The 190,299-nt window shown below is 61.4% G+C and carries 185 protein-coding genes, 2 tRNA genes, 1 other RNA gene, 1 pseudogene and 1 riboswitch; of the genes and pseudogenes, 90 read left to right on the top strand and 99 right to left on the bottom strand.

Going from position 1 to position 190,299, the window contains the following annotated elements; genetic code table 11:
• Positions 1–242: 242 nt before the first annotated feature.
• The 3 genes from ACQZ5H_RS25645 to ACQZ5H_RS25635 all read right to left on the bottom strand — a co-directional run bounded on the left by ACQZ5H_RS25645 (position 243) and on the right by ACQZ5H_RS25635 (position 3,761).
• Positions 243–398, bottom strand: coding sequence for a hypothetical protein (locus ACQZ5H_RS25645; RefSeq protein ID WP_449099322.1), 156 nt, complete (start codon positions 396–398; stop codon positions 243–245).
• Positions 399–494: 96 nt separating this feature from the next.
• Positions 495–2,306 (bottom strand): class I SAM-dependent methyltransferase, encoded by a 1,812-nt coding sequence (locus ACQZ5H_RS25640; RefSeq protein WP_449099321.1) that lies wholly within the window; start codon positions 2,304–2,306, stop codon positions 495–497.
• Between the two features lie 168 nt (positions 2,307–2,474).
• Positions 2,475–3,761 carry an ABC transporter substrate-binding protein gene (locus tag ACQZ5H_RS25635; RefSeq protein ID WP_449099320.1) on the bottom strand — a complete coding sequence of 429 codons (1,287 nt, stop codon included), beginning with the start codon at positions 3,759–3,761 and terminating at the stop codon, positions 2,475–2,477.
• A gap of 137 nt (positions 3,762–3,898) precedes the next feature.
• Between ACQZ5H_RS25635 and ACQZ5H_RS25630 the strand changes: the two genes are divergently transcribed.
• The 3 genes from ACQZ5H_RS25630 to ACQZ5H_RS25620 are packed head-to-tail and all read left to right on the top strand — an operon-like array spanning position 3,899 to position 7,797.
• Positions 3,899–4,924 (top strand): LacI family DNA-binding transcriptional regulator, encoded by a 1,026-nt coding sequence (locus ACQZ5H_RS25630; protein WP_449099319.1) that lies wholly within the window; start codon positions 3,899–3,901, stop codon positions 4,922–4,924.
• A gap of 9 nt (positions 4,925–4,933) precedes the next feature.
• Entirely contained in the window at positions 4,934–6,787 is a 1,854-nt protein-coding gene (locus ACQZ5H_RS25625; protein WP_449099318.1) for a DUF2264 domain-containing protein, read from the top strand.
• On the top strand, positions 6,784–7,797 hold the full coding sequence (locus ACQZ5H_RS25620) for a hydroxyacid dehydrogenase (protein WP_449099317.1): 1,014 nt from the start codon (positions 6,784–6,786) through the stop codon (positions 7,795–7,797). Before ACQZ5H_RS25625 ends, ACQZ5H_RS25620 begins: the two co-directional genes overlap by 4 nt.
• Before the next feature lie 32 nt (positions 7,798–7,829).
• Here ACQZ5H_RS25620 and ACQZ5H_RS25615 read toward each other — a convergent pair whose 3' ends face one another.
• The 5 genes from ACQZ5H_RS25615 to ACQZ5H_RS25595 form a co-directional block, all read right to left on the bottom strand.
• Complete coding sequence (locus tag ACQZ5H_RS25615) at positions 7,830–9,104, bottom strand: Gfo/Idh/MocA family protein (RefSeq protein WP_449099316.1); 1,275 nt, start codon at positions 9,102–9,104, stop codon at positions 7,830–7,832.
• Positions 9,105–9,146: 42 nt separating this feature from the next.
• On the bottom strand, positions 9,147–9,977 hold the full coding sequence (locus ACQZ5H_RS25610) for a sugar phosphate isomerase/epimerase family protein (RefSeq protein WP_449099315.1): 831 nt from the start codon (positions 9,975–9,977) through the stop codon (positions 9,147–9,149).
• Positions 9,978–10,001: 24 nt separating this feature from the next.
• Positions 10,002–11,168 (bottom strand): dihydrodipicolinate synthase family protein, encoded by a 1,167-nt coding sequence (locus ACQZ5H_RS25605; protein WP_449099314.1) that lies wholly within the window; start codon positions 11,166–11,168, stop codon positions 10,002–10,004.
• 2 nt (positions 11,169–11,170) lie between these two features.
• A complete protein-coding gene (locus ACQZ5H_RS25600; RefSeq protein WP_112714298.1) occupies positions 11,171–12,319 on the bottom strand; it encodes a Gfo/Idh/MocA family protein in 1,149 nt (382 codons plus the stop codon).
• Positions 12,320–12,450: 131 nt separating this feature from the next.
• Positions 12,451–13,128: a TetR/AcrR family transcriptional regulator gene (locus ACQZ5H_RS25595; RefSeq protein ID WP_449099313.1), complete on the bottom strand. Its 678-nt coding sequence runs from the start codon at positions 13,126–13,128 to the stop codon at positions 12,451–12,453.
• A 207-nt stretch (positions 13,129–13,335) separates the two neighbouring features.
• Between ACQZ5H_RS25595 and ACQZ5H_RS25590 the strand changes: the two genes are divergently transcribed.
• The 7 genes and pseudogenes from ACQZ5H_RS25590 to ACQZ5H_RS25560 all read left to right on the top strand — a co-directional run bounded on the left by ACQZ5H_RS25590 (position 13,336) and on the right by ACQZ5H_RS25560 (position 22,063).
• Complete coding sequence (locus tag ACQZ5H_RS25590) at positions 13,336–14,622, top strand: ABC transporter substrate-binding protein (protein ID WP_413710625.1); 1,287 nt, start codon at positions 13,336–13,338, stop codon at positions 14,620–14,622.
• Positions 14,623–14,627: 5 nt separating this feature from the next.
• The gene (locus ACQZ5H_RS25585; protein ID WP_203429867.1) at positions 14,628–15,590 is read left to right on the top strand and encodes a carbohydrate ABC transporter permease; all 963 of its coding nucleotides are present in this window, start codon (positions 14,628–14,630) and stop codon (positions 15,588–15,590) included.
• Entirely contained in the window at positions 15,583–16,470 is an 888-nt protein-coding gene (locus ACQZ5H_RS25580) for a carbohydrate ABC transporter permease (RefSeq protein ID WP_112714290.1), read from the top strand. Before ACQZ5H_RS25585 ends, ACQZ5H_RS25580 begins: the two co-directional genes overlap by 8 nt.
• A 20-nt stretch (positions 16,471–16,490) precedes the next feature.
• Complete coding sequence (locus tag ACQZ5H_RS25575; protein ID WP_449099312.1) at positions 16,491–17,564, top strand: Gfo/Idh/MocA family protein; 1,074 nt, start codon at positions 16,491–16,493, stop codon at positions 17,562–17,564.
• A 23-nt stretch (positions 17,565–17,587) separates the two neighbouring features.
• A pseudogene (locus tag ACQZ5H_RS25570) lies at positions 17,588–18,663 on the top strand (ABC transporter ATP-binding protein).
• Between the two features lie 66 nt (positions 18,664–18,729).
• On the top strand, positions 18,730–19,611 hold the full coding sequence (locus ACQZ5H_RS25565; RefSeq protein ID WP_449099311.1) for a phosphotransferase: 882 nt from the start codon (positions 18,730–18,732) through the stop codon (positions 19,609–19,611).
• Position 19,612: 1 nt separating this feature from the next.
• The gene (locus ACQZ5H_RS25560; RefSeq protein ID WP_449099310.1) at positions 19,613–22,063 is read left to right on the top strand and encodes a GcvT family protein; all 2,451 of its coding nucleotides are present in this window, start codon (positions 19,613–19,615) and stop codon (positions 22,061–22,063) included.
• Between the two features lie 223 nt (positions 22,064–22,286).
• Here ACQZ5H_RS25560 and ACQZ5H_RS25555 read toward each other — a convergent pair whose 3' ends face one another.
• Entirely contained in the window at positions 22,287–23,741 is a 1,455-nt protein-coding gene (locus ACQZ5H_RS25555) for a mannitol dehydrogenase family protein (RefSeq protein ID WP_449099309.1), read from the bottom strand.
• Entirely contained in the window at positions 23,738–25,153 is a 1,416-nt protein-coding gene (gene uxaC / locus ACQZ5H_RS25550) for a glucuronate isomerase (protein ID WP_449099308.1), read from the bottom strand. Before uxaC ends, ACQZ5H_RS25555 begins: the two co-directional genes overlap by 4 nt.
• A gap of 159 nt (positions 25,154–25,312) precedes the next feature.
• On the opposite strand from uxaC, the gene ACQZ5H_RS25545 reads away from it, so the two are divergent.
• Complete coding sequence (locus tag ACQZ5H_RS25545; protein WP_449099307.1) at positions 25,313–25,522, top strand: SlyX family protein; 210 nt, start codon at positions 25,313–25,315, stop codon at positions 25,520–25,522.
• A gap of 40 nt (positions 25,523–25,562) precedes the next feature.
• Here the strand turns inward: ACQZ5H_RS25545 and ACQZ5H_RS25540 are convergent, their stop codons facing one another.
• Together ACQZ5H_RS25540 and ACQZ5H_RS25535 are read right to left on the bottom strand one after the other, a co-directional pair.
• Positions 25,563–27,044 (bottom strand): NAD-dependent succinate-semialdehyde dehydrogenase, encoded by a 1,482-nt coding sequence (locus tag ACQZ5H_RS25540; protein WP_449099306.1) that lies wholly within the window; start codon positions 27,042–27,044, stop codon positions 25,563–25,565.
• Between the two features lie 22 nt (positions 27,045–27,066).
• Positions 27,067–28,347, bottom strand: a complete 1,281-nt coding sequence (locus ACQZ5H_RS25535) for a 4-aminobutyrate--2-oxoglutarate transaminase (protein ID WP_112714274.1) — start codon at positions 28,345–28,347, stop codon at positions 27,067–27,069.
• Between the two features lie 204 nt (positions 28,348–28,551).
• On the opposite strand from ACQZ5H_RS25535, the gene ACQZ5H_RS25530 reads away from it, so the two are divergent.
• The 3 genes from ACQZ5H_RS25530 to ACQZ5H_RS25520 all read left to right on the top strand — a co-directional run bounded on the left by ACQZ5H_RS25530 (position 28,552) and on the right by ACQZ5H_RS25520 (position 31,799).
• The gene (locus ACQZ5H_RS25530) at positions 28,552–29,361 is read left to right on the top strand and encodes a MerR family transcriptional regulator (RefSeq protein ID WP_449099305.1); all 810 of its coding nucleotides are present in this window, start codon (positions 28,552–28,554) and stop codon (positions 29,359–29,361) included.
• Between the two features lie 81 nt (positions 29,362–29,442).
• Positions 29,443–30,069, top strand: coding sequence for a ribonuclease D (locus tag ACQZ5H_RS25525; RefSeq protein WP_112714270.1), 627 nt, complete (start codon positions 29,443–29,445; stop codon positions 30,067–30,069).
• A 230-nt stretch (positions 30,070–30,299) separates the two neighbouring features.
• Positions 30,300–31,799, top strand: coding sequence for a hypothetical protein (locus ACQZ5H_RS25520; RefSeq protein ID WP_449099304.1), 1,500 nt, complete (start codon positions 30,300–30,302; stop codon positions 31,797–31,799).
• Positions 31,800–31,877: 78 nt separating this feature from the next.
• Here ACQZ5H_RS25520 and rpsA read toward each other — a convergent pair whose 3' ends face one another.
• The 3 genes from rpsA to ACQZ5H_RS25505 form a co-directional block, all read right to left on the bottom strand.
• Complete coding sequence (gene rpsA, locus ACQZ5H_RS25515; RefSeq protein WP_112714266.1) at positions 31,878–33,578, bottom strand: 30S ribosomal protein S1; 1,701 nt, start codon at positions 33,576–33,578, stop codon at positions 31,878–31,880.
• 176 nt (positions 33,579–33,754) lie between these two features.
• The gene (gene cmk / locus ACQZ5H_RS25510) at positions 33,755–34,399 is read right to left on the bottom strand and encodes a (d)CMP kinase (RefSeq protein WP_112714264.1); all 645 of its coding nucleotides are present in this window, start codon (positions 34,397–34,399) and stop codon (positions 33,755–33,757) included.
• Positions 34,396–35,040 (bottom strand): FMN-binding negative transcriptional regulator, encoded by a 645-nt coding sequence (locus ACQZ5H_RS25505; RefSeq protein WP_449099303.1) that lies wholly within the window; start codon positions 35,038–35,040, stop codon positions 34,396–34,398. The genes cmk and ACQZ5H_RS25505 overlap by 4 nt, the downstream gene beginning before the upstream one ends.
• 219 nt (positions 35,041–35,259) lie before the next feature.
• Between ACQZ5H_RS25505 and ACQZ5H_RS25500 the strand changes: the two genes are divergently transcribed.
• Together ACQZ5H_RS25500 and ACQZ5H_RS25495 are read left to right on the top strand one after the other, a co-directional pair.
• Positions 35,260–35,649, top strand: coding sequence for a TIGR02300 family protein (locus ACQZ5H_RS25500; RefSeq protein WP_112714260.1), 390 nt, complete (start codon positions 35,260–35,262; stop codon positions 35,647–35,649).
• Positions 35,650–35,800: 151 nt separating this feature from the next.
• A tRNA-Ala gene (locus ACQZ5H_RS25495) sits at positions 35,801–35,876 on the top strand.
• 123 nt (positions 35,877–35,999) lie between these two features.
• Here ACQZ5H_RS25495 and ACQZ5H_RS25490 read toward each other — a convergent pair.
• Together ACQZ5H_RS25490 and ACQZ5H_RS25485 are read right to left on the bottom strand one after the other, a co-directional pair.
• Positions 36,000–36,587, bottom strand: a complete 588-nt coding sequence (locus ACQZ5H_RS25490; protein WP_199629881.1) for a transglutaminase-like cysteine peptidase — start codon at positions 36,585–36,587, stop codon at positions 36,000–36,002.
• A gap of 373 nt (positions 36,588–36,960) precedes the next feature.
• On the bottom strand, positions 36,961–37,908 hold the full coding sequence (locus tag ACQZ5H_RS25485; RefSeq protein WP_449099302.1) for a hypothetical protein: 948 nt from the start codon (positions 37,906–37,908) through the stop codon (positions 36,961–36,963).
• A 68-nt stretch (positions 37,909–37,976) separates the two neighbouring features.
• Here ACQZ5H_RS25485 and recF point away from each other — a divergent pair, with 68 nt between their 5' ends.
• From recF to ACQZ5H_RS25470, 3 genes are read left to right on the top strand one after another with little or no spacing between them, the layout of a single operon-like run.
• Positions 37,977–39,101 (top strand): DNA replication/repair protein RecF, encoded by a 1,125-nt coding sequence (gene recF / locus ACQZ5H_RS25480; RefSeq protein WP_449099301.1) that lies wholly within the window; start codon positions 37,977–37,979, stop codon positions 39,099–39,101.
• Positions 39,098–39,907 carry a molybdopterin-synthase adenylyltransferase MoeB gene (locus tag ACQZ5H_RS25475; RefSeq protein WP_449099300.1) on the top strand — a complete coding sequence of 270 codons (810 nt, stop codon included), beginning with the start codon at positions 39,098–39,100 and terminating at the stop codon, positions 39,905–39,907. Before recF ends, ACQZ5H_RS25475 begins: the two co-directional genes overlap by 4 nt.
• Complete coding sequence (locus tag ACQZ5H_RS25470) at positions 39,907–40,377, top strand: GNAT family N-acetyltransferase (protein ID WP_449099326.1); 471 nt, start codon at positions 39,907–39,909, stop codon at positions 40,375–40,377. Before ACQZ5H_RS25475 ends, ACQZ5H_RS25470 begins: the two co-directional genes overlap by 1 nt.
• On the opposite strand, the gene ACQZ5H_RS25465 is transcribed toward ACQZ5H_RS25470, so the two are convergent.
• Entirely contained in the window at positions 40,374–41,375 is a 1,002-nt protein-coding gene (locus ACQZ5H_RS25465) for a 2-hydroxyacid dehydrogenase (protein ID WP_449099299.1), read from the bottom strand. The genes ACQZ5H_RS25470 and ACQZ5H_RS25465 overlap by 4 nt on opposite strands.
• 184 nt (positions 41,376–41,559) lie before the next feature.
• Between ACQZ5H_RS25465 and ACQZ5H_RS25460 the strand changes: the two genes are divergently transcribed.
• Positions 41,560–42,099 carry an SH3 domain-containing protein gene (locus ACQZ5H_RS25460; protein ID WP_112714248.1) on the top strand — a complete coding sequence of 180 codons (540 nt, stop codon included), beginning with the start codon at positions 41,560–41,562 and terminating at the stop codon, positions 42,097–42,099.
• On the opposite strand, the gene ACQZ5H_RS25455 is transcribed toward ACQZ5H_RS25460, so the two are convergent.
• The gene (locus ACQZ5H_RS25455; protein ID WP_449099298.1) at positions 42,092–43,084 is read right to left on the bottom strand and encodes an adenosine kinase; all 993 of its coding nucleotides are present in this window, start codon (positions 43,082–43,084) and stop codon (positions 42,092–42,094) included. The two genes, ACQZ5H_RS25460 and ACQZ5H_RS25455, sit on opposite strands and share 8 nt — an antisense overlap.
• A 412-nt stretch (positions 43,085–43,496) precedes the next feature.
• Here ACQZ5H_RS25455 and ACQZ5H_RS25450 point away from each other — a divergent pair, with 412 nt between their 5' ends.
• On the top strand, positions 43,497–44,444 hold the full coding sequence (locus ACQZ5H_RS25450; RefSeq protein WP_112714244.1) for an AEC family transporter: 948 nt from the start codon (positions 43,497–43,499) through the stop codon (positions 44,442–44,444).
• Positions 44,445–44,516: 72 nt separating this feature from the next.
• On the opposite strand, the gene ACQZ5H_RS25445 is transcribed toward ACQZ5H_RS25450, so the two are convergent.
• Positions 44,517–45,095: a c-type cytochrome gene (locus ACQZ5H_RS25445; protein ID WP_112714242.1), complete on the bottom strand. Its 579-nt coding sequence runs from the start codon at positions 45,093–45,095 to the stop codon at positions 44,517–44,519.
• A gap of 155 nt (positions 45,096–45,250) precedes the next feature.
• Here ACQZ5H_RS25445 and ACQZ5H_RS25440 point away from each other — a divergent pair, with 155 nt between their 5' ends.
• Both ACQZ5H_RS25440 and ACQZ5H_RS25435 read left to right on the top strand, forming a co-directional pair.
• The gene (locus ACQZ5H_RS25440; protein WP_449099297.1) at positions 45,251–46,006 is read left to right on the top strand and encodes a 3-deoxy-manno-octulosonate cytidylyltransferase; all 756 of its coding nucleotides are present in this window, start codon (positions 45,251–45,253) and stop codon (positions 46,004–46,006) included.
• A gap of 10 nt (positions 46,007–46,016) precedes the next feature.
• Positions 46,017–46,877, top strand: a complete 861-nt coding sequence (locus ACQZ5H_RS25435; protein ID WP_112714238.1) for a prephenate dehydratase — start codon at positions 46,017–46,019, stop codon at positions 46,875–46,877.
• Between the two features lie 33 nt (positions 46,878–46,910).
• Here the strand turns inward: ACQZ5H_RS25435 and ACQZ5H_RS25430 are convergent, their stop codons facing one another.
• From ACQZ5H_RS25430 to ACQZ5H_RS25410, 5 genes are all read right to left on the bottom strand, one after another.
• Entirely contained in the window at positions 46,911–47,279 is a 369-nt protein-coding gene (locus ACQZ5H_RS25430) for a VOC family protein (RefSeq protein WP_449099296.1), read from the bottom strand.
• 99 nt (positions 47,280–47,378) lie between these two features.
• Positions 47,379–47,606, bottom strand: a complete 228-nt coding sequence (locus ACQZ5H_RS25425) for a hypothetical protein (protein WP_413710682.1) — start codon at positions 47,604–47,606, stop codon at positions 47,379–47,381.
• Positions 47,607–47,670: 64 nt separating this feature from the next.
• Positions 47,671–48,366, bottom strand: coding sequence for a helix-turn-helix transcriptional regulator (locus ACQZ5H_RS25420; RefSeq protein WP_199629874.1), 696 nt, complete (start codon positions 48,364–48,366; stop codon positions 47,671–47,673).
• Between the two features lie 3 nt (positions 48,367–48,369).
• Positions 48,370–49,329 (bottom strand): NAD(+) diphosphatase, encoded by a 960-nt coding sequence (gene nudC / locus ACQZ5H_RS25415; protein ID WP_449099295.1) that lies wholly within the window; start codon positions 49,327–49,329, stop codon positions 48,370–48,372.
• Positions 49,326–49,736 (bottom strand): HIT domain-containing protein, encoded by a 411-nt coding sequence (locus ACQZ5H_RS25410; RefSeq protein ID WP_199629872.1) that lies wholly within the window; start codon positions 49,734–49,736, stop codon positions 49,326–49,328. The genes nudC and ACQZ5H_RS25410 overlap by 4 nt, the downstream gene beginning before the upstream one ends.
• Before the next feature lie 89 nt (positions 49,737–49,825).
• Here ACQZ5H_RS25410 and ffs point away from each other — a divergent pair.
• The 4 genes from ffs to ACQZ5H_RS25390 all read left to right on the top strand — a co-directional run bounded on the left by ffs (position 49,826) and on the right by ACQZ5H_RS25390 (position 52,832).
• Positions 49,826–49,922, top strand: an RNA gene (gene ffs, locus ACQZ5H_RS25405) — signal recognition particle sRNA small type.
• 46 nt (positions 49,923–49,968) lie between these two features.
• Complete coding sequence (locus ACQZ5H_RS25400; RefSeq protein WP_130279396.1) at positions 49,969–51,837, top strand: DNA polymerase III subunit gamma/tau; 1,869 nt, start codon at positions 49,969–49,971, stop codon at positions 51,835–51,837.
• A 22-nt stretch (positions 51,838–51,859) separates the two neighbouring features.
• A complete protein-coding gene (locus tag ACQZ5H_RS25395) occupies positions 51,860–52,183 on the top strand; it encodes a YbaB/EbfC family nucleoid-associated protein (protein ID WP_449099294.1) in 324 nt (107 codons plus the stop codon).
• A 37-nt stretch (positions 52,184–52,220) separates the two neighbouring features.
• Positions 52,221–52,832, top strand: a complete 612-nt coding sequence (locus ACQZ5H_RS25390) for a LysE family translocator (RefSeq protein WP_449099325.1) — start codon at positions 52,221–52,223, stop codon at positions 52,830–52,832.
• On the opposite strand, the gene ACQZ5H_RS25385 is transcribed toward ACQZ5H_RS25390, so the two are convergent.
• On the bottom strand, positions 52,822–53,451 hold the full coding sequence (locus ACQZ5H_RS25385; RefSeq protein WP_203429842.1) for an MOSC domain-containing protein: 630 nt from the start codon (positions 53,449–53,451) through the stop codon (positions 52,822–52,824). The two genes, ACQZ5H_RS25390 and ACQZ5H_RS25385, sit on opposite strands and share 11 nt — an antisense overlap.
• 57 nt (positions 53,452–53,508) lie before the next feature.
• Between ACQZ5H_RS25385 and recR the strand changes: the two genes are divergently transcribed.
• Together recR and ACQZ5H_RS25375 are read left to right on the top strand one after the other, a co-directional pair.
• Positions 53,509–54,114, top strand: coding sequence for a recombination mediator RecR (gene recR, locus ACQZ5H_RS25380; protein WP_449099293.1), 606 nt, complete (start codon positions 53,509–53,511; stop codon positions 54,112–54,114).
• A 6-nt stretch (positions 54,115–54,120) separates the two neighbouring features.
• Positions 54,121–55,380, top strand: coding sequence for a lytic murein transglycosylase (locus ACQZ5H_RS25375; RefSeq protein WP_449099292.1), 1,260 nt, complete (start codon positions 54,121–54,123; stop codon positions 55,378–55,380).
• Between the two features lie 3 nt (positions 55,381–55,383).
• Here ACQZ5H_RS25375 and ACQZ5H_RS25370 read toward each other — a convergent pair whose 3' ends face one another.
• Together ACQZ5H_RS25370 and ACQZ5H_RS25365 are read right to left on the bottom strand one after the other, a co-directional pair.
• A complete protein-coding gene (locus tag ACQZ5H_RS25370) occupies positions 55,384–55,833 on the bottom strand; it encodes a GNAT family N-acetyltransferase (protein ID WP_130279392.1) in 450 nt (149 codons plus the stop codon).
• Between the two features lie 11 nt (positions 55,834–55,844).
• On the bottom strand, positions 55,845–57,476 hold the full coding sequence (locus tag ACQZ5H_RS25365) for an MFS transporter (protein ID WP_413710690.1): 1,632 nt from the start codon (positions 57,474–57,476) through the stop codon (positions 55,845–55,847).
• A 251-nt stretch (positions 57,477–57,727) separates the two neighbouring features.
• Between ACQZ5H_RS25365 and rimP the strand changes: the two genes are divergently transcribed.
• The 9 genes from rimP (at position 57,728) to ACQZ5H_RS25320 (ending at position 68,906) form a co-directional block, all read left to right on the top strand.
• Complete coding sequence (rimP, locus tag ACQZ5H_RS25360) at positions 57,728–58,333, top strand: ribosome maturation factor RimP (RefSeq protein ID WP_112714212.1); 606 nt, start codon at positions 57,728–57,730, stop codon at positions 58,331–58,333.
• Between the two features lie 60 nt (positions 58,334–58,393).
• Positions 58,394–59,998: a transcription termination factor NusA gene (gene nusA / locus ACQZ5H_RS25355; RefSeq protein ID WP_112714210.1), complete on the top strand. Its 1,605-nt coding sequence runs from the start codon at positions 58,394–58,396 to the stop codon at positions 59,996–59,998.
• Positions 59,998–60,684 (top strand): RNA-binding protein, encoded by a 687-nt coding sequence (locus tag ACQZ5H_RS25350; protein ID WP_210341259.1) that lies wholly within the window; start codon positions 59,998–60,000, stop codon positions 60,682–60,684. The genes nusA and ACQZ5H_RS25350 overlap by 1 nt, the downstream gene beginning before the upstream one ends.
• 98 nt (positions 60,685–60,782) lie before the next feature.
• Positions 60,783–63,479, top strand: coding sequence for a translation initiation factor IF-2 (gene infB / locus ACQZ5H_RS25345; protein ID WP_449099291.1), 2,697 nt, complete (start codon positions 60,783–60,785; stop codon positions 63,477–63,479).
• Positions 63,480–63,553: 74 nt separating this feature from the next.
• Entirely contained in the window at positions 63,554–63,958 is a 405-nt protein-coding gene (rbfA, locus tag ACQZ5H_RS25340; protein WP_112714204.1) for a 30S ribosome-binding factor RbfA, read from the top strand.
• Positions 63,959–63,972: 14 nt separating this feature from the next.
• Complete coding sequence (truB, locus tag ACQZ5H_RS25335; protein ID WP_413710693.1) at positions 63,973–64,905, top strand: tRNA pseudouridine(55) synthase TruB; 933 nt, start codon at positions 63,973–63,975, stop codon at positions 64,903–64,905.
• A gap of 169 nt (positions 64,906–65,074) precedes the next feature.
• Positions 65,075–65,344: a 30S ribosomal protein S15 gene (rpsO, locus tag ACQZ5H_RS25330; protein ID WP_026283114.1), complete on the top strand. Its 270-nt coding sequence runs from the start codon at positions 65,075–65,077 to the stop codon at positions 65,342–65,344.
• Between the two features lie 331 nt (positions 65,345–65,675).
• Positions 65,676–67,814: a polyribonucleotide nucleotidyltransferase gene (gene pnp, locus ACQZ5H_RS25325; protein ID WP_130279387.1), complete on the top strand. Its 2,139-nt coding sequence runs from the start codon at positions 65,676–65,678 to the stop codon at positions 67,812–67,814.
• 75 nt (positions 67,815–67,889) lie between these two features.
• Positions 67,890–68,906, top strand: coding sequence for a methyltransferase (locus ACQZ5H_RS25320; RefSeq protein WP_449099290.1), 1,017 nt, complete (start codon positions 67,890–67,892; stop codon positions 68,904–68,906).
• 3 nt (positions 68,907–68,909) lie between these two features.
• Here the strand turns inward: ACQZ5H_RS25320 and ACQZ5H_RS25315 are convergent, their stop codons facing one another.
• The 5 genes from ACQZ5H_RS25315 to fabA form a co-directional block, all read right to left on the bottom strand.
• Positions 68,910–69,305, bottom strand: coding sequence for a type II toxin-antitoxin system HicB family antitoxin (locus ACQZ5H_RS25315; RefSeq protein ID WP_449099289.1), 396 nt, complete (start codon positions 69,303–69,305; stop codon positions 68,910–68,912).
• A 10-nt stretch (positions 69,306–69,315) separates the two neighbouring features.
• Entirely contained in the window at positions 69,316–69,498 is a 183-nt protein-coding gene (locus ACQZ5H_RS25310; protein WP_449099288.1) for a type II toxin-antitoxin system HicA family toxin, read from the bottom strand.
• Positions 69,499–69,601: 103 nt separating this feature from the next.
• On the bottom strand, positions 69,602–70,408 hold the full coding sequence (gene fabI / locus ACQZ5H_RS25305) for an enoyl-ACP reductase FabI (protein ID WP_203429834.1): 807 nt from the start codon (positions 70,406–70,408) through the stop codon (positions 69,602–69,604).
• Between the two features lie 4 nt (positions 70,409–70,412).
• Positions 70,413–71,636, bottom strand: a complete 1,224-nt coding sequence (gene fabB, locus ACQZ5H_RS25300; protein WP_112714194.1) for a beta-ketoacyl-ACP synthase I — start codon at positions 71,634–71,636, stop codon at positions 70,413–70,415.
• Positions 71,637–71,689: 53 nt separating this feature from the next.
• Positions 71,690–72,196 carry a 3-hydroxyacyl-[acyl-carrier-protein] dehydratase FabA gene (fabA, locus tag ACQZ5H_RS25295; RefSeq protein WP_203429833.1) on the bottom strand — a complete coding sequence of 169 codons (507 nt, stop codon included), beginning with the start codon at positions 72,194–72,196 and terminating at the stop codon, positions 71,690–71,692.
• A gap of 300 nt (positions 72,197–72,496) precedes the next feature.
• Here fabA and irrA point away from each other — a divergent pair, with 300 nt between their 5' ends.
• Positions 72,497–72,916 (top strand): iron response transcriptional regulator IrrA, encoded by a 420-nt coding sequence (gene irrA, locus ACQZ5H_RS25290; RefSeq protein ID WP_449099287.1) that lies wholly within the window; start codon positions 72,497–72,499, stop codon positions 72,914–72,916.
• A gap of 3 nt (positions 72,917–72,919) precedes the next feature.
• On the opposite strand, the gene ACQZ5H_RS25285 is transcribed toward irrA, so the two are convergent.
• On the bottom strand, positions 72,920–73,555 hold the full coding sequence (locus tag ACQZ5H_RS25285) for a trimeric intracellular cation channel family protein (protein ID WP_449099286.1): 636 nt from the start codon (positions 73,553–73,555) through the stop codon (positions 72,920–72,922).
• A 122-nt stretch (positions 73,556–73,677) separates the two neighbouring features.
• On the opposite strand from ACQZ5H_RS25285, the gene ACQZ5H_RS25280 reads away from it, so the two are divergent.
• Positions 73,678–74,148: a hypothetical protein gene (locus ACQZ5H_RS25280; protein ID WP_112714188.1), complete on the top strand. Its 471-nt coding sequence runs from the start codon at positions 73,678–73,680 to the stop codon at positions 74,146–74,148.
• A gap of 3 nt (positions 74,149–74,151) precedes the next feature.
• Here ACQZ5H_RS25280 and ACQZ5H_RS25275 read toward each other — a convergent pair whose 3' ends face one another.
• Entirely contained in the window at positions 74,152–74,940 is a 789-nt protein-coding gene (locus ACQZ5H_RS25275; RefSeq protein WP_449099285.1) for a YdcF family protein, read from the bottom strand.
• A 166-nt stretch (positions 74,941–75,106) separates the two neighbouring features.
• A complete protein-coding gene (locus tag ACQZ5H_RS25270) occupies positions 75,107–75,307 on the bottom strand; it encodes a hypothetical protein (RefSeq protein WP_130279381.1) in 201 nt (66 codons plus the stop codon).
• A 180-nt stretch (positions 75,308–75,487) separates the two neighbouring features.
• Between ACQZ5H_RS25270 and ACQZ5H_RS25265 the strand changes: the two genes are divergently transcribed.
• Entirely contained in the window at positions 75,488–76,291 is an 804-nt protein-coding gene (locus ACQZ5H_RS25265; protein ID WP_112714182.1) for a helix-turn-helix domain-containing protein, read from the top strand.
• On the opposite strand, the gene ACQZ5H_RS25260 is transcribed toward ACQZ5H_RS25265, so the two are convergent.
• Entirely contained in the window at positions 76,288–76,506 is a 219-nt protein-coding gene (locus tag ACQZ5H_RS25260) for a hypothetical protein (protein ID WP_112714180.1), read from the bottom strand. The genes ACQZ5H_RS25265 and ACQZ5H_RS25260 overlap by 4 nt on opposite strands.
• 399 nt (positions 76,507–76,905) lie before the next feature.
• On the opposite strand from ACQZ5H_RS25260, the gene ACQZ5H_RS25255 reads away from it, so the two are divergent.
• Positions 76,906–77,949 (top strand): SagB/ThcOx family dehydrogenase, encoded by a 1,044-nt coding sequence (locus ACQZ5H_RS25255; protein WP_449099284.1) that lies wholly within the window; start codon positions 76,906–76,908, stop codon positions 77,947–77,949.
• A gap of 104 nt (positions 77,950–78,053) precedes the next feature.
• Positions 78,054–78,407 (top strand): helix-turn-helix domain-containing protein, encoded by a 354-nt coding sequence (locus ACQZ5H_RS25250; RefSeq protein ID WP_112714176.1) that lies wholly within the window; start codon positions 78,054–78,056, stop codon positions 78,405–78,407.
• Between the two features lie 81 nt (positions 78,408–78,488).
• Here ACQZ5H_RS25250 and ACQZ5H_RS25245 read toward each other — a convergent pair whose 3' ends face one another.
• The gene (locus ACQZ5H_RS25245; protein ID WP_112714174.1) at positions 78,489–78,695 is read right to left on the bottom strand and encodes a hypothetical protein; all 207 of its coding nucleotides are present in this window, start codon (positions 78,693–78,695) and stop codon (positions 78,489–78,491) included.
• A 198-nt stretch (positions 78,696–78,893) separates the two neighbouring features.
• A complete protein-coding gene (locus ACQZ5H_RS25240; RefSeq protein WP_449099283.1) occupies positions 78,894–79,877 on the bottom strand; it encodes an oxidoreductase in 984 nt (327 codons plus the stop codon).
• 77 nt (positions 79,878–79,954) lie between these two features.
• On the opposite strand from ACQZ5H_RS25240, the gene ACQZ5H_RS25235 reads away from it, so the two are divergent.
• Positions 79,955–80,893: an AraC family transcriptional regulator gene (locus tag ACQZ5H_RS25235; protein ID WP_449099282.1), complete on the top strand. Its 939-nt coding sequence runs from the start codon at positions 79,955–79,957 to the stop codon at positions 80,891–80,893.
• 58 nt (positions 80,894–80,951) lie between these two features.
• Here ACQZ5H_RS25235 and dnaJ read toward each other — a convergent pair whose 3' ends face one another.
• From dnaJ to ACQZ5H_RS25205, 6 genes are all read right to left on the bottom strand, one after another.
• Positions 80,952–82,085, bottom strand: coding sequence for a molecular chaperone DnaJ (gene dnaJ / locus ACQZ5H_RS25230; protein WP_112714168.1), 1,134 nt, complete (start codon positions 82,083–82,085; stop codon positions 80,952–80,954).
• 78 nt (positions 82,086–82,163) lie between these two features.
• Positions 82,164–84,074, bottom strand: a complete 1,911-nt coding sequence (gene dnaK, locus ACQZ5H_RS25225; protein WP_449099281.1) for a molecular chaperone DnaK — start codon at positions 84,072–84,074, stop codon at positions 82,164–82,166.
• A gap of 269 nt (positions 84,075–84,343) precedes the next feature.
• Entirely contained in the window at positions 84,344–86,671 is a 2,328-nt protein-coding gene (locus ACQZ5H_RS25220; RefSeq protein ID WP_449099280.1) for a PBP1A family penicillin-binding protein, read from the bottom strand.
• Positions 86,672–86,809: 138 nt separating this feature from the next.
• The gene (locus tag ACQZ5H_RS25215) at positions 86,810–87,073 is read right to left on the bottom strand and encodes a hypothetical protein (RefSeq protein ID WP_413710703.1); all 264 of its coding nucleotides are present in this window, start codon (positions 87,071–87,073) and stop codon (positions 86,810–86,812) included.
• Between the two features lie 212 nt (positions 87,074–87,285).
• Entirely contained in the window at positions 87,286–88,119 is an 834-nt protein-coding gene (locus ACQZ5H_RS25210; protein ID WP_449099279.1) for an SH3 domain-containing protein, read from the bottom strand.
• 467 nt (positions 88,120–88,586) lie between these two features.
• The gene (locus ACQZ5H_RS25205) at positions 88,587–89,972 is read right to left on the bottom strand and encodes a dipeptidase (protein WP_449099278.1); all 1,386 of its coding nucleotides are present in this window, start codon (positions 89,970–89,972) and stop codon (positions 88,587–88,589) included.
• Between the two features lie 216 nt (positions 89,973–90,188).
• Here ACQZ5H_RS25205 and ACQZ5H_RS25200 point away from each other — a divergent pair, with 216 nt between their 5' ends.
• Positions 90,189–92,567 (top strand): bifunctional diguanylate cyclase/phosphodiesterase, encoded by a 2,379-nt coding sequence (locus ACQZ5H_RS25200; RefSeq protein ID WP_449099277.1) that lies wholly within the window; start codon positions 90,189–90,191, stop codon positions 92,565–92,567.
• 2 nt (positions 92,568–92,569) lie between these two features.
• Here the strand turns inward: ACQZ5H_RS25200 and ACQZ5H_RS25195 are convergent, their stop codons facing one another.
• Positions 92,570–92,986, bottom strand: coding sequence for a MarR family winged helix-turn-helix transcriptional regulator (locus ACQZ5H_RS25195; protein ID WP_112714154.1), 417 nt, complete (start codon positions 92,984–92,986; stop codon positions 92,570–92,572).
• 413 nt (positions 92,987–93,399) lie between these two features.
• Here ACQZ5H_RS25195 and polA point away from each other — a divergent pair, with 413 nt between their 5' ends.
• Both polA and ACQZ5H_RS25185 read left to right on the top strand, forming a co-directional pair.
• Positions 93,400–96,396, top strand: a complete 2,997-nt coding sequence (gene polA, locus ACQZ5H_RS25190) for a DNA polymerase I (protein ID WP_449099276.1) — start codon at positions 93,400–93,402, stop codon at positions 96,394–96,396.
• 165 nt (positions 96,397–96,561) lie between these two features.
• Entirely contained in the window at positions 96,562–98,994 is a 2,433-nt protein-coding gene (locus ACQZ5H_RS25185) for a DNA translocase FtsK (protein ID WP_449099275.1), read from the top strand.
• 33 nt (positions 98,995–99,027) lie between these two features.
• Here the strand turns inward: ACQZ5H_RS25185 and ACQZ5H_RS25180 are convergent, their stop codons facing one another.
• The 15 genes from ACQZ5H_RS25180 to phnG form a co-directional block, all read right to left on the bottom strand.
• A complete protein-coding gene (locus tag ACQZ5H_RS25180) occupies positions 99,028–99,525 on the bottom strand; it encodes a GrpB family protein (protein WP_449099274.1) in 498 nt (165 codons plus the stop codon).
• Between the two features lie 12 nt (positions 99,526–99,537).
• Complete coding sequence (phnN, locus tag ACQZ5H_RS25175) at positions 99,538–100,137, bottom strand: phosphonate metabolism protein/1,5-bisphosphokinase (PRPP-forming) PhnN (RefSeq protein WP_130279371.1); 600 nt, start codon at positions 100,135–100,137, stop codon at positions 99,538–99,540.
• Positions 100,134–101,273 carry an alpha-D-ribose 1-methylphosphonate 5-triphosphate diphosphatase gene (locus ACQZ5H_RS25170; RefSeq protein WP_449099273.1) on the bottom strand — a complete coding sequence of 380 codons (1,140 nt, stop codon included), beginning with the start codon at positions 101,271–101,273 and terminating at the stop codon, positions 100,134–100,136. Before ACQZ5H_RS25170 ends, phnN begins: the two co-directional genes overlap by 4 nt.
• Before the next feature lie 11 nt (positions 101,274–101,284).
• On the bottom strand, positions 101,285–101,980 hold the full coding sequence (locus ACQZ5H_RS25165; protein WP_449099272.1) for a DUF1045 domain-containing protein: 696 nt from the start codon (positions 101,978–101,980) through the stop codon (positions 101,285–101,287).
• Between the two features lie 131 nt (positions 101,981–102,111).
• The gene (gene phnE / locus ACQZ5H_RS25160; protein WP_449099271.1) at positions 102,112–103,452 is read right to left on the bottom strand and encodes a phosphonate ABC transporter, permease protein PhnE; all 1,341 of its coding nucleotides are present in this window, start codon (positions 103,450–103,452) and stop codon (positions 102,112–102,114) included.
• Between the two features lie 8 nt (positions 103,453–103,460).
• A complete protein-coding gene (gene phnE / locus ACQZ5H_RS25155) occupies positions 103,461–104,432 on the bottom strand; it encodes a phosphonate ABC transporter, permease protein PhnE (RefSeq protein WP_199629844.1) in 972 nt (323 codons plus the stop codon).
• A 68-nt stretch (positions 104,433–104,500) separates the two neighbouring features.
• Entirely contained in the window at positions 104,501–105,406 is a 906-nt protein-coding gene (gene phnD, locus ACQZ5H_RS25150; RefSeq protein WP_112714136.1) for a phosphonate ABC transporter substrate-binding protein, read from the bottom strand.
• 91 nt (positions 105,407–105,497) lie between these two features.
• Entirely contained in the window at positions 105,498–106,343 is an 846-nt protein-coding gene (phnC, locus tag ACQZ5H_RS25145; RefSeq protein WP_449099270.1) for a phosphonate ABC transporter ATP-binding protein, read from the bottom strand.
• A 115-nt stretch (positions 106,344–106,458) separates the two neighbouring features.
• Positions 106,459–107,076: a DapH/DapD/GlmU-related protein gene (locus ACQZ5H_RS25140; protein ID WP_449099269.1), complete on the bottom strand. Its 618-nt coding sequence runs from the start codon at positions 107,074–107,076 to the stop codon at positions 106,459–106,461.
• Positions 107,073–107,783 carry a phosphonate C-P lyase system protein PhnL gene (gene phnL, locus ACQZ5H_RS25135; RefSeq protein ID WP_449099268.1) on the bottom strand — a complete coding sequence of 237 codons (711 nt, stop codon included), beginning with the start codon at positions 107,781–107,783 and terminating at the stop codon, positions 107,073–107,075. Before phnL ends, ACQZ5H_RS25140 begins: the two co-directional genes overlap by 4 nt.
• A gap of 2 nt (positions 107,784–107,785) precedes the next feature.
• Positions 107,786–108,562 carry a phosphonate C-P lyase system protein PhnK gene (gene phnK / locus ACQZ5H_RS25130; protein WP_449099267.1) on the bottom strand — a complete coding sequence of 259 codons (777 nt, stop codon included), beginning with the start codon at positions 108,560–108,562 and terminating at the stop codon, positions 107,786–107,788.
• Entirely contained in the window at positions 108,559–109,437 is an 879-nt protein-coding gene (locus ACQZ5H_RS25125) for an alpha-D-ribose 1-methylphosphonate 5-phosphate C-P-lyase PhnJ (protein WP_199629839.1), read from the bottom strand. Before ACQZ5H_RS25125 ends, phnK begins: the two co-directional genes overlap by 4 nt.
• Positions 109,434–110,540, bottom strand: a complete 1,107-nt coding sequence (locus ACQZ5H_RS25120) for a carbon-phosphorus lyase complex subunit PhnI (protein ID WP_449099266.1) — start codon at positions 110,538–110,540, stop codon at positions 109,434–109,436. Before ACQZ5H_RS25120 ends, ACQZ5H_RS25125 begins: the two co-directional genes overlap by 4 nt.
• Before the next feature lie 3 nt (positions 110,541–110,543).
• Complete coding sequence (gene phnH / locus ACQZ5H_RS25115; RefSeq protein WP_449099265.1) at positions 110,544–111,152, bottom strand: phosphonate C-P lyase system protein PhnH; 609 nt, start codon at positions 111,150–111,152, stop codon at positions 110,544–110,546.
• A complete protein-coding gene (gene phnG / locus ACQZ5H_RS25110; protein WP_449099264.1) occupies positions 111,152–111,616 on the bottom strand; it encodes a phosphonate C-P lyase system protein PhnG in 465 nt (154 codons plus the stop codon). The genes phnH and phnG overlap by 1 nt, the downstream gene beginning before the upstream one ends.
• 100 nt (positions 111,617–111,716) lie before the next feature.
• Here phnG and phnF point away from each other — a divergent pair, with 100 nt between their 5' ends.
• Positions 111,717–112,454: a phosphonate metabolism transcriptional regulator PhnF gene (gene phnF, locus ACQZ5H_RS25105; protein WP_449099263.1), complete on the top strand. Its 738-nt coding sequence runs from the start codon at positions 111,717–111,719 to the stop codon at positions 112,452–112,454.
• Positions 112,455–112,500: 46 nt separating this feature from the next.
• On the opposite strand, the gene ACQZ5H_RS25100 is transcribed toward phnF, so the two are convergent.
• From ACQZ5H_RS25100 to ACQZ5H_RS25070, 7 genes are all read right to left on the bottom strand, one after another.
• Positions 112,501–113,136 (bottom strand): 2,3-bisphosphoglycerate-dependent phosphoglycerate mutase, encoded by a 636-nt coding sequence (locus tag ACQZ5H_RS25100; RefSeq protein WP_199629834.1) that lies wholly within the window; start codon positions 113,134–113,136, stop codon positions 112,501–112,503.
• Between the two features lie 21 nt (positions 113,137–113,157).
• Positions 113,158–113,982, bottom strand: coding sequence for a 4-hydroxy-tetrahydrodipicolinate reductase (dapB, locus tag ACQZ5H_RS25095; RefSeq protein ID WP_203429814.1), 825 nt, complete (start codon positions 113,980–113,982; stop codon positions 113,158–113,160).
• A gap of 18 nt (positions 113,983–114,000) precedes the next feature.
• Positions 114,001–115,782, bottom strand: a complete 1,782-nt coding sequence (locus tag ACQZ5H_RS25090) for an ABC transporter ATP-binding protein (protein ID WP_449099262.1) — start codon at positions 115,780–115,782, stop codon at positions 114,001–114,003.
• Positions 115,783–115,875: 93 nt separating this feature from the next.
• Positions 115,876–116,895 (bottom strand): glucokinase, encoded by a 1,020-nt coding sequence (locus tag ACQZ5H_RS25085; protein ID WP_449099261.1) that lies wholly within the window; start codon positions 116,893–116,895, stop codon positions 115,876–115,878.
• Between the two features lie 19 nt (positions 116,896–116,914).
• Positions 116,915–117,295: a methylglyoxal synthase gene (locus ACQZ5H_RS25080; RefSeq protein WP_112385066.1), complete on the bottom strand. Its 381-nt coding sequence runs from the start codon at positions 117,293–117,295 to the stop codon at positions 116,915–116,917.
• An 84-nt stretch (positions 117,296–117,379) separates the two neighbouring features.
• Positions 117,380–118,447, bottom strand: coding sequence for a penicillin-insensitive murein endopeptidase (gene mepA, locus ACQZ5H_RS25075; protein WP_449099260.1), 1,068 nt, complete (start codon positions 118,445–118,447; stop codon positions 117,380–117,382).
• A 106-nt stretch (positions 118,448–118,553) separates the two neighbouring features.
• Positions 118,554–119,126 carry a hydrolase gene (locus ACQZ5H_RS25070; protein ID WP_449099259.1) on the bottom strand — a complete coding sequence of 191 codons (573 nt, stop codon included), beginning with the start codon at positions 119,124–119,126 and terminating at the stop codon, positions 118,554–118,556.
• A gap of 118 nt (positions 119,127–119,244) precedes the next feature.
• Between ACQZ5H_RS25070 and ACQZ5H_RS25065 the strand changes: the two genes are divergently transcribed.
• From ACQZ5H_RS25065 to pncB, 7 genes are all read left to right on the top strand, one after another.
• Positions 119,245–121,080 carry an extracellular solute-binding protein gene (locus ACQZ5H_RS25065; RefSeq protein ID WP_449099258.1) on the top strand — a complete coding sequence of 612 codons (1,836 nt, stop codon included), beginning with the start codon at positions 119,245–119,247 and terminating at the stop codon, positions 121,078–121,080.
• A gap of 151 nt (positions 121,081–121,231) precedes the next feature.
• On the top strand, positions 121,232–122,320 hold the full coding sequence (locus ACQZ5H_RS25060; RefSeq protein WP_130279349.1) for a microcin C ABC transporter permease YejB: 1,089 nt from the start codon (positions 121,232–121,234) through the stop codon (positions 122,318–122,320).
• A complete protein-coding gene (locus ACQZ5H_RS25055; RefSeq protein ID WP_449099257.1) occupies positions 122,320–123,468 on the top strand; it encodes an ABC transporter permease in 1,149 nt (382 codons plus the stop codon). The genes ACQZ5H_RS25060 and ACQZ5H_RS25055 overlap by 1 nt, the downstream gene beginning before the upstream one ends.
• Positions 123,465–125,102 carry an ABC transporter ATP-binding protein gene (locus ACQZ5H_RS25050; protein WP_449099256.1) on the top strand — a complete coding sequence of 546 codons (1,638 nt, stop codon included), beginning with the start codon at positions 123,465–123,467 and terminating at the stop codon, positions 125,100–125,102. Before ACQZ5H_RS25055 ends, ACQZ5H_RS25050 begins: the two co-directional genes overlap by 4 nt.
• Before the next feature lie 8 nt (positions 125,103–125,110).
• Positions 125,111–126,070: a 2-hydroxyacid dehydrogenase gene (locus tag ACQZ5H_RS25045; RefSeq protein WP_449099255.1), complete on the top strand. Its 960-nt coding sequence runs from the start codon at positions 125,111–125,113 to the stop codon at positions 126,068–126,070.
• A 95-nt stretch (positions 126,071–126,165) separates the two neighbouring features.
• Entirely contained in the window at positions 126,166–126,531 is a 366-nt protein-coding gene (locus tag ACQZ5H_RS25040) for a hypothetical protein (protein ID WP_449099254.1), read from the top strand.
• A gap of 157 nt (positions 126,532–126,688) precedes the next feature.
• The gene (gene pncB, locus ACQZ5H_RS25035) at positions 126,689–127,993 is read left to right on the top strand and encodes a nicotinate phosphoribosyltransferase (protein ID WP_112714090.1); all 1,305 of its coding nucleotides are present in this window, start codon (positions 126,689–126,691) and stop codon (positions 127,991–127,993) included.
• Between the two features lie 5 nt (positions 127,994–127,998).
• Here the strand turns inward: pncB and ACQZ5H_RS25030 are convergent, their stop codons facing one another.
• Complete coding sequence (locus ACQZ5H_RS25030; RefSeq protein ID WP_112714088.1) at positions 127,999–128,193, bottom strand: DUF2735 domain-containing protein; 195 nt, start codon at positions 128,191–128,193, stop codon at positions 127,999–128,001.
• A gap of 390 nt (positions 128,194–128,583) precedes the next feature.
• Between ACQZ5H_RS25030 and ACQZ5H_RS25025 the strand changes: the two genes are divergently transcribed.
• Together ACQZ5H_RS25025 and ACQZ5H_RS25020 are read left to right on the top strand one after the other, a co-directional pair.
• A complete protein-coding gene (locus ACQZ5H_RS25025; protein ID WP_112714086.1) occupies positions 128,584–129,624 on the top strand; it encodes a glutamine synthetase beta-grasp domain-containing protein in 1,041 nt (346 codons plus the stop codon).
• Between the two features lie 105 nt (positions 129,625–129,729).
• The gene (locus ACQZ5H_RS25020; RefSeq protein WP_199629824.1) at positions 129,730–130,971 is read left to right on the top strand and encodes a DUF763 domain-containing protein; all 1,242 of its coding nucleotides are present in this window, start codon (positions 129,730–129,732) and stop codon (positions 130,969–130,971) included.
• Here ACQZ5H_RS25020 and ACQZ5H_RS25015 read toward each other — a convergent pair whose 3' ends face one another.
• Both ACQZ5H_RS25015 and ACQZ5H_RS25010 read right to left on the bottom strand, forming a co-directional pair.
• Positions 130,972–131,697 (bottom strand): hypothetical protein, encoded by a 726-nt coding sequence (locus ACQZ5H_RS25015; RefSeq protein WP_449099253.1) that lies wholly within the window; start codon positions 131,695–131,697, stop codon positions 130,972–130,974.
• A gap of 159 nt (positions 131,698–131,856) precedes the next feature.
• Positions 131,857–131,946, bottom strand: a tRNA-Ser gene (locus ACQZ5H_RS25010).
• Positions 131,947–132,172: 226 nt separating this feature from the next.
• Here ACQZ5H_RS25010 and ACQZ5H_RS25005 point away from each other — a divergent pair.
• The 9 genes from ACQZ5H_RS25005 (at position 132,173) to deoA (ending at position 140,672) form a co-directional block, all read left to right on the top strand.
• Complete coding sequence (locus ACQZ5H_RS25005; RefSeq protein ID WP_112714080.1) at positions 132,173–132,490, top strand: hypothetical protein; 318 nt, start codon at positions 132,173–132,175, stop codon at positions 132,488–132,490.
• Between the two features lie 236 nt (positions 132,491–132,726).
• Positions 132,727–133,719, top strand: a complete 993-nt coding sequence (locus ACQZ5H_RS25000; protein ID WP_130279344.1) for a BMP family lipoprotein — start codon at positions 132,727–132,729, stop codon at positions 133,717–133,719.
• 71 nt (positions 133,720–133,790) lie between these two features.
• A complete protein-coding gene (locus tag ACQZ5H_RS24995) occupies positions 133,791–135,302 on the top strand; it encodes an ABC transporter ATP-binding protein (RefSeq protein WP_112714076.1) in 1,512 nt (503 codons plus the stop codon).
• 7 nt (positions 135,303–135,309) lie between these two features.
• On the top strand, positions 135,310–136,413 hold the full coding sequence (locus ACQZ5H_RS24990) for an ABC transporter permease (protein WP_449099252.1): 1,104 nt from the start codon (positions 135,310–135,312) through the stop codon (positions 136,411–136,413).
• A 9-nt stretch (positions 136,414–136,422) separates the two neighbouring features.
• Complete coding sequence (locus ACQZ5H_RS24985; RefSeq protein ID WP_449099251.1) at positions 136,423–137,394, top strand: ABC transporter permease; 972 nt, start codon at positions 136,423–136,425, stop codon at positions 137,392–137,394.
• 3 nt (positions 137,395–137,397) lie between these two features.
• Positions 137,398–137,787: a cytidine deaminase gene (locus ACQZ5H_RS24980; RefSeq protein ID WP_449099250.1), complete on the top strand. Its 390-nt coding sequence runs from the start codon at positions 137,398–137,400 to the stop codon at positions 137,785–137,787.
• Positions 137,784–138,593, top strand: a complete 810-nt coding sequence (locus ACQZ5H_RS24975) for a purine-nucleoside phosphorylase (protein WP_199625922.1) — start codon at positions 137,784–137,786, stop codon at positions 138,591–138,593. The genes ACQZ5H_RS24980 and ACQZ5H_RS24975 overlap by 4 nt, the downstream gene beginning before the upstream one ends.
• Positions 138,586–139,362 carry a deoxyribose-phosphate aldolase gene (deoC, locus tag ACQZ5H_RS24970; RefSeq protein ID WP_449099249.1) on the top strand — a complete coding sequence of 259 codons (777 nt, stop codon included), beginning with the start codon at positions 138,586–138,588 and terminating at the stop codon, positions 139,360–139,362. The genes ACQZ5H_RS24975 and deoC overlap by 8 nt, the downstream gene beginning before the upstream one ends.
• A 2-nt stretch (positions 139,363–139,364) precedes the next feature.
• Positions 139,365–140,672: a thymidine phosphorylase gene (gene deoA / locus ACQZ5H_RS24965; protein ID WP_449099248.1), complete on the top strand. Its 1,308-nt coding sequence runs from the start codon at positions 139,365–139,367 to the stop codon at positions 140,670–140,672.
• 2 nt (positions 140,673–140,674) lie between these two features.
• On the opposite strand, the gene ACQZ5H_RS24960 is transcribed toward deoA, so the two are convergent.
• The 7 genes from ACQZ5H_RS24960 to ACQZ5H_RS24930 all read right to left on the bottom strand — a co-directional run bounded on the left by ACQZ5H_RS24960 (position 140,675) and on the right by ACQZ5H_RS24930 (position 146,106).
• Positions 140,675–141,247, bottom strand: coding sequence for a TIGR02281 family clan AA aspartic protease (locus ACQZ5H_RS24960; RefSeq protein WP_449099247.1), 573 nt, complete (start codon positions 141,245–141,247; stop codon positions 140,675–140,677).
• A gap of 126 nt (positions 141,248–141,373) precedes the next feature.
• A complete protein-coding gene (gene upp / locus ACQZ5H_RS24955) occupies positions 141,374–142,003 on the bottom strand; it encodes a uracil phosphoribosyltransferase (protein WP_112714402.1) in 630 nt (209 codons plus the stop codon).
• 109 nt (positions 142,004–142,112) lie between these two features.
• Complete coding sequence (locus ACQZ5H_RS24950) at positions 142,113–143,081, bottom strand: adenosine deaminase (protein ID WP_449099246.1); 969 nt, start codon at positions 143,079–143,081, stop codon at positions 142,113–142,115.
• On the bottom strand, positions 143,078–144,298 hold the full coding sequence (locus ACQZ5H_RS24945) for a phosphopentomutase (RefSeq protein WP_449099324.1): 1,221 nt from the start codon (positions 144,296–144,298) through the stop codon (positions 143,078–143,080). The genes ACQZ5H_RS24950 and ACQZ5H_RS24945 overlap by 4 nt, the downstream gene beginning before the upstream one ends.
• Before the next feature lie 88 nt (positions 144,299–144,386).
• Entirely contained in the window at positions 144,387–144,968 is a 582-nt protein-coding gene (locus ACQZ5H_RS24940) for a TadE/TadG family type IV pilus assembly protein (RefSeq protein ID WP_112714060.1), read from the bottom strand.
• The gene (locus ACQZ5H_RS24935; protein WP_112714058.1) at positions 144,968–145,609 is read right to left on the bottom strand and encodes a TadE/TadG family type IV pilus assembly protein; all 642 of its coding nucleotides are present in this window, start codon (positions 145,607–145,609) and stop codon (positions 144,968–144,970) included. Before ACQZ5H_RS24935 ends, ACQZ5H_RS24940 begins: the two co-directional genes overlap by 1 nt.
• Positions 145,610–145,689: 80 nt before the next feature.
• Positions 145,690–146,106 (bottom strand): pilus assembly protein N-terminal domain-containing protein, encoded by a 417-nt coding sequence (locus tag ACQZ5H_RS24930; RefSeq protein ID WP_130279337.1) that lies wholly within the window; start codon positions 146,104–146,106, stop codon positions 145,690–145,692.
• A 399-nt stretch (positions 146,107–146,505) separates the two neighbouring features.
• Here ACQZ5H_RS24930 and ACQZ5H_RS24925 point away from each other — a divergent pair, with 399 nt between their 5' ends.
• From ACQZ5H_RS24925 to ACQZ5H_RS24880, 10 genes are all read left to right on the top strand, one after another.
• The gene (locus ACQZ5H_RS24925) at positions 146,506–146,694 is read left to right on the top strand and encodes a Flp family type IVb pilin (protein WP_112514234.1); all 189 of its coding nucleotides are present in this window, start codon (positions 146,506–146,508) and stop codon (positions 146,692–146,694) included.
• 89 nt (positions 146,695–146,783) lie between these two features.
• Complete coding sequence (locus tag ACQZ5H_RS24920; RefSeq protein ID WP_112714054.1) at positions 146,784–147,296, top strand: A24 family peptidase; 513 nt, start codon at positions 146,784–146,786, stop codon at positions 147,294–147,296.
• A gap of 109 nt (positions 147,297–147,405) precedes the next feature.
• Complete coding sequence (cpaB, locus tag ACQZ5H_RS24915) at positions 147,406–148,218, top strand: Flp pilus assembly protein CpaB (protein ID WP_449099245.1); 813 nt, start codon at positions 147,406–147,408, stop codon at positions 148,216–148,218.
• 10 nt (positions 148,219–148,228) lie between these two features.
• Positions 148,229–149,734, top strand: coding sequence for a type II and III secretion system protein family protein (locus ACQZ5H_RS24910; protein WP_112714050.1), 1,506 nt, complete (start codon positions 148,229–148,231; stop codon positions 149,732–149,734).
• A 26-nt stretch (positions 149,735–149,760) separates the two neighbouring features.
• On the top strand, positions 149,761–150,477 hold the full coding sequence (locus ACQZ5H_RS24905; protein WP_112714398.1) for a CpaD family pilus assembly protein: 717 nt from the start codon (positions 149,761–149,763) through the stop codon (positions 150,475–150,477).
• 15 nt (positions 150,478–150,492) lie between these two features.
• On the top strand, positions 150,493–151,773 hold the full coding sequence (locus ACQZ5H_RS24900) for an AAA family ATPase (protein WP_449099244.1): 1,281 nt from the start codon (positions 150,493–150,495) through the stop codon (positions 151,771–151,773).
• A gap of 24 nt (positions 151,774–151,797) precedes the next feature.
• Positions 151,798–153,276: a CpaF family protein gene (locus tag ACQZ5H_RS24895; RefSeq protein ID WP_449099243.1), complete on the top strand. Its 1,479-nt coding sequence runs from the start codon at positions 151,798–151,800 to the stop codon at positions 153,274–153,276.
• Positions 153,276–154,283 carry a type II secretion system F family protein gene (locus tag ACQZ5H_RS24890; protein ID WP_449099323.1) on the top strand — a complete coding sequence of 336 codons (1,008 nt, stop codon included), beginning with the start codon at positions 153,276–153,278 and terminating at the stop codon, positions 154,281–154,283. The genes ACQZ5H_RS24895 and ACQZ5H_RS24890 overlap by 1 nt, the downstream gene beginning before the upstream one ends.
• 18 nt (positions 154,284–154,301) lie before the next feature.
• Positions 154,302–155,288: a type II secretion system F family protein gene (locus tag ACQZ5H_RS24885; RefSeq protein WP_112714042.1), complete on the top strand. Its 987-nt coding sequence runs from the start codon at positions 154,302–154,304 to the stop codon at positions 155,286–155,288.
• Positions 155,289–155,323: 35 nt separating this feature from the next.
• A riboswitch (ZMP/ZTP riboswitch) is annotated at positions 155,324–155,402 on the top strand.
• Between the two features lie 17 nt (positions 155,403–155,419).
• Positions 155,420–156,052: a LysE family translocator gene (locus ACQZ5H_RS24880; protein WP_449099242.1), complete on the top strand. Its 633-nt coding sequence runs from the start codon at positions 155,420–155,422 to the stop codon at positions 156,050–156,052.
• A gap of 4 nt (positions 156,053–156,056) precedes the next feature.
• On the opposite strand, the gene ACQZ5H_RS24875 is transcribed toward ACQZ5H_RS24880, so the two are convergent.
• Entirely contained in the window at positions 156,057–156,881 is an 825-nt protein-coding gene (locus tag ACQZ5H_RS24875) for a tetratricopeptide repeat protein (RefSeq protein WP_449099241.1), read from the bottom strand.
• Between the two features lie 139 nt (positions 156,882–157,020).
• Here ACQZ5H_RS24875 and ACQZ5H_RS24870 point away from each other — a divergent pair, with 139 nt between their 5' ends.
• The 3 genes from ACQZ5H_RS24870 to ACQZ5H_RS24860 all read left to right on the top strand — a co-directional run bounded on the left by ACQZ5H_RS24870 (position 157,021) and on the right by ACQZ5H_RS24860 (position 159,747).
• Positions 157,021–158,409 carry a leucyl aminopeptidase family protein gene (locus tag ACQZ5H_RS24870; protein ID WP_449099240.1) on the top strand — a complete coding sequence of 463 codons (1,389 nt, stop codon included), beginning with the start codon at positions 157,021–157,023 and terminating at the stop codon, positions 158,407–158,409.
• Between the two features lie 114 nt (positions 158,410–158,523).
• A complete protein-coding gene (locus ACQZ5H_RS24865) occupies positions 158,524–158,874 on the top strand; it encodes a MarR family transcriptional regulator (protein ID WP_449099239.1) in 351 nt (116 codons plus the stop codon).
• Between the two features lie 18 nt (positions 158,875–158,892).
• Entirely contained in the window at positions 158,893–159,747 is an 855-nt protein-coding gene (locus ACQZ5H_RS24860; protein WP_449099238.1) for a C40 family peptidase, read from the top strand.
• Positions 159,748–159,750: 3 nt separating this feature from the next.
• Here the strand turns inward: ACQZ5H_RS24860 and ACQZ5H_RS24855 are convergent, their stop codons facing one another.
• The 10 genes from ACQZ5H_RS24855 to ACQZ5H_RS24810 all read right to left on the bottom strand — a co-directional run bounded on the left by ACQZ5H_RS24855 (position 159,751) and on the right by ACQZ5H_RS24810 (position 172,558).
• Complete coding sequence (locus ACQZ5H_RS24855; protein ID WP_449099237.1) at positions 159,751–160,602, bottom strand: ABC transporter permease; 852 nt, start codon at positions 160,600–160,602, stop codon at positions 159,751–159,753.
• Positions 160,602–161,552, bottom strand: coding sequence for an ABC transporter permease (locus ACQZ5H_RS24850; protein WP_449099236.1), 951 nt, complete (start codon positions 161,550–161,552; stop codon positions 160,602–160,604). The genes ACQZ5H_RS24855 and ACQZ5H_RS24850 overlap by 1 nt, the downstream gene beginning before the upstream one ends.
• Before the next feature lie 190 nt (positions 161,553–161,742).
• Complete coding sequence (locus ACQZ5H_RS24845; RefSeq protein WP_449099235.1) at positions 161,743–163,257, bottom strand: ABC transporter substrate-binding protein; 1,515 nt, start codon at positions 163,255–163,257, stop codon at positions 161,743–161,745.
• A 103-nt stretch (positions 163,258–163,360) separates the two neighbouring features.
• Complete coding sequence (locus ACQZ5H_RS24840; RefSeq protein ID WP_449099234.1) at positions 163,361–164,263, bottom strand: LysR substrate-binding domain-containing protein; 903 nt, start codon at positions 164,261–164,263, stop codon at positions 163,361–163,363.
• Positions 164,264–164,319: 56 nt separating this feature from the next.
• Positions 164,320–165,288, bottom strand: coding sequence for a P1 family peptidase (locus tag ACQZ5H_RS24835; protein WP_449099233.1), 969 nt, complete (start codon positions 165,286–165,288; stop codon positions 164,320–164,322).
• 124 nt (positions 165,289–165,412) lie between these two features.
• The gene (locus tag ACQZ5H_RS24830; RefSeq protein WP_130279326.1) at positions 165,413–165,607 is read right to left on the bottom strand and encodes a hypothetical protein; all 195 of its coding nucleotides are present in this window, start codon (positions 165,605–165,607) and stop codon (positions 165,413–165,415) included.
• 520 nt (positions 165,608–166,127) lie between these two features.
• On the bottom strand, positions 166,128–169,055 hold the full coding sequence (locus tag ACQZ5H_RS24825) for an aminotransferase (protein ID WP_449099232.1): 2,928 nt from the start codon (positions 169,053–169,055) through the stop codon (positions 166,128–166,130).
• A gap of 95 nt (positions 169,056–169,150) precedes the next feature.
• Positions 169,151–170,035, bottom strand: a complete 885-nt coding sequence (gene purU / locus ACQZ5H_RS24820; RefSeq protein WP_112714017.1) for a formyltetrahydrofolate deformylase — start codon at positions 170,033–170,035, stop codon at positions 169,151–169,153.
• 211 nt (positions 170,036–170,246) lie between these two features.
• On the bottom strand, positions 170,247–171,494 hold the full coding sequence (locus ACQZ5H_RS24815) for a hypothetical protein (RefSeq protein WP_449099231.1): 1,248 nt from the start codon (positions 171,492–171,494) through the stop codon (positions 170,247–170,249).
• A 5-nt stretch (positions 171,495–171,499) separates the two neighbouring features.
• Positions 171,500–172,558 carry a glycoside hydrolase family 5 protein gene (locus ACQZ5H_RS24810; protein WP_449099230.1) on the bottom strand — a complete coding sequence of 353 codons (1,059 nt, stop codon included), beginning with the start codon at positions 172,556–172,558 and terminating at the stop codon, positions 171,500–171,502.
• A gap of 126 nt (positions 172,559–172,684) precedes the next feature.
• On the opposite strand from ACQZ5H_RS24810, the gene ACQZ5H_RS24805 reads away from it, so the two are divergent.
• Positions 172,685–174,289, top strand: a complete 1,605-nt coding sequence (locus ACQZ5H_RS24805) for a GumC family protein (protein WP_449099229.1) — start codon at positions 172,685–172,687, stop codon at positions 174,287–174,289.
• 65 nt (positions 174,290–174,354) lie between these two features.
• On the top strand, positions 174,355–174,687 hold the full coding sequence (locus tag ACQZ5H_RS24800; protein ID WP_199625949.1) for a hypothetical protein: 333 nt from the start codon (positions 174,355–174,357) through the stop codon (positions 174,685–174,687).
• Here ACQZ5H_RS24800 and ACQZ5H_RS24795 read toward each other — a convergent pair whose 3' ends face one another.
• The 5 genes from ACQZ5H_RS24795 to ACQZ5H_RS24775 form a co-directional block, all read right to left on the bottom strand.
• Positions 174,688–175,170 (bottom strand): DoxX family protein, encoded by a 483-nt coding sequence (locus ACQZ5H_RS24795; protein WP_449099228.1) that lies wholly within the window; start codon positions 175,168–175,170, stop codon positions 174,688–174,690. It abuts the gene before it with no gap.
• On the bottom strand, positions 175,163–175,936 hold the full coding sequence (locus ACQZ5H_RS24790; protein WP_449099227.1) for an HvfC/BufC family peptide modification chaperone: 774 nt from the start codon (positions 175,934–175,936) through the stop codon (positions 175,163–175,165). The genes ACQZ5H_RS24795 and ACQZ5H_RS24790 overlap by 8 nt, the downstream gene beginning before the upstream one ends.
• 8 nt (positions 175,937–175,944) lie before the next feature.
• Positions 175,945–176,799, bottom strand: a complete 855-nt coding sequence (gene bufB, locus ACQZ5H_RS24785; protein WP_449099226.1) for an MNIO family bufferin maturase — start codon at positions 176,797–176,799, stop codon at positions 175,945–175,947.
• Positions 176,800–176,862: 63 nt separating this feature from the next.
• Complete coding sequence (locus ACQZ5H_RS24780; protein WP_130279316.1) at positions 176,863–177,150, bottom strand: BufA1 family periplasmic bufferin-type metallophore; 288 nt, start codon at positions 177,148–177,150, stop codon at positions 176,863–176,865.
• Positions 177,151–177,194: 44 nt separating this feature from the next.
• Positions 177,195–177,464, bottom strand: coding sequence for a BufA1 family periplasmic bufferin-type metallophore (locus ACQZ5H_RS24775; RefSeq protein ID WP_449099225.1), 270 nt, complete (start codon positions 177,462–177,464; stop codon positions 177,195–177,197).
• A 226-nt stretch (positions 177,465–177,690) separates the two neighbouring features.
• Here ACQZ5H_RS24775 and ACQZ5H_RS24770 point away from each other — a divergent pair, with 226 nt between their 5' ends.
• On the top strand, positions 177,691–178,257 hold the full coding sequence (locus ACQZ5H_RS24770; RefSeq protein WP_449099224.1) for a sigma-70 family RNA polymerase sigma factor: 567 nt from the start codon (positions 177,691–177,693) through the stop codon (positions 178,255–178,257).
• Positions 178,244–178,879, top strand: a complete 636-nt coding sequence (locus ACQZ5H_RS24765; RefSeq protein WP_449099223.1) for an NrsF family protein — start codon at positions 178,244–178,246, stop codon at positions 178,877–178,879. The genes ACQZ5H_RS24770 and ACQZ5H_RS24765 overlap by 14 nt, the downstream gene beginning before the upstream one ends.
• A gap of 49 nt (positions 178,880–178,928) precedes the next feature.
• Here ACQZ5H_RS24765 and ACQZ5H_RS24760 read toward each other — a convergent pair whose 3' ends face one another.
• Positions 178,929–179,138, bottom strand: a complete 210-nt coding sequence (locus ACQZ5H_RS24760; RefSeq protein ID WP_449099222.1) for a hypothetical protein — start codon at positions 179,136–179,138, stop codon at positions 178,929–178,931.
• A 120-nt stretch (positions 179,139–179,258) separates the two neighbouring features.
• Here ACQZ5H_RS24760 and ACQZ5H_RS24755 point away from each other — a divergent pair, with 120 nt between their 5' ends.
• The 3 genes from ACQZ5H_RS24755 to ACQZ5H_RS24745 all read left to right on the top strand — a co-directional run bounded on the left by ACQZ5H_RS24755 (position 179,259) and on the right by ACQZ5H_RS24745 (position 181,406).
• A complete protein-coding gene (locus ACQZ5H_RS24755) occupies positions 179,259–179,651 on the top strand; it encodes a hypothetical protein (protein WP_449099221.1) in 393 nt (130 codons plus the stop codon).
• Positions 179,648–180,805, top strand: coding sequence for a hypothetical protein (locus ACQZ5H_RS24750; RefSeq protein ID WP_449099220.1), 1,158 nt, complete (start codon positions 179,648–179,650; stop codon positions 180,803–180,805). Before ACQZ5H_RS24755 ends, ACQZ5H_RS24750 begins: the two co-directional genes overlap by 4 nt.
• Positions 180,806–180,893: 88 nt before the next feature.
• Positions 180,894–181,406 (top strand): hypothetical protein, encoded by a 513-nt coding sequence (locus ACQZ5H_RS24745; RefSeq protein WP_449099219.1) that lies wholly within the window; start codon positions 180,894–180,896, stop codon positions 181,404–181,406.
• 119 nt (positions 181,407–181,525) lie between these two features.
• Here ACQZ5H_RS24745 and ACQZ5H_RS24740 read toward each other — a convergent pair whose 3' ends face one another.
• The 3 genes from ACQZ5H_RS24740 to ACQZ5H_RS24730 form a co-directional block, all read right to left on the bottom strand.
• Positions 181,526–182,275 (bottom strand): abortive infection family protein, encoded by a 750-nt coding sequence (locus ACQZ5H_RS24740; RefSeq protein WP_449099218.1) that lies wholly within the window; start codon positions 182,273–182,275, stop codon positions 181,526–181,528.
• Positions 182,276–182,344: 69 nt separating this feature from the next.
• On the bottom strand, positions 182,345–183,163 hold the full coding sequence (locus ACQZ5H_RS24735; RefSeq protein WP_449099217.1) for a hypothetical protein: 819 nt from the start codon (positions 183,161–183,163) through the stop codon (positions 182,345–182,347).
• A gap of 288 nt (positions 183,164–183,451) precedes the next feature.
• Positions 183,452–183,925: a hypothetical protein gene (locus ACQZ5H_RS24730; protein ID WP_449099216.1), complete on the bottom strand. Its 474-nt coding sequence runs from the start codon at positions 183,923–183,925 to the stop codon at positions 183,452–183,454.
• A 183-nt stretch (positions 183,926–184,108) separates the two neighbouring features.
• Here ACQZ5H_RS24730 and ACQZ5H_RS24725 point away from each other — a divergent pair, with 183 nt between their 5' ends.
• Positions 184,109–184,696 carry a recombinase family protein gene (locus ACQZ5H_RS24725; protein WP_449099215.1) on the top strand — a complete coding sequence of 196 codons (588 nt, stop codon included), beginning with the start codon at positions 184,109–184,111 and terminating at the stop codon, positions 184,694–184,696.
• Here ACQZ5H_RS24725 and ACQZ5H_RS24720 read toward each other — a convergent pair.
• Complete coding sequence (locus ACQZ5H_RS24720) at positions 184,689–185,411, bottom strand: hypothetical protein (RefSeq protein WP_449099214.1); 723 nt, start codon at positions 185,409–185,411, stop codon at positions 184,689–184,691. The genes ACQZ5H_RS24725 and ACQZ5H_RS24720 overlap by 8 nt on opposite strands.
• A 1,115-nt stretch (positions 185,412–186,526) precedes the next feature.
• Between ACQZ5H_RS24720 and ACQZ5H_RS24715 the strand changes: the two genes are divergently transcribed.
• From ACQZ5H_RS24715 to ACQZ5H_RS24705, 3 genes are all read left to right on the top strand, one after another.
• Positions 186,527–187,003, top strand: a complete 477-nt coding sequence (locus tag ACQZ5H_RS24715) for a hypothetical protein (protein ID WP_449099213.1) — start codon at positions 186,527–186,529, stop codon at positions 187,001–187,003.
• An 809-nt stretch (positions 187,004–187,812) separates the two neighbouring features.
• Complete coding sequence (locus ACQZ5H_RS24710; protein ID WP_449099212.1) at positions 187,813–189,090, top strand: hypothetical protein; 1,278 nt, start codon at positions 187,813–187,815, stop codon at positions 189,088–189,090.
• 405 nt (positions 189,091–189,495) lie between these two features.
• Positions 189,496–190,242, top strand: a complete 747-nt coding sequence (locus ACQZ5H_RS24705) for a hypothetical protein (protein WP_449099211.1) — start codon at positions 189,496–189,498, stop codon at positions 190,240–190,242.
• Positions 190,243–190,299 lie beyond the last annotated feature (57 nt).

The raw sequence follows: 190,299 nt of genomic DNA, 5'->3' as shown, positions 1-190,299 counted from the left end.
GCTCATAACCTGAAGGCCGCAGGTTCAAATCCTGCCCCCGCAACCAAATCTCCCCGGAATCCTATCGACCTATCGATGGCGCAAAAGCTTCGCTTTCCCGGGTGATCGTAGATCATCGTCCTACGGACCATAACCTCAACGCAGAAGGTTCAAAGCCTCACCCCGAAACCAAACTTCCCGACACACATCACAGCCCGCCATCCGGCGGGTTTTTGCGTTTCTGGGCTAGATAAACCGCACCCTCACTCCTCCCGAAACGCACCGCTCAACTGATCCGTTAATGGCTTCGTCAAAAACGACATCGCTGTCCGCGCCTGTGTCGAGATGAAGACTTTGACCGGCATGCCGGGCAGGACTAGCAAGGTGTATTGCTGCTCCTTGGAGGTCGTGCGCGCCATAGCCACAGCCCGGCCCAGCTCTTCCAATGCCAGAACAGAAAAGGGCGCGACATCTGCCGCGCCCTTCTGGACTTCATCAAATCAATCGAAGCCGGATCAACCTGCCCGCAGGCTGTAGCCGTTCACGGCATCGAGCATATCGCGGACCTTGCGGCGCTCGCCCTCGAGTTCCTGCGTCAGCGCCTGGTTCTGTGCGTTCAGCCGTTGGATCTGGACCTGCAGTTCGCGGATATCGGCGAAGTTGAGGCGGCGGCCGATGGTCAGCAGGAGGTCGGCTGAATTGGTCTGGAGCGCGCGGCCTGTCACCGAGCTGTGGAAGCGGACTTCCTGAGCGTGATAATCGATCACCGTCTGCGCGGCGACGGGATAGCCGAGATATTCCATGATCTGGAAGATCAGATCGCCGACCTTGTTCGGAGTGCCGGCGGCCGGCGTTGCAGCGGCACGCGTGTCGGAAATCAGATCCCACAAGCCGCGGAACATCAGGTAGCCGAACTCGATCGGCTGGTCGTAGACCCATTCGAGATCGATGAAGCTCAGCTTTTCGCCGACGATGAGATTGCGCGGGATCGCATCGAGCAGCGAGCCGGGGACGCGGTCCTGCAGCTGCATCGGCGCGGGGATGCCCATGCCGGCAAGATGCTGGTCGAGCGCCTGCTTCCAGACACTGGTCCAGTTCGCAAGATGCTCGACGGACCAGCCGTCCTGCAGCAGGCAACGCTTGCCGATATCGCGCCACACCAGACCGGTTTCAAAGACCTCGTCTTCAAGATTGATCTTCAGCGGCGATAGATTCATGCCGTTGTTGTCAGCCTGAATGGCTTCGCGCTCGACCACGAGCCGCTCGCCCTTGCGCACGAAGCGCACCAGCTTCTGATACTGCGCGTCACGGCCGCCGGTGAAGTGCGTGGCCATGACATCGTCGGCTGCCAGCGGCTGATCGGAGGATACAAGCAGGAAGGAGTTGGCGAGATCGCCCTGCAGGCCGTTTCGCGCGATCACATCCCAGGCGAGGTCCTGTTCGAAAGCAAGGATGCCGGGGCGCTGCGGGTCGGTCGCCGTCGCGCCGCGGATCAGCGGCGAGAAATCGGTCGGCAGGTCGGCGGTCAGGGCTTCCTCGTTCAGCACGAACCGGGGCAGCTTGTAATCCGGGAAGGGGAACCAGTATTTCTGATGCGGCAGGCCGGCGGCCGTAACACGATGCGACAGCTCGCGCTTGCCGAAGGTAACGGGACCGTTCTGCGTATACTGATCTTCGACGCCGACCATCGGCCGCGCCAGGTGATCCTCGGGGAAGCCGGCGAGGTATTTGAGGCCGATCTGGTTTTCGATGGCGATGATCAGCACGCCGCCCGGTGCAAGCAGCGAACGCGCCTTGGCAAGCATCCGCTCGATCGCATCCTGGCCATCTTCGGCACCGAAGAAGACGCGCGCATATTCCAGCACGCCGATCAGCGTCACCGTCGCGAACTTCTGATCGATTTCGAAATTCTGCAGCGGCTCGGCGAGAACCGTGACGTTCGGAAGGTCGCGGCAACGTTCGGCGATGGTCGCGGCACGGCGTGGGCTACCTTCGAGGGCAAGTACCTCGTGGCCTTCTTCGCCGAGGAAGCGCGTCATGGCACCCGCGCCAGCGCCAATTTCCAGGACGGGGCCGCGGATCAGGTGCTTGATCGGCCGGAACAGATTGGTGCGTGTCGGATTGAGATGGTAGTTCGAAGGCCAGTCGGTGATCGCCCGCTCAAGTTCCTTGGAGAAAAGCGAGGTATCGGCAGACAAGCGCATGACATCGAGGATCCGCATTTCCGATGCGTCGCCGTCGTTGTAGCGGAACGCGTCGCGCGTCGTCTCGTGGCTCCAGACCTTGCCGTTCTTGCGGTAACCCGATGCCTGTAAGAGGTCTTGCATGAATTCTCCAATACAGCCGCGGCTGATTCTGACGAAGGTTTGAGAGACCAATCGCAGAAGAGGCTGGACCGAAGCTGACGGACGAACCGGTGTGCGGCTTGCCCAAGACGTCGCTGAAAACGAAAGAAGCCCGCTTTCGCGGGCTTCCCTGTTTCTTTCGATTGCCACTCAGCTCCGGATCGTCGCCTTGCCCTCATCGACAAGCCGCTGCGCCGCTTCCGCGGGCGTCGTCCGCTCGAACGCCAGCTCGTCGGCGATCGGACGAAACAGGCGCTGGTCGAATTCGGTCGAGCCGAGCGGCGCCGGCGCCGGGTAATCGCCGACCTGGTCCTTGAGCAGGTTGACATATTGAACCGTCGCCTGTTCCGTCGGGTTCAGGCCCGGCAGGATTGCCTCGCGCACGGCAGGCGACATCGGCACGCCGCGCTCGACGCCGAGGATTTTGCCGGCGTCGGGGCTGTTGACGAAGAAGTCGATGAATTTCGCGGCTGCCTCGCCGTTCTTCGTCGTCGCGCCGACGCTCCAGATCAGTGCCGGGCGATAGTAGTGCCCGGAGGGGCCGCCCTTCTTTTCGCGCGGAAGCGTGGTGATCGCCAGCTTGTTCTTGGAGATCAGCTGGTAGCCGACGAGCTGGTTGGAATAGGCCATGCCCATCGCCGATTTGCCAAGCGCCAGCGCGTTGGTATCGATCGTGTTCTGGTCGAGCGTCTGGACGTCGGCGCCGACTGTGCCGCCCTTCTTGCGAAGATCTTCCCAGAAGCTGTACCACTCCTTGGCATCGTCGACACCGAAACCGAGCTTGCCGTCAGCATAGAGGCTCTTGCCGCGCTGGCGCAGCCAGGCGTCGAAGACATAGGTATAGCGGGCGCCATAAGGGCCGCCCCAGTAATTGTCCTTGCCCGATGCCTTGGTGAGCTCGACGGCCAGCTTCGCATATTCGTCCCAGGTCAGATCCGTCGTCGGCAGCGGCAGGCCGGCTTTCTCGAAGGCAGCCTGGTCGAAGAACAGTGCGAAGGAATTGAGGCCGAGGCCGACGCCGTAGAGCTTGCCGTCGACGGTGGTCAGCTTCAGCATGTCCTTGCCGAAGGCATCGACCTTCAGCGTCGAGGGCACGAATTCGTCGAGCGCCAGGCAGGCGCCGCGCTTGGAATAGTCGGAAATCGTGCCGGGCTCGAGCTGGAAGACGTCGGCAATGGCGCGGCCGGCCATCTGTGTCGCAAGCTTGGTCCAATAGCCGTCGCCGCTCATGGATTCGCCGACGATCGTCACGCCGGGGGTCTTGTCCTGGTAGAGCTTGGCGACATCGAGCGTGCGCTTGGCACGGTCGTTCGAGCCCCACCACATGGCGCGCAGCTGCGCATCCGCCGCAAAAGCCGGTACGCCGCCGGCACCGAAAGCCAGGCCTGCCGTCACGCCGGCCGTGCCCATCAGAAATGAACGCCTGTTGATCTGCATGATGTTCCTCCTTTGGCTGCCCTCGCCGTCCTCCAACTTTGTCCGGGCATCTGGCGGCACAGCCTACGCAAAAAATGTTCGTTTGCAAGAAATTATATAAAACTTGCAAATTTGCATAATTTGCATAATGTCGCCCTATGAGCGAAACGAAATCCAAACGGCCGCGCCAGGCCGATATTGCGGCGCTGGCGGGCGTCTCCATCTCCACGGTGTCGCGTGTGCTTGCCAATGAGCCGGGCATTAGCGGCAGCGTGCGCGAACATATTCTGCGGGTGGCGGCCGAGCGCGGCTATCAGCCGAAGTCACTGATGGAAGCGCCGGCGGGCGGTCTGGCGTTGATCGCCAGCGACAGCGTTACCGGCGGTCTCAGCGTCTTCTATGAATCGATCGTAGAAGGCCTGCGCGCCGGGGCGATGGAAGCGGGCATGCCATTCGAAGTCCGGCTGCTGCGTGAAGACCGCGCGTCCCCCGATGCGATCAGGGGCCATATGGAAGCTACGAAGTCCGAGGGCTTGTTCCTCGTCGGTATCGACCCTTCGGACGTGCTGCGCCAATGGATCGAGGAGGAGAATGTGCCTGTCGTGCTGGTCAACGGCACGGATCCGCAGCTGAAGCTCGATGGAGTATCGCCCTCGAATTTCTTCGGTGCCTTCCAGGCGGCTGAGCGGCTGCTCGACGCAGGGCACCGGAAGATCCTGCATCTGACCGGCTCGCATCGCCACACGATCCGCGAGCGCGTTCGCGGCTTCGATACGGCAATTGCGACCCGCGGCGCGGAAAGCCTGTTGGTGCCAATGGATTTCTCCGGCAGCGCGACCCGGGAAGCCCATGAGCGCACCGCAGTACTGCTTGCCAAGGACAAGAGCTACACCGCCGCCTTCTGCATGAATGATTTCATCGCCGTCGGCGTTCTCGAGGCCGTCACCGAGGCCGGTCTTCGCGTGCCGGAAGATTTCGCCATCGTCGGCTTCGATGATCTTCCCTGCGCGATGATGACCAATCCGCCCCTGTCGACGATGCGTGTCGACCGGGCTGCGCTGGGGCGCGAAGCGATCGCGCTGATGATTGCCCGCTTCCGCGACAGGACTGCGCCTGCGCGCCACCTATGCCAAGCGGTCGTCCCGGTCTCCGGGGGGACTGTGCCAGATGCAAAAAATCGATGAGTGATGCAGATGACATATGATCCGGCCAGCGCCAATCCGCTTGCGGGCAATCCTCTGAAGACGCGCGACGATATGAGCCGCGCGCTTCATGCTCTCTTTGATCCGCTGCTGCCCTATTTTTCGGAAGGCAATGCGCGTGTCCGGCTTGATGGCGCCGGTGCGCATTTCGACCGGGCAGCAGCCGATCTCGAAGGTTTTGCCCGGCCGCTCTGGGGCCTCTCGCCGCTCGGCGCCGGCAAGGGAGAATTCGAGCACTGGCACCGCTTTGCGGAAGGCATCGCCAACGGTACCGATCCGGATCACCCGGAATATTGGGGCACCGTCAATGGCCGTGACCAGCGCATGGTCGAGCTCGCTGCGCTTGGCTTTGCAATTGCACTCACACCCGAAAAGATCTGGGAGCCGCTGAACGCGAAGCAGCGCGCCAATGTGATTGCCTATCTCAAGCATGCCCGGCAGTTCGACTATGCCGACAATAATTGGAAGTTCTTCCGCATCTTCGTCGATATCGCGCTTGATCGCGTCGGCGCGGATTTCGATCGCAGCTTGACCAGGCAATATCTCGAAGAGCTCGAAGGCTTCTATGTCGGCGACGGCTGGTATCGCGATGGCAATGTGCGTCGCGTCGATCACTACATTCCCTTCGCCATGCACTTCTACGGCTTGATCTACTCGAAGCTGGTGGATGACGACTATGCCAGGCGCTATCGCGAGCGGGCGCTGCTGTTCGCCAGGGATTTTCGCCATTGGTTTGCCGATGATGGCGCGACGATCCCGTTTGGCCGCAGCCTTACCTACCGTTTTGCCTGCGCCGGCTTCTGGTCGGCCCTTGCCTTTGCTGATCTCGAAGCGCTGCCCTGGGGCGAGGTGAAGCATCTCTGCCTGCAGCATCTGCGCTGGTGGCGCGACAAGCCGATGACCAATCGCGACGGCATTCTGTCGATCGGCTTTGCTTATCCGAACCTCTTGATGTCGGAGAGCTATAATTCCGCCGGTTCGCCTTATTGGGCCTTCAAGGCGTTCCTGCCGCTGGCGATCCCTGAAAACCACCCGTTCTGGACTGCCGAGGAGAAAGTGCCCGCGGCTGCTGCCGTGACGCCGCAGCGTCATCCCGGCATGGTCATCATGCATACCGGCGAAGATGCGGTGGCCCTGTCGTCAGGGCAGGAAAATCTCCAGATGCGGTTTGGTACCGAAAAATACGCAAAATTCGCATATTCGGCCCGCTACGGCTTCAGCGTCGAGGCAGACGAGCGCAGCTTTGCCGGCGCCGCTTTCGATTCCGCGCTGGCCTTCAGCGATGACGGCCTGCACTACCGTGTCAGGGAAACCAACAGGGAAGCGAAGATCGCCGGCGACGTGCTCTATGCGAAGTGGTCGCCCTTCAGCGATGTCAGCGTGGAAACCTGGCTGGTGCCTGCCGCACCTTGGCACCTGCGCGTTCACCGCATCAGATCGGATCGCGCCCTCCAGATCGCCGAGGGTGGGTTTGCCATCACCAAGCGGGATTTCGATCTCGACAGGCTGGAGGCCGGGGCTGGCGCGGCGCATGCGATCGGTGAAGCGGATTTCTCCGGTATCGCCGATCTCGGCTCCAGCATCGAGCGACAGGGCCTCGTGCAGAAGGCGCTGCCGAATACCAATATGATCGTTGCCAAGACCCTCGTGCCCCAGCTCCGCGGTGCGATCAAGGCCGGTGAAACCGTGCTTGTGACGGCCGTGATTGCCACCGGAGACCAGCAGGCGGCAAAGACGGCCTGGCTGAAGCCTCCCGCAAAACCCGATCTTGCGGCGCTTGAGGCGCTGGTTTCCAAGGAAGGCGTCACCGTCAGCGCCATCGAAGCGCCGGGGCAGATGCCATGACAGGTCCCGGCATTGCGCTTGCCATGCAGCCCGGCCAGCGGACCGAACACGTGTTGCCGGATCAGCTTCTCGACCGGCTGGCGGGTCTCGGCACGCTTATCGACCGGCAACCGCTCGAGAATTTCGATGACGAGCGCGCCAGGCGGGTGCTGACAGACACCGAGATATTGATCACCGGCTGGGGCGCCCCCTTTGCCGGAGAAAACGTCCTTTCGCTCGCCAAGGGCCTGAAGCTCGTGGCGCATGCGGCGGGCACGGTAAAGGGCATCGTTGGCGAGGAGATCTTCAATGCCGGCGTCAAGGTCACGCATGCGGCGGAAGCCAATGCCGTGCCGGTGGCTGAGTTTACGCTTGCGGCCATTCTCTTCGCCGGCAAGCAGGTCTTCCGCTTCCGGGATTTCTATACCGCCGACCGCGACCGTGACCGCACCTATCCGATGCAGCGGCTGGCGATCGGCAACTACGGCCGCACCGTCGGCATCATCGGCGCTTCGCGGATCGGCCGCCGGGTGATCGAACTGTTGAAGCCGTTCGAGTTCAAGATCGTCCTCTTCGACCCGACGCTGAGCGCCGCCGAATGCGCGGTCCTTGGTACAGAGAAATGCGATTTGGATACGCTGATGCGCATCTCCGATATTGTTTCGCTGCACGCACCATCGCTGCCCTCGACGCGTCACATGATCGATGCCGGGAAATTGGCGCTGATGAAGGACGGCGCGGCGCTGATCAATACGGCGCGTGGCGCGATTATCGATGAGGCCGCGCTGCTCGCGACCCTCGCCACCGGCCGCATCGATGCGGTCATCGACGTGACCGATCCGGAAGTTCCGGAGAAGGCATCGCCCTTCTACGACCTGCCGAACGTTTTCCTGACGCCTCACATTGCAGGGGCGGTCGGATTGGAGCGGACGAGGTTGGGCGAAATGGCCGTGGACGAGGTGGAGCGCTTTCTGAAAGGCGAGCCGCTGCGCTATGCGCTAACGCTCGCCGATCTCGACCGGGTCGCCTGAGGCGGCAAAGCGACGCCCCAGGCCTGATTTTATTAGCCGGCTTTTATGCTGTTCGGCGAGCCGTCATTGGCAAGCTCCGGCATCAGCTCGGCGATCGAGACCACCTTGCCGGTGCGTGAACTCTGCAGTGCTGCAATCCCGCACAGAACCGACATGGCGCCCGCCCGCGTTCCGGCGCGCTGATGCAGGGCGTCATCCATATCGGGCTTGAAGATCATGTTGCGCATCCGGTCGTCGCCGCCATAGTGGCCGCCAGAGGAATGCGGAACGGTGATCCGCTCGACGGCTTCCTTGCCGTTGGGGAAATTTCGGATCAGCAGGATCTCGTCTTCCCGCTTCATCTCCCACGGTTGCGCCTCGTACTGACGGATCTCGATGCGACCCTTGGTGCCGTTGAATGCCAGGTGATGGCCCTCGATCGGCTGGAAAGTGTTCAGCGAATAGGAAACGTGGACGTTGTTGCGGTAACGGATGCTGACGACCATCGTATCGGGAATGTCGATATCCTCGCGGAAGACGCAGCCGTCGCGGAAATAGCCATCGACCTTCGAGGGATCCTCGTAAAGCGTGTCGAGGAAGGGGTCGGCGCCGAGGTCGAGATAATAGTCGCACTCGGCGGTGTGGGGACAGAGCTTGCAGCGCGGGCCGCGGAACGGGCCTTTGCGGCCGTAGTTCTGCAGGTCGGCGAAAGACGTCACGGCTTCCGGATCGCTGTCGAGATACCAGTTCAGCAGGTCGAAATGGTGGGTCGCCTTGTGAACGAAAAGGCTGCCGGAATTCTCGGTATAGGCATGCCAGCGGCGGAAATAGTCGGCGCCGTGCTTGGTGTTCAGGTACCAATGGAAATCGACCGATGTGACGCGGCCTATCTCGCCGGAATTCAACAGTTCCTTGATGCGCGCCGCCGTCGGCGCGTAGCGGTAGTTGAAGGACACGTCGACGCGCTGGCCCGTCCGCTTCTCGGCGTCCATGATCCGGCGGATCTTGTCGACCGCCGTCGTCATCGGCTTTTCGGTGATGACGTCGATGCCTGCCTCGAGCGCCCGAACGACGATTGCGTCGTGGGTGTGATCAGGGGTGCAGACGATGACGAGGTCGGGCTTGACCTCCTTCAGCATCGCGTCGATGTCGTCATAGATCGGGGCGTTGCTGCCGATCATCGTGCGGGCGCGTTCTCCGCGCAGCGCATTCTTCTCGACGATGGCGACGAGATCGACATGCTCCCGCCAGCCGGCAAGCAGGTCCTTCCCCCACATGGTGGTCCCGCGATTACCGGTCCCGATCAGTGCAAAGCGGCGCTTCTCCATCGAATGATCCTCCTTCATACGTGCTGAAACGAATATATCCAATTAAACCAGGCAGCAGCTATGATACCGGTCGACGCAGGTCGCGATGACCTCTTCCGCCGGACGCTTCCACCAATTGTCTGCCGAAAAGATTTCCACCTCCTGTGCGCCGAAGAAGCCTGCCTCCTCGATCATGCGCCGGATGCTCTTGAGATCGATCACGCCATCGCCCATCATCCCGCGGTCAGTCAGCATGTCCTTGGTCGGAACCAGCCAGTCGCAGATGTGGTGGGCGAAGATGCGTTTCATGCGGCCGGCGCGGGCGATCTGCTCGGCAAGCTCCGGATCCCACCAGACGTGATAGACGTCGATGGCGACGCCGACATCGGTGCCGAGCTGCTCGCACATGTCGAGCGCCTGGCGCAGCGTGTTCACGCAGGAGCGGTCGGCGGCATACATCGGATGAAGCGGCTCGATCGCCAGCGGCACGCCGGATGCCTTGGCATGGGGCAGGACAGCGGCAACGCCATCGGACACCATCTGCCGGGCAGCGCCGATATCGCGCGATCCACCGGCCAATCCACCAACGACGAGCACCAGGCAATCCGCACCGAGCGCTGCGGCTTCGTCGATCGCCCGCCTGTTGTCGTCGAGGTTCTTCTGCCAGTCGCCGTCATTGGCCGCCGGAAAAAAGCCGCCACGGCAGAGACCGGTCAGCTTCAGGCCGTTCGATTTGACGATGCGCACGGCTTCGTCGAGACCGGCCTTGGCGACCTGATCGCGCCAGGGCGCAATCCTGGTGATGCCATGCTTCAGGCAGATATCGACTGCTTCGGCAAAGCCGCATTGCTCGCGGATCGTTGCGAGATTGATCGAAAGACCTTCCACCTGCATGTCCTGTCCTCCCTGTCTGACCGGTCACTGCACGCCGTTAACGGCGAGCACCTGCTTCATGCGGCTGATGGCCAGATCCGGGTCGGCAAGCACGCGCGCCTTGTCGGCGAGCCGGAAGAGTTCGGCCAGATGCGTCAGCGACCGCGTGCTCTGCTGCCCGCCGACCATCGCGAAATGATCCTGCAGACCGTTGAGATAGGCGAGGAAGACGACGCCGGTCTTGTAGAAGCGGGTCGGCGCCTTGAAGATATGCCGCGAAAGCGGAACGGTCGGATCGAGCAGCTCGAAGAACTCGTTGTTGCTCTGCCGCCCGAGCGCCTCCATGGCGGCCGAGGCCGCCGGCGCGATCGCATCGAAAATGCCAAGAAGCGCGTCGGAATGGCCCTGTTCGTCGCCGGCGATGAGTTCGGCATAATTGAAATCGTCGCCGGTATACATGCGCACGGATTTCGGCAGCTGCCGGCGCATCGCCACTTCCTTCTCCTTGGAAAGAAGCGAGATCTTGATACCGTCGACCTTGGCGGCATTGGCCTCGATGACCTCCAGGCAGGTCGACATCGCCTTGATGTGGTCGCCGTTGCCCCAGTAGCCCTCGAGCGCCGGATCGAACATCTCGCCGAGCCAGTGGATGATCACCGGTTCCTTTACCTGGCGAAGGATCCGGTCGTAGACGCGGATATAGTCATCCGGCCCCTTGGCCGCCGCCGCCAGCGCCCGGCTCGCCATCAGGATGATCCGGCCGCCTTCGGCTTCGACGGTTTCGATCTGCTCTTCGTATGCCTTGATGATCGTATCGATCGTCACATCGGGTCCGGGCGTCAGGTGATCCGTACCGGCGCCGCAGGCAATCAGCGCATCGTCGCGCCCGCGCGCCTCGCGCAGCGCACGGCGGATCAGGTCACGCGCCTCGGGCCAGCCGAGACCCATGCCGCGCTGCGCGGTATCCATCGCCTCGGCAACGCCGAGCCCGAGATCCCAGAGGCGGTGGCGGAAGGCGAGCGTCCGCTCCCAGTCGATCGCCGGTGTCAGCCAGGGATCGTTGTCGGCCAGCGGATCGGCAACCACATGTGCCGCCGCATAGACCACGCGCGGAAAATCCTTGGCCTTGCGCTTCTTCACTTCGATCGGCGTGCCGGTCAGCTGGTAGGCGGCGATCTTGCCATCGAGCGGAAGGTTGATCGTACCTGCCATGATCAGAACTCCAGTGCGGGAACGTCGAGCCAGCGGCGTTCGGCCCAGGATTTCAGGCCGAGTTCGGCAAGCTGCACACCCTTGGCGCCGGCTTCCATGCCGTAGGGCCACGGTGCATCCTCGGCGACGTGGCGCAGAAACATTTCCCACTGCGCCTTGAAGCCGTTGTCGAAGAGCTGCGTATCCGGCACTTCGTCCCAGGTCTTGTAGAAATCGATCGTCTGCGGCTGGTCGGGGTTCCACACCGGCTTCGGCGTGTTGACGCGATGCTGCGTCCAGCATTTCGTCAGACCGGCAACGGCCGATCCATGGGTGCCGTCGACCTGGAAGGTCACGAGATCGTCGCGGCGCACGCGCACGGCCCAAGAGGAATTGATCTGCGCAATCACGCCGCCATCGAGCTCGAAGGTCGCATAGGCGGCATCGTCGGTATCGCAATTATAGGTCTTGCCCTGCTCGTCGACGCGGCTGCCGATATGAGTGGCGCCGAGGCAGGAGACGGCCTTGACCTCGCCGAACAGGTTGTCGAGCACATAGCGCCAATGGCAGAGCATATCGAGGATGATGCCGCCCCCGTCGCCCTTGCGGTAGTTCCAGGACGGACGCTGCGCGGGGACACCCCAATCGCCCTCGAAGACCCAGTAGCCGAACTCGCCACGGACTGACAGGATCTTGCCGAAGAAGCCCGAATCGCGCAGCAGCGCCAGCTTGCGCAGGCCGGGCAGGAACAGCTTGTCCTGCACCACCCCGTGCTTGAGGCCAGACTTGCGGGCCTTGCGCGCCAGCTCGATCGCCACCTGCAGATCATCGGAGATCGGCTTTTCGCAATAGACATGCTTGCCGGCATCGAGCGCTCGCGAGAGCAACTCGGCGCGCATCAGCGTCGTGCCGGCATCGAAGAAAATGTGATCGTCGGGATTGGCAAGCGCTGCGTCGAGATCTGTCGACCAGCGCTTGATGTTATGCTTACGGGCAAGCTCTTCCATCTTGTCGCGGTTGCGGCCGACGATGATGGGATCGATCTCCAGTCTTTCGCCAGATTTCAGCAGAAGACCGCCCTGATCGCGGATCGCCAGGATCGATCGCACCAGGTGCTGATTGTATCCCATGCGGCCGGTAACGCCGTGCAAAATGATCCCGAGACGCGCCATTTTTTCCTCCCTGCCAATCGGTTTCCAGCGGGGAGCGGGCTTGGCCCGGCCCTCCCAAGCCGGTAACTAAACGGTTACTTGATGGCAGATGAAAACCGGACCTGTCAATAGGCAAATCCGGATTCGACTTTTCAGCGCTTGATTGAGGCGAGCGTCACATGGACGATATGGCGCTCCCAGGTGTCGAGATTTTCGGGCTGGATCAGCGGGCGGCCGAAGATTGTCGAGAGCGTGTACTGGTTGGAAAGATAGAAATATCCGAGCGATGCGATGGTCAGATAGACATGCAGCGGATCGGCGCTTTCGATGAAGACGCCTTCCTTCTTGCCGCGCTCAAGCACCTGGGCGAGTTCGCCGATCAGATGCGAATGCAGTTCCTTCAGCCGCACCGATTGCCGCAGCCAGCGGGCGCGGTGCAGGTTTTCGGTTCCGAGCAGGCTCAGGAATTCCGGGTGCTTGAGAAAATATCGCCAGGTGAAGAGCGCGAGCTCGGTAATGCCCTCTTCCGGATTGCGGTCGCCGATATGCAGTTCGCGTTCGGCGGTGCGGATGCCGACATAGGCCTCTTCGAGGACGCGCAGATAGAGCTGCTCCTTGTCGCCGAAATAGTGGTAGAGCATGCGCTTGTTGGTGCTGGCGCGCTCGGCGATGGCGTCCACGCGGGCGCCGCCCATGCCGTTTTCGGCAAACTCCTGCGTTGCCGCCTCTAGGATCGCAGCCTTGGTTCTTTCCGGGTCGCGTTGCAGCACGCGTTCGCCGGCAGCGCGCTTCGACTTTTTCTTTTCACCAGTCTGGCCGGTATCGTTCATCGGCTTATCTCCCCAGACGCTAATGTTGCGCTCATAAGGCTTCGGTGCGAGGTTGTACAAGCGAAATTCGAGGAGGAAACCTCGCTGAATTATGACCGCTTGACAGGCTCGATGCTTGTCCATAGCTTGTAACCAATTAGTTATTTGTTGCAAGAGAAACCAGCAAGGAGCGTGTGGAGGCGCTCCCCAAGGGAGGAGGAAAAACAGATGACATTCAGCATTAATAGACGTGGTTTCATGGCGGGAGGGGCCTCGCTTCTCGCGCTTTCGGGTATGGGTATGCCTGCATTTGCGCAGGATGCCCGCCTGCGCCTTATCTGGTGGGGCTCGCAGCCCCGCGCAGACCGCACCAACAAGGTGTCGGATCTCTACAAGGCCAAGAATTCCGGTGTTTCGATCACCGGCGAATTCCTGGGCTGGGGCGATTACTGGCAGAAGCTTGCGACCCAGGTCGCCGGCAAGAACGCCCCCGACGTGATCCAGATGGATTATCGTTACATCGTCGAATATGCCCGGCGCGGCGCTCTTGCGCCCCTCGAATCCTACATGCCCTCGAAGCTGCAGCTCGGTGATTTCGATCCGGCGCAGATCGAAGGCGGCAAGGTCGACGGTCATCTCTACGGCATCAGTCTCGGCGCCAATTCTGCGGCCACGGTCGTCAATACCGTTGCCCTGCAGGAAGCCGGCATCGAGCCGCCGAACAACAAGACGACCTGGGAAGAACTCGGCAAGATGGGCGCCGAGATCACCAAGTCTGGCAAGCGCAAGGGCTTCTTCGGCTTTGCCGACGGCAGTGGCGCCGAGCCGCTCTTCGAAAACTACGTACGCCAGCGCGGCAAGGCGCTGTACACGGCGGATTCGAAGATCGCCTTCGGTGTCGATGACGCTTCCGAATGGTTCGACATGTGGGCGAAGTTCCGCGAAGCCGGTGCCTGTGTGCCGCCTGACGTTCAGGCGCTCTACAAGGACACGATCGATACGGCCCCGCTCACGATGGGCAAGGCCGCTATCGACTACGCGCACAGCAACCAGTTCGTCGGCTTCCAGGCCGTCGTCAAGGACAAGCTGACGCTCAGCAACTACCCGCGCATCAAGGCGGACTCGAAGGGCGGCCACTACCGCAAGCCGTCGATGTTCTTCTCGGTGTCAGCGCAGTCGAAGGTGCTGGATCAGGCCGTCGATTACGTCAACTTCTTCGTCATGAATCCCGATGCCGCCAAGGTGCTCGATGTCGAGCGCGGCATTCCGGAATCGAAGTCGATGCGTGATGTCGTCGCCGGCACGCTCGATGATGTCGGCAAGATCCCGCTGAACTACGTGGCAAATCTCGGTGATCTCGCCGGCCCGCTGCCGCCGCCGCCGCCGACAGGCGCAGGCGAGGGACAGACGGTTCTGCGTCAGCTCGCCGAGCAGGTCGCCTTCGGTCAGGTAACCCCTGCCGATGCCGGCAAGCAGCTTGTGGATGAAATTACGCGCGTTCTCGCGCGGGGTTGAGCCATATGAACAATGCGATGCGCACGACGGCCGACGGAGCCGTGACGGTGGAACGTTACCAGGGAGCAGTGGCAGACAGCCGTTTCAGGCGGCTGTGGAATGCCAATGCTCCGGGTTATCTCTTCCTTCTGCCCTGGCTTCTGGGCTTCTTCGGGCTGACGCTCGGACCTGCCCTGATCTCGCTCTACCTGTCCTTTACCGACTTCGACATGTTGAGGGCGCCGGGCTGGGTAGGCACGGCCAACTATGTGCGCATCGCAACTGCCGATCCGAAATTCGCAGCCGCGATGTCGGTGACGCTCACCTATGTGGTGCTCTCGGTACCGTTCAAGCTCACCTTCGCGCTCATGGTCGCGATGGCGCTGAACCGCGGGATTCGTGGCCTGCCGGTCTACCGCGCCATCTTCTACCTGCCGTCGCTTCTCGGTGGCAGCGTGGCGATCGCGGTTCTCTGGCGCCAGCTCTTTGCCGGTGACGGCCTCGTCAATGCGGCGCTGGCACAGATCGGCATCCAGGGGCCGAGCTGGATCTCGCATCCGAGCTATTCGATCTATACGCTGGTAGCGCTGTCGGTCTGGCAGTTCGGTTCACCGATGATCATCTTCCTCGCCGGTCTTCGCCAGATCCCGCAGGATATGTATGAGGCCGCAAGCCTCGACGGCGCCTCGAAGTTCCGCCAGTTCTACAAGATTACCCTGCCGCTTCTGACGCCGGTGATCTTCTTCAATGCGGTGGTGCAGACGATCGAAGCCTTCAAGGCCTTCACGCCGGCCTTCATCATTTCCGGCGGCACCGGCGGTCCGATCAACTCGACGCTGTTCTACACGCTCTATCTCTACCAGGAAGCCTTCGGCAATTTCCGCATGGGTTATGCCTCGGCGCTCGCCTGGATCCTGGTGGTCATCATCGCGATCTTCACCGCCTTCTCGTTCCTGTCCTCGCGCTATTGGGTTCACTACGATGACTGAGATGACCGCTACAGTGACCGCGGCCAGGCCGCCATCCGACGTCAACAAGCGCAGCCTGCCGGGCTCGATCGTCGTCCATATCCTGCTGATCGGCGCATCGCTGCTGATGCTCTATCCGCTGCTCTGGATGGTTTCGGCCTCCGTGCGCCCGGAAAACGAAATCTTCTCATCGACCTCGATCATTCCGTCGTCGATCGATTTCAGCTCCTACGTCCGCGGCTGGACCGGCCTCGATATCACCTTCGGCCGCTTCTTCTGGAACTCGCTCGTCATCTCGCTGCTGACGGTCACCGGCAATGTCATCGCCTGCTCGCTGGCGGCCTTTGCCTTTGCCCGCCTGCGCTTTGCCGGCCGGAACTTCTGGTTCGCGATCATGCTCGGCACGCTGATGATCCCGTATCACGTGACGCTGATCCCGCAATATGTGCTCTTCCTCAACCTCGGCTGGGTCAACACCATCCTGCCGCTGGTCGTGCCGAAATTCCTGGCAAGCGACGCCTTCTTCATCTTCCTCATGGTGCAGTTCTTCCGCGGCATCCCGCGCGAGCTGGATGAGGCGGCGATGATGGACGGCTGCAGCGCCTGGCGCATCTACTGGAAGATCATGCTGCCGCTGTCGCTGCCGGTTCTGGCGACGGCCGCGATCTTCTCCTTCATCTGGACCTGGGACGATTTCTTCGGTCCGCTGATCTACCTGAACGACATGAACACCTACACGATCCAGCTCGGTCTTCGTACTTTCGTCGACTCGACCAGCGCATCGGACTGGGGCGGATTGTTCGCCATGTCGACACTGACGCTCGTGCCCGTGTTCTTCTTTTTCCTGTTCTTCCAGCGCCTGCTGATCGAAGGCATTGCGACGACCGGCATGAAGCGCTGATGCCAATGGGAAAGAATGACATGACCATCAAGACTGTTGCCATTGTCGGCTGCGGTATCGGGCGTTCGCACATCGTCGAAGGCTATCTGCCGCATCCCGATCGCTTCAAGGTCGCAGCGATCTGCGACCTGAACGAAGAACGGCTGAAGACCGTCGGCGACGAGTTCGGCATTGAGCGCCGCACCACGTCCTTCGACGAGCTTCTGGCGGATGATGGTATCGACATCATCGATATCTGCACGCCGCCGGGCATTCACAAGGAGCAGGTGATCGCCGCACTCGCCGCCGGAAAGCACGTCGTCTGCGAAAAGCCGCTGACAGGATCGCTTGCTGGAGTCGACGAGATCATGCGCGCCGAGAAGGCCGCCAAGGGCACGCTGATGCCGATCTTCCAGTATCGCTACGGCGATGGCATCGAGCAGGCCAAGCGCATCATCGATGCCGGGATCGCGGGCAAGTTCTACATGGGCTCGGTCGAGACCTTCTGGCTGCGTAAGCCGGAATATTATGCCGTTCCCTGGCGCGGCAAATGGGCGACCGAGCTCGGCGGTGTACTCGTCACGCACGCCCTGCATCTCCACGACATGCTCTTCCATCTCGCCGGCCCCGCCGCCCGCGTCTTCGGCCGCGTTGCGACGCGCGTCAACGATATCGAGGTCGAGGATTGCGCCTCTGTCAGCCTTGAGATGCAGAACGGCGCCTTCGTTTCGCTCTCCTGCACGCTGGGTTCGCAGCAGGAAATAAGCCGTCTGCGCCTGCATTTCGAAAACGTCACCTTCGAGAGCAACCACGAAGCCTATTCGCCCGGCAAGGGACCCTGGCAGATCCTGGCTGCAAACGACGAGGTGCAGGCAAGGATCGATGCCGCCCTCGCGGACTGGCAGCCAGTCGCCCCGCGCTTCAATACGCAGATGGTCCGCTTCCATGATTATCTCAGTGGTAACGGGCCGCTGCCGGTCACTTCTGCAGACGCGCGCCGGGCGCTGGAGCTGGTGACGGCGATCTATCAATCCTCGGACAGCGGGGCTGACGTCGCGCTGCCGATCGGGCCGGAGAGCCCCAAATACGCCGACTGGCGTGCAAAAACGCGATAACGGGATCAGAGAGGATTTGGGAGATGGCAACGAGTGTCGTTCTTCAGAAGGTCGAGAAGCGCTACGGGTCGCTTGATGTCATTCACGGCATCGACCTGACGATCGATCCCGGCGAATTCGTCGTGTTCGTCGGCCCGTCGGGTTGCGGCAAGTCCACGCTGCTGCGGATGATCGCCGGTCTCGAGGAAATCTCGGGTGGCACGCTGCTGCTCGACAGCGAGCGGATGAACGAGGTGGCGCCGGCCAAGCGCGGTATCGCCATGGTCTTCCAGTCCTACGCGCTCTATCCGCATATGTCGGTCTACAAGAATCTGGCTTTCGGGCTGGAGACAGCCGGCTACAAGAAGGCGGAGATCGAGCCGAAGGTGCGCCGCGCCGCCGAGATCCTGCAGATCGAGAAGCTGCTCGAGCGCAAGCCGAAGGCATTGTCCGGCGGCCAGCGCCAGCGCGTCGCAATTGGCCGTGCTATCGTTCGCGAGCCGCGCATCTTCCTCTTCGACGAGCCGCTGTCGAACCTCGATGCCGAACTGCGCGTGCAGATGCGCGTCGAGATTTCGCGGCTGCACGGCAACCTCGGCAACACGATGATCTACGTCACCCACGACCAGGTGGAAGCCATGACCATGGCCGACAAGATCGTGGTGCTGAATTCCGGCCGCATCGAGCAGGTCGGTGCGCCACTCGATCTCTACAACAACCCGGCCAACGTTTTGTCGCCGGCTTCATCGGCAGCCCGAAGATGAACTTCCTGAAGGCGAAGATCGAGCAGGTGAATGATGGCGATACCGTCATCAACGTTTGCGGCACCTCGATCCGCCTGCCGCGCCGCCTGAAGGGCGCCGCAGGATCGGACGTCACCTTCGGCATCCGTCCGGAACACCTGACCGTCGCCGCAAGCGGTGTCGAGCTCGCGACCGTCAATGTCGATCTCGTCGAGAATCTCGGCGGTGCGACCATGCTCTACAGCACGACGCCCGATGGTCAGCAGCTGACGATTGCGCTCGATGGCCAGCAGAAGGTCGAACGCGGCACCAACGTCAAGACGTCCTTTGATCCTGCCCGCTGTCACGTCTTCGATGCCTCGGGCGCGACCATCTGAGCGGCTGCTCAGCTTGACAGCCAATCCTCCTCTGGCCCATCATTTTGAAAATGGGCCGCGAGGGGGATGAGCGTGACGCCTGAAGATAGGATTCATGCACTCGGCATCTGGCACGGGCCGGTCGAGATCGAACCTATCACCGGCGGCATCACCAATCGCAACTATCTCGTCCGTGATCGCAGCACGCGCCGGGTCGTCAGGCTTGGCGACGATATTCCGATCCATCACATCAGCCGGCCGAACGAGCTCGCAGCCAGTATCGCCGCCCATGCCGCAGGCCTGTCGCCAGCCGTCATCCATCATGCGCCCGGTATTCTCGTCCTCGATTTCATCGAAGCCCGCGCGCTGACCGCTGCAGATCTACAGGATGAGCAAACCCTGCAGCGGACGCTGCCGCTGATCCGCGCCTGCCATCGCGACATCGCCCGCCACTTCCGCGGCCAGGCGATGATCTTCTGGGTATTTCACGTTATCCGCGATTATGCGGCTAATATTGCGGCCGCGGGCAGCAACTATGCACCGTTGCTGCCAGGCTTTCTCGAAAGGACGGACAGCCTTGAGGCCGCTGCTGGTCCGTTCGAGATCGGCTTCGGTCACAACGATCTCCTGGCCGCCAATTTTCTTGATGACGGCAAGCGGCTTTGGCTGATCGACTGGGACTATGCCGGCTTCAACACACCGCTCTTCGATCTCGGCGGCCTTGCTTCCAACAACGAACTCCCGGAAGCCACCGAACGCATGATGCTCGAAAGCTATTTCGAGACACCGCTGACGCTTGATCTGTGGCGTCGCTATCGCGCCATGAAATGCGCCTCGCTGCTGCGCGAAACGCTCTGGAGCATGGTCTCCGAGACCCATTCGACCATCGATTTCGACTACGCCGCCTATACCGCCGAAAATCTTGCGCGTTTCGAGCGCGCCTATAAGGCATTTGAACAGGATCAGTAGAATGACGAAGGAATTACCGAAGACGGCAAAGGCCGTGGTCATCGGCGGCGGCATTATCGGCTGCTCGACGGCCTATCATCTCGGAAAGCTCGGTTGGACCGATACTGTGCTCTTGGAGCGCAAGAAGCTGACATCAGGCACGACCTTCCACGCCGCCGGCCTCGTCGGTCAGCTGCGCACCAGCGCCAATATCACCCAGCTGCTCGGCTATTCAGTCGATCTCTACAAGAAGCTGGAGGCCGAGACCGGGCTCGGGACCGGCTGGAAGATGAATGGCGGCCTGCGGCTCGCCTGCAATGAGGAACGCTGGACGGAGGTAAAGCGTCAGGCGACCACGGCCCAGTCCTTCGGCCTCGAAATGCATCTGCTGACGCCGCAAGAGGCCTTCGATCTCTGGCCGCTGATGAACATCGATGACCTCGTCGGCGCGGCCTATCTGCCGACCGACGGTCAGGCGAACCCTTCGGATATCACTCAGGCGCTCGCGCGCGGCGCCCGCATGGCTGGGGTCTCTATTTTCGAAGACACCGAAGTCATCGATCTCGAAATCGACAAGGGCCGCATCCGCGCCGTCATCACCGCCAATGGCCGCATAGAGTGCGAACGCGTCGTCGTCTGTGCCGGTCAGTGGACCCGTGCCTTCGCCGCCCGCTTCGGCGTCAATGTGCCGCTCGTCTCCGTCGAGCACCAGTATCTGATCACCGAATCCTTCGGCGTTCCGTCAAACCTGCCGACGCTGCGCGATCCCGATCGCCTGACCTATTACAAGGAAGAGGTCGGCGGCCTCGTCATGGGCGGTTATGAACCGAACCCGATCCCCTGGGCCACGGGCGGCATCCCCGAAGGCTTCCATTACACGCTCCTCGACAGCAATTACGATCACTTCGAACAGATCATGGAGCAGGCGCTGGCCCGTGTTCCAGGCCTGGAGACGGCGGGCGTCAAGCAGCTGCTGAACGGTCCGGAGAGCTTCACGCCGGATGGCAATTTCATCCTCGGCGAAGCGCCGGAGCTGAAGAACTTCTTTGTCGGCGCCGGCTTCAACGCCTTCGGTATTGCGTCCGGCGGCGGTGCCGGCATGGCGCTTGCCGAATGGGTGACGAAGGGCGAGCCACCCTACGACCTCTGGCCGGTCGATATCCGCCGCTTCGGCCGCCCGCATTTCGACACCGACTGGGTCCGCACCCGCACGCTTGAGGCCTATGGCAAGCACTATACGCTGGCCTTCCCCTTCGAGGAGCATTCGAGCGGCCGCCCCTGCCGCAAGTCGCCGCTCTACGATCGCCTCAAGGCGCAGGGCGCCTGCTTCGGCGAAAAGCTCGGCTGGGAGCGGCCGAACTGGTTTGCCGATCTCTTCGCCAACGAAGAACCGAAGGACATCTACAGTTACAACCGACAAAACTGGTTCGATGCCGTTGGCCGCGAGCACAAGGCGGTGCGCGAGGCCGCGGTCATCTTCGACCAGACGTCTTTCGCGAAATTCGTGCTGAAGGGCCGCAATGCCGAAGCGGCGCTCGGCTGGATCGCCTCGAATGACGTGGCCAAGCCCGCCGGATCGCTTGTCTATACCCAGATGCTGAACGACAAGGGCGGCATCGAATGCGATCTCACCGTCGCCCGGATCGCCGAGAACGAATATTACATCGTCACCGGCACCGGCTTCGCGACCCATGACTTCGACTGGATAGCCCGCAATATTCCGGAGGGTATGCAGGCCGAGCTGGTCGATGTCACCTCCGCCTATTCAGTTCTGTCGCTGATGGGGCCGAATGCCCGCACCGTGCTGGAGAAAGTCACGTCCTCGGATGTATCGAACGCCGCCTTCCCCTTCGGCCGCATCAAGACCGTCGGGATCGCAGGTTGCCCGGTCAGGGCACTGCGCATCACCTATGTCGGCGAGCTTGGCTACGAACTGCATGTGCCTGTAGAATACGCCACCACCGTGTACGATACGCTGATGGCGGCCGGTGCCGGCCTCGGCCTGATCAATGCCGGCTACCGCGCCATCGAAAGCTGCCGTTTAGAAAAGGGCTACCGCGCCTGGGGATCGGATATCGGCCCGGATCATACGCCCGTTGAGGCAGGCCTCGCCTGGGCGGTGAAGACGAGAAAAGCCACCCCCTTCCGCGGACGCGAAGCCATCGAGCGGCAACTCTCCGGCGGCGTCAAAAAAATGCTCGCCTGCTTCGTGCCTTATGATCCCGATGTCGTCCTGCTCGGCCGCGAAACCATCTATCGCGACGGCCAGCGCGTCGGCTGGCTCTCCAGCGGCGGCTTCGGCTACACGATCGGCAAGGCGATCGGTTTTGGCTATGTCCGCAACCCGGCGGGCGTGACGGAGGATTTCGTGCTGTCGGGCAGGTATGAACTCGATGTCGCGCGGGAGCGGGTGCCTTGCTCGGTGTCGCTGAAGCCGTTGTATGATCCCGAGATGAAGAGAGTGAAGGGGTAGCCGAGCGCCCCCGATTCTCCCTCATTCCTGTGCTTGTCACAGGAATCCAGCCACCGCGCGTCTGCGCGGTGAATGAATCTGTCAGCTAGAGGAAGGGTCCTCCCGGCCCAAAGACTTGGGCCGGCTGGATCCCTGTGACATCCCGTGGGCGCAGCCCTAAGGGCACAGGGATGAGGGCGGCGGGTGGGGCAGTTTTGCGACTGCCGACCCCCGCTAGCGGGGCTCAGAACAACGGCAACTTGTTATCCTGGATCAGAATATCCAGCTTGTTCGCCACATCCTCAGTCCAGACCGCATTGTCCGTCAGCGCCTTCGGGAACAGTCCCGGAAGCGTGAACAGCGCTGCGGAAACCGCGCCGCCGTTGCGCGGCACGTCGGCGAGCAGCATGGCGATTTCTTCTGCGCGGGGATCACGCAGTTCGTAGGCTTTGCCGTTTCGATCAACGCCGATGGCATAGCGCATCCAGGCGGCGACGGCTATGGCGTAGGTCTCGGCCTGGCTGCCGCGGGCGAGTGCTTCCGTTGCCGGTTCGAGCAGGCGCTGCGGCAGTTTCTGCGTTCCGTCCATTGCGATCTGGTAGGTGCGGTGCGCGATCGCCTTGTTTGCAAAGCGGGCGATCAACTCGTCCGCGTAGTGCTCCAGATTGATGCCCGGCACCGGATCGAGCGTCTTGGCCGCAGCGTTCATCTGCCGCCGCGCCAGAGCCGCCAACCCTTCGTCGTCCATGACGTCGCGGATATATTCATAGCCGCCTATATAACCGAGGTAGGCGAGCAGCGAATGCGCGCCGTTCAGCATGCGCAGCTTCATCTTTTCGTAAGCCGAGACTTCATCGACCATCAGCACGCCGGCCTTGTCCCAGTCCGGGCGGCCGTTGGCGAAATGATCTTCGATCACCCATTGCGTAAAGGGTTCGGTCTCGATCGCGGCAAGGTCCTGCCGTCCGGTCAGGCGCTCGGCATCGGCGTAGGTCGCGTCGGTGCTGGCTGGGGTAATGCGGTCGACCATGGTCGACGGGAACGGCACGTTGGTCTCGATCCAGGCGCGAAGCTCCGGATCGATACGGCCCGCGAAATCGAGAACGAGACGCTTCAGCACCGCGCCGTTGCTCGGAAGGTTGTCGCAGCTGAGCGGCGTGAAGGGCGCAACACCCTTTGCTCGACGGCGCGCAAGACCTTCGACCAGATAACCGACGACGCCGCGCGGTGCGTGGCGGTTGGCAAGATCGGCGGCGACATCCGGATGCGTCAGGTCGAGGCCGCTGGTGCGCACATCGAGACCATAGGCCTTCTCGGTTACCGTCAGGCTGACGATGCGGATCGCCGGATCTTCGAGCCGCGACAGCAGCAGCGCCGGATCGCGCGGCGCCACATGCGCCTTCAGGATCGGGCCGATGACCTCGGCCGTCGTGCCCGACGTGTCGCGGATCAGCACCGTGTAGAGGCCGTTCTGCGCCGTCAGGTTGTCGGCAACGTCAGGCGTGCGCAGGCTCGCGACCTCGATACCCCAGTCGCCGCCGGTGGCGGCGAGTGCTGCATCGGTGAAGGGCGCGAAATGGGCGCGGAAAAAGGCGCCCGGGCCGAGATGCAGAATGCCTGCCTTCAGCTTGCTGCGGTCATAGGCGGGAAGCTTCGCCGTCGGCGCCAGGCCGTTCAGGTCCTTCAGTCGATCGCTCACAGCTTGTAGGCCTTCTTCGCGTTGTCATAGGAGAGTTCGCGCACGACGATCTCGGCGTCCTTCTTGCCGATCCGGTGCTCGGCCGTCAGCTGCGCCAGGAAGCCGCAGGCCTCGCGGCGCCAGACGTCGTGACGGGCAGGGATCGAGAGCAGGGCGCGCGTATCGTCGTTGAAGCCGGCGAGATTGGCAAAGCCGGCAGTCTCGACGACCTGGTCGAGATAGCGGCGGATGCCGTTCGGGCTGTCGTGGAACCACCAGGGCGGGCCGATCATCAGGCATTCCCAATGGCCGGCCATCGGCGCCAGCTCGCGGGCATAGGTCGTCTCGTCGAGCGTGAAGAGCAGGACGCGAAGGCCCGGCGCATGGCCGTATTTCGAAAGCAGCGCGCTGAGCCCGCCGACCCAGTCGGTACGGGTCGGGATATCGGCGCCCATGTTCGGGCCGCGCGTGGCGAAAAGACCGGAATCGGTATTGCGGCGCGATCCGGCATGAATCTGCATCACCATGCCGTCTTCGGCGGAAAGCCCGGCCATCTCGGTCATCATCTGGCCGCGGAAGAGCTCGGCATCAGCAGCCGAAAGCGGACCTTTCAGCGCCTTGTCGAGCAGTGCCTGGCGCTCGGTGGCGGAGAGATCGGCGGTGAATGCGGTTGGAACACCATGGTCGGTGGCGGTGGCACCGAACTGGCGGAAATAGGCGCGGCGCTTGCGATGCGCGTCGATCATCCCGTCCCATTTGGTGACGTCGCAGCCGGTGATCTCGCCGAGTTTGACGAGATTGTCTCGGAAGCCGACAGCATCCGGATCGGTGACGCTGTCGGGGCGGTATGTCGTGCGGACCTTACCGATCCAGCCGTCCTTCTGCATTTTCTGGTGATGCACGAGCGGGTCGAGCGCGCCTTCCGTCGTGGCGATCGTCTCGATGCCGAATCGCTGGTGCAACGCGCGCGGGCGGAACTCGGGCTTGGCGAGCTGCTCGTTGATATGGTCGTAGAGCGTGTCCGCATTTTGAGGCGTCAGCGGCTCGCTACAGCCGAGCACGGCCGACATTGCGTGGTCGACCCAAAGGCTGGAAGGCGTGCCGCGGAAAAGGTGGTACTTCGCGGCGAAGGCGCGCCAGATGTCGCGGCCCTTGGAGACCGGCTTGCCGTCGAGCCGGGGAACGCCGAGCTCGTCGAGCTTCGTGCCGGTGCTGTGCAGCATGCGGAAGAGATAATGGTCGGGAATGACCAGCAGCGAGGCGGCATCCTCGAAGGGCTTGTCCTCGGCGAACCAGGACGGCTCGGTATGCCCGTGCGGGCTGACGATCGGCAGCGCGCGGACCGTCTCATAGAGATCGCGCGCGATCGTCCGCGTTGCGGGATCGGCTGGAAAAAGCCGGTCCGGATGAAGAAAGCCGTTTCCTACGTCCATCAGATTTCCTCCCTGTTGGCGTAGGGCCTACTCCACCTCACGGGACACGGCAAGGCCTATCGGTAACCAAACGGTTCACTTTAGAATACGCTATAAGAGGCCCATTGACGCAGCCGTCGCTTTGCGTTTTGGAAGGGCAGTAAACGGCAGGAGAAAGCTATGGCCGATGATATCAGCCGCATCACAGCGCTCGAAGAAATGGTGGCGCATCAGGCAAAGACGATCGACGAGCTTTCCGACCAGCTTGCCGAGCAGTGGAAGGTCGTGGAGCAGACGCGGGCCAAGCTCGATCGGCTGACCGAGCGCTTCCTGTCGCTGGAAGAGCAATCGCTGGAAGCGCCGGCGGTCACCAGGCCGCCGCATTACTGAGCGGAAATGAAAAAGGGCGCCCGGAGGCGCCCTTTCGATCTTAGAGATTGCCGATGCAGAGATATTTCATCTCGAGATAATCGTCGGCGCCGTGGCGCGAGCCTTCGCGGCCGAGGCCGGACTGCTTGATGCCGCCGAAGGGGGCGGTCTCAGTCGACATCAGGCCGGTATTGATGCCGACCATGCCATATTCGAGCGCTTCGGCCACCTTCCAGACCTTCTTCAGATCACCGGCGAAGAAATAGGCGGCGAGGCCGAACTCGGTGTCGTTGGCCTGCTGGATCACTTCCTCGACGGTGTCGAAGCGGAAGAGCGGGGCGACCGGGCCGAAGGTTTCTTCCTTGGCCACCTTCATGCCCTTGGCAACGCCCGTCAGAACCGTCGGCGTGAAGAAGGTGCCGGCACCTTCGATGCGCTTGCCGCCGGTCAGAACCTTGGCGCCCTTCGAAAGCGCGTCGCTGACATGGTCTTCGACCTTGGCGAGCCCCTGTTCGTCGATCAGCGGACCGATCGTCACACCTGCGGTGAAGCCGTCACCGACCGACATCGCTTCCACCTTGGTAGCCAGCTTGGCGGCAAAGGCATCATAAACGCCGGACTGGACGTAGAGACGGTTGGCGCAGACGCAGGTCTGGCCGGCATTGCGGTACTTGGAGGCGATCGCCCCTTCGACGGCCGCATCGAGATCGGCATCGTCGAAAACGATGAACGGCGCGTTGCCGCCGAGCTCAAGGCTCACCTTCTTGATCTGGTCGGAGCACTGGCGCATCAGGATGCGGCCGACTTCCGTCGAGCCGGTAAAGCTGATCTTGCGCACCTTGTCGTTGCCGCAGAGTTCCTTGCCGATCGCCGGGCCGTCTTCGCCGACGATGACGTTGAAGACACCGGCAGGAACACCGGCCTGTTCGGCGAGAACCGCAAGCGCGATCGCCGAAAGCGGCGTCTGCTCGGCGGGCTTCGAAACGACGGTGCAACCGACGGCAAGCGCCGGAGCGATCTTGCGGGTGATCATCGCCGCCGGGAAGTTCCAGGGCGTGATCGTGCCGACGACGCCAACCGGCTGCCTGATCACCAGCATGCGCTTGTCATTCGACGGTGCCGGAATGGTCTCGCCGTAGATGCGCTTGGCTTCTTCCGCATACCATTCGATATAGGCGGCGGCGTAGAGGATTTCGCCGCGGGCTTCGGCGAACGGCTTGCCCATTTCGGCCGTCAGGATGGCGGCCAGCTCGTCGGCATTGGCGACCATCAGGTCGAACCACTTGCGCAGGATGGCGCTGCGGTCCTTGGCAGGCTTTGCCGCCCAGGCGGGCTGGGCTGCATAGGCCGCGTCGATCGCCTTGCGGGTGTCGGCAGCGCCCATATCCGGCAGCGAGGCCAGCACTTCGCCGGTCGCCGGGTTCAGCACGTCGAAGGTCTTGGTCGCATCGCCCTTCGTCCATTCACCGTTGATATAGCCGGTGTCGCGCAGGAACTGCGAGGAAAAGGGGACGTGTTTCGTCAGTGCAGTCGTGAATGCCATGTCATTTACTCCGAAGGGACGGTTACTTGCCCGCGCTTGCTTCAAGAATGGAGGCTTCGAGGATATCGAGCGCTTCGCCGAAGATATTGTCCTGAATGGTGATCGGGGCAAGGAAGCGAATGACGTTTCCGTGCACGCCGCAGGTCAAAAGGATCAGACCCTTCTCCAGCGCGATCAGGCGTACCTTGTTGGCGAACTCGGCACTCGGCAGCTTGGTCGTCTTGTCGTTGAACTCGACGGCGTTCATGAAGCCCGGGCCGCGGATATCGACGATCTCGGGCGCCCTGTCGCGCAGCGATTCCAGGCGCTGCTTCAGGCGGCCGCCCAGCTGGTTGGCGCGGTTGCAGAGGTCTTCGTCCTTGATGACATCGAGAACGGCGTGTGCTGCAGCGATGCCGAGCGGATTGCCGCCATAGGTGCCGCCAAGGCCGCCGGGGCCGGGCGCATCCATGATCTCGGCGCGGCCGGTGACGGCGGCAAGCGGGAAGCCGCCGGCAAGGCTCTTCGCCATGGTCATCAGGTCGGGAGCGACCTCATGGTGATCCATCGCAAACATCTTGCCGGTGCGGGCAAAACCGGTCTGCACTTCGTCGGCGATCAGCAGGATGCCGTGCTGGTCGCAGAGCTCGCGCAGCGCCTTCATGAAGGCGGCGGGTGCCGGATAGAAGCCACCTTCGCCCTGAACCGGCTCGATGATGATCGCCGCAACCCGCTGCGGATCGACATCGGCGGCAAACAGCTTCTTCAGTGCTGCCAGCGACTGCTCGGCGGTGACGCCATGCAGCTCGACCGGGAAGGGAACGTGGAAGACGTCGCCCGGCATGGCGCCGAAGCCGACCTTGTAAGGCACGACCTTGCCGGTCAGTGCCATGCCCATGAAAGTGCGGCCATGGAAGCCACCGCCGAAGGCGATGACGGCCGAACGGCCGGTCGCGGCGCGGGCGATCTTAACGGCATTTTCGACGGCTTCCGCACCCGTCGTCACGAAGATCGTCTTCTTGGCGAAGTTGCCCGGCGCGATCTCGTTCAGGCGTTCGGCGAGATGCACGTAGGTTTCGTAGGGAACGACCTGGTGGCAGGTATGGGTGAAGTGATCGAGCTGATCCTTGACGGCGGCAATCACGCGCGGATGGCGGTGGCCGGTGTTGAGAACGGCGATGCCGGCGGCAAAATCGATGTAGCGGCGGCCCTCCTTGTCCCAGATCTCGGCATTCTCTGCGCGATCGGCGTAGATTTGGGTGGTCATGCCGACGCCGCGGGAAATTGCGGCATTCTTCCGGTCCGTAAGAGTGGTTGCGGTCATCGATGCGCTCCTGCGCTCAAAAGGGTTCGTGAATTATCTTGCATAACTTCTGCAAGATATGTAGAAAAGTCCTACATTTTTCCTGCAAGAAATCAAGCGGCATTTTTTGCTTCAAACATCACGCCTTTTGATGGATGCTCGGAACAAGAGATTCTGTCGCGGCAGGATGCATAAAGCACCACGGAATCAGGGATTTATTGGCGAATGAACAATAATGGGCCGGTGCGCTACAAGGTCACCGAGGCAGCACGGCTGGCGGGCATATCTGCGTCCACCGTCCGCCTCTGGGAGAGCCAGGGCCTGCTGGTGCCCGATCGTTCGGAGACCGGCCACCGGCAGTATAGCGCCGATGACGTCGCGCGGTTGAAGAAGATCTCCTGGTACCGCGTCGAGCGTGGCCTCAACCCGGCTGCCATCCGCGAAGCGCTGGAAAGCGAAGAGCCGTCCGCCGATATCGGCGAAAGCGGCGGTGCATCGGATATCGGCCGCCGGCTGCGCAGCCTGCGGCACGCCGCCGGCAAGACGCTCGATCAGGTCGCCGGGGATATGGGCGTCACGTCATCGACGCTTTCGACGCTGGAGCGCACCTCGCAGGGCGTCAGCTTCAAGACGCTGCATGATCTTGCCGAATATTACGGCACGACGGTCTCGCGCCTCTCTGGCGAGGAAGCCGATGACGCGACCGCCGTCGTTCGCTCCGGCGAGTGGCGCACCTGGCCGGAAACCACGCCCGGCGTCACCGTCCAGCTTCTCGCCGAGGGCCGCCGGATGATGGATTGCCACCGCTTCGTGCTCGCGCCCGGTGCCACCAGCGAAGGCGCCTACCGGCATGAGGGCGAGGAGTTCATGCATGTGCTCTCCGGTCGCCTGGAACTGGTGCTCGATTCCGATCAGTTCTTCGATCTCGGCCCGGGGGACTCGCTTTATTTCGAAAGCCGCCGCTATCATTCCTGGCGCAACCAGCACGATGGCGAGACGGTGCTCCTCTGGATCAATACGCCGCCGACCTTCTAGGGCCCGGAGGCGAATGCCGGTATCGCCACCGCTGTCTTTGCGCTATAGCGCCAGAAGAAACACGCGAGGTAAGAGACAGCCATGGCCGCCACCATCCGTTATCACGAAGGCGACATCTCCGCGGCGGATGCCGCTCGCTACAAGGGCGCAATCGCGATCGATACCGAGACGTTGGGCCTCGTGCCGCGCCGCGACCGCCTCTGCGTCGTGCAGCTTTCGCCAGGCGACGGTACGGCCGATGTCATCCGCATCGCTTCCGGCCAGAAGGAAGCGCCGAACCTGACGATGATGCTCGCCGATCCGGCGCGCCAGAAGATCTTCCACTATGGCCGCTTCGATATCGCCGTGCTGTTCCACACTTTCGGCGTCACCACCACCCCGGTCTTCTGCACCAAGATCGCCTCGCGCCTCTGCCGCACCTATACGGATCGTCATGGCCTGAAGGATAATCTCAAGGAGATGCTCGAGGTCGATATCTCCAAGGCGCAGCAGTCGTCGGATTGGGCGGCGGCCACGCTGTCGCAGGCGCAGCTCGAATATGCGGCCTCCGACGTGCTCTATCTCCATGCCCTGCGCGACAAGCTGACCGAGCGCCTGCTGCGCGATGGCCGATTCGATCATGCCACCGCCTGCTTCGAATTCCTGCCGACCCGCGCCAAGCTCGATCTTCTCGGCTGGGAAGAGGCCGATATTTTCGCGCATAGTTGAGCAAAATCGCATATTTACGCCGGAACGGCCGGGCAGGATTTCGCATCCCGCCCGGCCGTTAGTTTTTCATTAACGGCCAATCGGTAGAATCATCATCAATTTTTAAGCATTCGGCGGCGCGATGACGCGCCAAGCGGGCGGGAGGAGCCGCGCGGGAATGCGAAGGGCCGGATGAGCACGGTCTTCTTGTCCTCTGCTTCGATTGTCACTTGCGAAAGTAGGAGCATGCCATGTTGACTCCGGTTCGTGCAGCGTCAAATACGAGTCTCTCTTCCAACGGCCAGTCTGTCGCGATCGTCGCGAGCGGTCTTGCCCGTTCCATCGTTGCCCCGGCCCCGGTTCAGGCCGTCGAAGGCTCCGATCTGAATTCGGCAATCGCCGGCAAGCTCAACCTGCTTCTGGCCGCCGCGCGCGAACGGATGTTCGATGCGCTTCTCGATGCGATCAATGCCGCATCCGAGGCCCTGCCGTTGCCGCGTCAGGACGGCGAGACCAATCTCGCCTTTGCGGCCCGCCTCGCGGATACGATCCAGAAGCTTCCGGCAGCCCGCATCAACGAGATCGAAACGCAGCTTGCTGCCGACGGCCACACGCTGCCGCTGCGGCTGATCGCCGAGGCGCTGAAGAACCCGGCCGGTCCGGAGGCAGCGCGCGTCGTCGCCTATCTCGAAACCATCCGCTACAAGGATCGCGATCTCGCCGCTCGCGCGGTCGTGCGCTCCTATCGCCAGAACGATGCCTCGCCACTGCGCCCCGAGCAGCGGCCGGATATCGTTCTGCAGGAAGACAGCATCCTGCCGCAGCCGAAGGACGATGCCGTCCCGGCCCGCGAGACGCAGGCCCAGGCACCTGCCCGGCAGACGGCCGAACCGGCCACCCAGCTACCGCTCGCAGCCCTTTCCTCTCTGCCCGTCGAAACGATCGAGGAGATCGCCGCCGAGCCGGAAATGGCGGGCGAGCTGCTGCAGGTCGAAACCGCGGATGAGGTAATGGAAGCTAAGGAGCCTGCAGCCGAAGAACCGCAGCAGCTTGCCGAAGCCGAAACACATCAAACTGCGCCGATGGTCGTGAAGGATCGCGCTGAGCCTGTGATCCCGAAGATCTGGCCCGCCGTCCTGGCATCGATCACCGAGGAAGCCTCGGAGCTCCTGGTCGCCATCATCGGCGAGCAGGAAGTGGCGACGCTGCTCGATGCGCTGGCCGTCGAAGCCGACGATCCCGAAGCTATGCCCGAGCAGGCGATGAGCGACGAGATGAAGGAGGCGATGGATGGTCCGGAACAGGCCGCCACGCAGAAGCAGGCACAGCCGGCAGATGCTGCCGCCGTGCGCGCTGTCGCCGCCGACGCTGCCCAGATCGCCCGCCAGCAGAGGGAAATTGCCGCGCAGCCGCAGGTACTTCCCTCCGATCTCACCGAGATGGCACAAAAGTCCGGACTCCTGCGTCCAGCCGATGGCGTCGGCTACATGGCGACGCCCTATCATTTCGCCAAGGATGGCGCCGAGCGCCGCGATCCGCAGATGCATCGCAGTGATTATGAGGGCGGTGCCGGCGACGATGAGCAGGAAGCCCAGTCGGGCGAAGAACAGCAGTCCGCCGGCCAGCAGGAACAACAGCGTCCGCAGGGCAGGGTGCCCGCCGATCTGCCCGAGATCGAGGCGCGCCCGGAAGAGCCGCGCGTCGCCGATCCGGTCTTCGCGCTCTACCAGCGCATGGTCGGCTGGGAATAACGGCGGTTTAAAAAATCAGGACAAAGAAAAACCCGCCGGATCGCTCCGGCGGGTTCTTCATTTCAAAGCTTGTAGCGATTACTCGCCGCGGTTCTTCAGAGCCGCGCCAAGGATGTCGCCGAGCGAAGCGCCGGAGTCGGACGAACCGAACTGAGCGACGGCCTCCTTCTCTTCTGCGATTTCCAGAGCCTTGATGGACAGCATGATCTTGCGGTCCTTCTTGGAGAAGTTGGTGACGCGGGCGTCAACAACCTGGCCAACCGAGAAGCGTTCCGGACGCTGGTCGTCGCGGTCGCGTGCGAGATCTGCACGGCGGATGAACGAGGTGATGTCTTCGTGCTCGACGAGCTTCACTTCGATGCCGCCATCGTTGACTGCGGTGATTTCGCAGGAAACGACTGCATTCTTGCGCAGGTCGCCAGAGGCAGCGGCGTCGCCAACTGCATCCTTGCCGAGCTGCTTGATGCCGAGCGAGATGCGCTCCTTTTCGACGTCAACATCGAGAACGACAGCCTTGACGACATCGCCCTTGTTGAACTCTTCGATGACCTGTTCGCCCGGACGGTTCCAGTCGAGATCAGAAAGGTGCACCATGCCGTCAACGTCGCCGTCGAGACCGATGAACAGACCGAATTCGGTCTTGTTCTTGACTTCGCCTTCGACTTCAGTGCCAGCCGGATGGTTGCGGGCGAATGCTGCCCACGGGTTTTCCAGCGTCTGCTTGAGGCCGAGCGAGATACGGCGCTTGGACGGATCGACTTCGAGAACGACGACTTCGACTTCCTGGCTCGTGGACAGGATCTTGCCGGGGTGTACGTTCTTCTTGGTCCAGGACATTTCCGAGATGTGGATCAGGCCTTCGATGCCCGGCTCCAGCTCGACGAACGCACCGTAGTCGGTGATGTTCGTGACGGTACCGGAAATCTTCTTGCCTTCCGGATACTTGGCCTGGATGCCATCCCACGGATCCGACTCGAGCTGCTTCATGCCGAGCGAGATGCGGTGGGTTTCCTGGTTGATGCGGATGATCTGAACCTTGACCTGCTGGCCGATGTTCAGGATCTCCGACGGATGGTTGACGCGGCGCCATGCCATGTCGGTGACGTGCAGCAGGCCGTCGATGCCGCCGAGGTCAACGAACGCACCGTAATCGGTGATGTTCTTGACGACGCCGTCAACAACCTGGCCTTCTTCGAGGTTCTGAACGATTTCAGAACGCTGCTCGGCACGGGATTCTTCCAGAACCGTACGGCGCGAGACCACGATGTTGCCGCGGCGCTTGTCCATCTTGAGGATTTCGAAGGGCTGCGGGTTGTGCATCAGCGGGGAAACGTCGCGGATCGGACGGATGTCGACCTGCGAACGCGGCAGGAAGGCGATCGCGCCGTCGAGGTCGACCGTGAAGCCGCCCTTGACCTGGTTGAAGATCACGCCTTCGACGCGCTCACCAGCTTCGAACTTGGCTTCGAGCTTGATCCAGCTTTCTTCGCGGCGAGCCTTCTCGCGCGACAGAACAGCTTCGCCAAGTGCGTTTTCGATGCGCTCGACGTAAACTTCGACTTCGTCGCCGACCTTCAGCGAACCGTCTTTGGCACGTGCGCCGAATTCCTTGAGCGCGATGCGGCCTTCGACCTTCAGGCCGACGTCAACAACGGCAACATCCTTTTCGATGGCCGTGACGATGCCCTTGGTTACATAGCCTTCAGCCAGATCGTTCTTGGCAAAGGATTCTTCGAGAAGGGCCGCGAAATCCTCGCGAGAGGGAGTAGCTACTGACATAAAATCTCCTGCGTGGCCTTCGATAGCTTCAAGGCTCACGTATGCGCCGGTTGGTTCGTGTTGAACAGGCCTGAACCCAGTCCGCCTCCTCGAAGGAAGCAATCCGGCGCTTGGACGGAATTTCAGGCTTTCTCAAAAGCATCTCGCGGCGCAAAGCGCAGAAAGCGTGCTCGAATTCAGTTATTTCGGTTCAAGGCCGCGTCGATCAACGATTTCGCAGCTTGAAACGCGGCCTCTATACTCATTTCCGACGTATCAAGCAAGTGCGCGTCTTCGGCTGGTTTCAAAGGGCTGTCGGCCCTTCCCATGTCCCTTTCGTCGCGTCGCTTCACATCCTCGAAAATCGCCTCGAAATCGGCCGCCGTTCCCTTGGCGGTGATTTCGTCGTAACGGCGCCTTGCGCGCACCTGCGCAGAGGCGGTCACATAGAGCTTCACCGGAGCGTCCGGGCAGACGACGGTGCCGATGTCACGGCCGTCGAGCACGGTTCCCGGCGCCTTCTGCGCAAACCGCTGCTGCGCTTCGACCAGCGCGCGGCGAACTGCGGGCATCACGGCAATCTTCGAGGCGGCTTCGCCGATCTCGTGTTTCGACAGGATATCGCGATCGAGGCCGCCGAGTTCAACCTCGCGGGCGATCTTTTCTGCCACCGCCTCGTCATCCAGCGGCAGGCCGGCATCGAGAAGCGCCTTGGCGGTCGCCCGGTAGGTCAGTCCGGTATCGAGATGGTGAAAGCCGTATTCATCGGCAATCCGGCGCGAAAGCGTGCCCTTGCCGGCCGCAGCCGGGCCGTCGATGGCAATCGTGAATGTCGTCTTCAATGGTTTCCTTCCAGCCCGCCATAGCGTTTGACGAGCTCGATCATGTCTTGTTGGCCGCCAGCCGCGTCCAGTCCGGCAGCAACGCCTTCGCGGTCGGCAACGGGACGGTTCTGGCTTACCTTCCACTTGCCTTCAAGCGCAGTGATCTCGATTTCGATGCCGATGATGCCCTTCATCTGCGCACGGATGAAATCGTCGGGCGCATCGGCAACCGCCCATGGCTTCTCGCGGCTGGCCTCATGCTGGCCGGTGAGTGCGTTGATCTGCGACAGCAGCCAGCCGGCATCGTCGATGACGCGGGCCGCACCGCGCGCCTGGACGATCGCGTAGTTCCAGGTCGGCACGACCTTGCCGGTCTCCTGCTTGGTCTTGTACCAGGACGGCGTCACATAGGAGTTGGCGCCCTGGAAAACGGCGAGAATGTCAGCGCCGTCAGCGATGTCGCGCCACTGCGCATTCGCTTTCGCCAGGTGCAGCCGCAGCGTTCCCTTCTGCGATGCTTCGGCATCGATATGAAACGGGACAGGATTGGCGATCAGCCCGCTTGCCCCGGCTGTGATCAGCAGACCCAGCGGATGGGCGCGGATCAGCGCCTGCTGCGTTGCCAGGTCCTCTTCGCGGAAATGGGGCGGCTGATACATGGTTTTCTCGCCGTTTTTGTCGTTTCGGCGTTTCCTAACACACTGCCGCCAGCCGGTCATCCCGTCATCACGGCCACGCCGTGCGCCAGCCGCGAAGTTTCGCTTTGACATAATTGGCCGCAACGATTAAGGGGACCGGCTTATATAAATTCCGAATAGAACGCCGGTTTACACGGCATTTGCCGAATCTAGCATTCGGCCATTCTCACGAGGCTTATAGTGGCGAAAGCGGAACTTGGAACCAAGCGTACCGATCCGGAAACCGGCAAGAAGTTCTACGATCTGAACCGGGACCCGATCGTTTCTCCTTACACCGGCAAATCCTATCCCCTGTCCTTCTTCCAGGAAACCTCGGCCGCCGCTGCTGCCGAGCTGAACGACGAGGACGAAGTTCAGGAAGTCGATACCGAGAACACCGAAGTCGAACTCGTTTCGCTTGAGGACGCCGATGAAGGCGCAAGCGGCGACGACATTCCTGATATGGGCGACGACGACGTCGAGATCGAAGGCGATGACGACGACGATACCTTCCTCGAAGCCGACGAAGACGATGAAGATGACGACATGAGCGACATCATCGGCGTCACCGGCGACGAAGACGAAGTCTGATCCCGCATAATCCACGGCCCGGACAACAAAAATTCTCCGGGCCGTTTTTTTGGCTTGCCATCTGCGAAAACCGCAAGTAATAAGCCGCCACTCCACCGGGTTAACCCGCTTCGGAGTATCCCAGGACCGGAAAATACCGGACCACCCTGATGGGGCTATAGCTCAGCTGGGAGAGCGCTTGCATGGCATGCAAGAGGTCAGCGGTTCGATCCCGCTTAGCTCCACCAAATCTTTCCCTTGAACTAAATCAACACGGCTCGACAGAAACGCAACTTGGCGTCTGAGCTTACCTAAGGGAAAGTCTGAGGCGGCCCATCGAGCCGCCATGCCAAGCCCTGCAGGCAATCTGCCTAGATTCCCGAAAACTCGCTGGCTCTCGGCCCGGCAAGTGAAACCCGCCAGGACGATTTGCTGGTGAAGCTTTGGGTCGCCAGGAAGGTGTAGCCGGTGCTCTGCCAGGACTTCACCGAGCCGTTGAGGCTGTCGAGCACGTAGTCGCCGGATTTCAGCCTTGCGACGAGGACGACGTGATTCTGGCCGTGGCGTTCGATGACGACCGATAGCGCCAGCTTCTGCGAGGGGAAGCCGGCATCGAGCAGGGTCTTCATCTTCAGGAGGGCGTAATCCTCGCAATCGCCCTTGTTGTCGATCGGCAGCGACCAGAACTCGCTCTTGCCTGACGTTACCGTATCCGGCGCGGGCCGGGTGGCGGCATTGACGCTCCTATTGACGCGGGTGATCAGCGCCATCGCCGAAGCGTCGTCCAGCTCCTTGCCCCCGCCATTCCTGCAAACCCAGCCATATCGCGCACAGGCTCCCGCGAAACCTGGAGGCGCGCCGATCGATCGGTCCTGGGGAAGAGCCGTCCCGGCAAATGACTGACTTTGTGAAAGAAAACTCAACGCAACAGCTACGCTAGTCAACAGGAAGTAACGCATGGTCTGCCCTCCTTCGAAAGTGCTAGTCCGTTTAAGCTAAAACTTTATGCATTCGAGGTTAGCTATGTATTAAGATGTACCGTTACTGGCGGGCTTGCTGACTAGGGATAACAAATAGCTAATATAAAATGTATTTCGTTAGCGCTTCGTTAACCTAGGGAGTTGCCCAATGTTAAGAACAACAGCGAAATACAGCATAGTCATCGCTTACCTCATGGCTTCAACCAGCCTCGGGATGTCTGCCCCTCTTCAGATCGACTGTCGCATCGTCAAGCCTGGAACCATCGAGGCCCGCCTCTGTCGCCCCACAGCTGCGATCCCGACCGATGACTATCACGGTTTCGGCGACGATTCAGGCAGTTTGAGGACTTCTTCACAGGCTTCGACGTCTGGAGGCGGTTCCAGCGGCAACCCCGGTGGTGGCAGTAACCCCGGTGGTGGCGATGGCGGCAACCCTGGTGGCGGTGACGGCGGTAACCCTGGCGGTGGCGACGGTGGCCATGGTGGTGGTGACGGTGGCCACGGTGGTGGTGACGGTGGCCACGGTGGTGGCGATGGTGGCCAAGGTGGTGGTAACGGCAACCATGGCGGCGGTAACGGCGGCCAGGGTGGTGGCAATGGTAACCACGGTGGTGGCAACGGCGGCCAAGGTGGTGGTAACGGCAACCATGGCGGCGGTAACGGCGGCCAAGGTGGCGGCAATGGCAACCACGGTGGTGGCAACGGCGGCCAAGGTGGCGGCAACGGCAACCACGGTGGTGGCAATGGCGGCCAGGGTGGCGGCAATGGCAACCACGGTGGCGGCAATGGCAACCACGGTGGCGGCAATGGCAACCACGGTGGTGGCAACGGCAACCACGGTGGCGGTAACGGCGGCCAGGGTGGTGGTAACGGAAGCCACGGCGGCGGTAGCGGCGGCCAAGGTGGCGGCAATGGTAACCACGGCGGCGGTAACGGCGGCCAAGGTGGCGGCAATGGCAACCACGGTGGTGGCAACGGCGGCCAGGGTGGCGGCAATGGCGGCCAAGGTGGTGGCAACGGCAACCACGGTGGCGGTAACGGCGGCCAAGGTGGCGGCAATGGTAACCACGGTGGCGGCAATGGCGGCCAGGGTGGCGGCAATGGTAACCACGGTGGTGGCAATGGCGGCCAGGGTGGCGGCCACGGAGGTGGCAAGTATAACCAGTGATCCTGCTGCCCAGCGGTCAACGATGACGAGGAGCCCGGCTGAAAAGCCGGGCTTCGTTCTTTCCTGGCTGTCGACAATATCCGCCTGACGGAGTGTCGCGCGCTCCATAGCCGGCGTAGCGCGATCGGCCATTCCATCGACAGCCTTGCCATACCCGCCCGTTCGGCTTAGCTCTGCCGCATATCGAATCCGGACAAGCGATGCCTCACAAGGTCTACCTCTCCCTGCTCAAGCTCACCGACTTCCGCAACTACGCGGCAGTGTCGCTGGCGCTCGACGGGCGCCATGTTGTGCTCACGGGAAATAACGGTGCGGGCAAGACCAATCTGATGGAAGCGGTCTCCTTCCTGTCGCCTGGACGCGGTCTGCGGCGCGCGACCTATGCGGATGTCACTCGCGTCGGCGCTTCCAACGGTTTTTCGATCTTTGCCGAACTCGAGGGCATCGAGGGCAATGTCGAGATCGGCACCGGTGCCGATACCGCCGATGACAATGCGGCGCGCCGTCTGCGCATCAATGGGACTGCGGCGAAGACGGCTGACGAGCTCACCGATCACCTGCGCGTTCTCTGGCTGACGCCGTCCATGGATGGCCTGTTTACCGGCGGCTCTTCGGATCGCCGCCGTTTCCTTGATCGTCTCGTTCTGTCGCTCGATCCGTCCCATGGCCGCCGCGCCAGCGATTTCGAGCGCGCCATGCGCAGCCGCAACAAGCTGCTCGACGATCGCCGCTTTGATCCCTCCTGGCTTTCGGGGATCGAGCAGCAGATGGCAAGTCTCGGTATCGCGATGGCGCTTGCCCGCCAGGAAATGCTGGGCCTGCTGGCCCGGCTGATCGAGGAAACACGCGAGACATCGCCGTTTCCTTCCGCTGCGCTCGAACTGTCAGGCTTCATGGACGGCCAGTTTTCACGCCCGGCCGTCGATCTTGAGGATGACTATGCGGCGATGCTGGCGGCGAGCCGCTACCGCGATGCTGCTGCAGGCCGCACGCTCGATGGCCCGCACCGTGCCGATCTCATCGTCCGCCACCGCGACAAGCAGATGGAGGCCGCGCGCTGCTCGACCGGCGAACAGAAGGCGCTGCTGGTCGGCCTCATCCTTGCGCATGCACGCCTCGTCGCAAACCTGACCGGTCACGCGCCCATTCTCCTGCTCGATGAAATCGCCGCACATCTCGACGAAGGCCGCCGCGCGGCGCTCTTCGATCTCATCGATGGTCTCGGCGGTCAGTCCTTCATGACCGGCACCGACCGGTCGATGTTTTCGGCGCTCGGCGAGCGGGCGCAGTTCTTCACCGTATCCGAAGGGCATGTCGGCGCATGAGCGGCGGCGCTTCCTTCTTCGCGCCCGGCCATGATAGCATCGCTCCCATGGAACCTCTCAGTCCCGAAGAAATCGCACGATATCAGCGTCATATCCTGCTGCCGGAGATCGGCGGCGCGGGTCAGCAGAAGCTCAAGGCGGCGCGCGTACTCGTCATCGGTGCCGGTGGCCTCGGCGCCCCGGTGCTGCAATATCTGGCGGCGGCCGGCGTCGGCACGCTTGGCATTGCCGATGATGACCGGGTGTCGCTGTCGAACCTGCAGCGCCAGGTGATCCACGATTCCGGCACGATCGGCGAGATGAAGGCCGAGAGCGCCGCCTTCGCCATCGCCCGCCTCAATCCGCATGTAAGGGTTATACGCTTCGAGGAGCGCTTCTGCCCGGAGGCGGCGGCACGCCAGATTTCGGGCTTCGACCTGCTGATCGATGGTTCCGACAATTTCGACACCCGCTATGCCGCCGCCGATGCCGCGGAGCGGGCGAAGATACCGCTGGTAACAGGTGCCGTCGGCCGCTTCGACGGCTCGGTGACGGTCCTGAAACCTTACGAGACGGCTGCTGATGGCAGCCTGAACCCCACCTATCGCGATCTCTTCCCCGAGATCCCGCCGGAGGGGCTGATACCCGCCTGCGCCGAGACCGGGATTGTCGGCGCGCTGACGGGCGTCATCGGCACGCTGATGGCCATGGAGGCGATCAAGCTCGTCACGGGTAATGGTCACCCGCTGATCGGTCGCCTGCTGCTCTACGACGCGCTGAGCGCCCGTTTCGATACCATACGATACAAGCGCCGGCGGACAGCATGATCGATATCGTCAGACTGGATGAAAGCTTCGGCGGCTGGGCGGAGCTGCTCGACCTGATCCTCTCCTCCTTCGCCTATATGAACGGCCGCATCGATCCGCCGTCCTCGGCGCTGGATCTGACGGCCGACGCGCTACGAGCCAAGGCGGTGGCGGAAATCGGCTATGTCGCGCTTGATGATGGCGCGCTGGCTGGATGCATGTTCCTTCGCCCGGAAAGCGATTGCCTCTATCTTGGCAAGCTCGCTGTCGCACCTGAATTGCAGGGCAGGGGGATCGGTAAACGACTTCTTGCTGCAGCCGAGGCTACGGCCCGGGAACGCTCGCTTCAGATGATCCGGTTGGACACCCGCATCGAGCTGACCGGCAACCATGCCGCATTCGCCGCGATGGGCTTTGTCAGGACGGCCGAGAAAGCGCATCCCGATTTTGATCGCGTCACCTATGTCGAGATGCGAAAGACGCTGGCCTAGCGGCCGGGCAGCACGCGGTTCGGCGGCCGATGCCCATCGATGAAGGCGCGGATGTTGATGATCACCTTGTCGCCCATGTCGATACGGCCTTCGATCGTTGCCGAGCTCATATGCGGCAACAGCACGACCTTGCCTTCGTTGGCGAGTTTGATCAGCTTCGGATTGACCGAGGGCTCGTTCTCGAAGACATCGAGCCCTGCACCGGCAATCCGTCCCTCCCGCAGACATTTGATCAGCGCCGCTTCGTCGACGACATCGCCGCGCGCGGTGTTGACGAGATAGGCAGTCGGCTGCAGAAGCGCGAGGCGCCGGGCCGAGAGCAGGTGGAAGGTCGCCGGTGTCGACGGGCAGTTGACGGAGACGATGTCGACCCGGGCCAGCATCTGGTCGAGGCTTTCCCAATAGGTCGCCTCCAGCTCGTCTTCGGTCGCCGGGTTCACGCGCTTGCGGTTGTGATAGTGGATCGAGAGGCCGAACGCCTTGGCGCGCCGCGCAACGGCGGTGCCGATCCGGCCCATGCCGACGATGCCAATCCGCTTGCCGTGAATGCGCCGTCCCAGCATCCAGGTCGGCGACCAGCCGGCCCATTCGCCGGGCTTGTCGATAAGGACGCGCGCACCTTCGCCGAGCCGGCGCGGTACGGCGAGGATCAGCGCCATCGTCATGTCGGCCGTGTCTTCGGTCAGCACGTTCGGCGTGTTGGTAACGGTGATGCCCTTGCGGGCGGCAGCCTCGACATCGATATGGTCGGTACCGTTGGAGAAGCTGGCGATCAGCTTCAGCTGCGGCCCTGCCTGTTCGATCAGCGCTGCATCGATCCGGTCGGTCACCGTTGGCACCAGCACGTCGGCAGTCTGCACCGCCTCGGCAAGCTCGGGCATGGAACGTGGCGAATCGTCGATGTTCAGTTGCGCGTCGAACAGCTCGCGCATGCGGGTCTCGACCGCGTCAGGCAGTTTCCGGGTGATGTAGACCTTCGGTTTTTTCTTCGATGTCATCGCGGCCGGCCATGCCTTGTTCAGATGTCTTTAACCAAGACGGGGGATAATTTTAACGTTCGGGCAATTTCTACCAGACCCGCACGCGAAGACAAACAAAACTCGCGAGCGGTTTCCGGCGAATGTCACGGCCCGGCTGATGAGCGGGCGCGCCCGCTTACCATTTCGAGCGAACGGAAACTCCATGCGTGGAATCACTCTGAAGTCCTGCCTTGCTATTGCGGTTGGTCTGATGCTGTCGGCAAGCGCCGTCGAATCTGCGTATGCGCAAGCGGCCAAGGGCCCGAGCGGCCTGCCGCTGCCGCGCTTCGTGACGCTGAAGTCGAAGCGCGTCAATCTGCGCATCGGCCCCGGAACCGATTATGCCGCTTCCTGGATGTACCTCAAGGCCGGCCTGCCGGTGGAGATCATCCAGGAATATGACAACTGGCGCCGCATCCGCGATGCCGACGGCACGGAAGGCTGGGTCAACCAGTCGCTGCTGTCGGGTCAGCGCTCGGCGCTTGCTGCGCCGTGGATGAAGGGCAAGGGTAAATCTGTCTTCGTCAACATGCGCCGCGAGCCGCAGTCCTCGGCAACCATCGTCGCCAAGCTGGAACCTGGCGTGATGATCCATATCGGTGAGTGCAATGGCGACTGGTGCCATGCAGATGCCGACGGCGCCGAAGGATGGGTGGCGCAGTCGGAAATCTGGGGTGCCTACCCCGGCGAAGCCTTCAAATAAGCTTCGCCTCGCGGGCTGCTTCGGCAAGCGACTTCATCGGCCGGGGGCCGATCTGCTGGATCACGATGCCGGCCGCCAGGCAGCCGAGCTTGCCGCAATCCTCGAGCGTGCGGCCCTGCGTGTAGCCGTAGAGGAAGCCTGAGGCGAAAAGATCGCCGGCGCCCGTCGTATCGACGACCTCGTTGATGCTGATCGCATCCACATACCAGCGCTCGCTGCCCTTCAGGATCACTGCGCCGTCTTCGCTCATTGTTACGGCCGCAATCTTGCAGTCCTTGGCGATCTTGTTCAGCGCTTCCTCGAAATCGTCGGTCTCATACAGCGACAGCGCTTCCTGCTTGTTGGCGAAGACGATGTCGACGGTGCCGGAGCGCATCAGGTCGAGGAATTCTGCGCGGTAGCGGCCGACGCAGAAGCTGTCCGAGAGCGTCATCGACACTTCGCGGCCATTCTCATGGGCGATGCGGGCGCATTCGCGGATCGCTTCCTTGGCGCGCGGCGGATCCCAGAGATAACCCTCGAAATAGGTGACCTTGGCATCGGCGACGACATCGCTCTCGACGTCTTCGGGGCCGAGTTCGACGCAGGCGCCGAGATAAGTGTTCATCGAACGCTCGCCGTCATCGGTGACGAAGATCATCGAGCGCGCCGTCGGCGGGAACTTGCCCTTTGGCTTGGTCTGGTAGTGAACGCCCTGGGCGCGGATGTCGTGCGCGAAGATCTCGCCCAGCTGGTCGTCGGCGACCTTGCCGAAATAGGCGGCCTTGGCGCCGAGGCTTGCGGCACCGGCTGCCGTGTTGCCGGCGCTGCCGCCCGACGCTTCGAGCGCCGGTCCCATGCGGGAATAGAGCAGCTCGGCGCGTTCGGCATCGATGAGGTTCATCGCCGCCTTGGTGATCTTGTTGTCAATGAGGAACTGGTCGTCGCAACGCGCGATAATATCGACGATGGCGTTGCCGACAGTCAGAACATCGAATTTGGTCATGAAATGGGAGGTCCCGGATTTTGTGATAGCCGGGGTTTGGTCTTAGCGGAATTTCCGCTGATGGAAAGGAAAAAGGCTTTGGCGGCGATTTTCTTCGCAAAAATGCCGCCAATCCGTCATGCCGCTGTCACCATGGACACCTAAATAAGCTCTCAAGCAGACCGGCATGAGCATCCAAGGATGTGGCCGGGTGAGAAGGGATGATGCCCTTCGACTGTTCCGGAAGCGGCGCTGACCACGGATGAACTGGCAGCATCGCGAACCGGGTGTTCGGCAAGACCGGATGCGGAAAAGCGGGCCTTGCCCGCTTTTTTTGTTTTCTCGGCTTCGAATGTTGGGACCAACGGGTTTGTCAACGCGCCGCCTTTGCTGTTAGACCTTGGGCTCCCCGCGCCAAGGCAGTTCTCCCCGCATGACAGCTATCGTTTTCGACGTCCTCCCTATCTTCATCATGATCCTGATCGGCTGGCTGATCGTGAAAGCGGGGTTGATGACGGCCGATACCGGCGATGCGCTGAGCGATTTCGTCTTCAAGATCGCCGTGCCGATGCTGCTCTTCCGCACCATCGCCGAGGCTGACTTCCACGGCGCTTCGCCCTTCCGCCTCTGGATCGCCTATTTCTCCGGCGTCGCCGTCACTTGGACTGTCGGCCATATCGCCGCGACCAGGCTTTTCGGCCGCGATGCCCGCATCGGCGTTCTCGCCGGCGTCTCCTCGGCTTTCGCCAATACGATCTTCGTCGGCCTGCCGCTGGTCCAGCGCACCGTCGGCGACAAGGGTCTCGTGCCGCTCTCGATCCTGATTGCCGTGCATCTCCCCGTCATGATGATCGTCGGCACGATCCTGATGGAGCGCGCCGAACACAAGATCTCCGGCGCCGCCGACCGCAGCATCCTGAAGCTTCTGCGCCAGATCGGCCTCAATCTCATCCGCAATCCGCTAGTGATCGGTCTGGCGGCCGGTGCTGCCATGCACCTGCTTGGCCTGACGATGCCGGGTCCGGTCGAAAATATCGTCGATCAGATTGCCGGTGTTGCCGGTCCGGTCGCGCTGATTTCGCTCGGCATGGCTCTGGAAAAATACGGCGTGTCGGGCAATCTCGGCATCGCCAGCGTCACCTCCGCCTGCAAGCTTCTGCTGCTGCCCTGCTGTGTCTGGATCGCCAGCCACCTCGTCGGGCTCGCGCCTGATTGGACGGCGGCGCTGGTGCTGATCGCTTCGGTTCCGACCGGCGTCAACGCCTGGCTGATCGCCAACCGCTTCGGCGTCGGCCACAGCCTCGCGGCCTCGACGATCACGGTGACAACCGCACTCGGCGCCATTTCGGTCTCGCTATGGGCCTATATCCTCGGCGCCTGACGCCGCAGTCGCGCAAAAGAAAAGCCCGGCTTGCGGCCGGGCTTCAATCTCTTTTGCGATATGTCGATCAGCTTACTGCGTGATCGTATCCGGAGCGTTCGGGTCCGGCAGCGGGGCCGGCGAATCGGCCAGCGTGTGCAGGTAAAGGATGACGTTGGCGCGATCCTGCTCCTTCGGCAGACCGGCAAAGCCCATGGCGGTGCCCGGGACCTGCTTCTTCGGAGCCATCAGGAAGTGGTTCAGATGGTCGAACGTCCACTTCTCAGCGCCGCCCTTGGAAAAGTCCTTCATGGCGGACGAATAGGCGAAGCCCTCATGCGAAGCGATCGGGCGATCGACGAGACCATAGAGGTTCGGACCGACTTTGTTCGGCCCCCCCTTGGTCGCGTCATGACAGGCCTGACACTTCTTGAAAATCGTCTCGCCGGCCTTGGCATCAGCCGTCGGCAGCAGCTTTGCAATCGGAACCATTGCAGCGGCAGCACTCGCTTCGCCGCCGCCAGCAGCTGGCGTCTCCTCGGCGACGATCGTGAAGCCTTCCTTCTCCGGCGCTTCTGAATGGAAGATTCCTTCGGACGCGATGGAGACCGACATCAGGACGAAAATCGTTCCGAGCAGCGCACCAACGGCCGTATTGACGTAAGAATTCATCTGCAATGCTCCCCGTGCAGTCGGCAGACCCTAAAAAGGTACCATCTTGAAATCGCGCGGAACCTATGTCTTTTGGCTGTTCGTTGCAACTGTCTAAATGGTCCTGTACGTGAGACTTTTTGACACTTTTCCGCCCGGAATAGAAGGCCCGACAGATGACTGGTTCAAATTTAGATGACGTCCTCGTTCTGATCCCGGCACGCATGGCTTCGACCCGGCTGCCGGGCAAGCCGCTTGCCGATATCTGCGGCCTGCCGATGATCGTTCAGGTCGCCAAGCGCGCCGAGGAGGCGGCCATCGGCCGCGTGGTTGTCGCCGTTGACGATCAGCGTGTGTTCGACGTCGTTTCCGAGGCCGGTTTCGAGGTCATCATGACGCGTTCCGATCACCAGTCCGGCTCGGACCGCATTCACGAGGCGCTGCAGAAGGTCGATCCGGAAGGCAAGGCGAAGATCATCGTCAACGTCCAGGGCGACCTGCCGACCATCGAGCCGGAAACCATCCGCGCGTCCCTCCGTCCGCTCGAGGATGCATCCGTCGATATCGCCACGCTGACGATCGAGATCGACAACGAAGACGACAAGACGGCGCCGCATATCGTCAAGGTCGTCGGTTCGCCGCTTTCCGGGACGCGCCTGCGCGGCCTCTATTTCACCCGGGCGACTGCGCCTTATGGCAAGGGCCCGCTCTACCACCACATCGGCCTCTACGCTTATCGCCGGTCGGCCCTCGAGCGCTTCGTCTCGCTCGGCCCGTCGGTGCTCGAGCTGCGCGAATCGTTGGAACAGCTGCGAGCAGTCGAAGCCGGCATGCGCATCGATGCGGAGATCGTCGACACCGTGCCGCTCGGCGTCGATACGCCCGCCGATCTCGAAAAGGCCCGCCGCATTCTTTCGGCAAGACAGGCTTGAGGACACAGACATGAACACCAAGACAAACAGGATTTCGTTCCAGGGCGAGTTCGGCGCCAATTCCGACATGGCCTGCCGCGACATGTTCCCGACCATGGAGCCGCTGCCCTGCCAAACCTTCGAGGATGCCTTCACGGCGCTCGAAAGCGGTGAAGCCGATCTCGCGATGATCCCGATCGAGAACACGATCGCTGGGCGCGTTGCCGATATCCATCACCTGCTTCCCGATTCCAGGCTGCATATCGTCGGCGAATATTTCATGCCGATCCGCTTTCAGCTGATGGTGCTGCCGGGCGTCTCCAAGGATGAGATCCGCACGGTCCACAGCCACATCCACGCGCTTGGCCAGTGCCGCAAGATTGTCCGCGCCAACGGCTGGAAGCCCGTCATCGCCGGCGATACCGCCGGTGCTGCCAAGATGGTGCAGGAAACCGGAGACCGGACGATGGCAGCGCTTGCGCCGCGTCTCGCCGCCGATCTCTACGGCCTGGATATCGTCGCCGAAAATGTCGAGGACACGGAGAGCAACGTGACGCGCTTCGTCGTGCTGTCGCGCGATGAGGAGTGGGCGAGCCGCTCGAACGAGGAAGAGAAGATCGTCACGACCTTCGTCTTCAACGTCCGCAACATTCCGGCCGCGCTCTACAAGGCGCTCGGCGGCTTCGCCACCAACAACATCAACATGACGAAGCTGGAAAGCTACCAGATCGGCGGCAAGTTCATTGCCACGCAGTTTTATGCCGATATCGAAGGTCATGCGAACGACAGCAATGTCCGCCAGGCGCTGGAGGAGTTGCGCTTCTTCTCGGAGAAGGTCCGCATTCTCGGGGTCTACAAGGGTCACCCGATGCGCGGCCTGCTGCACAAGTAACAAAAAGGGCGCCATGGGCGCCCTTTTCTCGTTTCACTTGTCGGGCTCGCAAACCCGCAGGCGATGACCATCGGGGTCGAGCACCACGAAGGTCGGCCCGAAGTCGAGATCGACAAGCTCCTGCGCGATCGGCAGGCCACGCTTGCGCCAGTCGTCGTACTGCTTCGCGACGCCCTGATCACCCGGCACCATGAAGGCGATTTCGCCGCGATTGCCGATCGCCGAAGGCTGCGGCTCGACGTTGCTGCGGCGCCAAAGGCCGAGCGTGAAGCCGCCATCGAGCGGGAAGGCGACGAAGTTCGGCGCGGCGACGGCCGGCTCGCGGCCGAGGATGTCCCTGTAGAAACTGGCGCTTTCGGCCGGGTCCTTGACATAGAGAATGATGAGGTTGGGGCTGGTCATGGTCGTATCCTTTTGTTGGAGATGGCTGCATGAATGCGTGCCGCGGCGATCCGCTGCGGCGGAATGAAATTTCTGCTCTTGGGTATTATCGGTTGCCGGCTAGGCTTCGGCTTCCTGGCAGGTCCAGGCGGACAGACCGAGGTCGCGCCGCATGCCCGAAGACATCGACTGCGGATCGAGGCGGGGAATGTCGCCCCTCGCCATGTTGCGCGATGCGTTCTGCATCATGCGCAGCATCAGGGACTGCGGATAACCCGCATCGGCAGAAGATGTCTCGACAAGCCGGTCGCTGTATTTCGCGGTGCTGAGTTTCACGCTCGTCATCATCGGTTCTCCTTCTGGATTGGTACCGATAATAGCGCGCTCTACTGTCAGATTCTGGCAGTAGCCTTCAGCGTTCGACGGGCACGTGTTCGATCTCGCGCCACTCTTTCATCAGCGCGCTGCGGCGGCGCGGATAGCGCTCGTCATGAGGCGTCATGTCGATGATGCGGTCGGTGCGGAAATGGCGGAAACCGCGGCGCAATTCGCACCAGGCCATCACCATGCGGATATGTTCGAAATAGCCGAGCGCAAACGGCCAGACGCGCCGCAGCGAGATGCGGCCCTGTTCGTCGCTGTAATGCAGTTCGAGGATGCGTTCGGTGCGGATCGCCTTGCGGATCAGGGCAACGTCGGCCTTGTCCTCATTGGCGCGCTTCGGGCCGACAAGCAGCGTTGCCGATTCGATCGTCTCGCGCATCTCCTCGGGCAGGACGGCAGCGATCTTCGCAAGCGCATCGGCAGCCGCACCCGCAAGCCGTGGCTCCGCCGAGCGGTTGACCCAGCGCGATCCCAGCACCAGAGCTTCGAGTTCCTCTTCGGAAAACATCATCGGCGGCAGCATGAAGCCGGGTTTCAGCACGTAGCCGACGCCGGCTTCGCCCTCGATCATCGCCCCTTGGCTCTGCAGGCTGGCGATGTCGCGGTAGAGCGTGCGCAGGCTGACGCCGGTCTGCTCGGCCAGGATCACGCCGCTGACGGGGCGGCGGTGCCGCCGAAGCACCTGGAGAAGAGCAAGAAGCCTTTCCGAGCGCGAGACCGGCATGACCTATCGCTTCCACTCCACCCAGTCGCGCATCAGGCGGTGGGCGATGGCGCCTTTCGGCGGCGAGGCCTGGCCGTTGGCGCCGGGGCGCTCCAGCATCTCGATCGTCTCTTCGCGGGTAAACCACCGGCAGTCTTCGAGCTCGGCCTCGTCGCGATTGATCTCGCTCGACTTCGCCTCGGCATAACAGCCGATCATCAGCGTATGCGGCATCGGCCAGGGCTGCGAGGCGTGATAACGCACGCGACCGGTCTTGATCCCGGACTCTTCCAGCGTCTCGCGGCGCACAGCGTTCTCGATTGTTTCGCCAGGCTCCACGAAACCGGCAAGGCAGGAGTACATGCCCGGCGCAAAATGCGGCCCGCGTCCGAGCAGGCAGAGATCGCGCTTCTCGTCGATCGTCAGCATGATGACGACAGGATCTGTGCGCGGGAAAATCATGTGCTCGCAGGCATTGCAGATCCGCTTGTAGCCACCGACCTTCAGCTCCATGCCGCCGCCGCAGCGGCCGCAGAACTTGTTGTCGCTGTTCCAGCGGATCAGGCTCGCTGCCTGGGCGAATTCGCCAAGCAGCACGTCGTCGAGAAGCTGGTCGCGATAGAGCGTCCGCCCGTCTGCCGGCTTGTAGTGGCTGGCAAGCTCTTCTTCCGGCACGCCGACGGGGACGGCAAGCCGGGGTTCACCGGATTTGCGATAGCCGAGAAGAATCGTCTCGTCCCAATGCGGCTGCAGCTCCTGCAGTTCATAGCGCGCAAAGAGCGGATCGAGCACCTGGCCGTCATGCTTGAGGACCAGCTTGTCCTTGGCGAAGGCGAAGATATGCGTGCCATCCTTGGCGAGCGCCGTCTCGACCGATTTCTCGTCGCGATGTTCGGAATCGCGGTTCAGGTCGTTTGCCGCAAAGGCGGTGAGGTTGCTCGGCTCCGGATGCGGAATGTCCGTATCGAAAATTGAAGAATTCATGATGAAAGGGCTTCCCGCAATGTCGTTATGAACTGCGCTCGCTTCTCGTCCTCGTAAGGCTCGGCCTTGCCGAACCCCCAGATGGGTCCCGGCCAGTTGGCATCACCTTCGAAGCGGGCAACGACATGAACATGAAGCTGGCGCACGACATTGCCAAGGGCCCCGACATTGATTTTTGTGGCGCCGGTCACCGTCTTCAGCGCGCTTGCCACCATGTCGGTCTCGAAGGTCAGCATCACCTGGTCGAGCGGCGTCAGCTCGAAGATCTCGGTAATCTCCGCACGGCGGGGAATGAGGATCAGCCACGGCCAGCGCGCATCCTTCGACAATCGGAGATCGCAGAGGCCTGTGAGCATGATACTGGTGCTGTCATTTTCGAGCCGGGGGTCGAGCGCGAAATCCGCCAAAGTGCTTTCCTCCATTGTTTTCCAATGATTAGCAGTTTTTTTTGAGCTTGGCTTGCTTTTGATGATGATATTGCCGATATGTGGCTCCGGGAGGTTGGTGGTGGACGAGCCACTCGCCAACCGGGTCAGGTCCGGAAGGAAGCAGCCCTAACGAGCCCGGCACGGGTCATCGTGCCAGCCTCCCACCCTTCTCTCCATTCTTTGCCCGCATTGCCGGGCGACAAGCAGGGCGATGAGCGACACCGAGCGACAATCACAAGATGCCGCCTCGACGGGCACCGGTTACCGGGTGCTGGCACGCAAATACCGCCCCAAGGACTTCACGGACCTGATGGTCGGCCAGGAGCCGATGGTCCGCACGCTGACCAACGCTTTCGAGACCGGGCGCATCGCGCAGGCTTACATGCTGACCGGCGTTCGCGGCGTGGGCAAGACCACGACGGCGCGCATTCTGGCGCGTGCGCTGAACTACAAGACCCCTGACATCGACAAGCCGACGATCGACCTGCGCGTCCCCGGCGAACATTGCCAGGCGATCATGGAAGGCCGCCATGTCGATGTCATCGAAATGGACGCCGCCTCGCATACCGGCATCGATGACATCAGAGAAATCATCGAGCAGGTGCGCTACCGTCCGGTCTCGGCGCGCTACAAGGTCTATATCATCGACGAAGTGCACATGCTCTCGACGGCAGCCTTCAACGGGCTGTTGAAGACGCTCGAGGAACCGCCCGAGCATGTGAAGTTCATCTTCGCGACGACCGAAATCCGCAAGGTTCCGATCACTGTCCTGTCGCGCTGCCAGCGCTTCGATCTGCGCCGCATCAGCGCCTCGGATCTCGTTGGCCTGTTCACGACGATCGCCGCCAAGGAAGGCATCGAGGCTGAGCCGGATGCGCTCGCCATGATCGCCCGTGCCGCCGAAGGTTCGGCGCGTGACGGCCTCTCGCTGCTCGACCAGGCGATTGCCCATGGCGGCGGCGCGGTGCAGGCGGAAGCCGTGCGTGGCATGCTGGGTCTTGCCGATCGCGCCCGTATCGTCGATCTCTTCCAGCATGTGGTGAAGGGCGATGTCGCCTCGGCGCTCAACGAATTCCAGGCGCAGTATGAGGCAGGCGCCAACCCTGTCGTCGTGCTCACCGATCTTGCCGATTTCACCCATCTCGTGACGCGCCTGAAATATGTGCCCGATGCCGCCAATGATCCGTCGCTGAGCGAGATCGAGCGCACCAAGGCTTCCGAATTCGCACAGGGCGTGGCGGTGACGACGCTTTCGCGCATGTGGCAGATGCTGCTGAAGGGCATTCCGGAGACGGAAGGTTCTTCGCGCACAGCAGGTGCTGCCGAAATGGTGCTGATCCGTCTTGCCCATGCCGCACATCTTCCCGCACCGGAAGATGCCGCCCGCAGGCTTGCGGAATTCTCAGACAATGGTGGCGGTTCTGGTCGCCCGGTTCCGTCGGGCAATGGCGGCGGCGCGCACGTCTCCTATCAGTCGGCGGCTCTGGCGCGTGCGCCCGAAACCACGCCGCGCCCGCAGCCGAATGGCGGCCCGACCGCGATGCTGCGCGCCGTGCCCAATCCCAATCCCCAGCCGATGCAGGCCGGGCGCATCGAAAGCCGGCCCGCCGAGGCACCGAAGCCTCTGGTCGCGGTCAATTCGATTGCCGATATCGTCAATCTGGCCGGTGAAAAGCGCGACGCCAAGGTCAAGGCGCTTGTGCGGACCTTCGTTCGTCCCGTCAAGATCGAGCCCGGCCACCTTGATGTAAACCTGACCGAGGGCGCGCCATCGACGCTGCTCAACGAGCTTGCCGTCAAGCTCAAGGAATGGACCGGCATCCACTGGATCGTCAGCCTGAGCCGCGAGCCCGGTCAGCCGACCATGGTGGAGGCCGAGGCTCGGGCCAAAGAACAGCAGGTCATCGATGCCCGCCAGGATCCGGATGTCGCCGCAATCCTCGCCCAGTTCCCCGGTGCCAAGATCATCGACGTCCGCGTCAGGGCGCCGGAGCCGGAGGAAGAGGGCGATATCGCCCCGCCCGCCGCTGCCGAATCCGCCGAGGGTGACATCCTCCCGGGCGATGACATAGAATTCTAGACTTTCAGAGAAGGACAAGACGATGCGCGACCTCATGGGAATGATGGGCAAAGTCAAGGAAATGCAGGCCAAGATGGAGCAGATGCAGGCGGAGATCGCCGAGCTCAAGGCCGAAGGCAAGGCAGGCGGCGGCCTCGTGACCGTCATCCTGAACGGCAAGGGCGAGATGCAGAGCCTGAAGATCGATCCGTCGCTCTTCAAGGAAGACGATGTTGAAATCCTCGAAGACCTGATCGTTGCCGCCCACAAGGACGCCAAGGACAAGGCCGAAGCCGTCGCTGCGGAAAAGACCAAGGCGCTGACCGCTGGCCTGCCGATCCCGCCCGGCTTCAAAATGCCGTTCTGATCGCTGAAATCTTATTGCCGGGAGGAGAACTGACATGCTGACGCTGACGACGCTGCTGGTTTTTGCCGGCGCTCTTTTCATCGCTGCCGGTACGCCTGGCCCAAGCGTTGCGGCCCTCGTCGCCCGCGTCATCTCGAAGGGCGCGCGCGATGTGCTGCCCTTCCTGTTCGGCATGTGGGCGGGGGATGCCATCTGGCTGACCTGCGCCATCGCCGGCCTATCGGCGATCGCCGAAACCTTCTACCACGCCTTCGTCGTCATCAAGTGGCTCGGCATTCTCTATCTCCTCTACCTCGCCTGGAAGATGTGGTTCGCCAAGCCTGACGTCGAGGAAGAGGAGCTGCCGCAGGCGCGCTCGCGCGGCCGCATGTTCCTGACAGGCCTGGCGATCGCGCTCGGCAATCCGAAGATCATGATGTTCTACATCGCGCTGCTGCCATCGATCATCGACATCCGCGCCGTCTCCTTCGGCGGCTGGGCCGAGCTGGTGGTGACGCTTTTCGTCGTTCTGGCAATCGTCGATTTCACCTGGATGTTCCTCGCTGCAAAGGCCCGCAGCTTCCTGAAGAGCCGCCGAGCAGTGATGATCGCCAACCGCGCTAGCGCCGCCACCATGGCCGGTGCCGCGATGGCGATCGCTACCCGCTGATTGACGGCTGCGCCTCCAGCTGTGCCCGCAGCTTGTAATGGATGGGCGCTGCCAGATAGCGCTCGCGGTCCTCGCCCGAGAGCTTTCGGCCGAACGTTTCCATCATTTCGGGCATCGTCACCTTCGCGCCAGCGAAGGGTTGGTATTCGACAGCCATCCCGGCTTCTACGATCCCATTGGCAAGCACGCGGCAATAAATGCCCGGCCGTCCAGCTTTGGTGTAGCGCTTGACGAAGCGCGGATCGTCCATCCTGGCGGCGAAGGTCGCGCAGGGGATGCGGGCCGAGGTGGCCTCCAGAACAAGATCGCCTGCGATAAACCTGTCGCCGACCGAAACGTCGCGATTGTCGAGCCCGTCGATGACGAGGTTCTCCCCGAAGGTGCCGGGCGCAATCTCCCTGTCGAGCTCGTCGCTCCACCAGTCGAGCGTTAGCGATCCCTCGATATAGACGGCCTGATCGACGCCACCGTGATAGGTGCGGTTGCAGATCGCGTCGCCCAGCAGTCCTTCGGCATCGATCATCACGCTGCCGCCGACCGCATGCTTGAAGATGCCGGTCTTGTATTTCTTGCCGGGCAGCCGCTCTGGGCTTCCGGTGCAGACCGCTTTTATTTTCATGGCGGCGGCATTCCTTCCGCGATTCCGTTTTGACGACATATGGGCTAAGAACGGCGCATGGCAAAGCGAGTCACCGGCCCCGAAATCGAAAAACTCATCCAGCTTCTGGCGAAGGTGCCGGGTCTCGGGCCGCGCTCGGCGCGCCGCGCCGCGCTGCATCTGATCAAGAAGAAGGACCAGCTTCTCGGTCCTCTCTCCCATGCCATGGGCGATGCCTATGACAAGGTGAAGGTCTGCTCGCGTTGCGGCAATGTCGATACCGTCGATCCCTGCACCGTCTGCACCGATGACCACCGCGATCAGTCGGTGATCATCGTCGTCGAGGACGTGTCCGACCTCTGGGCGCTGGAGCGCGCCGGCGCCATGAACGCCGCCTACCATGTTCTCGGCGGCACGCTGTCGCCGCTCGATGGCGTCGGGCCCGATGATCTCAACATCCGCGGCCTGATCGATCGGGTCGGCGAGGGCGGCATCCGCGAGCTGATCATCGCCGTCAACGCCACCGTCGAAGGGCAGACCACAGCGCACTATATAACCGACCAGCTTTCCGGGCTCGATGTGAAGATCACCCGTCTCGCCCATGGGGTGCCCGTCGGCGGCGAGCTTGATTATCTCGATGAGGGAACGCTGGCGGCGGCACTTCGTGCACGAACGGCCATCTGAGGGGGAATGTCCGAATTGAAGATCCTTGCGCGTCTTTCGATCCTGACCGCCGCACTCGCTGTGTCGTTTCATCTTCCAGCGCAAGCCGCGCCATCCAAGGCCGCCGTCGAAGCGCAGTTCGAGAAATGGGTGCAGAACGACCTGCGGCCGGAAGCCGAGAAAAATGGCATCTCGGCCAAGACCTTTCAGGCGGCCTTTTCGGGTATCGAGCTCAACTGGGATCTTCCCGATCTCGCCCCGCCCGGCTTCCCGCCACCGAAGGAGCGCAAGCAGACGCAGGCAGAGTTCTCCTCTCCCGCACCCTATTTCAACGAGGATCGGTTGAAGAAGCTCGCCATGACCGGCCGCGGCTTCGCCTCGCAATACGCCCCCACCCTCAAGCGGATCGAGAAGACCTATGGCGTGCCGGGCTCGATCGTCCTAGCTATCTGGGGCCGTGAGACCGGGTTCGGCGCCGCCAAAATCCCCAACTCCGCGATCCAGGTTCTGGCGACCAAGGCCTTCATGTCGACCCGCAAGGAGATGTTCCGCACCGAGCTGATCGCGGCACTCCACATCATCGACGGCGGTGATGTGACCCCTGCCGACTTCAAGGGCTCCTGGGCCGGCGCACTCGGCCAGCCGCAGTTCATGCCGACGAGCTATCTGAAATACGCCGTCGATTTCGATGGCGACGGCCACCGCAATATCTGGACCTCGGTGCCGGATACGTTGGCATCGATAGCCAACTATCTGGTCAAGAAGGGCTGGCAGCGCGACCGCGACTGGGGCTTCGAGGTGACGATCCCCGCCTCCGTCTCCTGCGCCCAGGAAGGTCCTGATCTCGCCAAGCCGCTGTCGCAATGGGCCTCGCTCGGAATAGACCGTATCACTGGCAAGGGTTTCCCGTCTTCGGAACTGAAGGCGGATGGCATGATGCTGGTGCCGGCCGGCCGCGACGGCCCGGAATTCATCGTCACGCCGAACTTCTACGTCATCAAGGAATACAACAACTCCGACCTCTACGCGCTCTATATCGGCAATCTCGCCGATCGCATCGCCTATGGCTCCGGCTCTTTCCAGGGCGCCTGGGGCGATGTCGGGAAGATGCTGCGCTCGGATGTGGCGGCGATGCAGAAGGCGCTGGAGCGCCAGGGCTATGATGTCGGCGGCTCCGACGGGCTGCCGGGCTACAAGACACGCCGTTCGATTGGCCAGTGGCAGGTAAAGAACGGTGAGAAGCCGACCTGCTATCCCGAGGCGTCGATGATCGGAAAGCTGAAATAGTCGTCAGAGACTGAGCTTCATGCCCTCATGGCTCGCCGTGAATCCGAGCTTCTCATAGAAGCGGATGGAATCCGATCTCGACTTGTCGCTGGTGAGCTGCACCAGCTTGCACCCGCGCTCGCGGCAGGCCTCGATTGCCCATTCGATGAAGCGCGTGCCGAGCCCGCTGCCGCGTTCTGCCGAGGCGATGCGTACACTCTCGATCTGCCCGCGCCACATGCCGGTCCGCGAAAGCCCGGGAATGAAGGTCAGCTGCAGGCAGCCGACCGGATTGTCGCGATCGTCGACCGCGACGGCAAGCAGCTGGTTCCGGTCTGAGTCGATGGCGGCGAAGGCTGAGGTATAGCGCTCGTCGATAGGGTCGGAAACCGTCTCCCGGCTCATCCCGAGCGCATCGTCGGCCAGCATCGCAATGATGGCGGGGAGATCGCTTTCCCTGGCTCGTCTGAACATCGCACGGGCACCTAGTGATGAATGTCGATCGGCGGCTTGTGGAACACGTCGTCGGACGGCGGTATCGCCTGGCGCTCGATCATACGGTGGACATGCGGCAATTCCGTGCCCCGATGCAGCGCCCGCAGCCGATCGGTATTCTCGGCATCGGCCTGGGTGCGGCGCTGATTGTGGCGGATGTATTCGACCCATGTCGGCGTATGATAGCTCTCCGTCCAGATGCCGGGATTTTCGAGATCGCGCATCAGCGCCCAGGCCCGCGCGCCATCGCGAATGCGGATCCGCCGCCTCTCGCCCATCAGCTTCAGGAATTCAGGGAGATCCTCGTCGCCGATGATATAGTCGATCTGGATGACGATCGGGCCGCTGCGTGGCGTGATGTCGAGGCCGAGCGCCGGCTCGATGAAGCGGTTGAGCGGATCGAGATTGAGCGACGCAAAGGCCGGCATAGAGAAGCGCAAGCCGATGACGATGCCGACGAGCATGACCGCCGCCGAGCCATAGAGCGCATTGGAAACGCCGAATTCGTCGGCCGCTATACCCCAGAGCCAGCTGCCGCCGGCAATGCCGCCGAAGGTCACGGTCTGGTAGAGCGAGAGCGCCCGGCCGACGACCCAGCGCGGCGTCGAGAGCTGCACGATCGTGTTGAAAAGCGACAGCGCCAAAACCCAGCAGCCGCCCGAGATCAGCAGGCCGGCGCAGGTGAGGATGGCGAAAGGGCTGGCGGCGGTGATCGCCATGCTGAGAGCAAAGCCCGCGAAGGCATAGCGGATGATCGTTTCGCTGCTCAGCGCATCGCGCAGCCGCGCGTTCAGCGCGCCACCACCAATGGCGCCGATGCCGAAAGAACCGAGCATGAAGCCGTAGGTGAGCGGACCGCCGGAGACGAGATTGATTGCAACGATGGGCAGCAACGCCAGAATGGAGCTCGCGCCGACGCCGAAGATGAAGCCGCGGACGAGCACTTTCTCGAGGTTTGGCGACATCGAGATATAGCGGAGGCCGGCGAAGATTGCGCTGCCGAGGCTCTCGCGCGGCAGCGTCGAGGCGGGCAGGGCGGGCTTCCAGCGCTTCAGCGCATAGATCAGCGCCAGATAGCTCACCGTATTGACCGCAAAGGCCGCCGCCGCACCAGCGGCCGCAACGATCACGCCGCCGATCGCCGGGCCGACGCTGCGGGTCATGTTGAAGCCCATGCTGTTCAGCGTCACAGCATTCGGCAGATCCTCGCGCGGCACCATGTCGCCGACCGAAGCCTGCCAGGAGGGATTGTTGAGCGCCGTGCCGCAGCCGATCAGGAAGGTGAAGATCAGCAGAAGCCAGGGCGTGATCCAGCCGATCAGCGCGCAGGCTGTCAGCACGGCCGAAACGGCGAGCATCAGACATTGCGCCGTCAGCATCACGCGGCGTCGGTCGAAATTGTCGGCGAGCGCGCCCGAGACCAGCGAGAACAGCATGATCGGCAGCGCCGTCGATGTCTGCACCAGCGCCACCATGTCCTCGGAGGCGGTGATCGTCGTCATCATCCAGGCGGCGCCGACGGCCTGGATCAGTCCGCCGAAATTCGACGCAAGGCTCGCAAACCAGATTCTGCGATAGGTTTCATGCTTCAGCGGCCCCAGCGTGGAAGAATTCGACGGCACGTCCCCTCCGTCCGGATTTGCTCCGGCTTGTCTTGTTCTCGTCCTGCCCAATATATGACGATGCGAGGCCGAGGCTAGGCAGGGATTTGCATCCGGGGCGCATTTGGCGCCAGAGCTTGCATTTTCGGAAAAACGGGCCTATATGCCACTCAAATTCTTGATCGTACGATGAAGAGTGGGCCGCAAGGACCCGCTCTTTTTTATTAGCTCGATCATGCAAAATGCTTTGAAATTTGCGAGGAGCGCACCGCTTGTCGGACCAGACAAACGTAGAAAACGAACTTGAGCCGCGGCTGATTACAGAGACCGGGCTTGACCAGCGCCTTGCCGACATCATCGAGCCTGTGCTTGTCGGCATGGGCTTCCGCCTGATCCGCGTCCGCATGCTGAACCAGAACGGCGCGACGCTGCAGATCATGGCAGAGAAGAACGATGGCACCATGACCGTCGAGGATTGCGAAGAGGTCTCCACGGCCGTTTCGCCGGTCCTCGATGTGGAAGATCCGATCGATCGGGAGTATCATCTCGAAGTGTCGTCTGCCGGTATCGACCGCCCTCTGGTGCGCAAGTCGGATTTCGTCCGCTGGCAGGGACATCTTGTGAAGTGCGAAACGTCGATCATGATCGGCAACCGCAAGCGGTTCCGCGGCAAGATTCTGGAATCGAATGCAGATGGCTTCACGCTCGAGCGTGACCAGGTTGCTTATGGCGAAGAGCAGAAGGTGGAAATCCCCTTCACGGCCCTTTCCGACGCCAAGCTTATCCTGACCGACGATCTGATCCGCGACGCCCTTCGCGCCGATAAGGCTGCGAAGGCGGAAGCCGCGAACCAGAACGACGCGGAAGACCAAGAATAACCGATCAACTACAGGCTCCAGGGACGGGAACCCGGAAGGCCAAGACGGAGAGATAAAACAATGGCAGTCAGTGCGAACCGGCTCGAGCTTCTGCAGATCGCAGATGCAGTGGCGCGCGAAAAAGTCATCGACCGCGAAATCGTGCTGGCCGCAATGGCCGACGCGATCCAGAAGGCGGCTCGCTCCCGTTACGGTTCGGAATCGAACATCCGCGCCGACATCAACCCGAAGACCGGCGAAATCCGTCTGCAACGTCTGCTCGAAGTCGTCGAGAAGGCTGAAGACTATTCCACGCAGATCCCGCTGGAACTCGCCCGTGACCGCAACCCCGATGCAGCTCTTGGCGATTTCATCGCCGATCCGCTGCCGCCGATGGATTTCGGCCGTATCGCTGCCCAGTCTGCGAAGCAGGTCATCGTCCAGAAGGTTCGCGAAGCCGAGCGTGACCGCCAGTTCGACGAGTTCAAGGACCGCGTCGGCGAAATCGTCAACGGTACCGTCAAGCGCGTCGAATACGGCAACGTCATCGTCGACCTCGGCCGTGGCGAAGGCATTATCCGTCGCGACGAAATGATCCCGCGCGAAAACGTCCGCTATGGCGATCGCGTCCGCGCATACGTATATGACGTCCGTCGCGAACAGCGCGGCCCGCAGATCTTCCTGTCGCGCACGCATCCGCAGTTCATGGTGAAGCTCTTCACCATGGAAGTTCCGGAAATCTACGACGGCATCATCCAAGTTCGCTCGGTTGCCCGTGATCCGGGTTCGCGCGCCAAGATCGCCGTTATCTCGAACGATAGCTCGATCGATCCGGTCGGCGCCTGCGTCGGTATGCGCGGTTCGCGCGTTCAGGCCGTCGTCGGCGAACTCCAGGGCGAAAAGATCGACATCATTCCGTGGTCGCAGGACCCGGCGACCTTCGTGGTCAACGCCCTGCAGCCGGCTGAAGTCGCCAAGGTCGTTCTCGACGAAGATGCAGAGCGCATCGAAGTCGTCGTTCCCGACGAGCAGCTGTCGCTCGCCATCGGCCGCCGCGGTCAGAACGTTCGTCTGGCCTCGCAGCTGACTGGCTGGGACATCGACATCATGACGGAAGCCGAAGAGTCGGAGCGCCGTCAGAAGGAATTCAACGAGCGCACCAACCTGTTCATGGATGCTCTCGACGTTGACGAAATGGTCGGTCAGGTCCTGGCTTCCGAAGGCTTCGCAGCCGTTGAAGAGCTGGCCTATGTGGATCTCGACGAAATCGCCTCGATCGACGGTTTCGACGAAGACACCGCGCAGGAAATTCAGACCCGCGCCCGCGAATATCTCGAAAAGCTCGAAGCCGAGATGGACGAGAAGCGCAAGGCGCTCGGCGTTACCGACGAGCTGCGCCAGATCAACGGCATCACCGCCCAGATGATGGTCGCTCTCGGCGAAGACGGCATCAAGACGGTCGAGGACTTCGCCGGTTGCGCAGCAGACGATCTCGTCGGCTGGACCGAGCGCAAAAACGGCGAAACCAAGAAGTTCGAGGGTCTCTTCTCGAAGTTCGATGTTTCGCGCGTCGAAGCTGAACAGATGGTCGTTCAGGCCCGCCTGCTGGCTGGCTGGATCACCGAGGAAGACCTTGCGAAGGAAGCCGAAGCCGTTGAGGCCGATGCTGCCGAGCAGGACGCATAATGACCGCGCAGCCGGACACTTCTCCTGAGGATGATGATCTTGCAGGTTACGACGTGAACGGCCGCATGTGCATCGTGACGCGCGAAAGCGGATCGCCGGATGAGCTGATCCGCTTCGTGGCCGCTCCCGATGGCTCCATCATTCCGGACCTGAAGCGTCAGCTTCCGGGCCGGGGATGCTGGGTGAAGATCGACCGTTCGCTGGTCGACAAGGCGGTGGCGAAGAAGACCTTCGCCCGCGCTTTGAAGGCCGACGTGAAGGCTGCCGATGATCTCGGCGAAACCGTCGACCGGCTGCTGGCACAGCAGCTGATGCAGATGATGAATATGGCCCGCAAGGCCGGTCAGTTCATCACCGGCGCCTCGAAAGTGGATGCTGCGATCCGCGCTGGCGCGGCGATCGCGGTCTTCCATTCGACCGGAGCGGCCGATGATGGCGTGCGAAAGATAGACCAGGCTCGCAAGGCCTGGCACCTCGGAATGGAAACCGAGGAAGAAATACCTTCCTTCCGTCTCTTCTCGGAGAGCGAAATGGAAGGGGTGATGGGCCAGAATGCTTTTATCCATGCCGCAGTGCTTGCAGGGCAGGCAGGTGAGGGTGTAGTGAAGCGCGCAAAGATGCTCGAGCAGTACCGCAATGGCGGTCAGTCGCGAGCGCCGGGCAGCGCTGGCCGGCAAAAACAATGATACGGGCGACCGGCATCTGCCGGCCCATCATTGATCGACTTATGTGATTGACAGGGTCTGATGACGTCATCGATCCCTGTCCGAAGGAACGGGATCGAATGACCGATAGCAATGACGACAAGACACTTGGTGCAACGGGCAAAAAGACGCTGACCCTGAAACCGTCGGGGATAAGCCAGGGCACCGTGCGCCAGGATATGGGTCGCGGTCGCACCAAAGCGGTCGTCGTCGAGACCCGCAAGCGGCGCCCGATGCGCCCTGAAGATGAACGCCCGGTCGCACCTGCTCCGGCAGCGCCGCGCGCAGCCGAGCCTGCGCCCGCTCCTGTTCAGGCTCGTCCGCAGCCGCAGGCACCGGCACCACGTATCCAACAGCCCAGCTCTTCGCAGCAGGCTCCTCGCCAGCAGGACCGTCCGCGTCCGGTGGTGCTGAACCATCTGTCGCCGGAAGAAATGGATGCGCGCCGTCGCGCTCTTGCCATGGCGCAGGTTCGCGAAGCTGAAGACGCGGCTCGCCGTGTCGAGGAAGAGAAGCGCCGCGCTGTCGAAGAAGCCGCCCGGCAGGCCGCTGAAGCTGAAGAAGCTGCGCGCCGCGCGGCTGAAGAAGCTGCCCGTCCGCCGGCACCTCCGGTCGTTGAAGCCCCGGCACCGGCTCCGGCTGCAGAGCCTGTTCAGGCCCGTGCGGCTCAGCCGTCGGCACCTGCTGCCCGCCGCCCCGATGCCGCACCGGCACCTGGCGCTGCGCGTCCCGGATCTGCAGCTGCTCCGGCCGCCGCCCGTGGCCGCCGCGAAGGCGAGGAAGATGATCGCGGCGGCGCTGCGCGCGGTGCTCCGGCACGCGGCCGTGTTGTCCGCCCGGAACCGGCAAAGCCCGTCACCACCCGTCCGAAGGGCGAGGAAGACCGCCGTCGCGGCAAGCTGACGATCGGCACTGCCGGCGTTGACGACGAAGGTGCGCGCGGCCGCTCGATGGCAGCTACCCGCCGCCGTCAGGAAAAGTTCCGCCGCAGCCAGATGCAGGAAACCCGCGAAAAGGTCATTCGCGAAGTCATCCTGCCTGAAACCATCACCATTCAGGAACTGTCGCAGCGCATGTCTGAACGCGCCGTCGACGTCATCAAGTACCTGATGAAGGAAGGCCAGATGATGAAGCCGGGCGACGTCATCGACGCCGACCTCGCAGAACTCATCGCCAGCGAATTCGGCCACACCGTCAAGCGCGTCTCGGAATCCGACGTCGAAGAAGGTATCTTCGACAAGGCCGACGATGCCGGTGAAATGGTTTCGCGTCCGCCGGTCGTCACCATCATGGGTCACGTCGACCACGGCAAGACCTCGCTGCTCGACGCCATCCGTCAGGCAAACGTCGTCTCCGGCGAAGCCGGTGGTATCACCCAGCATATCGGTGCCTATCAGGTCGAACAGAACGGCCAGAAAATCACCTTCATCGACACCCCCGGCCACGCCGCGTTTACGGCCATGCGTGCCCGCGGTGCGCAGGCGACGGATATCGCGATCCTGGTGGTCGCAGCCGACGACAGCGTGATGCCGCAGACGATCGAGTCCATCAACCACGCCAAGGCGGCTGGTGTTCCGATCATCGTGGCGATCAACAAGATCGACAAGCACGAAGCCAAGCCGGACCGCGTCCGTCAGCAGCTTCTGCAGCACGAAGTCTTCGTGGAATCGCTCGGCGGTGAAGTGCTCGACGTCGAAGTCTCGGCCAAGAACAAGACGAACCTCGACAAGCTGCTCGAAGCCGTCCTGCTGCAGGCCGAAATCCTCGACCTCAAGGCCGACCCGACCCGTACCGCCGAAGGCACCGTCATCGAAGCTCAGCTCGACCGTGGCCGCGGTGCGGTTGCGACCGTTCTCGTCCAGAAGGGCACGCTGAAGCCGGGCCAGATCATCGTTGCCGGCGATCAGTGGGGCCGCGTTCGCGCGCTCGTCACCGATAAGGGCGACCACGTCAAGGAAGCCGGTCCGGCGACTCCGGTCGAAGTTCTCGGTCTTTCCGGCACGCCGGCTGCAGGCGACAAGTTTGCCGTCGTCGAAAACGAAGCCCGTGCTCGCGAAATCTCCGAGTACCGCCAGCGTCTGGCGCGCGACAAGGCCGCTGCCCGCCAGTCCGGCCAGCGCGGTTCGCTCGAACAGATGATGAGCAAGCTGCAGAACACCGGCTACAAGGAATTCCCGCTGGTCATCAAGGGTGACGTGCAGGGTTCTATCGAGGCCATCATCGGCGCCCTGGACAAGCTCGGTACCGACGAAGTGCGTGCCCGCATCGTTCATTCGGGCGCCGGCGCCATCACCGAGTCGGATATCTCGCTTGCCGAGTCCTCCGATGCGGCGATCATCGGCTTCAACGTTCGTGCCAATGCACAGGCACGTACCGCTGCCGAGCGTGGCGGCATCGAGATCCGCTACTACAACATCATCTACGATCTGGTGGATGACGTGAAGGCGGCGATGTCGGGCCTGCTGTCGCCGGAACGTCGCGAGACCTTCCTCGGCAATGCCGAAATCCTCGAGGTGTTCAACATCACCAAGACCGGCAAGGTCGCGGGGTGCCGCGTCACGGAAGGCAAGGTCGAGCGTGGTGCAGGCGTACGCCTCATCCGCGACAACGTTGTAATCCACGAAGGCAAGCTCAAGACGCTCAAGCGCTTCAAGGACGAAGTATCGGAAGTTCCGGTCGGTCAGGAATGCGGTATGGCCTTCGAGAACTACGAAGACATCCGCGCCGGCGATGTTATCGAGTGCTTCCGCGTCGAGCATATCACCCGCTCGCTCTGATCGCGCGGACCTGTATCATGGACGGGCGCCGGATCACGTAAGGCCGGCGCCCGAACCTTTTGAGGCAAAGAAAAATGGCAACAAGACCGACAACCTCCGCTCCTTCCCAGCGTATGCTGCGCGTCGGCGAGCAGGTGCGCGCTGCGATCACGCAGGTGCTGCAGCGCGGCGAAGTCCGCGACGACGTGATCGAAAAGACCGTGATCTCCATCTCCGAAGTGCGCATGTCGCCGGATCTCAAGATCGCGACCGCCTTCGTGACGCCGCTCGGCGTCTCCGATCATGACAAGGTGATCGCGGCGCTGAACAAGAATGCGAAATACATCCGCGGCCGCCTCGGCAATCAGCTGCGCCAGATGAAATACATGCCGGAAGTCCGCTTCCGCGACGATACGAGCTTCGACAATTACAAGAAGATCGATGAGCTCCTGCGCTCTCCGGAGGTCAGCCGCGACCTCGATGACGACGCTGACGCCTGATAACAGAAGAAGACATGTCCAAACCACGTAAACCCAAGGGCCGCCCGGTTTCCGGCTGGCTGATCCTCGACAAGCCGGTGGACTTTGGCTCCACGGAAGCCGTCTCCAAGATCAAGTGGCTGTTCAAGGCGCAGAAATGCGGCCATGCCGGTACGCTCGATCCGCTCGCCTCCGGCATGCTGCCGATCGCGCTTGGCGACGCCACCAAGACCGTTCCCTATGTCATGGATGGCCGCAAGATCTACGAATTCACCGTCACCTGGGGCGAAGAGCGCGCCACCGACGATCTCGAGGGTGACGTCACCCAGAGCTCGGACAAGCGTCCGTCGGAAGAACAGATTCGCGCCCTGCTGCCGGGGTACACCGGCGTCATCAATCAGGTCCCGCCGCAGTTTTCGGCGATCAAGATTGCCGGCGAGCGCGCCTATGACCTCGCCCGTGAGGGGGAGGCCGTCGAGATCCCGTCGCGCGAAGTCGAGATCTTCCGCCTGACACTGCTCTCCTGCCCGGATGCCAGCACCGCGCATTTCGAAGTCGAATGCGGCAAGGGCACCTATGTCCGCGCTCTCGCTCGCGACTTTGGCCGCGAACTCGGTTGCTACGGCCATATCTCGGGTCTCCGCCGCACCTTCGTCGCTCCCTTCGCCGAAGACAGCATGATCCCGCTTGCCGATCTCGTTGCTCTCGAAGCGATCGAGGATCAGGACGAGCGTCTGGCCGCCCTCGACGCGCTGCTTATCGACACCAGCGAGGCGCTTTCCGCGCTGCCGCATCTCATCGTCAACGACGATCAGGCGCACCGCCTGAAAATGGGCAATCCGATCCTGGTGCGCGGCCGCGATGCGCCGATCACCGAGAGCGAAGCCTATGCGACGGCACGTGGCAAGCTGATCGCCATCGGCGAGATCGGCCAGGGCGAATTCCGCCCGAAGCGCGTCTTCGGCTGAGGCCGCAGGAGCCTTGAGGAGGCGTGCCAGTCATGCCTCTTCCCTTCGCTGTCTGAATGGTTTATAGGCAGCGCCAGCATCAGGCAGGCCTGAATGCAATTCGCGGCCAAAGCTGGACGACATCCCGGCTTTTGGCGACCTTATCTCCTCTCATTGAAAGGAACATCCGATGTCGATTACTGCTGAGCGCAAGACCGCCCTGATCAAGGAATACGCAACGTTTGAAGGCGACACCGGTTCTCCGGAAGTCCAGGTTGCTATCCTGACCGAGCGGATCAACAACCTCACGGAACACTTCAAGGGCCACAAGAAGGACAATCACTCCCGCCGTGGCCTGCTGACGATGGTTTCGAGCCGCCGTTCGCTTCTCGACTACCTCAAGAAGAAGAACGAAGGCCGTTACACCAAGCTGATCACCAGCCTGGGTATCCGTCGCTAATGTTTTCCGGCGGGCTCTTCGGACGCCCGCCGGTTGCTTATTCGGGGCTTGGTGCCCCACAGACTGACCGCCTCGTTTGATATCTCGCGCGGCGGAACTGAGGCAGACCCGGATGGGCCGGTTTTGCCAAAACAACCGTTGACCTGTCATGGGGCAGGATTGCCGGATGCTTTCCGGCCAAGGTACCGAAGCCTTGGCCCGGCTTTCTCGAAAGCCGCTGCCGCAAAGCCTCCCGTTGTCTTGCCCATGATGCGTCACATAATTGCGGTCGATCGCGCGCTATGCCTTGAAAGGGTCGTGGCGCCTGTTCCCGCATTGAAGGACAAGACATATGTTCGATACCCATAGCGTGGAAATCGAGTGGGCAGGCCGCCCGCTGAAGCTCGAAACCGGCAAGATCGCCCGTCAGGCTGACGGCGCCGTTCTCGCCACCTACGGCGAAACCGTCGTTCTCGCGACCGTCGTTTCCGCCAAGGCTCCGAAGCCCGGCCAGGATTTCTTCCCGCTCACCGTCAATTACCAGGAAAAGACCTACGCAGCCGGCAAGATCCCCGGCGGCTACTTCAAGCGCGAGGGACGTCCGTCGGAAAACGAAACTCTCGTTTCCCGCCTGATCGACCGCCCGATCCGCCCGCTCTTCCCGGAAGGCTACAAGAACGACACGCAGGTCGTCGTCACGGTCATCCAGCATGACCTCGAAAACAACCCGGACATCCTGTCGATGGTTGCAACCTCCGCAGCCCTGACGCTCTCCGGCGTTCCCTTCATGGGCCCGGTCGGCGGCGCTCGCGTCGGCTACATCAACGGTGAATACATCCTCAACCCGCATCTCGACGAGATGGACGAGTCGGTTCTCGACCTCGTCGTTGCCGGTACGCATGACGCCGTTCTGATGGTTGAATCCGAAGCCAAGGAACTCAACGAAGAAATCATGCTCGGCGCCGTCATGTTCGGCCACAAGGGCTTCCAGCCGGTTCTCGACGCGATCATCAAGCTTGCCGAAGTGGCTGCCAAGGAACCGCGCGACTTCCAGCCGGAAGACTATTCCGAACTCGAAGGCGAAATGCTGAAGCATTTCGAAGCCGAACTCCGCACCGCCTACAAGAACACGCAGAAGGCTGAACGCTACGCTGCCGTCGACGCCGTCAAGGCGAAGGTCAAGGCACACTTCCTGCCGGAAGAAGGCGAAGCCAAGTACACGGCTGAAGAAGTCGGCGCGATCTTCAAGCACCTGCAGGCCAAGATCGTTCGCTGGAACATCCTCGACACCAAGAGCCGCATCGACGGCCGCGATCTCGAAACCGTTCGCCCGATCGTTTCCGAAGTCGGCCTCCTGCCGCGCACCCACGGTTCTGCTCTCTTCACCCGGGGTGAAACGCAGGCGATCGTCGTTGCCACGCTCGGCACCGGCGAAGACGAACAGTATGTCGACAGCCTGACGGGCATGTACAAGGAGCGCTTCCTGCTCCATTACAACTTCCCGCCCTACTCTGTTGGCGAAACCGGCCGCATGGGCTCCCCGGGCCGCCGCGAAATCGGTCACGGCAAGCTCGCATGGCGCGCTATCCGCCCGATGCTGCCGTCGGCTGAACAGTTCCCCTACACGCTGCGCGTTGTCTCCGAAATCACCGAGTCGAACGGCTCGTCTTCGATGGCAACCGTTTGCGGCACCTCGCTGGCGCTCATGGACGCAGGCGTTCCGCTTGCCAAGCCGGTTGCTGGTATCGCCATGGGCCTGATCCTCGAAGGTGACCGCTTCGCCGTTCTCTCCGACATCCTCGGCGACGAAGACCACCTCGGCGACATGGACTTCAAGGTTGCCGGTACCGCTGACGGCATCACCTCGCTGCAGATGGACATCAAGATCGCCGGTATCACCGAAGAGATCATGAAGGTCGCTCTCGGCCAGGCACAGGGCGGTCGCGCTCACATTCTCGGCGAAATGGCCAAGGCCATCACCGAGAGCCGCGGCCAGCTTGGCGAGTTCGCTCCGCGCATCGAAGTCATGAACATCCCGGTCGACAAGATCCGTGAAGTCATCGGCTCCGGCGGCAAGGTCATCCGCGAAATCGTTGAAAAGACCGGCGCCAAGATCAACATCGAAGACGACGGCACGGTCAAGATCGCCTCGTCCTCCGGCAAGGAAATCGAAGCGGCCCGCAAGTGGATTCACTCGATCGTTGCTGAGCCGGAAATCGGCGTCATCTACGAAGGCACGGTCGTCAAGACCGCCGACTTCGGCGCATTCGTCAACTTCTTCGGCGCCCGTGACGGCCTCGTCCACATCTCGCAGCTCGCTTCCGAGCGCGTTGCCAAGACCCAGGACGTTGTCAAGGAAGGCCAGAAGGTTTGGGTCAAGCTCCTCGGCTTCGACGAGCGCGGCAAGGTCCGCCTGTCGATGAAGGTTGTCGATCAGGCGACCGGCCAGGAAATCCCGGCTGACAAGAAGAAGGAAGAAGCAGCCGAGTAAGCTGCGCCTTTCCAGGACTTCATGGGCGCGGGACTGTTTCCGCGCCCTTTTTGTATTCAAAGACGAGATGAGCCCATGAGCCGCGAAACGCTGAAAACCCTGTTCCACCCCTTTGCCAGCGGCACTGTCGATGCGCCGGGCGAGGGGCAGCGTGTGCTGTTTCTCGGCGCCGAGGCAGGCTTCGCGCTGCCGGAGGGCTTTGCGGCCTCGCTGAGCGCCGTACAGGGCTTCCGCCCGCTGTTCCGGCAGCTACAGGCGCAGCGCATCGAAACCACGCCTGAGATCGACGGTGAGGACTACGATGCGGCTCTGGTTCTCTGCACCAAGCACAGGGGCGAGAACGAGGCGAATATCGCCGCCGCGCTCTCCCGCGTGAAGGCGGGTGGCTTGATCGTCATCGCCGGCGGTAAGGAAGACGGTATCCAGCCGTTGCGCAAGCGCATGGATGGCTTTGGCTTCGATATCGAGCACATGCCGAAATATCACGGCGTCGCCTTCTGGTTCATCCGGCCGGCTGATGTCAGCGAAGCTGTCGCTAAATTCGCCAAGGCATCGGTGCGTGTCGACGGCCGGTTCATTGCCGCCCCCGGCATGTTCTCGCATGATCGCATCGACGACGGCTCGGAACTGCTCGCCTCGCGCCTTCCGACCGATTTCACCGGCGACGCAGCCGATTTCGGCGCCGGCTGGGGTTATCTCTCGGTCGAACTGATGGAGAAGTCGCCGCGCCTCGAGCGCATCGATCTCTACGAGGCCAACTATGCGTCGCTGGAAGCCGCCAAGGACAATCTGGCAGAGAACTTCCCGAAGGCGCCCGCTCGCTTCTTCTGGCACGATCTGGCGGCTGAGCCGGTCAAGGACAAGTACGACCTCATCATCATGAACCCGCCCTTCCATGAAGGCCACGCCGCTGAGCCCTCGCTCGGCCAGGCGATGATCAAGACTGCAGCCTCGGCGCTACGCGGCGGCGGCCGCCTCATGCTCGTCGCCAACCGCGGCCTACCTTACGAGCCGGTTCTGGCGGCAAGCTTCCGCGAAAGCGGCGAAACCTGCCGCAACGCCCGCTTCAAGGTTCTCTGGGCGAAAAAGTAAGCGCTAAGCCGCTTCGATTTCCTTGCGGGCTGCGCTCGCAAGGAAGGCCGACCGGGTCAGGCCCCGCTCTTTGGCAGCGGCGTCGATCGCATCGAGCATACCCTTCTCAAAAGTCACGTTCGCACGCACGATCCGCGTTTCGTCCTCGATGAACGGTACACGTGTGAGAAATGCGCCCGCTGCCAACTGTTCGCGAACATCGGCGCTGCTGCTGATGGTTTCGAAGGATGACGGCACGGGAAGTACCTCATCTTCGGCCCAGAGCCGCAGGGCTTCGATGGCATTCGCCGTCAGGTCGTCTTCCATATCCGCAGCTGAAAAGACGGATGGCAGATCGGGAAAGCTGATCCCGAAAGCGCTGTCTTCGTCCTTGTGAACGAGAGCGATGAAGTATTTCATCGATTGCTCCTCATACCCATCCGGCCTGCTTGGCGATTGCGTGCGCCGTGCCCGCGGGCAAATCTTTCTTCGGATGCGGGACGATGATTGTGCGGTCGCCCTTGCGGAATTTATGGTGAGATCCCTTCACGGAGACGAGCTCGAAACCCTCGCGCTTTAGTCGCGAAATGATCTTCTGACTGTTTCGCTCCATCGGTCTCCCATCCCTTCGTCAATATACGCTGCCGGAGTAGAAACGACAAGGCCGTGCGCATTATGATGCGCACGGCCTTGTAAAGCTTGATGGCTGTTCGATGCTATTCGACGTCTGCAGTCCGCAGCGCGTCCAGCGTCGGCATCGAGGTGATGTTGAAGCCTGCGTCGACGAAGTGGATTTCGCCGGTAACGCCGGCCGACATGTCGGAGAGCAGGTAGAGCGCCGAATTGCCAACATGGTCGATGCTGACGGTCTTGCGCAGCGGTGCGTTGCGCTGGTTCCACGAGAGGATCGCGCGGGCGTCGGAGATGCCGGCGCCTGCGAGCGTGCGGATCGGGCCGGCGGAGATCGCGTTGACGCGGATGCCCTTCGGGCCGTAATCGGCCGCCAGATAGCGCACGGAGGCTTCCAGAGCGGCCTTCGCAACGCCCATGACGTTGTAGTTCGGGATCACGCGCGTCGAGCCGTTATAAGTCAGCGTCAGCATCGAGCCGCCGTCGCTCATCAGCGGTGCGCAGCGCTTGGCGATCTCGGTGAAGGAGAAACAGGAGATCACCATCGTGCGGCTGAAGTTCTCGCGGGTGGTGTCTGCGTAGAGGCCCTTCAGCTCGTTCTTGTCGGAAAAGCCGATGGCGTGAACGATGAAATCGAGCTTGCCCCAGCGTTCCTTGATCGACTCGACGAGAGCATCGACCGAAGCGACGTCCTCGACATCGCAGGGCAGGACGAAGTCGGAGCCGACTTCAGCTGCAAGCGGCTTCACGCGCTTGCCGAGCGCCTCGCCCTGAAAGGTGAAGGCGAGCTCGGCGCCCTGGGCGGCCAGCGCCTTCGAAATGCCCCAGGCGATAGAATGGTTGTTTGCGACGCCCATGATGAGGCCGCGCTTACCCTGCATGAATCCCGTCATGGTATTATCCGTTGTAGCGCTGGAAGACGAGCGTAGCGTTCGTGCCGCCGAAGCCGAAGGAGTTGGAAAGGGCAATGTCGATCTTGGCATCGTCGATGCGCTTGCGAACGATCGGCACGCCGTCGAACTCGGGGTCGAGTTCCTTGATATGGGCGCTTTCGCCGATGAAGCCCGCCTGCATCATCAGCAGCGAGTAGATCGATTCCTGAACGCCGGCCGCGCCGAGCGAGTGGCCGGTCAGCGACTTGGTCGACTGGATGTGCGGGATCTTGTCGCCGAAGACTTCGCGGATCGCGCCGATTTCCTTGCTGTCGCCAACGGGCGTCGAAGTACCGTGCGTGTTGACGTAGTCGACGCTGCCCTTCACGGTCGCGAGTGCCTGGCGCATGCAGCGGATGGCGCCTTCGCCCGACGGAGCGACCATGTCGTAACCATCGGAAGTCGCGCCGTAGCCGACGATTTCGGCGTAGATCTTCGCGCCGCGTGCCTTGGCATGCTCGAGCTCTTCGAGAACGAGAACACCGGCGCCGCCAGCGATGACGAAGCCGTCGCGGCTGACGTCATAAGCGCGCGAGGCGGTATCGGGCGTATCGTTATACTTGGAGGACATCGCGCCCATGGCGTCGAAGAGGTTCGACATCGTCCAGTCGAGATCTTCGTGGCCGCCGGCGAACATGATGTCCTGCTTGCCCCACTGGATCATTTCAGCGGCATTGCCAATGCAGTGTGCAGAGGTCGAGCAGGCCGACGAGATTGAGTAGTTGACGCCGTGGATCTTGAACCAGGTGGCGAGCGTTGCCGAAGCCGTAGACGACATCGCCTTCGGCACGGCAAACGGGCCGATGCGCTTCGGGCTGTTGTTCTTGATGGTGATGTCGGCCGCTTCGATCAGCGTGCGGGTGGACGGGCCACCGGAGCCCATGATGATACCGGTGCGCTCGTTGCCGCCGATGTCGGACTCTTCGAGGCCGGAATCGGCGATCGCCTGCTTCATGGCGACGTGGTTCCACATGCCGCCCTGCGACAGGAAGCGGGCTGCACGGCGGTCGACGAGGTCGGTCACGTCGATCTTCGGCGAACCCCAGACCTGGCACTTGAAGCCGTGCTCGGCGAAATCGTTGGAAAACGAGATACCGGACTTGGCTTCGCGCAACGACGCGGTGACTTCCTGCGCATCATTTCCGATTGAGGAAACGATACCCAGACCCGTGACAACAACCCGTCTCATGTCGATGACCTCTTCTAAAATGTCTTTGTATTTGGAGCGATCGTGACCGCGGTTCAGGCTTTGGACAGACCGACGCGCAAGTCGGTTGCCTGGTAGATGACTTCCCCGTCAGCCTTCAGCCAGCCGTCGGCAGTGCCGAGAACCAGGCGGCCGCGCATGACGCGCTTGAAGTCGATGCCGTATTCGAGGAGCTTCGTCTCCGGGCGAACCATGCCCTTGAACTTCACTTCGCCTGTCGACAGCGCCATGCCGCGGCCGGGCTCGCCGAGCCAGCCGAGGAAGAAGCCCGTCAGCTGCCACATGCCGTCGAGGCCGAGGCAGCCCGGCATGATCGGATTTCCCTGGAAGTGGCAGGGGAAATACCAATCGTCGGGCTTAACGTCGTACTCGGCGCGAATGTAACCCTTGTCGAACGCTCCGCCGGTTTCGGAGATGTCGGTAATGCGATGGACCATCAGCATCGGCGGCAGGGGAAGCTGTGCGTTGCCGGGGCCGAACAGTTCGCCGCGGCCGCAGGACAGGATTTCCTCATAGTTGAAGCTGGATTGTCTCGTCGTCATGAAAAGTCTGTGTCCCCCGCAACGTGCTGATGGAGTGAGTGTTTAGTCCAAGTTCTTCGGAAAATGAAGCATAAGCATGGCTGCCTCTCATTCCGCGCCGGACCGGCGATCTGCCTTATTTGGTGGTCGCATACAGGAAGGCCAAGGCCGCGGCCAGAGCTAAATGCGTCAAAGGCCGGATTTTAGGGCATTTCCGCCCCTATTGTCCCCATTGAAACTATTGAAAGGCTTTTGCGCAAAAGTTATATGGCTTAGGAAACCTGATTACTTGACGCTAGAATTAACCGGAGTTCCTCCTTGATGGCGCCAGAAGCCCCGATTAGCATCGAAGCACGACTGCGCAGTGCCGGCCTTCGTCCGACCCGCCAGCGCGTTGCCCTCGGGGATCTTCTGTTTGCCAAGGGCGACCGGCACCTGACGGTCGAGGAACTGCACGAGGAAGCCGTCACCGCCGGCGTGCCTGTGTCGCTGGCGACCGTCTACAACACGCTGCACCAGTTCACCGAGGCCGGGATGATCCGCGTTCTCGCCGTGGAAAGCGCGAAGACCTATTTCGACACCAACGTCTCCGATCACCATCACTTCTTCGTCGAGGGTGAAAACGACGTGCTCGATATCCCGGTTAGCAATCTGACGATCGGCAATCTGCCGGAGCCGCCCGAAGGCATGGAAATCGCCCATGTCGACGTGGTGATCCGTCTGCGCCCGAGGAACCGCTAAATCTTACATCACATCGTCGGGGTGACGGCCGGGCCTGTGCTTGTAGGTCGGGAACGTCCATCCGAACCACAGCGCGCCGCCGCGGATCGCGAAGGCTGCCGCTGCGCCGAGCGCTGACGCGGCATAGAGAGGCACGCCGAGCTCCGTTGCGCCTGTAAAGACGCCGGCGCCAGTCAGCGCCGCGGTGATATAGATTTCCGGCCGCAGCAGGACCGAAGGCTCGTTCGCCATGAGATCGCGCAGCACGCCGCCGAAGGTCGCGGTCAGCGTTCCCGTCACGACGGCGATGGTGGGGGAGCCGGTGGCCGCGAGTCCCTTCGCCGCGCCCATGACGCAATAGGCCGACAGGCCGATGGCATCGAGCCAGATCAGCAGCCGGTAGCGCGATTCCACCAGGTGCGCGGTAAAGAACACGACGACGCCGGTAATGCAGCAGATGACGATATAGGCCGGGTTCAAGACCCAGAAGACCGGAACGCGGCCGAGCACGATATCGCGCACGGTGCCGCCGCCAATACCCGTCACCGTCGCGAAGAACAGGAAGCCGATGAGGTCGAGCTGCTTGCGCGATGCCGCAAGCGCGCCGGTCGCCGCGAAAAGCGCAATGCCGGCATAATCGAGATAGGCGAGCAGCGACATTTGAGGGTCCCAAGGCGGCAGAGATCGTCGGGCGACTGAATCACGGCGGCAAGGGCGGCGCAAGGCGCGGCGTAGAGAATGCGCCGCTGTCAGTGTCCTTATCCGCCAAAAAGAGGAAAGCCGTGAAAGCGCTTCTCATCGCCCTCAATCTCGCAGCGCTGCTCGTGGTGCCGGTTGCCGCCTTCGCCCAGCAGTCCCTGATCTCCGATCCGGAGATCTACGAGAAGAAGCATTTCACCGAGCAATGCACCAAGGCGGAGTTCGGCGAGGGCTACGTGACCCGCCAGGACATCAATAATGATGGCCTCATTGACGCTGTCGTCAACGAGGGCGAGCTCACTTGCGACGGCGAAAAGGGACCGCAGTGCAACGATGACGGCTGCCCCTATAACTTCTATCTGCAGGTGGCCGAGGGCGGCTATTTCATGATCGCCACGGCGCAAATCTACGGCTACGACTTCGTCCAGCGCTTCGGCAATATGGTTCTGGCCATGAAGATGCATCCGCGCTTCTGCGATCGCACGGAGGGTGACCCCTGCATCGTCACGGCCCGCGTCCGCGGCACCAAGTTCGTCACCATCTCCAAGAAATAGCGATTACTTCGGATAGAGCTCCGAGGTGCGCCCTGCCAGATAGTAGCCGACCAGGCCGAACCATTCGCGCACGGCCGTCGCAGTGTTCTGGGCGTTGAGGCTCGGCTGGGTGAAATCCAGCCCGAGATGGACCTCCCCATCGGTGCGGAAATCGGTCGGCCACGGCACCACGTCGATCCCGAGTTTGCGGAAGATGCCGACTGAGCGCGGCATGTGATAGCCCGAGGTGATCAGCAGGCAGTTCGACAGGCCGTTCGTGGCGAGCAGGTCCTTGGTATTGGTGGCATTCTCGAAGGTCGTCCGCGAGGTGGTCTCCTCGACCAGCCGCTCCGATGCCACGCCGAAGAGCGGGAAGAAACGCGCCGAGGCAGCCGCGTCGCCCTCATAATGGCCCGATATCGAGCCATCGCCGCCGGAAATCAGGATCCGTGACTGCGGAAACTTCTGAGCCAGCCGCAGCGTCTCGATGAAGCGGTCGGCAGCGGCATTGAATTCGATGCCGTGACGGGCGGTGTTCACCTCGTTCTCGAAAGCGCCGCCGAGCACGATCATGCATTGAAGGCTATCGGGATCCTGCGCCGGTTTGGGGAAACGGTTCTCCAGCCCCTGCAGCAGATAGTTGCCCGCCGTCGTGTAAAGCGTCACGAACAGCACGGCAGCGCCAAGCCCGGAGAGCACGAGCGCGCTCTTGCACAGCCGGAAGGCCAGCGCAAGGAAGCCGAGAACGGTCAGGAAGAACGCGAGGGACAGCGGCTGGCCGAAGACCCAGACAAGCTTGGAAAAGAGAAACACGAAAACGCTCCCAATATCGAATTGGGCGGCATCCTATGCGATTCGGTTGTCGAGGAAATGTTGCGCTACGGGCGCAGGCCGGATGCGGTGGATCGTCATCAGATGATGGCAGGGATCAACGGCGAAGCGTCATCGAAGGAGATGAAATGGATTCCCATTCAATCGATTAGTGAAAGGGAGGTGCGATCATCCGCAGCTGGTTTTCAGTTTCGGCGACCGCGCGTTCAATCCAGTAAAGAATTTCGGGCTGGTGATTAATATTTAAGCGCAGCGCCGAGAGTCCATCAAGTATCGTGGAAAGGTTTCGCTGCGTTTCATCGGCTGCGATGTTCGGCGGCGCTTCAGGCAATTCAATATCGAATTTCATTGCAGTGATCGTGCCTCCATTGGGCGGCGGATTCTTTTTGTTCCCGGCGGGAATTACCTGTCCTTACGCAGCCATCTGTCAATTGGATCAGCCCGCAAATTGTGGCCTATCCCCCTTTGTATTCCGCTTGGCTTGCAGATAGTTTGAGCACCGACTCATCTCCTGAAAGCCACTGCGGACATGTCTGCACTCGAGAACTTTGCCGAAAATCTCCGGCGGCTGTGCCTCGCAAAGGCGGGCAGCATCAGCGCTGCCGCGCGCGGCATGGAAATTGGCCGCTCGCAGATCGAATCCTATCTTCAGGCTCGCCGGGCGCCTGGGCGTGCCTCGGTCAAGAAAATCTGTCAGTACCTCGGCGTCACCGAGGAGGAAATGTATCAACGGCCGATCTCGGTCGACCTCGATCATGGCCGCCCGTCGGCGCAGCGCGTGCTGTCGGCCGCCCGTGACGCGCTGGAGCCGCTGCTCTTCGCGGATCCTGCTGCCGGTATCGCTCCGGGCCTATACCATGCCTATATGACGATCCCGAGTACGCCGGACAGCCTGCTCTGCGCCGTCATCGTCATTGCCAAGCAGGGCAATGCCACCACGTTTCGCCGCCTCACAAACCGGGCGGTGAAGAAGGGCGAATATTGGTCCCGCTTCACCGGCGATCACAAGGGCATCGTCGTCGAGCGCCTGAACTGCCTGTCATTCGCTGCCGCAAACCAGATAGGCACCCAGGAACCGACCCTGATGCGGCTCCGATGGCTGCCTTTCTCCGAAAAGCTGCTCGGCGGCCATTCGATGATCTTCACGCCAGCCGGTCCATCCTTCAGCGCCGTCGTCATGGTGCCGCTCAACAGCAGGATCAACCTGCGCACCGCGCTCCGCCTCGCAAAGGTCTACCGCACCACCGATGATGCGGTGCCCCGCATCGTCAGGGATATGATCGTCCAACAGCGCGCCGACTTCATCTCCGCAGTCACGCGCGACCTCAGTTAGTTCAGCGACAACCCCATATCGTGGGTGGCCGCCGCCGGCTCGACGCTGACGCGGTGTGCCTCGATGAGTGCCATCGACAGAAGATAGGTCAGCATCGGCTGCTTCGCGCTCCTGCTCTGCGCGATCAGAGTGTTCAGCATGTCGATGGTGTATCCACCGACGGCATCATCCAAAGTCAGCTCTTCTTTGGCTTGTGCAGTCTTTTTAAGGCCCATTCTGCTTCTCCGGCGGTCCTACCGAATTATTCTCATGACTATGATTGTCATAGTTCGCATTTTTGGGCTACACATTTCTATGTAAACGCAAAAATAACGGATTTAATTCAGAAATTTCCTGTTTTTGACTTCAATTGAAGCAATGCATCACTCTGATGTATCAAAACAATATTTCCGTATTAATTGAATATTTCTGGTTGCTGTTTCATCCTCCAGCCGCGATCAAGGGGATCGCTCCTACAACCGTGGAGATGGATCATGCAGAACAAGACGAAGCCGAACCTCAAGGTAACGCCGGTCAAGGCCAAGCCGACCTTTGTCAGCCGCGGCATGATGTTCCGTATTGATTAAGTTCATAAGCGCCTGCTGCGGGCTCCGCGGCGGGCGCACGTGATTCGAATGCGCTACCGCTCCTCACGCACTCTCGTCTTTCACAACGACGGCGACGCCTTCGTCGCCTGCAACTTCCTCACCAAGGCTGTGTTCGAATGCAGCCCTGATCTCCTGGAGTTCCTTCGCACCCTCGACGACTGGAGCGCGACCGTTGCGATCCGCGATCTGGCGCCGGGTTACAGTGAAGAGGAACTGACCGAGACGCTCGCCTCGCTGGTCGAGATGTCGGCTCTCGTCGAAGAGAATTCGGCGTTGCATGCGCGCGAAGACGCTTTTACCCGGAACTGGAAATGGGGCGTGCCGGCTGCTCTCCTGCACTTCTGCGTCCAGGATCCCGACTATATGTCGCTCAACGAGGCCGAGGACTTGCAGCGCTCGACGCTGGCGGCGGAGGGCGAGATCGAACTCTACAGCCTGAATTCCGGCCGCAAGGACGTCATCCAGCTGCCTCCGGCGCTGAACGGCAATGCGTTGCTGCAGCTGATGTCGCGCCGCCGCACGCAGCGAAAGGGCCTGGCGAAGCCGATTTCGGTCAGTGAGCTCTCCGAAGCACTCTTCGCCGGCCTCGGCATCACCGGCAAGGCGCGCAACGCCGTGGTCGAACTGCCGCTGTCGATGACCCCGTCAGGCGGCGCCCGCAATCCCTATGAAGCCTATGTCTTCGCCCGCAACGTCGAAGGGCTGGAGCCGGGCATCTATCACTATTCGGCGCTGGAACATTCCCTGGCGCGCGTCTCGGATGAGACGCCCGAGTTCTCAACCCTAGTCGGCGGCCAGGAATGGGCCGATACCATGCCCTGCATGATCGTGCTCGTCGCCCATATGGACCGCACCATGTGGAAATACGAGGATGCCAATGCCTACAGGGTGGTGATGATCGAGGCGGGACACATCGGCCAGAACATCATGCTCGCGGCAACCGCGCATGGCCTGACCGCCTGTCCCACGGCCGCACTCAGCCATAGCGCGATCTGCAAATTGCTCGAAATTGGCAATCCCGCCCATGCGCCGGTCTACGCCCTTACTCTGGGTTGGCCTGACGCAACGTAAAGACCAAAAAAAGTCGGTTGAATTTTGCAACTCGCGGGTTGCGATATTTAAAATACCCGGCATATTATGGTGAGCAATTCGTTTCTAAATGAGGGAACGCTCACGTGCCAGATCCAGTCGATATCCTAGTCGGTCGCAATGTAAGACAGTTGCGCGCCCGGCGCCGCGTTTCCCAGCTCGAACTGGGGGAAGCCCTCGGGCTGACCTTCCAGCAGATCCAGAAATATGAGAAGGGGACGAACCGCGTCTCCGCCAGCAAGCTGCACCAGATCGCGCAGTTTCTCGGCGTGGAAATCTCCGCTCTGTTCGAAGGTGCCGAGACCAATCAGCCCGAGAAGATCGAGCTGAGCCCGGAAGCCTACGAACTCGCCCTGCATTACGACAAGCTTCACTCGCCGGCAGGCAAGGAAGCGGTCAAGACCATCCTGACTTTGATGAGCAACGAGACGGCGGCTTGATCCGCCCCGCAAACCGGCGTTGCCAGGGCCACTTCGCTTCCCGGTAAATTTTGCCCGCCCTCGTGGCGGGCTTTCTTTTTGTCAGTGCAGTTCGCGCTCGTGCAGCGCCGTCAGCAGCTCGTCCTGCGTATGATGGCCGGCGTGATAGAGGTCGATAGCGATGCTGGCGATCGACAGGCCCTGCTGGCTGCGAAGCTTGATGTTTCGCTCTGCGCACCAGGAGTAAAGCGCGCCGGCGAGGACATCGACATCATCCGCCGGATTGGACATGGAAAGTGCTGCGGTCATGTGAAGTGCCCTTTGGTTTGTTCTCCAATTCCGTGCTGAAGAGTGAAGTGATTTAGAGAAGTTGCAAGTCCGTTTCAGGGCCTGCGTTAACGCCGGACATATGGGCATTTCGCAGCGTCTCAAAACGGCACGGAAAGACCATCCGTGCCGCTATGAAACGCCTTTGACTGATTATAGGACGTGTAGCGGCGCCTCCATCTACGCCGTAAAGCTGCACCCTGTCAGTCTCTCGCTGAGTGCCCAGAGCTTGTCGGCCGCCTGCGAATCGCAGGCCCAGGGCCAGACGCCGGTCGGCCCGCTATGACCTTCTGGAACCAGCGGAGAGATGTCGCAGTCTTCGCAATAGACGCCGCCCCGGCCATCGAGCTTCTGGCTCGTTGCGCACCAGACGGAGGTCGCCGCACCCTCCTCGACATTCTTGAAGCTGCGCTGGCTTTCCTCGCTGACATCCATCCCGCCATCGGCATGCCGGGTAATGCCGAAGGCCTTGAAGTCATCATCGGTCAGATGGCGGACCAGATCGGTGATGATCGCGCCGGGATGGACCGAGAAGGCCCGCACACCGGACGCCTTGCCGCGTTCGTCGAGACCGACGGCGAAGAGCGCGTTGGCGGTCTTCGATTGGCCGTAGGCCTTCCACTTGTCGTATGCTCGTTTCTCGAAGTTCGGATCTTCGAAATCGACGGGAGCGAACCGGTGACCGCGCGACGACACCGCGACCACGCGCGCACCCTTGGCCTTCGCCAGGGCAGGCCAGAGCCGGGCTGTAAGCTGGAAATGGCCGAGGTGATTGCCAGAGAACTGAACCTCATAGCCACGGCCGTCACGCGTCAGCGGCGACGCCATGACACCGGCACTATTGATCAGCATGTGAAGCGGCCGTTCGCTCGCAAGGAAGCCTTCCGCGAAGCGGTCGATTGCTTCAGGATCGAGAAGGTCGAGCGGCGCGAGCTCGACGCGGGCAATACCGGCGAGATTGGCTTCCGCCTTGTCGCGCGTCCTGACGGGAACGACGACCGTCGCTCCGGCCTCGCTGAGCGCCCGCGTCGTCTCCACGCCGATGCCGGAATAGCTGCCGGTGACGATGGCGATCTTGCCGCGCAGATCGATCCCGGCAATCACCTCGCGTGCCGTGCTCTTGGCGTTGAATCCCGAATGAATAGGCTGCTGTTCAGTCGTCACAGGTAAGCTCCTTCTGCAAACACAGCCGGATATAGATTGCGGTTCCGGGATGATCCATGTAACAAAGTTCCGATTTCTTGCTTGATCGTTCAGATATGGATCCGCTCTCCGATATCCTCGCCCTGCTGCAGCCGAAAAGCGTCGAGACCTACGGTGTCGTCTCGGGCGGCGACTGGGCGCTCGACTTTCCGCGCCGCTATGAGGGCATCAAGTTTGGTGCTGTCGCCCGCGGCGGCTGCTGGCTGCGCGTCTCCGGCGAGCCGCAGCCCTTCAAGCTGGAGGAGGGCGATTGCTACCTGCTGACCGGCCAGCCCTATTGGCTCGGAACCGACCTCGAGCTCCCTGGTACCGATGCCCGCACGATCTTCGTCGATCTGAAAACCCGCGTCGCGCAGCATGGACCGCATGACGACACGTTCCTGGTTGGCGGCCGTCTGATGTTCGATGCCAGCCATCAGGTGTTGCTGACAGGCGCCCTGCCGGCGGTGATGCATATTCCGGCTGCTGCCGACGAGGCGGAAACGCTGCGCTGGACGCTGAAGCAGCTGGCAAAGGAACTCACCGAGATGCGCCCCGGCGGCGCGCTGATGTCGGAGCATCTCGGCCACATCCTGTTCGTCAACGCCCTGCGCCTGCATATGGCAAGCGAAGGCGAGGGGGCGCCTGGCTGGCTGAAGGGGCTAAACGATCCGCGGATCGGCAAGGCTCTGAGGGCGGTTCATGCCGAGCCGGCGCGCCGCTGGACGCTGGAGCAGCTCGCCGGCGAAGCCGGCATGTCGCGAACGGCCTTCGCGCTGCATTTCAAGGCACTGGTCGGCTGGTCACCGCTCGATTATCTGCTGCGCTGGCGCATGCGGCTTGCAGCCCGCGCTTTGCTCTCACCCGAGCGCGCGCGGCTTGCGGAAATCGCCCTGTCGGTCGGCTACGAGTCCGAGAGCGCCTTCAGCGCCGCTTTCAAGCGGGCGATGGGCTGTGCCCCCAAGCATTATCAGAGCCGCATCCGGCAGCCAGTTTGAGGCAACAAAAAAGCCGGTGGGAGCGCCACCGGCTTTCGATTGTCGGATGAGCACTGGCTCAGCCCTCGAAGAATTCCTTCATCCGGGCAAAGAAGCCCGTCGACTCAGGATTGTTCTCCTTGGAGGAGAGCTGCTCGAACTCCTGCAGCAGCTCGCGCTGGCGCTTGGAGAGCTTCTGAGGCGTCTCGATCTGGATCTGGATGTAGAGGTCACCCGTCTGGCTGGAGCGCAGCACAGGCATGCCCTTGCCCTTGAGGCGGAACTGCTTGCCGGCCTGCGTTCCCTCGGGAACGGTGACCCGCGATTTCGTCCCGTCGAGCGTCGCTACGTCGAAGGTGCCACCGAGCGCGGCCGTCGTCATCGAGATCGGCACGGCGCAATAGAGGTCCGCTCCGTCGCGCTGATAGAACTCATGCGGCTTGACCGACAGGAAGATATAGAGGTCGCCCGCCGGGCCACCGCGCGTTCCTGCCTCGCCTTCGCCCTGCAGACGAATACGGGTGCCGTCTTCGATACCAGCCGGGATGTTGACCGAGAGCGAGCGCTCTTCCGTCACGCGGCCCTGGCCATGGCACTTGGTGCACGGGTCGGGAATGATCGTGCCGCGGCCGTGGCAGGTCGGGCAGGTCCGCTCGATCGAGAAGAAGCCCTGTGCAGCGCGCACGCGGCCGGAACCCTGGCAGGTGCCGCAGGTCTTCGGCTGCGTGCCTGGCTTGGCACCCGAACCGGAACAGACGTCGCAGGTGATCGAGGTCGGAACCCGGATCTGCGCCGTTTTGCCGGAGAAGGATTCTTCCAGCGAGATTTCCATGTTGTAGCGAAGATCGGCGCCGCGTTCGCGACCGCCCGAAGAGCGCTGCCGTCCGCGGCCGCCACCCATCATCTCGCCGAAAATGTCTTCGAAGATGTCGGAGAAGCCGCCACCGCCGGCAAATCCGCCGCCGCCACCCGGCCCCATGCCGCCATGTTCGAAGGCTGCGTGACCATAGCGATCATAGGCCGCGCGTTTCTGCGGGTCCTTGAGCGTCTCGTAAGCTTCGTTGATTTCCTTGAACTTGACTTCGGCGCTCTTATCGTCCGGGTTCTTGTCCGGATGATACTTCATTGCCAATTTGCGGAAGGCGCTTTTCAGCTCTTTCTCATCCGCCGTTTTGGCGACGCCCAGAGTTTCGTAAAAGTCCGCTTTTGCCAATTTAAACCCCGAAAATGGATTTCCGGCTGCCGTTAGGCAGCCGGATCACACTGGTGAGCATAACCGCTTTGCCGCGGCTTACGCGGACTTTTTGCGGTCGTCGTCTTTGACTTCTTCGTAGTCGGCATCGACGACATTGTCATCGCCTGCAGACGCATCAGCCGTGCCGGCTTCGGCCTGCTGCGCTTCGTAGATAGCCTGACCGAGCTTCATCGACACTTCCATGAGCGTCTGGGTCTTTGCCTTGATGTCTTCGGCGTCCGGCTCGGTAGCCTCGATCGAGGACTTCAGGGCAGCGATCGCGTCGGAGATTGCGGTGCGGTCGGCTTCGGAAACTTTGTCACCGTAATCCTTGAGCGACTTTTCCGTCGAGTGAACAAGGCTTTCGGCCTGGTTCTTGGCTTCTACGGCTTCGCGGCGCTTCTTGTCGGCTTCGGCATTGGCTTCAGCGTCCTTGACCATCTTCTCGATGTCGGCGTCAGACAGACCACCGGAAGCCTGGATACGGATCTGCTGTTCCTTGCCGGTACCCTTGTCCTTGGCCGAAACCTGCACGATGCCGTTCGCGTCGATGTCGAAGGTGACTTCGATCTGTGGAACGCCACGCGGTGCCGGCGGCAGGCCAACAAGGTCGAACTGGCCAAGCAGCTTGTTGTCCTGTGCCATTTCGCGCTCGCCCTGCGAAACGCGGATGGTGACGGCCTGCTGGTTGTCGTCGGCGGTCGAGAAGGTCTGGCTCTTCTTCGTCGGGATCGTGGTGTTACGCTCGATCAGACGGGTGAAGACGCCACCGAGGGTCTCGATGCCGAGAGACAGCGGGGTAACGTCGAGAAGCAGAACGTCCTTGACGTCGCCCTGGAGAACGCCGGCCTGGATGGCGGCGCCGAGTGCGACGACTTCATCCGGGTTGACGCCCTTGTGCGGCTCCTTGCCGAACAGCTGCTTGACGACTTCCTGCACCTTCGGCATGCGGCTCATGCCGCCGACCAGAACGACTTCGTCGATTTCGGCCGCGGTGACGCCGGCATCCTTGAGGGCTGCCCTGCACGGAGCGACGGTGCGCTGGACGAGATCGTCGACCAGGCTTTCCAGCTTGGCGCGCGTCAGCTTCAGCGTCAGGTGCTTCGGACCGGAAGCGTCAGCCGTGATGAACGGCAGGTTGATTTCGGTCTGCTGCGAGGACGACAGTTCGATCTTCGCCTTTTCGGCAGCTTCCTTGAGGCGCTGCAGAGCGAGCTTGTCGTTCTTCAGGTCGATGCCCTGGTCCTTCTTGAACTCGGTAACGAGATATTCGACGAGGCGCATGTCGAAGTCTTCACCGCCGAGGAAGGTGTCGCCGTTCGTCGACTTCACTTCGAAGACGCCGTCGCCGATTTCCAGAACGGAGATATCGAACGTGCCGCCGCCAAGGTCGTAAACGGCGATCGTCTTGCCGTCCTTCTTGTCGAGGCCGTAAGCGAGTGCAGCAGCCGTCGGCTCGTTGATGATGCGGAGCACTTCGAGACCAGCGATACGGCCGGCATCCTTGGTTGCCTGGCGCTGCGCGTCGTTGAAGTAGGCCGGAACGGTGATGACGGCCTTCTCGACCTTTTCACCGAGGTAGGATTCAGCGGTTTCCTTCATCTTCTGAAGGATCATCGCGGAGATCTGAGCGGGCGAGTAGCCCTTGTTCTGAGCTTCGACCCACGCGTCGCCGTTATCGCCCTTGGCGATCTTGAAAGGAACGAGGCTCTTGTCCTTTTCAACGGTCGGATCATCGTAGCGGCGGCCGATGAGGCGCTTTACTGCGAAGAGCGTGTTGGTGGGGTTGGTGACTGCCTGGCGCTTTGCCGGCTGGCCAACGAGGCGTTCGCCGTCATCGGAGAATGCCACCATGGAAGGGGTCGTACGCGCGCCTTCCGCATTTTCAATGACCTTTGCGTCCTTGCCGTCCATGACAGCGACGCAGGAATTTGTCGTTCCGAGGTCGATACCAATTACTTTTGCCATGTCATTTACTCCTTGAAGCAAGCTGTCGGAACCCTTGGTAAGGCATTTCCCTGACAGCCCCTTACGGGATGGGGGTCTTCGAACTAACGCAATCGTGATTGCGGTGATGCGGCGTATATAAGGAGCGGTTTTCTGGACTGCAAGGCGAGAAATAGCCCGAAATCCAGCAAAACGAGCGTGTTGCCTTCAATTTTTACAGTAGCCGGAAAACAAAGGTTTTCAGGCGCAAGGCAGCGTAACTGCGCGTTGCAGATCGTCCTTTTCTGGCTCTACTGTCCCATGATCAGATCAAGCAGCGTCGTGCGCTTCGGCTGGCCCTGATGGACCGGCTGGCCCTGGCCGACATCGCCGGGCGGAACATCGCCGTCATAGCCGTCGTCCGGGCCGATATCGCCCGGCGGCATCGGGCCACCGGCAGTCTGCTGTTGCTGCACGGGTGCTGGCGGATATTGCTCTGCCGAGCCACCACCGAAGACGCCGGAAATGATGCCGCCGATCGTCGACGGCTGTTCCTGCATCGGCTGCGGTTCGCCGTTCTGGGCCATCGGTTGGTTGCCGATCGTATTGGGATCGGTGACGAACTGGCCGTTGCCGAACAGCGGCGCGGGCGACAGCCCCTTATGGGCGGCGATCATGAATTCCTGCCAGGCCTTGGCCGGAAGCCCGCCGCCGGTCACCTTCTTCATAGGCGTGCCGTCGTCATTGCCGAACCAGACACCTGTCGTCAGGTTGCTGGTAAAGCCGACGAACAATGCGTCGCGCGAGTTCTGCGTTGTGCCGGTCTTGCCGGCTGCCTGCCAGCCGGGAATCCTGGCGCTGCGCCCTGTGCCGAATTCGATTGTGCCCATCATCATCGCGTTCATGTTGGCGGCGATGGTCTCGGAAAGCACCCGCGGCGGATTGTCGTAGGTGTTCTCGTAGAGCACCTTGCCCTCGGCGGTCGTCACGCGGCGGATGACATGCGGCGTCGCCTTGTAGCCGCCGTTCATGAAGGCGGCGTAGGAGGCTGTCAGCTCTTCCAGCGATACTTCCGAGGTGCCGAGCGCGATCGAGGCATTCGGCTGCAGCTCGCTCTCGATGCCGAGCCGGTGGGCGAGCTTGATCACCTGATCCGGGCCGTCATACATGACGAGCTGGGCCGCGACCGTGTTCAGCGATTTCGCCAGCGCCGTCGCGAGCGTTACCTCGCCATTGTATTTCTTCTCGTAATTCTCCGGCGTCCAGTTGCCGATGCGGATCGGTGCGTCGTTGAAGACGGAAGCAGGCGTCAGGCCCTTCTCGAGTGCCGCCGCATAGACGAACGGCTTGAAGGACGAGCCCGGCTGGCGCTTGGCCTTGACCGCGCGGTTGAACTGGCTTTCCGCATAGTCCTTGCCGCCGACAAGCGCCCGGATCGCACCGGTGCCGTCGATCGAAACGAGGGCAGCCTGCGACGCCGCCAGCTTCACGCCCTCCTTGGAGAGGATGTCGTTCAGCGCCTGATCTGCCTTCTTTTCCAGGCCCTTGTCGATCGTCGTGTCGACGATCACGTCTTCCTTGACGTCGCCGCCGATCAGTCCCGGCAGCTCATCCATCACCATGTCGGCGACATATTGCCCGGCGCCCGACCAATAGCTCTTGGCCTTGGCAGGGGTCTGCGTCATCGCGGTTTTGACTTCGTCGTCGGTGATATAGCCCTGATCGCGCATCGCCTGCAGCACCACCTGGGCGCGGGCATTGGCGGCTTCCGGATCGCGCGCCGGGGAGAGCCGCGTCGGCGCCTTGACCAGACCGGCAAGCAGCGCTGCCTCGCCAAGGTTCACATCACGGGCCGATTTGTTGAAATAGCGGCGGGCAGCGGCCTCAACGCCATAGGCGTTCGAACCGAAATAGACGCGGTTCAGATACATCGCAAGGATCTGATCCTTGCTGTATTTCTGCTCCAGCCAGAAGGAGAGCAGGACTTCCTGCACCTTGCGTTCCAGTGTTCTGTCCGGCGACAGGAAGAGGTTCTTCGCAAGCTGTTGCGTCAGCGTCGAGCCACCCTGGATCGGCTGACCGGTCAGGTTGTTGACGAAGGCGCGGGCAAGGCCCATCGGATCGACGCCGAAATGCGAATAGAAGCGCCGGTCCTCGATCGCCACGATCGCCTGCGGAATGTAGGGCGACATCTGCTCGAGCGGCAGCGCTTCGCCGCCGGTGGCGCCGCGATTGGCAATGACGCTGCCATCAACCGAGGTGATCTTGACGTTCGGTGGCCGTTCCGGGATCGACCAGCTGCTGGCGCTCGGCATGCGCGAGCCATAGTAGAAGACCACGCCGGCAAGGCCGATGCCCGCCCAGATGCCGAGCACGATGCACCAGTAGATCATCCGGCGCAGCAGAGCGAAGAGGCCGCCGCCCTCGCGTTCAGGCGGCTCGCGCCGGTCGCGGCGCTTGCGCTCCGGAGCGCGGTTTCGGGATGATGATTTCGGTGGCGGGGCGGTGCGTCTCGCGCCACGGCGGCCGTCGATGCGGTCTTCGTCATCGAGCGCGAAATCGTCCTCGTCGTCTTCACGGCGCTCGCGGCCGCTGAAGGACGGTTCAATTCTGTCGCGTGATCTGCTTCTGCCTGCCATTCCGGACCGGTCGCACCCTCTGCCGCCCGCGCCAAATTCGCCGTCGCGGAGCTACCCGATTGAATTGTAATTACGGCGATTTAAGGGGGCGTTAACATTATTGGCGAAGGCGATTTGACGCGCCGGCAGCCCCCGCTTTTATGCATGGCTGCCATTCGTTGCGCATGTCACAAAACTGACATATATGCCGCCATGTTGCGCCCAAGAAAAAAGCAATAAGCGTAATGCATAGGCATTTTTGTTATGAGCATAGATCTCAATAGAATCGAAGAAACCCGTCTGCGGGAAATCTGGAGCGTCACCGAATTCGCTCGACAGTACCGCCTTACCAAGATGGAAGAGAGCCGTTTGAAGATGCTTCACGGCCCGTTCGCCGCCATGCGTGATCTCGTGTCGACGCATAAGAGCGTCGTTATCTGGTAATTTGGAACCTTTAGGCGTCCCGGCTGTTTCTTCTGCAGCGGGACAGCCCCTCACGTTCCGCTCATGATCGGCCGTCTCCCCTCAACACGCGCCGATCGAAATCAGGCCCGGTGTCTCCTTCGGAGCGCCGGGCTTTTTTCGTCTTCGCCATCAAGGAAAGAAGAAGGGCGGCATTTCTGCCGCCCTTCGGTTCAGTTGTTGCAGTTCGGATCGCCCGGTTGGCAGGTGCCGCGCGGCGGTCTGCGGCGATCATTCCCCTGATCGTTGTTGTTGCCGTCGCCGCGGCGGATGACGCGGGGACCGCCGTTGTCGTCGTTGCCCCGGCGCTCGAAATTGCCGCGGTCGCGGTTTCCGTCATTGTTGTCGCGGCGGAAGTCCTGCTGCTGATTGAATGGCGGACGGCGGTTCTGATCGCGATCGGCATCCTGCCTGCGGTTGTCGTTATCGCGGTTGAAGTCGCGCTGGCGGTCCTGATCGCGGTTGAAGTCGGGACGGCGAAGCGCATCGGGGCGCCTGTCGAAATCCGGCCTCCGGTCGAAATCGGGACGCCGGTCAAAATCAGGACGGCGGTCGAAGTCCGGACGGCGATCGAAATCGCGTGGCGGCGGCGGACGGTAGAAATCCGGGCCACGGCGCCAGCGGTCACGGTCACGATAGAAATCGCGATTGCGGTAGTAGCGGTCCCAATAGTTGCCGACGCTGAAGACGACGGTCGGGATGCCGAGCGGCCGGTAATACTCGGGGCCGACATAGACGCGGCGGCTCTGGTAGAGCGCCTGAACGTAACGGCCCGCGACCCAGCCGCGCCCGCCATAGAACTCGACGTCGCACCAGGGAACATCGGCCAGGCAGCCATGTATCTCGACGGATTCGCCGGCCGGGATTACGGCAACGGCGGGGTATCCGGTGCTCGGGCCAGCGCGCATGTTGACATTCGCCGTGGCGAAGCCCTCGGCCGCCTGTGCGATTGCGGGAGCGAGCAAAAGCATGCCTGCAGCCGCGATCTTGAGAAGGGTGTTTCTCACGTTTCAACTCCCTAATTGGGCGCGGCAAAACCGTCGCCTGAAGTTTCTGCATCTGGCTTACTGCCAGCTTCAGACATAGCTAGAGCGCTTGCCGGCTTTTATCAGCCGGCGTTCATTCACTTTGTCTTTCAAAGACTTGTAGCTGTTGACCGATGAATGCAGGTTGAACGAGGAATGGTCCGGTTGCCTCTTGAAACGCCGGCGCTCGATACCGATATGGGGATCAACGGATAGCAGCCTGGAGACGGCAAACGGCGCAAGACGCCAGCGGTTTCCGGTCCCGACAGGCGGAACGCCTTTAATGGTTTGTTAACCTTTCGGGATCAGTCTGGCTGCAATATCTGCTTCCTCCTTGACCACGGATGTACTGGCACCGAAGCGAAGCAGATGACGAAAGGCCGGTTTTCGCCGGCCTTTTTGTCTGTCTGGATGGCGCGCGCTCTTTCGAGCTGCGCGCCTTTTCTGTCTCAGGCGAGCGCCTCAAGGATACGCACCCAGGAACGGATGCCCTTGTGATAGGAGGCGAGCTCGTACTTCTCGTTCGGCGAATGAATGCGGTCGTCGGCAAGGCCGAAACCGACGAGGAGCGATTCCATGCCGAGCATCTTCTGGAAATCACCGACGATCGGGATCGATCCGCCCATGCCGATGACGACGGCCGGCTTCGGCCATTCGTCCGAGAGCGCGTTCTTCGCCTTGGTGATGACCGGCGAATCGTAGGACAGGTGGATTGCCGGCGAGGCGCCGTGCGGATGAAACTCGACTGAGCAATCGGCCGGGATCTTCGAGCGGATATAGGCACGGAAGCTTTCGCGGATCGCCGCCGGATCCTGCTTGCCGACGAGGCGGAACGAGATCTTCGCCGAGGCCTTGGCCGCGATCACGGTCTTGAAGCCTTCGCCGGTATAGCCGCCCCAGATGCCGTTCACTTCTGCCGTCGGCCGCGCCCAGGTGAGCTCGAGAACCGAGCGGCCCTTTTCGCCCGACGGTACCGAGAGGCCGACCTGGCCGAGGAAGGTTTCCGCCGTCTGGCCGAGCTTTTCCCAGGATGCCTTGATATTGGCAGGCGTCTCCTCGACGCCTTCGTAGAAGTTTTCGAGCGTGATGTGGCCCGTCTGGTCGTGCAGGCCGGCAAGCGCTTCCGTCAGGATATGGATCGGGTTTGCAGCGGCACCGCCGAACAGGCCGGAATGCAGGTCGCGGTCGGCGGCGGTGATAACTACCTCTTCGCCGACCAGACCGCGAAGGGCGGCGGCGATCGCCGGGGTCTCGTGATCCCACATGCTGGTATCGCAGACGAGCGCGTAATCGGCCTTCAGCTCGGCAGCATTGGCTTCGAGGAACGGCTTCAGCGACGGCGAACCGGATTCTTCTTCACCTTCGAACAGGATCGTTACGCGGCAGGGAAGCGCGCCGTTGATTTCCTTGTAGGCGCGGCAGGCCTCGACGAAGGTCATCAGCTGGCCCTTGTCGTCAGCCGTGCCACGGCCCGTCAGGATTTTGCGGCCGTTTCCGGCATCCTTGATCGCAGGTTCGAACGGGTCGTTTTCCCAAAGCTCGATCGGGTCGACTGGCTGCACGTCGTAGTGACCGTAAAACAGCACATGCGGCGCATCCGCCGTCGCGCCGGCGTGATGAGCGACCACCATCGGGTGGCCGGGCGTATCGCGCACCGAGGCCTCGAAGCCGAGCGTCTTGAGGTAGGCCGTCAGCCATTCGGCCGCCTTGCGGCAATCCGCCTTATAGGCCGGATCTGTCGAGATCGACTTGATCCGCAGGAGTTCAAACAGCTTTTCGAGGCTTGAATTGAGATTTTGGTCGGCGCGCGAAAGCACCGGGGTGACGTCAGTCATTTCCGACTCCTCTTGAAATTTCGGCCGGACGATAGACCAAAGACCGGGCGGTTTCGAGGAGAAAAAAGACCCTGCCTGCGCGCCCTTCGAGGAAAGGCGCGGCTTCAGGCATATGTGTCCTATATCGAGTAAATCGCGAAACAGAAACTGCTAATGCAATTTACGGTTATTTAGCAAACGCAACCTAGTTTGGCTGGAAACAGGGTGAGGTGGCCGATGTTTTCAGTGATCGCTTGCATCAGGGATTATCACGATTGGCGCCTGGTCGGCGCTGCAGCCGTCGTCTGCCTGGTCGGCAGTCTCGCCACCATGTTACTCCTCTCCAGGGCGCAGGAATGCGACGCCGGCCAGCGGCGCGTCTGGATCGGTGCATCCGCCTTCGCCTGCGGCATCGGCATCTGGGCGACGCATTTCATTGCCATGCTGGCTTATGACGGCGGCCTGCCGATCAGCTACGGCCTGTGGCTCACCAGTCTCTCGGTCGTCTTGGCGATCGCCGGCTCCTGGGGCGCCATCCTCATCGCTTCGGAAGGCACCAGCGGTTATTCCTTTGCTTCCGGCGGCGTGCTGATGGCGCTGGCGATTGCCGCCATGCACCTGACGGGCATGCAGGCGATCGAGGCGCAGGCAACGATCGAATATGATCCCTATGTCACGCTCGCCGCCGTTTTGTCGGGTGCCGCGCTCGCCGCACTCGCCTTCTTCGCCTTCTTCAAGTTCAGCGGCACCAGGCGGATCGTCGCCTCGTCGCTGATCTTCGTTCTTTCGATCTGCGCCCTGCATTTCACCTCGATGAGCGGCATCGTGCTGGTGCCCGATCCCACCAAGGACGTTGCCGGCATGGCGATTGCCACCGACGTGCTGGCAGCCGTCGTCATGGCCGTCTCGACCGCGCTGATCCTCGTCGCGCTCGGCGCTGTCTTCCTCGAAAGCCATCTGACCGATCTGCGCGGCCTTGCGAACGCCTCGCTCGAAGGCCTGCTGATCCTGCGCGACGGCCGGATCATCGATGCCAACGAGCGCTTTCAGGAACTGTCCGGCTGGAAGTTTGCCGAGCTGCAGGGCAACGTCCCGGATATCGTCCTCATCCCGCACGGCACTGGAGACGACGGTCACCGCGAGATGCTGCTGATTGCGCGGGATGAGACTGAAATCTCTGTCGAGGTTGCCGCAAAGAAGATCGTCTATCGCGGCCGCGGCTGCGAGGTTCTTGTCATCCGCGATCTCACCGAGCGAAAACGCGCCGAAGAGATGATCGAACATCTCGCCCATCACGACGTGCTGACAGATCTGCCGAACCGCTCGCTCTTCGATACCCGCATACGTCAGGCGTTGCAGGTGGCGCATCGTAAGCGCGGCCAGGTCGCCGTCTTCTGCCTCGATCTCGACCGGTTCAAGGCGGTGAACGATATCTTCGGCCATGCCGAAGGCGACCGCATCCTCTGCAAGGTGGCGGCGATCCTCAAGCGCTGCGCCGCCGATGGCGAAACGGTTGCCCGCCTGGGCGGTGATGAGTTCGCTATCATCCAGCCGGGCAAGCAGCCGGAAGCGGCCCGCAGGCTTGCAAGCCGCATTCTCGATGAATTCACCGCCGCCATGGATACCGCACGCGACCCGACCGCCGTCGGCGTCAGCATGGGCATTGCGCTCTACCCGTCCGACGGCAAGTCGGCCGAAGATCTCTGCAACAATGCCGATACCGCTCTTTACCGCGTCAAGCATGCCGGCCGCGGCAGCGCCTGCTTCTTCGATGCCGAGATGGACGAAGCGGTGCGCGCCCGCCGCCAGATCGAGAATGATCTGCGCCACGCCATCATTCGCAACCAGATCCATGTCAGCTACCAGCCGATCATCGACACCAAGACCGATCAGATCAGCGGCTACGAGGCGCTGATGCGCTGGAACCGGCCGGGACATGGCATGAGTGAGCCGAACATCTTCATCCCGATCGCCGAGGAGAGCGGCACGATCGTGCAGCTCGGCGAGTGGATCCTCCGGCAGGCCTGCACCGAGGCAGCGCGCTGGCCCGATCCGCTATCGATAGCCGTCAATGTATCTCCGGTGCAGTTCATGCTGCCCAATCTCTATGATCAGATAGCCGGCATTCTTGCCGAGACGGCGCTGGTGCCGCAGCGGTTGGAACTTGAGATCACCGAGGCCGCATTGGTGCGCGATCGCGCCCGGGTGATGGCAACGCTCGTCAGGCTGCGCGAGCTCGGCGTGCGCATCGTCATGGACGACTTCGGCACCGGCTTCTCCTCGCTCAGCAACCTCAGGACCTTCCCTTTCGACAAGATCAAGGTGGATCGCAGCTTCACCGGCGCGCTGGAACATGATGCCGCGGCGCGCTCCATCGTCCGTGCCATCATCGGTCTCGGCCATAGCCTCGGCATGCCCGTGGTCACCGAAGGCGTCGAGACCGAGGTGCAGCGCCGGATCGTCATGGAAGAGGGCTGCGCCCAGGTCCAGGGCCTGCTGCTCGGCAAGCCGGATATCGAGCCGAGCATCAAGCAGGCGGCGCGTGACAGCTATCTCTCGGCCCATGCGGGAACAGAGGTGCTGAAGCTCCAGCGGACCACCGCCCGTCAGAGCTGACGTCAGATTTTCTTGGCGTTTTCCAGAAGCCGGCGGATGTATTCCAGCATCAGCTCGCGTTCGAAGGTCTTGAAGCCGTCGAACAGGGCGAGATCCGCTTCGCGGGCCGTATCGACGGCCTCGTCCTGCATCGCCTGCGCCTTCGGCGTCAGGAAGATCAGCTGTGCTCGCTTGTCGCTTGGGTGAGGGCGCCGCTCGATCAGACCGTCGCGCACCATGCGCGACAGCGTGTTCGCCATGGTCGCCTGCTCGATGTCCACACGCTCCAGAAGCTGCTTCTGAGTAAGTCCGTCTTCGGCCCAGAGTTCGAGCAGGATCGGAAACTGTCCGGGCGAAAAGCCGAGCCGCCCCGCGCGCTGTTGCAGCGAGCGGGCAAAACCCTTCGCCAGCTGACTGGCAAGGTAGGCTCCCGAATCCATCCGATTAAATCCCATGATTGTAGTTAGGCCCAAAAGCCGGACTGAAACAATGCAACAAATCGCATGCGATGGATCAAAAGTGGCCTTTTTGCTTCAGATTTATCCATTGATACAGAAAACAAAGCCGCCATGGTCAGGAGGTGGACCATGGCGGCTCAAAAATGGGGACAAAGGCCTGGAGAGGGGGATAAGGCCTTTGTCCAAGTTTGATGCGGCGGGGGACAAGCCGGTCACCAAACCCTCGGCGCGATCAAACGCCGGTGACTCTGAATTGTGATCCGGAATGTGGTTTTTCAAGGGAAGGCGAATAAGCCGCCGATTACAAATTGGTAACAGTTCGGTGAAGGGCTGAATCCGAAACGCAACAGAACTTTATATGGATTTCGCGAGGCCTCCACGCTATCCATGCTGCCATGAAAAAAGGCGATCATCTCTTCCTCGTAGACGGCTCGGGCTTCATCTTTCGCGCATTCCATGCGCTGCCGCCGTTGACCCGCAAATCAGACGGTCTGCCGGTGGGCGCCGTCTCCGGTTTCTGCAACATGCTGTGGAAGCTTCTGACGGATGCGCGCGACACGTCCGTGGGCGTCACGCCGACGCATCTGGCCGTTATCTTCGACTATTCCTCGAAGACCTTCCGCAAAGATCTCTATGATGCCTACAAGGCGAACCGCTCGGCGCCGCCCGAGGAGCTGATCCCACAGTTCGGGCTGATCCGCGAGGCAACGCGCGCCTTCAATCTGCCCTGCATCGAGACCGAAGGTTTCGAGGCTGACGATATCATCGCCACCTACGCCCGTCAGGCTGAAGCGATCGGCGCCGATGTCACCATCGTCTCCTCGGACAAGGACCTGATGCAGCTGGTGACGGCGAATGTCCACATGTACGATAGCATGAAGGACAAGCAGATCAGCATTCCTGACGTCATCGAGAAATGGGGCGTGCCGCCGGAAAAGATGATCGATCTGCAGGCGATGACCGGCGATTCCGTCGACAATGTGCCGGGAATTCCCGGCATCGGTCCGAAGACCGCAGCCTCGCTGCTCGCCGAGTATGGCGACCTCGACACGCTTCTCGAGCGCGCCCACGAGATCAAGCAGGAAAAGCGCCGTCAGACGATCATGGAGAATGCCGACAAGGCGCGTCTTTCCCGTGAGCTCGTCCGTCTGCGTCTCGACGTTCCTTTGGAGCTTAAGGTTGAGGATCTCATCCTCGAGCCGCAGAACGGCCCGAAGCTGATCGGCTTCCTGAAGGCCATGCAGTTCACCACGCTGACGCGCCGTGTCGCCGAAGCCTGCGAATGCGACGCCAGCGCTATCGACGCGACGGATGTCCAGGTCGAATGGGGCGACAAGGCCCATGGTCCAGATCTCGATGCGGCCGAACCCGCGCCCGTCGCCGGTGGCATTCCCGAGGTTGCCGGCGCTGCCGTGCCGGTGCCCGCGAAGGCCAAGGCTGCCGCCGTCGAAGGCAGCTTCGTGCCTGAAGATCTCGCCGCACAGCGCGCTGCCGCCTTCGCATCGCTGCCCTTCGATCATTCGACCTATCTGACGATCCGCGATCTCGCGACGCTCGATCAGTGGATCGCCGCCGCCCGTGAAACCGGCCTCGTCGCCTTCGACACCGAGACGACCTCGCTTGATGCGATGCAGGCGGAGCTCGTCGGCTTCTCGCTGGCGATTGCCGACAATGCCAAGGATCCGACCGGCGTGTCGATCCGCGCCGCCTACGTGCCGATCGGCCACAAGACCGGCTTCGGCGATCTCCTGGGCGGCGGGCTCGCCGAAAACCAGATCCCCATGCGCGACGCGCTTCCGCGGCTGAAGGCGCTACTTGAGGATGAATCGGTCCTGAAGGTCGCCCAGAACCTCAAGTACGATTACCTGCTGATGAAGCGCTACGGCGTCGAGACGAAGAATTTCGACGACACGATGCTGATCTCCTATGTACTCGACGCAGGTACCGGCGCGCACGGTTTGGACCCGCTGTCCGAAAAGTTCCTCGGCCACAAGCCGATCGCCTATAAGGACGTTGCCGGAAGCGGCAAGTCGAACGTCACCTTCGATCTCGTCGATATCGGCAAGGCGACGCATTATGCGGCTGAAGACGCCGATGTGACGCTACGGCTCTGGATGGTGCTGAAGCCACGGCTCGCGGCCAACAAGCTGACGACGATCTATGAACGCCTGGAACGCCCGCTGCTGCCGGTGCTCGCCAATATGGAAGAGCGCGGCATCACCGTCGACCGGCAAATCCTGTCGCGTCTCTCCGGCGAGCTGGCACAAGGTGCCGCGCGTCTCGAAGACGAGATCTTCACGCTCGCCGGTGAGCGCTTCACCATCGGCTCGCCGAAGCAGCTCGGCGATATCCTGTTCGGCAAGATGGGCCTAGAAGGCGGCACCAAGACCAAGACCGGCCAGTGGTCGACCTCGGCAAGTGTCCTCGAAGACTTGGCCGCTGCCGGTTTCGAACTGCCGCGCAAGATCGTCGACTGGCGTCAGCTCACCAAGCTGAAATCGACTTATACCGATGCCTTGCCGGGATATGTCCACCCGCAGACGAAGCGCGTGCACACCTCCTATTCGCTGGCCTCCACCACGACCGGCCGCCTTTCGTCGTCGGAACCGAACCTCCAGAACATTCCGGTTCGCACCGCCGAAGGCCGCAAGATCCGCACCGCCTTTATATCGACGCCCGGCCACAAGCTGATCTCGGCCGACTACAGCCAGATCGAGCTGCGCGTGCTCGCCCACGTTGCCGATATCCCGCAGCTGACACAGGCCTTCGCCGATGGTGTCGACATTCACGCGATGACGGCCTCGGAAATGTTTGGTGTTCCCGTCGAGGGCATGCCGAGCGAAGTGCGCCGCCGCGCCAAGGCGATCAACTTCGGCATCATCTACGGTATTTCCGCCTTCGGTCTGGCGAACCAGCTGTCGATTGAGCGCTCGGAAGCAGGCGATTACATCAAGAAGTATTTCGAGCGTTTCCCCGGCATCCGCGATTACATGGACAGCCGCAAGCAGATGGCGCGCGACAAGGGTTACGTAGAGACGATCTTCGGCCGGCGAATCAACTATCCGGAAATCCGTTCCTCGAATCCCTCCGTCCGCGCTTTCAATGAACGCGCTGCGATCAACGCGCCGATCCAGGGCTCGGCCGCCGATGTCATCCGCCGCGCCATGATCAAGATGGAACCGGCGCTTGCCGAGGCCGGTATTGGCGATCGCGTGCGCATGCTGCTGCAGGTCCACGACGAACTGATCTTCGAAGTCGAGGATGCAGAGGTTGAAAAGGCCATGCCGATCATCGTCTCGGTCATGGAAAACGCCACCATGCCGGCGCTCGAAATGCGCGTTCCGCTCAAGGTTGATGCGCGCGCGGCAAGCAACTGGGACGAAGCGCACTGAGCGCTTCGTCCAACTTTCCCGAAGATTTTTCTTAAAGAGACAAGTATCTGATTTCGCTCGATTAAGGGCGAAATGCCTGCGCAATTTTAGTGCCGACGGAAGGAACTTATTAACCTTCATTTTCTAATCCGTTCAGGTCGGTAATTTGAGTGAGCAGCAGGTCGTATGCGTTTTCCCAGAACGAACTTGACGGATGCCGCGGAGTTTTCCGCGGAAGTTGACGTGCATGACGCTGAAGAGGGCGCAGGCGAGCGCCCGTCGGCGCCGATCTGGCAGAGCAATTTTTCCCTGGCGCCGAACGTCCGGTTCACCCGCACGCCGGAAAACCTGTTGCGCCGTACCCCACCCGAAATCCCGCAGCTGGATGAGCCCGCGCCATACATGGACGAGGCGCCTATCGCTGCCGAGAGCCGCACGCCGATCGTCGTCGACGTACCCTTCGACGCCCACACTCACGCGCCGCAGACCGCGCCCGTCGTCCGCACGCCGGTGCCGCCTGTTGTTGCCCGCGTCCCGGTTCAGCCCACCCGGGCGCCGCTGCTGCCGATCGTCCGCACACCGGTCCAGCCCGTCGCACCTGTTCAGGTCGCATCGCTCCCCGAAGCGCCTGCCGCGGCTGAGCCGTATCATGCTGCCGGTGAACTCGCGTCGATTTCGGATTTCGCCTTCTGGGAAGTCATGGCTTTCGAAGATGGCGCCGTGCCTGCCGCGCCGCAGTTCCAGCCGGTTCCGATGCCGAGGGTCGAGGTATCGCCCGAGTCGATCATCGCCAGTTTCCGTGTCATGGAATGGCACCCGCACCGGCGCATCGAGACGGCCCCGGTCGTCGCTCCAATCGCAGTTGCACCGGCGCCCGTCGCTGCAGCACCGCAGCCTGTCGCGCACGCCCCCGTGGTCGCTCCGCCCGTGGCAAAGCCGGTTGAGGCCGCCGCGCCCGCGCTGCAGCCAGTGCCGGTAGAAGCCCGCACGCAGCCGATTGCACCGATCCCGGTCCGCACGCCTGCCGTCGCGCCCGTGACGATGCCGGCGCCGCGTCTTGCCGCTGCAAAGCCCGTAGCTGCCAAGGTCGACGCATCCGGCTACGAATTCCCGCCGAACGAACTGCTGCAGCAACCGCCCGAGCGCTTGGGCGAGATCATGACGCAGGAAGCGCTGGAACAGAATGCCGGCCTGCTGGAAAGCGTTCTCGAAGACTTCGGCATCAAGGGCGAGATCATCCATGTCCGCCCGGGTCCTGTCGTCACGCTCTATGAATTCGAGCCTGCACCGGGCGTGAAGTCCTCGCGCGTCATCGGCCTTGCGGATGACATCGCCCGCTCGATGTCGGCCCTTTCGGCCCGTGTCGCCGTCGTTCCCGGCCGCAACGTCATCGGTATCGAACTGCCGAACCAGACGCGCGAGACCGTCTATTTCCGCGAGATGATCGAAAGCCAGGATTTTGCCAAGAGCAGCTACAAGCTGGCGCTCGGCCTCGGCAAGACGATCGGCGGCGAGCCTGTCATCGCCGAGCTCGCGAAGATGCCGCATCTGCTCGTTGCCGGTACCACCGGTTCGGGCAAGTCGGTCGCCATCAACACGATGATCCTGTCGCTGCTCTACCGCATGTCGCCGGAACAGTGCCGCCTGATCATGGTCGATCCGAAGATGCTGGAGCTCTCCGTCTATGACGGCATCCCGCACCTGCTGACCCCTGTCGTGACAGACCCCAAGAAGGCCGTCATGGCGCTGAAATGGGCCGTTCGCGAGATGGAAGAGCGCTATCGCAAGATGTCGCGCCTCGGCGTGCGCAATATCGACGGCTATAACGGCCGCGTGGCGCAGGCCCGCGAGAAGGATGAGACGATCCACATCATGGTCCCCGTCGGTTTCGACAAGGGCACCGGTGCGCCGATCGAGGAGCAGCAGGAACTCGACCTGACGCCGATGCCTTATATCGTCGTCATCGTCGACGAGATGGCCGACCTGATGATGGTCGCCGGCAAGGATATCGAAGGCGCGATCCAGCGTCTGGCGCAGATGGCGCGTGCCGCCGGCATCCACCTGATCATGGCCACCCAGCGCCCCTCGGTCGATGTCATCACCGGCACGATCAAGGCGAACTTCCCGACTCGCATCTCCTTCCAGGTGACCTCGAAGATCGACAGCCGCACGATCCTTGGCGAACAGGGTGCCGAACAGCTGCTTGGCCAGGGCGACATGCTGCATATGCAAGGCGGCGGCCGCATCGCCCGCGTCCACGGCCCCTTCGTCTCCGACCTCGAAGTCGAGAAGGTCGTGGCACACCTGAAGACCCAGGGCCGTCCGGAATATCTGGATACGGTCACGGCAGGTGACGAGGACGAAGAGGAAGCCGAAGACAGCGCCGTCTTCGACAAGAGCGCCATGGGCGCCGAAGATGGCGACGAGCTCTACCAGCAGGCGGTCAAGGTCGTCCTGCGCGACAAGAAGTGCTCGACCTCCTACATCCAGCGCCGCCTCGGCATCGGCTACAACCGCGCCGCATCGCTCGTCGAACGCATGGAAAAGGAAGGCCTCGTCGGCCCGGCAAACCATGTCGGCAAGCGCGAAATCGTTTCGGCCCGGAACGAGGGCGAATAAAGATCAGGGTTTGAGGGGGAAGCCTCTCAAACCCTAAAGCTGCGCCAGCCGCACCGTCTCGCGAACGAATTCCGTCTTGCCGCCGGTATAATAATCCCAGTCGTCATTGGCCTCGCTCATCAGCCGCAGCTTCAGTGCGGCATAGGCATTGGCCCGTTCGGGATGGGTCCTGAGATAGTCGCGAAACAGGATGCGGTCGCGGAGCACACGATTGTCTGCCGTGCAGAGATAGAGCCGGGAGCCGTAGGTCTTGCCGCTGGTAAAGGTCCAGCTCTCATCGCCGTACTTGTCGCCATGATAGGTGTAACCGGCAACGGTCTGCATCCGCTCGACCGCTGCGGCGACGGTCGCCAGATCCGCGAAGGCGGCATGCAGGTCGATCTTCGGCTTTGCGGCCAGATCTGGAACGGACGTGCTGCCGACATGGTGGAAAGCCGGCGCCAGTCCTGCAAAGACCGGCGCAAGCTCACTGCAGACCTGTGCGAAGAGTTCGGGCCATCTGTCATCATAAGGCAGGACGACGATGGCCATGATCTCTCCCCGTCAGGCGACTTCCGCCAGGAAACCGTTCATCGTGTCGATGATCTTGCGCTCGGCTTCGGCGAGCGACCCGCTATTGTCGAGATTGATCACGTCATAGTCGCCGCGCACCGTCAGCGAACCACGGGCGAGGCGGGCCATGATGTCTTCGTGCGTTTCGCGGCCACGCGCTTCCAGCCGGCCGGCGAGCACTTCCGGACGCGCCGTAACATTGATCACCTTCAGCCGCGGGAAAGCGGCGTGGAAGCGATGCAGCGCCGAGCGGGAGCCATTGGCGATCACCAGGTGCCCCTTCGACAGCGCGACCGATACCTCGGCCGGAATGCCGTATTTCAGGCCGTGCGCTTCCCACCAGACGGCGAAGCTGCCGGACTGTTCCATCGATGCGAATCCGGCTTCGGAAACGGCGAGATGATCCTCGCCGCCGGCATCGCCGTCACGGGTGATAACGCGGCGGACGAAGTGAACATTGGGGCGGCTGCCGAAATGCTGGGCCGCCAGCGCCATCAGCGTATCCTTGCCGGCGCCGCTCGGTCCGACGACGACGACCATGATGCCGTGTTCGGTGCCGGGAACGATGTGGGGTTCGTGCGACGGGTTCATGCGACACGGCGCCCTTCGCGCCAGACGGAACGCGTCACCGGAACGCCCTCGTCGCGGAATACGCGCACGAGATCGGCGCGCAGGCCGGTGGCGATGCGGCCGCGGTCGTCGAGGCTGACCGTGCGGGCCGGGGTCGAGGTGACCATGGCGATCGCCTTCGGCAGCGAGATGGATTCGACCTCGTCGGCGATGATGAACGGCGCATAGAGCAGGCTGAGCGGCACGTAGTCGGACGAGAGAACATCGAGAACGCCACGCTCGGCGAGATCACGGGCAGCGATATTGCCGGAATGCGACTTGCCGCGCACGATGTTCGGCGCGCCCATCAGAACGCTCATGCCGTGCTCGTGCGAAGCCTTGGCGGCGTCGAAGCTGGTCGGGAATTCCGCCAGGCGAACACCGTTCTCGATCGCCTCGTCGACATGTTCCATGGTCGCGTCGTCATGGCTGGCAATGGTGATGCCGCGCTCGTTGCAGACCTTGGAAATGGCAATGCGGTGCGGGGTCGAGTTGCGGGCGGATTCGCCAAGGCGCTTCTCGATGAACTTGGCAAAGGCCTCGTCGGAGAGGCCGCGCTTCTTCTGGTAGTAGAAGATGTACTGGTCCATGGTCTGGAACTGACGCTGGCCCGGTGCATGGTCCATCAGCGAGACGAGGCGGACATAGGGATCGTTTTCAAAATCGGCGAAATGCTCAAGCACGTTGTCGGCCGAGACTTCGCAGCGCAGGTGCAGCAGGTGCTCGGCGCGCAGGCGGCCTTCCTGCTCGGCCTTCTGGATGGCGTCAGCCATACCGCGCATCTCGCCATGGTCGAAACCGCCGTCTTCATCGGCGCCCATGCGCAGGCAGTCGAAAACCGTAGTGATACCCGACGTGACGATCTGGGCGTCATGCGCCTGGATCGCCGCCGTCATGTTCCAGCGCAGGCCGGGGCGCGGCGAGTAGTGGCCTTCGAGGTGGTCGGTATGAAGCTCCACCAGACCCGGAATGAGGTAGTCGCCCTCAAAGTCTTCGCCGGCAGCCGAGTTGCCTTCGGAGATATCGGTGATCTTGCCGTCGCGGATCAGCAGGGAGCCGTTTACGATCTCGTCCTCGAGAACGATGCGTGCATTGGAAAAAACGGTTTCTTTGGTCATCGTGTCGTCTTTCAGCGTTTGGCGCCGGCAAGCGGCAGCCAGCTATGAGCCTTGAATGGGGCGCCGCGCGTCTCCTCGGTGAAGACGGCAATGCCGGAAATCGGAAGCGGCCGGCCGGTGAAGGCGGCAAAGCGCTGTTCCAGGATCGATTTCATCAGCGCGGAGCGCTCGTCAGGAACCTGTCCGGTCAGCGTCATGTGGAAGGCGAAGTCGTCCATGACGTAGGGATAGCCCCAGCGCATCAGATTGGCGCGCTGGCTTTCCGTCAGCTTCTCGGGTTTGCGCCGGGCAATGTCGGCCTCCGAAAGGGCGGCACGAAACGGCTCGAAGGACTTTACCACGCTTGCGGCGAAATCCTGAAGCGGCTGATGCAGCGCGCCGGGCACGAGCGCGAAGAAGCGGCCGAGTTGCCCGAGCACAAGTTCGGGAATCTCGAAGGCCGGCGTGCGCGCCGCAAAATCCTCGACCACAGTCATCAGATCCTTTTCCGTCACCGAAGCGGCAAGCGCAAAGGGCGCCTTGATCGTCGCGTGGAAGCCGTAGCGGCGGGGATCGGCGGTCAGCTCGAACTGCTCCGCGCCGGGCAGGCCGGGCTCTTCGGGAGCCGGGTAAGTTTCGTCAGAAAAGGCATCGCGGCCGAGCCATTCTGCAGCGGCGCGCGTCAGGGAATCATCCTGCGGCGGCGAAAAATAGAGGGCGTATCGCAAAGGTCTTATCCCGGAAAAATGTCTGAGGCAGGGGTCGCAATGTCAGTGATTTGACCGCGGACTGCAAGCTTGCTTCCGGCTAAAAGATTTCCGTGACAGAATGATGATGACGCCGTGGCGCCATCATCTTTTTAATGCGTCTTGGTGCCCATCAGCCGGTGGCGCAGCGCGTTCGAGGCCATGTCGAACAGGAAGACGACGATCAGGATCAGGATGACCATGTAGGCGACGTTTTCCCAGTTGGAATTCGTGCGCATCGCTTCCCAGAGCTTGAGGCCGATACCGCCGGCACCGACGGCGCCGATGATCGTCGCGCCACGGACATTCGATTCCCATTGGTAGAGCGTCTGGCTGACGATCACCGGAACGATCTGCGGCATGACACCGTAGCGGTGAACGAGCATCGTCGAGGCGCCCGTCGACTTGATGCCTTCGCGCGGCTTGTTGTCGATGTTTTCGAGACCTTCGGAATAGAGCTTTCCGAGCGTGCCTGTCTCCGTCAGGAAGATCGCGCCGGAGCCTGCAAGCGGGCCGGGGCCGAAGGCGCGAGTCAGGAACAGCGCCCAGATCAGCATGTCGACCGAGCGCAGGAAGTCGAAGAAGCGCTTCAGAATCTGGTTCAGCAGCCGGTTCGGCGTGATGTTGCGGGCGGCCAGGAAGGCGAGCGGGAAGGCCGCCAGTGAGCCGAGCAGCGTGCCGAGGAAGGCCATCACGATCGTCTGGAAAAGTTTGGTCCAGACGTCGCCATGCTGCCAGGCCGAGTTGTTCCAGATATTGTCGAAGGCGAGCGACAGGTTCGACTGGCTGGGGTCGAGACGCGGGCCTGACACGATCAGGCTTGCGACTTCACCGGCCGGCTTGTCGAAGAACGGCGAGTGCGTGTCGAAGACAAAGTTTGCCCATCCAAGGAAACGCTTGCGCACCTTCACGCGGTCCGATGCGATGCTGACGTCGCCTGCAAAGCCAAGGTCGGCAAGCACGTTGTCGTCATAGACAGTCATCCAGGAGGGCACTTCGCCGACGACCTTCGGCTGGCCCGACGACAGGTCGACAGGAACGCTGATGCCGTGCGCCGTCACCGTCGTCATAGCTTTGGTGACCACGACAGTGCGGTTCGTGCCGCTGACGAAGACGGTGACGCTGCCGGGCTCGTTCTTCACCCATTCCGGATGCGGATCGTCGCCGAGCGGCGAGAAGCGCGGATAGCGGGTCTCGATCGAGCCGTCGTCCTGAATGCGGAATTCGGGCTGAACGTCGTAGCTCACCCACTGGCTCATATAGATGCCGACGCGCTCCCAATGGGCCTCGGCCAGCAGCTTCGGCAGATCGAAGAACCAGACGGCATACATGCCATAAAGCAGCGTCGCGATGACCGCGAGCAGGCCGCCGAAGCGCTGGCGGAAAGAACGATGGAAATATTCGGGATAGCGCGCCTCGATCTCGTGCATCCGGTTTGCGTCGATAACCGTCATGGCGGGCCTCAATGTTGCAGAAGGAAAGCGTGCTCGCCAACCAGGCGGCGGCGCAGCCATGCGGAGAACTGGTCGACCGCAACGATGGTGATGAAGAGCAGCAGCACGAGAGCGACCGTCTTGGCGCCGAAGCCGCGCGAGATGGAGAGCTTCAACTCTTCGCCGATACCGCCGCCGCCGACCGCGCCGATGATGGTCGAGGCGCGCACGTTGATCTCCAGACGCAGCAGCGCATAGGAGGCGAAATTCGGCAGAACCTGCGGCATGGCGGCGAAGCGCACGCGCTCCAGCCAGTTGGCGCCGACCGCCTTCATGCCCTCATCCGGCTTCATATCGATATTCTCGACGACTTCGTAGAACAGCTTGCCGAGCGCGCCGATCGTATGCAGCGACACGGCGATGATGGCGGCGACCGGGCCGATAGACAGGATGGCAGAGAACAGGCCGGCGATAACGATCTCCGGGAAGGCGCGCAGGAATTCCATGACGCGCTTGGCGAAGACGCGCAGCGGCCAGTTCTTGGTGAGGTTGCGAGCTGCGAAGAAGCTCAGCGGCACCGCAAAGATGAAACCGATGATCGTCGATACGAGAGCGACGTTGATCGTGATGATCATCAGCTCGAAATATTCAGGGATATAGAAATCGCCGAAAACGTAGACCCGGCCCTTGGCGAAGTTGAACTCCTCGCCGCCCTTGTCGTTCGGGCTCGCAATATCGAACAGCGCGCGCCAGACGTCGTGCCAGTCCTTGGGAATGAGCCAACTCAGGAAGTCGAAGAGATGCGGAAGGCGGTCGAAGAAATGGCCGGCATTGCTCTCGTCGGCAAAGCGGACGGAGCTTACGAAGGCGATCAGCAGCAGGACGAGGCCGATGCCGGTGTAGAGACGGCGGCGAGACACCATGCGGCCCCAGGCATCGCCGATATCGCGGCTGCTCTGCTGGAGTTCGGGCGTGTGGGTCCGGGAATCGGCAAGGGTCATGGGGTCGTCCGCTTCTTCGCAGGAAAAAGGGCGGCCGATGACGGCCGCCCCCGATGAATGCAGGTCGATCAGCCGCCGATGGCAGCCTTACGAACGTCTACAACGGCGTTGTAGAATTCGTGCGTAACCGGGGCGTAGCCCTTGTAGTCGCCGCCTTCGATGGCGGTGAAGCACTTGTGGTCCTTCTCCGGCAGCGCCGTGAAGAAGGCGGCCAGCTTCTTCTGCCACTCTTCGCCGAGCTCGTTGCGAACGACGAGCGGGCCGTTCGGGATCAGCGGCGAGCGCCAGACTTCGACGAGCTTGTTCGGATCGACGGCACCCTTGTCTACTTCCTTGCGGAAGGTACCGGAGGTGTAGCCGTCCTTGAAATCGCCGATGCCCGAGCTGTCGTCGACAGCAACGTCGACCTTGCCGTCATAGGCAGCGAGAAGGTTGTTCTCGTGGCCGCCGTTGAACTGCGTGGAGGCGAAGAACTGGTCGTTCGGCATGCCCGTATCCTTCGGGATCTGCGTCAGCGGAACGAGGTAGCCCGAGGTGGAGTCCGGATCGGCGTAGCCGAGCTTCTTGCCCTTGGCGTCGGCGATCGTCTTGATGCCGGAGGACTTCAGAGCGAGACCGATCGAATAATAGCCGGTCGAGCCGTCCTTCTGCTGTGTCGTCAGGATCGGGGTAACGGCCTTTGCGTCCTTCAGGTAGACGGCTGCGTAGCCGGAAGCGCCGAGTTCTGCGAAGTCGAGCGTGCCGCCGAGGAGGCCCTGGATAACGCCGTCATAATCGGCGGCCGGGAAGAGCGAAACCTTCTCGAAGCCGAATTCCTGCTTCAGGTGGTCGGCGAGGCAGGCGTAGTTACGCAGACGGTCGGTTTCGTTTTCGCCGCCGAGAATGCCGACGCGGAATTCCTTAAGGTCTGCAGCATGCGAGACGCCGGCCAGCGCGAAAAGCGCCGTCGCGGCAAAGAGTGCTTTCTTCAACATGGTACTCTCCTGATTGACCGGTGTCCCCGGTGGTCTCTCTGTTACGAAGAACTGTGCCCTTGACGCGGGCGGTCGATCGCAGCCGTCTCGCTCAGAGACCGGCCAACGCCAGCGGTTGTAGGCCGGCGGATTGATGGGCGGCAGCTGCCGCAGGAATGTTGATCGAGGTCGAAGTCATGGTTTCGTCGATGCCGGCGCCGTCCTTGTCGGTACCGTAGATTTCCTTGACGGCCTCGGCGGTCAGATCGGCCGGCTTGCCGTCGAATACGACGCGCCCGCCGGCCATGCCGACGATCCGCTCGCAATAGCTGCGCGCCGTGTCGAGCGTGTGCAGGTTGGTGATGACGGTGATGCCTTCGCGCTCGTTGATGTCGCGCAGTGCGTCCATGACGATCTTGGCGTTGAGAGGGTCGAGCGAGGCGATCGGCTCGTCGGCGAGAACCATCTTCGGCTTCTGCATCAGGGCACGGGCGATTGCCACACGCTGCTGCTGGCCGCCCGAAAGCGTACCGGCAAGCTGCAGCGCAGTCTGCTCGATGCCGAGGCGCTCAAGAGCGGCGATCGCATGGATGCGCTCTTCGCGGCTGAAGATGTTGAGGAGCGAAAGCATCGTCGGGCGATGGTTCAGGCGGCCGAGCATGACGTTGGTCAGGACATCGAGACGCGGCACGAGATTGAACTGCTGGAAGATCATCGCGCAGTCGCGCTGCCAGTTACGGAGAGCCTCGCCACGCAGCGAGGAGACTTCGACGCCGCCGAAACGGATGGAGCCGGAGGTCGGCTCCTGCAGGCGATTGATCATCCGCAGAAGCGTCGATTTGCCGGCGCCCGAACGGCCGATAATGCCGACCATCTGACCCTGGGGAATATCGAGCGTTACGGAATCCACTGCCAGCTTGTTGCCAAAACGGCGGGTGACATTCTTCAGCTTGAACATCATGCTCTTCCTTGCAATCCAGGGCCTTCGTCTCGGAGTGCATTAGTCCTGCTTGATGAACCTCCAATGTCAGTTTTGTGTAATGACTGTCATAAAGGGCGCCGGCGAAGGTGCTTTACGCACCATGCCGGCTAAGGAAATCTTCGGCCGAAAGCGCGCGGAAATCCTCGAGCGCCGAACGCAATTTCGAATGCTCCCAATCCCACCAGGCAAGCTTGTCCATCCGCTCGCCGACACCCTTCGCAAAACGCTCGCGAATGAGCTTTGCGGGAACGCCGCCGACGATCGTGTAGGGGGCAACATCCTTGGAGACCACGGCGCCCGCACCGATCACCGCACCGTTGCCCACGGTCACGCCGGGCAGGATCGTGGCGCCATGCCCGATCCAGACATCATGGCCGATGGTGACGCGGTTGGAGCGGCGCCACTCGAAGAATTCCGTCTCCATGTCGGCATCCGGCCAGTAGTCGGTGGCGCGGTATGTGAAGTGGTGCAGTGTCGCCCGCCACGTCGGATGGTTGGTGGCGTTGATGCGCACCGCGGCGGCGATGTTGACGAACTTGCCGATCGTCGCACACCAGATCGAGCCATCCTGCATGATGTAGGAATAGTCGCCGAACTCGACCTCGCTGATCCGGCAACGCTCCGAGATTTCGGTATAGCGGCCGAGCGTGGCATCGCTGACCGATGCCGTCTCGTGGATGTAGGGCTTTTCGCCGATTTTCCGGGTCATGCCGCAATGGCCTTTCTGGGAGAGAACTTCTGGACGTCGAGAATGCGGTCGGCAGCCGCCTCGCGCACTTCCTCGTCATGGAAGATGCCGAGCAGGGCGACGCCCGCCTTCTTCTTCTCGGCGATCATGCCGACGACGACGGCACGGTTGGTGGCGTCGAGCGAAGCCGTCGGCTCGTCGAGCAGCAGGATCGTGTGATCGGTGATGAAGCCGCGGGCGATGTTGACACGCTGCTGCTCGCCACCGGAAAAGGTCGCGGGCGGCAGCTGCCAGAGGGCCTCAGGCAGATTGAGTTTCGTGAGAAGCTCGGCTGCCTTTTCGCGGGCATCGCTCGCGGGCACACCGCGCGCGACGAGCGGTTCGGCAACGACATCGATCGCCGCAACGCGCGGTACCGTGCGCAGGAACTGGCTGACATAGCCGAGCGAGCGCTTGCGCACATCGATGATCGTGCGCGGATCGGCCGAGGCGAGATCGACGACGCGGCTCTGGTGGTTGACCAGGATCTGGCCGGTATCGACGGCATAGTTGCCGTAGATCATCTTCAGGAGCGAGCTCTTGCCGATGCCCGAGGGGCCGCCGAGCACGACGCATTCGCCGGCTGCAACGGAGAAGGTGACATCCGAGACGACCGGCAGCTTGATGCCGTCGCGCAGATGCATTGTGAAGCTTTTTGCGACTTCCGAAACGACGAGTGGCGTTGCCATGGTCACACCTGCAGGATGGAGGAAACGAGAAGCTGGGTATAGGGCTCGCGCGGATCGTCGAGCACGCGGTCGGTCAAACCGTGCTCAATGACATTGCCGTCCTTCATCACCATCATCCGGTGCGATAGCAGGCGCGCGACCGCGAGGTCATGGGTCAGGATGATCGCCGCGAGGCCGAGATCGTTGACGAGGCCGCGGACGAGATCGAGCAGGCGGGCCTGAACCGAGACGTCGAGACCGCCGGTCGGCTCGTCCATGAAGACCAGGCGGGGGCCGGTCACCAGGTTGCGGGCGATCTGCAGGCGCTGACGCATGCCGCCGGAAAAGGCGCGGGGCTGGTCGTCGATGCGTTCGGCATTGATTTCGACGCGCTCCAGCCAGTCGATAGCCGTCGAGCGGATCTTACCATAATGCCGGTCACCGATCGCCATCAGCCGCTCGCCGACATTGGCGCCGGCCGAAACCGTCATGCGCAGGCCATCGGCCGGGTTCTGGTGCACGAAGCCCCAGTCGGTGCGCATCAGGAAGCGGCGCTCGGCCTCGTTCATGCGATAGAGGTCGCGATAGCTGCCGTCGCGCATGTGATACTCGACACTGCCGGTCGTCGGCATCAGGCGCGTCGAGATGCAGTTGAGCAGCGTCGTCTTGCCGGAGCCGGACTCACCGACGATCGCCAGGACTTCGCCCGGCCAGAGCTCGAAGGAGACGTTCCGGCAGCCGATGCGGTTGCCATAGAACTTCGAGACGTCGTTGACTTTGAGAAGCGGTGTTTCGGTCATTCCGCAGCCTCCTTGGGCGCAAGCATTTCGCCGGCATGGCCGTGTTCGCGGCGGTCTTCGCAATGGTCGGTATCGGAGCAGACGAACATGCGCCCGCCCTTGTCGTCGAGAATGACTTCGTCGAGATATACCTCTTCGGCGCCGCAGAGCGCGCAGGGCTTGCCGAAGCGCTGGATCTCGAAGGGGTAGTCCTCGAAGTCGAGGCTGACGACTTCCGTATAGGGCGGCACCGCATAGATGCGCTTCTCGCGCCCGGCACCGAAGAGCTGGAGGGCATCCGACATGTGCATCTTCGGATTGTCGAATTTCGGGGTCGGCGACGGGTCCATGACATAGCGTCCCGCAACCTTCACCGGATAGGCATAGGTCTTGGAGATGCGGCCGTTATGGGCGATGTCCTCGTAGAGCTTCACATGCATGAGGCCGTACTCCTCGAGCGCATGCATCTTGCGGGTCTCGGTCTCGCGCGGTTCGAGGAAGCGCAGCGGCTCGGGGATCGGCACCTGGTAGACCAGCACCTGGTTGGTGCCGAGCTTTTCCTCGGGAATGCGGTGACGCGTCTGGATGATCGTCGCATCCTTCGTATGCGTGGTCACCGCGACATTGGCGACCTTCTGGAAGAAGGCGCGGATCGAGACGGCATTGGTCGTGTCGTCGGCACCCTGGTCGATGACCTTCAGCACGTCATCGGGACCGATGATCGAGGCCGTCACCTGAACGCCGCCGGTGCCCCAGCCGTAAGGCATCGGCATTTCACGGCTGGCGAAGGGCACCTGATAGCCGGGAATGGCGATCGCTTTCAGGATCGCCCGGCGGATCATCCGCTTCGTCTGCTCGTCGAGATAGGCGAAATTGTAGCTGGCAAGATCGGTCATTCTGCTGCTTCCTTCATTGCTTCGCCATTGTTGCGGCTTGCCTCGAAGTCACGGCGCATGCGGCGCACGAGATCGAGTTCGGCCTGGAAGTCGACGTAATGCGGCAGTTTCAGATGCTCGACGAAGCCGGTCGACTGGACATTGTCGGCATGCGAGATGACGAATTCCTCGTCCTGCGCCGGTGCAGTGACGTCCTCGCCGAGCTCGCCGGCGCGCAGCGCGCGGTCGACCAGCGACATCGACATTGCCTTGCGCTCGCTCTGGCCGAAGACCAGGCCATAGCCGCGGGTAAACTGCGGCGGCGCCTTGGCCGAACCCTTGAACTGGTTGACCATCTGGCATTCGGTGACCTGGATGGTGCCGAGAGAAACGGCAAATCCGAGTTCGGGAACGTCGAACTCTACCTCGACTTCGCCGATGCGGATTTCGCCGGTGAAGGGGTGGTTGCGGCCGTATCCGCGCTGCGTCGAGTAGCCGAGCGCCAGGAGGAAGCCTTCGTCGCCGCGGGCCAGCGCCTGCAGGCGCAGATCCCGGCTCATCGGGAATTCCATCGGCTCGCGCGTCAGGTCGCCGATCTCGTGATCTTCAGGCATCGAACCATCGTCTTCGATCAAGTCTTCCTGGCCGAGGATTTCGGAGACGCGGATGAAGCGGCCGGTTTCGGCCTGGCGCTGAGCCGGCTCTTCAACCTCTTCATCCGTCAGCAGCGACGGGTCGAGCAGGCGGTGCGTATAGTCGAAGGTCGGGCCGAGCAGCTGGCCGCCCGGAAGGTCCTTGTAGGTCGCCGAGATACGGCGCTCGATCGTCATGCGGCTCGTGTCGAGCGGTTTCGAGTAACCGAAGCGCGGCAGTGTCGTGCGGTAGGCACGCAGCAGGAAGATCGCCTCGATCATGTCGCCGCGCGACTGACGAACGGCAAGCGCCGCCAGCGTCCGGTCGTAGAGCGACGCCTCGGCCATGACGCGGTCGACGGCAAGCGCCAGCTGCGCGACGATCTGCTCGATGCCAATTGCCGGAAGCGAACGGTCACCGCGGCGGCGGTCGGCGAGCAGGCGATGGGCATTGGCGATGGCGGCCTCGCCACCTTTTACAGCAACATACATGGTTCACATCTCCGTTGCGGTGATCTTGGTGGTGCGCGGCAGGCAGAGGAAACTGCTGCCTGCGGCAAGCACGATGTCGACACCGCGGGGGAAGAGGACGCGGTTCTCGTTCCAGAGGCGGATGAAGGTCTCCGGCAGTCCCACCGGTGCGATTTCCGTCACGGTCTTGATACCCGGTCCCATCAGCGCCAGCGCCTTGCCGCCGTCGAGCGCAGCAATCTCGATGACAACCGTTGTCGAACGGTCGGGATATTCCTGCGTGCCCGGAGCGAAGAGGCCAAAAGTGGAGAGCGCCATGCCGCTGTCGACAAAGGCGAAACGCGCCTCGGCCTTTTCGGTGGTGACGGTCGCGCCCGTGTGAAAGCTCAGCCAGCCCGGTACGGCAGATTTGTTGAGGGCAGGCGAAAGCCATACCGGCGTGTCATGATCGCAGAGCGTCAGCGCGATGGCGCCGGCCGCGGCACCCATGGGCGCAGGCGGGGCAGCATCTGGCGACAGCGTCTGGATCGAGCCTGGGCGGGCCATGGCATCCATCATCGCCTTGAAGACGCTCTGGGCCTGGAAGACCGGCTCGGCAAAGCCGCCGGTCAAAGTATCGTTCCTGAGTTCCATCAGTCGTCTCCGCGAACCATGGTGAAGAAGTCGACGCGGGTTGCAGCCGTCTCTTCTGCTTTCTGCTGCGTCGCGCCGGCAATGCGCTCGGCGATCGGTTGAAGCAGCCTTTCCTCGACGAATGCGTTGGTTGCCTCTTCCTGCCGGAGAGCGTCGAAGATCGCGCAAAGCCGCGCCTTCTTGCGATCGGTGCCCAGCGATTGACCATGGCCGACAGTGCCGCTGGCCAGCCGGATCGTTGCGCGCGTTACCGTGACTTCGCCGAGATTGAAGGCCGAGCCGCCACCGCCGATGCGGCCGCGGACCATCACCAGTCCCGTTTCCGGGCCGCGCACCGCCTGAACCTCCGGCTTGTTCGCAAGCGCCTCCCAGGCGTCATTCAGTTCGGCAAGCTCGGAGCGGGCGAGAAGATCGACCACTCTCTTCCTGCCGTCGGCCGCCTCGATTTTCTCTGCTGGTTTCATCGCCACATCCTTCGAAATGTCTATTGATATAGACAACCATACAAGATATAGCTACGCTTAAATCGGGGACATGACAAGCGTGTGACATGGCAGGGGTGAAATGGCTGGGCTGAAGCAGGTACAGAGGCAGACGGGGGTGGCGCTATGGCGCCAGATAGCGGATCGCATTCGCGAGGCAATCACCCGCGGCGCCTATGATGAAACCGGCATGGTGCCGCCGGAAACGGCGCTCGCCGAACAGTTCGGCGTCAACCGGCATACGGTTCGAAGCGCCCTTGCGGCGCTGGCTCAGGAGGGAATCGTCCGCGCCGTGCAGGGCCGCGGCACGCTGATCGAGCGCCGGGAGCGGCTGAACTTTCCGATCAGCAAGCGTACGCGCTTCACCACAGGCATCAGCGGCCAGGCCAGGGAAACGCGCGGCTTCCTGCTGGCGGCCGCCGAGGAGTCCGCCGACGCAGAGGTCGCCCGCTGGCTGAAGATGCGCGCCGGCGATGCGGTCATCAGGCTGGAAACGACGCGGGAGGCTGACAAGCGCCCGGTTTCACGGGCAACGAGCTGGTTTCCGGCTGCGCGCTTCGCCGATATCGCCGAAACCTACCGCAAGACGGAATCGATTACCAAGGCCTTCGCGCTGCTCGGCCTGCAGGACTACGTCCGTGCAACGACCGAGATCACTGCCGCGCATGCGGACGCCGGAGACATTGCCGATCTGGAGCTGACGCCGGGTGCGATCCTGCTGATCACCAAGGCGATGAACACCGATCTCGACGGCGTTCCCGTGCAATATTCCATCACCCGCTTCGCCGCAGACCGAGTACAATTCACCATCGAAAACTAAAAAAGCCGGGCACTTGGCCCGGCTTTCTGATTGATGCGAATCCGGCTCAGTGAGCGCCGGACATGTCGCCGAGCACTTCCTTGGAAGCGACGGTGGAATCGGCCTTCAGCTTGTAGACCATCGGAACGCCGGTCGCGAGGTTGAGCTCGAGAACCTGCTCGCGGGTCAGGCGGTCGAGCACCATGACCAGCGAACGCAGCGAGTTGCCGTGAGCCGCGACGAGAACCTTCTCGCCACGCAGAACGCGCGGCAGGATTTCCGTCAGGTAGTAGGGCCAGACGCGGGCGCCGGTGTCGCGCAGGCTTTCGCCGCCCGGAGGCGGGACGTCGTACGAGCGGCGCCAGATATGAACCTGCTCCTCGCCCCACTTGGCGCGGGCATCATCCTTGTTGAGGCCGGAGAGATCGCCGTAGTCGCGCTCGTTCAGCGCCTGATCCTTGATGGTCTGCAGTCCCTGCTGGCCGACCTTGTCGAGGATGAGCTTAAGCGTGTGCTGCGCGCGGGTCAGCGCCGAGGTGTAGGCGACATCGAACTTGATGCCGTAATCGGCAAGCGCCTGGCCGCCGGCCGTCGCTTCCTGGATGCCGAGCTCGGTCAGATCAGGATCTTTCCAGCCGGTGAAGAGGTTCTTCAGGTTCCAGTCGCTCTGGCCATGCCGAACGAGAACGAGTGTGCCGCTCATAAAAGTCTGCCTCCGTAAGGATTATTGTGAAGAGAGCCCGAGGACATCGAGCATGGAATAGAAACCCGGCTTCTTGTCGCGCGCCCAGAGCGCTGCCTTGATGGCGCCGCGGCCGAAGATCGAGCGGTCGGCCGCGCTGTGCGACATCGAAACGATCTCGCCTTCGCCGGCAAAGAGCACCGAATGCTCGCCGATCACCGAGCCGCCGCGCAGCGTGGCAAAGCCGATCGTACCGGCTTCGCGCGCACCGGTATGGCCATCGCGGACCCGGACCGATTGCGTCTTCAGATCGACATCGCGACCCTTGGCAGCGGCCTCGCCGAGCAACAACGCCGTACCCGAGGGCGCATCGACCTTGCGCTTGTGGTGCATTTCGAGAACTTCGATATCCCAGTCCTCGGGCGAGAGCGCTCGGGCGGCCTGCTCGATGAAGACGCTGAGAAGATTGACGCCAAGGCTCATATTGCCCGACTTGACGATCCGCGCATGGCGCCCGGCCGCCTGGATCTTGGCATCGTCGGCATCCGAGCATCCGGTCGTGCCGACCACATGGACGATGCGCGCTTGTGCTGCCAGTCCGGCAAATTCTACGCTTGCCGTCGGCGAGGTAAAGTCGAGGACACCTTCGGCATGCAGGAAGGCGGCGAGCGGATCGTCGCCGATGATCACGCCATTCGGCCCGAGCCCGGCAAGCTCGCCCGCATCGCGTCCGACGAAGGGCGAGCCCGCGCGCTCGATCGCCGCATGCAGCGTCACGCCATCGATGGAATCGATCAGCCGGATCAGCGTCTGGCCCATGCGCCCTGCTGCCCCAACCACAACCAGTTTCATAGCAGCGTCGCTCATGTCCTCAGTATTCCCGTATCAGATCGTATTCGAGGCCGCCGGCCTCTGGAGATTGTTCAGGCGAGCGTAAAGTCCGTCTTCGAGCTTCGCAAGCGTCTCGTGATTGCCTTCCTCGACGACCCGACCCTGCTGCATCACGACGATCTTGTCGGCGCGAACGACGGTGGAGAGCCGGTGCGCGATGACGACGACGGTGCGGCCGGTCATCGCCTCGTCGAGTGCCTTCTGGACGGCAGCTTCGGATTCCGTATCGAGCGCCGAGGTCGCCTCATCGAGCAGTAGGATCGGCGCGTTGCGTACCAGTGCGCGGGCGATCGACAGGCGCTGGCGCTGGCCGCCCGATAGGGTCACGCCATTCTCGCCGACGGCAGTATCGTAACCGTCGGGCTGTGCCATGATGAAATCATGCGCATAGGCGAGACGGGCCGCTTCCTCGATCTCCGCATCCGTCGCATCCGGACGGCCGTAGCGGATATTGTCGCGGATCGAACCTTCGAACAGATATGGCTGCTGCGAGACATAGGCGAGCTGCTCGCGCAGCGACTGCTTCGTCACATGCGCGATGTCCTGCCCGTCGATCACGATCTCGCCGCTTGAGGGGTCGTAAAAGCGCGGAATGAGATTGATGATCGTCGACTTGCCAGCACCCGATGGCCCGACAAGCGCTGTGGTCTTGCCGCCTTCGGCGACGAAGCTGACACCATTGAGTACGGGTTCCTTGCCATAGGCGAAGGATACATTCCGGAACTCGATCCGTGCCTCCGTTGCCTTCAGCGGCTTGGCATCCGGCAGATCGCGCTGGCGCGGTTCCATGTCGAGCAGTTCGTAGATCATCCGCGCGTTGACGGCTGCACGCTCCATCTGCACCTGCAGCTTTGCCAGGCGGCGGAGCGGGTCGTAAGCGAGCAGCAGGGCGGTTACGAAGGAGAAGAAGGCGCCCGGGGGCACGTTGTGATAGATCGACCGGTAGGCCGCATAGGCAAGGACGCCTGCGACCGCCAGACCGGCAAAGCTTTCCGTCATCGGCGCATTGCGCTCCGACAGGCGGGCAATCTTGTTGGCTCGGCCTTCGGCAACGTCGATAATCTTGTTGACCCGCTTCTCGAGCTCGCTCTCCATCGTGAACGCCTTGACGATAGAAATGCCCTGGATCGACTCCTGCATCGCGCCGAAAGCGCGGCTGTTGAGATGGATGGCTTCCTTCGTTACCTGGCGGAGGCGCTTGGAAAGATATCGAAGGCCAAGCATCAGCGGCGGCGCCATTACGAAGATGATCAGGCTGAGCAGCGGATCCTGATAGACCATCACCGAGACCAGCGAGACGAACGAAAGCAGGTCGCGTGCTGTCGACGTGATTGTCAGGTTCATGACGTCGCGGATGCCGCTGACATTCTGGCTAACCTGAGCGGCGATCTGTGCCGAACGCGTATCGTTGTAGAAGCCAACGGAAAGCGTCATCAGATGCGCGTAGATGCGCTTCTGGTACCGCGCAACGATATTGTTGCCGACCTTGGAAAGCGCCACGGCCTGGCCATAGCTGGCAAAGCCGCGGGCGACAAAAGCGAGGAAGATCGACAGGCAGATGACCCAGACGATATCGCCGCGCCGGTTGGCAAAGGCTTCGTCGATGATCGTGCGCATGATCCAGGCAGTATAAGCCGTCGAAAGCGCGACGATCACAAGACAGGCGATCGCGAACGCATAGCCCATGATGTGATCGCGGCCGTTCTCGGCGATGATGCGCTTCAGCACGCCGGTGACTGTATCGCTACTGACGCTATTGTTTGCGGACTTTTCCAAAAAATTGCGCTTCCCGTGTCGGATCCTGTGCGCGCAAAACCGCGCACTCGCGGGGCTCTATAAAGATTTGGCGGCGGCTTGGCTAGACAGGGCTTAGGCGCGCCAGCGTCTCCCATCCGTCGATACGCCGAAGGTTTCCGGTGCGCGGGCATAGAAGGAAAGCCCGGCGAGGGCTGCCAGCGGGTGGGTGACGACGTAGGTCGGGATGGCGCGCAGCCAGTGCGAGTGCGGCGCTTTGTCCTCGAAGGCGGCGCGGAATTCCGGCTTGCGAAGCGCCGGCAGGATCTTCTGCGAGATGCCGCCAGAGAGATAGACGCCGCCCTTTGCCATGAAGAGCATGGCGATATCGCCGGCCAGCCGGCCGAGATAGGTCGCAAACAGCGAGATCGTCTCCTCGGCCACCTTGTCTGTGCCCGCGAGCGCATGGGACGTGACGTCGGCCGGATCGCTGTACTTCACGTCCAGCCCGTCGGCGGTGCAGATCGCGCGGTAGAGATGGATGATGCCGCGGCCGCAGAGGATTTGTTCGGCAGAAACGCGGCCCTCGATCGTCTCGATATAGGGGAAAATCTCCAGGTCACGCTTGGAGCGCGGTCCGAGATCGACGTGGCCGCCTTCACCGGGAACCGGGATCCAGCTACCGCGGGCATGAACGAGACCGCCGACGCCAAGGCCGGTGCCCGGTCCGAGAACAGCACGCGAAGCCATCAAGTCGCCCGAGGCGGGGCCGATCTGCTCGCGGTCATTGGAGCCAAGTGCAGAGATCGCCAGTGCCTGCGCCTCGAAATCGTTGACGACGAGAACGTTCTCGATGCTGAGGCCGGAAATCATCGTATGCGGACGCACGACCCAGTCGCAGTTCGTCAGCGGGATCTCGTCGCCGTTGATCGGGCCTGCAACGGCAAGAATGGCCGAGCGGGGCCGCAAATCCGTCTTGGCGAAAACGCCCGCCTTGATGGCATCGTCGATCGTCTCGAAATCGGCCGTCCGGACATTCGGAAAATTCACCGCCTCGGCTGTGGCGTCGGCGAGAATGGAGAAGCGCGCATTCGTGCCGCCAATATCGCCGATCAGGATCGGGAAGGGCATATGGGCATCGCTGGCATCAAGCATGGATTGGGCCTCTTCCGTTTCAAGCTTTCAGGGTCGGGATGAGTTTGTCTGCGGTCGCTTCGTTGAGCGCCATCGGGATATCGTAGACGATCGCGAGCCGCATGAGCGCCTTGACGTCGACATCATGCGGCATCGGGGTCAGCGGGTCGACGAAGAAGATCAGGGCGCCGATTTCACCCGTCGAGATCAGCGCGCCGATCTGCTGGTCGCCGCCGAGAGGGCCGCTTTTCAGACGGGTGACATCGAGGTCAGGGACGGCGTCGAGAACCCGGCCGCCCGTCGTGCCGGTCGCGACGATCTTCCATTTGGCGAGAAGGTCGCGGTTGCGGCGGGCAAATTCCGCCATGTCGTCCTTCTTCTGGTCATGAGCAATCAATGCAAGGCACTTGCCGCCGGCCATGAGAAAGGACCTCCATCCCGGGTTTCAATCGATTTGGCCGCTTCTATACCAAGCCGGCGATTTGAAACACAAGCCTCACGGTAATCATTGCATCGGCTTGTCGTCAGGAACCGGGCCGATGGCGGGAAGGCCCTGGTCGGAAACGGCGGGAGCCGCTGCCGGTACCGCCGTCAGAGCGCTCGCTGCCGAGCCGCCGCCATAGGTTGCTTCGGCAACCGAGGAGACGGACGGGGCGGCCAAAATGGCAGCGCAGGCTTTTGGCAGATCGGAGACCATGCCCTCGCGCGGCGGCTTCGGCGGCGGCGCATTCGGCTTCGGCGGTGCGGGCTTCGCCCAGGGTTCCTTGGTGAACCACCACGCCAGCGATTTGTCACAGCCGTCACCGGCAGCAACGGGCGCCTGCGGCTTGCAGGCAGCGGCGCCCGGCGGGCACTTCATGCGGATGTGGAAGTGGGAATCGTGACCATATTCCGGACGCAGCTTGCCTAGATTGGTGCGGTCGCCAGTCCAGGTGTCGCACATCTTCTTCTTGATCGCCGGATTGACGAAGATGCGCTCGACCTGCGGATAACTCGCGGCAAGCATCAGAAGTTCGGCGCGCGATTGGGTCCAGATCTTCGGGTCGACGGTCAGGAATTTGCCCTTCTGCAGCATGGTCGTGAAAGGCAGGGCTTCCCGTTGCTGAGCATTCATCCGCTGCGATGGCATCGGCGTGAACCAGATATCGGCGTCGAGGCCGACCTGATGCGAGGCGTGGCCATTGAACATCGGTCCGCCGCGCGGCTGCGCGATATCGCCGACGAGAATGCCCGGCCATCCGATCTGCTGCTGCGCGTCACGCGAGAAGCGCTCGAGCAGCGAAATCATCGCCGGATTGCCCCAGCGGCGATTGCGCGAAAGCCGCATCGCCTGCCAGGTCGGTCCGTCGGCGGGAAGCGCCACGGCGCCCGACATGCAGCCCTTGGCATAGAAGCCGATCGGCTGTGCCGGCCCCTGGGAAGGAAGCGACACCGAGCCGAAGATTGCCTTCGCGCTTCCCGGGCTCGGCTGCTTCTGCTGCGCGCCCGCATCGGCCGAGACGAGGCCGACGCCCAGCGCACCCGCCAAGGCGAGTTTGCCGAAAATCTTGGAAGAAGCGAGGCGGAGCGTCATGCGAATTCCCGAAATTGCCAGTGATTTGCGGTCGAATTTACCGTGAAAAGCAATTCGGGTGAATCGGTGTTTTCATGGTGCTCGCGCCTAGGTGCTTTGCCTCCGCTCAGAGATTGGCGAGGATATCGGCAGTCTTTCTGACCCGCGACAGCCGCGACAGGATCTTCTCGCACGAAAATCCGTGCATCTCCGCGGTGAAGCTCGTCATCGCGTCTTCGGCGGCAATGACCGCGTAGTTATGCGCATAGGCGTCGCGAATGGTCGACTCGACACCGAAATTGGTCGCGATCCCGGCGAGGATTACCGTCTTGATGCCGCGGCGGCGAAGCTGAAGGTCGAGATCGGTGCCGTAGAAGGCGCTCCACTGGCGCTTGACGACATGGGCATCGACCGTCAGCGCGGCGATCTCCGGCGGCGCCTCAAGCGCAGTGGCGGGCAAGCCGCCTTTCGGGAAGCTCGCCGGTTCGTCGGCTGGATGGTTGACGGCGTCAGCGTAATCAGCAGAGAAACCGACGGTCACCAGAATGACCGTTCCACCCTGTGATTTCAGCTGCCTGGCAATCGCTGCCGTGTTTTCAATGACCTGCTGAGCGCTATGAGGAGCAACCGGCCGGCTGGTGATAAAGGCCTGCAGGTCGATAGAGATAAGCGCGGTGGTCTTGGGATCGTAAAGGGACATGAGGGGGCTCCGAACGACTAGTCAAAATTTCGCGAGAACGGCAAAAACCAAACTCTCTCCTGTTTTTCGCCGCCATTTTCCTTATTCTCGCCGAAACCGAAACAATAGGGGTTGGCGAATGGCATTTGTGGGGTCGAAGAAAAGTCTGGTTGTTGCTCTCGTGGCACTGAGCGCACTGGCCTTGCCCGTCAAAGCCCAGGAGCAGAATTTCCAGATCGGCACGTCGTCAATCGGTGAACTCAAGTACCAGCCCGGCTTCAAGCACTTCGACTACGTCAATCCCGATGCGCCGAAGGGCGGCGATGCCAAGCTCTCGACCGCAGGCACTTTTGATACATTCAATCCGTTGCTCTCGAAGGGAGATGCCGCGGTTGGATTGAGCCTTGTCTTCGAGACGCTGCTCAAGTCAGCCGACGACGAAGTGCTTTCATCCTACGGCTTGCTGGCCGAAGGGGTTTCCTATCCCGCCGACGTGTCAAGCGCCACCTTCCGGCTCCGCGCCGAGGCTAAATGGGCGGACGGCCAGCCGGTCACCCCGGATGATGTGATCTTCAGCTTCGACAAATCGAAAGAGCTCAATCCGCTTCTGTCGAACTACTACAAGCACGTCGTGAAGGCCGAAAAAGTCGGCGACCGCGACGTGAAATTCACCTTCGACGAGAAGAACAACAAGGAACTGCCTAACATTCTCGGCCAGGTCATTGTCCTGCCGAAGCACTGGTGGGAAGCCACGGGCGCCGACGGAAAGCCACGCGACATTTCCAAGACGACGCTTGAGCCTGTTATGGGGTCGGGACCGTACAAAATTGCCGCCTTCTCCGCCGGGGCGACCGTCCGCTACGAACTGCGTGACGACTACTGGGGCAAGGACATTCCCGTAAACGTCGGCCAGAACAATTTCCGCAATATTCTCTACACATACTTCGGCGACCGCGACGTCGAGTTCGAAGCGTTTCGTGCCGGCAATACCGATTACTGGCAGGAAACACAGGCCAGCCGCTGGGCCACGGGATACGACTTTCCCGCGGTGAAGGATGGCCGGGTCAAGAAGGAAGACGTCCCCAATCCGCTTCGCGCGGCAGGGATCATGCAGGCCCTGGTGCCAAACATGCGGCGTGACCTCTTCAAGGATGAACGCGTACGTGAAGCGCTGAACTACGGTTTCGATTTCGAAGAGATCAATCGCACAGTGGCTTTTGGCAGCTACACGCGCGTCGACAGCTATTTCTGGAATACCGATCTCGCTTCTTCCGGCCTCCCCGAGGGCCGTGAACTGGAGCTTTTGCAGGGTCTCAAGGACAAGGTGCCGCCGGAGATATTCACGACGCCCTATACCAACCCGGTCGGTGGCGATCCGCAAAAGAGCCGGGACAATCTCCGCAAAGCGATTGCTCTGCTGAAAGAGGCTGGTTGGGAAATCAAGGGCAACCGGATGGTGAACTCCGCGACGGGTCAGCCGATGAGTTTCGAAATCCTGCTTGCCAGTCCGATATTGGAACGCTGGGCCGTGCCCTATGCCAATAACCTGAAAAAGATCGGTATCGATGCGCGGGTCCGCACCGTTGATGCCTCGCAATATACAAACCGGGCGCGCAGCTTCGATTATGACATGATCTGGAATGTCTGGGGTGAAACCATGAACCCCGGTAACGAGCAGGCAGACTACTGGGGTTCTGGTTCTGTCAATCAGCAGGGCTCGCGCAACTATGCCGGCATCGCTAATCCGGCAGTCGATGCGCTGGTGAAGATGATCATCTTTGCGCCCAACCGCGACGAGCAGGTCGCCGCGATCAAGGCGATGGATCGCGTGCTATTGGCCAATCACTACGTCATTCCGCTGTTCTACCGGAAAACCTATTGGATCGCCTATTGGGACAAGCTAACGCATCCGGCCGCTTATCCCGAATATTCCATCGGCTTCCCCGAAGTCTGGTGGTCGAAGGACGCGAAATAGCGGACTTGCATTGGCAGGGCCGCTGGGGTCCAAATGGTCCATTCGAATCACCATGAAGAAGCCGGGCTAACCGGCGAAAGGCTTATGGATTGACGACTTCTGACAGGATGCGCATCCCGGCGAAATTCAAGACCTGGAAGGCCGCGCGCTGATGGGAGCCTATATCCTTCGCCGCCTGCTTCTGATGATACCGACGATCGTCGGTATCATGGCGATCTCCTTCACCGTCATCCAGTTTGCGCCCGGCGGCCCGGTCGAGCAGGTGATCGCCCAGCTGACCGGCCAGGCCGACAGCGCCGACCAGCGCCTATCAGGCGGCGGTGGAGATCTGCTGGGACAAGGCGGTGATGAAGGCTCGAAATATCGCGGCGCCCAGGGCCTCGATCCTGAATTGATCGCCAAGCTCGAAAAGCAGTTCGGCTTCGACAAGCCGCCGCTCACTCGCTTCGGCGAGATGATGTGGAACTACATCCGCTTCGATTTCGGCGAGAGCTTCTTCCGCAACACCTCGGTTCTCGACCTGATCAAGGATAAGCTGCCGGTCTCGATTTCGCTCGGCGTCTGGATCATGATCTTCTCCTACGTGATCTCGATTCCGCTCGGCATCCGCAAGGCGGTCAAGGACGGCTCGACCTTCGATGTTTGGACATCGGGCGTGATCATTGTCGGCTATGCAGTTCCGAGCTTCCTGTTCGGTATCCTGCTGATCGTTCTCTTCGCCGGCGGCTCCTTCTATGACTGGTTCCCGCTGCGCGGCCTGGTCTCGGATAATTTCGACCAGCTCGCCTGGTGGCAGAAGCCGCTCGACTATTTCTGGCATCTGACGCTGCCGCTGATCTCGCTCTCGCTCGCCGCTTTTGCCACGACGACGCTGCTGACGAAGAACTCCTTCATCGAGGAGATCAAGAAGCAGTATGTGACGACGGCGCGCGCAAAAGGCCTGAATGAACGCCAGGTGCTCTATGGTCACGTATTCCGCAACGCCATGCTGATCATCATCGCCGGCTTCCCCGGCGCCTTCATTTCGGCCTTCTTCACGGGTTCGCTGCTGATCGAGAACATCTTCTCGCTCGATGGCCTCGGCCGCCTCGGCTATCTCTCGGTCGTCAACCGCGATTACCCGATCGTCTTCGCGACGCTCTATATCTTCTCGCTGCTCGGCCTCTTCGTCAGCCTGATCTCGGACCTGATCTACACCTGGATCGATCCCCGCATCGACTTCGAGCGGAGGGACGTCTGATGGATACCGCTGCAAATCCTGCGACGGCGACGCCCGTCAAGCCGCCGCGCAGGGGCCTGCTGTCGCCGACAAACGTCCGCCGTTGGCGGAATTTCAAGGCGAACCGGCGCGGCTACTGGTCGTTCTGGCTGTTCATGGTCCTCTTCGTGCTGACCCTGTTTGCCGAACTGATCGCCAACGACAAGCCGATCATCGCGTCCTACAAGGGCGAGATCCTCTTCCCCGTCGTTATCGATTACCCGGAAGAGAAATTCGGCGGCTTCCTGGCGGAGACGGACTATCGCTCTGATGTCATCTCCGACGAAATCAATGCCAATGGCTGGATGATCTGGCCGCCGATCCATTACTCCTACCGGTCGGTCAATTCGAACATTCCGCGCTCGGCGCCGACGCCGCCTTTCTGGCTGATGAGCTCCGAGGAACGCTGCTCCGGCTACCCGCAGGGCGTCAACGATCCGAATTGCAACTATGGCAATCTGAATTGGCTGGGCACGGATGATCAGGCACGCGATGTGCTGGCCCGCGTCATCTATGGCTTCCGTATCTCCGTGCTCTTCGGCCTGGCACTGACGATCTGCTCGGCAGTCGTCGGGGTGACGGCGGGCGCGGTCCAGGGCTATTTCGGCGGCTGGACCGATCTGCTGTTGCAACGCTTTATCGAGATCTGGTCATCGATGCCGGTTCTCTACATCCTGCTGATCATCGCCGCGATCCTGCCGCCGGGCTTCTTCGTGCTGCTCGGCATCATGCTCTTGTTCTCCTGGGTCGGCTTCGTCGGTGTCGTGCGCGCCGAATTCCTGCGTGCCAGAAACTTCGAATATGTCCGCGCCGCCCGCGCGCTCGGCGTCAACAACCGAACCATCATGTGGCGCCATCTGCTGCCGAACGCCATGGTCGCGACGCTGACCTTCCTGCCCTTCATTCTCTCGGGCTCGATCACCACGCTGACCTCGCTGGACTTCCTCGGCTTCGGTATGCCGCCAGGCTCGCCGTCGCTGGGTGAGATGATCGCGCAGGGCAAATCCAATCTGCAGGCGCCGTGGCTCGGGCTCACCGCCTTCTTTGCCATGTCGATCATGCTCTCGCTGCTGATCTTCATCGGCGAGGCGGTGCGCGATGCCTTCGATCCAAGAAAGACCTTCCAATGAGCGAGAGCCCTGAAACCCTCCTCTCGGTCAAGGATTTGTCCGTCGCCTTTCATCAGGGCGGCGAAACATCGCTGGCTGTGGATCGCATTTCCTTCGACATCCGCAAGGGCGAAGTCGTCGCGCTGGTCGGTGAGTCCGGCTCCGGCAAGTCCGTCTCGGCAAACTCCATCCTGCGGCTGCTTCCCTATCCCTCGGCGAGCCACCCGACGGGCCAGATCCTGTTCAAGGGCAAGGATCTCCTGAAGGCATCGGACAAGGAGCTGCGCCAGGTGCGCGGCAACGACATCACGATGATCTTCCAGGAGCCGATGACCTCGCTCAATCCGCTCCACTCGATCGAGAAGCAGATTGCCGAAATCCTCGATCTCCATCAGGGCGTAACCGGTGCCGCCGCGCGAAAGCGTGTGCTCGAACTACTCAATCAGGTCGGCATCCGCGAGCCGGAGAAGCGGCTGAAGGCCTATCCGCACGAGCTCTCCGGCGGCCAGCGTCAGCGCGTGATGATCGCCATGGCGCTCGCCAATCGCCCGGAACTGCTGATCGCCGACGAGCCGACGACGGCGCTTGATGTCACCGTCCAGGCGCAGATCCTCGAGCTTCTGCGCCAGCTGAAAGGCGAGCATGGCATGTCCATGCTCTTCATCACCCACGATCTCGGCATCGTCCGCAAATTTGCCGATCGCGTCTGCGTCATGACCAAGGGCAAGATCGTCGAAACCGGCACGGTGGAAGAAGTCTTCACCCGCCCTCAGCACGATTATACCCGACACCTGCTGGCTTCCGAACCGCGCGGAGAGCCGCCGCTCGCCGATCCCTCGAAGCCTGTCGTCATCGAAGGCAACGATGTCCGCGTCTGGTTCCCGATCAAGGCCGGGCTGATGCGCCAGGTCGTCGATCACGTAAAGGCGGTCGATGGCATCGATCTGTCGCTGCGCGCCGGCCAGACGCTCGGCGTCGTCGGCGAATCCGGCTCCGGCAAGACGACACTCGGACTGGCGCTGACGCGGCTGATCTCGTCGAAGGGCCGCATCAGCTTCGTCGGAAGGGATATAGCGAGCTATTCGTTCACCCAGATGCGCCCGTTGCGCAACCAGCTGCAGGTCGTGTTCCAGGATCCCTATGGATCGCTCAGCCCGCGCATGTCGGTCGGCGATATCATCGCTGAGGGCCTGAAGGTACATGAGCGCTCGCTCACGCACGAGGAGCGTGACCAGCGCGTCTGCTGGGCGCTGGAGGAAGTCGGTCTCGATCCGCTGACCCGCTGGCGCTACCCGCATGAATTTTCCGGCGGTCAGCGGCAGCGCATTGCGATCGCCCGCGCCATGGTGCTGAAGCCGCGCTTCGTCATGCTCGACGAGCCGACCTCGGCGCTCGACATGAGCGTCCAGGCGCAGGTCGTCGATCTCCTTCGCGATCTGCAGAAGAAGCATGATCTCGCCTATCTCTTCATCAGCCATGACCTGAAGGTCGTCAAAGCGCTCGCCAACGATGTCATCGTCATGCGCTTCGGCAAGGTGGTGGAGCAGGGGCCGTCGGCCGAGATCTTCAGCGCGCCGAAGGACGATTACACCAAGGCGCTGATGGCCGCCGCGTTCAACATCGAGGCAGTGCCGACGCCTGCCGTGCAGCAGTAAAGAAGACCATGTCCGCAAGACCGCCCATTCTCGTCGATCTCAAGTTCAATGCTGAGGGCATCGCCCGCATCCTGAAAACCGCCTTTGCGGATCGCGGCAGCATCAATCTCGCCGATCCCGAGACCAAGGGCAGGGATCTCAGCGCCTGCGAATACGCGCTGCTCTGGAAGCCGGATGCTGATCTTTTCGACCGGGCACCGAACCTCAAGATCATCTTTTCAGGCGGCGCCGGCGTCGATAGCATCATGACCCTGCCGGGCCTGCCCGATGTGCCGATCGTCCGCTTCGTCGACCGCAGCCTGACAGTGCGGATGAGCGAATGGGTGGTCATGCAGTGCCTCATGCACCTGCGCGACCAGCGCGGCCACGACCGGCACCAGCGCGATCGCATCTGGGGCAAGGCGGCGCCTCCGGAAGCGGCCGAAGTCACCGTCGGCGTCATGGGCCTCGGCGTGCTCGGCCAGGATGCCGTCCGCAAGCTCAAGGTCATGGGCTTCAACGTCATCGGCTGGTCGCGCACGAAGAAGGAACTCGAAGGCGTCGAGACTTTCGATGCCGCAGGCCTCGATCGCTTCCTGTCGAAGACCGATATCCTCGTTGGCCTGCTGCCGCTGACGCCGGAAACGACGGGCTTCTACAATGCCGGCCTGTTCGGCAAGCTCCGCCAGGGCGGCGCCCTCGGCAAGCCGATCTTCGTCAATGCCGGGCGCGGCAAGAGCCAGGTTCAGGCCGATATCGTTGCCGCGATTGAAGGCGGCATTCTGGGCGGTGCCTCGCTTGACGTCTTCGAGGTGGAGCCTTTGCCCGCCGACGATCCGCTCTGGGGTCTCGACAGCGTCTTCATCACCCCCCATGACGCGGCGATCTCAGAGGAAAATGCGCTCTTCCGCCATGTCGAGCAGCAGATCGCCCGCTTCGAGCGCGGCGAGCCCCTGCAGTTCCTGGTCGATCGCACCGCCGGTTACTGAGCGGTCGGGAACCTTCGCAGCCTCTTTTCGTTGTTCTTCCGTAGGCTCTGCAGCAGACCGCATCGCGGCTGCCCAGAAATCGGAAGGAGACAGGCATGGCGCATCAGATGGAAACCCGCTGGGAAAAATCCGATGGCAAGCTTCATGAAGAAGAGCAGATTTCTCCGGTCAAGGCCAAGCAGGGCCGTACCGGCAAGCGTATTCTGACGGTTCTGATCGTCGCTCTCGTGCTCGCCTTCATTGTCTGGATCCCGGTGGAGATCTGGGGCAAGCGTGAGGCCAGCGAGGTTGCGCCGCAGCAGCCCGGCCAGGAATTGCAGTCTGAGCAGCCGGCGCCGCCGGCAGCCCCGTCGCTGCAGAATGGCAATGGCGTACCGACCGAGACGCCGAACAATTCGGCTCCCGCTGGCAACGCCCAGCCTGCGACCCCGGCGACACCGGCAGCGCCCTCTGCGCAGTAATGGGGTATTGGGTCTAGGCGATCATCAAAGGCCCTGCCGCTTCCCGCGGCAGGGCTTTGTATTTGCACTGGACTTTACCGTATGATTTTTCGATAAGAAGACGCACAGGACCGGCCGTCATGTGCCGCGCACCCGGCCGGTATGCATGGGGTGGAGCATGGCCAAGACCGATATCGCGAGACGCGTTTACAATCACGCCTGGAAGCTGGACCCGATCGTCCGCAGCCTGATCGATACGGACTTCTACAAGCTTCTGATGCTGCAGATGATCTGGAAGCTCTATCCCGACGTCAACGCAACCTTCACGCTGATCAACCGCACGAAGCGGGTACTCCTCGCCGAAGAGATCGACGAGGGCGAGTTGCGCGAACAGCTGGATCACGCACGCACGCTGCGTCTCTCCAAGAAGGAGATGATCTGGCTCGCCGGTAACAGCTTCTATGGTCGCGCCCAGATTTTCGAGCCTGAGTTCCTCGCCTGGTTTTCGCATTTCCAGCTGCCGGAATACGAGCTCTCCAAGAAGGATGGCCAATACGTTCTGGATTTCCACGGCTCCTGGAAGGAGACGACGATGTGGGAAATCCCGGCGTTGGCGATCATCAACGAACTGCGCTCGCGCTCGGCGATGAAGGCGCTCGGTCCCTTCACGCTCGATGTTCTCTATGCCCGTGCCAAGGCCAGGATGTGGACCAAGGTCGAGCGATTGAAGGAACTCCCGGGTCTCAGGATTTCCGATTTCGGCACGCGCCGTCGTCACAGCTTCCTGTGGCAGCGCTGGTGCGTCGAGGCGCTGAAGGAAGGCATCGGCCCGGCCTTTACCGGTACTAGCAATGTTCTGCTCGCCATGGACTCCGATCTGGAAGCCGTCGGCACCAATGCCCACGAACTGCCGATGGTCGCAGCCGCGCTCGCGCAGACGGACGACGACCTTGCCAAGGCGCCCTACAAGGTTCTGCGCGACTGGAACCGCCTCTATGGCGGCAACCTGCTGATCGTCCTGCCGGATGCTTTCGGCACCACGGCCTTCCTGCGCGACGCGCCGGAATGGGTTGCCGACTGGACCGGCTTCCGTCCGGACAGCGCGCCGCCGGTCGAGGGCGGTGAGAAGATCATCGAGTGGTGGAAGAAGATGGGCCGCGATCCGCGCCAGAAGCTTCTGATCTTCTCGGATGGTCTGGATGTCGACGCGATCATCGACACCTACAAGCATTTCGAGGGACGGGTCCGCATGAGCTTCGGCTGGGGAACCAACTTGACGAATGATTTTGCCGGCTGCGCACCGACCGAGATCTCCGGGCTGAACCCGATCTCCGTCGTCTGCAAGGTCAGCGACGCCAATGGCCGCCCTGCAGTCAAGCTCTCAGACAATCCGCAAAAGGCTACAGGTGAGCCGGCCGAAGTCGAGCGCTATCTGAAATTCTTCGGCGCGGAAGATCGCGTCGATCAGGAAGTATTCGTCTGATGTGATCAGGCGTGCGGCTTGCGCTTGTCTTCTTCCTCTTCGCGGATCGCATCCTGGTGATACCAGCTGTCGAAAGCCGCATCGCAGATGTTGGGATCGATCGCGAGCGGATCCTTCGCGCCAAAGCGCTCGCCGGGACGGCGGAACTTGACGGGGAACTGGTAGATCTTTGCGGATTCGCCTTGAAAACTTGTCGGCATCCTATCGCCTTCCATTATCTATGCGTACCGGTCATCCGGGCAGTGATAATAACAGATTGCCCATGATTTGCGCAAATGGCTCAAAATATAGGCAATTATTGTGGGCTTCGTAAGCAGTTGATAAAATGTGTGAAAACTTCTGTGGCTCCTGCATCTTTTTCAGGCGTTTGGGCCTTTGAAGAAAAACGCAGCCATCGCCCGCCAGTTCCCGCCTAACCCCCCGCTTTCATTGAAAGTTAACGTCCGGTCTCCCCGGCGCCCTGCCTGCGCGTTTTGACGCACCCTGAAGGGCGAATTTCGAACTGGCACGCTACGTGCTTGTTAGTGTGCATCCGCTGGTGAAACGCACCCTCAGGATTTGTGACACGCACACGTTTGAGAGACTGGCCAATGACAAAGTATAAGCTCGAGTACATCTGGCTCGATGGGTACACTCCTGTACCGAACCTGCGCGGCAAGACGCAGATCAAGGAATTCGACGCGTTTCCGACGCTCGAGCAGCTCCCGCTCTGGGGCTTCGATGGTTCGTCCACGATGCAGGCCGAAGGCCGCAGCTCTGATTGCGTCCTGAAGCCGGTCGCAGTTTATCCGGATCCGGCTCGCACGAACGGCGTTCTCGTCATGTGCGAAGTCATGATGCCTGATGGCGTTACCCCGCATGCGTCCAACAGCCGTGCGACCATTCTCGACGACGAAGATGCATGGTTCGGCTTCGAGCAGGAATACTTCTTCTACGAAAACGGCCGTCCGCTCGGCTTCCCGGAGCAGGGCTACCCGGCTCCGCAGGGTCCGTATTACTGCGGCGTCGGCTCGTCCAACGTTGGCCCGGTTGCCCGCGAAATCGTCGAAGAGCATCTCGACCAGTGCCTCGCTGCCGGCATCAACCACGAAGGCATCAATGCCGAAGTGGCCAAGGGTCAGTGGGAATTCCAGATTTTCGGCAAGGGCTCCAAGAAGGCCGCCGACCAGATCTGGATGGCACGCTACCTGCTGCAGCGCCTGACTGAAAAGTACGGCATCGACATCGAATATCACTGCAAGCCGCTCGGCGACACCGACTGGAACGGCTCGGGCATGCACTGCAACTTCTCGACCAAGTACATGCGCGAAGTTGGCGGCAAGGCTTATTTCGAAGCCCTGATGGCGCAGTTCGAAAAGAACCTCGACGCTCACATCGCTGTCTACGGTCCTGATAACGACAAGCGCCTCACCGGCAAGCACGAAACGGCTCCGTGGAACAAGTTCTCCTACGGCGTTGCCGACCGTGGTGCTTCGATCCGCGTTCCGCATTCCTTCGTCAAGAACGACTACAAGGGCTACCTGGAAGATCGCCGCCCGAACTCTCAGGGCGACCCCTACCAGATCGCTTCCCAGGTTCTGAAGACGATCTCGGAAGTTCCGCTGTCGGGTTCGGCTTCGGCTGCTGCCTGAGGCTAAAAGGGTTTTCCTCCCAAGGGCGCCGGCTGCTTGCAGCCGGCGTTTTCTTTTTGATGCACCGGATTTCTTCGGCTGCACGACACAGCTATAATTGCGTCCATGGCTCAAAGAGCAGGCAGCGCCGATCTTCCCCTGCATGGCGGCAGGGTTCCCAAATGGCTGGGCGACCGGATGACGAAGCTCGGTGCACTCGTCACCGAAGCGATCGTCCATCACTACGGCCGCGACGAATTTCTGCGCCGTCTCGCACACCCTTTCTGGTTCCAGTCCTTCGGCGCCGTCATGGGCATGGACTGGCATTCCTCGGGCATCACCACCAGTGTTCTCGGCGCGCTGAAGCGCGGCCTGACGCCGCTCTCGGGTGAGCTCGGCCTGCATGTCTGCGGCGGCCGCGGCGCCCAGTCGCGGCGCACCCCGGACGAGCTTGCCGCGATCGGCAACCGCGTCGGCATCGACGGCATTGCGCTGGCGCAGGCAAGCCGCCTCGTCGCCAAGGTTGATAGCGCCGCCCTCCAGGATGGCTTCGATCTCTACCTCCACGGCTTCATCGTCACCGACGACGGCAAATGGGTGGTGGTTCAGCAAGGCATGAACGGCGACAACAGGCAGGCCCGCCGCTATCACTGGCTGTCCGAGGGCCTGGAAAGCTTCGTCAATTCGCCGCATGCCGCGATTGAAGGCCGCACTCAGGGCAACATCGTCAACCTCGCCGACAGGCGTGCCGAGCGTTCCCGCGCCGGACAGCTCGATCTCCTCGCGACGCTCGGCCCCGACCGCATCGTCCGCGAAGCCGCAGCACTGGCGCTTGACACGAGAAAGCCTGCGCCGCTGCCCGACCAGATGCTCCTGCCGCACCTGATCATGCCCGCCCATCACGATGTCCGCGAAAAGGACGTCAACATGAAGCGTCTGCACGGCAATCTGGCGGCCGCGGCGGATCGTGGCCCTGAAGATTTCGAGCAGCTTCTCCTCGTCCCCGGTGTCGGCGCCCGCACCGTCCAGGCGCTCGCCATGGTCGCCGAAGTCGTCCACGGCGCGCCCTACCGCTTCTCCGACCCCGCCCGTTTCTCGATCGCCCACGGCGGCAAGGACCGCCATCCATTCCCCGTGCCGCTGAAGGTTTACGACGAAACCATCAAGGTGATGAAATCGGCGGTCCAGAAGGGCCGCCTCGGGCGCGAGGAAGAGCTTGAGGCGCTCAAGCGCCTCGACGACCAGTCCCGCCAGCTGGAGCGCTATGTCACAGGCCCCGATCTCAAGGAGATCGTTGCCGGCGAATTCAGGAATTCGCCGGAATGGGGCGGTCGCAGCGTGTTCGGCTGGGAGGGTGAGGAGCGGTAGTTATTCCGTGCCGAGCCTGCCGAACTGCCCCGGCTTGCGCTTGGCAGGTGCAGGCGCTCTGGCTCCCATCGGGTAGCGGTCGGAAGGGCGCGGGCCGTCACCCGGAATAAACGCCAGAACCAGGAGCGCGGCGTAGAAGAATATCGCGATCCCTTGGATCGCAATGTCGGGAAGCGGGATCGCCACGAATTTCGGGATGAAGACGGGCGCAAGTGGCACCAGCATCACATATTGCGGCCAGCCGATGTGCCGAATCCTGCTCGATACCATGTAAAGGAGACCGATGACGGTTACGGCCGTCATCGCGATCACCGAAATGAAGTGAAGCGTTTCGAACATCGACCGGCGTGCCGCAAGATCCGCCGCTCGGCGATCGACCGAGGCGCCGCCGCCCAGAATCATGTTCATCGCGCCGGCAGCCGTAGCGGCTCGCAGTTTCTCCATGTCCTCCGGCGTCGGCTTGCGGCCGGAAGCAACGAGGTCGTTCAGAGCTTTCTCCTGCCCTGGAAACATCAGCGGCATGTTCTTGCCGTTGCCGGCCGGTCGTTTCGCAGCAACCGCAGCATCGCTAACCGGCCGCGGCGCCATCAGCTCGCGCGCGGCTTGGTCATGCTGGGTCATGATGAAGCGTTCGATCGGGTCCTTGGCGAAATCGAAGCAGAACATGAGGACCAGCAGGATTGCATAGCCAATCCGTCCCAGCTTGGACTCACCGAATATAGTCATGAAGTTGAGTTCCCCACCGCAACGCAGGGAATATACCCTTATTGGTTGAATAAGGTGCTAATGAGCCGGCGTAAATTCTAGAAAATCTGCGGCTCGACAGGCAATCTGTCGTGTGGCGCCGCAACCGAGAGGCATGGTAATGTCGGGAAAAAAGAAAAATGGCGGACAAGGTGGGATTCGAACCCACGGTACGCTTTCACGTACACACGCGTTCCAGGCGTGCGCCTTAAACCACTCGGCCACCTGTCCTGCTTTTTTGATTGGCGTCAGTGGACGCAAATCGTTGGAACGGCGCGATATATACCGATGAATTTTCGAGGATCAACCTAAATCTAACAGATTTTTGACTTCTTCGGATAAAACTCCGCCCGCGTCATGCATTGCGCTTTCCAGGACACGGACTTATCGTGGCCCTGAGGGCGGAAAATGGCGTGGCTGGCCGGGGTTTTCGGCATCGGGTGCGCCGGAGGGTTTTATGCGTTTCTTGTTGCGTTTGAGTAGTCTTGTCGCGCTTGCCGTTGCGGTGATCGCGGGGACGATCGATTCCATCCAGTCAGTTGCGGCCTCCGCCGTGGTGATGACGCCGATGGGCGATGCCTGGCAGGATGTCAGCCCCGCCTCGCTTTTGGCGCTGCAGTCCGCAACCGCTTATTATATCCACCCGCGCTTCTACGCTTTCATCTTCCAGTGGCTGATGCTGCAGCCCGCTTTCGGCGTGTTTCTGGTGCTTGCGCTGCTGCTCTGGATGGTCGGATATAAGAAGCCCCCGGTTGCAGGCCGCTTCACGGCCTGATCACCGAAAAAGCAGTTTCGTAGCGGCTTTTGCGCAGAAATCAGCCTGATTGAACTGATTTTCGGCATCCCCGGCAAATTTTTACCACCCGAAAAATTTCTCGTGAAATTTTCATTCAGCCATGCAAGGATGCGCGAAGCCAGGCCTCCGGGGGGAGGCCGGTGGTTCCGCAGACATGCCTCGCAGAAGGCTTGCGGGAGGACCCCTAACAAATAGCAACAACAGGGCTGCAACTCATGAAAAAAACCCTCCTTTCTCTCCTGGCCGTGGCCGCGATGTCCACGACGGCGCTCGCCGCTGACATCAAGCCGGCTCTCGTTTACGGCACCGGCGGAAAGTTCGATAAGTCCTTCAACGAAGCTGCCTACAATGGCGCTGAGAAGTTCAAGAAGGAAACCGGTATCGCTTATCGCGATTTCGAGCCGACCGGCGATACGCAGGGCGAGCAGGCGATCCGCAACTTCGCAAGCCGCGGCTTCAACCCGGTTGTTGCCGTCTCCTTCGCCTGGACCTCGGCGGTCGAAAAGGTTGCTGCTGAATTCCCGGACACCAAGTTCATCATCGTTGATGCTGTCGTCGACAAGCCGAATGTCCGTTCGGTCGTCTACAAGGAAGAAGAAGGCTCCTTCCTCGTTGGTGTTCTCGCCGGCATGGCATCGAAGACCGGCAAGGTTGGCTTCGTTGGCGGCATGGACATTCCGCTGATCCGCAAGTTCGAATGCGGCTACGAGCAGGGCGCTCGCTCGGTCAAGGCCGACGTTGAAGTCTTCCAGAACATGACCGGCACGACCGGTGCTGCCTGGAACGACCCGGTTCGCGGCGGTGAGCTCACCAAGAACCAGATCGACCAGGGCGCTGACGTCGTTTACGCGGCAGCTGGCGCAACCGGTCTCGGCGTTCTCCAGACGGCTGCCGACAACAAGAAGCTGTCGATCGGCGTCGACTCCAACCAGAACTACCTGCATCCGGGCTCGGTCCTGACCTCGATGGTCAAGCGCGTCGACCTCGCCGTCTACAACGCCTATTCCGACACCAAGAACGACAAGTTCACCGGTGGCGTTCAGGCTCTCGGCGTCAAGGAAGACGGCGTTGCCGCTGCGATCGACGAAAACAACAAGTCGCTGATCACGCCGGAAATGCAGGCTGCTGTCGACAAGGCAAAGGCTGACATCATCGCAGGAACCATCAAGGTTCACGACTACACGTCGGACAACGCTTGCCCGAAGTGATCCGCGATTGAGATGGGCGTATGGCGTGTTGATTTCACCGCCATACGCCCTTTTCTTATTTGGAGCCTGCTGTGACAGACACGCCCGCAATCGAACTCGTGGGCATCGATAAGAAATTCGGTGCCGTCCACGCAAACAAGGACATCAACCTTACCGTCGCCAAGGGCTCGATCCATGGCATCATCGGAGAAAACGGTGCCGGTAAGTCGACTTTGATGTCGATCATCTACGGTTTTTATCACGCCGACGCCGGCGAAATCCGCGTCAATGGCACGCCGATCTCGATCCGCGACAGCCAGACGGCGATCGCCGCCGGTATCGGCATGGTGCACCAGCACTTCATGCTGGTCGACAATTTCACGGTGCTTGAGAATATCATGCTCGGCGCCGAAGGCGGCGCGCTGCTCGCCAAGGGCGTGGCTTCTGCCCGCGCCGAGCTGAAGCGCCTGGAAAAGGAATACGGCCTGGAGGTCAATCCTGACGCGCTCATCGAGCAGCTTCCGGTCGGCCTGCAGCAGCGCGTCGAAATCCTGAAGGCCATGTATCGTGGCGCCGAGATTCTCATCCTCGACGAGCCGACGGGCGTTCTGACCCCGGCCGAAGCCGATCACCTGTTCCGCATCCTCAAGGTGCTGCGCGACCAGGGCAAGACCGTTATCCTCATCACCCACAAGCTGCGCGAGATCATGGCGATCACCGATACGGTATCGGTCATGCGCCGCGGCGAAATGGTGGCGACCCGCAAGACGGCCGAGACGACGGTCGAAGAACTCGCCGAGCTGATGGTCGGCCGCCGCGTTCTGCTGCGCGTCCAGAAGGGCGAATCCAATCCGGGCAAGGTCATCCTGTCGGTCAAGAACCTGACGGTGAAGGACAACCGCGGTGTCACCATGGTCGACAACGTCTCCTTCGATGTCCGGGGCGGCGAGATCGTCGGCATTGCCGGCGTTGCCGGTAACGGCCAGTCGGAACTGCTCGAAGCCATCGCCGGCATCCGCAAGCCGGCATCCGGCGAAATCCTGCTCGACGGCCAGCCGATCGACAAGGCCGATCCCGCGCGCCTGCGCGAACTCGGTCTCGCTCATATTCCCGAGGACCGTCATCACATGGGTCTGGTCCTGAAATTCGAGGAATACGAGAACTCGGTCCTCGGCTATCACCGCAAGCCGGCCTATAGCAAAGGCCCGCTGCTCGATCTCGATGCCATCCGCAAGGATGCCATGGAGAAGATCGAGAAATACGACATCCGCCCGCCGAACCCGCGCCTGAAGACTGCGAACTTCTCCGGCGGCAACCAGCAGAAGATCGTCGTGGCGCGCGAAATCGAGCGTGATCCGTCGGCCCTGATCATCGGTCAGCCGACCCGTGGCGTCGATATCGGCGCCATCGAATTCATTCACCGCCGGATCATCGAGATGCGCGACGCGGGCAAGGCGATCCTGCTCGTCTCCGTCGAACTCGATGAAATCCGTGCCCTTTCCGACCGTATCCTTGTCATGTTTGCCGGCCATGTCGTCGGCGAGAAGACGCCCGATGCCGGTGAACAGACCCTCGGCCTGATGATGGCCGGCATTGCCGCGTGAGGCTTGAATGAGCACTGCTTCCGTACCCCTACCGCGATGGATCAATTACGGCCTCATCCCGTTCCTGAACCTTCTCGTCGCTTTCCTCATCTCCGGCTTCGTCGTCTGGCTGATCGGCGAAAGCCCGCTTGATGCGCTCTCCCTGCTGATCGAAGGTGCTTTCGGCAGCGGCGAAGGCATCGGCTTCACGCTGTTCTATGCCACGAGCTTCATCTTCACCGGCCTCTCGGTCGCCGTCGCCATCCATGCCGGCCTGTTCAATATCGGCTCCGAAGGACAAGCCTATCTGGGTGGTCTCGGCTGTGCGCTTGTGGCGCTGGCGCTGGACAATTATGTGCCCTGGTATGTGACCATGCCGATCGCCGTCATCGGCGCCGGTATCTTCGGCGCTGCCTGGGCCTTCGTCCCGGCCTATCTCCAGGCCAAGCGCGGCAGCCACATCGTCATCACGACGATCATGTTCAACTATATCGGCGCGGCGCTGATGGTGTACCTGCTGGTGCATGTGCTGATCGTGCCGGGCAAAATGGCGCCGGAAACGCGCACCTTTCTCGATGGCGGCCAGCTGCCGAAGTTAGGCTGGGTGATGGAGATATTCGGCGGCAAGCTTGGCGCTGCACCGTTCAATGTCTCCTTCATCATCGCGCTCGTCGTCGCCTGGCTGGTCTGGCTGCTGATCTGGCGCACCAAGCTCGGCTTCGAGATGCGCACGCTCGGCGTCAGCCCGACGGCTGCCGCCTATGCCGGCATCCCCTATGCCCGCACGGTGATGATCGCCATGCTGCTCTCGGGCGCACTGGCCGGCATGATGGCGTTGAACCCGGTCATGGGTGCGTCCGCGCGTCTGCAGGTCGAGTTCGTCGGCGGCGCGGGTTTCGTCGGTATCGCCGTCTCGCTGATGGGCCGCAATCATCCGCTCGGTATCATCTTCGCGGCAATCCTCTTCGGCGTTCTCTATCAGGGCGGCGACTGGATTTCCTTCGAGATGCCGAACATCACCCGTGAGATGATCCTGGTCATCCAGGGTCTCGTCATCCTCTTTGCCGGTGCGCTGGAATATATGTTCCGCCCGGCGATGGTTCACATCTATCAGCGGCTAACGGGCAAGTGAGGGCGAGCGATGGATTATTATGACATCTTCATCAGCGTTCTCAGCTCGACGATCCGTCTGTCGATCCCGCTGATCTTCACCGCGCTTGCCGGTCTGTTTTCCGAACGCGCCGGCGTCTTCGATATCGGCCTCGAAGGCAAGATGCTGGGATCGGCCTTTGCCGCCGCCTGCGTCGCCTATGTGACCGATTCTGCCTGGCTCGGCCTCGTTGCCGGCATTCTCTGCTCAGTGGCGCTTAGCCTGGTCCACGGCTTTGCCTCGATCACCAATCGCGGCAACCAGATCATCTCGGGCGTCGCCATCAACTTCTTCGTCGCCGGTATTACCATCGTGCTCGGCCAGGCCTGGTTCGGCCAAGGCGGCCGTACGCCGCAGCTGGCAGGCGATGCGCGCTTCACGCCTATCACACTCCCCGGCGCCGATGCGATGCGCGACGTGCCGGTGATCGGGCCGCTTTATGCGAATGTGATTTCAGGCAACAACATCCTGACCTATCTCGCTTTCGTGGCGGTGCCGCTCTCCTGGTGGATCCTCTATCGCACGCGCTTCGGACTTCGCCTGCGTGCCGTCGGCGAAAATCCAGGCGCGGTCGATACCGCTGGTATCTCGGTCACTTGGCTGCGTTACCGCGCCGTCATGTGCGCCGGCATCCTCTGCGGCTTCTCCGGCACCTATCTGGCGATCGCCCAGTCGGCGGCCTTCATCAAGGACATGTCGGCAGGCAAGGGCTATATCGCGCTTGCCGCGCTCGTCTTCGCCAAGTGGAAGCCGGTGCCCGTCATGTTCGCCTGCCTGCTCTTCGGCTTCCTCGATGCGCTGGCAAACTTCATGCAGGGAAAGCAGGTACCGTTGATCGGCGAAGTGCCGGTGCAGATCTTCCAGGCGCTGCCTTACGTCCTCACCTGCGTGCTGCTGGCCGGGTTCATCGGCGTAGCAATCCCGCCGAAGGCCGGCGGCGTGCCCTATACGAAGGAACGTTGATCCATGTCCCACGACCTGTTCGAGGCCGCCCGCGGCGCCATGGCTTTCGCCCACGCGCCCTATTCGAAATTCCCCGTTGGCGCGGCCATCCGCGCCGAGGATGGCAAGGTCTATACCGGCGCCAATATCGAGAACCTCTCCTTCCCGCAGGGCTGGTGCGCCGAACCGACGGCAATCAGCGCCATGATCATGGGCGGCGCCAAAAAGATCGTCGAGATGGCCGTCATTGCCGAGAAGCTGCCGCTTTGCCCGCCCTGTGGCGGCTGCCGCCAGAAGATCTCGGAATTCGCCTGGAAGGACACCAAGATCTATCTCTGTGACGAGGTGGGCGTGAAGAAGACCATGACCATGGAAGAGCTTCTGCCCTTCAGCTTCGAGACCGAACTCGGATGAACGCGGCGATCGACCTGCTCGTCGGAAAGCTCGGCGGGCTCGTGCCGCGCCACGGGATCATTCTCGGTTCCGGCCTCGGCTCGCTCGTCGGCGAGCTGGAGAACCCGGTTCGCGTTGCCTACAAGGATCTGCCCGGCTTTCCGGTGAGCGCCGTATCCGGCCATGCAGGCGAGGTCGTTGCCGGCCGTCTCGGCGGCGTACCCGTCATCATGCTCTCGGGCCGCGTGCACTTCTACGAAAAGGGCGATGCCAATGCCATGCGCCTGCCGATCGAGGTTCTCAAGGGCCTCGGCGTCCAGTCGCTGTTTCTGACCAATTCGGCTGGATCCTTGCGCGAGGAAATGCCGCCGGGTTCGGTGATGCAGATCACCGATCACATAAACTATTCCGGCATCAACCCGCTGATCGGCGAGGAAAGCGATCGCCGCTTCGTGGGCATGACTAATGCCTACGATGCTGAGCTCACGGTCGCGATGCGCAAGGCTGCCGAGAAGCTCGGCATCAAGCTGTCGCACGGGGTCTATATGTGGTTCTCCGGGCCGAGCTTCGAAACACCGGCCGAGATTCGCATGGCCCGCATTCTCGGCGCTGATGCCGTCGGCATGTCGACGGTGCCGGAAGTGATCATTGCCCGAATGTTGGGCCTCAGGGTTGCAGCAGCGTCGGTAATCACCAATTATGGGGCCGGCATGACCGGTGCCGAACTCAGCCACGACGAAACGAAAGACATGGCGCCCGTTGGCGGCGCGCGTCTCGCAGCCATCCTCAAGGAAATGGTCGCGGGTGGAGGAAGCAACAATGACTAATCACACGCACAAGGAGACGGCGGCAGTCGCGCTCTCCCTGCTCGATCTGACGAACCTCAAGGACGACTGCACCGAAGCGCAGATCGATGCGCTCTGCGAACGTGCGCAGACGCCTTTCGGAAACAGCGCCGCAATCTGCATCTGGCCGCGTTTCATCGCCCGCGCCCGCACCGTTCTCGGCAAGGGCCACAAGGTCAGGATCGCAACCGTCGTCAACTTCCCGTCGGGCGACATGGAAATCGCCGATGTAGCCGCCGAAACCCGCGAAGCGATCGCCGACGGCGCTGACGAGATCGACCTGGTCATTCCCTACCGCAAGTTCCTGGCGGGCAATGAGAAGTCTGTCACCGACATGGTTTCCGCCATCCGCGCCGAATGCGGCAGCGGCACGCTGCTCAAGGTCATCCTTGAAACCGGGGAGATCAAGGACCCCACGCTTATCCGCCGTGCCTCAGAGCTCGCGATCGAGGCAGGTGCCGATTTCATCAAGACCTCCACCGGCAAGGTCTCGGTCAATGCCACCCTCGAGGCCGCCGATATCATGATCCGCGCCATCCGCCAAAGCGGCCGCAAGGTCGGCTTCAAGCCGGCAGGCGGGATCGGTTCGGTCGCCGACGCAGCACTCTATCTCAGCCTCGCCGAAACGATCATGACGCCGGACTGGCCGATGCCCTCGACCTTCCGCTTCGGTGCCTCCGGCCTGCTGGACGATATCCTGGCGGTCCTCAGCGGCACGCAGCCCGCGCCCACCCAGGCCTCGAGCTACTGAGCATGATCCCGCAGGAGATCATCCGGCGAAAGCGAAACGGCGAGACGCTCTCTTCCGGAGAGATCGAAGCCTTCGTCACGGCGCTGGCAAAGGGGCATCTGTCCGAGGGGCAGATCGGCGCCTTTGCCATGGCCGTCTGGTTCAAGGGGATGAGCCGCGCGGAGACGGTGGCGCTGACGCTGGCCATGGCGAATTCGGGCGATATGCTAACTTGGGAAGGCATCGACCGCCCCATTGCCGACAAGCATTCCACCGGCGGCGTCGGCGACAATGTCTCGCTGATGCTCGCGCCGATCGCGGCAGCCTGTGGCCTTGCCGTGCCGATGATATCGGGCCGCGGGCTCGGCCATACCGGTGGCACGCTGGACAAGCTGGAATCCATACCAGGCTATCTGATCACCCCGGATGCCGCCCTGTTCCGCAAGGTGGTGAAGGAAGCCGGTTGCGCCATCATCGGCCAGACGGGTGCGCTAGCCCCTGCCGATGGCAAGCTCTACGCCGTGCGCGATGTCACCGCGACCGTGGACTCCGTCCCGCTGATCACGGCCTCGATTCTATCGAAGAAGCTTGCTGCGGGATTGCAGACGCTGATCCTCGACGTGAAGACCGGCAGCGGCGCCTTCTTGACGGATGCCGACGAGGCGAAGACGCTGGCAAGCTCGCTGGTCGAGGTTGCCAATGGCGCAGGCGTCAAGACCTCGGCACTGCTGACTGATATGAACGAGCCGCTGGCGGACGCTGCCGGCAATGCAGTCGAGATCTGGAACTGCCTCGATTTTCTGTCCGGCAAAAAATCCGGCACACGGCTGGAAGCAATCGTGCTGGCCTTTGCTGCGGAGATGCTGGTCGGGAGCGGCGTTGCTGCGTCGCTTGCCGATGGTGAAGTAAGCGCCCGCCAGGCGCTCTCCTCAGGCCACGCGATGGAAACCTTTGCACGAATGGTCGCGATGCTGGGCGGCCCGGTGGATTTCGTCGAAAGCCCCGCCAGATATCTGAAGGCCGCGCCGGTACAGAAGCCGGTGCTGGCGCCGGAGAGCGGCTGGCTGGCAAGCTGTGATGCGAGAGAGGCCGGCATGGCCGTCATCGATCTCGGCGGCGGGCGGCGGCATCCATCCGACAGGATCGACCATCGCGTCGGCTTCTCCGGCCTGCTGCCGCTCGGCACGCAGGTGGAAAAGGGCCAGCCGATCGCCTTCGTCCACGCCGCCGACGATGCGGCCGCCGGACGGGCTGCGGCTGCGATAATCGCGAATTACAAGATATCCGGCGACAAGCCGAAGCTGCCACCGGTCATATCTGGCCGCGTCTGATCTTACTGCTTGAGGCTGAGCGCGCCGTCGGCGACGGAGTAGGAGTCGAGCTTCTTCAGGAAGCTCATGCCGACAAGCGTCTGCGACAGGGCATCATCACGGAGAACGAAGGCTTCGACGCCCTGAACCCGGATGCCGCCGATCTCCATGCGATCGAGCGTGACATGGGCGGCCTTGGTCTGGCCGTTCGCGGTGTTGACGGCATAGCGGAAGTCGAGCTGATTGCCGCCATAGCCGAGACGGCGGGCAAGGCTCTCGTTGAGCGCCACATAGGTCGCGCCCGTGTCGATCATGCCCTGAACAGGCTTTCCGTTGATCTTGAAATCGCCGTTGAAATGGCCCTGGGCGTCGGCCTGCAGGCGCATGCTGCCGCTTCCAGCGATGGGCGAGGGCGCGGCAGCCTCGTCGGGCGCGGCGGAAACGTAATTTGCGGAAACGGGGGTATCGGCCGGCTGCGGGCTCATCGCCAGAAACAGCGAGGGCACCTGGGTCGCCAGAGCCGCGGCAATGCTCGCGAAAATGACTGTACGCATGAGCATGAAACAGAAATCCTTCCTGCATAAACCGCGCATCATGCGAGGCCTCATTCTCAAGCTGCTACGTCATAATTGCTGACAAGTTGCTAACGCCGAAACGCAAATGGCCCGGATCGCGGATCCGGGCCATGTTTGTGCACCGATTTGGTAAATCGGAAATTGACGTTACTTCGTCCCGTACATGCGGTCGCCGGCATCGCCGAGGCCGGGCATGATGTAGCCCTGCTCGTTCAGATGGCTGTCGATCGACGCGGTAAAGACCGGCACATCGGGATGTTCCGCGCGGAAATTCTTCAGGCCTTCCGGTGCCGCGAGCAGGCAGAGGAAGCGGATATTGCGCGCACCGCGCTCCTTCAGCTTGTCGATTGCCGCGATCGCCGAATTACCCGTGGCCAGCATCGGGTCGACGACGATGATCAGACGCTCGGAAATGTCCTCGGGCGCCTTGAAGAAATACTCGACCGGCTGCAGCGTCTCGTGATCGCGATAGACGCCGATATGCGAAACGCGTGCCGAGGGCACGAGATCGAGCATGCCTTCGAGCAGGCCGTTGCCGGCGCGCAGGATCGAGGCGAAAACCAGCTTCTTGCCTTCAAGGACCGGAGACTCGATCGTCTGCAGCGGCGTTTCGATGGTCTCCATCGTCAGCTCGAGATCGCGGGTGACCTCGTAGCAGAGCAGCGTCGAGATTTCGCGCAGCAACCGGCGGAAGCTGCCCGTCGATGTCTCCTTGCGCCGCATGATCGTCAGTTTGTGCTGGACGAGCGGATGATCGATGACGGTTACGCCTTCCATGGCCAAGCCTTCCTTTGATTATTGTTATCCGACGTTTCTTCCATCTAAATCGCCCGGACTGCAAGAGAGCAGGCGATTTTCACAGCATCATCCCCAGCGCCGGCGAGCGTCAGAGCTTCGCGAGCAGCGCCCGGCGGGTGTCCTCGTCAACGAAGGCCGCCTCGATGCCGGTGCGGGTCAGATCGTTGATCTCGGCGTCGCTGAAGCCGAAGGCATCGGCGGCCAGCTCGTATTCCCGTTTCAGCGAGGTATGGAAGAACGGCGGATCGTCCGAGCTGATCGTCACGCGCACGCCGGCTTCCTTCAGCTTGCGCAGCGGATGCGAGGCGAAGTCCGGGAAAACGTTCAGCGCGATATTCGAGCCCGGGCAGACTTCCAGCACGGTGCCGAGATCGGCCAGCCGCTTGACGAGATCGGCATCCTCGATTGCCCTGACACCATGGCCGATACGGGCCGGTCGCACGTCGTTCAGCGCATCCTCGACGCTGAAGGCGCCGCAGACCTCGCCGGCATGGATCGTCAGCCCGAGACCGGCGTCACGGGCAATATCGAAGGCCCGGGCATAATCCGCCACGCGGCCCATCCGTTCTTCACCGGCAAGGTTGAAACCGGTGATCAGCGGGTTTTGCGCCTTCGCGGCATATTCGGCAGCGCCGATCACGCTTTCCGGGCCGAAATGGCGCTCGCCGGTAACGATCAGCCGCGCCTCGATACCGCTCTTGGCCTTGGCGCGGCGAATGCCTTCGCAGACGCCCTCGATATAGGCATCGGCGCCGAGGCCGATACGCTTGCCATGATCGGGAGAGACGATGAGCTCGCTGTAGATCGTGCCGATGCCGGAGAGCTCGGCGAGATAGGTTTCCGTCAGCAGCGCATAGTCTTCCTCGGTCTTATAGACCTCGGAAACCTTGTCGTAGCACTCCAGGAAGCTTGCAAAATCATGCCAGACATAGGCGCCATCCCTGAGATAGGGCGTGATGTCGATATTGTACTTGCGTGCCTGTTCCAGCGTCAGCGCCGGCGGGGCCGCGCCCTCCAGGTGGCAGTGCAGCTCAACCTTCTTCAAATGCGATGTCATAAAAAGCTTCTCCCATGCGGCCCGGCGGCAATGCCGAGATGCCGGGCAACCGTTTCGCCGATATCGGCATATGTTCTGCGAATCCCGATATCGCGCGAGCGCAGCCCGGGTCCATAGGCGAGGATCGGCACGCGTTCGCGGGTGTGGTCGGTGCCGCGCCAGGTCGGATCGCAGCCGTGATCGGCCGTCAGGATCACCAGATCGCCTGGCGCCAGCTTGCGGTGCACATCCGGAAGGCGCGCATCGAAGGCTTCGAGCGCGGCGGCATAGCCGGGAACATCGCGGCGGTGGCCGTAGATCATGTCGAAATCGACGAAATTCGTGAATACCAGCTCGCCGTCCTGGGCTTCGTCCATGGCGGCCAACGACGCATCCATCAGCGCCTCGTTGCCATTCGCCTTGATCACCCGCGAAACGCCCTGATGGGCGAAGATATCGCCGATCTTGCCGACAGCGTGGACCTTGCGCTCGGCGGTGACCAGCCGGTCGAGCAGCGTCGGCTCCGGTGGCGGTACTGAGAAGTCGCGCCGGTTGCCGGTCCGTTCGAAGGTCGAGGCCGTCTCGCCGACAAAGGGCCGGGCAATGACACGGCCGATATTGTAGCTGTCGAGCAGCGCCCGGGCGATGAGGCAGAAACCAAGCAGCCGCTCGAGCCCGAAATGCTTCTCGTGGGCAGCCACCTGGAAGACGGAATCCGCCGACGTGTAGCAGATCGGCTTGCCCGTGCGGATATGCTCCGCGCCGAAGCGGGCGATCACCTCGGTTCCCGAAGCATGGCAATTGCCGAGAATGCCGGGCACATCGGCCGCCGAGCAGAGCGCCTCGACCAGCTGCGGCGGAAAGGCATCGCCCTCGGTCGGGAAGTAGCCCCAATCGAAGGTGACAGGCGTACCGGCGATCTCCCAATGCCCGGATGGCGTATCCTTGCCGCGGGACACTTCGCTCGCGCATCCATGAATGCCGTAAACCTTCTCCGGCATCGGCATCCCCGCCGGAAACCGCCCGGTCGCAGCCTTCGCAGCCTGCAGCAACCCGAGAGCCGTCATATTCGGAAGCAGGAGCGGCCCGGACCGCAGCCCGGCGCGATCGGCAGCGCCGGCAGCGCAGAACTCGGCGATATGCCCAAGCGTATCTGCGCCCTCGTCGCCATAGCTGGAAGCATCCGGGCTCCCGCCCACACCGAAGGAATCGAGTACGAAAAGAAATGCACGTGCCATCATCAGACCAATTGCTCTGCGGCATCACGCCGCGATGGCGCTCAGGCATATAACGCCCGTGCTTGCTTGGCAAATTGCAGGGCAGGGCTCAGCAGTCGCCGCAGGGGATATTGTCGCCTTGACGCTGGCGGTAATAATAGGTCCGGCTGATCGTCAGGGTTTGCATGTTGCCGGGCAGGAAGGCAGGAGTGAAGGCGAAGAGTTGGTAGGGGATGCTCAACTCGGCGCGCACCAGGAAGCTGCTTGCCTTCTGCATGTCGGACGGAACGCCGGTTACAACAGAGTTTGCTGCATAGGGTGCGGTCGTGGAGCTATTCTGCCAAGACCAGAGCACCTTTGCGTTGGCGCTCGCGTCAATCGTGATGCCGGTCAGCTTGATCTGCATCTGTGATGTATTGAACGGCGCGAAGATGGCATTCGCCACGTTGCTGAACTGTTGAAGCGAGCTCTTGGTGACATTCTGCTGCTGCGTTACGATGTCGGCAACCGAACCCGCAGATCGAGCCGCGCGCTTGCTGACGCTGAGCCCGACCGTGATCTCGAAGGCGCCGATATAGAGCATCATGAGGATCGGGAAGAGGATCGCGAATTCGATCGCGCCGACGCCCGTTCGATCGCCGAAAATCTCGATGAGCTTGGATCTGATGTTGAGACGAAAGGCGCGGATCATCACGGATACTGCTCGTTCTGGAAAGCCGCGGTAGCAACGATCAGGTATTCGTTGAGGCGTGCGCCCGTCGTTGTCTTGTAGGGCGTGATATAGGGGCGCACGAGATCGGTGATGACCTGCCATTTATAATAGGCCCGCACCATGTTCCTCGTACCGGAGCCACCGGGGCTATACTGGATGCCGGACGTATCAAGGCCCGTTGCGTTCATCGGAATGGTGGTCGGCATGTCCGAGAAATTCGTAAACGTCCTCACGTCGAGCCAGAGTTTGTTGGGCGTGGACACTTCGGAAGCTGAACATTGAATGAGAATCGACACTTCATTGCAGAAGGACTGACGGAAGGCTGCTGAGGTGTTTACGTCGGTCGCTCGGCCCAGGTTGTAGGTGATTTGGCCGGTGCGCATCTTGCGGGCCATCGTATCGACGCCGTTCGACACCAACTCTTCAGCCGCGAAGGCCACGAAGGTCTCGATGATTGCGAAGATCACCATGAAGTAAGGAATGGCGAGCAGAGCAAATTCAATTGCAGCGGAGCCGTCCTTGGAGCGCATGAAGATTCCAAACCGGCCGCGCTTCGGCGTACTGGCTACGGCGAGTTGCTTCTGCAGGCAAGGTTCTGCGCTTTGGGGCGAGTTTGTCATCCGCCGATCCTAGGGCGCGTTCGTTGATTTTCCGTTTCAGAGCGAAGCAACAATTTAACGGAGCGGATACGTCAGCGCCGTCAGCCGCCTGTGCCTGCTGCCGTCGCCGATTCCTGCGTATGCTGTTCGCAAGTGGGAGAGCAGGAGAGGACTGAGCGGTCTGTTTGACGGTAGACGCGCACCGTGTTGCCTTCATCGATAGACACCAGGATCGTCTGGTCGAGAATGGCATTTCCGTCCACGTCGAGAAGAACGATGTTTGTTGTCCCGAAGCTGCGGCCTGTCAGCACGATCGTCTTTGAATCCGCCACCGTCGCGTCGGCAACCTTCGCATTGCCGACAATGACCTTGCTGACGGCGCGATCGAGCTTCAGTACGCGCGCGTGATCCATGTAAACGCGCAGCATGTCTTCTTCCGCCAGGGAAGAGTGCGGGCTTGCGAACCAAGGAAGGGCGGCAATGCACGCCATGATAACGGTCTTGCCGCGTGACGACATGGAACTCTCTTTGAACTTCGGCAGAATTTCACAACAGCATGGAAAAAATTGGTGAATGAAGACTTAAAAGCCGCCATTTTCGTCAGATCGGTGCAGAATGCCTCCCGAAATCGTACGCTTTTGTCACTCTGGCCGGGCGCTTGTAATGTTGTGGCACGATGCATGTATTAAAGTATAACGCCTCGAATCCTCGCTGAGGCAGTGCATCTAACGCATAGATAAAATTGTAATATATCCAGTAAGAAACCCCTCACCATGAGTGGGTCTACTTTAGCATTAACCTCCCGGTAACCCTCTTCTTTAAGCCGATTGAAACAGCGCCGCGTTAGGTTGGGCTAATCCGATCAACGGCAAACAGTTGGCGGACGTGCTGAACATCAACTGGAGTAGGAGTTACACATGACCAAGCTTGTAAGCCGTTTTCTGAAGGACGAATCTGGCGCGACCGCAATTGAATACGGTCTGATCGCCGCCCTGATTTCCGTAGCGCTGATCGCTGGCGCAACGAGCCTCGGCACCAACATCAACAACGTGTTCCAGAACCTGAGCACGAAGATGAGCAACGCCGCTACGGCTGCTTCCAAGTAAGTCGCGAATAGCGCGGCCGGAATAGGCAAGACATGCCTTGCGAAGGCTCACCTAAGACGTGAGCCTTTTTGCTTTTTGGGGATCGGTAGATGATTGCTGCAGCCGTGTTCGTGATTTTTCCGTTCTGCTTGGCCGTCGCGGCTCTGTCCGATCTCTTCACGATGACCATTCCTAATCGGGTGTCTCTCGTCCTAGCGCTCAGTTTTCTGCTGACGGCTCCGTTAGTGGGGATGCAGTTTGAGGCAATCGGCTTGTCGCTCGTCGCAGGCCTCGCTGTGTTCATGGCCTGCTTTGCGCTATTCGCTTTGAACATCATGGGCGGTGGCGACGCCAAGCTTCTCTCTGCCGCCGCTCTCTGGTTCGGCCTTACAAACTCTCTGGTCCTGTTTGTTGCGGCTGTCGGCCTGTTCGGCGGGCTTCTGACCTTCGCTATCCTGTTGCTGAGAACGCAGTCGAACACGATCCTTGCGATGGGCGTACCTGTTCCAAATTCACTGATTCTGGCAAAGAAGATCCCCTACGGCATTGCGATCGCAGCGGGTGGATTTATTGCCTTCCCTTCGTCGCCGATCTTTACCGCGACCTTGGAAGCCCTGAAATAACGGCGTTTTAAACGCTCGTTAACTTAAAATGTAAGGCTTCCGTTAACTATAATTACACCAATTCAAGAGCATTCTGCGAGACGAATATGCATCGTCCGAGGAATGATCGATGAAACCCGCCCGTCTTCTTATACTTTCAGTGGCCGTTGTCGCCGCCGGTCTGGCCGGCCTGCTGGCAATGCAGCTTGCTGGACGCGGTGGCGTCGTTACTCAGGTACAGTCGGTTGTCGAAAAGGAACCGACGGTCAACGTCCTTGTCTCCAGCGCCAATCTCGCTGTCGGATCGCGAATCGACGAAAAGACGGTTCATTGGATGCCTTGGCCTCAGGACGGCGTCGTCCAGGGCTTTATCACCGAGACGGAAAAGCCGGATGCCCTGAAGGAATTGCAGGGTGCGGTCGTCCGTTTGCCGATCTTCGAGGGCGAACCGATACGCGCTGAAAAGGTGGCGGATTCGAATAGCCGCATCCTTTCAGCTTTGCTTCCCGCCGGAAAGCGCGCCGTCGCCACCGAGATTTCGGTCGCAACTGGCGCTGGCGGCTTCATCCTGCCGAATGATCGCGTTGACGTCATCATGGTTCGCAAGGGGCAGGGCACCGACAAGTTCATAACCGAAAACGTGCTGAACAACGTTCGCGTCCTGGCGATCGACCAACAGATCCAGGAGAAGGAAGACGGCTCGAAAGCGGTGGTCGGCACGACCGCGACGCTGGAGCTGACCCCCGACCAATCCAAAGTCCTGATTGTCGCGCAGCAGATGGCCGACAGGCTTTCGCTGACGCTGCGTTCGGTCGCCGATGCGCAGGAGCAGGATACCACCGCGGCGGACTATCTGCTCAGCGGCGACAACGGAAATGCACTGGTTCAGGTCATCAAGTCGGGATCGATCGTGACCGATAGCGCTGCGCCGAAGGCAGAATGAGGACATCGAGATGACCAAGACCGCACGGCGCACCAAGCTTCTGCTCACCACTGTCATGTCGCTCACGGTTGCGATCACCGGCCTCGTGCCGGATTTCATGGCTCCCGTCTTCGGCGTCAGCAAGGCATTTGCCGATGCCGACGGCATTGTCCGCATCTCGCAAAGCGGTCCTGGTGCCCATCGCCGCCTCAAGCTCGGCCTCAACAAGGCGGTTGTCGTCGATCTGCCTGAGGACGCGCATGATATCCTCGTTTCCGATCCGTCGATGGCCGACGCCGTGACGCGCACGTCGCGCCGCATCTATCTTTTCGGCAAGAAGGTCGGCCAGACGAACATCTTCATCTTTGGCGCTGACGGCCAGGAAGTCGTCAGCCTCGATATCGAGATCGAACGCGATGTCTCCGGTCTCGAAGCAAATCTGAAGCGCTTCATTCCGGACTCGAACATCAATGTCGAGATCGTTTCCGACAACATCGTGCTGACCGGCACGGTGCGTACGCCGCAGGACGCGTCGCAGGCAGCTGACCTGGCTGGCGCCTTCCTGAAGGGTGGCGAAGCGACGACGCGGACGGAAACGGCATCGAGCAGCGCGCAACAGGGCGACGTAGCTCTCTTCGCCGAAGCTCGCCAGCAGTCGCAGGTGGTCAACCTGCTGCAGATCCAGGGCGAGGATCAGGTAACGCTGAAGGTGACGATCGCTGAGGTTCGCCGCGAAATTCTCAAGCAGATCGGCTTCGACAATCTTGTTTCCGGCTCATCGGGCCTGACGGTCGCGCAGCTCGGAGCGCCGGCCGTCGATGGCGCCGCGTCCGTCGCTGGTGGTGGTCTCGCAGCGCTCTTCAAGTCGTCGATCGGGAAATACGATATCTCGACCTACCTGAATGCACTTGAGCAGGCCAAGGTCGTCAGAACGCTCGCCGAGCCAACGTTGACCGCAATCTCTGGGCAGGCCGCGACCTTCAATTCCGGTGGTCAGGTTCTGTATTCCACGACCGACAATGACGGTAACGTCACTGTCGTTCCCTACAATTATGGTATCAATCTCGGCTTCAAACCGGTGGTTCTCTCGTCGGGCCGCATCAGTCTCGAGATCAAGACCAATGTTTCCGAGCCCGCTCCGTCGGCGACGGGTTCTGCTCCGACCTATCAGCGCCGCTCGGCCGAAACCTCGGTGGAATTGCCCTCCGGCGGCTCGATCGCCCTTGCCGGCTTGATCCGCGACAACGTTTCTCAGACCTCCAACGGCACGCCGGGGGTCAACAAGATCCCGCTGCTCGGCACGCTTTTCCGTCAGCGGACGGTCGAGCGCGACGAGACAGAGTTGGTCATCATTGCGACGCCCTACCTGGTGCGCCCGGTTGCCCGCAACCAGCTGAACCGTCCGGACGACAATTTCAGCCCGGAGAACGACGGCCAGGCCTTCTTCATGAACCGTGTGAACAAGGTCTACGGCAGTCGCGAGGCGCCGGTCGCCGACGCGCAGTTCCATGGCTCCATCGGGTTTATCTACAAATGAGAACGGCGCAGCTGGAAACGATCATGATGAAGTCCAATCAGGCGGTGGCCGGTATGACACAGATGAAGACAAGCGCTCCGAAATTGCTGGCTATGGCCGGTCTGTTGGCTGCAGCCGCTCTAACGGGCTGCGCGGCGCCGCGCGACAATCTGACGACCGGCGGCATTCCCGACGATTACCGGCAGCGTCACCCGATCGTCGTGACCGAAGCTGAGCAGGCTGTCGATATCCCGGTTGCCACCACGGATCGCCGGCTGACCATCGCTCAAAAAGATCTCATTCGCGGTTTCGCAACGATGTATATCTCGCGCGCGTCCGGCCCGGTTTACCTGATGTCGCCGCAGGGCTCCGCCAACGCCTCGGCGGTCAGCCAGCTGCGGGGCCAGGTCCGCGCCGAGCTTGCTTCACGCGGTATCTCGACCTCCAAGATTGTCTACGCCTCCTATGCCGCGGCAGGTGGCGGAGATGCGGCACCCATCCGCCTGACCTTCACGGGTACGACCGCCGTAACGACCCAATGCGGCCAGTGGCCGAAGGATATCGGCGGTGGCTTCGACAATCAGAATTACTACAATTTTGGCTGCGCCTATCAGAACAACCTGGCGGCGCAGGTTGCCAATCCCGAGGACTTCATTGCGCCGCGCGGCATGACGCCGATCGATGCAGCGCGCCGCAACAATGCGATCACCGAGTATCGTGGATACAGCACGACTCTCGAACAGAGCGACGCCTCTGGCTTCTAAGCACGGAACGGAATGATGAGCGCAGTCGAATACGAAATCACAAACACGACCGAGCTTCGCAATGCCGAAGAAGCCGTTCGCATGGCTGATCTCGAAAATATGCGGCCTCTGCCACGTATCTCGGTTCACGCCTTCTGCGAGAGCGAAGCGCTGCAGCAGGTCATGGAGCGCTGCGCCAACGATCGCCGTGTTTCCAAGGTCAGCCTGCGCATCACCAGCGGCGGCATCGCCGCCGCCGCCAACATGTTCCAGACGACGCCGACGCCGAACCTCATCATTCTCGAGACCAAGGCGAGCGCCGCAAACCTGCTCGCCGAGCTCGCGCCGCTCGCCAGCGTCTGCGATCCCTCGACCAAGGTCGTCATCGTCGGCTATTACAACGATATCGCCCTTTACCGCGAACTGATCCGCAACGGCATCTCCGAATATATGGTGCAGCCGGTCTCGATGCCTGACGTCATGATGGCCATGGCGCAGATCTTCGTCGATCCGGATGCGGAGCCGCTTGGACGCAGCATCGCATTCATCGGTGCCAAGGGCGGTGTCGGCGCCTCGACTGTCGCCCATAACTGCGCCTTCGGCATCTCCAGCCTGTTCGCGACAGAAACGATCCTCGCCGATCTCGACCTTCCCTATGGCACGGCGAACATCGATTTCGACCAGGATCCGACACAGGGCATCGCCGAAGCCGTCTATGCGCCGGAACGCTTGGACGAAGTATTTCTCGATCGCCTGCTGACGAAGTGCTCCGAGCATCTGTCGATGCTGGCAGCGCCGTCGCTGCTCGACCGCGCCTATGACTTTGATGGTCACGCATTCCAGCCGGTTCTCGATGTGTTGCAGCGCAGTGCCCCGGTCACGGTTCTCGATGTTCCGCATGCCTGGTCGGAATGGACGCGTTCAGTGCTCAGCGCCGCAGACGAGGTGGTGATCTGCGCCGCGCCTGATCTCGCGAACCTGCGCAACACCAAGAACATGCTCGACGCGTTGCGTAAGCTGCGTCCGAACGACAAGGCGCCGCATCTGATCCTCAATCAGGTCGGCATGCCGAAGCGTCCTGAAATTGCTCCCGGCGACTTCTGCGAGCCGTTGGAGACTTATCCGATCGCGATCATCCCCTTCGACATCAACCTCTTCGGCAATGCCGCAAACAGTGGCCGGATGATCTCAGAAATGGATCCCAAGTCGCCGACAGCGGAAACCTTCTCGCAGCTTTCGCATATCGTCACCGGCCGTGTCGCCGTGAAGAAGGCAAAGCGCGGCGGCCTTCTCGGACTTCTGAAGCGCGGCAAGTAACGTAAAGCGTAGATTGGAATTGGCATGTTCGGAAAACGCGGAAATGATGGTTTCGGAAAGGCTGGCGGCGTAGCAGCGCCACCGCCGCCGGTTGCCGTTGCCGCACCGGCATCCACCTCGCCGCAGGTTCTCGTCGAGCCTGCCCGGGAGAATGTACGCCAGCAGGTTGCGCCGCCGCCGATGCAGACGCCGCAGCGCCGGCGCCCGGTTCGCACCGAAGAATATTACGACACCAAGGCGCAGGTCTTTTCCGCGCTCATCGACACGATCGACCTGTCGCAGCTTGCCAAGCTCGATGCCGAGAGCGCGCGGGAAGAAATCCGCGACATCGTCAACGACATCATCACGATCAAGAACTTCGCGATGTCGATTTCCGAGCAGGAGGAACTGCTCGAAGACATCTGCAACGACGTTCTCGGCTACGGTCCGCTCGAGCCGCTGCTGGCGCGTGACGACATCGCCGACATCATGGTCAACGGTGCCGGCCAGACCTTCATCGAAGTCGGCGGCAAGACGATTGAATCGGAAATCCGCTTCCGTGACAACTCTCAGCTCCTGTCGATCTGCCAGCGCATCGTCAGCCAGGTCGGCCGCCGCGTCGATGAATCTAGCCCGATCTGCGACGCCCGCCTTCCTGACGGTTCGCGTGTCAACGTTATCGCGCCACCACTGGCGATTGACGGTCCGGCACTGACCATTCGTAAGTTCAAGAAGGACAAGCTGACACTGGACCAGCTGGTCCGCTTCGGCGCGATCACGCCCGAGGGCGCGACGCTGCTGCAGATCATCGGCCGCGTTCGCTGCAACGTCGTCATCTCCGGCGGTACCGGTTCCGGTAAGACGACGCTGCTGAACTGCTTGACGAACTACATCGACCGTGACGAGCGTGTGATCACCTGCGAAGACACGGCCGAACTTCAGCTGCAGCAGCCGCATGTCGTACGCCTCGAAACGCGCCCGCCGAATATCGAAGGCGAAGGCGAGATCACCATGCGCGATCTCGTCAAGAACTGCCTTCGTATGCGTCCCGAACGTATCATCGTCGGCGAAGTGCGCGGACCGGAGGTGTTCGACCTTCTGCAGGCGATGAATACCGGTCACGACGGCTCGATGGGAACGATCCACTCCAATTCGCCGCGCGAATGCCTGAGCCGTATCGAATCGATGATCGCCATGGGCGGCTTCAGCCTTCCCGCCAAGACCGTCCGCGAAATCATCGCCGGTTCGATCGATGTGATCGTCCAGGCGGCTCGTCTGCGCGATGGTTCGCGCCGCATCACGGCGATCACCGAGGTGATCGGCATGGAAGGCGATGTCATCATCACCCAGGACCTGATGCGTTACGAAATCGAAGGCGAAGATGCCGCCGGCCGCCTGATCGGCCGCCATATGTCGACCGGTATCGGCAAGCCGAATTTCTGGGACCGTGCCCGCTACTATAACGAAGAAAAGCGCCTGGCCGCTGCTCTCGATGAGATGGAAGCAAAGTCGAAGGGGGCATGATGTTCGGGCTTGATCCAATCGTTCTCGGTATCATTCTCCTCGTTGCAGTTGCCGCGGGTGCGGTTTGCTACGGCGTTCTCTTCACCCGGATGGAAACCGAGAAGAAGGCCGCGAGCCGCGTGAACCGTGTCGGCTCGGCTGAAACCGATCGCACCAACGTGAAGGCGGCGCGCGACCGCGTCCAGGAAATGTCCAAGCGCCGCAAATCTGTGCAGGACAACCTCAAGGATCTCGAAAAACGGCAGCAGGAAAATTCCAAGCGCAAGCTTTCGCTTAAGTCGCGGTTGAGCCAGGCCGGTTTTTCCATCACGCCCGCAAAGTTCTACATGTTCAGCGCAGGTTTTGGCGTATTCCTAACGCTTATCGCCTTCCTCGCTGGCGCTCCCACGATGGTGATATTGGGTGTACCCGTTATTGCCGGCCTTGGTTTGCCCCGGTGGATTCTCGGCTTCCTCATTAAGCGTCGCCAGAACAAGTTCCTTGATGAGTTTCCGAATGCGCTTGATGTCATCGTTCGTTCGATCAAGTCGGGCTTGCCTCTCAATGACGCCATCCGGCTGATCGCCAATGAAGGACGCGAGCCTGTGAAGGCAGAGTTTCGACGGGTCGTCGAATCTCAGCAGGTTGGCCTTAGCGTACCCGACGCCTGCATGCGCATGACCAACTATATGCCTCTGCAGGAAGTGAGCTTCTTCGCGATCGTCATCACCATCCAATCTCAGGCCGGCGGCAATCTCTCAGAAGCGATCGGCAACCTTTCCAAGGTTTTGCGCGACCGTAAGAAGATGAAGGCCAAGGTCAAGGCGTTGTCCATGGAAGCCAAGGCCTCGGCTGTGATCATCGGCGCGCTGCCATTCATTGTTGCCACGCTCGTCTACATGACGTCACCGCAATACATGACCATTCTCTTCACCGACCCGCGCGGTCACCTGATCATGGGCGCTTCGGCGATCTGGATGTCGATCGGCATCTTCGTCATGCGCAACATGGTCAGCTTCGATATCTGACGGAGAGGGGCGGAGGCGATGTCTTCAGATCTTGCATCAAGATTGACCGATCCGGCGATGCTGGTCGCGCTCCTCGTCGCGATCGCCGTTTTCGCAACACTCTATACGGTCGCTGTGCCGTTCTTCGAGCGTGGTGACCTCAACAAGCGTATGCGTGCGGTGTCCAGCGAGCGCGACCAGATCCGCGCCCGTGAGCGTGCCCGCCTGAACGCGGAGGCAACTGCAAGCAAAGCGTCCCTACGAACGCAGAACAATCGCTCCGTCCGCCAGATCGTCGAACGCTTCAATCTTCGCGAGGCGCTGGTCGACGAAAACACGATGAATAAGCTGAAGGCGGCAGGCTTCCGGTCTGAAAACGCCCTCAACACCTTCCTGGTCGCGCGCTTTCTCTTGCCGTTCCTTTTTCTCGCTCTCGGCGCATTCTACATTTTCGGCCTCGGCCATCTGATCGAGAAGCCGCTGCCGATCCGGTTACTCGCTGTTATCGGCACTGCCTATCTCGGCTTCTACGCGCCGAACATCTTCATCTCCAATCGTATGAGCAAGCGTCAGCACTCGATCAAGCGTGCCTGGCCCGATGCTCTCGACCTGATGCTGATCTGCGTGGAATCGGGCATCTCCATCGAAGCGGCGATGCGTCGCGTTTCTGAAGAGCTGGGAGAGCAGTCTCCGGCCCTTGCCGAAGAAATGGTGCTAACGACAGCCGAACTCTCCTTCCTCCCGGATCGCCGTCAGGCACTCGAGAATCTCGGTACCCGCACGCAGATCGATCTCGTCCGCTCGGTCACCCAGGCACTGATCCAGGCAGACCGCTACGGTACGCCAATCTCCCAGGCGCTCCGCGTTCTGGCGCAGGAAGGCCGTGACGAGCGCATGAACGAGGCGGAGAAGAAGGCCGCCGCGCTGCCGCCGAAGCTCACCGTTCCGATGATCCTGTTCTTCCTGCCGGTGCTCGTTGCCGTCATTCTCGGGCCGGCCGGTATCCAGGTTGCCGATCGCTTCTGAAGTCTCTTGAAGGCTTCGGCGAATGGGTTTAGCCATAGGCTCCGCGTGACTGGCGATTGAGATGGATAACCATCGGGGAGCGCGGGCTTTACGCCGCTCGCCTGGGCACCTTCGGTCACAAAGGAGCCCCTATGTCTTCAGCTGCCATTCTTTTCAGTATTTTCGCCGCCATGCTCGTCGGTGCGATGAGCCCCGGCCCAAGCTTCGTGGTCGTATCGCGCATTGCCATTTCCCGCTCGCGCCTGGATGGGCTGGCCGCCGCGGTCGGCATGGGCGTCGGCGGCATCACCTTCAGCGTTCTTGCTCTTGCGGGGTTGACCGCTCTGCTGGCGCAATTCGCCTGGCTCTATATCGTTCTGAAGGTCGCCGGCGGTGCCTATCTCGTCTACATCGCCTACCGGATCTGGCGGGGCGCAAAAGAGCCGCTGGCCGTTGGCGATGCCATGGACGGCCGCTCTTCGATCCGCCGCAGCTTCACGACGGCCGTGCTGACGCAACTCAGCAATCCGAAGACGATTATCGTCTATGCCAGCATCTTTGCAGCCTTCCTGCCGAAGGTCATTCCGCTTGGCGTCATCATCGGCCTGCCGATCGGCATCTTCGCAATCGAGGCTGGATGGTACGCGATCGTGGCGCTGGCTTTCTCGTCGCAGCGCCCGCGCCGCGCCTATTTGGCGGCGAAAGCCTGGATCGATCGCGCAGCCGGGCTCGTCATGGGCGGCCTCGGGCTGAGGCTGATCGTTTCCGGCGTGATGCTGCGATAAGGCGTCAGTTGGTGTTGGTCGCCTGCTGGCCGTCTTTGGAGGCCAGCTTCTGCCAGGAATTCTGCTGCGACAGCATCGAGCGCAGGTAGGCGACATTGGCGTCTGCCTGCTGCTGCGAAAGCTCGCGGCGGGCGATCTGCTCTGCCTCGGGGAAGCGTCCCTGCAGGCCGACGACCAGCGCCAGGTTCTGGCGGACGCGGCTGTCGGCGGTTGGCTGGCCAGCCGCCTGGCGCAGATAGGTCTCCGCGGTGCGAAGATCGCCGGTCAGCACATAGGACATGCCGAGATTGGAGAGGACGGACGGTTCGTTCGGCATGATGTCGAGCGCGTCGCGGTAGCGGGCGCGGGCCTCGCTCGGCTTGCCCATCTGGTCGAGAATGGCGCCCTGGGCGGAAACCAGCTTCCAGTCCGGACGATCAGGCGTCTGGGCGCGGCCGATCGTGTCGAGCGCCTGCTGCAGCTGTCCGGCAGCGGCCTGCGCCTTGCCGTAGGCAGCAAGAACATTGCGGTCATTCGGATTGGAGATCGCCACCTGCTGCATGACGGCGAGCGCCTGTGCGTCCCGGCCGGCCGAGCGCAGCAGCGTCGCGTAATAGACGCCGTTGACGGGATCGCGCGGGTTCTTCTCGTAGATCTGGCCAGCACGCTCGGTGGCGCTGCGCACTTCGTTGGCGTCCATGCTCTCCACGGATCGGGTCGAGGCCGGAATCGACCCCGTCGTCATCTTGTCCTTGGTGGTCGAGCAGCCGGCAAGCGCCAGGCCGATCATTGCCAAAGCGGCCCCCTGGAGGATACGGTTCTTGAACGGAGTGGTAGCCGAACGAGGCATGGCGCTTTCCTGAATTCAGAAACAGGCGCCTGACCTCTAAGCGGAACAGGGAAAGGTGTGACGCAATCTTCGCTCCAGCAATAGTCTGTTAACCCTAACAGACCGTTAAAAAACGATTCCGATACCGCCGAAGGACATCATGGCCCCCTATCAATTTATTGAGAGACCGACCCCTTTCAACAACAAGGGCGGCTCGACGCTTCCGATTTTCGCCGTCACCCCCGCGCATATCGAGACCGGCACGATCGATCCGATCGCCCTCGACTGGGCGAAGAAGGCCGGCTATCGCGCCGAAAGCGGCTCGCTGCTCTTGATCCCGACCTCGGAAGGCCATCTCGGCGGCGCTCTCTTCGGTCTTGGCACCAATCCCTCGGAACAGCCCTACATCACCGGCAAGCTGGCGCGCGCGCTGCCGGCCGGCGACTGGCACATCGAAACCGCGCCGCTGACGGCAAACCGTCTGTCGCTCGGCTTTGGTCTCGGCAGCTATCGCTTCGACCGCTATCGCTCGGAAAAGCCGGCTGCCGCGACGCTGATGATCCCGCGCGATGCCGATGCTGCCGATATCAAGCGTCAGCTTGCTGGCGTCTTCCTCGCCCGCGACCTGATCAATACGCCGACCAACGACATGGGTCCCGAGCAGCTGGAAGCGGCCTTCCGCGGTCTCGCCGAACACTACAAGGCAGAGATGTCTGTCATCATCGGCGATGACCTGCTCAAGGAAAACTTCCCGCTTGTTCATACCGTCGGCCGCGCCAGCGCCGATGCGCCGCGCCTGCTCGAGCTCCGTTGGGGCAAGAAGGGTCACCGCAAGGTTACGCTTGTCGGCAAGGGCGTCTGCTTCGATACCGGCGGTCTCGACATCAAGCCGGCATCGTCCATGCTGCTGATGAAGAAGGACATGGGAGGCGCTGCCAACGTCATGGGCCTGGCGCTAATGATCATGGATGCCAAGCTGAAGGTGGACCTGCGCGTCATCATCCCTGTTGTCGAGAACTCGATCTCGGCCAATGCCTTCCGCCCGGGCGACATCTACAGGAGCCGCAAGGGCCTCACCGTCCAGATCGACAATACCGATGCCGAAGGCCGTCTCATCCTGGCGGATGCGCTCACCTATGCCGACGAAGAATCCCCGGATCTTCTGATCGACATGGCGACGCTGACGGGTGCCGCCCGCGTTGCGCTGGGTCCCGATCTGCCGCCCTTCTTCACCGATGACGAGGGCCTTGCGCACGATCTGACGGAAGCGAGCCTCGAGACCGACGATCCGCTGTGGCGCCTGCCGCTCTACATGGGCTACGACAAGGACATCCGCGCCAAGATCGCCGATATCACGAATGCACCGGCAGGCGGCATGGCTGGCGCCATCACGGCTGCCCTGTTCCTGAAACGCTTCGTCAGCAAGGCGAAGAGCTGGGCGCATTTTGATATCTACGGCTGGGCGCCGTCGGAGCGCGCCCATTCGCCTGGTGGCGGCGAGGCGCAGGCGATCCGCGCTCTCTATCACCATATTCGCCAGGGCGCCTGAGCCGATCGTTAGAATTTTATTCACCTTGAGAGGCGGCAGATTCTGCCGCCTCTTGCATGAAGAGGGCAGGCTGTCAAAATAGGAACGTTAGCGTAACGATTTTCCGGAGAGACCGTGCCGATCGAATTGACTGCGTCGCAGGCACTCGGGCTCTGGCATAGCGTGGCGCTCGATCAGGTTCGCCACGACGACCGCGATCTGACGCTGCGCCAGATGGCGATCCTGCTGCACATCTATCTGGTCCCGCCGCCGCATACGGTGCGCGGGCTCGCCGCGACGCTCGGCGTCACCAAGCCGGTCATCACCCGAGCTCTCGACACCATGGGTGAAATGGGTTTGGTAGACAGGGTGCGCGATGACGCGGATCGGCGTAATGTGATCATCAAGCGCACCGTCGGCGGCGCGCTCTATCTGGAGAAGCTGGGTGACCTCGTGCGCGAGCAGGGCCGCAAGCTTCCGGTCTAAGCTGATTTGGGGATTGTCATGACCATGTTCGACCGGCGCCTGAATGCTTACAGATCGGATCTCGCAGAAGCCGCCCTGGAAGGCAAGGTCGAGGCCGAACGGTTCGTTGCCGGCATTCCGGCGCGTGTTGCCGTTCCCGTCGCGCCGCTTCGGCCGGTGCCGGATCTTGCCCGCGGCATCGACACCGAACTGTTGCTGGGCGAGGACATCACTGTTTTCGATCGGGCGAATGGCTGGTGCTGGGTCAAGGCTGCGTCTGATGGTTATGTTGGCTATTTGCCTGAGGCCATGCTGATCACCGATGACGCCGAGCCCACGCATGTCGTGAACGTCCAGCGCACCTTCATCTATCCCGAGCCGGAATTGCGAAAGCCCTATCAGACGATCCTGTCGATGGGCAGTCGTGTCAGAGTGACCGGCCAGGCCGAGGCGCGGGGCAATCACTATCATGTCCTCGCCGATGGAACGGCTATCTTCGAGAAACACCTGCAGCCGATCGGCGCGGGAGAGGGCGCTGATTATGTCGAGGTCGCGCTACAGTTCCTGAACGTCCCCTATCTCTGGGGCGGACGTTCGGGGCTGGGGATCGATTGCTCCGGTCTCGTCCAGCTCGCAGCCTTGGTGACCGGGCGCCTCGCGCCGCGCGACACGGATATGCAGGCATCAGGCCTGGGGACGCCGATCGGCCGCTCGGAGCTTCGACGCGGCGATCTGGTGTTCTGGAAGGGCCACGTGGCGATCATGGAAGACCCGGATACCATCATCCATGCCAACGGCCACACGATGACCGTCGCCCGCGAGAATTTCGAGGAAGCGGTCAAGCGTATCGGCTGGCTCTACGAGATGCCGACCGGCTACCGTCGCCCGTTCTAATCTCTAGCGTTGCCTCGGATCCAGCCAGTCGCGCAGTCCGTCGCCCAGCATGTTGAACCCGAGAACGGCAAGCGCGATCGCCAGGCCGGGCAGTATCGCCAGCCATGGCGCGATGCCCATGAAGGTCTGCGAGTCGGCCAGCATCTTCCCCCAGGTCGGCGCAGGCGGCGCCATGCCGAGACCGAGAAAGCTCAGGCCTGCCTCAGTCAGGATCGCCAGCCCCAGCTGGATCGTGGCGTGAACGATGATCTGGCCCATGATATTCGGCGCCACATGCCGGATCGAGATCGTCAGGCGGCTGTTGCCGATTGCCTGTGCCGCAAGCACATAGTCGCGGCTCCACGCCTGTAATGAGGTCGCCAGCGTCACGCGTGCGAAGACCGGGATCATGAAGACGGCGATCGCTGTGATGGCCGTGAACCGGCCGGGGCCGAGAAAGGCACCGAGGATCATCGCCGAGAGGATCGGCGGCAGTGCGAAGATCACGTCGCAGACGCGCATCAGCACCGCTTCGAACGGTCCGCGGATCGCCGCAGCCGAAATGCCGATGATCGAGCCGATCGTTCCGCCAATGACAACTGCGGTGACCGCGATCGACAGTGAATTCCAGCACCCGACCATCAGCATCGACAGGACGTCGCGGCCGAATTGATCGGTGCCGAGCAACCCGTAGCTAAGCGGCGGCTGCAGCTTGTGAATGATCTGCATCTTCGCCGGCGGCAATGGCGTCCAGAACAGCGAGAGCAGTGCAATAGCTGCTAGGATGCCGACGATCACGACTCCTGCGATCAGACTAATTCGCCGGCTAATTCTGTTGGCTGCGGACTGCGCTCCCGTCGCGACAAAGAATGCCATCACGCCCCCTCCCGCCGCAGCCGCGGATCGATGGCGAGATAGGACATGTCGGCGATGAAATTCATGATGATGACCAGCGCTGCGAAGAACAGCACGACGTCCTGCATGACGATGATATCCCGCTGCGCAAGCGCCTGCAGCGCAAGGCGCCCCAGCCCCGGGAGGCTGAAGACGTTCTCGACCAGCACCGCACCGGCAACGAGAAAGGTGAACTGCAGACCAAGCACCGTGAGGATCGGGACCAGCGCATTCGGCACCGCATGGCGCCAAAGCACGCCCTTGTCGGACAGCCCCTTGGCCCGCGCGGTCCGCGTAAAATCCTCGTGCAGCACGTCGAGCACCGCCGAGCGCGTCACCCGCGTCAGCACCGCTGCCTGCGGCAGGGCGAGCGCGAAGGCGGGCATGACGAGCGCCTGCAGGGCGGCGGCGATGCCATTTTCCCAACCGGGAAAGCCGCCGGCCGGCATCAGCCCGAGCGTCGTCGAAAACAGGATGATCATCAGCAGCGCCACCCAGAACGCCGGAACCGCAATGCCCATCTGCGAGAACAGCGTGGCGGCGATATCAGCGATGCCACCACGGCGGGCGGCGGCGAAAGTGCCGAGCGGCAGGGCAATGGCAATCGAGATCAGGATGGCGAAGATGGCAAGCGGCAGGGTGACGGCAAGCCGCTCAGCAATCAGGCCGGCGACCGGCACGCTGTATGTATAAGACTGGCCGAGGTCGCCGCGGAGAACGCCGGCGACCCAATGGCCGTAGCGGACGATCAGCGGCTGGTCGAGACCCAGATCATGGCGCAGTGCCGCAAGCGTATCGGGCGCCGCCGAGGTGCCGAGCATGATCGACGCCGGATCGCCGGGCAGCAGGTCCATGACTGCAAAGATCAGGAAGGAGACGATGAGGAGGGTGACGACCAGACCGGCAATGCGGCGGGAGAGCAGGGCGATCATGTAGCTCGCGCCTTGTGCGACAGCGCTTGAGTTCGCACGCGGCGGCCCGACCCAGGAGAGGAGTCTTCTGCGCCCCAGGGCGCGCTGGGCTCCTGTGGCAAGCACAGGAATGAAGAAGGGTGAAGGGCGTGCGCAGACAATACGCTATGGCAATCCCGGTTGATGACCCTACCTCCAGCCGAGCATCCGATCATTCCTCCCACGAAACATTCGTCAAAACGTTCGAAGGAATAGGCTCGTTCTTCCATAGCCCCTTCAGCTTCTTGTCCCAGACGCCGAGCTTGGGCATGACGAAGAGATAGAGGGCGGGTACGTCTTCCGCCAGGATTTTCTGAGCCTCGCCGTAGAGCTTGTTCTGCTCGGCCGGATCGGCCGTCTCCTGCACCTTCTTCAGCAGCGCGTTGAAATCGGCATTGTTGTAGTTGAAGTAATAGGGATCGCGCGAATAGATATCGATGTCCATCGGCTCGGCATGGGCGACGATCGTCATCTCGTAGGCGCGGTCCTTCATCACATCCTGCACCCATTTCGCCGGAAACTCGGTCGGCTCGATATTCATCGTCACGCCGATCTCGGCAAACATCGCCTGCATCACCTGAGCGCTGCGCGGCGCATAGGCCATCTGCGGCACCTTGATGGTGAAGGAGAAGCCGTTCGGATAGCCGGCTTCGGCAAGCAGCCCCTTGGCCTTTTCAGGATTGTAGGCGAGCACGCCGGTCATGTCCTGATAGCCCGGATCGTTCGGTGTGTAGTGGCTGCCGATCGCCGTGCCGAGACCCGACCATGCGCCTTCGATCACCGTCGGCCGGTCGATCGCCATCATCAGCGCCTGACGCACCCGTTTGTCGTCGAACGGCTTCTTGGCATTGTTCATGCCGGCGACGACCTTCAGTTCGGTATTGCCGATCTCCGTCGTCAAACGAGTATCGCCGTCGAAGGAGCTCATCAATTCAGGAGCGCCGAATTCCGGAATGGCGTCGATATCGCCTGATTTCAGCGCTGCCGCCTGGGCCTGCGGGTCGGCGATGAAGCGGAAGGTTACCTTGTCGAGCTGCACCGAAACCTGCTTGTTCCAGTAGGCATCGTTTTTCGCCAACTCGACCTTGTCGCCCTTCGCCCAGTTGACGAATTTGAACGGTCCGGTGCCGACGGGTACGGTCTTGTCATTGTCGGCGGATTTCGGGCCGACCATGACCGAAGCGGGCCAGCCGAGCCAGTAGAGCAGACTGCCGGTCGGCTCCGCGAGATGCAGCACGAGCGTGCGGGCATCCGGCGTATCGATCGAGGCGATCGACGCGAAGAAGCGCTTTTGCGGATTGACCGAGTCCTTGCCGCGCGCCCGCTCCAGTGAGAATTTCGCCGCTGCCGCATCGAAGGCCTCGCCGTCGTGGAACGTCACGCCATCCTGCAGCTTGAACGTATAGGTCAGCCCGTCAGCAGAGACCTCCCAGCTCTTTGCCAGCTGCGGCTGCACCTTGCCGTCCTCGCCGATCGAGACCAGGCCCTCGAAAACGTTCTGCCAGGTCACCTGGCCGATCGCCACAGGCGCGGCGATTGTCGGGTCGAGACCGGTGGGTTCGACCGCCATGCCGAGATTGAGCGTCGTCTTGGAGGTAGCATGAGCGGGAAGAGTGATTGCGGCGGCAATGGCGCAGGCCGCAGCAAAGGCCTGCATGCGGCGGGCGGAACGGATGAGGCGGAGCATGTATATCCCGTCTTATATGGTGAACACGTTTTGTGTACTCTGTGTACTGAAAAGCGATACACACCAAAAATACGGGAAACGCAAGGTCTGGAAAGGCGGAACGCTAGCGGCTGGCGTTCGAGCGCATGAACTCTTCGATGAAGCCGCTGAGCTTGGCGGCAGCGAAGGACAATTGCCGGTCGGGCGCGATCGACAGCTCCGCATGCGTGCGAATCGTGCTTTCGCTGGCAAGCGGAATGGCGGTCAGCGTGCCAGCCTCGAGCTCGCGGCGCACCGAAAGCCGCGGCAGCAGCGTCGCGGCCATGTCGCTGAGCACGAGTTCCTTCAGCATCTCCAGCGCGCTGACGGTAAAGGCCGGTTCGAAGGTCAGGCCCTGGCGCTCCGCTGCGGCGTCAAAGGCCTGGCGAAAGCCGAATGATGTTTCCGGCAGCGCCAGCGCGTGCCGCGCCAATTCGCGAAGCGTCACTTCCTTGCGTCCGGCGAGCGCGTGGCGGCTGGAGGCGATCACCTCGTAGGCGATCTCGGAGCGAGCGATCACCTTGGCCTCGGTCATCTGCGGTGCGAACAGGGTCAGCGCCATATCGGCGCGCGCCGAATTGACGGCTTCCACCGCCTGCCGCGCGCTGGTGATCATCACCTCGAAGCGGATGCTGGGATAGGTCTTGCTGAACTCGGCAAGCGCCGGGGTGAGCAGGCTGGCAACGATCGCGCCATTGGCAAAGATCGTCACCCTTCCGCGCTCCAGCCCCTTCAGATCCTCGATCAGCTGCTGCACATGTTCGAGCTCGCGCAGCGTTCGCCCGGCGCGCGCCGCAAGCAGCTCTCCGGCAGCCGTCAGCGTCACACCGCGGGCACTGCGCTCGACGAGCGGCGTGCCGAAATAGTCTTCGAGATTTTCGATCTGGCGGCTGACGGCTGTCGGCGCAACGTTGAGGTTCTCGGCCGCCTGCCGCATCGAACTGGTTCTCACCAGCTCGTCGAAATACATCAGCGCCCGGATCTGCATGCGGTTCTCCTGCCTCTCGTCTGCCGCTTCTCTTTAGGCAATCGCCGAAGGTCCGGCTAGCCGTCCCGCCACGCGCGCTGTGCGCCTACATGCGGCAGGGCAGTCGCCTCGTAGACGCCGCGCGCGATCGCCCGGGCCATGACGATACCGGCGAGATGGCAGAGTTCCATGAAACCGGGCGCCTCGATCGGCTTCACGCCCGTTGCGGCTGAAAGAACGGTGTCGCCGTCAAGCGGCAGATGCGCGGGGAGCAGTGCACGTGCCAGGCCATCATGGGCAGCGATCGAAAGCCGGTGGGCCTGCGCCTTGGTCAGTATCGCGTCGGTCACCACAGCGCCGATCGTCGTCGCCGGGGCGCTCATGCCCTTCAGGCGCATGCGATGATCGATTGTCGCGGGCATGCCGAGCCCGCCGAACTCATCATCCTGCTCGAAGGGTGCCGCCCAGAAATGCCGGCCGGCGCCGATCGTCGCCGAACCCAGCGCATTAACCGCGACGATCACCCCGATCCTGTGGCCGCCGCTGCCGACTGTGCTCGCCGAGCCGAGGCCACCCTTGAAGGTCGCCGTGGTCGCACCGGTGCCGGCGCCGACCGTTCCCAGTTCAAAGTGTCCAATCGAGGCATCGGTACAGGCGGCGTATCCCATGTCGCGATAGGGGGCATGCAGCCCCCAGTCCTTGTCGCCGCCATTCAGCAAATCGAAGAGGATCGCCTGTGGCACGATCGGGACGCGCACATCGCCGACCGCAAAGCCACGTCCGGCTTCGCGCAGCCAGGACTGGACGCCGCCTGCGGCATCGAGACCGAAAGCCGAACCGCCGGAGAGAACGAAGGCATCGACCTTTTCGACCGTCATCGATGGGTCGAGCAAGGCGGTATCGCGCCCGCCCGGCGCACCGCCGAGAACAGTGCCCGAGGCAATCGCCGGCTGGTCGAAAATGATGGCGGTAACGCCCGATCCGAGCGTCAGGTCGGTGGCGTGGCCAACGGAGAGGCCTTCGATATCGGTGATGAGATTGAGCAAGTCGGTCCCCTTTGGCGGCGATTAGGAGCGCAACGACAGGCAAAAAACAAGACCGGCCCCGATGATGATGGGGGCCGGTCAGAAAACTTCGGTTGAAATGAAGCGGGAAAGCCTGTGCCTGCAATCAGGCATGAAGCGGCTTCGGATGGCGGCGGGTCATCAGGTCGTGGATAGCGACCCTCACCTCGTCGGGAGAACGGAAACGCTGCTCATCAAGGTCGTGAACGTGAAACTTCACGGCGATGAACTTCAGCCGGTCTTCATCCGGAATGACGATCCCGACGGGAACGCCTGCATATTCGATAACTTGCTTTTTCATGCGTAGAACTCCTGCCGCGCTGACTGCGCGAGCGATGGCGAATTGACTTGTCTTGTACCGTTGAGAGGGGGACGAACGTCACATTCGACAGTTCGGGCGGGAGAGGGCGCCCGGACGGTCATTGCCGAGCACAGAGCGCCCAAGGAGATAGGCGAGAATATCGATTTCAATCATGTCTCGTTCCTTGCGTTGGCGTTGCACTCGTGGTGGTCCCGTAGAGCCGGGACCGGCGATAACTATCTCTATTAATCTACTAATGCAGTAGAGAATAGGCGATAGTCAGTCAGAAACATATTCCGAAACGTGTCAAAATATCGGCGATCGGAAAAAATTCATTCCATCTTACCCAAACTTGCAGAAAGAACATATCAAGACTTTGTGCAATTCGCGTGACGGTCGAGAACTCGTTTCGATCACCGCAGCAGACATAGGAAGCGTGCCTGATTCCGGCAATGGGGCAATTCATTAAAAAGCGGTAGGCCGCGAAATCACCCAATTCGTTAATGGCACGAGGGATGCCTCACCAGCCCTCGGAAAGCACCTTTTCCAGCATGTCTGCGAAGAAGTCGGCACTCTCGATCGTCAGGCAGAGCGGCGGTTTGATCTTCAACACGTTGAGGTGATCGCCTGTCGGCTGCATGAGCACACCGAGATCTAGCAGACGCTCGCAGATCGCCGCCGTCTCGCCGGTGGCCGGCTCCAGCGTCGTTCTGTCGCGCACGAATTCGAGGCCGAGATAGAGGCCCATGCCGTGAACCGCCCCGGCAATCGGGAATTTTTCGATCAGCGCTGCCAGCCGTCCCTTCAGGTGGTCGCCGACCTGGCGAGCGTTCTCCTGCAGGTTCTCCTCCCGCAGGATGTCGAGCACCGTCATGCCGGCAACGCAACTGACCGGGCTGCCGCCGGATGACGAGAAGAAATAGCCCTCGCGCTCCAGCGAATCGGCAATCGCCTGGCTGGTGATGACGGCACCCAGCGGGTGGCCGTTGCCCATGCTCTTGGCGATGGTGATGATATCCGGCACGACGCCCTGCTGCTCGAAGCCCCAGAAATGATGGCCGAGCCGGCCGTAGCCGACCTGCACTTCGTCGGCGATGCAGACGCCGCCGCGGGCGCGCACTTCGGCATAGAGACCGGCCAGATAGCCGTCCGGCAGCGGAATGCCGCCGGCATTGCCGTAGACCGGCTCGGCGATCACGCCGGCTAGCCCCTGGCCGCTATTGTCGATCGCCTGCAGTACGGGAATGGCACCGGCCAGATAGTCGCTGGCGCTTTCGGAGCCGCGGAATTCGCCGCGATAGGTGTTCGGCGCCGAAAGCGGGTGCACCCAGGCCGGGCGGGTCGAGAGCGCCTGCGGATTGTCGGCGATCGAGGTGGAGACAGCGTCGCTTGCCACCGACCAGCCGTGATAGCCTTCAAGCAGGCAAAGCATGTTGTGAGCGCCGCTATGCGCCCAGGCCAGCCGCAGTGCGAGGTCATTGGCCTCGGAACCGCTATTGACCAGAAACACCCGGTCGAGGCCCTCAGGGGCGAGTGCCGCCAGCCGTTCGGAAAACTCGGCCAGCGCCTCATAATGGAAACGCGAATTGGTGTTGAGCTTCAGCCACTGGTCGGCGATCGCATCGGCAAGTTGGGTATGGCCATGGCCGAGGATGCTGACATTGTTGACCATGTCGAGATAGGCGCGGCCCTCGACATCGTACATATGCTCCTTCCAGCCGCGTTCCATCTGCGGCGGAGCGTCATAGTAGTTCTTCTGCGGCTTGGCGAAATGTGCCTTGCGCCGCGTCAGCAGCGCTGCCGTATCGGGCCTTGGGGCATTGCAGTTGTTGCCAAGCAGCAGCGAGGGGGAGGGGCAGATTGCCGACCATGCGTCGGCATCGTGTGCCGTCGCAAAGAGCGGCGGCTCCAAGCCGCTGATGGTGCAAAGCTGGATGCGCAGCCCGCCGAGCGAATTGCTGTCGCCGGAAACCGTGCCGATCGTCTGTCCCGCCTCGACCTCGGCGCCGTCCTCGGCGGATGGCTCGATGCCGTCGAGATGCAGGCTGATGCCGTCGCCGATCAGCACCAGATGATGGTTCCGGAAATCGATCCGGCCGGCAAAAGGCGCGGCGACTGGATTGCCGCCGGAAAGGCAGATGTCGCTATGCAGAGCGAAGGTCGAATGCGGCTTGGCGCTCAGCGTGCTGGCGCGCGACAGCCGGTATTCGCCGTAGCGCGTTGCGGCAACGCCGCTGTCATTGGCGACGCGGGCAAGCAGGCGCCAGTCCATCTCGGAATTCAGCCAGTTGCCGCCGGCGAAGTGGCGGCTCTGAACGCCGAGATCGAGATAGGCGATGTCGGCTGTATTGATCTCGGGCAATAGCGCCTGCCAGCCCGAATTCTGCGGTAGCGGTTGCTCGATGCCGCCGATCTTCTGGATCGCCGCTTCCATGAGCTCGAAGGGCACGGACATCGCGGTGTCGAAGATGATGCGCTCATGCTCCAGATTGTTGCGCGCGTAATCGTTCTCAGGATCGATCGAAATCTGCTGCTCGCCGCTAGCAACCAGGATCACGGCGCGGGCGACGATCAGCGGCCACAGCGCCTTCAGCTCTTCCGGCGTCAGCGGATAGGTCGCGTGATAAGCCTTGATCGCCGGCAGGATATAGAGCGGATCGCCATCGGCATGATGCAGCAGCGAGGCGCAGGTGACCGCGAGGTCGCCGACCAGCCAGCCGCGGATGATGTCGCCGAAATCGATGACGCCATCAGGGATCAGCCGCCCATGCGCGTCCGGCAGGCTGACGACATTGTCGTCGGTGACGTCGTGATGCACGGCCTGAACGCGAAGCGACGAGGCAAGTGGCTGGATGCGGCGCACGGCCAGCACCATCGTCTTGGCTATACGGTCGCGGGCCGCACTATCGGTAATCGCCGACAGCAGTTGAACGGCGACGGGACCGGCGCGGCGCAGGTCCCATTGCAGACTGCGCTCCAGGCCCGGATGCTCGAAATCGGCAAGCGCCTTCGCCAGCCGGGCGCAGAGTGCGCCAAGTGCTGCCACCGTGCTTTTCGGCAGATGCTTGCGATGCGTCAGGCTCTCGCCTTCGAGATATTCGAGAACACGCACCTGATAGGTCTGGTCGCGCACGGTGACGGCGACGATCGCCTGCCCATCGGTTGACGTCAGCAGATGCGGAACGCGTGGCGCGCCTTCGATCGTATTGAGATGGTGGATCGCCGCGTTCTGCGCCTCGAGCTCGAGCGTCTCGTAGGCCATGTGGCAGATCTTCAGGACGAAGCGGCCATTGCCGGTATCGAGCCGGTAATTGCGATCCTGCTGACTGCCGAGCTCGCTGATCGTGCCCGACAATCCATAGTGGGTTTCGAGGATGCTTAAGGCTTCTTCCGGTGTCACGTCCGGTCGCGGCAGTTCCATACGATCGGTGAGCGCTTCATCGGTCATCGCATCCCCCAGGGCATGATTCGATTATTCACACTAAGCAGATAATCGAATGCATGCTATGGGCAAGCGTATGGCAACACGCCTTTCGGGCGCAATCAGCCCATACGTTCGGATGCATAGGAGCCCGGGCTCGCCGGGAACACCACCGTACGGTTGCCGTTCAGGAAGACGCGGTGGTGAATATGGGCGTGGATCGCCCGTGCCAGAACCTGGCTTTCGACATCGCGGCCGATCGAGACATAGTCGTCTGCCGACTGCGCGTGGGTGATGCGCGCCGTGTCCTGCTCGATGATCGGTCCTTCGTCGAGATCGGCAGTGACGTAATGCGCCGTCGCGCCGATCAGCTTCACGCCGCGCTCGTAGGCCTGCTTGTAGGGGTTGGCGCCCTTGAAGCTCGGCAGGAACGAGTGGTGAATGTTGATGATCTTGCCAGACATCTTCCGGCACATCGCATCCGAGAGAACCTGCATGTAGCGGGCGAGCACGATGAGCTCGGTGCCGGTCTGCTCGACGAGATCGAGCAACTGGCCTTCCGCCTGCGGCTTGTTTTCCTTCGTCACCTTGATGTGGTGGAAGGGGATGTCGTGGTTCACCACGACCTTCTGGTAGTCGAAATGGTTGGAGACGACGCCGACGATGTCGATCGGCAGCGCGCCGATCTTCCAGCGGTAGAGCAGGTCGTTCAGACAATGGCCGAAGCGCGAGACCATCAGCAGAATCTTCATGCGGCTCTGGCCGTCATGGATCTCGGCGTCCATCTCGAATTTTTCGGCGATCGGCTTGAAGCCTTCGACGAGCGCCGGCAGCTTCACGCCCTCTTCGGAGATGAAGCTGACGCGGGTGAAGAACTTGCCCGTGTCGAGGTCGTCGAACTGGCTGGAGTCGACGATGTTGCAGCCCTGCTCGGCAAGATAATTGGAAATTGCCGCCACGATCCCGCGCGTTGATTTGCACGTCACCGTCAAAACATAATTGGTCATGTCCGTCTTCCCTCTCACGGCTTCGCCGGCAGGCTGCTTAGATCAAACGCCGCCCGCCGAACAGGCCGCGGCTCTTTCATTCGTGCAACATTTTGCAAGGGAAGCCATCAAGCGCTTGCAAGACCCCGCATCCTGTCGATGCTCATATAAATGACGCTAGCCTTAGGGAAAGTCCGTTCCGCCTGCGCCGTCGCATATCCCCGCCGCGCAGCTACCGGGCTGCGGCAGCCACCGGAACGGAAATAGGAGATGCAGCGCGCTGCTTTCCCTCATTGACCTTCAGGAAGCCGACGAGCAGCCAGGCAAGCCCGGCCGTCTTCATCGAGAAGATCGCGGTCGAGCCGATCATCAGGTTCAGGAACATGAAGAGCGACAGCGAGTGGCAGAGCCGCTTCTGGTTCGGTGTCTGCCCGGCCGGGAAGAAGGAGACGAAGAGCCAGAACAGGATCAGTCCGAAGATCGTTGCGCTGTATGTGATGAAGACATAGCCGCTATCGACGTAGCCCAGCCCCTTTTCGAGCTCGAGACCGAGTGTCGCCGGGATGTCCATCGCGTTGATACTGCGGATCGTGCCACTGATGCGGCCGACGAAATCGTCGTCGTGGGCATTCGGCTTGAAGGCGTGGATGATGAAGCCGATGGCGATGATCCCCGGCATCATCAGGAAATCGAGGATCTTCGGCAGCCAGGGATAGATGACATAGCCGCTGAGGCAGACGATGCTGAAGATCAGCATCGTGCGCGTGTCGTTGGTGAGCAGGATCAGCACAACCGTCGCGATGAAGATCAACCGGTCGCCAAGCCTCAAGCGGTTGGAGAAACTGACGAGATAGATCACCATCACGCCGCAGAAATTGGCGAGCGACACTTGTTCGAGGAAGATCGAGGAGGAACGGTGGTCGATGATCCCGAAGGAGAAGCGGTCAGGAAAGCCGAGCGCGCCGCGAAACAGGCCGAGGTCGCTATAGGTCGCCCGCGGCACGCCGCGCGTATTCTCGAAATATTCGGCCGGATGGAAAAGCGCCACATAGGCGGTGACCGAGACGATCTCGCAGATCAGCACCGAAAGCACGGCAATACAGCAGATCTTGAAGACAAGCTTCAGGGTCCGTTCGTTGGTCCAGCGCCCCATGACGACGAAGGCGAAGACGATCAGGATGTTGCGCAGATGGTCGATATAGCCGGACCGGTTGATCACCATGACGTAGACCGTCAGCAGGATCGTCGCCAGCAGATAGCCGAGCGGCGCAAGGTCCTCTTCGAATATGCCTTTGCGCAGGATGAAGGCGAAGCTGTAGGCGAGGATCAGCATTTCGCTCATCACCACATAGGCGGGCGAGAGCGGCATGATGTTGTGATTGATGAAGGCGAGAATGGCATTGTAGGTCACCGCAAGCACGCCAGCGGCAAGAACGCCCCACTGGATCGGCTCCTTCGGTGCAATGCCAGCCTCGGTCATAGCGGTCACTCCGCCATCAGCCGGCAGGCAGCTTTGTCGGGCGCCGGTGCCTTGGCGGCGGCCTGTAGCGCGGCCAGCTGCTTGCGGTCCTTGCCGTCATGCGGCTGGACGTTCAGTGGTTCGGTCTCGGGCCACCAGTCTCCGGCCACCCAATAGGTCCAGCCCAGCCAGACATCGCCATCGTCCTGCATCGCGCCGAGCACGTCTTTCAAGCCTGCCACGCATTCGGGTGCCTGCGACACGCCGAATTCGCCGAGCAGCAGCTTGGTATCGTTCTTCCGCGCCCAGTCCGACATATCGAGGATTGCCTGCTTGGCCTTGTCGTTGCCGGAGCATTCGTCCTTGGTGCCGGAGGAGTCGCTGTCGAAATATTGGTGAACCTCGTAGCCGAAATTCTTGCGGGCATCCTTGATGCCGAGCATGACGGTGCCGTTGGCGTCGTCATCGCCGCTCTGCCAGGAATGCGCGCCGGTCCAACGCGTGCCGGGTACGAGGATATAGTTGTTGGCGCCGACGGCACGGATGCCGCGGATCGCGGTATTGGCCGCCTCCAGCCATTTCTTGGCGGAGATATCGTGCGGTTCGTTCATCAGGCCAAAAACGACATCCGGCTGGTCCGAGAACTCGGCCGCAAGCCGCGTCCAGAAATCCGCAAAGGCAAGCGTCGTCACCGGCGCCGTGCCGATCTGCACCTTCTTGTAATAGGCGTAGTTATGCGGATCGAGGATGATCGTCATCTTGTGCTTGCGCAGCAGCGCGACCGTATCCTTCAGCCGCTGCAACTCGTCCTCGTTCAGCGATTGCCCGAGCTCCGGCTGCAGCCGTTCCCATTGGAAAGGCAGGCGAACGGTGTTCATGCCCTTCTTCTGGAAATAGGCAATCGTCTCCTCGGAAGGATAGGCGTAATCCTTGAAGACGGTGCCGCCCGGCTCGCCGAATTCGGCGCCGGAAAGGTTGATGCCGCGAAGGCAGGGCGCCACAGCTCCGGCCGTATGCGCCTGCAAGGGCAGCAGTGTCGCGGCGATCGTCAGCAGGCGGCGCCATTTGGAGGATGAGGCTCTCAATTGCTTTCCCGTGGTTTCAGCAGCGGCGGCTAATATCGGTGCCTCCATCTTAACGGTCCGTTAGCTAAGGATTTCTAAAATTCGCCTACCCTCGCTGCACTCTGCCGGCGGGTGACGAGAGCGCTGATGAGCCAATTCGACAGGAACAGGGTAAGCCGCTTGCCGGGCTGGCGAAGCTACGAGCCTGCGCAGACTGCGCCTGAGGCCGCGCGCCCGCGTTCCCCCGTCCTGCGCCCGTCCGACTTTGCCAAGGCATCGCCGCCGCCACCCGCTCCCGAACCGCAGATCCGCCACGAAGAGCCCGCTGCCCCACCGCCGCTGCCGCCCGTGACCGAGCCTGTTGCCGCAAGCCCTCGCGTCGAAGCCGCACCGGTTGCTGTCGTTGCCGCCGACGAGCCGCTGCTTGACGTGCGCTCGGCGATCTTCGCGATCTGGAACCGCAAGCTGATGATTGCCGGTCTGGCCGTCCTCGGCGCGGTTGCCGGTGCGGCGGTCCTGCCGATGCTGCCGCAGAAATTCACGGCGACGACGAGCCTCTATTTCGATCCGCGGCAGATCGGCCTGGCTGATCCGGCCGCCCAGCAATCGACGATCTCGCCGGAGATGATCTCCTCGATGATCGACAGCCAGGTGCAGATCCTGACCTCCGGCAACGTCCTGAAGCGTGTCGCCGATACGCTGAAACTCAATCAGGACCCGGATTTCAACGGCGGCCGCACCGATGACGCGGCCGTCATCACCGCGCTGCAGAAGTCGCTGACCATCGCCCGCCAGACCGGCACTTATGTCGTGTCGCTGACAGCCGTGACCCACGACCCCGAAAAATCCGCCAGACTGGCCAACCAGGTCGTCGCCTCCTTCATGCAGGAGGAAAGCAGCGCCTCGACCGGCCTCTACGAGAACACCACCGCAACGCTCGACACCCGCCTGACCGACCTGCGCAAGCAAGTGCAGGATGCCGAACAGGCGGTCGAGACCTTCCGCGCCGACAACGACATGTCGGAGACCGACGGCAAGCTGATCTCCGACCAGCGCCTCGCCTCTCTCAATACGCTGCTCGTGACGGCGCAGGACAAGACGATCCAGGCTAAGGCCCGCGCCGACGCTGCGCAAAACATGAGCTTCGAAGCCATCGTCGCCAGCGGCCCGAACGACAGCGGCGCTTCCTCCGTCAATTCGGCTCTCGCCAGCCTGCGCCAGCAATATGCGACGCAGGCGGCCATCGTCGGCAGCCTCGAAAGCCAGATGGGTGCCCGTCATCCGCGCCTCCAGGCCGCTCGCTCCTCGCTGCAGAGCATCCAGGACGAGATCAAGGGCGAACTGCAGCGCATGGTGACCTCGGCGAAGACCGAGTACGACCAGGCGAAGAAGGCGGAAGACGCCGTCTCCAAGGAACTGAATATCCAGAAGGCGCTGCAGGCGACAGCTTCCGACAAGCAGGTCGAGCTCAACGAGCTGCAGCGCAAGGCGACCGCCGTTCGCAACATCTACGAGACGCTGCTGAAGCGCTCCAGCCTGACGGCCGAAGAACAGAACCTGCCGCAGAGTAATATTCGCGTGATCTCGCAGGCGGAGCCGCCGGTAAAACCGGATGGTCCCGGCAAGAAGACGCTGATGATCGCGGGCCTGATCGGCGGGCTTTTCGGCGGTTTCGCGCTGGGTGCGGCACTTGCCATCATGGCCGCGCTCTTCGCCCATCCTGTCATCCGCGGATATTTCCGCCGCGCTTGATGCGGCCCCGTCTTCATCCTACATCAGAAGACAGGTTCCATGGCTCAATGCCGGGAGAAATGAACATGCGCATCCTGCCGTCGATCGTGATTGCCGCCTTCGCCTTTGCGGCCATTCTGCCGCTGCAGGCCTCGGCGACCGATTGGGCGCGCGCGGGCAAGGCCGATGTTCAGCCGCTCTATCCCTATACCGATCTTCCTGGCGTCAAGGCTCAGCCTGACAAGAAGGATGAAGAGCAATATGCCTGCCACACCGAGACCGGCCATGTCCGCCGCGACGGTGACTGGATCTTCCGTTCCGGCGGCATGCCGACGATCGTCTACGTCTGCGATCGCGATGGCCAGATCAGCCAGGGCACGCAGGTTCCCCTGCGTGGCCACTATCAGCCGGTGCGCTGATCAGGTGCTGCGTGCAAAATAACGCGCAATCAGATGATCGAGTGAAAGCCGCCCCGGCCCGCCGGCGATGATTACCAGAAAGCAGACAGCCCATGTCCCATGGGTGGGCCATGCATCCGGATAGACGAAAATCTCGATCACAAGCGTCATGCCGAGTAGCGCCAGCGCTGAAAGGCGGCTGGCGAAACCGATGACCAGCAAGAGCGGAAAGAAGTGCTCGGCAAAGGCCGCCAGATGCGCCGCCAGCCACGGATCGACGAAGGGCAGCTTGTACTCGGTCTGGAACAGATAGACGGCATTGTCGGTGACGTGCCAGCCATCCACCTTCGTCTGCCCCGACTGCCAGAACACGGCGGCGATCGAAAGCCGGGCGACCGTCGCGATCAGATCGTGCGGGATCATCCCGAAAGCCGTCATCAGGCTGTGGACCCGATAGGCAAGGCCGCGGCCCGATGGCGCGGCAAGCGTCATATCCTCATTCATGGTCATCTCCTGTCGAAAGGTCCGAGAAGGCGCCGGCTTGCAGCGCTCCGGCAAGATTGGCAGAAAGGTCGAAATCCGGCGCCGCGGCAAAGGCCGCGCCGGCGGCGACAGCAAGCGTCGCGCCGCTGAACAATGCTTCGAGAAATGCAGCACCTCCGGGCGGCAGCCGGTGTACTTCGACGATCATCTGCGGCCTGACGACGAGCGCATCTTCGCTGTGCCAGTCGTCGATCGGCGCAAAGGCCATCTCACCGGCATTCATCGCCCATATGGTCACCATTGGATGGACGGAGCGGAGGATCGATGCGGACGGGTGCGGCGTTAACACCAGCGACGCAAGCTGCCCTTCTTCGAGCAGCGCCAGACGATCGGCGGCGAGCGGCGCCGCATCTGCCGCGTGATAGGCACTGCCGCGCGCCGCTTCCAGCCGGATGACATCGGCGAGATAGGCGATTTCCCGTGCCGGCTCGAAAGCCTCGACGAAATCGGCAAAGCCGTCGCCATAGGAAAGCAGAAGCGGCGAGCGCGGTGGATGCAGACAGATGAATTCGTAGGCCATGCCGGCGAAGAACTCCTCGCCGACGATCTCCTCGGCAACCGGAAAGCGCGATGCGACGGCGCCGATCAGCCCCGAGATGACATTGTTGCGATAGACGCCGAAGCGCCGCAGCGGGCGTGCCGCATTCCAGGCAGCGATCCCCTCGGGAACCGGCAGCGCGCTATCCCGTAGCGCTGCCGCGAATTGCTCTTGTGTGATGGTAGCCATGACACGCCTCAGGCCGCCCGCAGCCGCGCGGCGCGATCGAGGATAGCTCCCGCGGCCTCGGCTTCGGAGCGCAGGACGGGCCATTCCGGCACGTCGTTGTCCCATTCGATCAGGCTGGCGATCGGCCCCGTCCGGGCAATCAGTTCTTCGTAGAGCGCCCATACCGGGTCCTTGACCGGCGTGTCGTGCGAATCGATCAGCAGTGGCGCACCTTCGTCATCCGTCGTTTCCGAATGGCCGCTGAGATGGATCTCGCGCACCCATTGCACCGGGAAGCGGGCGAGATAGTCGCGCGGGTTCATGTTGTGATTGGTGGAGGCGACGAAGACGTTGTTGACGTCGAGCAGCAGCCCGCATCCGGTCTGCCTGACGATCTCCGCCAGGAATTCGGTCTCTTCGAGCGTGCTTTCCTCGAACAGAACATAGGTTGCCGGGTTCTCAAGCAGCATCTGTCGCTTCAGCGTGCCCTGCACCTGGTCGATATGATCCGCAACGCGCGACAGCGTTTCGGATGTGTAGGGCAGGGGCAGGAGGTCGTTGAGGAATACCGTGTCATGCGTCGACCAGGCGAGATGCTCCGAAAAGCTCTCCGGCTCATAGCGGTCGCAGACGGTCTTCAGCCGCTGCAGATGATCCTGATCGAGCGGCTGCATCGAGCCGATCGACAGGCCGACGCCATGGATCGACAATGCATAGTCCTCGCGCAGCTTGCCGAGCTGCGCATGCGGCGGGCCGCCTGCGCCCATATAGTTCTCGGCATGCACTTCGAAGAAGCCGACCGGCTGGGGTGCTGTGATGATGCTGGCAAAATGTTCGGGCTTGAAACCGATGCCGGGACGGCGGGGCAATGCGGAGGGTTTCATCCTGTCTCTCCTGAAGTTGGGTTGGCGGCGCCGTCTCGGCGCCGCCTGCTGTCTGCAACCGGATCAGGCCGGAGCTGGGCCCTGCGTCAGCGAGCCGGTGCCATCGGGCGTCTTCATCGACGTGCAGGTTCCGGCCGGAACGAGCTTCCAGGCGTTCTTCTGGTAGTCGATCTTCGCCGTGCCGGCGCAGGTCGTGCCGGGGCCGGCAGCGCAATCGTTCTGTCCCTTGAGGGCGATGCCGTAGCACTTCTCCTTGGCGGCATCCTGAGCCGAAGCGGTCTGGACGCTGCCGATCAGCGTCAGCGCGGTGGCGACCGAGGCTGCAAAGACGGTGGCGGGGAGTTTGGTCATGGTCTTCTCCGGTGTCTCTTGGTTTCTGGGGGCGGTGGGGCCGATCAGGCCGGCGTCAGCATGCCATGGCCCTTCGGCGTCTTCATCGACGTGCAGGTGCCGGCCGGGACCAGCTTGAAGGACATCTTGTCGTAGCTGACAGTCGACTTGCCGGCGCAATCGTGCTTGCCGGCGGCGCAATCGTTCTGGCCCTTGAGGGCAACGCCGTAGCACTTCTCCTTGCTGTCGGCGGCCGAGGCAGCGGGGGCTGCGATGGTTGCGAGCGCCGAAGCGATGGAGCCTGCCAGTGCGAGCGTAACGATGCTGTTCTTCATTGTTTCATCTCCGTAGAATGGCGAGCCGTGATTGGCTTGCACTGAGGGCTACGGAGGCATGGCGGCTGTTGTTACACGGCTCCACGATTTTTTTACGGGACGCGCCCTTGCCGTTTACGCGATGGCAAGCGAAAAGCCTGAAAACAAAGGCGTGTGAGGCCTGTCTGAAATATTTCTGCCCGGGCGGTAACAAAAACGTGTGGCCCTCCGTAGAGGATTATGTCGGATGAAACATTCGGCGCGTGAAGAGGAATGGGCAGGCTGGATGCGCAGCGCCGTGGATGGCGATACGCAGGCCTATCATCGCTTCCTTTCCGCCGTCACGCCGCACCTGCGCGCCATGGCGCGCCGCCGCTGCGATCAGTTCGGCGCACCGGCGAGCGAAGCGGAAGATGTGGTGCAGGAAGTCCTGCTTGCGGTGCATCTGAAGCGCGGCACGTGGGATCCGGCACGCCCGATCGGCCCGTGGCTGTCGACGATCGTGCGCAACAAGCTGATCGACAGCCTGCGCCGCCGCGGCCGCCATATCGACGTGCCGATCGACGACGTGATGGCGACGCTTGAGGCGGAAGAGCAGGCGGGCAATCTCGACCGGCTCGATGCCGAACATATGCTGGAGCGGCTGAAAGACCCGCAACGCGATATCGTCCGCTCGATCTCGATCGAGGGGGCGGGCATCCGCGAGACGGCCGAGAGGCTGAAGATGACAGAGGGTGCGGTGCGTGTTTCCCTGCACCGGGCGCTGAAGGCGCTGGCGGCCCTATACCGGAGTGAGACGCGTGAAGACCGATGACCTGATCAGCATGCTTGCCGCCGATGCGCCGGTGCGATCCCGCCTCGGTCCGCTGCTCAGCCGCGCGCTCGTGGCGGGCGTCGTCGTCTCGGCGGTTCTGCTGCTCTCCACCATCGGCATCCGCCGCGACATGGGAACGGCGATCGAAACCGCCCGCGTGCTCTTCAAGATCGTCACCACGCTGACGCTCGCCGTTACCGCCTGCGGCCTCGTCTTCCGGATCGGCCGCCCCGGCGTTCCCTTGAAGCTTGCGTCCCTGGCTCTGCTGCTGCCGCTGGCACTGGTGATCGCCGGCGTCGCAACGGAACTGACGGCCATTCCGGAAGACGCCTGGCGCGCAGCGCTGCTCGGCCGCAACGCCGCCTTCTGCGTCTTCTTCATCCCGGTATTGTCACTGGCCCCGCTCGCAGGCTTTCTCTGGGCGCTGAAGAATGCTGCGCCTGAGAACCCCACCCTCGGCGGTGCCGTCGCAGGTCTCGCCTCGGCCGGCCTTGCCGCAGCGCTCTACGCTTGGCATTGCCCCGACGACAGCCCGCTTTTCCTGGCGACCTGGTACACGACCGCCACCGCCGTCGTAACGGCACTCGGTGCTATCATCGGATCACGATATCTGCGGTGGTGAGGAGGAGAAAACAGCAGACTGAAAAAGCCGTTGGTATCGGCTTAAGCTGCTAATTTTCAATGGGAATGGTGCCCAGAAGAGGACTGCGCATTTTTCCCTTCTCTGGCTTGATTTTATTACATAATATTTGCCCGATGAAAACGGTTGTTACAAGGGTTTGTTGCAGCTTTCGTTCTTGTGATGCAGATGGAAAAGGTCCAACTGCCCAGCTTGCCAGTTGGTGTAGAGCGAAATCGTCTGCCGCATAGCGAAGAGCCATCCGCGGCGCGCTCGTGCCACGTAATGTCGCTGCCCTTTATGCGGGAATTTCTTTGTCGCGCCCACTCGACTATAGCGGGATAAAGCAGTACGCATAACAGCGCGTTTTAACGGATCACCAATGCTGCAATATCACGACGATCTCCCCCTTAGCTGCCCGCCGTGCGATGCAGAGGAACTTGATGCCGATCTCTACAAGGCCATTGATGGCCGCCAACCTACCTTGAGAGATTTCCAATCGTTCGCTGAACGGGGTAGGGATGGCACCGACAAAAGTGCTTGCGAGAGTTGGGGCTTGTCAGTTTGGCCGCATATGAAAGCAGTGGAGCATGCGCTCAAGGCATATAAATTCTTTCGAAAGAAGCGCATTATCAAATTCACTATCACGAGCAATGACGGCTGTCTGAAAAGTACCCCAAGCAAACCACAGCCCGAACATCACACATTTTGGAAAAGTCATGGGTCCAATCTGCTTAATACGTGCGAGATTGTTATCGATCCGAGTAACCAATGATGGCGGCTGATACGCTCTACAAGATAAATATTGTCAAGACACTTTACCAATTCGATGAGCCAATACTCTTCGTTGCCAAAATAGGGCTGTTTAGCAGCCTTTTCTTGAAAACCGACGAAACCGATGACGGACATGAGTTTATTTCCTGTTACATCGACGACAGAAACATTGAGGGTCTCATAGACGGACGGCTATCCATCCGAGGCGCATTCGAAGCGCAGATTGACAACTACGTCGTTTATGCGAACGGCAAATATGATGTTACGAGAGAGTTCAAGGCGTCGCCTACAGAGTTGGCGGATCGGTTACCCGAACGCAATGTTGGCGTCTTTGAACACCTAGGCGAGTGCCCTGACGTTCTCCAAGAAAAGGACGCGTTCCTTTCTATCTATTTTCGAGGCGAACAGCTGAATAGGGATCATATTCCTTACTCCACGTTGATGAAGCTACTCGGAAGCGTCCAAGGTTTCGCACGGAACGTGGTTATGCCTCCGTCACTACGCGGCATGAAAACGTCGACGTTTGATTTCCTTGTAGGCGACCCTGCACTCGGAAGCTTGATGGTCTCTATCAAAGAACCGACGTTTAATCTCAATCGCCTTCGTCAAGCCCAAAACAATCGCGACCTGACACGCGATGAACTTAGGATCGGCGCCAATAATCATAAAAATGAATTTTTCGCCGAAGTAGCTGAGTTAGTTGAATCACCTGAACGAGCGCGTATTGAAAGTGATGACGATGAAGAGAGCATCTATGAGAACATAAAGCACCTGCTGCCTTCGGATGAAACTCCCTATTCGAATGTAACGTTCTCTACACAAAATGGAGACAAGTTGCAGCGCATATCAATCAGTCGCGAGCGAGCAGACATCGTCAGGGCTTCTTACGAAAACTCGAACCATGTCAGTGCGGATCGTTGGGGAGCGATAATTGAAATCAATGCGCCTAGTGCGACTATTCTGATCAGGGTCCCTGCAGGTGCTGTCACTACATGCAGCTTCACTCGCGAGGCATTTGCCGCTCTAAGAGCTAATCCGGCTTTCAAGATCGGAGGACGAATTGCTCTAGCGGGCGAGCTTTATGAGCGACCGAGACGAGATTTCCTGAGTGTCAAAAGCGTCATAAGTCTCGAACCCGGCGCAGGTACCGTATAACGGACAACCATCTGCGTGAATATGGTGGCAAGCTTGCCTTCGTTGTTACACGGCGGCGTCGGCCAATCATGTGGTGAGGATAGTAGGGTTGGAACCAAGCACGCAAGTAATCACTCTTCCTGTTGCCGTACTGAAAAGGGGCTTCTGGCTCTATGTTTGGCGTGTGGAGACTCCTAAGGGCGAGTTTCTGTATGTCGGGCGCACAGGCGACAATTCCAGCCCCTACGCAACTGCTCCGTTCACTCGAATGGGCCAACACTTAGGTTTTTCCTCCAATCAGAACGCGTTACGGAAACATCTAAAGGCTAGAGACTTAGAGGCCGAGGATTGTGCTAACTTTCAGCTAATTTCACATGGACCTCTTTTTGATGAGGTGATGGGTGAAAGCGGTGCTGATCGAACGGCCCTGATGGCTTTGCATGTGCCAATTCGAAATATGGTTGGTGCGCTTGAGAAAGTGCTTGCGGAAGAACTCAAGGCCGCCGGGTACGAGGTGCTGAATACCGTAAAGTGGAAGCATGCCCACGATATCGACGCCTGGAACGAAGTAAAGAAAGCATTCTCCGTTTACTTCCCACGCCTGGCGTTGGTGAGTGGATAGTGTCCATGCCATCCTGACATGCTCAATACCGTGAGCACCCGAGCCGGAGAAATACAGGGGCAAGCATTGGACAGGGTTGGTTACGGATCGACAGCGATTTAGCCCCGGATGCCTCTCCGTTAGGTGCGATGGGTCTCTACCAGGAACGTCGCCACTGCTCCCGCAATGTTCACTGCGAGGCTTGCATGGCGAGGCGATGGTCGAACAGGTAGCTTGCCGCCTCGCCCGTGTGCATCCGAAAGCCTGTTCCTCAAAGTCCCGATCCCGTTAACCAAATTCATTGCCCCGCCGAGGATTGCCTTGATTGGCTCTTCCGAGTGCTGGCTTGGAGCAAGGTTGAGAGCTTTCGCGGTCGTCGCGTACAGTTTTGGAAGGTCCTCCGTGTCATTGTAGGGCACAGCTCTTTCGTCCAAAATACGCTTGCAGACCGTCTCCAATAGTGTCCTGGCAATTGTTATGGCGCCTTCGGGGTCTGAGGTCCGCCGTGACAGGGCCTTATTCCAGACCACGTGGACACCTTCTGCATCGAAGGTCTCCAACGCATCGGACATCTCCGCATCACCGGGTGCATTCTTCCTTCCCTCCAGGTGATCCATCAGAGGCGTGAAAGCCTCGCTAATTATCTTTCGACGCTCTGCGTAGGTGCTAGCCGCAAACTTTATCCACCCCCAGAAAGCTGACAAATTGCGATACGACCGCACAAAGGTAGGCAGCAATGCCTTCAGGTCGTCACGCTGTATGAAGTCCCGCCGCAGAAACTCATAGGCCGCGGCATCACTGGACCCTCCAGTGGCGGCATCCACCAGAATGCCCTCCAACATTGTTGCTCGCTCTAGGACGTCGTCAGGCAAATCCGCTTCGTCAAACATTCAGTTTTACACCCTCCAGTATTTAGCCCGCGTTGACGGCAAGTGGACAATAAATAAACGGCTGACGCGCTAAGCCATTCCTGCATCGGCTTCCGGAGGCTGCTCTGAGATAGCGGACCATTCGGCAGCGCTGAGTTCGCGGAAAGCGGGCAGCCCGTTCACCGGCCGGCTAAAGCTTCCACTCTGTTGGCCACTACGCGTGTAAAATACAAAGCCTGTTTCAAATTTGGAGTCAAAGATATCCGCATAGACAACGCGACCAACTATAACCAAGCACTCTCTTGGAGCGAACCCTCCTCTCAGGACAAACTCCTCCAACAGTTCTTCACCACGCGTCGGCTGGACGTTCACGGTAAGCTCGGAACTTCCGCCTAGCGCTGGCCACGCTTTCATCTCATAATTTCCCAAGACTGCGCTTCGTGAGATTTCCCCATATGGCACTCTCTTGATGTCTGCCCCCACCGCAAAGAACTTTGCTGGCGTGGCACCGGTGTTTTTGCAGTGCAGGATAGGCCTCCCGCCGGAGCCCAGGGTGACCTTGTCAACATGCACATACGCGCGAATGCTGGCCTGATCCCGTTCCCGAGTTGCCTTCTCGGCGTCGCGGCTTTGGCTGAGCGCGCGTTCGGCTTGTCTTAGTGACCACCAGAGAGCTAGTAGGGTCAGTGCTCCTATCGCTCCCGATGCCGCCGCGGTGCCAACGGCCCAGGCAGTATACTTCACCATATCCTGCTGTGCCTGGAGGTCAGCTTCGGACCGCTGTTCTGCACGTACTTCTGTCAAAGTTGCATCGCTTGGGCTGTATTGAACCGCCGCGACCGATTTAACACTCAAGAAGAAAACCAATAAGAGAAGCCACCGCATAAAATACCTATCGTGTTTTTGCATGGTCCGTTTATCGCCACGCAGAGTGCAATCGTCCCGTGAAGCCCGGATGTCGCTGCAGAGCGCTGAAGGGAATTAGGGGTCACTTATGCGAGACGTGATCACGTAGTAGCGGCTGCATTCTTTCCCCCCCGTGCCCATCCACTGGGATCAAATGCCAACACAAAGCGCCCTCCCTACGGGCTCGGCCGTACGCTCTTTTCCGCTCCGTCCAGTAAACCGCCGGGCACCTAGTACAAAGGGGTCGAAGCGAAGCCGCCTAAAGCGGGTCTTCCGCCGAAGGCATAATCATCAAAATAGTCCGATGTCCTTACGCAATCGTGCCGCAAGTGCCCTTGCCTCGCCTCCAAGATCTTTCACTGCAGTCACGTGTGACCATCTATCGCCCTCGAAATGTGAGGTGAAACTCGCGGTTGACTGAGCTTGTCTTACCTTGTTGGCAAAAGAGAAGAGCTCATTCAACAATTCGGCCTCCACCAAACGCCAATCGCAATCTGCCGGAAACTCAGGTGGGGCTGGAATTGAAATTGAGCCCACAGATCGATATTGTTTGTAATTAGCCTCCATGCTTTCCTCTAGGTCCCTACACACTATGGCAAACCCGTCGAGGGCTGCAGCGGTTGCGACACTAAGATAGCTCAGCTCTCTTGCATTGCGGCGGCTTCCTTTGGCCCATTCGATGATTTCTCGTGCCGCGGCCGCGATCACTCCAGTTGCTATGACTGTCGTGATTATATCTTTAGAGGTCCATATCTGCGGGTCCAAGCTGCGCCTCCCTTTGGCTGGTTGAATGCTGACCTCTCGCACAGCGCGTCTCAATAGAGCAAGCCCTTGTGAGTCTTCCGCGAAGTCTACCAGATAGTCTCACATAGATATCGAATTGACTTTTGATACCGATAGTCTCATTAATTCTGCCCAATTGATCCTATTGAGACTCAAGGAGCTTCGATGACGACTGCGATAATTGGCTATGGCCGCACTTCGACGGCAGACCAGAAGGCTGGCCTTGAAGCTCAGCTTCGCGATTTACGGGCAGCAGGATGCATCAAGATCTTTACGGAGGAAGTCTCCTCGGTGGCGAACAGTCGGCCGGAATTGGAGCGTGCTCTGGATTATGTTCGTGAGGGTGACGTTCTGGTCGTCACCAAGCTTGACCGCCTTGCCCGCTCTGTGGCCGACCTCGTGGCGATCACGGCAAGGCTCCGAGAAAAAGGTGTTGAGCTGCGAATACTTGCCCTCAACCTGGATACATCGACGCCAACCGGGAAGCTCATGCTAAACCTCCTAGGGTCCATCGCTGAGTTCGAGCGTGAGCTGATGCTGGAGCGGCAGAAGGAAGGAATCGCTAAGGCAAAGGCAGACGGCAAATACACAGGCAGGGCGCCGACCGCTAGACGACAAGCCGACAAGGTGCTTGCCCTGAAGCGTGATGGCAAAACGCCCGCCCAAATACAAACAGAACTCGGTATAAGTCGGGCCAGCTACTTCCGGATAGTCAAAGACGCCTTAGGCTCGAACGCAGTCAGCACTAGCTAGCTGGTTTCGGCGGCCATCGGCCCATCTCGTTTTCAAGAAGAATTTGTCGGGCCTGGTCGATTGTCGGTGGAGCAAATTCAATGGCCATCACCTTCAATTCGGGCATTTCCGGGATTAGCCCGGGTCCAACGTCTACGAACACGCGGGCGCCGCAGCCTGGCAGCGTGCTTGAATAGGCGAGAATAGGGCAAACGTCGTTAGCCTGCTCAAAGTCGTGGGGACCGATGCCGGAAATGTTGAGTTTCCATGTATCGTGCGCGATGTTTTTGCGAAAGCCATCTATTTGCCAAGCGCTATGCGGAGCGTCACCCTTATCGGTCGGCGGAGCGAAAGTTACCTGGTCGATATCGACATAGAAATGGGGCGGCAATCCCTCGCCGTCTATAGATGCCGAAATAGAGTCCACGTCACCAGAAAGCTCTGGGTATATGCCGGGGTTGATCCTGCGGGCCGATGCTGCTGTGCGCCGAGCCGTTTCCACCAAGATGGGATAAACGTTCTCTGCCATCCTAGTAGCCATCTTGTCTGCAGCGGCCTTGAAGGTCTGCTCGTCGGTCACGCATTGCGACCTATCCTCCTGAAGCATCACCTCGAACTTAACGTAGTCCGCACAGGCGTGCTTGCGGGCTGTCAGCTCATCGTCCGAGCAGGAAGCCATAGCTAGTAGAGAAATGCCAACAAGAACTGAAGCTTTGGTGGGCCATTGCGCTCTCATTCGCCGCCTCCCTGCTGACCGGCCGGTGCAGGCTCCGGGATGGTCTTGAACGGTTGGTTGTCGTGTCCCCAAGGCAGACATTTGGGCCTGACGAGGCTGAAGCCATAGCAGAGCGATAGTTCGCCGGTGGTGGTGTCCATGCGAACGACTGTGTTGCTGTTTGAGCTGGCAGCCAGTTGATATCTACCCACTGACCCGAACCTCGTGGCGTTGAGCACGATGGCAAGTCCAACAAATGCTCCGAGGCCACTCAGGCCAATGATCGCAAAAGGGGAGAGGCTTTGCTTACCCGAAGGCGGGAGAGCGGTGTTCGCTGAGGTGGGCTTCGAGGCCCCTAGAGTTGGATTGTCTGTCATCTTTGACCTACCAAGGCACTGGCCTGGGGCGCCCCCGCAAGCATAGCCTCCATGACCCTTGTGATCGGGGGGTTAGAAAACAGAGCTTAGCCTGTCCCTGGGGCCTTTAGTTCGGTGAACCTGGACATACGCCCAAGGCCCCCCGACCTGGAGAAGGTCAAGGATCGGTCATCCCTTCCGGTGGGATGCCATACCGCTAAGCTCAGGCTTTCTAAGACCCGGAACGCCGCGTCTGCGCTCAAGCCACTTCTACCCTAGTTGGGCGTCAACGCAATGGGTTGGTCACATGATCCCTGGCCCTCGGGGGGGGGCACCAGGGCGTCTCCATCTTGCTCGATGACCTGCCACCGGAGATCCTAATGGGTACCCGTGAGGTGGGTGGTCCTGATGGGTACCCGTAGGTGGGTGGTCCTGATGGGTGCCTGTGAGGTGGGTGGTCCTAATGGGGGCCCTTGAGGTGGCGGTCTCGATAGGTGCCGGATAAGGGGCAGGCCTCGGTGTTGCCCTAACCTTCCCCTACACCTTGGCTGCCCCCTAGGGTTGAGTATGTGGTTTTGTGGGTGGGTAGGGGTGGCGTGGTGGGAAGGGTGGTATGGCGGGTGGTATGGAGGGGCTTCGGTAGGGGGTGGTCATCATAAGATACTGAAATGTAACAATAGATCAGATTGATGCTAGTCTTTAGATTTTAATTGCCAGAAACCCAGAGGTTCTGTTAAATGCAATCTTAGGTGTTTATCTGCAAACGAATGGAAAGAGAGAATGCTGAAGTATCCGGAGAAGCAACCCCACTTTTTGATTGCCGGTTCGTATCGGGGATGGATTTCGGCGAGCAAACAAGAAAACGGACGTTCCGCTGTCAGTGTCGAGCTAGAGGACAGAGAAGGATCGCAAGAGCCCTATCGTTTTGCGGCCTCGGGCGCAGATACTGACAGCACAGAGCAACGCGCGTATCTTCGGGGGCTTGTCGATCTTTGCGAAGCTGTCCCGCCGCACTCTGAGATCGAGGTATGCTGCGATTCAAACTACCCTGGATTCGTCATCAGATTGAGCGATGAATGGAAGCGGAAAGGTTGGAAGAATTCCGGCGGAAAAGTAGCGAACCCCGACATTATTGAGCAGTACCACAAGGTCCGGGATGAGCGTAACCTGAAGATAACTTCCAGGAACTCATCATCCAACGATAGGATTCGGTTGGATCGGCTTAAAGTGAGCGCCCATGCATTGGCTAAGCAATGATTGAGGCGTCTACTGTCGGTTTCGTAAAACGAAGATGCTCCATCCCTGGCTGCTGTCGCGATGTGGCGGACAATACCAGCTTCGGCTCCTCGTTTTATTGCCGATATCACACTCAACGGAAAGCTCGGCACGGTTCTCATTGGCACGGCACGTACAAGGCTTCCGAGTTGCAACCATACATTCGAAGCGCCGAACTCTGGCTCAAGGAGCACCGGGACGATCCGGTCTATCGAGGCGCGTATTGGGAGCTTGAACACTTCATGGCCGGTTCCGGACGCGTTACGCCTGCGACGAACTTGCGCGGCATACCGGCGGAATACCGGGCTCGGATTGCCTTCGCTCGCATACGGGCGGCGGAAATTCCCACGCGACGGCTAGTAGCCATCTATCTAGGGGTCGCAGCCCTCATTGAGGATGATTTCGGTAGCCACCGCACCCGTGAGTTCCGCATCGTTCAAGTAGCGAAGGCCATCCATAGGCTCGCGAGCGGCACTCATAGCAAGTGGGATGTTTGGGACCCCTTGACGGGTGGCACGCGACCAGCCGAGCTTCACGCCTATCCACGCTCTTCAGGACACGTCCTGAGGAAGATCGGAGAGGTGTTGGAGAAGGCTTGCGATGCGCTCGCCCGTGCAGCCATTCCCGAGATAATAGCAATGCGTACCGAGCGCTTCGGCCCCCATCCGTCGCATCCCGGCGCGCGCGTAGGGGTATAGATCAAAGTCCTCACCGCCGCCTGATCACCTAGCGGGGGTGGGGACGCACATGTTGGTCAACAAGATGCATACACACAAGGCGGATGAATAAATTTGAAGAGCGGTGCTCCCAACCAATTCGAGAAAGAGGACGTTCGTCATTTCGACCCATGGCTGGTGCCAGAAGGAGACGCGCTTGTCGAGTTTGCAGCCGATCTTTTCTCCTCACTGAAACCTCCACCGATCACCCCCGGAAGGAGACACCGGGCAGACGCGATGGCAAGGCGGAAGGCTTGTACCGAGACGTTGATAGCTAACCTCGCCATGGCAACCCTTGAGGCGGCTGGTAGTCGCGATCTCGTGGTTCCGCTCCGGAAATTAAAACGGAGCCGCTACGATCGCCACCCCATTACCCCTGATGGAGTTCGCTGGGCGGCAGATGAGTTAGCGGCATGTGGCCATGTCGAAGTCATCGAGGCCGTTTATAAGGAGCAGAGAACGAAGCTTATTCCCAGTTTGCAGTTCCTGTCGCACCTGAACGCGCATGGGATCAGACGAGTAGATGTTGGACGGGCAGCAGGAGGGGAGACGATAATTCTGCAGGCTGGTCCGGAGCATGAAAAGCTGTTGGTTGACTACCGAGACAGCACTGAGACCGTGCGGTTACATGCCGAAATGTCTGCAATAAATGAAGCCCTCGCCAAAGCTAACATCCAATTAAATGGGGAGGCCTCGGGACCAATCCATCTCACTCGGCGATTCGATGCCTCAAGCTCGACAGATGCGCCGAGCTTTAACCGGCATGGTCGAATCTATGGCGGCTTCTGGGAAAATCTCCCGCGCACTGAGCGCCACCTCTTAACAATTGGCGGTGAACCGGTTGCAGACCTAGATTTCTCGTCAATGTTTGTTCGCCTGGCATATATACGACAGGTAGCCGAGCCGCCTGAGGGTGACCTCTACGCCATTCCGGGACTGGAAGATCATAGGGACGGAGTAAAGCGGGTCTTGTCCTCACTATTCTTTCGCGAGACGAAGGCACGAAGGCTTCCGCAAGGTGCCACGTCGCTGCTCCCGGTGGGCTGGAGCATGTCGCGGTTCCGCAACGCAATTGTTGAAATCCATCCGGCGATTGCCCCTTTGCTCGACACAGAGATTGGTTTCGAGTTGATGGCGGCCGAAAGCAATCTACTCGTGGCCGTATTACTGCGTCTCATTTCGGAGGAGGTCGTCGCTCTTCCCATGCATGATGGGCTTATGGTGGCACAGAGCAAGAAGGGGCTCGCCTCGAAAGCGATGGAGGAGGTTAGCCTGGCGAAGCTTGGCTTCACCCTGCCGGTGACCGAGAAGGTGATCCCGCAGCCGACAGAGCGCATGACGAAGATGGCTTGAGTCGGCTGAATTGCCACTCGACGTCACCAAATAACTTGCCCCTATAGCCTCTGGGGGCGGGCCTTAGAGCAATAGGCATAATAGTTTCAGCTCCATCATCATCATGAGCTTAGAGGCCGCCTTCTGCCGCAGCCAAGGGCTAGATCCCCAAAGGAAATGATGAGCGGAGGGATACTCCTGCCGTTGATATTCCACAGAGCTTGCCTTCGAGTCTGCCCTCACAGACGTCCTGCGGTGAGGCCGTAATCGCCACTGGCAGAGAGCGCGTGAGGGCTGGCCTTAAGTCGGCATAAAGCAAGGCCCCAGGCTATGCTAACAGGCTGACTGCGCCTACTAGCTGCCGCTTGAAGCCTCAACCCCAGTGTGCCACCCTGCTGCCGAACACAACTCAACCATTAAGGCATCATGTCGATCGACCCTGGCTTTTCACTAGAAGAAATCCGCGAGATGTTAACCGCTGTTGGGCGAAGCCTCAGCAGACTTCAGGCCGTAGATGTTGGTGATAAGTTGATGCCGGTAACGTATGTGCCGGAGGCCGTGTCAGTCTACGAGGCGTTTGACGCGAGAGGCATTCTCCATGCGTTCGACCTCAACCCCTCAGTGGCGAACAAGTTTAAAAACCACGAGGCAAAGCTCAGGGCACGCGTCATGATCGCCGCGCTCAAATGGACACGCACCTACCTGCGGACCCTGGAAAATAAGCTAGGAGCCGAGTCATCACCATCTGGAAACGATAGCCTCGATCTTGCCGCTGACGCTAATCCTCCAGAGCCAATCCAGATTTGGACCGAGCAGTGGATCTATGTAAGGCGTGGATCACAGGCAAAGGAGATTATCGCGGATGTCTCAGAGTGGCTTGAAGAGGCAGTGCTGTTGGCGAAGGCCACGAATCTGAGCGAGGACCAGGCCGCATTGACGGACATCGAGCGCGCCCAATTGATTGCTATCTTGGAAACGACTCTTGCGGTCCTCAAGGGCCCGATGGTCGAGCCAGGGCTATTGAAGAAGACTGCTCGGATCGCCCAAGAAGTCGCCGAAAGGACGGCTAAAAAGAAAGTTGAAGAAGGTCTCGGTGCCGGGCTCGGATATGCTGGAAAAAAGCTGTTGGACCGTAAGCGGTGTTTTGACCCCACCTTCCGGATCAGCGCGTGATTGTTGATGTTGTTGCCGAACGAGGCTTCGACATATGACGATTACAGGGTTTACGCA

The organism is Rhizobium sp. 21-4511-3d (assembly GCF_053522545.1).
Note: the sequence above shows the minus strand (reverse complement) of the source record. Positions and strands in the feature narration are given on the sequence as shown.

Coding starts and splice junctions, on each gene's coding strand:
- ACQZ5H_RS25645 (WP_449099322.1), bottom strand. CDS start 398: ATGGCGCGCACGACCTCCAAGGAGCAGCAATACACCTTGCTAGTCCTG.
- ACQZ5H_RS25640 (WP_449099321.1), bottom strand. CDS start 2,306: ATGCAAGACCTCTTACAGGCATCGGGTTACCGCAAGAACGGCAAGGTC.
- ACQZ5H_RS25635 (WP_449099320.1), bottom strand. CDS start 3,761: ATGCAGATCAACAGGCGTTCATTTCTGATGGGCACGGCCGGCGTGACG.
- ACQZ5H_RS25630 (WP_449099319.1), top strand. CDS start 3,899: ATGAGCGAAACGAAATCCAAACGGCCGCGCCAGGCCGATATTGCGGCG.
- ACQZ5H_RS25625 (WP_449099318.1), top strand. CDS start 4,934: ATGACATATGATCCGGCCAGCGCCAATCCGCTTGCGGGCAATCCTCTG.
- ACQZ5H_RS25620 (WP_449099317.1), top strand. CDS start 6,784: ATGACAGGTCCCGGCATTGCGCTTGCCATGCAGCCCGGCCAGCGGACC.
- ACQZ5H_RS25615 (WP_449099316.1), bottom strand. CDS start 9,104: ATGGAGAAGCGCCGCTTTGCACTGATCGGGACCGGTAATCGCGGGACC.
- ACQZ5H_RS25610 (WP_449099315.1), bottom strand. CDS start 9,977: ATGCAGGTGGAAGGTCTTTCGATCAATCTCGCAACGATCCGCGAGCAA.
- ACQZ5H_RS25605 (WP_449099314.1), bottom strand. CDS start 11,168: ATGGCAGGTACGATCAACCTTCCGCTCGATGGCAAGATCGCCGCCTAC.
- ACQZ5H_RS25600 (WP_112714298.1), bottom strand. CDS start 12,319: ATGGCGCGTCTCGGGATCATTTTGCACGGCGTTACCGGCCGCATGGGA.
- ACQZ5H_RS25595 (WP_449099313.1), bottom strand. CDS start 13,128: ATGAACGATACCGGCCAGACTGGTGAAAAGAAAAAGTCGAAGCGCGCT.
- ACQZ5H_RS25590 (WP_413710625.1), top strand. CDS start 13,336: ATGACATTCAGCATTAATAGACGTGGTTTCATGGCGGGAGGGGCCTCG.
- ACQZ5H_RS25585 (WP_203429867.1), top strand. CDS start 14,628: ATGAACAATGCGATGCGCACGACGGCCGACGGAGCCGTGACGGTGGAA.
- ACQZ5H_RS25580 (WP_112714290.1), top strand. CDS start 15,583: ATGACTGAGATGACCGCTACAGTGACCGCGGCCAGGCCGCCATCCGAC.
- ACQZ5H_RS25575 (WP_449099312.1), top strand. CDS start 16,491: ATGACCATCAAGACTGTTGCCATTGTCGGCTGCGGTATCGGGCGTTCG.
- ACQZ5H_RS25565 (WP_449099311.1), top strand. CDS start 18,730: ATGAGCGTGACGCCTGAAGATAGGATTCATGCACTCGGCATCTGGCAC.
- ACQZ5H_RS25560 (WP_449099310.1), top strand. CDS start 19,613: ATGACGAAGGAATTACCGAAGACGGCAAAGGCCGTGGTCATCGGCGGC.
- uxaC (WP_449099308.1), bottom strand. CDS start 25,153: ATGGACGTAGGAAACGGCTTTCTTCATCCGGACCGGCTTTTTCCAGCC.
- ACQZ5H_RS25545 (WP_449099307.1), top strand. CDS start 25,313: ATGGCCGATGATATCAGCCGCATCACAGCGCTCGAAGAAATGGTGGCG.
- ACQZ5H_RS25540 (WP_449099306.1), bottom strand. CDS start 27,044: ATGGCATTCACGACTGCACTGACGAAACACGTCCCCTTTTCCTCGCAG.
- ACQZ5H_RS25535 (WP_112714274.1), bottom strand. CDS start 28,347: ATGACCGCAACCACTCTTACGGACCGGAAGAATGCCGCAATTTCCCGC.
- ACQZ5H_RS25530 (WP_449099305.1), top strand. CDS start 28,552: ATGAACAATAATGGGCCGGTGCGCTACAAGGTCACCGAGGCAGCACGG.
- ACQZ5H_RS25525 (WP_112714270.1), top strand. CDS start 29,443: ATGGCCGCCACCATCCGTTATCACGAAGGCGACATCTCCGCGGCGGAT.
- ACQZ5H_RS25520 (WP_449099304.1), top strand. CDS start 30,300: ATGTTGACTCCGGTTCGTGCAGCGTCAAATACGAGTCTCTCTTCCAAC.
- rpsA (WP_112714266.1), bottom strand. CDS start 33,578: ATGTCAGTAGCTACTCCCTCTCGCGAGGATTTCGCGGCCCTTCTCGAA.
- ACQZ5H_RS25505 (WP_449099303.1), bottom strand. CDS start 35,040: ATGTATCAGCCGCCCCATTTCCGCGAAGAGGACCTGGCAACGCAGCAG.
- ACQZ5H_RS25490 (WP_199629881.1), bottom strand. CDS start 36,587: ATGCGTTACTTCCTGTTGACTAGCGTAGCTGTTGCGTTGAGTTTTCTT.
- ACQZ5H_RS25485 (WP_449099302.1), bottom strand. CDS start 37,908: ATGGCCGATCGCGCTACGCCGGCTATGGAGCGCGCGACACTCCGTCAG.
- recF (WP_449099301.1), top strand. CDS start 37,977: ATGCCTCACAAGGTCTACCTCTCCCTGCTCAAGCTCACCGACTTCCGC.
- ACQZ5H_RS25475 (WP_449099300.1), top strand. CDS start 39,098: ATGAGCGGCGGCGCTTCCTTCTTCGCGCCCGGCCATGATAGCATCGCT.
- ACQZ5H_RS25465 (WP_449099299.1), bottom strand. CDS start 41,375: ATGACATCGAAGAAAAAACCGAAGGTCTACATCACCCGGAAACTGCCT.
- ACQZ5H_RS25460 (WP_112714248.1), top strand. CDS start 41,560: ATGCGTGGAATCACTCTGAAGTCCTGCCTTGCTATTGCGGTTGGTCTG.
- ACQZ5H_RS25455 (WP_449099298.1), bottom strand. CDS start 43,084: ATGACCAAATTCGATGTTCTGACTGTCGGCAACGCCATCGTCGATATT.
- ACQZ5H_RS25450 (WP_112714244.1), top strand. CDS start 43,497: ATGACAGCTATCGTTTTCGACGTCCTCCCTATCTTCATCATGATCCTG.
- ACQZ5H_RS25445 (WP_112714242.1), bottom strand. CDS start 45,095: ATGAATTCTTACGTCAATACGGCCGTTGGTGCGCTGCTCGGAACGATT.
- ACQZ5H_RS25440 (WP_449099297.1), top strand. CDS start 45,251: ATGACTGGTTCAAATTTAGATGACGTCCTCGTTCTGATCCCGGCACGC.
- ACQZ5H_RS25435 (WP_112714238.1), top strand. CDS start 46,017: ATGAACACCAAGACAAACAGGATTTCGTTCCAGGGCGAGTTCGGCGCC.
- ACQZ5H_RS25430 (WP_449099296.1), bottom strand. CDS start 47,279: ATGACCAGCCCCAACCTCATCATTCTCTATGTCAAGGACCCGGCCGAA.
- ACQZ5H_RS25425 (WP_413710682.1), bottom strand. CDS start 47,606: ATGATGACGAGCGTGAAACTCAGCACCGCGAAATACAGCGACCGGCTT.
- ACQZ5H_RS25420 (WP_199629874.1), bottom strand. CDS start 48,366: ATGCCGGTCTCGCGCTCGGAAAGGCTTCTTGCTCTTCTCCAGGTGCTT.
- nudC (WP_449099295.1), bottom strand. CDS start 49,329: ATGAATTCTTCAATTTTCGATACGGACATTCCGCATCCGGAGCCGAGC.
- ACQZ5H_RS25400 (WP_130279396.1), top strand. CDS start 49,969: ATGAGCGACACCGAGCGACAATCACAAGATGCCGCCTCGACGGGCACC.
- ACQZ5H_RS25395 (WP_449099294.1), top strand. CDS start 51,860: ATGCGCGACCTCATGGGAATGATGGGCAAAGTCAAGGAAATGCAGGCC.
- ACQZ5H_RS25385 (WP_203429842.1), bottom strand. CDS start 53,451: ATGAAAATAAAAGCGGTCTGCACCGGAAGCCCAGAGCGGCTGCCCGGC.
- recR (WP_449099293.1), top strand. CDS start 53,509: ATGGCAAAGCGAGTCACCGGCCCCGAAATCGAAAAACTCATCCAGCTT.
- ACQZ5H_RS25375 (WP_449099292.1), top strand. CDS start 54,121: ATGTCCGAATTGAAGATCCTTGCGCGTCTTTCGATCCTGACCGCCGCA.
- ACQZ5H_RS25370 (WP_130279392.1), bottom strand. CDS start 55,833: ATGTTCAGACGAGCCAGGGAAAGCGATCTCCCCGCCATCATTGCGATG.
- nusA (WP_112714210.1), top strand. CDS start 58,394: ATGGCAGTCAGTGCGAACCGGCTCGAGCTTCTGCAGATCGCAGATGCA.
- ACQZ5H_RS25350 (WP_210341259.1), top strand. CDS start 59,998: ATGACCGCGCAGCCGGACACTTCTCCTGAGGATGATGATCTTGCAGGT.
- infB (WP_449099291.1), top strand. CDS start 60,783: ATGACCGATAGCAATGACGACAAGACACTTGGTGCAACGGGCAAAAAG.
- rbfA (WP_112714204.1), top strand. CDS start 63,554: ATGGCAACAAGACCGACAACCTCCGCTCCTTCCCAGCGTATGCTGCGC.
- truB (WP_413710693.1), top strand. CDS start 63,973: ATGTCCAAACCACGTAAACCCAAGGGCCGCCCGGTTTCCGGCTGGCTG.
- rpsO (WP_026283114.1), top strand. CDS start 65,075: ATGTCGATTACTGCTGAGCGCAAGACCGCCCTGATCAAGGAATACGCA.
- pnp (WP_130279387.1), top strand. CDS start 65,676: ATGTTCGATACCCATAGCGTGGAAATCGAGTGGGCAGGCCGCCCGCTG.
- ACQZ5H_RS25320 (WP_449099290.1), top strand. CDS start 67,890: ATGAGCCGCGAAACGCTGAAAACCCTGTTCCACCCCTTTGCCAGCGGC.
- ACQZ5H_RS25315 (WP_449099289.1), bottom strand. CDS start 69,305: ATGAAATACTTCATCGCTCTCGTTCACAAGGACGAAGACAGCGCTTTC.
- ACQZ5H_RS25310 (WP_449099288.1), bottom strand. CDS start 69,498: ATGGAGCGAAACAGTCAGAAGATCATTTCGCGACTAAAGCGCGAGGGT.
- fabI (WP_203429834.1), bottom strand. CDS start 70,408: ATGACGGGATTCATGCAGGGTAAGCGCGGCCTCATCATGGGCGTCGCA.
- fabB (WP_112714194.1), bottom strand. CDS start 71,636: ATGAGACGGGTTGTTGTCACGGGTCTGGGTATCGTTTCCTCAATCGGA.
- fabA (WP_203429833.1), bottom strand. CDS start 72,196: ATGACGACGAGACAATCCAGCTTCAACTATGAGGAAATCCTGTCCTGC.
- irrA (WP_449099287.1), top strand. CDS start 72,497: ATGGCGCCAGAAGCCCCGATTAGCATCGAAGCACGACTGCGCAGTGCC.
- ACQZ5H_RS25285 (WP_449099286.1), bottom strand. CDS start 73,555: ATGTCGCTGCTCGCCTATCTCGATTATGCCGGCATTGCGCTTTTCGCG.
- ACQZ5H_RS25270 (WP_130279381.1), bottom strand. CDS start 75,307: ATGAAATTCGATATTGAATTGCCTGAAGCGCCGCCGAACATCGCAGCC.
- ACQZ5H_RS25265 (WP_112714182.1), top strand. CDS start 75,488: ATGTCTGCACTCGAGAACTTTGCCGAAAATCTCCGGCGGCTGTGCCTC.
- ACQZ5H_RS25260 (WP_112714180.1), bottom strand. CDS start 76,506: ATGGGCCTTAAAAAGACTGCACAAGCCAAAGAAGAGCTGACTTTGGAT.
- ACQZ5H_RS25255 (WP_449099284.1), top strand. CDS start 76,906: ATGCGCTACCGCTCCTCACGCACTCTCGTCTTTCACAACGACGGCGAC.
- ACQZ5H_RS25245 (WP_112714174.1), bottom strand. CDS start 78,695: ATGACCGCAGCACTTTCCATGTCCAATCCGGCGGATGATGTCGATGTC.
- dnaK (WP_449099281.1), bottom strand. CDS start 84,074: ATGGCAAAAGTAATTGGTATCGACCTCGGAACGACAAATTCCTGCGTC.
- ACQZ5H_RS25220 (WP_449099280.1), bottom strand. CDS start 86,671: ATGGCAGGCAGAAGCAGATCACGCGACAGAATTGAACCGTCCTTCAGC.
- ACQZ5H_RS25215 (WP_413710703.1), bottom strand. CDS start 87,073: ATGCGTCGACACGAGATCACGCATGGCGGCGAACGGGCCGTGAAGCAT.
- ACQZ5H_RS25205 (WP_449099278.1), bottom strand. CDS start 89,972: ATGACTGACGTCACCCCGGTGCTTTCGCGCGCCGACCAAAATCTCAAT.
- ACQZ5H_RS25200 (WP_449099277.1), top strand. CDS start 90,189: ATGTTTTCAGTGATCGCTTGCATCAGGGATTATCACGATTGGCGCCTG.
- ACQZ5H_RS25195 (WP_112714154.1), bottom strand. CDS start 92,986: ATGGATTCGGGAGCCTACCTTGCCAGTCAGCTGGCGAAGGGTTTTGCC.
- polA (WP_449099276.1), top strand. CDS start 93,400: ATGAAAAAAGGCGATCATCTCTTCCTCGTAGACGGCTCGGGCTTCATC.
- ACQZ5H_RS25185 (WP_449099275.1), top strand. CDS start 96,562: ATGCGTTTTCCCAGAACGAACTTGACGGATGCCGCGGAGTTTTCCGCG.
- ACQZ5H_RS25180 (WP_449099274.1), bottom strand. CDS start 99,525: ATGGCCATCGTCGTCCTGCCTTATGATGACAGATGGCCCGAACTCTTC.
- phnN (WP_130279371.1), bottom strand. CDS start 100,137: ATGAACCCGTCGCACGAACCCCACATCGTTCCCGGCACCGAACACGGC.
- ACQZ5H_RS25170 (WP_449099273.1), bottom strand. CDS start 101,273: ATGACCAAAGAAACCGTTTTTTCCAATGCACGCATCGTTCTCGAGGAC.
- phnE (WP_449099271.1), bottom strand. CDS start 103,452: ATGACGGTTATCGACGCAAACCGGATGCACGAGATCGAGGCGCGCTAT.
- phnE (WP_199629844.1), bottom strand. CDS start 104,432: ATGACCCTTGCCGATTCCCGGACCCACACGCCCGAACTCCAGCAGAGC.
- phnD (WP_112714136.1), bottom strand. CDS start 105,406: ATGTTGAAGAAAGCACTCTTTGCCGCGACGGCGCTTTTCGCGCTGGCC.
- phnC (WP_449099270.1), bottom strand. CDS start 106,343: ATGTTCAAGCTGAAGAATGTCACCCGCCGTTTTGGCAACAAGCTGGCA.
- ACQZ5H_RS25140 (WP_449099269.1), bottom strand. CDS start 107,076: ATGACCCGGAAAATCGGCGAAAAGCCCTACATCCACGAGACGGCATCG.
- phnL (WP_449099268.1), bottom strand. CDS start 107,783: ATGGCAACGCCACTCGTCGTTTCGGAAGTCGCAAAAAGCTTCACAATG.
- phnK (WP_449099267.1), bottom strand. CDS start 108,562: ATGACCGAAACACCGCTTCTCAAAGTCAACGACGTCTCGAAGTTCTAT.
- ACQZ5H_RS25125 (WP_199629839.1), bottom strand. CDS start 109,437: ATGACCGATCTTGCCAGCTACAATTTCGCCTATCTCGACGAGCAGACG.
- ACQZ5H_RS25120 (WP_449099266.1), bottom strand. CDS start 110,540: ATGTATGTTGCTGTAAAAGGTGGCGAGGCCGCCATCGCCAATGCCCAT.
- phnH (WP_449099265.1), bottom strand. CDS start 111,152: ATGGAACTCAGGAACGATACTTTGACCGGCGGCTTTGCCGAGCCGGTC.
- phnG (WP_449099264.1), bottom strand. CDS start 111,616: ATGAAACCAGCAGAGAAAATCGAGGCGGCCGACGGCAGGAAGAGAGTG.
- phnF (WP_449099263.1), top strand. CDS start 111,717: ATGGCTGGGCTGAAGCAGGTACAGAGGCAGACGGGGGTGGCGCTATGG.
- ACQZ5H_RS25100 (WP_199629834.1), bottom strand. CDS start 113,136: ATGAGCGGCACACTCGTTCTCGTTCGGCATGGCCAGAGCGACTGGAAC.
- dapB (WP_203429814.1), bottom strand. CDS start 113,982: ATGAGCGACGCTGCTATGAAACTGGTTGTGGTTGGGGCAGCAGGGCGC.
- ACQZ5H_RS25085 (WP_449099261.1), bottom strand. CDS start 116,895: ATGCTTGATGCCAGCGATGCCCATATGCCCTTCCCGATCCTGATCGGC.
- ACQZ5H_RS25080 (WP_112385066.1), bottom strand. CDS start 117,295: ATGGCCGGCGGCAAGTGCCTTGCATTGATTGCTCATGACCAGAAGAAG.
- mepA (WP_449099260.1), bottom strand. CDS start 118,447: ATGACGCTCCGCCTCGCTTCTTCCAAGATTTTCGGCAAACTCGCCTTG.
- ACQZ5H_RS25070 (WP_449099259.1), bottom strand. CDS start 119,126: ATGTCCCTTTACGATCCCAAGACCACCGCGCTTATCTCTATCGACCTG.
- ACQZ5H_RS25065 (WP_449099258.1), top strand. CDS start 119,245: ATGGCATTTGTGGGGTCGAAGAAAAGTCTGGTTGTTGCTCTCGTGGCA.
- ACQZ5H_RS25060 (WP_130279349.1), top strand. CDS start 121,232: ATGGGAGCCTATATCCTTCGCCGCCTGCTTCTGATGATACCGACGATC.
- ACQZ5H_RS25055 (WP_449099257.1), top strand. CDS start 122,320: ATGGATACCGCTGCAAATCCTGCGACGGCGACGCCCGTCAAGCCGCCG.
- ACQZ5H_RS25050 (WP_449099256.1), top strand. CDS start 123,465: ATGAGCGAGAGCCCTGAAACCCTCCTCTCGGTCAAGGATTTGTCCGTC.
- ACQZ5H_RS25045 (WP_449099255.1), top strand. CDS start 125,111: ATGTCCGCAAGACCGCCCATTCTCGTCGATCTCAAGTTCAATGCTGAG.
- ACQZ5H_RS25040 (WP_449099254.1), top strand. CDS start 126,166: ATGGCGCATCAGATGGAAACCCGCTGGGAAAAATCCGATGGCAAGCTT.
- pncB (WP_112714090.1), top strand. CDS start 126,689: ATGGCCAAGACCGATATCGCGAGACGCGTTTACAATCACGCCTGGAAG.
- ACQZ5H_RS25030 (WP_112714088.1), bottom strand. CDS start 128,193: ATGCCGACAAGTTTTCAAGGCGAATCCGCAAAGATCTACCAGTTCCCC.
- ACQZ5H_RS25025 (WP_112714086.1), top strand. CDS start 128,584: ATGACAAAGTATAAGCTCGAGTACATCTGGCTCGATGGGTACACTCCT.
- ACQZ5H_RS25020 (WP_199629824.1), top strand. CDS start 129,730: ATGGCTCAAAGAGCAGGCAGCGCCGATCTTCCCCTGCATGGCGGCAGG.
- ACQZ5H_RS25015 (WP_449099253.1), bottom strand. CDS start 131,697: ATGACTATATTCGGTGAGTCCAAGCTGGGACGGATTGGCTATGCAATC.
- ACQZ5H_RS25005 (WP_112714080.1), top strand. CDS start 132,173: ATGCGTTTCTTGTTGCGTTTGAGTAGTCTTGTCGCGCTTGCCGTTGCG.
- ACQZ5H_RS25000 (WP_130279344.1), top strand. CDS start 132,727: ATGAAAAAAACCCTCCTTTCTCTCCTGGCCGTGGCCGCGATGTCCACG.
- ACQZ5H_RS24990 (WP_449099252.1), top strand. CDS start 135,310: ATGAGCACTGCTTCCGTACCCCTACCGCGATGGATCAATTACGGCCTC.
- ACQZ5H_RS24985 (WP_449099251.1), top strand. CDS start 136,423: ATGGATTATTATGACATCTTCATCAGCGTTCTCAGCTCGACGATCCGT.
- ACQZ5H_RS24980 (WP_449099250.1), top strand. CDS start 137,398: ATGTCCCACGACCTGTTCGAGGCCGCCCGCGGCGCCATGGCTTTCGCC.
- ACQZ5H_RS24975 (WP_199625922.1), top strand. CDS start 137,784: ATGAACGCGGCGATCGACCTGCTCGTCGGAAAGCTCGGCGGGCTCGTG.
- deoC (WP_449099249.1), top strand. CDS start 138,586: ATGACTAATCACACGCACAAGGAGACGGCGGCAGTCGCGCTCTCCCTG.
- deoA (WP_449099248.1), top strand. CDS start 139,365: ATGATCCCGCAGGAGATCATCCGGCGAAAGCGAAACGGCGAGACGCTC.
- ACQZ5H_RS24960 (WP_449099247.1), bottom strand. CDS start 141,247: ATGATGCGCGGTTTATGCAGGAAGGATTTCTGTTTCATGCTCATGCGT.
- upp (WP_112714402.1), bottom strand. CDS start 142,003: ATGGAAGGCGTAACCGTCATCGATCATCCGCTCGTCCAGCACAAACTG.
- ACQZ5H_RS24950 (WP_449099246.1), bottom strand. CDS start 143,081: ATGACATCGCATTTGAAGAAGGTTGAGCTGCACTGCCACCTGGAGGGC.
- ACQZ5H_RS24945 (WP_449099324.1), bottom strand. CDS start 144,298: ATGGCACGTGCATTTCTTTTCGTACTCGATTCCTTCGGTGTGGGCGGG.
- ACQZ5H_RS24940 (WP_112714060.1), bottom strand. CDS start 144,968: ATGATCCGCGCCTTTCGTCTCAACATCAGATCCAAGCTCATCGAGATT.
- ACQZ5H_RS24935 (WP_112714058.1), bottom strand. CDS start 145,609: ATGACAAACTCGCCCCAAAGCGCAGAACCTTGCCTGCAGAAGCAACTC.
- ACQZ5H_RS24930 (WP_130279337.1), bottom strand. CDS start 146,106: ATGTCGTCACGCGGCAAGACCGTTATCATGGCGTGCATTGCCGCCCTT.
- ACQZ5H_RS24925 (WP_112514234.1), top strand. CDS start 146,506: ATGACCAAGCTTGTAAGCCGTTTTCTGAAGGACGAATCTGGCGCGACC.
- ACQZ5H_RS24920 (WP_112714054.1), top strand. CDS start 146,784: ATGATTGCTGCAGCCGTGTTCGTGATTTTTCCGTTCTGCTTGGCCGTC.
- cpaB (WP_449099245.1), top strand. CDS start 147,406: ATGAAACCCGCCCGTCTTCTTATACTTTCAGTGGCCGTTGTCGCCGCC.
- ACQZ5H_RS24910 (WP_112714050.1), top strand. CDS start 148,229: ATGACCAAGACCGCACGGCGCACCAAGCTTCTGCTCACCACTGTCATG.
- ACQZ5H_RS24905 (WP_112714398.1), top strand. CDS start 149,761: ATGAAGTCCAATCAGGCGGTGGCCGGTATGACACAGATGAAGACAAGC.
- ACQZ5H_RS24900 (WP_449099244.1), top strand. CDS start 150,493: ATGAGCGCAGTCGAATACGAAATCACAAACACGACCGAGCTTCGCAAT.
- ACQZ5H_RS24895 (WP_449099243.1), top strand. CDS start 151,798: ATGTTCGGAAAACGCGGAAATGATGGTTTCGGAAAGGCTGGCGGCGTA.
- ACQZ5H_RS24890 (WP_449099323.1), top strand. CDS start 153,276: ATGTTCGGGCTTGATCCAATCGTTCTCGGTATCATTCTCCTCGTTGCA.
- ACQZ5H_RS24885 (WP_112714042.1), top strand. CDS start 154,302: ATGTCTTCAGATCTTGCATCAAGATTGACCGATCCGGCGATGCTGGTC.
- ACQZ5H_RS24880 (WP_449099242.1), top strand. CDS start 155,420: ATGTCTTCAGCTGCCATTCTTTTCAGTATTTTCGCCGCCATGCTCGTC.
- ACQZ5H_RS24875 (WP_449099241.1), bottom strand. CDS start 156,881: ATGCCTCGTTCGGCTACCACTCCGTTCAAGAACCGTATCCTCCAGGGG.
- ACQZ5H_RS24870 (WP_449099240.1), top strand. CDS start 157,021: ATGGCCCCCTATCAATTTATTGAGAGACCGACCCCTTTCAACAACAAG.
- ACQZ5H_RS24860 (WP_449099238.1), top strand. CDS start 158,893: ATGACCATGTTCGACCGGCGCCTGAATGCTTACAGATCGGATCTCGCA.
- ACQZ5H_RS24855 (WP_449099237.1), bottom strand. CDS start 160,602: ATGGCATTCTTTGTCGCGACGGGAGCGCAGTCCGCAGCCAACAGAATT.
- ACQZ5H_RS24850 (WP_449099236.1), bottom strand. CDS start 161,552: ATGATCGCCCTGCTCTCCCGCCGCATTGCCGGTCTGGTCGTCACCCTC.
- ACQZ5H_RS24845 (WP_449099235.1), bottom strand. CDS start 163,257: ATGCTCCGCCTCATCCGTTCCGCCCGCCGCATGCAGGCCTTTGCTGCG.
- ACQZ5H_RS24840 (WP_449099234.1), bottom strand. CDS start 164,263: ATGCAGATCCGGGCGCTGATGTATTTCGACGAGCTGGTGAGAACCAGT.
- ACQZ5H_RS24830 (WP_130279326.1), bottom strand. CDS start 165,607: ATGAAAAAGCAAGTTATCGAATATGCAGGCGTTCCCGTCGGGATCGTC.
- ACQZ5H_RS24825 (WP_449099232.1), bottom strand. CDS start 169,055: ATGACCGATGAAGCGCTCACCGATCGTATGGAACTGCCGCGACCGGAC.
- purU (WP_112714017.1), bottom strand. CDS start 170,035: ATGACCAATTATGTTTTGACGGTGACGTGCAAATCAACGCGCGGGATC.
- ACQZ5H_RS24815 (WP_449099231.1), bottom strand. CDS start 171,494: ATGACCGAGGCTGGCATTGCACCGAAGGAGCCGATCCAGTGGGGCGTT.
- ACQZ5H_RS24805 (WP_449099229.1), top strand. CDS start 172,685: ATGAGCCAATTCGACAGGAACAGGGTAAGCCGCTTGCCGGGCTGGCGA.
- ACQZ5H_RS24800 (WP_199625949.1), top strand. CDS start 174,355: ATGCGCATCCTGCCGTCGATCGTGATTGCCGCCTTCGCCTTTGCGGCC.
- ACQZ5H_RS24795 (WP_449099228.1), bottom strand. CDS start 175,170: ATGAATGAGGATATGACGCTTGCCGCGCCATCGGGCCGCGGCCTTGCC.
- ACQZ5H_RS24790 (WP_449099227.1), bottom strand. CDS start 175,936: ATGGCTACCATCACACAAGAGCAATTCGCGGCAGCGCTACGGGATAGC.
- bufB (WP_449099226.1), bottom strand. CDS start 176,799: ATGAAACCCTCCGCATTGCCCCGCCGTCCCGGCATCGGTTTCAAGCCC.
- ACQZ5H_RS24780 (WP_130279316.1), bottom strand. CDS start 177,150: ATGACCAAACTCCCCGCCACCGTCTTTGCAGCCTCGGTCGCCACCGCG.
- ACQZ5H_RS24775 (WP_449099225.1), bottom strand. CDS start 177,464: ATGAAGAACAGCATCGTTACGCTCGCACTGGCAGGCTCCATCGCTTCG.
- ACQZ5H_RS24770 (WP_449099224.1), top strand. CDS start 177,691: ATGAAACATTCGGCGCGTGAAGAGGAATGGGCAGGCTGGATGCGCAGC.
- ACQZ5H_RS24760 (WP_449099222.1), bottom strand. CDS start 179,138: ATGGCTCTTCGCTATGCGGCAGACGATTTCGCTCTACACCAACTGGCA.
- ACQZ5H_RS24755 (WP_449099221.1), top strand. CDS start 179,259: ATGCTGCAATATCACGACGATCTCCCCCTTAGCTGCCCGCCGTGCGAT.
- ACQZ5H_RS24750 (WP_449099220.1), top strand. CDS start 179,648: ATGATGGCGGCTGATACGCTCTACAAGATAAATATTGTCAAGACACTT.
- ACQZ5H_RS24740 (WP_449099218.1), bottom strand. CDS start 182,275: ATGTTTGACGAAGCGGATTTGCCTGACGACGTCCTAGAGCGAGCAACA.
- ACQZ5H_RS24735 (WP_449099217.1), bottom strand. CDS start 183,163: ATGCAAAAACACGATAGGTATTTTATGCGGTGGCTTCTCTTATTGGTT.
- ACQZ5H_RS24725 (WP_449099215.1), top strand. CDS start 184,109: ATGACGACTGCGATAATTGGCTATGGCCGCACTTCGACGGCAGACCAG.
- ACQZ5H_RS24720 (WP_449099214.1), bottom strand. CDS start 185,411: ATGAGAGCGCAATGGCCCACCAAAGCTTCAGTTCTTGTTGGCATTTCT.
- ACQZ5H_RS24715 (WP_449099213.1), top strand. CDS start 186,527: ATGCTGAAGTATCCGGAGAAGCAACCCCACTTTTTGATTGCCGGTTCG.
- ACQZ5H_RS24705 (WP_449099211.1), top strand. CDS start 189,496: ATGTCGATCGACCCTGGCTTTTCACTAGAAGAAATCCGCGAGATGTTA.